The organism is Variovorax sp. JS1663 (assembly GCF_002157355.1).
Lineage (GTDB): Bacteria > Pseudomonadota > Gammaproteobacteria > Burkholderiales > Burkholderiaceae_C > Variovorax.
Genome location: NZ_LYMK01000008.1, coordinates 1 through 190,691 on the forward strand (window position 1 = coordinate 1; position 190,691 = coordinate 190,691).

A 190,691-nucleotide genomic window follows, 5' to 3' on the forward strand; every position below is an offset into this window, starting at 1 on the left:
GTGGTGGCTTCGGTGGCGGCATCGGCGGGGGCGGCGGCACGCCGCCCGGCGCACCGCCAAGCCAGTTCGCGCACGGCGTCGCGAGCGGCGATCCGATGTCCGACCGGGTCATCATCTGGACCCGCGTCAGCGGCGCCGGCCCCGGCACGCTCAACCTGAGCTGGGAAGTCGCGAGCGACGCGAACTTCGGTGCCATCGTGGCGCGTGGTAATGCGAGCACGGCTTCCGAGCAGGACTTCACCGTGAAGGTGGACGTCACCGGCCTGCAGCCCGCCAGCGTGTACTTCTACCGCTTCTTCGTCGGATCGGAGCCTTCGCCCACCGGCCGCACGAAGACCTTGCCCGTGGGCAGCGTGTCACTGATGCGGCTGGGCGTGATCTCCTGCACCAACTTTCCGGCCGGCTACTTCAACGTCTGCGCGGAGATGGCCAAGCGCACCGACATCGATCTCGTGCTGCACCTGGGCGACTACATCTACGAGTACGGCCCGCTCGGCTTCGCGTCTCAACTGGCCATCGCGCTCGATCGCGAATCGCAGCCGCCGCGCGAACTGTTGACGCTCGATGACTACCGCCGGCGCCACGCGCAGTACCGCACCGACCCCGACCTGGTGACGCTGCACGCGAAGCTGCCGATGATCGCGGTATGGGACGACCACGACGTGGCGGACAACGCCTGGTCCAGTGGTGCGGTCAACCACGACGCGGCCACCGAGGGCAGCTTTGCCGCACGGCGCGCTGCGGCCATCCAGGCCTATCGCGAATGGCTTCCGGTGCGGATGCCCGATCCCGCCGATCCGCTGAAGATCTACCGCTCCTTCGATTTCGGCTCGCTCGCCTCTCTGCACATGCTCGACACCCGGTTGATCGGGCGCGATCAGCAGGTCACTCTCGAGCAGTATCTCGACGGCGCCGCCGACAGCACGTCGCGCCAGCTGCTGGGGTCCGTGCAGTCCGATTGGCTGCTGGCGCGGCTGGCCGCTTCCACGGCCACCTGGCAGGTGCTCGGAAGCCAGGTGCTGATGGCGCGCATGGAAATACCGCTGAGCGTGGCCAGCGCGTTCAACCTCGAGACCGTGAGCGAATTCCTGCTGGCGCAAGCGACGCCGGAATCCTCGCGCAGCGACAGCCAGCGCGCTTTGCTGGCCCAGCGCCGCGTGCCCTACAACCTCGATGCCTGGGATGGCTACCCGGCCGCGCGCGAGACCGTGCTGGCGGCGGCCCGCTCCATGGGCAAGAACCTCGTCTCACTGGCCGGCGACACCCACAACGCGTGGGCCAGCAACCTGACCGATGCGGCGGGTCTGCGCGTCGGCGTGGAGTTCGCGACGCCTTCCGTCAGTTCGCCCGGCTTCGAGATCCTGCTGCCGTTGATCTCGGGCCCCGTGCTGACGGATGCCTTTCCGAAGATGGTGAGGGACCTGCGCTATGCCGAGACCAGCAGGCGTGGCTTCCTGGTCCTGACGCTCACGCCCTCCGAAGCGCGCGCGGATTGGACGGAGGTCAGCACCGCGCTCAGCCGCAGCTACACCGCGCGGCTGGCGGCGAGTCTGCATGCACTGCCGGGCGCGGCCCATCTCGACGTGCTGCCTGTCTAAGCTGCAGCCCGCACCGGGATCCGGCGCCGGCCGAAGCCGCCGTGGAAGTCCATCTTCGCGTAAAACGTGCGGCGCGCCGCGGCGCGGCGTGCATGTAACCCGCGGTCACGGCGACGCTGAAGAGGCCCAGGGCATGGCAGGCATCGGCGGCGTCCATCGCGTACTCGGCGAAGATCACCGGGTCGTTGTAGGTGAAGGCGACGCTCAGGGCCCCGCGTTCGCGCGCCAGGCGGGCGATGCGCTGCGGCGAGGCTTCGTCCATCAGCCGGTCCATCTCGCGGCTCTTCGAGATGTCCCAGTTCTGGCAGAACTTGCAGGCCAGGTTGCAGCCGGCGGTGCCGAAGGAGAGCACGCTGGAGCCGGGGTGGAAATGGTTCAGCGGCTTCTTCTCGATCGGGTCGATGCAGAAGCCCGAGCTGCGGCCGCAGGTCGTGAGCACCATCGCATCGCCGACGCGCCGGCGCACGGAGCACAGGCCGCGCTGGCCCTCGTGCAGGCGGCAGTCGCGCGGGCACAGGTCGCACTGGATGCGGCCGTCGTCCAGCCGGTGCCACCAGCGGCCGGGCCAGGCGGCCTGTTCGTCTTCGCTCATGGCGCGGACGTTTCGAAGGCGATCGAGGCGTAGCCGACCACCTGGTCGCGTGAGCCCGCGGTGTCGCCGGAGTTGCGCAGGTCCAGCAGCCGCGGGCGCAGACCATGACGGGCTGCCGATCGCAACGCGCCGTTGAGTGCAAGGGCACCGCAGGCGTCGCCGCCGGTCAGCGTGCCGTCGAAGGCCAGGATGCGTTCGACCGTGCTGCGGTCGCAGCGTTGCGCTTGTGCGTAGGGAAGGTAGTGCGACAGGTCGGAGCTGATGACGACCAGCGTCTCCTCGCCACCCCACAGGCGCTCCAGCACCTGGGCGACCTCGCCCGGTCCGGCGTCGCCGATCAGCAGCGGCGCCAGCGTGAAGCTCTCGAGCACGGCCTGCAGGAAGGGCAACTGGACCTCCAGCGAATGCTCATGGGCGTGCGGCCGGTCGTCGTGTGCAACCTGGGGCAGCGCCTGGAGGGCCGTGAGCGCATCGCGATCCAGCATCACGCGGCCGAGGGGCGTATCGAAGGCCTCGGCCACCGGCGCGGCCAGGCCGCGCACCGGCATGCGATGGGCCGGACCGAGCAACACCACGCGCCGGATCCGTTGGTGCCAGGGCGCGAGCAAGGCATAGGCACGCCCCGCGACGGCGCCGGAATAGCCGTAGCCAGCGTGGGGCACGACCAGCAGTTTCGGTGGGCGCGCCGTCGCCTCGGCGGCGCCGGATGCGTCGAGGTAGTCTCCGATCTCGCGCGCCAGCTGCAGTGCGTCGTCGGTGTAGAAGATCCCCGCAACGGCTGCGGGGCGGGCATGAAGCGTGGCGCCCAATATGGACTTGGCGCCGGCGCGGGTCAACCCGTGTGCCTGGTCTCAGAATGGCGAATGTCCGTGATGCGTCCGCCCGTCCTCATCGATCCGCTGGAAGTCGAGCTCAGCGCCGTGCGCGCCCAGGGCGCGGGTGGCCAGAACGTGAACAAGGTGTCGAGCGCGGTGCACCTGCGCTACGACATCCCGGCGAGCTCGCTGCCGCAGGAGGTCAAGGAGCGCCTGCTCGCGTCGGGCGACCGCCGCATCACGCAGGAGGGCGTGCTGGTGCTGAAGGCGCAGCGGCATCGCAGCCAGGACATGAACCGCGCCGATGCGCTGGCGCGGCTGCAGGAGCTGGTCGATCGCGTCGCGCTCCCGCCGCTCGTGCGGCGGGCCACCCGGCCCACGCGGGCCTCCGTGAAGCGCCGGCGCGAGGCGAAGCGTCAGCGCTCGGAGGTCAAGAGTCTGCGCAGGCCGGTGCAGGACTGAGCTGGGAAGACGGCTCTTCCTGGCCCGGTGCAGACAGGTTCGCCAGCGCGGCGAGCGCGTCGGCATCGGTGCGGTAGATGGAGAGCATCGGCCCCGGCGCCAGCAGACAGGCGCGTTCCAGCACCTGCTGCGCCGGCAGCTTGAGGCCGCTCAGGTGCAGGCGCACGCCCTTGGATTCCAGCAGCCGGCGGATCGCGCCGAAGACCTCGGCGCCGGTCACGTCGATGCGGTTGATCGGCTGCGCGAACAGGCAGATGTCGGTGAGCCCGGGCCGCATCGCCAGCGCGACGGTGATGGCGCGCTCCAGCGTGCTCGCGGTGGCGAAGTCGAGTTCGGCATCCATGCGCATCGCGTGCAGCTGCGGCGCGAGCGGCGGCAGGTTCCAGAGGTGGCGGTCGCGCAGGCTGCCGTCGGGATGCAGGCCCACCTCGATGATGCGCGGGTGCAGGTGCCGGTACATGTAGTGGCTCAGGCTCATCAGCAGGCCGGCCAGCACGCCCCAGTAGATCGAGGGCGAGGTCACGATGGTGAGGACGAAAGTGACCAGCGCCGTCACCGCCTCCACGCGCGAGATGCGCCAGAGCGAGACGAACTGCCCGGGCCGCACCAGCCCGAGCATGGCGATCACCACGATCGCCGCCAGCACCGCCTGTGGCACGTGGTAGAGCAGCGGCATCGCCCACAGCAGCGCGGCGCCGATCAGCAAGACGCAGAAGATGGTGGCCCATCCGGTCTGCGCGCCCGCGTAGAGGTTGATGGCCGAGCGCGAGAAGGAGGAGCTGGTGGGAAAGGCGCCCGAGAAGCCCGAGGCGATCTTGGCCAGGCCCTGGCCGATCAGGTCCTGGTTCTCGTTCCAGAGCTTGCCGGCGCGTGCGTTGTCCACCTTGGCGCTGGAGGCCGTCTCCAGGAAGCTCACCAGCGTGATCATCAGCGCGGGCAGCAGCAGGGCGCCGAAGGTGCCCAGGGGCTGGGTGCCGGGCCAGTAGAAGGCCGGCAGGCCCGAGGGCAGGGTGCCGACCACGGCCCCGCCGCGCAGCGCATAGCCGATGGCTGCGCTGATGGCCGCGCAGGCGCCCACCACCACCATCGCGGCGGGGAAGCGCGGCCAGCGCTCCTTCGCCACCCACAGCGCCGCGATGCTGCCGAGCCCGAAGGCGATGGCCAGGAAATCGGGCGGCGCGCCGTGCAGCAGCTGGCCGATGCTGCGGCCCGTGAAGCCGAACAGCGCCGGCACCTGCGACAAGATGATCAGCACCGAGGCGGCCTGCGTGAAGCCCATCAGCACCGGCGAATTGACCAGGCGCAGCACCCAGCCGAAGCCGCCGAGCCCGAGGAAGAGCTGGATCGCGCCTGACATGAAGCACAGCCACACCGCCAGCGCCACCCATTCGGCGCTGCCCGGGATCGCGAGCGGGCCCAGCGAGGCAGCCACCAGCAGGCTGGACAGGGCGGTCGGGCCGACCGAGAGCCGGGTCGAGGCGCTGAACAGCACGCCGATGAGGGCGGGCAGGAGCGAAGCGTAGATGCCGGTCACCAGCGGCATGCCGGCGAGTGCCGCATAGGCGACGCCCTGCGGAATCACCATCAGCGCCACCGTGATGCCGGCCAGCGCCTCGCCGGTCAGAAGAGCGCGGCTGGGACGGGGCCAGCCGAGAAAGGGGAGCCAGCGTACGAGCTGGTCGCGGTTCAGGGCCATGCCTTCACCGCAGGGGAGGGTTCGGGGTGCACCCGCCGATGATACGAAAGTGCTGGTTCGCCAGCGCCCGCGCCCAGACCCTGGCGGCGGAGCTACGCACGGCTGGCGTTCGACAGCTAGGACTTCTTCTTGTGCTGAAACGCCGTCGGCGACTGCCCCGTCGCCGCCTTGAACATCGCGCAGAACGCACTGTCTGTCGCATAACCGCTGGCCGAGGCGACCTGGCTCACCGCCATGCCGCGCGCCAGCAAGGGCAGGGCATGGGCCAGCACGGCCTGCTGGCGCCATTGCTGCCAGCTCATGCCGAGCTGGTCGCGGAACAGGCGCGCCACGGTGCGCTCGCTGGCGCCGATGGCTTCCGCCCGCTCGGCCAGGGTGGCGCGCCCGGCCGGGTTGCGCAGCAGGGTCTCGCACAGCTGGCGCAGGCGCTTGTCAGCCGGCAGCGGCACGTCGATACGGATCTGTGTCGCGCGCTCCAGCTCGTCGACCAGGAGCGGCGCGATCCAGCGCTCGCGCTGCGCCGCATGCGGATCGGCCGGCGGCAGGCCGTCGGGCGTGGTGTCCAGCGCCAGCATCAGGGCGCGCAGCAGGGGGCTGATCTCCAGCACCTCGCACTTGTCCCAGGGCGGGCCGAGCCAGCTGTGCAGGTAGACGGTGCGCAGCTCCGCGTCCTCGATCAGCGTGATGCTGTGCGACATGTTGGCCGGCACCCACAGCGCGCGCGAAGGCGGCACGATGTAGCTGCCGTCCTCGGTGCTCAGCCGGATCACGCCGCGGGTCGAGAAGGTCAGCTGCGGCCAGGGATGCGTGTGCAGGTCGACGAAGGTGTCGGCCTTCAGAAAGTGCTCTTTGGCCCGTAGCGGCCGCAGCGCATCGGGCGCATACAGGTGCGGCGTGAGCGGGCCCACGACCTGGGCCGGCGCCGGGACGGGTACCGGTGCGCGCCGCGCAGGGGGAGTGGTCGCAAAAACAGTCGACGGCATGATTTCGACAAATGTTGTCTCTGTATCGCCATTCTGCCGTTGCCGTCCCGACTAGGATCGAGGCCTGCCCCGGTTTCTTGTTGCAATTCATGTCTTCCCCTCCTGTCTCCGCCACCCCGACCACCTTGCGTTCGGACGCCAAGCTGATCGGTCTGGTCGGCCTGGCGCATGCCATCAGCCATTTCAGCCAACTGGTCCTGCCGCCGCTCTTTCCCTGGCTCAAGGATGCCTTCCAGGTCAGCTACACCGAGCTGGGTGCGGTGCTGACTGTCTTCTTCGTCGTCTCCTGCATGGTGCAGGCCGCCTCGGGCTTCGTGGTCGACCGGCTGGGGCCGCGCCCGGTGCTCTTCGTGGGCCTGGGCCTGCTGGCGGTGGCGGCCATCGGCTACGCACTGGCGCAGAGTTACTGGATGCTGCTGGCCAGCGCGGTGGTGGCCGGCGTCGGCAACGGCGTGTTCCACCCGGTCGACTACACGCTGTTCAACCGAAAGGTCGCGCCGACGCGGCTCGGTCATGCCTACAGCGTGCACGGCATCACCGGCAGCCTGGGCTGGGCGCTGGCGCCGGCTTTCGTGGTGCCGCTGGCGATCGCCTTCTCGTGGCGCGTGGCGCTGGCCTCGGCCGGCGTTCTGGCCCTGGTGGTGTTGCTCGTGCTGTGGCTCAACCGCGCCGTGCTGTCGCTGGACGTGAAGGCCGTGCACAAGGCGATGGGCGCGGATGCGGCGGCGGGCGGGGAGTTCGCCTTCCTCAAGATCCCGGCCGTGTGGATGTGCTTCGGTTTCTTCTTCTTCTATGCCATGGCGCTGAGCGTGGTGCAGACCTTCGCGCCGGCCGCGGCCGGGCACCTGCACGCCGTGCCGGTGGCGCTGATCGCGATCTGTCTCACCGTCTACATGGTGGCCAGCGCTGGCGGCATGGTGGTGGGGGGCTTCCTGGCCTCCGATCCCACGCGCTGCGAGCGCATCGTGGGCCTGTCCTTCGGCGCCGCGGCGGTGCTTGCGCTGGTCCTGGCGCTGGCGAGCTTCCCGCCGGTGCTGGTGCCGGTGCTGTTCGGCGCCATGGGATTCGCCTCGGGCATCGCCGGCCCCTCGCGCGACCTGCTGGTCAAGCGGTCGACGCCGGCCAACGCCTCGGGCCGCGTCTATGGCGTGGTCTACGCCGGGCTGGACATCGGCCAGGCGATCGCGCCGCTGATCTTCGGCCGGCTGATGGACCATCACCAGTACGTGAGCGTGATCATCGGCCTGGCCGTGGTGCAGGCGGTGCTGATCGCCAGCGCCTTCAATGTGCGCCGCGTCCGGCGCGAAGCCCTGGTGCCAGCTTCAGCCTGAGCCCGGGTTCTTGGCTTCGTCGCTCTACCTGATCGTCGCGCTCGGCGCGGTCGCGGCCGGGTTCGTGCAGGGCCTGTCCGGATTCGCCTTCAGCATGGTGGCGATGTCCGTCTGGGCCTGGACCGTGGAGCCCAAGCTGGCCGCGGTGCTCGCCACCTTCGGCGGGCTGACCGGCCAGGTGATCGCTGCCGTCACGGTGCGCCGCGGCTTCGACCGGGCGCTGCTGCTGCCTTTCGTGCTGGGTGGCCTCGTGGGCGTTCCGCTGGGTGTGTGGCTGCTCCCGCGGCTGGACGTGCCGCTCTTCAAGGCCTGCCTGGGCGGCCTGCTGGTGATCTGGTGCCCGGCGATGCTGATGGCGCGCAACCTGCCGCGCGTGCGGGCCGGAGGGCGCGTGGCCGATGGCGTCATCGGCCTGATCGGCGGTGTCTGCGGCGGGCTCGGCGGCTTCACCGGCGCCATCCCCACGCTGTGGTGCACGCTGCGCGGGCTGGAGAAGGACCGGCAGCGCTCGGTGATCCAGAACTTCAACCTCTCGATGCTTGCAGTGGCCTTTGCCGTCTACCTCGGCACGGGCCTGGTCGAGCTGCGCATGCTGCCGCTGCTGGGCATCGTCGCGCTGGCGGTGCTGGTGCCGGTGCTGCTCGGCGCGCGCCTCTACATCGGCATCAGCGAGGCGCGCTTCCGCCAGATCGTGCTGGGGCTGCTGACGCTGTCGGGCGTGGCGCTGCTGTCGTCCTCGCTGCCGGTGCTGCTGGCGCGCTGACCGGCCACGGTCAGGGCGCGGGGCCTTCCCAGCCTTCCTCGAAGGGAAAGCGCGCGGCCCAGAAGGCGGCCAGCCGCGGCTCCGCGTCGACGCGGCGCACGACCTCCGCCAGGCGCGGCGCCGCGCCGTAGAAGCGCTTGCGCTGCGGCGTCCAGCGCGACGCGACGGTCACGTAGAGATCGAGCATGCCGATCTGCTCGCCCAGCAGGTACGGCGTGCCGCGCGGCATCTGTGCGTCCATGATCTGCCAGCACTGGGTGATGCGCGCGGCCGTGCGCGCCTTGATCACCGCCTCGGCCTGCGCATCGGCTGCGAGGCGGGAGGGCTCGTCGCGCACCCAGAACATCGAATAGATGGCGGCGGGGATGAAGCTCATCCACCGCAGGTACTGGGCGCGGCGCGGATCGTCGACGGGCGGCGCCAGCCCCGATTCGGGATGGCGGTCGCCCAGCCAGATCAGGATGGCGGCGCTCTCGGTCATCACCTCGCCCGAGGGCAGCACCAGCACGGGCACCTGCCGCATGGCATTCACCGGCAGCAATTTGTTGCGCTCGGCCTCGCCTTCCCAGGGCGCGACGTCGATCACCTCGACGGGCGCGCCGATCAGCGTGAGCGCGGCGTGAACGGGCGTGGCGCCTGACCCGGGGGCGCCGTAGAGGCGGTAGGCATCAGCGTTCATACCCCAAGCCTACACACCGGGCCCGGGCCGCGGCGTCGGATCATGCCGCGAGCAGCGCGTCGACCTGCTGCAGCGCCGCCAGCGTCTTCACGCAGGCCTCCGCCACCTCGGTGCCCTTGACCGCGAAGTGGCGGTGGAAGTACTTGCGGTGCTCCACGTGCTCGTGGAAGTGGTGCGGCGTGAGCACGGCCGAGAACACCGGCACGTCGGTCTCCAGCTGCACCGTCATCAGCGAGTTCACCACCGTGCTGGCGACGAATTCGTGGCGGTAGATGCCGCCGTCCACCACCAGCGCGCAACCGACGATGCCGGCGTAGCGGCCCGAGCGGGCCAGGCGCTTGGCGTGCAGCGGGATCTCGAAGGCGCCTGGCACGTCGAAGACGTCGATGCGATCCAGGGGCACGCCCTGGCGCTGCATCTCCTCGAGGAAGGCGTCGCGCGCCTGGTGGACGATGTCGGAATGCCATTGCGCCTGCACGAAGGCGATGCGCTGGCCGCGCGATCCATCGGATGCGCTGACGGCGGAGAGGGGAAGGTCGTTGATCTGACTCATGGTTTGCCTTTCGAGAAGGGTTGCCTGAATCAGGGCGCACGAGCCCGAAGCCCGGCGCATGCGCGAACGCACCCGCAGGGCGACGAGACCGCGCTCTCTTTCATCCGGACTGTGACCGTCGGCCCCGGGATCTCACCAGGTCTGCTGACCCCGCGGCGCGTTGCACGCTGCGGGCGCTCGCGGGCTCGTGCGAACAGGTCGCCATCACCGCCGGTGGGGAATTGCACCCCGCCCTGAGAACGCTTTGCCGCCGCGCTTTCGCGCGGTGGCCCGGCGATTCTAGGAGCGGCGCGCCCGTCTCGCTGTCCCCCTCGCGCCAGACCTCGCGCAGCGCGGGGGCTTGCGCAGAGCCTTAGCTGCCGCGGCGCTCGCCGTCCAGGAACGCCGCCATGCGCTGCAGCTCCTCGTCCAGCGCCAGGCGGAAGGCCGCATCGCGCGGCTTGGTGTCCGCATAGCCGAACACCGGCTGCAACCGACCGCCCTTGGCCGTCACGTTGGCCCAGCCGATCACGCGCTCGTGCCACAGCAGCGGCAGCGCGTAGTAGCCGAGACGGCGCTTTGGCGCCGGGACGTAGGCCTCGAAGGTGTAGCGCCAGCCCCAGAGCAATTCGAAGCGGCGGCGGTCCCACACCACCGGGTCGAAGGGCGCGAGCAGGCGCACCGCCTCGTCCGGCGCATGGCGGCGGGAGGCTGGGTTCTCGTCGGCGGGCCAGAACCAGGTGGTGCCTTCGATACGGCAGCTGGCGAACCGGTTGGGCGCAAGGCGCAGGGCCGCCTGGGTGTTCTGGGCGAGGTGCGGGGCGCCGTAGCCGAGCAGGCGCACCAGGTAGGTCAGGCTCGAGGCAGGCAGCGGCGCATATTTGCGCACGATCAGGTCGACCAGCGCGGCGGCGCGTGCCGCGCGGCCGGCGGGGCTTTCGTCGCAGGGCGGGTGGGCCGCCACCTCGTAGATCCGCGTTCCGCTGTCGCGCCGCACCACGCGCAGCATGCCGCGGTAGTGCATGCCGTCGAGCAGGTGCGTGGTGGCATTGCTGGAGCCGCCCCAGTAGTTGGTCACGCGGCCGTGCGCGAAATGCGCCTCGACCTCGCGCGGATGCACCTGGCCGTGCTCGCGCACGAAGGCCAGCACCTCGGCGGCCTTGCGCCGCGTCTCGGCATCCCAGGCCTGCCTGGCCTCGCGCGGGTGCATCAGGGCCAGGTGCTCGCGCGGCAGGAAGCCGTAGTTGACCAGACAGTCCTCCTCGATCGGCAGCCTTGTGTAGCGGCGTTCGAGATCGCCCGCGCGGTAGTCCTTGACGCGGTGGCGCAGCGTGAGGTCCTGGGCCCGCGCCGGGGCGCGGATGGGATCGGCCTGCACGAAGCCCAGGCGCCGGATCGCGCCCGGCAGGGTGGTGGGCTTGAAGAGCGTGCGCGCGATGGCGTAGCGGCGCAGGTCATCGAGGGTGGGGGCGGCCATGCTGCGGATTGCAGCACAGCTGGCCGCCGCCCGCAGGCGCGGGGGTCAGACCGCGCTGCGGTGCCGCTCGATGCAGGTGGCCAGCGTCTCCTCGCCGGGCCGCTGCCACCAGTCCAGCGCGGAAAAGATCTCCACCTCGCTGTAGCCGGCGAAGCCCGCCTGCTCGACCCAGCCGCGGATCTTGCGCAGCTCCACTACGCCGTCGCCCATCATCCCGCGGTCGTTCAGGAGGTCGCGCGTGGGGGTGAGCCAGTCGCACACGTGGTAGGCGAGCAGCCGCTCCCGGCCGGCGCGCGCGATCTGCTGCTGGAGCTTCGGGTCCCACCAGACGTGGTAGATGTCGAGCGCCACGCCCAGCATGCCGCTCTTCTGCGGGTCGAGTTCGTCGCACAGGTCCAGCGCCTGTTCCAGCGTGTTGACGCAGGCGCGGTCGGCGGCCTGCATCGGGTGCAGCGGCTCGATCGCCAGCGCCATGCCGACCTTGCGCGCGTATTCCAGCGAGGCGGCGATGCCGTCGCGCACCTCGCCGCGCGCGCGGGCGAGGTCCTTGTAGTGCACCTTGCCTTCAAGTGCGCCGGGCAGGGCGCCGACCACCAGCACCAGGCAGGGGGCATTCAATGTCTTCGCTTCGTCGATGGCGCGGCGGTTGTCTTCCAGCGCGGCCTTCAGGCCGGCGGCGTCCGGCGCGGGGTAGAAGCCCCCGCGGCAGTAGCCGGACAGGCCGATGCCATGGGCGCGCAGTTGCTTTGCGATGCGGGCGAGGCCGACCGCCGCCACCTGGTCGCGCCAGGGGCTGATGGCGCGGATGCCCTGCGCGGCGCACTGGTCGATGAGGCGGTCGAGCGGCACCTCGGCGCCTTGCTGCTTGCGGAGGGTGGCGGTGTTGATGGAGAGCCAGTCGTGGTCTCGGGAGAAATCGCGCATGGGGAAAGAGCAGTTGGAGCAGAAGAAAGAACGATCAGCCGCCCAGCGGCGCCATCGCGTCGAAATCGGGCATCGCTGCGCTGGCGAAACCGGGGCAGTCCAGCGATCCGAGAGCGAGGCGCCCGTCGCGGATGCGCAGGCGCACCGCGCCGTGCGAGCGCTCGTAGAGGTCGCCGTGCGCATCGAGGAAGGCCTGCTGCTCCGCGAGCGGCAGGGCAGCCATGCCATCGACGTAGTGATGGCCGTTGCGCTCGACGTGGGTGATGCCCAGCAGGTTGACCAGCGCCAGGTCCTGCTGCACGGCCAGGCCGGCCTGGGTGGTCAGGTCCTCCGCCGACATGAAGTAGCGCAGTTGCGTCTGCTCGGCGTTCCATGCGGCGCAGCGCGCCGCGTTGAGCAGCGACTTGTAGAAGCCCTTGCAGGTCTTGGAGGACACGCCGGCATAGCCGCGGGCGCGTGCCTGCACGAAGCTGTCGAGCTCGCCGTCGGACTCGTCGATGATCACCGGCTTGCCGATGCTCGCGCTGCGCACGTCGCGCAGGTCACGCTCCAGGGCCACCTTGCGCGCGATCGGCTGTTCGACGAAGAGGATCGATGCATACAGGCGGGCGAGCGCGGGCGTCTCGCGCATGCGCGCCATCAGCTCGGCGATGCCGGCCGCGTCGGCGTACTGCTCGTTGCCGTCGAGCGAAACGAAGTAGGGACCGCCCATGTTGTCGAGCACGGTCTCGATGGCGCCGAGGCGCGCCAGGTCGGCCGCGATGTCGCCGCCCACCTTGAGCTTGAAGTAGCGGTGGCCATAGACACGCACCACCTCCTCGAGCGTTTCCGGCAGGCCATCGGCCACGGGGTCCTTCAGGTCCGCCGCGGTGATCGCGTCCAGCATGCCGACCGTGTGGCGCGCCTCGATGCTCGCGGCCGGGGCCAGGCCGGCCAGGAAGGTGTTCATGTCCAGTCCATCGAATTCCGGCCGGCCCGGGCCGATGCCGGCGGCGTTGCTCCGCACGGCGGCTTGGAAGGGGATCTGCAGCGCGCGGCACAGCGCATCGAGCACGGCGCGGTCGAGCAGTGCGGGGCCGTAGCTGGCCAACAGCGGATTGAAGCCTCGCGCCTCGGCCGCGAGGCGGTGCGCATCGTGGTGTCGCGCAAAGTGGCCGAATGCGGTGGACGGCGCCGCGTCGCTCAGGTAGGCCTCGCGCGCGAGCCTGGTGACGCGGCGCAGTTGATCGAAGTTGTCCTCGTTGCTGAGTGCGAGGTTCTTGTCGAACCACTTGGGCGCCATCAGTTCGGCAGCGGCGCCCCAGGCCCCGGCCCCGTCGGCGAACTCGATGCGCACGCGCGCGAAAGCCTGCGGGCACTCGGTCAGCGTCACCACGCCGAAGCGGAAGGGCAGGCGCAGCACCACCGGGCGCTCGAAGAGGGCGATCTCGCGGATCGCGAAGCGCGAGGCCTCAGTCATGGGTGGCGTCCTCCTCGATTCCGCGCAGGTAGCCGATGGCGCGGGCCGCGGCGCCCATGCCGTCCGGCACGTAGTCGAAGGGTTCCACCGCGACGATGCCGTCGTAGTGGCCGGCGGCCTGCATCTCGCGCAGGGCCGCCAGGATGGGCGCGAAGCGCATGCCGCCCTGGCCGGGGCCGCGGCGGTTGGGGTCGTTGACCTGCACATGGGCGATGTGGCCGGTGGGCATCCAGCGGCGCATGAGCGTGGGAATGTCCTCCAGCTCCACCTGGCCTGCGGCGCTGCAGTCGATCATGGTCCTGAAGGCGGGCGAGTCGATGGTTTGCACCAGCTCGACCGCCTCGGCCACTGTGTTGACGAGATCGGTCTCGACGCGGGAAAGAGGCTCGATGCAGTAGACGATGCCGCATTGCGCGGCGGCCTGTGCCGCGGCCGCCAGGCATGCCCGGGCCCGTTCCAGCGCCGCCTCGCGCGATTCGCCCGGTGGCACGCTGCGCTGGCGCGGCGAGCCGTGCACCAGGTAGCGCCCGCCCATCAGCGCGCAGAGCTCGACCAGGCGCTGCATCACTGCCGTGCTGCGCTGCCGCAGGGCCGCATCGGCGCTCACGATCGACAGGCCGGCCGGCGCCACCAGCAGCCAGTGCAGGCCGCTGATCTCCAGACCGTGGCCCTGGGCCATGCGGCCGAACTCGCGCGCCTGCGCGTCGCTGATCTCCATCGGATCGTCAGCCAGCGTGAAGGGCGCGACCTCCAGCCCGTCGTAGCCCAGTGCCGCTGCGGCGCGGCACTGCCCGGCGAAGGGGAGGTCTTTCAGGACCTCGTTGCAGAGCGCGATCTTCATGGCTTGCGTGCGTCCTCAGGCGCTGCGGCGCCACACCAAGCGCTTGGCGCCGCCCCAGGCCCGGCGCATGCGCTGGTTGACCGCAGGGATGTACATCAGCATGGTCAGCAGTGTGACCGCGGCGAGCACAGCGCAGATGGGCCGCGTGAAGAAGGGCGCGAGGCTGCCGTCCGACAGCACCAGGCCGCGCCGCAGGCTCTTGTCCAGCAGTTCGCCCAGCACCAGGCCAAGCACGAGGGGTGCCATCTCGTAGCCGCGGCGGCGCAGGAAGAAGGCCGCGATGCCGATCACCAGCATGACGTAGACGTCGAACAGCCGCGAGGCGATGGCGAAGGAGCCGACCGTGCACAGCACGAAGATCACCGGCATCAGCACCGTGCGCCGCACGCGCAGCACATAGAGCAGCGGGCGCACCAGGAACAGGCCGAAGATCAGGATGCTGATGGTGGCCAGCGTGGTCATCGCCACCACGTCGTAGACGAACTGCGGCGTCTTGATCATCAGCATGGGGCCGGGCTGGATGCCGTGGATGATCATCGCCGCCATCAGCACCGCGGCCGGCGCCGAGCCCGGGATGCCCAGCGCCAGCGCCGGGATGATGCCGCCCGGAATGGCGGACATGTCGCCGGTCTCGGCGGCCATCAGCCCGTCGATCGAGCCCTTGCCGAACTGCTCGCGCTCGGGGCTCACCGACTTGGCGGCCGCGTAGGACATCCAGGCGCCCGAGTCCTCGCCGATGCCCGGCAGGATGCCCGTGACCACGCCGATCACGCCTGAGCGGATCACGGTGCGCCAATACTGGAACACCTCGCGGAAGCGTGGAAGCACCGAGTCCTTCATCTCCACGATCTTGCGCTCGATCGGGTCGGCCAGCGAGGTCAGCACCTCGGCGAAGCCGAAAGCGCCGATCAGCGCCGGGATCAGCGCGATGCCGCCCGAGAGCTCGTCCCAGCCGAAGGTGAAGCGGTCGTAGGCGTAGAGGCCCTCCTGGCCCACCTGCGCCAGCAGCAGGCCCAGGCAGCCCATCAGCCAGCCCTTGATCGGGTCCTCGCCCACGATGCTGCCCGACATGGCGACGCCGAACAGCGCCAGCCAGAAGAACTCGAAGGCGCCGAAGGACAGCGCGATCTCCGCCAGCGCCGGCGTGAACATCGCCAGGCACAGCACGCCGAACAGGGTGCCGGTGAAGGCGCCGGAGGTCGCGATGCCGATGGCGCGGCCGGCCTCGCCCTTGCGCGCCAGCGCGTAGCCGTCGGCGCAGGACGCGGCGTTGGCCGCGGTGCCGGGGATGTTGAGCAGGATCGCGCTGCGGCTGCCGCCGTAGAGCGTGCCCACGTAGGCGCAGATCAGGATCAGGATGGCGTCGTTGGGCGCCATCTTGATGGTGAGCGTGGTCAAGAGCGCGATGCACAGCGTGGCCGACAGGCCCGGCATGCAGCCCACCAGGATGCCCAGCAGCGCCCCGCCCAGGCCGTACACGATGGACCAGAAATTCAGGAAGCCGAGGTACGAGTGCCCCAGCATCTGGAGACCTTCGAGCATGAAAGTCCCTCCCGTTCAGGGCAGGCGCACCAGGAAGAACTCCTGGAACACGAGCGTGATGACGATGCCGGCGCCCAGCCCCACCGCGAGGGCGAAGGCCAGACCGCGCAGGCGCTGGTTCTTCGCGCCGCGCTCGGCGAACTGCAGCAGGCTGATGGTGACGGTGACGAAGGCCGCGGCCGCCGCCCAGAAGGGCAGGCCATGGCCCACCAGGCCGAGCGCGAAGCCGATGCACAGCGCCAGCACGGTCCACATGCGCTTCGTCTCGGCGCGGTCCGCGGCGGTGCGCAAATGCGGCACGTGGGGGTGCTTGGCCAGCCGGCGCCAGGAGCGCCACAGCATCAGCAGGCCGAAGAAGACGATGGCCCCGCCCAGGAAGCCCGGCAGCAGGCCGGGCACCGTGTAGGGGTTGATGTCCTGCTTCTCCAGCCGGTCCATGCGCAGCGCGCCGAGGGTGGTGGCGATGCCGAACACGATCCAGCCCAGCGCCTGCCAGAGGTCGGCGCGCGGCGAGGTCTTGCGCTCGTGCGCTGCCGCTGCGGCAGCCGCCGCTTCGAGTTCGGCGGCGGTGCCGGCCTGCGTTGGCGTGTGCGCGGCGCTGCTCACGGCCGTGCGATGCCCAGTGTCTCGGGCGAAACCTTGGCCTTGCCGCTGTCGAACAGCAGCCAGGTGTTGGCCTGGATGGCCGGCGTGACGGCGGTCTGGGCCTCGGCGCCGTGCAGCGGCGCGAAGAGGGCGCCGCGGCTGGTCGCGTATTTCTTCAGCACCTCGCTTTTGGAAATGTTGTCGACCCAGATCTTCTCCACCGTCTTCACCACCTCGTCGGGCACGCCCTTGGGAATGAAGATGCCGAAGTAGTTGGCCGGTGCCTTGAAGCCGTCGAGGGTCTTGGACAGCGGCTCGATGGTGCCGTAGCCCTCAAGCTCCAGCGCCTTGTCGCTCACCGTGGCCAGCGGGCGGAGGCGCTTGCCGCGGATCATGTCGGCCTGCTCCACCGCCAGCTGGGTGGTGACCTCGGTCTCGTTGGCCACCGTCGCCACCACGGCGGGGTTGCCGCCGTCGTAGGTGACGTGCCGGTACTTGACGCCGGTGCTCTTGGCGATCAGCTCCATCGCGTTGTGGCCGGCCGAGGTGACGCCGGCGGTGGCCACGCTGATCTGGCCGGGCTTGGCCTTCATGGCGTCCAGCAGGTCCTTGGCGTTCTTGTAGGGCGCGCCGGCGTTGACGCCGATCACCTGCACGTTGGCCACGTTGAGGAATAGGTGCCAGTCGGTGATCCTGGTCTTGAGCATGCCCAGCGTCTCGTAGGAGCCCAGGTCCTGCGCCGCGCCGGCGGTCCAGGTGTAGCCGTCCTTGGGGGCGTCGAGCGCGCTCTTGCTGCCGATGGAGCCGGAGGCGCCGGGCTGGTTCACGATCACCACCTTCTGGCCCAGCGTCTTCTCGATCTCCGCCGCCGTGACCCGCGTCACCTGGTCGGTGGAGCCGCCGGCGGCCCAGGGCACGATGATGGTGACGGGCCGCGAAGGCTTCCAGTCCTGGGCCAGGGCGGGCGAGCCCAGCGCCGCCAATGCGGCTGCCAGGGCGATGCTTCGAATCAGGTGGCGCTTCTGCATGGTGTCTCCTGTGGATGAGTTGGACTGGGAAACGGGATGCGTGAAACAGGACATGGCGCTAGCCGAGCCAGCGCTGGAGGTTGGCGGCGACGAAGTCGTCGTCGTGGAGATCGGGGTAGGCGTCGTGCACGCGCGTCAGCTCGTCGGCCTGGCCGGGGCTCAGGCCTTCCTGCGGGTCCAGGCACCAGATGCCTTCGAGCACGCCTTGGCGCCGCAGCACCTCGTGGCAGCCGGCGATGCAGCCATGGAAGTCGTGGGCAACGTCGAACAGGGCGGCATTGCAGTCGGTGACCTGGGCGTCCAGCGCCAGCAGGTCCATCGGCACGTCGTTGGCAGCGACGGCCCGGTGGATGCACGCGAGCAGCTCGACCGCGCGGCGCGTGCCCACGCTCCAGTGGCCCAGCAGGCCGCCCTGGATGCGCACCCTGACCGGCACCCCCTCGCGCATCAGCACGAAGGGGGCGAGCAGGTCCAGCACGATGTGGTCGTCGTTGCCGGTGTAGAGCGCGATCCGGCCTTCGGCGCCGGCCTCGACCACGCCGCGCACCACGTCCAGCGTGCGGTAGCGGTTGAAGGGCGCCATCTTGATCGCGACCACGTTGTCGATCGCGGCGAAGCGGCGCCAGAAGCTGGCGGGCAGTTGAAGGCCGCCGACGGCGGGCTGCAGGTAGAAGCCGACCAGCGGCATCACCTCGGCGACGGCGCGGCAGTGCGCGATCAGCGCATCCTCGTCGGCGCCCTTGAGCGCCGCCAGGCTCAGCAGGCCGGCGTGGTACCCCAACGTGCGAGCCGTCTCGGCCTCGGCGATGGCCTGCGCGGCCGGGCCGGCCAGGCCGGCGATCATGAAGAGCGGGCGCCGGCCATCCAGCGGCGCCCAGTGCAGGGCCTCGTGCATCGCGAGCTCGAGCACCGGCTTGTAGAGACCCTTCTCGCGGATCGCGAACTGAGTCGAGTGCACGCCCACCGCCAGGCCGCCGGCACCGGCATCGAGGTAGTAGCGGCTCATGGCGCGCTGGCGGCGTTCGTCGAGCCGCCGGTTCGCATCCAGCGCGAGCAGGTGCGCCGGGATCACCGCGCCGCGCCGGAGCAGCGCGAGCGAGGCGGCGGGGATCTGCGTGCGGTGCATGGCTTCAGTACCGGCCGTCGCGCGCTTCGAAGTGCGTGGGCTTGTTCAAGCTGGCCATGCCGCGGCGGACCCAGTCGGCGGTCCAGTCCAGCATGCGCGGGAGGCCGACCTGCTGCGGGCCGAAGAGCTCGAAGGCGCGGCGGCAATCGATCAGCCACGCGGTGTCCGCGGGGCGGCCGGTGAAGACCGGCTCGACACCCAGCCGCTCGGCCAGGCCCTCGGCCGCCTCGCGGATCGAGATGGCGGGGCCGCTCAGGTTGAGCGGCGAGGTCGGCGTGTCGCAATGGGCCAGCGCGCGCAGCGCCCAGTCGTTGGCCTCGCCCTGCCAGATGATGTTGGCGTGGCCCATGGCCAGGTCGATGGGCTGGTGTGCGACCAGCTTCTGCGCCAGGTCGTGCAGCACGCCATAGCGCATGTCGATCGCGTAGGAGAGGCGGATCAGCCGCCCCGGCGTGCCGTGCAGGTGCGAGAAGTGCTGGAACAGGCGCTCTCGCGCGACGCAGGAGTTCGCGTACTCGCCGGGCGGCGGCGTGGGCGGCACCTGCTCGCCCGCGCCCGGTCCGCGCACGTCGGCGAAGGGGTACACGCAGGCGGTGGAGAAGGCGACGATGCGCGAGTTCCGGTAGCGCTCGGCCACCAGCGCCGGCACATGGGCATTCATGGCCCAGGTCAGCCATTCGCTGCCCGAGGAGCCGAATTTGCGTCCGGCCATGAAGACCACGTTGGGCGCGTCGGGGAGGGCGGCGAGCGCTTCGCGCGCCAGCAGGTCGGCTTCGATGCAGTGGATGCCCTGGGCCTCGAGCCGGGCGCGCAGGCCCGGCTCGGAAAAGCGGGCCACACCGATCACGCGGCGGTCCGGGCCGGCCCGCTTTGCCATGCGCGCCAGCGTGGGGCCCATCTTGCCGCCTACGCCCAGCACCAGGATGTCGCCCGGGGCCCGCGCCAGTGACTGCACGAGCGCCTCGGAGGGCCGCGACATGAGCTCTTCGAGCTGGTCCAGGTCTTCGATGCGATCGGGCAACTGCATGGGCGATTCCCGTGGGATGGTGCTTCAGCCTTCGACGCCGTGCAGCGCGAGCAGCGTCTTCATGCGTTGCACGGCCAGCTCCGGCTGCTCCAGCAGGTTGGCGCCGTCGGCCAGGCGGAACAGCTCGGCCAGGTGCTGCAATGAACGCGTGCTCTGCTGCCCGCCCACCATCGTGAAGTGCTTCTGGTGGCCGTTCAGCCAGGCCATGAACACCACCCCTGTCTTGTAGAAGCGCGTGGGCGCCGCAAAGATGTGGCGCGACAGGGGTACCGTCGGGCCGAGGATGGCGTGGAACTTGTCCACGTTGTCCTGCGCCAGTTCGCCCAGCGCGGCGCTGGCGGCCGGCGCGATCGCGTCGAAGATGCCCAGCAGCGCATCGCTCTTCCCGTGCGTGGGCTCCTTGCCGACGCCGTCGCCGGCGATCAGCTCCGCGTAGTTGAAGTCGTCGCCGGTGTACATGCGCACGCCGGGCGGCAGGCGGCGGCGCATCGCGATCTCCTTGTCCTTGTCCAGCAGGGAGATCTTGATGCCGTCGACCTTGTGCGGGTGCGCGGCGATGATGCCGAGGGCCGTGTCCATGGCGGCATCGATGTTCTTGGTGCCCCAGTAGCCTGCCAAGGCGGGGTCGAACATGTCGCCGAGCCAGTGAAGGATGACTGGTTGCTGGGCCTGGCGGAGGATGCGGTCGTAGACCCGCTCGTAGTCCGCCGGGCTCTTCGCGACGTGCGCGAGCGCGCGGCTCGCCATCACGATCAGCTTGCCGCCCAGGGCCTCGATGGCCGCCATCTGTTCTTCGTAGGCGCGGATGACGTGGTCGACATCCTTCACGTCGATCAGGCTCAGGTGGTCCGTGCCGCAGCCCGAGGCCACGAAAGCGCCCGGGGTGTCCTTGGCTGCGTCCAGCGAGCGGCGGATCAATTCCAGCGAGGTCGGCCAGTCCAGGCCCATGCCGCGCTGGGCCGTGTCCATGGCCTCGGCCACCCCGAGTCCCAGCGACCAGAGGTGGCGCCGATAGTCGATGGTGGCGTCCCAGTCCACCGCGCATTGCAGCCACGGGTCGATTGCGGCCAGCGGGTCGGCCACGACGTGCGCAGCGGAGTAGGCGATGCGGTTGAACTTCACGCCCGCCGGTGGCCTGACCGGGGTCGATCCGCGCAGCGCGTAGGGGGCGAGGCCTCCGGCAGCGGTGGGAAGGGTCAGAGACAGCGCCATGGCGGGTTCGTTCACAGCTTGTCAGACCTTCAGCGCCGGCACGTCGATCCAGCGCCGCTCCTGCCAGGAGGCCAGCGCCGCCTCCACCAGCTGCACGCCCTTGGCGCCTTCCGGCAGCGTCCATTTGTACGGCGCGTTCTCCACCACGTGGCGGATGAAATGCTCCCACTGCAGCTTGAAGCCGTTGTCGTAGACCTGCGAGTCCGGGATCTCCTGCCACTGGTCGAAGAAGTTCATCGTCTGCTTCTCGTCCGGGTTCCACACCGGACGCGGCGTGGCGACGCGAGACTGGGCACGGCAGGACGACAGCCCGGCCACCGCCGAGCCGTCCGTCCCGTCCACGTGGAAGGTCACCAGGTCGTCGCGCCGCACGCGCGTGACCCAGCTCATGTTCAGCTGCGCGATCACCGGCTCGCCGTTGTGGCCCGTCAGCTCGCAGGTGGCGTAGGCCGCATCGTCGGCGGTCGCCGCGTAGGGCTTGCCGGCTTCGTCCCAGCGCGTGGGGATGTGCGTGGTGCCGAGGCACGACACGGACTTCACCTCGCCGAACAGGTTGTCCAGTACATAGCGCCAGTGGCACATCATGTCCAGGATCATCCCGCCGCCATCTTCCTTGCGGTAGTTCCACGAAGGCCGCTGGATCGGCTGCAGGTCGCCTTCGAACACCCAGTAGCCGAACTCCAGGCGCACCGACAGCATGCGGCCGAAGAAGCCGGCGCGGCGCAGCATGTCCAGCTTGCGCAGGCCGGGCAGGAAGAGTTTGTCCTGCACGGCGCCGTGCTTGAGGCCCGAGCCTTGGGCAAGACGCGCGATCTCCACCGCCTCGTTGAGGTTGGTGGCGATCGGCTTCTCGCAGTAGACGTGCTTGCCCGCGCGGATCGCCTTGGCCAGCAGGGTGGGGCGCATCTGGGTGGTGCCGGCGTCGAAGAAGACCGTGTCGTCCGGGTTGGCCAGCGCCGCGTCGAGGTCGGTGCCCCAGCGCTCGATGCCATGGGCCTTGGCCAGCGCCTCGATCTTCTCGGCGTTGCGCCCGATCAGGATCGGGTCGGGCATCACCCGGTCGCCGTTGGAGAGGGTGACGCCGCCCTGGGCGCGGATGGCGCAGATGGAGCGGATGAGGTGCTGGTTCATGCCCATGCGTCCGGTGACGCCGTGCATGATGAGTCCGAGTCGTTGGGTGGCCATGTCAGAAGGTCAGGAGAAAGGGCGGGTTGCGGGTCATTGCGGCGTGAGGCCGGCGGCTTTCACCAGCTTGGCGTTGCTGGCGATCTCTTCCTTGATGTAGGCGTCGAACTGCTCGGGCTTGAGCGTCCAGGCATCGGCGCCGAGCTTGAGGAAGCGTTCCTTGACTTCGGGGCTGGCGAGTGCCTTGACCACCTCGTCATGCAGGCGATTGACGACATCGCGCGGTGTCTTGGCCGGCGCCATCATTCCGATCCAGAAGTTGAATTCCGAGCCGGGCACGCCGGCCTCCGCGGTGGTGGGCACCTCCGGCAGCGCCGCGGCGCGCTTGGGCGAGCCCACGGCCAGGGCCAGCAACTGGCCGTCCTTGATCTGGCCGATCACCGGCGCGATGGGCGAGAAGTAGTAGTCGACGCGGCCGGCCAGCACCTCGGTCACCGCCTCGGCCGAGCCCTTGAAGGGGATGTTGGTGGCGTCGATGTTGGCCGCCATCTTGAACTTCTCGGCGTTCAGGTGCGTGGCGCTGCCCTGGCCGGCCGAGGCGAAGTTGACGGTGCCGGGCTTGGCCTTGGCGGTGGCCACCAGGTCTTTGAGCGTCTTGATGTTCTTCGAGGGTGAGATCACCAGCGCGTTCGGCAGCGAGGAGATCGGCGTGACGCCGGCGAAGTCCCCCACCGTGTCGAAGGGCAGCTTGGCGAAGGTCGACGGGCTGACCGTGTGCGACGACGAGTGGATCATGATCGTGTAGCCGTCCGGCGCCGCCGTGGCCACGGCCTGCTGGCCGATGGTGCCGCTGGCGCCGCCGCGGTTGTCGATCACCAGTGTCTGGCCCATGCTGGTGCCCATCTTGTCGGCGATGGCGCGGGCAATGATGTCGGTGGTGCTGCCGGCGGCGAAGGGCACGATCACGCGGATCGGCTTGTTGGGGTAGGCACCCTGCGCGCCGGCCCCCAGCGAAGTGCAGAGGGCCATGGCGGCGATGAGGGCGTGGCGGCGGGTGGTGCTTGGCACGTGAGTGTCTCCTGAGGGTGAGCTTCGATGTCGCGACTGCAACTCATCAATTCACCAATAAGTGAATTATCGATTCTAGGAATGCACTCGCGGGCGCGTCAACGGCCCGGCCCTAGGAGATACCCGTATCAGTGCAGGACGTAGCCCAGGACCAGGTCGGTCATGTGCGACAGGCGCTGCGCCATCGCCTTGGGTGCGCGCAGGTCGCGGCCGAAGATGGCCGAGAGCGTGTCGTTGTTCGACAGGTAGAAGTAGCAGAGCGCGGCGATGGAGATGTAGAGCTGCACCGGGTCAATGCCGGCGCGGAAGAGCTTGTCGCGGCGGCCGCGCTCGAGCACGCCGTCGAGCAGTTGGACCAGCGGCGAGTTCATTTCCTGGATGCGCTCGGAGCGCTTGAGGTGCGTGGCGCGGTGCAGGTTCTCGCTGTTGAGCAGCGTGATGAACTCGGGATGATCGAGGTAGTAGTGCCAGGTGAAGGAGATCAGGCGGCGGATGGCTTCCACCGGCTCGACCTCGTCCAGGTGCAGCTGCTGCTCGGCCTCGCGGATGTCGGCGTAGGTGCGCTCCAGGACGGCCAGGAACAGGTCGTCCTTGCTGCCGAAGTAGTAGTAGATCAGGCGCTTGTTGAGCCCGGCACGCTCGGCGATGCTGTCCATGCGCGCGCCGGCCAGGCCGCGCTGCGCGAACTCGTCGCGGGCCGAGGCGAGGATCGCGAGCTGGGAACGGTCGGCGTCGCGCGAGCGCGGCTCGATGACCGCGGAGGGTGGGGCTTTCATGAGGCGGAATTTAACCAGTTGGGGAATTAACGCAAGCGTTCCGGGGGTGTGCGGATAATCGCCGCTTCCGATATTGCAGCAGAGGCATCCGTCCATGAGTTCGTCCCAACCCGCAGGCCATCTGATCGTCGAGTGCCTCATCGAACAGGGGGTGGAGCTGGCCTTCGGCGTGCCGGGCGAGAGCTTTCTCGCGGTGCTCGACGGCTTTCATGCCTATGGGGACCGCATCCGCTTCATCGTCAACCGGCAGGAGGGCGGGGCCGCCTTCATGGCCGAGGCGCACGGCAAGCTCAGCGGGCGTCCGGGCATCTGCTTCGTGACGCGCGGGCCCGGGGCGACCAATGCCTCGATCGGCGTGCACAACGCCTTCCAGGACTCGACGCCGATGGTGCTGTTCGTCGGCGATGTCGGCAGCGACTTCCGCGACCGTGAGGCCTTCCAGGAAGTCGACTACGCCAGCTTCTTCGGGCCCAGCACCAAGGGCTTCGCCAAGCGCGTGGAGCGCATCGACGATGCCGATCGCATTCCCGAATACGTGGCGCGCGCCTTCTCCACCGCGATGAACGGACGCCCCGGCCCGGTGGTGCTGGTGCTGCCGGAGGACATGCTTCGCCGTGCCACCTCGGCGCGCCCGCTGGCGCGCGTGGAGGCGGTGCAGCCCTGGAGCGATCCGGGCGCATTGCGCACCCTGCGCGAGCTGCTGGTGAGGGCGCAGCGGCCGCTGGTGATCGCCGGCGGCGGCGGCTGGACCGTGCAGGCGGCGCAGGCGCTGCAGCGCTTCGCCGAGAGCTGGAAGTTGCCGGTGGCGAACGCCTTCCGCTTTCAGGACACCTTCGACAACCATCATCCGCAGTACGCCGGCGATGTGGGCATCGCGATCAATCCGAAGCTGGCCGAGCATGTGCGGCAGAGCGACCTGGTGCTGGCCATCGGGCCGCGGCTGGGCGAGATGACGACCGGCGGCTACACGTTGCTCGAGGCACCGAGGTCGAAGCAGACGCTGGTCCACATCCATGCCAGCGCGGAGGAGCTCAACCGCGTCTACCAGGCCGACCTGGCCATCAATGCCGGCATGAGTGCGGCGGCGCGCAGCCTGGAGGTGCTGAGCCCGCCGGCGGAATTGCCCTGGGAGGCATGGACGGCGCAACTGCATGCCGACTACCTCGCCAACCTGGAGCCGCAGGCGTTGGCCGGGCTGCCCGCCGAAACGCCGCGTGGCGTGGTCGACATGGCGGCCGTCGTGCGCTGCCTGCAGCAGCACCTGCCCGAGGACGCGGCCATCACCAACGGCGCGGGCAACTTCGCGAGCTGGGTGCATCGCTACTTCCGCTATCACGGCCTCGTGAAGGGGCACAAGACGCAGCTCGCGCCCACCAGCGGTGCCATGGGCTACGGGGTGCCGGCCGGCATCGCGGCGAACCTCGCGACCGGCCGCATCGCCTTCACGATCGCGGGCGACGGGGACTTCCTGATGAACGGGCAGGAACTCGCCACGGCCTCGCAGCACGGCGGCAAGAGCATCATCGTGCTGCTCAACAACGGCATGTTCGGCACCATTCGCATGCATCAGGAGCGCGAGTACCCGGCCAAGGTGAGCGGCACGGCGCTGGCCAATCCCGACTTCTGCGCGCTGGCCCGGGCCTATGGCTACGCGGCCGAGCGCGTGACCGAGACGGCGCAGTTCGAGGCGGCGCTGCTGCGTGCGCTGGCCGCCGAGACGGGCACGCTGATCGAGATTCCGCTGGACCCCGAGGTGATCACCACGCGCGGCACGCTGTCGGCCATCACGAAGGCGGCGCAGGCGCGCGGCTGAGCACTGCGTCCAAATCCAAGAAAAAAGCCGGCTCGCGCCGGCTTTTTGATGGAAGCGCCCAAGGCGCCTCGGCTTACTTGACGTGCTTGCCGATCAGCGAGGCCAGTTCGAACATCGACACTTGCGGCTTGCCGAAGATTTCCTTCAGCTTGGCGTCGGCATTGATGTTGCGCTTGTTGGCCTTGTCCTGCAGGTTGTTCTTCTTGATGTAGTCCCACAGCTTGCTCACGACGGCGGTGCGCGGCAGAGGCGTCGAACCCACGACGGCGGCGAGCGCCGGGCTGGGGGTCAGGGCCTTCATGAACGCGGCGTTGGGCGTGCGCTTCTTGGCGGGAGCCTTCTTCGCAGCAGCCTTCTTGGCCGGAGCAGCCTTCTTGGCGGGTGCGGCCTTCTTCGCCGGAGCAGCCTTCTTGGCCGGAGCGGCCTTCTTCGCGGGAGCAGCCTTCTTTGCCGGCGCTTTCTTGGCCGGAGCCTTCTTTGCAGTTGCCATGGTTGATTTCCTTTTTTGGATTGGTCACTCTTCACCAATGAAAACGCTGTCTCCACTGGCACTGCGGATGCTAAAGGAGAAAAAACGCGTTTCCAAGGGAAAAAGGCGATTTTTCATTGGGGGCTGTTGTTTTTTCAGAGGGGAGAAGTGGCCCTTCTCCCTCTGGAGTGGGCTCGCAGCGCGTCAGGAGCGCCGCGCGGGCCAGGTCGCGAGCACCACGCCGAGCAGCGCGAATGCGAACGCGCAGACCTGCAGTAGCGACAGACTTTCACCCAGCACGAGCACGCCGACCAGGGCTGCGCTCACCGGCAGCATGACCGTGAACACACCCGCCTGCGAGGCCGGCACGCCCTTGAGGCCCGTCATCCAGAGCCACACCGTCCAGATGCTCGCGGCCAGCGCGTAGACCACCAGCAGGCCCCAGAGGCCGAGCGGCACGGCGCCGAAGTCGAAGCGCAGCGCGAACCACAGACCCAGCGGCGTGGACAGCATGAAGCCCCAGAGGTTGATCAGCGAGGAGATGCGCTTGGGGCTCAGCTTGCCGGTGAGCGACTTGCCGATCACCGCGTAGGCCGCTTCGCAGAGCACCGCGCAGAACACCAGCAGGTTGCCCAGCCAGGGCATCGCGGGCGTGCCCGCGCCGGCCGGATGCGCCGTGGACTCGGCCGGCGCGATGGCGAGCAGGCCGATGCCGCCCGCTGCGCAAGCGATCGCGAGTGCGGTGCGCCGCGTGATGGCTTCGCGCAGGAAGACGCGGCTGCCGATCGCCACGACGGCCGGGATGGAGGCCATGATCACGCCCGCCGACACCGCGGTGGTCATGCTCACGCCGAACAGCATGCAGATCGAGAACAGGAAGTTGCCGAGGAAGGATTCGAGAAAGACCAGGCCACGTGTGCGCATGCTCATCGCCGGTTCGTCGGGCGGGCGGCGCAGCCAGTGCGGCATCGCCAGCGCCGCGATGCCGAAGCGCAGCCAGGCGAGCAGGAAGACCGGGAAGGCCAGTACCAGCGGCTTGGAGAGAGCGACGTAGCTCCCGACCAGCGACATGCTGAGGGCCAGGCAGCCATAGGCGAGCAAGCGGCCGGGTGCGGGGCGGGCGGCGTTCAATAGACTGGAGCGGTTCCGAATCGAGTCGATGATCATGCCCCATTCCGCGCCCCCGACCCGCCACGTGTTCGTCTACGGCACCCTGCGCCGTGGCGGGCGCAACGACATCGCGCGTTTCGATCCGCCGCCACGCTTCGTGGCCGAGGCCTCCATCCGCGGCACGCTCTACGACCTCGGCAGCTATCCGGGTGCCGTGCTCGGCGGCGACGGCATGCTGGCCGGCGAGGTCTACGCGATCGCGCCGGCGCTGGAAGCGCGGCTCGATCTGCTCGAGGAGGTGCAGCCCGACGGCAGCGGTGAATACATCAAGCGCGACGTGCGGGTGCGGGTCGGCGAGGTCGAGATCGACTGCCTCGTCTACGAGATCCATCCGGCGTGCATCGCAGGCAGGTGCGTGATTGCGTCGGGCAACTGGTTCGATCGCGCGCCGCCTTTTTCATGATGAGGGGCTTGTTGCGCATCGTGAAATCAGCGAATGCTGCGCCGCACTATTTTTTCTTGATATGAGAAAACTCTTTCCGCATTGAGAAAAGTCTCTGTAACTCTTTGATTTTGCTGGTCCAAAAAAAAGTCTTCTATAAGACATAAGACAGGAGATGCTGACGTACAGTTGGTACCAAGGGCGCAGTGCCCCACCCCTTAATCAACCCTTGGACCTTGGAGTGACCATGCCTCAGACCATCACCGAACAACTGAGCCGCGAACAGCAGATCGCCGCCCTCGAGAAGGAGTGGGCGACCAATCCGCGCTGGAAGGGCATCAAGCGCGGCTACAGCGCTGCCGACGTGGTGCGCCTGCGCGGATCCTTCCCGATCGAGTACACGATTGCGCGCCGCGGCGCCGAGAAGCTGTGGGACCTGGTGAACAACGAGCCCTACGTCAACTGCCTCGGCGCGCTGACCGGCGGCCAGGCGATGCAGCAGGTTAAGGCCGGCATCAAGGCGATCTACCTGTCGGGCTGGCAGGTTGCTGCCGACAACAACAGCTATGCCGCGATGTATCCGGACCAGTCGCTCTACCCGGTGGACTCGGTGCCGACGGTGGTCGAGCGCATCAACAACACCTTCCGTCGCGCTGACGAGATCCAGTGGTCCAAGGGCACGAACCCCGGCGACAAGGGCTACGTCGACTACTTCGCGCCTATCGTGGCCGATGCCGAAGCGGGCTTCGGCGGCGTCCTGAACGGCTTCGAATTGATGAAGGCCATGATCAAGGCTGGCGCCGGCGGCGTGCACTTCGAGGACCAACTGGCCTCGGTCAAGAAGTGCGGCCACATGGGCGGCAAGGTGCTGGTGCCCACCACCGAGGCGGTGCAGAAGCTGATCGCCGCGCGCATGGCGGCCGACGTCTGCGGCACGCCCACGCTGGTGATTGCGCGTACCGACGCTGAAGCGGCCGACCTGCTGACCAGCGACTATGACGAGAACGACAAGCCCTTCCTGACCGGCGAGCGCACCGCCGAGGGCTTCTACAAGACGAGGAAGGGCATCGACCAGGCCATCTCGCGCGCCATCGCTTACGCCCACTACGCTGACCTGGTGTGGTGCGAGACCGGCACGCCGGACCTCGAGTTCGCCCGCAAGTTCGCCGAGGCCGTGCACAAGGTGCATCCAGGCAAGATGCTGGCCTACAACTGCTCGCCGTCGTTCAACTGGAAGAAGAACCTCGACGACGCCACCATCGCCAAGTTCCAGCGCGAGCTCGGTGCCATGGGCTACAAGTACCAGTTCATCACGCTGGCCGGCATCCACTCGATGTGGTTCAACATGTTCGATCTGGCGCAGGACTACGTGCAGCGCGGCATGTCTGCCTATGTCGAGAAGGTGCAGGAGCCCGAGTTCGCGGCCCGTGACCGCGGCTACACCTTCGTGTCGCACCAGCAGGAGGTGGGCACCGGCTACTTCGACGAAGTGACCACCGTGATCCAGGGCGGCAAGTCGAGCGTCACCGCGCTCACGGGCTCGACCGAGGAAGAGCAATTCCACTGATACCCAGCTGTCACTGAGTCTTGGTCCCCGCGCGAGCAATCCGCGGGGATTTTTTTCGTCCGCGCTCAGTCAGTCGCGCAGCCGCAGCTCGCGCACGCCGCGGCCCAGGCGCTGGCGCAGCAGGGCGCGCAGGGTCACGCCCTCGGCATACCCGACCAGGCCGGCGATCTGCTCGAGGCTCTTGTCGCTGGTCTTCAGCAGGTGGACGGCGCGCTCCACGCGCAGGTCCTGGAAGTAGGACAGGGGCGTTTTGCCCAGGACCTGCTGCATGCGGCGCGCGAGGGTGCGCTTGCTGGTGCCGGCTGCCGCGGCGGCCTCGTCGAGCGAGAAACCCTCGGCCAGCCGGGCGCGCGCCCAGCGCTCGAAGCGCTGGACCGTCGGGTCGGAATGCGTCAGGTGGTCGGTGATCACATAGGCGGACTGTGCAGGGCGCGAGTCGACGATCAGGTACCTGGCCACGGTGGCTGCGAGCTCCGGGCTGGCCTGGCGCACCAGCAACAGGGCCATGTCGATGTGGCTCAATGCGGCGCCGGCGGTGACGAAGGGGCCCGAACTCACCAGCATGCGCGATTCGTCGAGCTTCACGCCCGGATAGCGCTGGCGGAAGAGCGACGCCAGCCACCAAGTGGTGGTGGCCTGGCGCTGGTCCAGCAGGCCTGATTCCGCCAGCACGAAGGTGCCGATGCAGGCGGCTGCGATCCGGACGCCATGGCTGGCTTGGGCGCGCAAGGCCGCCGCCGCTTCGGCGACGTCGCGCCGCTGCAATGCGGCCTGGAGGCCTTCGGGCATCTTTTCACCGAGCGCCGGCACCACGATCCAGTCCGGCCGGCCAACGTCAGGCGCCGAAACCACCGGCACGCGCAGGCCCTGCGATGTGCGAACCCGGCTGCGCACGCCCGTGACCCGCAGCTCGAAGGGCGGAACGTCGACATCCAGCATGCTCGCCAACTCGTTGGCCGTGCTGAAGACGTCCTGCACCGTGGCCAGGCCCGTGTCGAACACGCCGTCGAGCGCGAGCAGGTTGATCTTCATGGCAATAACAGTAGCAAAGATGTCAAGAATGCCAATAGGTCGAATCCCGTGCCTTGCCTAGAGTGCCTGGCCATGGACGCGCAATCCCGCGCGGCCTGATTCACTGGAGACTCTCATGATCAAGTACGCATTGTTCGCCCGCCTCGAAGCCAAGCCGGGCAAGGAAGCCGAGGTGCAGAAGTTCCTCGAAGCCGGCCTCGCCATGGCGCGCGACGAGAAGACCACGCCGATCTGGTTCGCTCTGCGCCTGTCGCCGACCAGCTTCGGCGTCTTCGACGCCTTCGAGGACGAGGCGGGCCGCCAGGCGCATCTGACGGGGCCGATCGCGCAGGCCCTGATGTCCAAGGCACCCGAGCTGTTCGCCCAGCCGCCTTCCATCGAGCCCATCGAGGTGCTGGGCCTCAAGAACGCCGCGTCCGCATCCTGAAGGCAGCGGCTAGAATCGCAAGCTTCCGTCAGCGCAGCAACAAGGGCGAGAAAGGCATCCTGGTTATGACACCGCGAACTACTCCGCAAGGACTGAGCGGCTTTTTCCGTCAAGGAGAGGGCCGGTAGGCCGCGCATGCTGGAAGGTTCCAGCGCCTGATGCTCATCACCAAAGCGCGGTCCCCCGGACCGCGCTTTTTGTTTTCTCGCCGAGGTTTTTCCATGATCCAGATCACGCTTCCCGACAACTCGCGCCGCGAGTTCCCAGGCCCGGTTTCCGTGGCCGACGTTGCCAAGTCCATCGGCCCAGGCCTGGCGAAGATGACGGTGGCCGGCAAGGTCGACGGCCGGCTGGTCGATGCGAGCGACCTGATCGAGCAGGACGCGAAGCTGCAGATCATCACGCCCAAGGACGATGAAGGCCTCGAGATCATCCGCCACTCGACGGCCCATTTGGTCGGCCATGCCGTGAAGCAGCTCTACCCGACGGCCAAGATGGTGATCGGACCGGTGATCGAGGAGGGCTTCTACTACGACATCTCCTACGAGCGTCCTTTCACGCCGGAGGACATGGAGGCCATCGAGGCGCGCATGCGCGAGCTGATCGCCCAGGACTACGACGTCATCAAGAAGATGACGCCTCGCGACGAGGTCATCGAGGTCTTCAAGTCCCGCGGCGAGGACTACAAGCTGCGGCTGGTGGAAGACATGCCCGACGAGAAGGCGATGGGCCTGTACTACCATCAGGAATACGTCGACATGTGCCGCGGCCCGCACGTGCCGAACACGCGCTTCCTCAAGGTCTTCAAGCTCACGAAGCTGGCCGGCGCCTACTGGCGCGGCGACGCGCGCAACGAGCAGCTGCAGCGCATCTACGGCACGGCCTGGGCCGACAAGAAGCAGCTGGACGACTACATCCGCCGCATCGAGGAAGCCGAGAGGCGCGACCATCGCCGCCTTGGCAAGGAGCTGGACCTGTTCCACATCGACGAGGTCGCGCCGGGCGTGGTGTTCTGGCATCCCAAGGGCTGGGCAATCTGGCAGGCTGTCGAGCAGTACATGCGGAAGGTGTACCGCGACACGGGCTACCAGGAAGTCAAGGGCCCGCAGATCCTCGACAAGAGCCTGTGGGAAAAGACTGGCCACTGGCAGAACTATCGCGAGAACATGTTCACGACGGAGTCGGAGAAGCGCGACTACGCGCTCAAGCCGATGAACTGTCCAGGCCACGTGCTCATCTTCAAGAGCGATCTGCGCAGCTACCGCGATCTGCCGATCCGCTACGGCGAGTTCGGCCAGTGCCACCGCAACGAGCCCTCGGGCGGCCTGCACGGGATCATGCGGGTGCGTGGGTTCACGCAGGACGACGGCCACGTGTTCTGCACGGAGAATCACATCCTGGATGAGTGCGTGGCCTACACGGCGCAATTGCTCAAGGTGTATGCCGACTTCGGCTTCAAGGACATCCTCTACAAGGTGGCGACGCGGCCCGACAACCGCATCGGGTCCGACGAGCTCTGGGACAAGGCCGAGAGCGCGCTCATGGAAGCGCTGCGCCGCTCCGGCGTGGACTTCGTGATCTCGCCCGGGGAAGGCGCCTTCTACGGCCCGAAGATCGAGTACACGCTGCGCGACGCCATCGGACGCCATTGGCAATGCGGCACGATGCAGGTCGACTTCAACATGGCCGAGCGCCTGGGCGCCGAGTACGTGACGGAATCCAGCGGCCGGGCTCACCCGGTCATGCTGCACCGCGCGATCGTGGGGAGCCTGGAGCGCTTCATCGGCATGCTGATCGAACATCACGCCGGGGCGCTGCCTGCCTGGCTGGCGCCGTTGCACGTCGCGGTGCTCAACATCAGCGAAGGGCAGGCGGATTACGCATCTCAAGTTGCGAAAACGCTGCAAAATCAAGGGCTTAGAGTTTCGCTCGACCTGCACAACGAAAAGATTACGTATAAAATACGGAAGCATTCGTTGCAAAAGCTTCCCTACATCCTCGTCGTGGGTGACAAGGAAAGGGAAGCAGGTGCCGTCGCAGTGCGCGCCCGAGGCAATCTTGATCTCGGTGTCATGTCGGTCGAGGCGTTCTCCCAAAGGGTCGCCAACGACATTCAACACAAGCTTTGAATTTCAACCGGTTCAAAGGCTGATTTCAACAATCAGGCCGCTTGTGGGCGTGGATTCGACGGTGTTCGCTACAGTTTTTGTAGCAAATTGATTGAAGGATTCTGACCATCGCTACTGCATTTCGCGACCGCCGCCACCGCGAGGAACGCCAACACCGCCTGAACCGGGAAATCATGGCCCCGGAAGTTCGCCTGATCGGGCCCGACAACGAGCAATTGGGCGTCGTGAGTCTTGCCGAGGCCTTGCGGCTGGCCGGCGAGCAGGACGTGGATCTGGTGGAAGTGGTCGCGGCGGCCAATCCGCCGGTCTGTCGGCTGATCGAGTACGGCAAGTTCAAGTACCACGAGCAGAAGAAGGCCGCTGAAGCGAAGTCGAAGCAGAAGGTCATCGAGGTCAAGGAAGTCAAGTTCCGGCCGGGTACCGACGAAGGCGACTACAACATCAAGATGCGCAACATCCGGCGCTTTCTCGATGATGGTGACAAGTGCAAGATCACGCTGCGCTTTCGGGGGCGCGAGATCACGCACCAAGAACTCGGGCTGGCGCTGTTGCAGCGCATCCGCGACGAGCTCGGCGATGCGATCGTGGTCGAGCAGTTTCCGAAGCTCGAGGGCCGGCAGATGATCATGATGATCGCGCCGGGCCGCAAGAAGGGGGGCGCGGCCAAGCCGGTCACGGAGCCGACGGCGGCGCCCGCTGCGGCCTGAGCCGCAGCGGCAGTAAGAAGAGTTTGAAGAGATTTCGCCGTTGCCTGTGCCCCAGGGTGCGGGCAGCAGCGAGATGAAGAAGTGTCTCGGGGCCGACAAGTCCGTGGGAATCATCCCCGGCGCCTCACGAGCACAAACGATAGGAGCATTCACATGCCCAAAATGAAGACCAAGAGCAGCGCGAAAAAGCGTTTCCGCGTTCGTCCCGGTGGCACCGTCAAGCGCGGTCAAGCCTTCAAGCGTCACATCCTGACCAAGAAGACCACCAAGAACAAGCGTCACTTGCGTGGTGCCACGGCAGTGCATGAGACCAACATGGTCTCGATGGCCGCCATGTTGCCCGGCAGCGGCATCTAACACGACGAACAAGGAGTACACACATGCCTCGCGTCAAACGTGGTGTCACGGCCCGCGCCCGCCACAAGAAGGTTCTCGCACTCGCCAAGGGTTTCCGCGGCCGCCGCGGCAACGTTTTCCGCATCGCCAAGCAGGCGGTGATGAAGGCTGGTCAATATGCCTACCGTGACCGCCGTACCAAGAAGCGCGTGTTCCGCCAACTGTGGATCGCCCGTATCAATGCCGCTTCGCGTGAACTGGGCCTGACCTACAGCCAGTTCGCCAACGGCATCCGTAAGGCCGGTATCGAGATCGACCGCAAGGTCCTGGCCGATATCGCCGTGCACGACAAGGCCGCTTTTGCCGGCATCGTGGAGCAGGTCAAGGCCAAGCTGGCCGCTTGATCCCGCAAGCGGGTTGCCGTTCCTCGGACGGCGGCCTGCGCTCACGGCACAAGGGCTGGCGCTTGAAAGGGCTCCAGCCCTTTTTTATTCCCGGCACCGGCCTTTATCTCTCTCACGCTCAAGAATTTCCATGAACGAGTTGGACTCCCTGGTCGACACCGCACGTGCAGCCTTCGCCGAGGCCAAGGCGCCGGCCGAGCTCGAGAACGCCAAGGCCCAGTTCCTCGGCAAGTCTGGCCGCATCACCGAGCTGATGAAGGGCATGGCCGCGCTGTCCGTCGACGAGAAGAAGTCGCGCGGTGCTGCGATCAACGTGGCCAAGCAGGCCATTGAGGCCGCGCTGACCGAGCGTCGACAGCAGCTCGCCGACGAAGAGCTCGCGGTCCAACTCCGTGCCGAAGCGCTCGACGTGACCCTGCCCGGTCGCCGGCGCGCGGGCGGCGGCCTGCACCCTGTGAGCCGCACCATGGAGCGCATCGAGGCGATCTTCTCCAGCATGGGCTTCGACGTTGCCGACGGCCCGGAAGTGGAGAGCGACTGGCACAGCTTCACCTCGCTCAACAACCCGCCGAACCATCCCGCGCGCTCCATGCAGGACACCTTCTACGTCGACATCAACGGCGAGGATGGCATCCCTTACAACCTGCGTCCGCACACCAGCCCGATGCAGGTGCGCTACGCGCAGCAGCACATCAAGAAATACGCGGCCCAGTTCGAGGCTGCGGCGGCCGCCACCACCGGCACCATCAAGGCGCCGGAGATCCGTGTGATCGCACCAGGGCGCACCTACCGTGTCGACAGCGACGCCACGCATTCACCCATGTTCCACCAGTGCGAGGGGCTGTGGCTGGGCGAGAACGTGAGCTTCAAGGACCTGAAGGTCGTCTTCACCGACTTCTGCCGCACCTTCTTCGAGACCGATGACCTGGTGCTGCGCTTCCGGCCGAGCTTCTTCCCGTTCACCGAGCCGAGCGCCGAGATCGACATCCAGTTCCAGACAGGTCCCCTGGCCGGCCGCTGGCTCGAGGTTTCGGGCTCGGGCCAGGTGCATCCCCAGGTGGTGCGCAACATGGGCCTCGACCCGGAGCGCTACATCGGCTTCGCCTTCGGCATGGGCCCCGACCGGCTCACCATGCTTCGCTACGGCGTGAACGACCTGCGCCTGTTCTTCGACGGCGACCTGCGCTTCCTGAGCCAATTCCAGTAACAGACGACAGAACGAGAGCGCGAGATGCAATTCCCCGAGTCCTGGTTGCGCGAGTTCTGCAACCCGCCGATCGACAGCGAAGCGCTGGCCGAGACGCTCACCATGGGCGGCTTCGAGGTCGAGGAGCGCCGGCCGGCCGCACCGCCCTTCAGCAAGGTCGTGGTGGGCGAGATCAAGGAGGCGGCGCCGCATCCCAACGCCGACCGGCTGCGCGTGTGCCAGGTCGACGCAGGGCAGGGCAGGCTGCTGAACATCGTGTGCGGCGCACCCAACGCGCGCGTTGGCATCAAGGTGCCGCTGGCGCTCGTCGGTGCCGAGTTGCCGCCCGGCGAGGACGGCCAGCCCTTCCAGATCAAGCTCGGCAAGCTGCGCGGCGTCGAGAGCGAGGGCATGCTGTGCTCGGCGCGTGAGCTCAAGCTCAGCGAAGACCATGGCGGTCTGCTGGAGCTGCCGGCCGATGCGCCGATCGGCGCCGACGTGCGCGAGCTGCTCAAGCTCGACGATACCCTGCTCACGCTCAAGCTGACGCCGAACCTCGCGCATGGCCTGAGCGTCTACGGCATCGCCCGCGAGCTCGCGGCCCTGACCGGTGCCCCGCTCAAGACGCCGCCGATCCCGCCGGTGACGGTCGCCGTGGCCGACAAGCTGCCGGTCCAGGTCGAGGCCCCCGATCTGTGTGGCCGTTTCTCCGGCCGCGTCGTCCGCGGCGTCGATACCAAGGCCACGACGCCGGCCTGGATGGTCGAGCGCCTGGCGCGTTGCGGCCAGCGCAGCGTCTCGCCGCTGGTCGACATCTCGAACTACGTCATGTTCGAGTACGGCCAGCCCAGCCACATCTTCGATCTGGACAAGATCCACGGCGGGCTGGTCGTGCGCTGGGGCAAGGCGGGCGAACAGCTCAAGCTGCTCAACGGCAACACGGTGACCCTGGACGAAAAGGTCGGCGTGATCGCCGACGAGCGCGGCAACGTGGAGTCGCTGGCCGGCATCATGGGCGGCGATGCGACCGCGGTGTCCGACGACACCCGCAGCATCTACGTCGAGGCCGCCTTCTGGTGGCCCGAGTCCATCCAGGGCCGGGCACGCCGCTTCAACTTCTCGACCGATGCTGGCCACCGCTTCGAGCGTGGCGTCGACCCGAGCCGCACGGTGCAGATCATCGACCGCGTCACGCACCTGATCCTCGAGGTCTGCGGCGGCCAGCCCGGTCCGATCGACGACCAGACCCTACGCCAGCCCGAGGCCCGATCCGTCACGCTGCGGGTGGCGCGCGCCGCGCGCGTGATCGGCATGCCGCTAACGCAGGCCCAGTGCCGCGACGCGCTGCGCCGGCTCGGCTTCCCGATCGAGGAGGGCGAGGGCACGCTGGTGGTCACGCCACCGCCGCATCGCTTCGACCTGCTGATCGAGGAGGATTTGATCGAGGAGGTGGCCCGCCTCGTCGGCTACAACAACCTGCCGACGGTGGCGCCCTTGGCGCCCATCACCGCCCGCGTGAAGCCCGAGGCGCAGCGCAGCAACTTCGCGGTGCGGCACCGGCTCGCCGCGCTGGGCTACCAGGAGACCATCAATTTCAGCTTCGTCGAGGCGCACTGGGAAGAGCAGCTTGCGGGCAACGCCGACCCGATCAAGCTCCTGAACCCGATCGCGAGCCAGATGAGCGTGATGCGCTCCTCGCTGATCGGCTCGCTGCTCCAGGTCCTGAAATTCAACCTCGACCGTCGCGCACCGCGAGTACGCGTGTTCGAGGTCGGGCGCGTGTTCCTGCGCGACGACACGGTCGCCACTACCGACAGCACCGTCAAGGGCGTGCATCAGCCAATGCGCGTGGCCGGCCTGGCCTTCGGAGATGCCGAGGCCGAGCGCTGGGACGGCAAGCCCCAGCGCGTCGACTTCTTCGACGTGAAGGGCGACGTCGAGGCCTTGCTCGCACCCCGCGCGCCCACCTTCGAGGCCGCCGAGCATCCGGCGCTGCATCCCGGTCGCGCGGCGCGCGTGCTGCTGGATGGCCGGCCGGTTGGCGTGATCGGCGAACTGCATCCACGCTGGCGCCAACAGTGGGAGTTTCCGCAGGCGCCCGTGCTCTTCGAACTGGCGCTCGATGCCGTCACCGCGCGTCAAGTGCCTGTGGCCCGGCCGGTGCCCAAGCACCAGGCGGTGGAGCGCGACATCGCCATCGTCGTAGCCGAGGCCGTCACGCACGATGCGCTGATGCGCACCATCCGCGCGGCTGCCGATCCGGCGCTGCTGCGCGATGCCGTGCTGTTCGACATCTACCGGCCTCAGGTCGAGCGCGACACCCCCACCGGCCCCGGCGGCCTGGCGCGCGGCGAGAAGAGCATGGCCGTGCGCCTGCGCTTCAACAGCGATGGCGCCACGCTGACCGACGAGCAGGTCGAGGCGGCTGTGGCCGCCATCCTCGAACAACTGAGCGCGCGGCTCGGCGCGCATCTGCGAGTATGAAGCTCATGGATTTCACGCTCGAAGCTCTGGAAACGCCGGCGTTGACCAAGGCGCACTTGGCTGATCTGCTATTCGAACAGATCGGCCTCAACAAGCGCGAGTCCAAGGACATGGTCGAGGCCTTCTTCGACTTGATCGCCCGCAGCCTGATCGAGGGCACGGACGTGAAGATCTCTGGCTTCGGCAACTTTCAGATTCGCACCAAGGCGCCGCGCCCAGGACGTAATCCACGCACCGGCGAAGCCATCCCCATTGGCGAGCGTCGCGTCGCAACCTTCCATGCCAGCGCCAAACTCAAGGAGCAGATCCAGGGCAGCGTGGGCGAGGACGCGTCGCAAGAGGTGGAGTGGGACCTCGGGGCCGAATAGTTCTTGGTCGCCCGCGCGGCGTGGAGTAATCTCTAAGGTTTCTCTCGCACCGTCTTGATTTCAATGGAGAAAACACTCCTGCCGCCCATCCCCGTCAAACGCTACTTCACGATCGGTGAGGTGGCGGAGCTCTGTGGCGTCAAGCCGCATGTGCTGCGCTACTGGGAGCAGGAGTTCACGCAGCTGCGTCCGATGAAGCGGCGAGGCAATCGCCGCTACTACCAGCACCACGAGGTGCTGATGATCCGCCGCATCCGTGACTTGCTGTACGACCAGGGCTTCACCATCAGCGGCGCGCGCAACAAGCTACAGGAAATGGTGCAGTTCGAGCGCGAGCGCCGCAAGGCCGGCGAGGTGCCGCTTGAGGGCATGGAAGCAGTCGAGATCGGCCAGGAGGAGTTCGACGCCGCGCTGCACGAGGACCAAGACGCGCACGACGATGCGGTCGGCCCGACCCTCGACGTGTCGCAACTGCTGCGCTTGAGACGCGAGCTGTACGAAATTCGCGAACTGCTCAGTCCGAATCACTGAAAAGCCCGGGCTATAATCGCGAGCTTCGGTGTGTGGCGCAGCCTGGTAGCGCACTTGCATGGGGTGCAAGGGGTCGAAGGTTCGAATCCTTTCACACCGACCAATAAAACGTCCAAGGGCGTCCGGATTCATCCTCCGGACGCCCTTTTTCATTGGGAAATCAAGCGTTTAGCCTCCGGTGTCGCGGCGCTGTCCACTGCGATGCCGAGCCCGGTGAGCCAGTCGCGCACCCGCTGGCCGTCCCCGCCGTGATCGGCGATCCAGACAGCACGTTCGTCGCTCTCCGTCGGCACGCTTTCTGGCGGTTCCACCCGTGCGCCGTTGTCGTAAGCGTAGAAGCTGCGTCCCGTCTTGCTGCCGAACGTCCCGGCGATGCGGAAGGAGTTCGGCGATGCCGGCGCGTCGGTCGGCTTGGCGCTCATGTGGTTGGCGCGCCCTACACGCCGCTGCCTTGATCCCGGCCAGGATGATCACCCCCAAGCAGGCTTCGTGAAAATGCATGGGGTACCACCTCTGCAACTCAACAATCGCGAGTGAGCGCCTCATTGCGCAAGTCACGGATCTGATCGTGGTTGCGTTGAGCGCTGTGCGCCAGGCGTTCAATGAAGCTGCGCACCTCGGGCGGCAGATTCTGCGCCAGCGCCTTGCGGCAACGCGCTATCGCCGCATCCTCACCGCGTTCGCACTCCTCGAGCATCGCCAGGTCGCTGGCCGCACCAACAGCGCCCTTGATGTGGACCCAGCCACGATGCACGGCCCCGCTGGTCGTCCCGTCTTCGACGGGCGTGCCACCGAAGCGCCAGATCAGCTGGACCAGATGGTCGGCGGCCTGGTGGCAATTCTCTGCGCGGTGATAGAAAAGCCGCTGAAGACGCGGTGTGGCCGCCTCGTCCGCGCAGGCCTGAAAACCGAACTCCCCGTCCCGCGCGGTTTCGAGCAGCTCATTGAGCACCTCCACCACCTGCTCGTCGTCCAGCAACTCTGCTTTGTCGTCCGTGCTCTTGTCTGGATCACCGGTACGGAAGTAGGTGTTTTCCGCACGATCCCAAGCTGCGCGCGCGGCCGGCCTGGCCTGATCCCATTGAAGACTGGAGCTGCCACGCCGGGCATTCCATTGCTGCGCCAAGGCCGGTTCGATGCTGTCGAAGTGGTCTTTGAGTATCGCGCGGCTGGACCATCCCAGTTCGTACGCGGGGCGATAGTCGTCGTAGCGGCGACCTGCCTCGCAGTAGGGCTCGCCGGCGTAGTGCTCTCGCCAATAAGCGTCCTCGACAGCCGGGTTGATGTCTACCGCTGCTCCGTCGGCGCCGGGGCCCGTGCCGAGGGCAGAGGCACCCGAGGCTTTCGTCCCAGGGGCAGGATTCGTATCGGCGGAAGGATGTGTTTCCTTGGTCATGATGCGGCTCCTGGATGACGCCATCCAAAGCGTCAGTCTTGGAACTAGAAAGAAGAACCCTCTTCGGCCCGTATCGTGGTGCGCGGCTCGACGTTGATCGTCGTCAACGTATGACGACCGTTGTAAGGGTTCTTCGCGCCGGCCTTGCCGAGGACCGGAGGGGGTCGAGGCTCTTCTGGTGCGGAACCGGCACCGAGGCACATCTCCCACCGACTATCCGGCTGCGTCGTGGGCGGGCTGCGAAGCCGCAGGCAGCGTGACAAGGAATGTCGCCCCGGCGTCGCGGCCGGCGCTTTCCACCCGGATCGATCCGCCGTGGCGTTCGACGATGTGGCGGGCGATGGACAGGCCGAGTCCGAGTCCTTGCGAATTGGCCTTCAGCTGCTTCGTGAATGGGTTGAAAACGTGGGGGAGCAGCGCCGCTTCGATACCGCTGCCCGTATCCGTCACCGAGACAACGTACATCTGCCCCTCGCGCTGCAGCTGCAGAGCAATCTGTCCGGACGCCGGGGTGAACTTGACTGCATTGGACAGAAGATTCCAGAACACCTGCTGAAGACGGTGGGCATCCGCGATCATGGGCAATTGGCCGACTTCATCCAGCTCCGGCATCACGACCGAAATCTGCTTGGCCTCGGCATGCGGCACCACGGCAGACACTGCGGCCTTGAGGATGTCGCGAAGCGACGCAGTTTGCATGTCGATGCGCAACTGTCCTGTGCGGGTTCGCGCCGCCTCGATCAGATCTTCGACCAGCCGCGCCTCGGTCTTCACGTGGTGCTTCATGTTGACCAGAGAGGCTCTGATGGCCTCCGGATCGGCGAGCGCACCACGCAGCAGGAGTTCGATTCGCGTCCCGAGCACGGACAGCGGCGTTCGAAGTTCGTGTGATACCCCGGCAAGAAACACCTCGCGCAGCCGATCCAGATCCTGGAGACGCTCGACCGCCTCGGTGTGACGGACCGTGGACTCAATCATCGTCTCGAGCAGTTCGGTGTACACGGTCATGCGCGCCTCAGGGACGGGCGACTCCAGCCGCACCTCGGCCCAAAGCCGTGCACCGTCGACCCCGAGCTGGCGCGCAATGCGCTCGCATCCCAGCGGCGTTCCGAAACCAGAGAACGCCCAGCCGTAGACGATCGCCCCGCGCACCTGGCCGCCGATCAGCAATGGGACCGCCTGCAGCCGCAGTTCGTCGCACACGCTGGCGTGCTCGGGTGCACGTGTTTCGCGGACCTGCGCGGCCAGATCCCGCTCGATCCTGTCGCCGAAGCGGCCTTCATTCCATATGCCCGAAGCCGCCAGCAGGCATGCAACCTTTGAAGAGGCAAACGGTCCGGCCTGTCTTTCGCAGTCTTCGTCGTAGGCGCAGACGCACAGACCCGTCGCCGCCGCGAAGCGCAACAACGCGCGACGCCAGCCTTCCCAGTCCAACCCCGTCGGACGGTTCTTGGCGTCGGCGCTGTCGTTCACGAGGCCGTCTCGGGAGGCAGTTCCGGCGAGTCCGGCAATGCTTTGCCATGCGCGACAGCGTCCTCGATCACCGGGCTCTTGCGCGACGGTGAGCGGGCCAGCAGCCCGTAGTAGGAAGAGAAAGGCAGCTGCGGCACGGGGGCCGACTCCTCCCCGTCGACCACCGATTCGTCGAGCAAGGTAATGCCGCCTGCGCCGATCACGTACTCGCGCGTCGTCTGGATGTTCTTGCTGCCGCGCACCTTTGGCACCGCGATCGCGCGGCGCAGGCGCGTGGAGATCTCCACATAGCTCAGCAGGATGATGTTGTCGACCAGGTGCGACCCTTTGAGCTCCTGACTGATCTGGGAGACGCCCAGAAGTTCTGGACTCTCGTAGTTGAAGAACGCTGTCGCCAGCCGTCCCTTGACGAAATCCGCCAGCGCATAGAGAAAGTCGGAGGCTTGGTCGGGGCTCGCCATCTCGTACACGGCCACCGAGTCGAAGACGACGCAGTCGATGCCTTCCTTTTCCACCAGCTTGGCCACCCGATCGAAGTGCACGTCGAGTTCCAGCTCGAGGGGCGACTCGTAGTGGATGAAAAGCGAACCCTGGCGCACCAGGCTTTCGAGGTCGAAGCCCAGGCTCGCCGCGTTGCGGATCAGCTGTCTCGGATGCTCATCCAGGGTCACCAGCAGTGCACGCCGCCCGGCCTGCACCGCCGACGTCAGGAACTGAACCCCCAGAACGGTCTTGCCGGTGCCTGAGATGCCTGTGACCATGGTGATCGAGCCCTCGTACAACCCGCCATCCATAATCAGGTCCAGCGCGGCACAACCGACGGACACGCGTTCGCTCGACGTGGGCTGGTCCTCGTCGACCTTGGGGCGCGATTGGGCACGCCGGTACACAAGGATGCCCGCACCCGGCTCGATGCGCATCGAGTGACTGCCGCTGATGAAGTCCTGGCCGCGCGACTTAACCACGGCCAACGTCCTGTGCACCCGGCGGCGCACCTCGGTGCGGGTCAGAGAAATGATGGTGTCGAAGACGAAGCGTTCGTGCGCATGGGCTTCCAGCTTCGTTTCTGCGCGCTCCGCGGTGACGAGAGTCGTGACGCCAAGCCGCGTAAGTCCCTCGACGAGCAGGTGGACGTCCTCGCGGAAGGGCTTGTCGTTGGCCTCGGCATAGAGCCGCAGGGGCGTCAGTCCATCGATCATCAGCCTGCGCGCGCCGATGGCCGTCAACTCAGCAGTGAACGCCCCGTCCGATGAACGAAATTCGTTCAGCAGCACCGCCGGCGAGGTCTGGATGATCTTGACCTTGCGCTCATTGATGAGTCGCTGCAGATCCCAGCTGAACCCCTTGGCGTCGCGCAGCAGCTTCTCGGCATCGAGCTCGAAAGAGACGATCACGCAGGGCTCGTTGTAGTGGGCTGCACCCGCATGGATGAAAGCCAGGCCCAGGGTGGTTTTACCGGCCCCGGGTGCCCCTTCGACCAGGATGTTGTTGTTGCGCTGGATGCCTCCCAGAAACACCTCGTCCAGCCCCGGAATGCCGGTGCGCACAGGGTCTTGCCTCATCTCTGGTAGTCCTTTTGGATTGGCTGTCTTGGAAGCCGGACTTTACTCCGGGGCGCAAGCCTCATAGGCCTGCCCGCACATGAAAAGACATGATCGAAGGAGGGCTCGCGCACCTCGTCCTGCAGCGTCCTGCAGTGGAGGAGACGCTTCTCGAGCGCGCGGATCACGTTGCGCAAGCGCTCGCACTCGCGCTCCGGGAGACGATCCAGGCACGGGCGTGCGGGGCTTCGTTATAGGCGTGCGCGTGCAGGGCGGCCATGCCCCATCGGCTTTCGAACCAGAGCGCCAGGTACACCGCGCAGGGTGTGTTTCCGCTGGCCTGGTACCAATCTACTGAGATGGACCCGCCGCCTTCCCGTCGGAGAAACTAGCCGACCGATCAACCGTTGCTCGGAGGTTCATCCTGGAGATCGCCATCCTCGGCATCGACTTGGCCAAGAGCATCTTTCAACTGCACGGCGCTGGCCCGCACGGTCACACGCTGCACCGCCGCGCTATGCCCTCGCCCCCGGCCTGGATCCGGCTACGCGGAACGTCCAGCTCGACCGCGGCTGCTGACCATTTCCGGCGAGTGGACCCCTCCCAGCGGCGGCAGGGATCATTGCTGCGTGTGCCGTCACCGACTTCAATGAGCCGCGGCCGACTCAACCGTCGTCCAGACATCCACCTTGGCTTTGGCCAAGATGCGCAACCTGTCGCGCACCTGTCTGGAGCGGCTGCGGGCGCTCCCGAGAGAGATCCGGCCCTTGAATTCGTTCTTCGCGAAGAGGTCGGCGTGACCGAAGATGCGGTCGCCTTCCCTTTGCACTTTGATCGCGATGGAGACGTCGCGGTAAACGATCGGATCCGAGGAGGCGTGTTGCATATTCACCTCCATCCCGTCTCACGAGGCGTATTGACTTTCGCGTTCAGCATGGCTTTCCACCATGACCGCCGTGCAGGCTGCATGGGAGGCGCGTCTCCGGGGAAGGAAAACTTCGCCAGTTCTTCCCGGCCCTTTTCCGTGATCGCCAGGACCTGAGCCGCATCCGCCGTGCCCGACAGAGTCAGCGCATTTGAGGGTGCGGGCGTGAGCGCGATCACCAGACCCGCCGCGCGAAGAAGCTTGATCTTGTCGATCTCCGCAGGCGTGCGGAAAGTGGCCGGCAAAGGCGAGCCGGCGAGCTGTCTGAGCATGTCCATGGCCATTTTGGGATCCTCCTTTCACGATGACCAAAGAGAGCGGAAAGAGAAATAGCCGCTCCGAGCTTGCAAATCAAGAGCCGGAAACTGCCGGACAAAAATGTAGCGTTTTGTTGCCCACGCTTCATCCGACCCGGGGCGAGCGCAACTCGAGTCAGAGCAGTGATGGGAGACAGGGCGTTGACTAATTGCACTTCGGCGGCCGGAGAAGGCTTCTCCGGGCGTTGTCGCATGGGCGGGCTCCATCGCCCAGGATGAAACGTTTCTCTCGGCCATCACGGTCTACGAGCTCGAGGTGGGGGTGCAGCAGAAAGAGCGCGCTGACGCCGTGCAGGGAGCCGTCCTCTGCGCCTGGCTCACTGACCAGGTGCTCACCGAGTTTTTGGGGGCGGACCTCGCGGAGTTGGCCTGCCCGGAGGGAATCGAACCCCCGACATTCGGCTTAGAAGGCCGATGCTCTATCCAACTGAGCTACGGGCAGTGAGAAGGTGCGCGATTTTACGGTGTGCCCGCAGACAGTCGGCGCGCACCGACAACCTCAGAGGACTTTGCCCGAGGTGCGTGGGCCGCTGTGGGCGCGAAGGTGATGCCCATTTGGAGATCCGCATGAGCACAGACAGCCCACAACGCAAGGACGATGAGCCGGAAATCGGCTTCGAGGAATCGATTCCCCTGGATGGCCGGGACCCAGTGGGCGAGAAGATGATCGAAGACTTGGGGCGCGATGGGGAGCATCCCGGGAAAGTGCCGCCCTCGCCGCCGGCCGAGCCCATGCCGGAGCAACTGCCTGTCAGTTGAAGTCGAATCACGGCCGGCTTGAAGACCGGAGCGGCCGGGCGCATCATCCGCAATTCCTCTAGCACGGAGATGCCAGATGAGCACCAAGGCTGCGCGGCGTGAGTACCTGAAGGCGGTCGGCGAGTTTCAGCGGGCGTGCCGCGAGTTCTCGGTTGGAATGACGCGAGTTCTTGAACCACCGGAAAAGCCAGAACAGGATGAGGCGGGCTGGATCGTGCGTGCACTCGGGTCGAGCAATCCCCCGAAGCGTGCGCCGAGGGTGCGCGAAGCCGGCGTAGCCGAGAAGAAGGCCTGAGCGCCCCTGAAATGAGAATGCCGGCACGGACGCTGCGTCCATGCCGGCATTCGATTTGATGGTCGGGGCGAAAGGATTCGAACCTTCGACCCTCTGCTCCCAAAGCAGATGCGCTACCAGGCTGCGCTACACCCCGACGAGCCTAGGATTCTAGCCTGCGCCGCCGGCGCGCTCCGTTCAACGTCGCTCGTACTGCGTCTTGCCGAACAGCATCTCGCGCGCCTTGTCGTCGGTGATGGGCCGGCGCAGGTCGGCCAGCACCTTGACCCCGCGCTGCACCGCAGGCCGTGCCGCGATGCCCTCGAACCATTTCTTCAGGTACGGAAAGTCGCCGAGCACGATGCCCTGGCCTTCCCAGTTGCGCAGCCAGGGGAAGATCGCAATGTCGGCGATCGAGTAGCTGTCGCCGGCGATGAAGGCGTGGTTGGCAAGCTGCCTGTCGATCACGCCGTAGAGGCGGCGCGCTTCGTTGCTGTAGCGATCGATGGCGTAGGGAATCTTCTCGGGCGCGTAGAGGCGGAAGTGGTGCGTCTGGCCGAGCATGGGGCCGACGCCGCCCATCTGGAACATCAGCCACTGCAGCACCTCGTAGCGCGCGCGATCGCCCTCGGGGAGGAACTGGCCGGTCTTGCCGGCCAGGTAGACGAGGATGGCACCGGATTCGAAGAGCGAGATGGGCTTGCCGTCCGGCCCTTCGGGGTCGGTGATGGCGGGGATCTTGTTGTTGGGGCTGATCCTGAGGAAAGCAGGCTCGAACTGGTCGCCCTTGCCGATGTTGACCGGATGTGCACGGTAGGGCAGGCCGCATTCCTCCAGCATGATGTGGATCTTGTGGCCGTTGGGGGTGGGCCAGGAATAGACGTCGATAGGGGCTTGGGGCATGCGCGGTTTCCGGGGGTGAAGACGGCCGGCCAGCATAGCGGCCGGCGGAATTTCATGCAGGGCCCGGCCGGATGCCGGCGGCCGGAGCGGGGTTCAGGCCGTGACCGGTGCAGGCGCCAAGTGCTTGTGGATCAACGCCACCACTGCCGCACCTTCGCCGATCGCACCGCCCACGCGCTTGACCGAGCCAGAGCGCACGTCGCCCACTGCGAATACGCCCGCAACGCTGGTTTCCAGGGCCGCCGCCGGCCGGGCCGGGAAGCCGCCGCGCGCCGTCTCGCCGGTCAACACGAAGCCGTGCTTGTCGACCGCCACGCCGCAGCCCTGGAGCCAGTCGGTCTCGGGCACTGCGCCGATGAACAGGAAGATGTTGCGCGCATCACAGGTGTACTCGGCGCCGCTTTGGCGGTCGCGCCAGCTGGCGCCCTGCAGGCCGGCATCCGGCTCGCCGTGCAGGTGGATCAGTTCCGTGTAGGGGTGCAGTTCGATGTTGTCCGTGGCCTCGATGCGGTCGATCAGGTAGCGCGACATGGTGGCGGCCAGCGAGGGGCCGCGCACCAGCAGGTTGAGCTTGGACACATGCTGCGAGAGGAAGACCGCGGCCTGGCCGGCCGAGTTGCCGCCGCCGACCAATGCGATCTCCTGCTCGGCGCAGAGCTTGGCCTCCAGCGCCGAGGCCCAGTACCAGATGCCGCGGCCCTCGAATTCGGTCAGGCGCGGCACCTCGGGGCGGCGGTAGCGGGCGCCGCTGGCGATGACCACCGTGCGGGCGCGCAGGCGCCGCCCGTCCGTCAGGTGCACGGCCAGCTCGCCCTTGGCTTCGGCGTGGCTGCAGTCCATGGAGGCGGCCTGGGCCGGGATCATCATTTCGACACCGAACTTCTGCGCCTGCACGAAGGCCCGGCCGGCCAGGGCGCCGCCGGAGATGCCGGTCGGAAAGCCCAGGTAGTTCTCGATGCGTGCGCTGGCGCCCGCCTGCCCGCCGAAGGAGCGGCAGTCCAGCACGATCACGCGCAGCCCCTCGGACGCGGCATAGACGGCGGTCGCCAGGCCGGCGGGGCCGGCGCCTACCACCAGCACGTCGAACAGTTCGTCATGCTCGGCGGAGTCGACCATGCCGAGGCAGCGCGCCAGTGCGCTCTCGGTCGGGTCGGCCAGCACGGAGCCGTTGGGGCAGGTGACCAGCAGCTCGGCCTCGCCGTACTGCTCGAGCAGGGCGCGGGCGTCGGCGTCCCGGGTGGCATCGACCACCTGGTACGGATGGCCGTTGCGGCTCAGGAAGTTCTGCAGCCGCAGCAGGGCCACGGACTGCGGCGGGCCGATCAGCACGGGGCCGCTTTCGCCCGATTCGATCAGCGCCACCCGGCGCAGGATCATCGCGCGCATCAGGCGCTCGCCCAGGTCGGCCTCGGCGATGATCAGCGCGCGCAATTGCTCAGGCGGCACCAGCACTGCCTGCACCTCGTCCTCGGCATGGCCGTCGACCAGGGCAGGGCGGCCCGAGAGCTGCGCGATCTCCGCCAGGAACTGGCCCGGGCCCTGGCTTCGGATCGGGACGACGCGCCCGAGGCCATCGCGTTGGGTAATGGCCACATGGCCGTCCAGGACGAGGAACATCCCCGGGCCGGGCTCGCCGGCGCGGAACAGGCATTCGCCACGCGCATAGTGGCGCACGCTGCCGAAGCGCTTGACGCGCGCGACGTCGCAGGGGCTCAGGGCGGGAAACATCTGGTGGGTGCGGGTTTCCACTTCCACCGTGACGGGGGTTTCGGCTGTCATCTCAGGGCACTCCAGGGGGCTCAACGTCCGGCATTAGACGCCAAAGCCCCGGTCATGCGCACCCCGTCATGCAACTGCCATTGGATTGACACGCGTGTTTCACTGCGTGCTCACAGACTCCGTCGGCAGAAAGGGACACCGCATGAAAGAACTGCCCACGCCGACGTTTCCGTTCTCGCAACTGGGACTGCGCCACGCCCTGTGGCCGACCCCGGCCACAGCCCGCCGGGCGGAAGCCATCACCGTGCCGGAAGTGGCGCCTGCTGCCGCGCCCCAGGCCGTCGAGGCGGGACGCGGCGGCATCAGCGTGAACTGGGCCCGCCACCAGGACGAGGTGCGTGCGGCGCAGCGCCTGCGCTACGAGGTGTTCGCCGGCGAGATGGGTGCGCGCCTGAGCACGCCGTTGGAAGGTCACGACGTCGATCTGTTCGACGATTTCTGCGAGCACCTGCTGGTGCGTGACGAGGTCACCCGTCAGGTGATAGGCACCTACCGCGTGCTGACGCCGGCCCAGGCCCGGCGCGTGGGCAGTACTTACAGTGACACCGAGTTCGACCTCACCCGCCTGCGCGACCTGCGCGAGCGCATGGTGGAGTTGGGGCGTAGCTGCGTCCACGCCGAGCACCGCCAAGGCGGCGTCATCCTCGCGCTCTGGGGCGCGCTCGCCGCCTTCATGAACCGCAACCGGCTGGACACCATGATCGGCTGCGCCAGCATCCCGATGTGGCACAACGGCGTGACCAGCGGCGACGCGGCCGCCAGCATCTGGCGCCAGCTCTCGGCCACTCACATGGCGCCGATCCAATACCAGGTGCAGCCGCGGCTGCCGCTGCCGGTGCACCGGCTGAATGACCAGTTGGACATCGAGCCACCCGCGTTGATCAAGGGCTACCTGCGGCTGGGCGCCAAGGTGCTGGGGCCGCCGGCCTGGGATCCGGACTTCAACACGGCCGATCTGCCGATGCTGATGCGCATCGACGACCTGCCGGCCCGTTATCGCAAGCATTTCCTGGGCGATTGACAGCCCGGGGAGCTCGTCACACAGTTGTCATGGAAGTGTCACGAAGTCATTCGACACTGTCATGTTCTCGCATGCGATCATTCCTGTGCCGGTTGTTCCAGATAATTTCGCCTCTCCACCTGCCATCGACGACAGTGCGCCTGTTGCCGCTGCGCCTTCGCTGACCCTGCTCGATCGCGACCACAGCATCCTGGCTTTCAATGAGCGGGTGCTCGATTGGGCGTACCGGCCCGAGGTGCCGCTGATCGAGCGGTTGCGCTACCTCTGCATCGTGTCGTCCAACCTCGACGAGTTCTTCGAGGTCCGCGCCGCGCCGCACCTGGCTGCCCATACCGCGGGCGACCGCAAGGGCAACTACACCGTCGATTCCTTCAATCGCCTGTCCGAAGCGGCCCATGCCCTGGTGGGGCGGCAGTACGCGCTCTACAACGACGAGCTGATGCCCACCTTCGCGAAGGAGGGCATCCGCGTCGTTTCGCACGGCGAGCGCAATCTGGCGCAGCGCAAGTGGGTCAGCGAGTACTACGAGCGCGAGGTCCGGCCGCTGCTCATCCCGGTCGGGTTGGACCCGGCGCATCCCTTCCCGCAGGTCGCCAACAAGTCGCTCAACTTCATCGTGCGCCTGTCCGGCAAGGATGCCTTCGGCCGCGAGAACCCGATCGCGATCGTCAAGGTCCCGCGGGTGCTGCCGCGCATGGTCCCGATGCCGGCCAAGGTGTCGGGCGGCAAGAAGCTGTTCGTCGCGCTGTCGAGCATCGTGCGGGCCCACCTGCAAAGCATGTTCCCGGGCCGGGAGGTGGGCGAGTTCTCGCAGTTCCGCGTGACGCGCCATTCCGACCTGGCGGTGGACGAGGAAGACGTCAAGAACCTGCGCACCGCCCTGCGTCAGGGCCTGCAGCATCGCCACTTCGGGCAGGCCGTGCGTCTGGAGGTCTCGGCCAGCTGCGCCGAGTCGCTGGCGAGCTTCCTGCTTGCGCAATTCGACCTGCCGCCGCAGGCGCTCTACCGCGTGCATGGCCCGGTCAACCTGGCGCGCCTGACGCAGCTGATCGACCTGCTGGAGGACCCGCAGCTGCGGTTCGGGCCTTACCAAGCCTCGTATCCGGTGTCGTTGTCGCCGGGGCAATCCTTCTTCGAGCGGCTGCAGGCCGGCGATGCGCTGATCCATCAACCCTTCGAGAGCTTCGAGGGCGTGCTCGCCTTCCTGCGAGAGGCAGTGCAGGATCCGCAGGTGCTGGCGATCAAGCAGACCATCTACCGCACCGGCGCCGATTCCGAGCTCATGGAGTTGCTGCGCGAGGCGGTTCGCCGCGGCAAGGAAGTCACGGTGGTGGTGGAGCTCAAGGCGCGCTTCGACGAAGAGGCCAACATCAACTGGGCCGAGATGCTGGAGTCGATTGGCGCCCAGGTGGTCTATGGCGTGGTGGGCCTCAAGACGCACGCCAAGATGCTGCTGGTGACCCGGCGCGAGGGCAAGCAGATGCGGCGCTACGGCCACCTGTCCACCGGCAACTACAACCCGCGCACCGCCAGGCTCTACACCGACATCAGCCATCTGACCGCCGATCCGCAGCTGACGGCCGACATGGAGGCGGTGTTCGTGCACATGGCCAGCCAGAGTCGCCTGCCCAAACTCAACCGCATGTGGGTCGCGCCCTTCGACCTGCACCGTAACCTGATCGCGCGCATCGACGCGCTCGGGGCCGCCGCTGCGCGCGGCGTGGCCACGCGCATCGTCGCCAAGATGAATGCGCTGACCGACGAGGCGCTGATCACCTCCGTGGTGGCGGCGGGCCGCAAGGGCGTGAAGATCGACCTGATCGTGAGGGGGGCCTGCACCCTGCCGGCCCAGGTGCCGGGGTTGACCGACAACATCCGCGTGCGTTCGGTGATCGGCCGTTTCCTCGAGCATTCGCGGGTCTTCTATTTCCGCGAAGGCGAGGATGAGGCGCTCTACCTGTCGAGCGCCGACTGGATGAACCGCAACATGCTGCGCCGGATCGAGCTGGCCTGGCCGGTGACCGACCCGGTGCTGCGCCAGCGCCTGATCGACGAATGCCTGGTGGCCTATCTGCACGATGGCCGCGACGCCTGGGACCTGGGCTCCGATGGGGCCTACCGCCGCGTCGACCATGACACGCACCAGGGCGAGGAGGGCGCGCCGCGTGCCGTCCAGGCGCATGGTGCGCAGACCGCACTGATGGTGCGCTATTCGTCGCGTGGCCGTGCCCGCGCCGCCACCCGGGGATGAGGATCACATGGACCTGATCTTCTGGCGCCACGCCGAGGCCGATGACTGGACCGAGGGCTGCGACGACATGCAGCGTTCGCTGACCCCGCGCGGCGAGAAACAGGCCAAGCGCATGGCGGCCTGGCTGGACCGGCAACTGCCGGAAGGCACGCGCGTCGTTTGCAGCCCGGCGCGGCGCTGCGAACAGACCGTGCTCGCGCTGGGCCGCAAGTACAAGCTGCGCAGCGAACTCGCACCCGACACCACGGCCGACGCGCTCCTGGCTGCGGCCGGGTGGCCCAACGGCAAGTCAGTGGTGCTGCTGGTGGGACACCAACCCTCGCTGGGACAGGCGATCTCGCTGCTGCTGGGGCTCAAGCAGGAAAGTTGCCCGGTGCGCAAGGGCGCGGTCTGGTGGATCCGCACGCGCGAGCGCGACGGCGACACGCAGACCGTCGTGGTGACGGTGCAGTCGCCCGAGCTGCTGTAAGTACCGTCGGAAGCCGGCGGCCACTGCCCGCCGCCCGGTGCGTCCCGGTCAGCAGCCTTCGAGCTGGAGCCGCCAGGACGTCTTCTGCCAGGCCAGCACCTCCTCGCGCAGCAGATGGGCTGATTGCGGATAGAGCTCCGCCCAGCCGCGGCGGCAACTGAGGACGAAGAAGCGGCTGTCGGTCCGGGCGAGACGCAGGCCTTCCAGGTCCGGGTCGCGCCGGGCGTGGCACAGGATCACGGCCAGGCGCAACGCGAGCAACTGCGGCACGAAGGTGTCGTCGTCCAATGTGGCTTCCAACTTGCGCAGCTTGCCCCGGTGGCCCAGCACCAGCTGACTGAGCCAGTGCATCTCGTTCACTGCGAAGCCCGGTGCGTCGGTGTTGTCCAGGATGTAGGCGCCGTGCTTGTGGTAGTCGCTGTGTGAGATGTGGGTCCCGATCTCGTGCAGCTGGGCGGCCCAGCCGATCTTCCGGAGGTTGCGTCCGGCCCGGCTGGTGGTGGCGGCGCCGCGCGAGGCCGGCTCCAGTTGCTGGAACAGGGCTGCAGCCGTATCGCCCACACGTCGTACCTGGGCGGTGTCCGCGGCGAAGCGGCTGGCCAGCCGCGCCACCGTGCTGGTGCGCAGATCGGCTACGCCTTCGTCGCGCTCCAGCAATTCATAGAGCACGCCGTGGCGCAGCGCACCCTGGGCGACGCGCATTTCCTCGATCTCCAGCAGGTCGAACACGGCCCGCAGCACGCTCACACCGCCGCCGATCACGGCCTTGCGGTCTTCCCGCATGCCTTCGATGCGCAAGCGGTCGGTGCTGCCGGCCTTCAGCAGCCGTTCCACCAGCCAGTCCAGCCCCTCGCGGGTGATCAGGCCTGGCTTGCCGCCGGCGGCGGCAAGCACGTCGCCGACCGCGCCGATGGTGCCGGAGGCGCCGTAGGCCACGTCCCAGCGGTCGGGCACGTAGGAGGCGAGGGCGTCGTCGAGCACCGCCTTGGCCGCAATCTCGGCCGCCCGGAAGGCGGCGGTGGTGAACAGACCCTCGGGAAAATGCTTCATCGACCAGGCGACGCTGCCGACCCGGTAGGACTCCGTTACCTGCGCTTCCATGCCCTGGCCGATGATCATCTCGGTCGAGCGCCCGCCGATGTCCACCACCAGGCGGCGCTCCTCGTTCGAGGCGTCGGTGTGGGGCAGCATGTGGGCCACGCCCTGATAGATCAGGCGCGCTTCCTCGCGGCCGGGGATGACGTCGATGCCGAAGCCCAGGATGGTGCGCGCACGCAACAGGAATTCGTCCCGGTTGCGGGCTTCGCGCAGGGTCTGGGTGGCCACTGCGCGGACCTGAGAGCGTTTGAAACCCGCCAACCGCTCGCCGAAGCGGGCCAGGGCGTCCCAGCCGCGCTGCATGGCCTCGGGCGTGAGATTGCGGGCGGCGTCGAGGCCGTTGCCCTGGCGGACGGTTTCCTTCAGATATTCGGCGCGGTGGATCTGGCCATGGTCGACCCGGCCGATCTCGAGCCTGAAGCTGTTCGAGCCGAGATCGACCGCGGCAAGGCGGGTTCCGTTTTGCATGTTGAGATGGGAGAGGCCGGTGCCCCGATCGTAGCCGCTCGGGCGGCCAAGGCAGGGCAGGCGGGAGCCGCGCAACAAGGGGGCTTCCGAGGCTAGGTGGCGAACATGACGTTTGTGTGACAGCGTCATACAATCCAGCGCCCCCGAAGCCGGATTTCCCTCTGGCGAACGGTGTCACACCGATGTCACACAAGCTTCCTAGAGTCGCTGCCAAGTCCCCGGCAAGGGGTTCTTTGCACATCCCAGAAGGAAGCTTCATGAAGACGACGTTCAAGTTTGCAGCCGCCGGCCTGTTTGCCGCGGCCCTGGCCCAAGTCCCCGCGCTCGCGCAGGACGCCACAGGTGCCGGCGCAAGCTTCCCGGCTCCGCTGTATTCGAAGTGGGCCGCCGACTTCAACAAGGCCACCGGCGCCAAGATCAACTACCAGTCCGTCGGCTCGGGCGCCGGCATCAAGCAGATCGATGCCAAGACCGTCGATTTCGGCGCCTCCGACATGCCCCTGACCGACGAGGAACTCAAGGCCAAGGGCCTGCTTCAGTTCCCCACCGTCATCGGCGGCGTGATTCCGGTGGTCAACATTCAGGGCATCAAGCCCGGTGAGCTCAAGCTCAACGGGCAGGTGCTGGGCGACATCTACCTCGGCAAGATCACCAAGTGGAACGATCCGGCGATCAAGGCGATCAACGGCTCGCTCAACCTGCCTGATGCGGCCATCGCCCCGGTCCGCCGCGCCGACGGTTCGGGCACGACCTTCCTGTTCACCAACTACCTGAGCAAGGCCAACCCCGACTGGAAGGCGAAGGTGGGCGACGGCACGGCGGTCAACTGGCCCACCGGCGCAGGCGGCAAGGGCAACGAGGGCGTGGCCCAGTTCGTGAGCAAGCTGCCCAACTCGATCGGCTACGTCGAGTACGCCTACGTCAAGCAGAACAAGATGACGTACGCCCAGATGCAGAACGCGGCCGGCAGCTTCGTCAATCCGGACGACGACGCCTTCAAGGCCGCCGCGGCCGGTGCCGACTGGTCCAAGACCTTCTACCAGGTGCTGACCAACCAGCCCGGCAAGGACTCGTGGCCCATCACCGGTGCCACCTTCATCCTGATGCACAAGACCCAGGACAAGCCGGCCCAGGCCACCACCACGCTCAAGTTCTTCGACTGGGCCTACAAGAACGGCGACAAGACTGCCGGTGATCTGGACTACGTGCCGATGCCCGAGAAGGTGAAGGGCGCCATCAGCACCGCCTGGGGCGAGATCAAGGACGCGTCGGGCAAGCCCGTCGCCTACAAGTAATAGCGGACCGGCGCGTATGAGCAGCACCCCGCTCGACCACGCGCCGACTTCGGAGCGACCCGTGTCATCCACTTTCCCCGCTGCCGCCAATCCCCTCGACCTGCCGGCCGAGGGCGCACGCGCCAACACCAGTCCGCCGCCCGTGCGCAAGCCGCGCACCGGCGCCACCACAGACCGCCTGTTCGGATGGGCCGCCAAGGGCGCTGCGCTGCTCACGCTCGCGATGCTGATCGGCATCCTGCTGTCGCTGCTGGCCGGTGCCTGGCCCGCCATCGCCAAGTTCGGCCTCGGATTCCTCACCAGCAGCGTGTGGGATCCGGTGCAGAACGAGTACGGCGGCCTGGTGATGATCTACGGGACGCTCGCCACCTCGCTGATCGCGCTGATCATCGCGGTGCCGGTGAGCTTCGGCATCGCGCTGTTCCTGACCGAGATGTCGCCGGCCTGGCTGAAGCGGCCGCTCGGCACCGCCATCGAGTTGCTCGCTGCCGTTCCGTCGATCGTGTACGGCATGTGGGGCCTGCTGGTGTTCGGGCCGATCCTGTCCACCTACGTGCAGCAGCCGCTGCAGAAACTCTTCGCCGGGGTGCCCTACCTCGGCGCGCTGGTGTCCGGCCCGCCGGTGGGCATCGGCATCCTGTCGGCCGGGATCATCCTGGCGATCATGATCATTCCCTTCATCGCCTCGGTGATGCGTGACGTGTTCGAGGTCACCCCGCCGCTGCTCAAGGAGTCGGCCTACGGGCTCGGCTCCACGACCTGGGAAGTGGTCTCGAAGGTGGTGCTGCCCTACACCAAGGCCGGCGTCATCGGCGGCATCATGCTCGGCCTCGGCCGCGCGCTGGGCGAGACGATGGCGGTCACCTTCGTGATCGGCAACACCAACCAGCTCAATTCGCTGTCGGTCTTCGAGGCCGCCAACAGCATCACCTCGGTGCTGGCCAACGAGTTCGCCGAGGCCGGCGCGGGCCTGCACCAGGCCTCGCTGATGTACCTGGGCCTGGTGCTGTTCTTCATCACCTTCGTGGTGCTTTCGCTGTCCAAGCTGCTGCTGCAGCAGATGCAGAAGAGCGAGGGCAAGAAGTCATGAGCAGTACCGCGGAAAAGCTCCTCAGTGCCAAAACGCTCCACGAGACGCGTGCGGCCAAGTTCGCGAGCCGGAAGCGCATCAACGTCATCGCGCTGTCGATGTCGCTGGCCGCGATGGCCTTCGGCGTGTTCTGGCTGATCTGGATCCTCTGGGAAACGCTGCGGCTGGGCGTGGGCGGCCTGGCGATCGCCACCTTCACCGAGATGACGCCGCCGCCCAACGAGGCGGGCGGCATCGCCAACGCGATCTTCGGTTCGCTGGCGATGGTGCTGCTGGCCACCTTCGTGGGTACGCCGATCGGCATCATGGCCGGCATCTACCTGGCGGAATACAACCCCAAGGGCCTGCTGGCAAGCGTGACGCGCTTCGTCAACGACATCCTGCTGTCGGCGCCCTCGATCGTGATCGGCCTGTTCGTCTATGCGATCGCGGTGGCCTATTTCAAGAGCTTCTCCGGCCTGGCCGGTGCGCTGGCGCTGGCGCTGATCGTGATCCCGGTCGTGATCCGCACCACCGAGAACATGCTGCAACTCGTGCCTCCGGGCCTGCGTGAGGCCGCCTATGCACTCGGCACGCCGAAGTGGCGCGTGATCATGAACATCACGCTGCGCGCGGCGCGCGCCGGTGTGGTCACGGGTGTGCTCCTGGCGGTGGCGCGCATCGCCGGAGAGACCGCGCCGCTGCTCTTCACCGCCCTCAACAACCAGTTCTGGACCGCCGACATGACCCAGCCGATGGCGAGCCTGCCGGTAACCATCTTCAAGTTCGCGATGAGCCCCTACGAGAACTGGCAGCAGCTGGCCTGGGCCGGCGTGTTCCTGATCACCATCGCCGTGCTGGCGCTCAACATCCTTGCCCGCGTCGTGACGCGCAACAAATTCTGACCATCATGGCAAACACCACCGTCGCACAACCGGCCCGCGCGAAGATCTCGGTCAAGGACCTGAACTTCTACTACGGCAAGTTCCACGCGCTCAAGGGCATCAACCTCGAGATTCCCGAGAACAAGGTCACGGCCTTCATCGGCCCCTCGGGCTGCGGCAAGTCCACCCTGCTGCGCACCTTCAACCGCATGTTCGAGCTCTATCCCGAGCAGCGCGCCGAGGGCGTGATTGCGCTGGACGGCGAGAACCTGCTGACCTCCAAGCAGGACGTGGCGCTGATCCGCGCCAAGGTCGGCATGGTGTTCCAGAAGCCCACGCCCTTCCCGATGTCGATCTACGACAACATCGCCTTCGGCGTGAAGCTGTTCGAAAACCTGAGCGCGTCCGAGATGGACGACCGCGTCGAATGGGCACTCAAGAAGGCGGCGCTGTGGACCGAAGTGCGGGACAAGCTGCAGCAGAGCGGTTCGGGCCTCTCCGGCGGCCAGCAGCAGCGCCTGTGCATCGCCCGTGGCATCGCGATCAAGCCCGAGGTGCTCCTGCTCGACGAGCCCTGCTCGGCGCTTGACCCGATCTCGACGGCGAAGATCGAGGAACTGATCGCCGAACTGAAGAACGAATACACCGTGGTCATCGTGACCCACAACATGCAGCAGGCGGCGCGTTGCAGCGACTACACCGCCTACATGTACCTGGGAGACCTGATCGAATTCGGCGCTACCGAAGAGCTATTCTTCAAGCCGAAGCGCAAGGAAACCGAGGACTACATCACCGGCCGTTTCGGCTGAAAGGGGCGACATGACCGAAAAACACCTCTCCAGCCAGTTCGACAGCGAACTCAACACGGTCTCATCTCGCGTGATGGAGCTCGGCGGCATGGTCGAGTCCCAGATCAGCCAGGCCGTATATGCGTTGGCGCAGTTCGACACGGACGCGGCAGACCGGGTGATCGAGACCGAGACGCGCGTCAATGCGATGGAGATCGAGATCGACCGCGAGCTGTCGTCGATCATCGCGCGGCGCCAGCCGACCGCGCGCGACCTGCGCCTCCTGATCGCCATCTCCAAGACCACCGCCAATCTGGAGCGCGTGGGCGACGAGGCCAACAAGATCGCGCGCATGGTCAAGTCGATCATCGAGAGCGGCTCGGCGCGGGCGCTGCCGTCCACCGAGCTGCGCATCGCCGCCGACCTGGCCTCTGGCCTGCTGCGCAAGGCGCTCGACGCCTTCGCGCGTCTGGACACGGCTGCTGCGTTGTCGATCCTCAAGGACGACGACCTGATCGACAAGGAGTTCGACGGCTTCGTGCGCAAGCTGGTCACCTACATGATGGAAGACCCGCGGACCATCTCGGCCAGCCTGGACCTGCTGTTCCTGGCCAAGGCGATCGAGCGCATCGGCGATCATGCGAAGAACATCGCGGAGTTCATCATCTACATCGTCAAGGGCGCCGACGTCCGGCACACCTCGATGCAGGACATCGAATCCGCATTGCAATGAGCTCTCCCCCAGGCTACGCGCACTTCGTGTCGCTCCGCCAACCCCCTCACCGGGGGCAACACCAGCGGCCCGGCAAAGCCGGTTCCGCGGTGTTTGCTGGAAAGAAATCATGAAGGCCCTTGTTGAATGAAGAAACCCCGCGTCCTGATCGTCGAAGACGAGTCCTCGATCGCCGAACTGATTGCCGTCAACCTGCGCCACAACGGCTTCGAGCCGATCTGGGCCGAGGACGGCGACTCGGCGCAGCGCGAGATCGATGCCTTCCTGCCCGATCTCGTGCTGCTCGACTGGATGCTGCCCGGCCAGAGCGGCCTGCAGCTCGCGCGCCACTGGCGCAAGGACCCGCGCACCAAGACCATGCCCATCCTGATGCTGACGGCGCGCGGCGACGAGCCCGACAAGGTCGCCGGGCTGGACGCGGGGGCGGACGACTACATCACCAAGCCTTTCTCCACGCAGGAACTGCTGGCCCGCATCCGCGCCGTACTGCGCCGCCGCGCGCCTGAGGTGGTGACCGAGCGGGTCGAGATCGGCGAGCTGGCCCTGGACACCGCCACCCACCGCGTGACCTGGCAGGGCGCGCCGCTGAAGGTGGGCCCCACCGAGTTCAAGCTGCTCGGCTACCTGATGCAGCATGCAGAGCGCGTGCACAGCCGCGCGCAGCTGCTGGACAAGGTCTGGGGTGACCATGTCTACATCGAGGAGCGCACGGTCGACGTGCACGTCAAGCGCCTGCGCGAGTCGCTCGGCCCGGCGGCGCCGATGGTCGAGACGGTGCGCGGCGCAGGCTACAGGCTGACCGCCCAGGTCGCGGTGTGAGGTGCGCGCCGCCGGTGACCCGGCGGCACAATGGGTGGGCATGCCGTTTCGTATCGCTACTTTCCTGATCGCCTCCTGCGTTGGAGGGGCGCTCGTCTCGGCCGTGTTCGGGCTGCACTACCTGTGGCTGGGCGCCTGGCTCGGCGTGGTGGTGTGGCTGTGCCTCGATGCCTGGCGCGCCCAGCGGCTGCTGCATGTGCTGCGCAACGATGCCGCCGGGCTGCCGTCGCGCGGCCCAGGTGTCTGGGGCGAGATGGCCGAGCGCATCCGTAAGCTGTTGCGCACGCGCGAGCAGCAGGCCCGGCAGGCCGAGGACCGGCTGCAGGAGTTCCTGGCCGCCATCCAGGCCTCGCCCAACGGCGTGGTGCTGCTGGACGAGCAGGGCCGCATCGAGTGGTGCAACCAGACCGCGGCTGGCCAGTTCGGTATCGATGCCGAACGCGATTTGCTGCAGCACCTGTCGAACCTCGTGCGCGATCCCGCCTTCGTGGCTTACCTGGCGTCCTGGAACTACAGCCGCGACGTGGTGATCGATGCGCCGTCGAAGATCCACGGGCACCGCGGCCAACCGATGCGGCTGTCGGTGCAGGTGCATCCCTATGCCGGCAATCGCCGCATGCTGCTCACGCGCGACATCACCTTGCTGGAGCAGGCCGAGGCGATGCGGCGCGACTTCGTCGCCAACGTCTCGCACGAGATCCGCACGCCGCTCACCGTGCTGGCCGGCTTTGTCGAGACCCTGCAGAACCTGCCGCTGGATGCGCAGGAGCGCTCCCGCTACCTCGCGCTGATGAGCCAGCAGTCGCACCGCATGGAGACGCTGGTCAACGACCTGCTGACACTGTCGCGCCTGGAAGGCAGCGCCGCGCCGCCCGCGAACCGCTGGACCCGCATGCGCGCGCTGATGGCGCAGTGCGAGGACGAGGGCCGCGGCCTCTCGGCCCGTCTGAACGCGCAGGGGCACCGGCTGAGCTTCTCGCTGGAGACCGATTCCGAGGTCGCCGGCGCGGCCACCGAGTTGCAGAGCGCGATGTCCAACCTGCTCAGCAACGCCATCCGCTACACCCCCGGCGGCGGCGAGGTGGCGGTGACCTGGCGCCTGCTGCCGGACGGCCGCGGCGAATACGCGGTGCGCGACAGCGGCCCCGGCATCGCGGCCGAGCACATTCCGCGGCTGACCGAGCGCTTCTACCGCATCGACCGCAGCCGCTCTCGCGAGACCGGCGGCACTGGCCTCGGGCTGGCGATCGTGAAGCACGTGGCGCAGCGGCACGGCGCCGAGTTGCGCATCGAGAGCGTCGTCGGCAAGGGCTCGCGCTTCGCGCTGGTCTTCCCAGTCACGCGCCTGCGGCAAGCACCGCAGCTGAGCGTCGCCGCCGCCTGAGCGTGGCGAGCAGCAGCAGCACCAGCAGCACCGCGGCAAGCGTGAGCGCCAGGGTGCTCATGAGCCAGAAGGCGAGAGGCGACTGCATGGCCGGCCAGGGGCCGATGCCGCGGTAGGCCAGCAAGTAGCTGCCGCCCAGTCCTACACCCCACAGCAGGGTGCAGTACAGCACCAGCGGCATCACCGTCACGCGGTAGCAGCGCAGCAGGAAGACGCACAGCGTCTGCACCGCGTCGGCGACGTGGTAGCCGGCGGTCGCCAGGAGCAGCGTGGCACCGAGCGCCACGACCGTGGGGTTGTCGGAGTAGATGGCCGCCAGCGGCTCGCGCAAGAGGGCCATGGCCGTCCCGAACAGCAGGGCGCAGAGGATCGCCAGCTCGAAGCCCCTGGCGCAGGCGCGGCGAGCGAGCGTGGCGTCGCCGGCGCCGAGCCAGAAGCTCACCCGCGCGCTGGTCGCGATGGACAGCGACAGCGGCGCCATGTAGGCGACAGCCGTGAGGTTCGCGGCGATCTGATGGGCCGCGGTGGCGGCGGTGCCCAGGCGCGCGATGAAGAGAGCCATCAGCGTGAAGGAGGTGACCTCCACCAGTACCGCGAGACCCGCCGGAATGCCCAGCCGCGCGAACTGGCCGAGCTGTTGCCAGTCGGGTGCCTCGATGCGCTGCCACAGGCGGTAGGTGCGGTAGAACGGCTGGCTGCGCAACAGCCAGATCGCACAGCCGAGCAGAGTCCAGTTCACGGCCAGGGTGGCCCAGCCGCAGCCCACCAGGCCCAGCGCCGGAAGGCCGGCACCGCCGAAGGCGAACCAGATCGTCAGGGGCAGCTTTGGCAGCAGCGAGCCCATCTGCAGCCAGGTCACGAGCTGCGGCCGGCCCAGGCTCTGGTTGAGGGTGCTGAACAGGCGAAACAGCAGCGTGGGCGGCAGGGCGAAGGCGAGCACCCGCAGGTAGGCCTCGACGTCGGCGCGCATGGCCTGCGGTACCTCGGCCCAGCGCAGCAGCGGCGCGGGGAAGAGCAGGATCGCCATGCCCAGGCCCATGGCCAGCAGGCAGAGATAAAGCGACTGCCGCACCGAACCGCCGACCTCGGCCGTGCGCTGCGCGCCGTGCAGCTCGGCCCAGACCGGCAGCAGGGCCTGCATCATTCCCATCAACGCGACGTAGACGCTGACGTAGATGGCGGAGCCCACCGACAGCGCTGCCAGCGCGCCCTCGGCATAGCGGCCTGCCACGATGGCGTCGGTGACACTGAAAGCCATCACGGCCAACTGGCCTGCCAGGACCGTCCCCGCGTGCCTGGCGATGATCCGCCGCTCGCTGGTCAAGGCCGGGTTCTTTGGTAGAGCAGCAGGTCGTCGCTGGGACTGGTGGGGCGGCGCAGGGTGCCGATCAGGCGCCAGCCTTCGAGGTTGACGAGCGTGTGCAGGCGCCCGATGGCCTCGGGGCTCACCACCAGCCAGGGACAGCTGGGACCGTCCAGCAGGGGCTGCAGGTTGATCTGGCCATGGTGGCGCAGCGCCGCGATGTGCGGCCGGCTGAGTGCCAGCTCGGACATGCACGTGGGCTGGCCGACGCGCTCGACGATCGTGCGCACCTGGGGTGCGTAGCTGCGCGCGTAGTCCAGGACCGGCAGCCACAGCGTCATCAGCAGCATCCAGCACAGGGCCGCGCCGCCGCCCGGCAGCACCAGGGTCTTCCACAACGCCGCGCGGTGCCGGCCGGTGCGCCAGCGCACCAGCCAGGCCCAGGCCAGGGTGGCCACGATGGCGAACACCAGGGCAGTGATGGAGAAATGCGGCACGAAGCCAGGTGCCAGCTTCGCCACGTTGGAGGCTGTCTTGGCCGGAAAGCCGGTCTGCATGGCAATCCAGATCACCCAGATCAGGATCGCGGTGCCACTGAAGAAGAGCAGGGTGAACCAGTCGATCAGTGCCGCCACGCTGCGCCGGAAGGTGGGGAGCGCGAACGCGGCCAGTGTCGCGAAGGCCGGCAGGGCCAGCAGCAGCGAGCGTTCGGAGAAGCTGGTGGTCCAGGTGGCTGCCAGCGGCACCAGCGCGAACCACAGGGGCAGCGCGACATGGCGCGCCGTCAGCTGCCGGCGCCAGCGCCAGAGGGTCCACACCGCCAGGGGCCAGGCGGGCCAGGTGAACCACAGCAGCAGCTTGGCCTGGCTGCGCAATGCGGCGCGCACGGTCTCGCCGGGCTGGCTGCCGGGCAGCTCGATCTTCCATTGCAGCAGGCCGAGCCAGGCCGCCAGCAGGCCGGCCAGCAGGGTGGCGCCGAAGATCGCACCGATGGCGGCGGCGGAATAGCCGGGCTCCTCGTCCACCTGCTCCTGTGTGCGCCGGCGGCGGTCCATTGCGAGAAAGACGAAGCAGCCGGTGCCCAGTGCCAGACCGACGGTGGGGCCGCCGCTGAGCGTCATGCCGCTGGCGCCGACTGCCAGCGCGACGAGCGGGCCGAGGCGACGGTAGGGCAGGGCTGCCACGCCGTAGAACAGCTGCGAGGCGAAAAAAAGTTGGGCCAGCGCCGGCGTGGTCTCGTGGCCGAGCTGGGCCAAGCCCAGGCTGGCGATCAGCGCCAGCAGGGCGCCGTCGGCGATGGCGCGGGCGTAATCGGTAGGGCGCGCCTCGCCGCCGAAGGCGAAGGCGACCGGCTGCGCCTGGGTGGTGCGGGCCAGGTAGTACACCGCGTACCAGGTGGCGGCGAATGTGCCCCATAGCAGCAGCGCGAACGCGATGCGCACCGCCAGGTCGGGGTGGACCCAGGCCGGCGCGATCTTGATGGCCCAGGCGCCGATCCAATAGGGAATCAGCGCCGGGGTCTCGGGCCGCAGGCCCAGCAGCATCGGGTCCAGCCAGCGCGCCAGGCCGTCGGTGGAGTGGGCCAGTTCGGCCATGTAGCCGAAGGCCGCGATGTCGGCGCTCTTCCAGGGGCCGCGCCCCAGCAGCCCGGGCATCAGATAGGCCGCGCACAGCAGGATCAGCGCGACGCGCGGCAGACGGCGCACGGCGCTCTGGGCAACGATGGCTGGCGTCGGCTGGTTCAACGGGAGCTGTGTCGGGGCTGGGGAGGGCTAAAACAAAAAGGGCAGCGCGGTAAACCGGGCTGCCCTCGACTCGGAAGCGCCTGCCTTACTTGGAGGCGGCACCGCCGGTCTTGCCGAAGCGGTTGCGGAACCTCTCGACGCGGCCGCCCATGTTGTCCACCGACTTCTGGGTGCCAGTGTAGAAGGGGTGCGACTCGCTCGAGGTGTCGAGCTTGAAGAGCGGCAGCTCGCGGCCGTCGTCGGTCTTGCCGGTTTCCTTGGTGTTCACGCAGGAACGGGTGACGAACTTGAAGCCGTTCGACAGGTCGACGAACAGGACCTCGCGGTAGTTCGGGTGAATGCCTTCTTTCATGGGTGTTTCCTTGGTCGATGCGAGAGCCACGGCAGCCATGGACTTGAACCGGGACATCCCGGCTCGGCTGGCAGGGCGCCAGGCCGCACTTTTCGCGAAGCTTTCAATTATCGCATACTGGCCGCTTTGGGCGCCAGCGCCGTTCATCCCATGAATTCACGCCCCCTGCGCGCCGGCCTGGTCGGCTTCGGCTTTGCCGGCCAGACCTTTCATGCACCGGTGCTTTCGGCCGTTCCAGGCCTCCAGTTGGGGGCAGTGGCCAGTTCGCAGCCGCACAAGGTCCACGCGGAGTGGCCGGGCGTGGACGTGGTCCCCGATCTGACGGCGCTGCTGGGGCGCGACGATATCGATCTGGTCGTGGTGGCCACCCCCAACGCGCAGCACCACCCGGTGGCCCGGGACGCCCTGGCCGCCGGCAAGCATGTCGTGGTCGACAAGCCCTTCACCCTCGATGCGGCCCAAGCCCGCGAACTCGCGGTGCTGTCGCAGCGGCAGGGAAGGCTGTTGTCGGTCTACCAGAACCGGCGCTTCGACTCGGATTTCCTGACGCTCAAGGCATTGCTGGCCAGTGGCGAACTGGGCCGCCCGGTCTACCTCGAATCCCATTTCGACCGCTATCGGCCGCAGGTGCGCGAGCGTTGGCGCGAACAGCCGGTGCCGGGTGCGGGTCTGTGGGTGGACCTGGGTTCGCATCTGCTGGACCAGGCGGTGCAGCTCTTCGGCCGGCCCGACACGCTGCAGCTCGACAGCGCGCTCCTGCGGGACGGAGCGCTGGTGGAGGATTACTTCCATGCCGTGCTGCGCTACGAAACCGGCATGCATGCGCCGCTGCGCGTCGTGCTGCATGCGACCACGCTGGCCGCCCATGCCGCGCCGCGCTACATCGTGCATGGCACGCGCGGCAGCTACATCAAGCGAGGCGTGGATCCGCAGGAAGACGCCCTGCGTGCGGGCCAGCGGCCAGGCGGCGAGGGATGGGGTGCCGATGCGCTGGAAGGAGAGCTCATGATGGCCACGGACGACGGTCGGTTCCGGGTGCGCAAACTTCCGACGCAGGCCGGCAACTACGTGGCCTACTACGCCGCCGTGCGCGACGCAATCCTGGGCCAGGGTCCGAACCCTGTGCCGCCCGAGCAGGCCGTGGAGCTCATGGAGTTGCTGGACCTCGGCCGCCAAAGTGCGGATGAAGGCCGCGCACTCCTCGCGCGCTGAAGAATTCTAGCTAGGCAAGCGCAACGAAGCCCGTTCGGGGAACACCGCGGAACCGGCTTTGCCGGGCCGCTGGTGTTGCCCCCGGTGAGGGGGTTGGCGGACCACACGAAGTGGGGGAGCCTGGGGGTGAGCCTTATCCCCCGCGGCGCATCATGTCGAAGAACTCGACATTGGTCTTCGTCGCCTTCATGTTCTTGAGCATCAGCTCCATCGCCTCGATCTCGTCCATGTTGTACATGAGCTGGCGCAGGATGCGGGTCTTCTGCAGGATCTCGGGCGGCAGCAGCAATTCTTCGCGGCGGGTGCCGCTGCGGTTGAGCTGGATCGAGGGGAACACGCGCTTCTCGTAGAGGCGGCGGTCGAGGTGGATTTCGGAGTTGCCGGTCCCCTTGAACTCCTCGAAGATCACTTCGTCCATGCGACTGCCGGTGTCGATCAGCGCGGTGCCGATGATGGTCAGCGAGCCGCCTTCCTCCACGTTGCGCGCCGCGCCGAGGAAGCGCTTGGGCCGCTGCAGCGCGTTGGAATCCACGCCGCCGGTCAGCACCTTGCCCGAGGAGGGCACGACGTTGTTGTAAGCACGGGCCAGGCGGGTGATCGAGTCGAGCAGGATCACCACGTCCTTCTTGAGCTCGACCAGGCGCTTGGCGCGCTCGATCACCATCTCGGCCACGTGCACGTGACGCGCCGCTGGTTCGTCGAAGGTGGAGGCGATGACCTCGCCCTTCACCGTGCGCTGCATCTCGGTCACTTCCTCGGGCCGCTCGTCGACGAGCAGCACCATCATGTGGACCTCTGGATAGTTGGCGCTGATGGCGTGCGCCATGTGCTGCATCATCACCGTCTTGCCGCTCTTGGGCGGCGCCACCAGCAGGGCGCGCTGGCCCTTGCCGATGGGGGCGATGATGTCGATGATCCGCCCGGTGATGTTCTCTTCGCCCTTGAAGTTGTCGCGCTCCAGGCGCATCAGCTCCTTGGGGAACAGCGGCGTGAGGTTCTCGAACATCACCTTGTGCTTGTTCGCCTCGGGCGCACCGCCGTTGACCTTGTCCAGCTTGGTCAGCGCGAAGTAGCGCTCGCCATCCTTGGGGATGCGCACCTCGCCCTCGATCAGGTCGCCAGTGTGCAGGTTGAAGCGGCGCACCTGGCTGGGCGAGATGTAGATGTCGTCCGTGCTGGCGGTGAAGCTGGTGTCGGGGCTGCGCAGGAAGCCGAAGCCGTCCGGCAGGATCTCGAGCACGCCGTCGGCGAAGACCTGCTCGCCCGCCTTCGCACGCTTCTTGATGATGGCGAACATCAGCTCCTGCTTGCGCATGCGGCCGGTGTTCTCGATCTCCAGTGCTTCAGCCTGCTTGAAGACTTCAGACACGTGGAGTGCCTTGAGTTCGTTTAAGTGCATGGAACAACCCCTTGCGGGGAAACTGTCGGAAAGAACCAGGGGGGAGGTTTGGGAAGAGGCGAGGAGGCCTCACAAACCGGGGAACTCGAACCGGCTGCCAGAAAGAAGGGCCGGTGAACTGTGAAGATTATGACAGGAAAAGCGAGAAGAGCTGCCAGCGCATTGCACGCCGGCAGCCCCGGGGCATGGAGCTCAGGCGAGCTGCTGGTCGATGAAGGCGGTGAGCTGCGCCTTGCTCATCGCGCCGACCTTGGTCGCCGCCAGCTGGCCGTCCTTGAACAGCATCAGCGTCGGGATGCCGCGAATGCCGAACTTGGCGGGGATGTCGCGGTTCTCATCGACGTTCATCTTGGCGATCTGCAGCTTGCCTTCGTAGGTGGCCGAGACTTCGTCCAGGATGGGGGCGATCATCTTGCAGGGACCGCACCACTCGGCCCAGTAGTCCACGAGCACGGGCTTGCCGGACTGGAGCACGTCGGCTTCGAATGAGGAATCGGAGATGTGTTTGATGAGTTCGCTGGCCATGGGATGGGTCCTTCTTTGCTGGATGATGGTGCAGCTAAAGTGCGGGCCATTGTGACAGAAACCAAGTGATGGCGTGGTCGGCCCGCACGCTATGGCCCCGATAGCCAAAGCCCTACAACAAGCCTCGATGATCCCCCCCGAACTTCATCCTGCCCACGCGCTCTGGTGCGACCCGGCCGAGGGCCTGGTCGCCCGCATCGCGCGCCTGCTGGCCGGGCGCGGGCTGCATCCGGCGCGCGCCGTGGTGCTGGTGCCCTATGCGCAGTTGATGCAGGTGGCGCGCACCATGTGGGCGGCCTGCGGCGCACCCGGCTTCGCACCCCGCTTCGAGACCACGCGCAACTGGGCGCGCAGCGTGGGAGGCTTCACGCCCGCAGCCGACGACATCGCCTTCGACATGGCGCAAGACCTGTTGACCGCGCAGTCGCTGCTGGCCCGCGCGGGCTTGGGCGGCGCGCGCAGCGCACTGACAGGGCGCCTGGTCGAGATCGCCCTGCAGCTGGCGCCGCTGGCCGCGGCCGAGCATCCGGACGAGCGTCCTGCCTGGGCTGGGCGGGTGCGCGAGGCGCTTGTGGCCGGCAAGGGCTCGGAGTGGTTCGACACGGAGAGTGCCCTCAATGGCGTGGCACTGGCCTGGGCAGCCAATTCCGCGTATGCCACCGACCTGCTGCTCGGTGGCGCCGCGCTGGATGGCGCCGACCACCTGGTGCTGCTCGAAGGCCTGCAGAGCGATCCGCTCGCCAACCGGCTCGCGGCCCTGTTCGGCGAGCGCGTGCTCCGGCTGCCGCTCGCGACGCCGGCCGCGCCCGCTTGCACCGCGGCCCTGCATCCTTGCGCCGATCCGGAAGACGAGGCCCAGCGCGCCGCAGCCTGCGTGCTGCAGCATCTGGCCGAGGGGCGCGCTCCGGTGGCGCTGGTGGCGACGGACCGCGCGCTCACGCGCCGCATCAGCGCGCAGCTGAGTGCCCACGGCGTACAGCCGCGCGACGAGACCGGCTGGAAGCTCTCCACCACCCGTGCCGCCGCCACGCTGATGAGTGCCCTGCGCGCCTGTGCCCATGACGCTTCCAGCGACCAGGTGCTGGACTGGCTCAAGGGCGCCGGCGCCCTCGATGGCCGTGCGGTGCGTGCGCTGGAGGCGCGCCTGCGCGAGCGCGGCATGCGCGACTGGCGGGGCTGGTGTGCCTTCGTCTCGGCCAGCGAGCAGCCGCGCGACCAGGATCTGCTCGGCTTCACCGGCGAGATCGAAGCGCTGCGCACCTCGCTGGCCCGCGCCAGGCCCCTTGCCGAGTGGCTGAGCGCGACGCGCACGCTGCTCGAGGCCGGCGGCCAGTGGCGCGCGCTGCAGGCCGACGTGGTTGGCGCCGAGGTGCTCGCGGCGCTCTACCTCGATGCCGAAGAGGAGGCGGCGGTCCGCGGGCCGCGCTGCACGCTCGCGGAGTTCGGCGCCTGGGTGCGCGACGTGCTTGAGGCAGCCAGCGTGCGCCTGCCCTCGGACGAGGAAGCGCCCCGGGTGGTGGTGCTGCCGCTGCACCAGTTGCTGGGCCGGGCCTTCGGCGCCGTCGTGCTGCCGGGCTGCGACGACCAGCGCCTGCCCGCCTCGCCCGAGCCGCCCGGCGACTGGACGCCGGCCCAGCGCCTGGCCCTGGCGCTGCCCCCGCGCGAGTCGCTGCAGGCGGCCCAGCGCGCCGCCTGGGCCGTGGCCCTGTGCGCGCCGCGGCTCGACCTGCTGTGGCGCCATGCCGATGCCAGCGGCGAGCCGGTGCGCCCCAGCGCCTTGCTGCAGATGCTGCAGCTGGAGCACGCAACCACCGAGGCGGCAGACCCGCGGACGGCGGTCGAGGTGGACGTCCAGGCGACACCCCGCCCGCAGCCGCGTGGGGCCGAGCTGGTGCCCACCCGGCTGTCCTCCACCGCCTACGAGGACCTGCGCCGCTGCCCCTACCGCTTCTTCGCGCTTCGCCAGCTCGGCCTGCGCGGCCGCGACGAACTCGATGCCGAGGTCGACAAGCGCGACTTCGGCAACTGGCTGCATGCGGTGCTCGGCCACTTTCACGAGGCCCTCCGCGAAGAGCCCGGTGCGGAGCACGCGGCGCGCCTGGCGCTCATGGCCGTCGCCGAGCAGGCGGCCACCCGCGAGTTCGGCCTGTCCGAGGCCGAGTTCATGCCCTTCGCCGCGGCCTGGCCCGCGGTGCGTGACGGCTACCTGGATTGGCTGGCCACGCACGAGCGCGAGGAGGGCGCGGTGTTCGTCGAGTCCGAGCCCTGGAAGGAGCTGCCGCTGGGCAGCGTGACCCTGGTCGGCCGGCTCGACCGCGTCGATGCAGTGGCCGACGGCCGCGCCTATGTGATCGACTACAAGACCGAGTCCGTCGAGAAGACGAAGGAGCGCGTCAAGGACCCGACCGAGGACACGCAGCTCGCCTTCTATGCCGCGCTGTTTCCCGACGACAACCTGCGCGCGGCCTACGTCAACGTCGGCGAGAAAGCCTCCGGCACGCGCACCGTCGAGCAGCCCGACGTGGTGGCCGCGCGCGACGCGCTGGTGGCCGGGGTGATGAATGACCTCGCGCGCATCGGACGCGGCACGGCGCTGCCGGCCCTGGGCGAGGGCCCTGCATGCGAGCACTGCGCGGCCCGCGGCCTGTGCCGCAAGGATTTCTGGAGTGATGAGGCCTCCGGGCTTTTCACGCCCGGAGGGCGTGAAAAGCCACCGCCCGAGGGAGAGGCCCGGCCGCCTTGGGGTGGCTCGGTGGCGGCCGGAGAAGCGCCGAAGCGGGATCCGGCCTACGAGCACAACGGTGCCGCCGTCGCGCGTGAGCGCTTCTACGCCATCGCCTGTGACCCGCGCCGCTCGGTGGCGGTGGAAGCCTGTGCCGGTGCCGGCAAGACCTGGATGCTGGTCTCGCGCATCCTTCGCGCGCTGCTGGAAGAAGGCGAAGGCGCCTGCGCGCCGCACGAGATCCTCGCCATCACCTTCACCAAGAAGGCGGCCGGCGAGATGCGCGAGCGCCTCGACCAGTGGCTGGAATCCTTTGCGGCCAAGCCCGTCGAGGCCCTCGTGCCCGAGCTGGTGATGCGCGGCATGGACCGCGCGTCCGCCGAGGCGAAGGCGCCACGCTTGCAGGGCCTCTACCGCGAGCTGCTGGTGAGCGGGCGGCCTGTGCAGTTCCGGACCTTCCATGCGTGGTTCGCAGGCCTGTTGCGCAGCGCGCCTGTCGCGGTGCTCGAGCGCCTGCGCCTGCCGGCCAGTTACCAATTGCTCGAGGACGATGCCGAGGCGCGTGCGCGTGTCTGGCGCCCCTTTTTCGCTGCCGTGGCCGACGACCCGCAGGCCCAGTCCGACTACCGCGCGCTGGTCGCCGACCACGGGCGCTCGCAGACCGCCAAGGCGCTGGATGAGGCGCTCACGCGCCGCGTCGAGTTCGCGCTGGCCGATGCGCGCGGCGCCGTCGACGACGCGGTGGTGCCGATGGGTGAGTTCTATCCCGCCTTCGCCGGCGCCGACTCGGCGGAGGACGTGCTGCTGCACGACCCCGCATCCCGCCGCACGCTGCTGGCCGCCGCCCGCGCACTGGGACGCGCGGACGCACCCACCTTCTCCCAACGGGGCGCGGACCTCGAGCGGGCCGTGACCGAGGGCCGCGCCGCCGGCGTGGTCCACGCGCTGCTGACGCAGAAGGGCGACTGGCGCAAGTTCAGCGAAAAGCTCGTCGGCCTGGAGGACGTACGCGCTGCCCAGCAGCGCGTGCAGCAGTACGGCGAAGCGCGCGCGCAGCATGCGGCCTGGCTCTACCAGCAGCGCATGGCGCGCCTGACGCGCCTGCTGGTCCGCTGCTTCGCCGAGGTCAAGGCCGCTAACGGCTGGGTCGACATGAACGACGTGGAGCAGGCCGCGCACCTGCTGCTCGGCCGCTCGGAGCTCTGGGGCTGGGTGCAGGAGCGGCTGGACGCGCGCGTGCGCCACCTGCTGATCGACGAGTTCCAGGACACCAACCCGCTGCAGTGGCAGGCCCTGCACGGCTGGCTCTCCGGCTATGCCGGCGCGGGTGGACGGCGCCCGGGGGTGTTCATCGTCGGCGATCCGAAGCAGAGCATCTACCGCTTCCGGCGCGCCGAGCCGCAGGTCTTCATCGCCGCCAAGCAGTTCGTGCAGCAGGGGCTGGGCGGCGACCTGCTCAATTGCGACCACACGCACCGCAACGCGCAGGCGGTCGTCGGCCTGGTCAATGCCGCGATGGACGAGGCGCAGCAGGCCGGCGAGTTCAGCGGCTTCCGCGATCACACCACCGAATCTCGCGCGGCCGGCCGCGTGCGCAAGCTGCCACCGATCCCGCGCGACGCCATCGCCGCGCAGGAGCAGGCCGACCATCCGAACGAGGAGGGCGTGCTGCTCTGGCGCGACAGCCTGGTCACGCCGCGCCTGCTGCCCGAGCAGCGCCTGCTGCAGAAGGAATGCGAGCAGGCCGCGCGCTGGATTGCCCAACGCATCGCCGGGGGGCTCGCGCCCAGCCGCATCATGGTCCTGGCCCGGCGCCGCAGCCGGCTGACGGCGCTGCAGGACGAGTTGCGCCGTCTGCACATCGCGGTACAGCAGCCCGAGAAGAACGATCTGCACGATGCGCCGGAGGTGCAGGACCTGGTGGCCCTGATCGACGTGCTGGTCTCGCCCGACCACGATCTCTCCCTCGCCCAGGCGCTGCGCTCGCCGCTGTTCGATCTGCCCGACGAGGCGCTGGTGCAACTGGCACTGCGTCAGCGCGAGCACCATGCGAGCTGGTTCGAGCTGCTGCAGGTGCCCGACCTGCCTGCGCCGCTGGCGGGCATCGGCGCGCGCCTGCGACAGTGGCAACACTGGCTGGCCGACTGGCCACCGCACGATGCGCTGAGCGCGATCTACCACGACGGGGACGTGCTGCGGCGCTTTGCGGCCGCCGCGCCCGCGGCATTGCGCGAAGGCGTGCTCGCCAACCTGCGCGGGTTGATGGCCGCGTCGCTTGAGCTCGACGGCGCGCGCTTCGCGACGCCCTATGCCTTCGTGCGTGCGTTGCGCCGGGGCGGCAGCCGTGCGCCCTCGGTCGCGGCCGTCGACGCGGTGCAGCTGCTGACCGTGCATGGCGCCAAGGGCCTGGAGGCTGAGCTGGTGCTCATGCTGGACACCGACGCGCCGGCCCAGCGCGCGCAGACCATGGGCGTGCTCGTCAAGTGGCCGGGCCAGGCTGCGGCGCCCGAGCGCTTCGTGTTCATGGCCAGCGAGAAGAACCCTCCCGCCTGCACCACCGACGACCTGGCCGAGGAACAGGCCGCGCGGCTGCGCGAGGAGATCAACGCGCTCTACGTGGCCACCACGCGTGCGCGGCAGGAGCTGGTACTGTCGGCCGTGCCGGCCGCCAGGCCCAGCGCCCGGAGCTGGTGGGCGCGGCTGGAGGCGCGTTGCGAGCCGATCGATGTCGCGCACGATGGGGCCGCGCCCCGCGCGCTGCCCGCGCAGCCGTCGTTGTTGCCGCCTCGCTTTCGCATGCTCGAGCTGCCGGTGCTGCTTGAGCCGGCCGCGACGCCGAAGCGCACGGCGCCGCGCGCCGACACGCGCGCCTCGGCGCTGGGCCAGGCCATGCACAGGCTGCTCGAATGGGCCCGGCCGGGCGCGACGCTGCCGCAGTCCCATGTGCGCGCCGCGGGCCGCGAGTTCGGGCTCGACGCCGCCGCGGCGAAAGTCGCGGCCGCGATGGCGCAGCGCATCCGCGCCGGGGCGGGTGCCTGGGCCTGGGAAGCGGAAGCGCTGGCCTGGCAGGGCAACGAGGTCACGCTGGTCCACGGCGGCGAGGTGCTGCGCATCGATCGCCTGGTGCAGCATCGCGCCAGCGGTGTCTGGTGGGTGCTCGACTACAAGTCGGCCGGCCGGCCGGAACGCGATGACACGCTGATCGCGCAACTGCAGCGTTACTGCGAGGCCGTGCGGCAGGCCCATCCCGGCGCAACGGTGCGCGCGGCCTTCCTGACGGGCCAGGGCCAACTGGTGGATGTCGAATGAGCGCGAATGATCCCGTGATCGCCGTCGTCGGTGGCGGCCCGGCAGGCCTGATGGCCGCCGAGGTGCTGAGCGCGCGGGGGGTGGCGGTGCACCTCTACGACGCCATGCCCTCGGTCGGGCGCAAGTTCCTGCTGGCCGGCCGCGGCGGGCTGAACCTCACGCATTCGGAGCCCTTCGAGCGCTTCGCCGGCCGTTTCGGCAAACGGAGCGCGCAGATCGAGCCGCTGCTGCGCGCCTTCGGTCCCGAGGCGCTGTGCGCGTGGGTGCACGGCCTCGGCATCCAGACCTTCGTCGGCACCTCGGGCCGCGTGTTCCCCACCGACATGAAGGCCGCGCCGCTGCTGCGCGCGTGGATGCATCGGCTGCGCGAGGCCGGCGTGCACTTTCACATGCGCCATCGCTGGCTCGGCTGGTCCGATGCGGGCGCCCTGCGCTTTGCCTCACCTGAAGGCAAGGTGGAGATCGAGCCCGAGGCCACCGTCCTGGCCCTCGGCGGTGCGAGCTGGCCGCGGTTGGGCTCCGACGGCGCCTGGGTGCCCTGGCTGGTTGCGCGCGGCGTGGCCGTGGCGCCGCTGCTGCCGGCCAACTGCGGCTTCGACATCGGCTGGACGCCGTACTTCGCCGAGCGCTTCGCCGGCAAGCCCTTCAAGTCGGTCGCGGTCTCCGCGGCCGATGCGCAGGGCGGGCGCTTCGCGCGCAAGGGCGAGTTCGTCGCGACGGCCACTGGCATCGAAGGCAGCCTGGTCTATGCGGCCTCCGCGCTCCTGCGCGACCAGATCGTTGCGGAGGGCAGCGCCACGCTCTGGCTGGACCTGCTGCCGGACCGCAGTGCCGAGCAGGTGCATGCCGCGGTGCTGCATCCGCGCGGCGCCCGCTCGGTGGCCAGCCATCTCAAGAGCCGCCTCGGGCTGGAAGGCATCAAGACCGCGGTGCTCCACGAGGTGTTGACCCGCGAACAGATGCACGAGCCGGAGACGCTGGCCCGCACCATCAAGGCGCTGCCGCTCAGGCTGGTGGCGGCACGGCCCATCGACGAGGCGATCAGCAGCGCCGGTGGCGTGCGCTTCGAGGCGCTCGATTCCCACCTGATGAGCATGGCGCTGCCCGGCGTGTTCTGTGCCGGCGAGATGCTCGACTGGGAGGCGCCCACGGGGGGCTACCTGCTGACGGCCTCCATGGCCAGCGGCGTGGTGGCTGCGCAGGGGGTGCTGCGACGGCTGCGCCCACCGCGTACGGAATCATGAAATTGAATACTTCTGGCTGAAGTGCATTTGTTTGCACGGGCTAAGACAATCGCGGGTTGCCCTGAGGCGGCCCCCATCCATGTATCCGCACGTCGACATCAAGAAAATCAGAGACAGGTACTTCAACTACAGCGTCAGCACCGGCAACGCGGACGATCGGTACGTGCGGCAGGGGCTGCGCTCCATCGCGGAGTGCCTGCACGATGCGGCGACCGCGCTCGGCACCCATTTCCCGGTGGCAGCCATCAGCTATGAGGGGCGTGCACTGGGCTGCTATCACGTGGCGAACATGGAGCACAAGACGGTGGCGTTGGCGCAGACCCTGCTGGCGAAGCTGGAGCGTTTCAAGATCTCGGCATGAGCGGGGCCGCGACTGGATGGCCGAACAAAAAAGCCGCGCTGGACAGCGCGGCTTTTTGCTTTTGATGTGAGGTTGACGAGCCTTACCCCCGGCACTGGCTACGCAGTTAGGGCTGCTTGGTTCCCCACCTGACCCGGTTGGCCACTTCACCATGCGGGGAGGCCCGTCAGCCGCCATTGTAGGCGAGGCCTCGATGCCCTCCGGCTCACCAGGCCATCAGCGAGGTCTCGAGGGCCGCGTCGGCGTAGTAGAGGCGCACGCCCACCAGGTAGCGCCGACCCTTCTGCAGGCGCATGCTCACGCGCGCATTCAGGTCGGTGCCGCTGTCGTCGTTGCCCGCGATCTGCACATTGCCCGTCGACGTGACCTCGAACAGCACCAGCACCGTGTCGGAGGTGCCGAAGGTGCCGATGCTGTAGGTCCGCGTGCGCGGCGGCGTGAACTCGAAGTTGCGGGTCTCGCCGGCCTTGAGCTTGAGCAACTGCGACAGGCCCACCTTCAGCGTGCCCGTGGCCGGCGCGCGCACGCCCGGATAGGACTCCACCACCCAGGCCTTGTCGGCGTAGGAAAGGCCGCCCTTGGGCACCAGACCGTTGCGGTACTGCGCGGGGGCGTCGATCAGGCCAGGCTCGAACTGGTATTCCATGACGGAGTCGGGGTCCCAGGTCGTGCCCTTGACTTCGGTGGTCGGGATCTTGCGCAGGATGTTCCACTCGATCTGCTGCTCGTGCCAGTTGTTCGGCGGGCCCGAGAAGTAGTCGAGCACCGCCTGACGGTTCCAGGTGATGCCGGCATGGGGGTTCTGGTGCTCGTGCTCCAGGCCCAGCGTGTGGCCGATCTCGTGCAGGGCGGTGTCGCGGCCGTAGTCGGTGTTCAACGGCCAGCCGAAGTTCATGGTGCGCTGCAGCGGGTCGCGCACCGTCAGCAGGTCGCGTCCCACGTAGGACCAGGATCCGTCCTGCGGGTCGAAGCCGATGCGCACGGCCGCGTCCTCGGCCGTCTCGACGCGCCGGAAGGAGATGCCGATCCCGAGCTTGGCCCAGGTCTCGAAGGATTCCTCCACCGCCTCGGTGTCGGCACTGTTGCCGAGCCAGGCGGCAGGCACCGTATCGCCGCGCTTGTAGCAGTAGTAGGTGAGCTGCGTGCCGTTCACCCACTTCTTGCTCGCGGCCAGTATGGCGGCGGCCCGGCCCGCCGAGACGCCGCTGTCGAACTGGCGCACCGTCTGGATCGGCTGGGCGCAATAGCGGCGCGCGCCGGCGGGTTGCGGCTTGGCTTTTCCGGCCGCGGGTGCGCGCGCGGCCCTGGGGTGCGCAGTGGGCATGTCGGGCTCCTTGAAAAGGCCCATGTCATGCTAGGGGCGATACGGTGAAAATCTATAAGTAAAAAGGCCTATGTCTAGTCGAGAGGTCAACCGATGCGACAACCTAGAATGCGTCGATGGCCTATCTCGTGCTCGCTCGCAAACACCGCCCCAGGACCTTCAGCGAGATGGTGGGCCAGGAACACGTGGTGCAGGCCCTCGAGAACGCGCTGACCTCCCAGCGGCTGCACCATGCCTACCTCTTCACCGGCACCCGCGGGGTCGGCAAGACCACCGTCTCGCGGATCCTGGCCAAGTCGCTCAATTGCCAGGGGCCGGACGGGGAGGGCGGCATCACGGCCGCGCCCTGCGGCGTCTGCCAGGCCTGCCAGGACATCGATGCCGGCCGCTTCGTCGACTACACCGAGCTGGACGCCGCCTCCAACCGCGGCGTGGACGAGGTCCAGGCCCTGCTGGAGCAGGCGGTCTACAAGCCGGTGCAGGGGCGCTTCAAGGTCTTCATGATCGACGAGGTGCACATGCTCACCGGCCATGCCTTCAACGCCATGCTGAAGACGCTGGAGGAGCCGCCGGAATACCTCAAGTTCGTGCTGGCCACCACCGATCCGCAGAAGGTGCCGGTGACGGTGCTATCGCGCTGCCTGCAATTCAACCTGCGGCCGATGGCCCCCGAGACGGTGCTGGAGCATCTCACCCGCGTGCTGCAGGCCGAGACCGTGCCGGCCGAGCCGCATGCGCTGCGGCTGATCGCCCGCGGCGCCCGCGGCTCCATGCGCGACGCCCTCTCGCTGACGGACCAGGCCATCGCCTTCGGCAACGGCGAACTGACCGAAGGCGGCGTGCGCCAGATGCTGGGCAGCGTGGACCGCGGCCACGTGTTCCGCCTGATCGAGGCCCTGGCCCGGGGCGACGGCCGCACGGTGGTCGAGACCGCCGAGGGCCTGCGCCGCGACGGCCTCTCGGCCGCTTCCACCCTGGAGGAGATGACGGCCGTGCTGCAGGGCATGGCTGTGCTGCAGGCCGTGCCCGCGCGCGCCGAGGCCGTCGACGCGACCGACCCGGATGCCGCCGAGACTGCGCGCCTGGCCGCCGCCATGCCGCCGGACGAGACGCAGCTGCTCTACAGCCTGTGCCTCCACGGGCGTAGCGAGCTGGGCCTGGCACCCGATGAATACGCCGCGCTCACCATGGTGCTGCTGCGCCTGCTGGCCTTCAAGCCGGCGGAAGCGAGAGGGGCAAGCGAAGCGGCCGCGGCGGAAAAAAAAACTCTGAATGAAGCTCCCGCGCCCGTATCGGCGCCTGCGCGTATGCAGTCGCCGCGGCCGCTGGAGGACAAGCCGGCACCCGCGGCCGTCGCGCCTGCATCACCTGGGGTCGCCCCGGATGCGCCGCATGCGGCCCCGCCCGGTCATCGGCTGCCGGTACGCGAGGAGGGCCGCTTCGGCGCTGCCCCCGTCGCGCCCGACGTGGAGCCCGTGGCGGCGGCCAAGGTGCTGGCCATGCCGGTACGCGTCCAGCCCCCGCCTGGCGCGCGCGATGCCGCACGCGAAGCGCCGCCAGTCCCCATCGAGCCGAGTGAGGAGGGCGACTTCTGGTACGCCACCGTCACGCAGCTCGTGGCGGCCGAGGCGATCGCCGCACTGGCGCGTGAGCTGGCGCTGCAGTCGCAGCTGGTGGCGCGCGACGTCGACCAGTGGCTGCTGCGCGTGGAGCGCGAGTCGCTCAACCAGGCGAGCAGCCGCGAGAAACTGCAGACCGCGCTCGCGGGCCTCGGCCACGGCGTCAAGCTGGCGATCGAGATCGGCGCCGTGGCCGACAGCCCGGCACGCCGCAACAAGCAGGCGGCCGAGGCGCGGCAGCGCGAGGCCGAGGAGGCGATCCGCAGCGACCCCGACGTGCAGTCCATGATGCGTGACTGGGACGCGCGAATCGTGCCGGGCTCGCTGAAGCCCGCCTGATCTTTTTTCCTTATCAATCAACGACGACAGGACCAACGATGTTCAACAAAGGACAACTGGCCGGCCTCATGAAGCAGGCCCAGGCGATGCAGGACAACCTCAAGAAGGCGCAGGAAGAGCTGGCCACCATCGAGGTGGAAGGCGAATCGGGCGCCGGCCTGGTGAAGGTGGTGATGACCTGCAAGCACGACGTCAAGCGCGTCACCATCGACCCCAGCCTGCTGGCCGACGACAAGGACATGCTGGAGGACCTCGTCGCCGCCGCCTTCAACGCCGCGGTGCGCAAGGCCGAGGAGACCAGCGAGCAGAAGATGGGCAAGCTCGCCGCCGGCATGCCGGGCCTGCCCCCCGGCATGAAGCTGCCGTTCTGAGCCCCGCGTGGCAGATTCCGGTGCTCTCGACACCCTGATCGAGGCCTTGCGCCGCCTTCCGGGCGTCGGCGCGAAGTCGGCCTCGCGCATGGCCTTCCACCTGCTGCAGCACGACCGCGAGGGCACCCGCGTGCTGGCGCGCGCGCTGGAGCAGGCGGCGGCCCATGTGCAGCACTGCGAGCGCTGCAACACCTTCACCGAGGCGCCCGTGTGCAGCGTGTGCCTGGACGCGCGCCGCGACGCGACCAAGCTGTGCGTGGTCGAGACGCCGGCCGACCAGGCCGCGCTGGAGCGCACCGGCGCCTTCCGCGGCTACTACTTCGTCCTGATGGGCAAGCTCAGTCCGCTCGACGGCATCGGGCCCAAGGACATCGGCCTGGCCCGCCTGTTCGAGCGCGCGCTCGACGGCCACGTGAGCGAGGTGATCCTCGCCACCAACTTCACCGCCGAGGGCGAGGCCACCGCGCACGTGATCGGCGAGGCGCTCCGACAGCGCGGCCTGTCGGTGACGCGGCTCGCGCGCGGCGTGCCGGCGGGCAGCGAGCTCGAGTACGTGGACCTCGGCACCATCGCCCACGCGCTGGTGGACCGGCGCTGAGACCATGCGCATCCCGGTGCTCACGCTGGCCTACTGGTGCGTGCTCGCCGCGGTGCTGCTGCCCTATCTCGCGGCCTACATCGCCAAGGCCGGTGCCTTCCGCCTGCGCGACAACCAGGCGCCGCGCGAATGGGTGACGCGCCAGAGCGGCTGGCGCGCGCGGGCCCTCGGCGCGCAGAACAACAGCTTCGAGGGCCTGCCCTTCTTCATCGGTGCGATCGTCATCGCGCACCAGCTCGGCGCGGCGCAGGCGTGGCTGGATCTGCTGGCGGCAGCCTACGTGCTGCTGCGCATCGTCTACATCGCGCTCTACATCCGCGGCTTCGGCAGCGCGCGCAGCGCGGTCTGGACGCTCGCGTTCGCAGTCAACATCGCGATCCTTTTCACCGGCCGTTAGTGGCCTTCATGCTTACGTGGAAACCCGCACGGGATGTCCCCGATGCCGGTCCGCGGGGCACGCCCCTAAGCTCGATTCGAACTACACGAACCAGAGAGCCCGCGGGCGTCGTCTCATGCTCCATCGCCGTCGCTTCACCGTTGCCGCCGCGACCCTGGGTGCCGCCTCCTCCATCGCCGTGCCGTTGTGGGTGCGTGCGCAGCAGGCCCGGATCGAGAAGCCGAGGCTTTCCATTGCCGTGGGCGGCAAGGCCGCCTTCTACTACCTGCCACTGACCATCTCCGAGCAGTTGGGCTACTTCAAGGCCGAGGGTCTGGACGTCGAGATCTCCGACTTCGCCGGCGGTGCGCGCGCATTGCAGGCGGTGGTGGGCGGCTCGGCCGACGTGTGCTCGGGCGCCTACGAGCACACCATCAACCTGCAGGCCAAGAACCAGGTCTTCCAGTCCTTCGTGCTGCAGGGCCGCGCGCCGCAGATCGCGATCGGGGTGTCGACCAAGAACATGGCGGGTTACACGGGCATCGCCGACCTCAAGGGCAAGAAGATCGGCGTGTCGGCGCCTGGCTCGTCCACCAACATGGTGGCCAACCTGCTGCTCTCGCGCGGCGGGCTCAAGGCCAGCGACGTGAGCTTCATCGGCGTGGGCGTGGCCGCCGGTGCGCTGACGGCGCTGCGCTCGGGCCAGATCGATGCGATCAGCAACACCGATCCGGTGATGACCATGCTCGAGCAGAAGGGCGACGTGAAGATCATCAGCGACACGCGCACGCTGAAGGGCACGCAGGAGGTGTTCGGCGGCCCGATGCCGGCGGCCTGCCTCTACGCGCCGGCCGAGTTCGTGCAGAAGCATCCCAACACCTGCCAGGCACTGGCCAACGCGATCGTGCACGGCCTCAAGTGGCTGCAGACGGCCGGCCCGGGCGACATCATCAAGACCGTGCCCGAGACCTACCTGCTCGGCGACCGCGCGCTGTACCTCGCGTCCTTCGACAAGGTGCGCGAGGCGATCGCGACCGACGGGATGATCCCGGCCGAGGGCCCGAAGACCGCGCTGGCCGCGATCGCGAGCTTCGACACCACGGTGAAGGCCGACAGGATCGACCTCGGCAAGACCTACACCAACGATTTCGCGCGCCGCGCGAAAGAACGCTTCAAAGCCTGAGTTGCCGCTTTCTCGACCCGGCCCCGGCCGGGTTTTTTTTGCATTCATCGCCGACATGTCCGACTACGCGCTTGAGCTGCTCGACATCAGCTGCACCTTCCGGGCCAAGGACGAGCCCGGGCAGCGCTACACCGCGGTGGCGGGCACCTCGTTGCGTGTGCGTGCGGGGGAGTTCGTGTCGGTGGTCGGGCCCACCGGCTGCGGCAAGTCGACGCTGCTCAACGTGGGGGCGGGCCTGCTCGAGCCTTCCTCGGGCTCGGTGAAAGTCTTCGGCCAGCCGCTGGCAGGCATCAACAGCCGCGCGGGCTACATGTTCCAGTCCGAGGCCCTGATGCCCTGGCGCAGTGCGCTCGCCAACGTGATGCTGGGTCTGCAGTACCGCGGCGTGTCCGAGAAGGAGGCGAGGGCACAGGCACAGCAATGGCTGGCGCGCGTGGGCCTGGCCGGCTTCGGCGACCGCTACCCGCACCAGCTCTCCGGCGGCATGCGCAAGCGCACCGCGCTGGCCCAGGTGCTGGCGCTGGATCCGGACATCATCCTCATGGACGAGCCTTTCAGTGCGCTCGACGTGCAGACGCGGCAGCTGATGGAAAACGAGGTGCTGGACCTCTGGGCTGCCAAGAAAAAGGCGGTGTTGTTCATCACGCACGACCTCGACGAGGCGATCGCGATGAGCGACCGCGTGGTGGTGCTCTCGGCGGGGCCTGCCACCCACCCCATCGGCGAGTTCGTCATCGACCTGGCCCGCCCGCGCGACGTGGCCGAGGTGCGCACGCATCCGCGCTTCGTCGAGCTGCACACCCAGATCTGGGGCGTGCTGCGCGACGAGGTGCTCAAGGGCTATGCCCAGCAGCTGAAGAAAGCGGCCTGATGAAGCTGTGGCCGCACGAAGGCAACGCGCGGGCCTGGCAGGTGCTGCTGCTCGTCGTGCTGCTGGTGCTGTGGCACCTGGCGTCGCGCGACACGCAGGTCGCCTTCTTCCTGGGCGAGCCGATCAAGGTGGCGGGGCGGATCTGGAGCTGGTTCCTGCCCGTCGCCCTGGCGCCGAATGCGCTCTTTCCTGAAGGGCTGCCGGGCAATGCCGACATCTACCGGCATCTGGGCGTCACGCTGCTGGAGACGGTGCTGGCCTTCGGCATCGGCACCCTGCTGGGGCTGGGCTGCGGGCTCTGGCTGGCGCTGGCGCCGACCGCCAGCCTCATCCTCGACCCCTACATCAAGGCCGCGAATTCCATGCCGCGGGTGATCCTGGCGCCCATCTTCGCGCTGTGGTTCGGGTTAGGCATCTGGAGCAAGGTAGCGCTGGCGGTCACGCTGGTGTTCTTCATCGTGTTCTTCAACGTCTACCAAGGCGTGCGCGAGGTCAGCCCGGTGGTGCTGGCCAATGCGCGCATGCTCGGTGCCAGCCGGCGGCAACTGCTGCGCACGGTTTACCTGCCGAGCGCGACCAGCTGGGTCTTCTCCAGCCTGCACACTTCGGTGGGCCTGGCATTCGTCGGTGCCGTAGTGGGCGAATACCTGGGCTCGGCGCGCGGCGTCGGCTACCTGATCCTGCAGGCCGAGGGCACCTTCGACGTCAACACCGTGTTCGCCGGCATCGCAGTGCTCACCGCCTTCGCGCTGGTGCTCGACGGCCTGGTGGGCCTGATCGAGCGGCGGCTCATGAAGTGGCAGCCCAGAAGCGGCGAGACCGAGAAGATCTGAATCACCCTGCGCTATCGTCGCCGCCATGACACAGGACAAGCCACGCCACGCCACCACCCTGCGTTCGCGCGGCAGCGCCGCGCGGGTGTCGAACGAGGAACTGTTCTTCGACCTCGTCTACGTGTTCGCGGTGACGCAGCTGTCGCACTACCTGCTGGCGCACCTCACGCCGCTGGGCGCGCTGCAGACCCTCGTCCTGTGGTTCGCCGTCTGGCTGGGCTGGCAGTACACGGCCTGGACCACCAACTGGTTCGACCCGGGCTCGCTGCCGGTGCGCGCGATGCTGTTCGCGATCATGGGCGTGGCGCTGGTGATGGCTTCGGCGCTGCCGGAGGCCTTCGGCGAGCGGGGGCTGGTGTTCGCGGCCTGCTTCGCCAGCATCCAGGTCGGGCGCACCGTGTTCATGCTGCTGGCGGCGGGGCGCGGCAGCCCGCTGCTGCCGAACTTCCGCCGCATCCTGGCCTGGGGCTGCGTCGCGGCGGTGTTCTGGATCGCGGGCGCGCTGTCGGAGGGGCCGGTGCGCATCGCGCTGTGGATCGTGGCGGTGCTGTGCGAATACGTGTCGCCGATGTTCGGGCTGCCTTTCCCTTTCCTGGGCCGCTCGACGACCGCGGAATGGACCATCGACGGCGGGCACCTGGCCGAGCGCTGCCAGCTCTTCGTGATCGTGGCGCTGGGCGAATCGATCCTGGCTGCCGGCGTGGCCTTCGGCCACCACCACGACTGGCACCTGCCGCAGGTGCTGCCCTTCGCGGTCAGCCTCGTGGGCAGCATGGCCATGTGGTGGATGTACTTCGACACCAGCAGCAAGGATGCGGCGCACGTGATCGAGCATTCGGACGATCCGGGCCGCATCGGCGCACGCTTCCACTACACGCACGTGATCCTGGTGGCCGGCATCATCGTCTCGGCGGTGGCCGACGAGCTGGTGATCTCCGAGGCCGGCCATCCCATGGAGTGGAAATTCTTCGGGCCGCTGCTGGGCGGGCCGGCGATCTACCTGTTCGGCAATGCGCTGTTCAAGCGGGTGGTTTACGGCTTCACGCCGCAGTCGCACATCGGCGGACTGGTGCTGCTCGCGCTGCTGGCGCTGTTCGCGCCCCGCCTGAGCGTGTTCACGGTCGGGGCCTTCACCACCGCGGTGATGGTCGCGGTCGCGGCCTTCGAGGCGGTGGTGCGGCGCCGCCACCGGCGCACCACCGCCGCCTCGCGAAAAAGCTAGCGCTTCTTCCTGGAGGGCGTGCCGCCGCGCTTCTCGCGCACGATCTTGGAGGAGGAAGCGCTCGACCGGGACGACGGCGTCTCCCGGGCCACGCCGGCCTTGGCGGCACTGGTCTTGACCACGCCGCCGCCTCGCTTGCCGGTCACGACCACCGTGCTGTCGTGCCCGCGCGTGCCGCGCCCCACACGCTCGACCGAGGCAGCCCGCACGGGCAGATAGACCACCACCGCGTGGCCGCGCTTGAAGACATGGTTGCCCTTCACGTCGTTCCAGTCGGCGACGTTGGCGACGCTGAGCTTGTAGCGGTGCGCGATGCTCGCCACGCTGTCGTTGCGGCCGGCCTTGACCGTGGTGCGGCGGGTGACGATCTCCGGCTGGAAGCTCAGGTGGCCGGTGTCGGCGACCGCAGCCTGCACGTCTTCCTGCACGCGCGCGCCGCGCGGCACGATCAGCGTCGAGCCGGCCTTGATCAGCATGCGCGGCGGCACGTTGTTGATGGCCCGCAGGTCGGCCTCGCTCATGCCGGAGCGCTGGGCAGCGTCGGCCACGGTCATGGTGTTGGGCACCGTCCAGGCCGTCCAGCTCGCGTACTGGCCCTGGCTATAGGCTTCGAAGTTGCGCTGGAACACGGCCGCGTTGTCCCAGGGCAGCAGGATCTCGGGCGTGCCGGCGGCCAGCAGCACCGGCTTGTGGGCGGCGGGATTGAGGGCGCGGAAGTCCTCGATGCGCACGTCGGCCAGCTTGGCGGCCAGTGCGACGTCGAGATCCCGTGTGAGCGCCACGGTCTGGAAGTAGGGGTGGTTGGCGATCAGCGGCAGGTCGGCGTTGAAGCGCTCCGGGTTGGCGACGATGTTCTTCACCGCCTGCAGCTTGGGCACGTAGTAGCGCGTCTCGGCCGGCATGTTGAGGTCGGTGTAGCCGGTGGGCAGGCCGGCGCGCTGGTTCCTCGCGATGGCACGGCTCACGCTGCCTTCGCCCCAGTTGTAGGCGGCCAGCGCCAGGTGCCAGTCGCCGAACATGTTGTAGAGCTTCTGCAGGTAGTCGAGCGCCGCGCGGGTGGAGGCGATGACGTCGCGGCGGTCGTCGCGGAAGACGTTCTGCTTGAGGTCGAAGTCGGTGCCGGTGGCCGGCATGAACTGCCACATGCCGGCCGCCTTGGCGCTGGACACGGCCTGCGGATTGAAGGCGCTCTCGATGTAGGGCAGCAGCGCCAGCTCGGTGGGCATGTCGCGGCGCTCGAGCTCCTCGACGATGTGGAAGATGTAGCGGCTGGAGCGCTCGGTCATCCGCTGCATGTAGTCGGGCCGGGTCGCATACCACTGCTCGCGGTCACGCACCAGCTCGGTGTCGAGATTGGGCATCTTGAAGCCGCGGCGGATGCGGTCCCACATGTCGGCCGGCGGGGCCAGCGTGACGACGGAACGCGAGCGCGCCGCGCTGTTCGCGATGGGCGTCAGCGGTTCGGTGGGGTACACCGGGGCGGCGGAGCCGCTGGGCGCGCTGGGTGCCGGGATGGAACTGGAGGAGGAACCCGTGCCGGTGGTGCTCGCGCAGCCCGCGAGCAGCAGCGAGCCGGCAAGGCAGGCAGCAAGGATGAATTTCATCGAAAGTCGTTTTTCCATTGGCGCAGCGCGGCGAACACTTCGGCCTGCCCGCTGTGCGGGGAAAGGCCGGCGTGGCTGCGGACGGCTTGCAGGACAGTGGCTTCGCGGCTGCGAAGAAAGGGATTGACAAGGCGTTCCGTGATCAGCTGCGAGGGCAGCGTCGGCTCGCCGCGTGCGCGCAACGACTCGCATCGCGCGATGTACTGAGCCAGATCGGCATTGCCGGGTTCCACGGCATGCGCGAAACGCAGGTTAGAAAGTGTGTACTCGTGGGCGCAGCACACGCGGGTGTCGCCGGGCAGGGCGGCCAGCGCGTCGAGCGAGGCCAGCATCTGCGCGGCCGTGCCCTCGAAGAGCCTGCCGCAGCCACCGGAGAAGAGCGTATCGCCGCAGAAGACGAGCGGCGCCGGGGCACCCGCAGCAACGTTGCGCGCGTCGGCAGGCAGGAAGTAGGCGATGTGGCCGGACGTGTGGCCCGGCACGTCGATCACCTCGAAGCGCAGGCCCAGCACCTCGGCATGGTCGCCGTGTTCGAGACGGGTGAGGGGCTCGGGGATCGTCTCGCGCGCCGGGCCGAAGACCTGGGCGCCGGTGGCCTCGCGCAGCGCGGCCACGCCGCCGGTGTGATCGGGGTGGTGGTGCGTGACTAGAATCGCGGCCAACTGCAGGCTGCCACGCGCGAGCGCATCGACGACCGGTGCGGCGTCTCCCGGGTCCACCACGATCGCGTTGCGCCCGTCCTGCAGCATCCAGATGTAGTTGTCGGCGAAGGCGGGCAGTGGAACAAGCTTCATGAGCGGTCAAATTATAGGTTTGCACGAGTGGTTCCAGACCCCTCCCGGCCGCTGCCTGCTGGCCTGGGAGCAGTCTCGCTTCGACCAGGCGGTGGCCGATGTCTTCGGCTACCACGCGATGCAACTGGGCCTGCCCGAGGTCGAGGGCCTGCGCACCAATCGCATGCCGCACCGCTGGCTGGCCGTCGACGACCCCACCTGCACCGCGGGCAGCGCGCTGGTCACCGATTTCACGGCGCTGCCCTTTCCGGCCAACAGCCTTGACCTGGTGGTGCTGCCGCATGCGCTGGAGCTCAGCCATGATCCGCATGGCACGCTGCGCGAGGTCGAGCGCGTGCTGGTCCCCGAAGGCCGCGTCGTCATCTGCGGCCTGAATCCGACCAGCCTCTGGGGCATGCGCCAGTGGCGGGCACGCCTCTACCAGCGGCTGGGCTTCGGCGAGCTGTTCCTGCCCGATTCGGGCGACTTCATCGGCTATCGGCGCATGCGCGACTGGCTGCGCCTCTTGAGCTTCGAGGTGGAGTCGGGCGATTTCGGCATCTACCGCCCCGCGGTGCGCAGCGAGGCCTGGCTGGAGCGCTACCGCTGGTTCGATGGCCTGGGCGAGCGCTGGTGGCCGATCTTCGGCGCGGTCTATTTTCTGGTTGCGGTCAAGCGGGTGCGCGGCATGCGGCTGCTGTCCACCGATTGGCGGCGCGCGGCCCAGCGCGCGAGCGCGCCGGTGCCGATCGCCGGCAAGGTGCATCGCGGCCATCACCATCACCGAACACGACAACGACAAGGAAGAGGTTCTTGACCGAAGTACAGATCTACACCGACGGCGCCTGCAAGGGCAACCCCGGCCCCGGCGGCTGGGGCGCCTGGCTCAAGTCCGGTGCCACCGAGAAGGAGCTTTTCGGCGGCGAGCTCAACACCACCAACAACCGCATGGAGCTGAAGGCCGTGATCGAGGGCCTGGGCGCGCTCAAGCGGCCGTGCAAGGTGGTCCTGTACCTGGACAGCCAGTACGTGCGCAAGGGCATCACCGAATGGATCCGCGGTTGGAAGGCCAAGGGCTGGCTGACCTCCACCAGGCAGCCGGTGAAGAATGTCGAGCTGTGGCAGCAACTCGACAAGCTGGTGTCGCAAGGCGGCCACCAGATCGAGTGGCGCTGGGTCAAGGGCCATTCGGGCGACCCGGGCAACGAGCGCGCCGACGGCCTGGCGAACAAGGGCGTGGAGCGGGCGCTGGGGCGACTCTAAAGGGCTGCCGGCCGCGTGATGAGCGGCTGCGGCGGCTCCAGCGTCTCGCCCATGCGCGCGCGGAACAACTGGTCGTCGGTGACGCGCAGGCGCCGGCTGATCTCGCGGCCGATGTTCATCTGGATCAGCGCGAATTGCACCGCGTCGTGCTCGAACAGGCGCAGCAGGTTGTCGGGCGTGATGCGGATCGCGCTGCAGTCCTCGTCCGCGCGGATCGAGGCGCTGCGCGGGAACAGGTCCAGCAGCGCCATCTCGCCGAAGCAGTCGCCCTTGCCGAGCTGGCGCAGCAGCAACTGCCGGCCCTCCCAACTCTTCATGATGGTCACGCTGCCGCGCTCGAGCACGTACATGCAGTCGGCCATGTCGCCTTCGCGGCAGAAGTAGTCGCCGGCGGCAACCTCGATCACGGGCGCGGGCTCGAGCAGGAATTCGAGGGCCGTGGCATCGATGGCGCCGAAGATCGGCATCTGCTGCATCAACTCGATTCTGGCGGCGAGCATGCGCGTCTCCTGCGCCGGTGGAAGTGCGATCCTAGATCACGCCCTCGAACATCATCACATCGACCATGTCGCCGGCCGCCACGCTGCTCTGCTCGTGATGCAGCACGACCAGGCCGTTGGCCTCGACCATCGAGCTGAGCACGCCGGAGCCCTGGTTGCCAGCGATTCGCACCTCGGGCTCCGCGCCGGGCACCGGCTCGACGCGGCCGCGCTGGTATTCGGTGCGGCCCGGCTTCTTGCGGATGGCCGATGCGCTCCGGGCGCGCAGCAGGGGCGGCGGGGCGCAGCCGCGCTCGTGGCAGCCCATCATGCGCAGCAGCGCCGGGCGCACGAAAGCGAGGAAGGTGACCATCACCGCCACCGGATTGCCGGGCAGGCCGAAGAGCACCGCCGGCCCTTCCTTCTGGTCCAGCTTGGGGACCAGGCCGACCGCCATCGGCCGGCCGGGCCGCATCGCGACGCGCCAGAAGGCCATGTCGCCCAGTTGCTGCATCACGGCGCGCGTGTGGTCGGCCTCGCCGACGCTGACGCCGCCGCTGGTGATGATCGCATCCGCCTCGCCGGCGGCACGGCGCAGCGTCTCGGCCAGGGCCGCGGGGTCGTCGCGCACCAGGCCCAGGTCGATCAGCTCGCAGCCCAGGCGGCTCACCAGGCCGAACACCGTGTAGCGGTTGCTGTCGTAGACCGCCCCCTCGCGCGGCGGCTCGCCCAGGCTCAGGATCTCGTCGCCGGTGGAGAAGTAGGCCACGCGCAGGCGCCGCAGCACCGGCACCGTCGGCAGGCCCAGGCTGGCGACCATGCCCAGTGCGGCGGGGGTGAGGCGCTCGCCGCGCAGCAACGCCGGCTGGCCCTGCATCAGGTCCTCGCCACAGAGCCGCCGGTTGTCGCCGCGCCGCAGCGCCTTGGCGGGAAAGCGCACCTGGTCACCCTCGACGAAGCAGAACTCCTGTGGCACCACGGTGTCCAGGCCGGCAGGCATGACCGCGCCGGTCATGATCTTGACCGCGTCGCCCGGGCCGAGCGTGCCTCGCCAGGCCGCGCCGGCGAGCGCGGTGCCGACCACGCGCAGCGCCACGGAGGCGTCGCTGGCCGCGTCGGCGGGCAGCAGGGCGCCGTCGAAGGCGAAGCCGTCCATGGCCGAGTTGTCGTGCGGCGGCACGCTCACCGGCGAGACGATGTCCTCGGCCAGCACGCGGCCCAGCGCATCGCGCAGCGCAGCGTGCTCGACCTGCGTGACGGCGGCCGGCCCGGCGAGGCGGGCGAGGAAAGCCTGCACCGCGTCGACGCCGAGGGCCTTGGGGTCGTAGCCAGCCAGTGCGGCGGCGATCTCGGCGATGCGGCTCATATCAGAAGAGAGGTATCAGCGCCGCTGGCCCTCGAGCGCGTGCAGCTCGGCCAGGGTGTTGGCATTGAAGAAGGCGTCGGGCGCATCGCCCGGGCGGTCGAAGGGCACCGGCACCGTGCGGTGCTGGGCGGTCCATCGGTCGATCTTGCGGCCGCCGTCCTGGGTGAAGCGCACCAGGCTCTCGAGCAGGGTGGCACGCAGCAGGCAGAACACGGGCTGCGGGCGCAGGGCGGAGGCGCCGTCCGCCTCGGCCGCGGCCTCGGGGGCGTTCACCATGGCGATTTCCGCATCGTGCGCCAGCAAGGCCTCGCCCAGGCGGGCGGCCAGGTCGTGCGGGAACAGCGGCGTGTCGCAGGGCACGGTGAGCAGGTAGGGCGTCTCGCAGCGCTCCAGCCCGACGAGGAAGCCGGCCAGCGGCCCGGCGTAGTCGGCCAGGCCGTCGGGCCAGACCGGCACGCCGAAGGATTCGTAGGCCGCGAGGTTGCGGTTGGCATTGATCATCAGCTCGCCGACCTGCGCTTGCAGCCGCATCAATGCATGCATCGCGAGCGGGGCGCCGTTGAAGTTCTGCAGGCCCTTGTCGACGCCACCCATGCGCGAGCCGCGGCCGCCGGCGAGGATGAGCCCGGTGATCTCGTCCGCGGCGATGGCGGTGGCGGCGCTCATCCGCCGATGTAGCTCATCTCGACGCGGCGCGCGCCGCCGGCCGCCTCCGTGTCGGGGCCGCGCAGGGCACGCAGCTCGGAATAGCGGTCGCTCCGGCCCTGCCAGATGTGGCCAATCGCGGAGGCGATCTGCGCATCGTCGGCACCGCCGCGCAGCAGCGGCCGCAGGTCGTGCCCGCTGCTTGCGAACAGGCACAGGTAGAGCTTGCCTTCAGTCGACAGGCGCGCCCGGGTGCAGTCGTGGCAGAAGGCCTGGGTGACGCTGCTGATCACGCCGATCTCGCCGCCGCCGTCGCTGTAGGCCCAACGCTGCGCGGTCTCGCCGGGCGCGGTGGCCTCCAGCGGCACGAGCGGGAACTCCTCAGCGATGCGGCGCAGCACCTCGGCCGAGGGCAGCACCTCGTCCATGCGCCAGCCGTTGGTGGCACCCACGTCCATGTACTCGATGAAGCGCAGCACCACGCCGGTGCCGCGGAAGCGGCGGACCATGGGGAGGATCTCGTCCTCGTTGCTGCCGCGCTTGACCACCATGTTGACCTTGATCGGACCGAGGCCGGCGGCATGCGCCGCGTCGATGCCGGCCAGCACGGCGGCCACGGGAAAGTCGACGTCGTTCATGCGGCGGAACACCGCGTCGTCCAGGCCGTCGAGGCTCACCGTCACGCGCTGCAGGCCGGCGGCCTTGAGCGCGGCGGCCTTGCGGGCGAGCAGGGAGCCGTTGGTGGTCAGCGTCAGATCCAGGGGCCGGCCCTCGGGGGTGCGGATCGCGGCCAGTTGCTCGATCAGCAGTTCGAGGTTCTTGCGCAGGAGCGGCTCGCCGCCGGTGAGCCGGATCTTGTGTACGCCGTGCGAGGCGAAGACGCGGGCCAGGCGGGCGATCTCCTCGAAGCTCAGCAGGGCGCTGTGCGGCAGGTATTGGTAGTCCTTGTCGAAGACTTCCTTGGGCATGCAGTAGCTGCAGCGGAAGTTGCAGCGGTCGGTGACGCTGATGCGCAGGTCGGTGAGGGGGCGCGCGAGCCGGTCCAGCAGCATGCCGGTGGCAGGCACGGCGTGCCCGGGCAGCGGCGCGGCGCGGCGGGCGCGGCCGATCTGCGAGAGGGGGATGACGTGCTTGCTGCTCATGGGGAAGGCCAATTTAACCCATCGTTCCAGCCAAGGGTGCTGCCGGGCTACTTGACCACGGCGGCATAGATCATGTTGCGCAGCAGGCTGCGGTAGTGCACCCGGTACTTGGACGACTGAACTCGGCGCCGACGTCCTCGCCAGGCTGAGGCTGGCGGTGGAAGTGGAACTGGGCGCGCTTGAACGACTTCATCTTCTTCCTCGGTGCGGTCCGGGTGCGCCAGCGTAGGCATCCGGTGGTCTTTATCTATTGTGGCGGATGAGCATCGCCCAAGAACTTTTCCGATAGCGTGCCGGCGCTCTCGTAGGGTTCTTCGCATGGCCTCATTTCAAGGACACCTTGACCCCCCGGCATCTCTATGCCCCTCGTCCGACCGCCAAGGATCCGAGTCGCAGGTCCGCCCAGACCCTTGAAGCGCTGGCTGAGCGCCTGGAGCTGCCGCTTTCCCTGACCTTTCGCAAGGACGACTTGGAGGAACTCTGGGCTGAACTGCAGCGCCTGAAGATCCGTAGGTCGACGAGGAGACGCCAAGCTGAAGTAGCGCTCCCTCGCGTACTTCGGCCGACGTTCGGCATCGGCACCTTCTCACGCGCAGCGCGCCCTTCCGCGGCGCAACCTGCGGTGCCCGAGACCGGATGGAGAATCCCATGGCCCCCACGCCGCGCAGTGCGGATCCTTTCGTTCGCGTGCGCGGCGCGCGCGAGCACAACCTGAAGAACGTGGACGTCGACGTGCCGCGCGATGCGCTGGTCGTCTTCAGCGGCGTGTCCGGTTCGGGCAAGTCCTCGCTCGCCTTCGGCACGCTCTATGCCGAGGCCCAGCGGCGCTACTTCGAATCGGTCGCCCCTTATGCGCGCCGGCTGATCGAGCAGGTCGGCGTGCCGGCGGTCGACTCCATCAATGGCTTGCCGCCTGCGGTGGCGCTGCAGCAGCAGCGTGGCGCGCCCGGTGCGCGCTCTTCGGTCGGCAGCGTCACCACGCTCTCGGCGCTGCTGCGCATGCTGTTTTCGCGTGCGGGCGTGTACCCGCCGCGCCAGCCGATGCTCTATGCGGAGGACTTCTCGCCCAACACACCGCAAGGCGCCTGCCCCGTGTGCCACGGACTCGGCCACGTGTACGAGGTGACGGAGAAATCGATGGTGCCGGACGACTCGCTGAGCATCCGCGAGCGTGCCATCGCTGCCTGGCCGCCGGCCTGGCACGGCCAGAACCTGCGCGACATCCTGGTCACGCTGGGCTACGACGTCGACCGGCCGTGGCGCGAGCTGCCGAGGAAGACACGCGATTGGATCCTCTTCACCGAGGAGCAGCCGACCGTCCCCGTCTACGCCGGCTTCACGCCGGCCGAGACGCGCGCCGCGCTGCGCAGCCGCATGGAGCCGAGCTACCAGGGCACCTTCATGGGCGCGCGCAAGTACGTGCTGCACACCTTCGCGACCACGCACAGCGCGCTGATGAAGCAGCGCGTGGCGCGCTTCATGACCGCCAGCCTGTGTCCGCAGTGCCATGGCAAGCGGCTCAAGCGCGAGGCGCTGTCCGTGCGCGTCGCGGGCTGCGACATCGGCGAGATCTCGCGGATGCCCCTGGCCAGGCTCGCCGAGGTACTGCAGCGCATCGAGGGCGGCGACATGGGCGCGGCGGCCCAGCCGGGCCGCGCGCTCGGCCGCGAGACGGGGCGCAAGGCGAGCGCGCGGCGCGTGGCGGCCGGTGGTTCCGCGCACGAGGCCGCGCCCGACGTGCGCCGCACGCCCAACCTGTCCGAGGAGAAGCGCATCGCCGCGCAGCGCATCGCGCACGATCTGCTGGGCCGGGTGCAGACGCTGATCGCGCTGGGCCTCGGCTACCTCTCGCTCGACCGGAGCACGCCGACGCTGTCGCCCGGCGAACTGCAGCGCCTGCGCCTGGCCACGCAGATCCGCTCCAACCTGTTCGGCGTGGTGTACGTGCTGGACGAACCTTCGGCCGGCCTGCATCCGGCCGACGGCGAAGCGCTGGGTGCCGCGCTCGATGCGCTGAAGAAGGCCGGCAACTCGCTGTTCGTCGTCGAACATGACCTGGGCCTGATGCGTCGCGCCGACTGGCTGGTGGACGTCGGGCCGGACGCAGGCGAACGCGGCGGCCACGTGCTCTACAGCGGCCCGCCCGAGGGCCTGAGCAAGGTGGAGAACTCGCACACCGCGCGCTACCTGTTCGGGCCGGTGGCCGAGCGCTCGCGGCCGCCGCGCGTGCCGGCCGGCTGGCTGCGGCTCGCAGGCGTGGCGCGCAACAACCTGCATGGCGTCGATGCGGCCTTCCCACTCGGCGTGATGACCGCCGTCACGGGCATCTCGGGCTCGGGCAAGTCCAGCCTGGTGAGCCAGGCGCTCACCGAGCTCGTCGCGGCGCACCTTGGCCACGAGACGCCGCCGGATGACGACGACCAGGAGGAGGGCGGGCGCCCCCGGCCGTCCGGACACACGGCCGGGCGCATCGCAGCCGGCGCCGAATCGCTGCGCCGCCTGGTGCGCGTGGACCAGAAGCCGATCGGCCGCACGCCGCGCTCCAACCTCGCCACGTACACCGGCCTCTTCGACGCGGTGCGCAAGCGCTTCGCGGCGTTCCGGCCCTGCAGGCGCACCTTCAGCGTCTGCTCGGCCGCTGCGCCTGCTGGAGGCGATCGGCCTGGGCTACCTGCGCCTCGGTCAGCCCGCGACCGAGTTCTCCGGTGGCGAGGCGCAGCGCATCAAGCTCGCCACCGAGCTGCAGCGTGCGCAGCGCGGCGATGGGCTCTACGTCCTGGACGAGCCGACCACGGGGCTGCATCCTGCCGATGTCGAGAGGCTGATGGCGCAACTCGACCACCTGGTCGAGGCCGGCAACACGGTGGTGGTGGTGGAGCACGAGATGAGCGTGGTGGCCGCCTGCGACTGGGTCATCGACGTCGGCCCGGGGGCGGGCGCGGAAGGCGGCCGCATCGTGGCGAGCGGGACGCCCGCGGAGGTGGCAGCCGCCAGCGGAGGCCTACGCCTCCAGCTCGCGGTCCATTGCGGGCGCGCCGGCCGAAGACGCTGTTCAGGAGGAGGTCGACAGAAATTCCTACACTTCTCCGCCGCCGGGCTGCCCCTATCGGAAGGATTGAAATTCCTGAAGCACGGTTCAGATGAGAATTACTATCATTTGAGCATGGACAACAGCGCATCCCTTTTCCGTACCCCCCGGCGGCCCGTGCCGTCACCGCGCCAGTGGATCGGCTTCGCCATCGTGCTGGCCGGCGTGCTCGTGGCGGCGGCGCAGTTCTGGCATTTCGCCGCCAGCCGGCCGCTGGTGTGGCAGGCCCTGCTGGGCGGCTCGGTGGCGGCGCTGGCGACGGCGCTGGGCACCCTGCCCATCGTGTTCTCGCAGCGCCTGTCGGACCGCACGCAGGACACGCTGTTCGGCTTCGGCGCCGGCGTCATGCTGGCGGCCAGCGCCTTCTCGCTCATCATTCCCGGCATCGCCGCGGCCCGTGCGGGCGGGGCGGATGCCTGGGGTGCGGGCGGCATCGTCGGCGCTTCGATCCTGCTGGGCAGCCTGGCGCTGCTGGCACTCGACAGGGTGCTGCCGCACGAGCATTTCATCAAGGGCGTGGAAGGGCAGAACGCGCGCGTGCTGCGCCGCACCTGGCTGTTCGTCTTCGCGATCGCGCTGCACAACCTGCCCGAGGGGCTGGCCATCGGCGTCGGCTATGCCGGCGGGGATGCGCTGCGCGGCAGCGCCCTGGCCACCGGCATCGCGATCCAGGACGTGCCCGAGGGCCTGGTCGTCGCGGCGGCCCTGCTGGCCGCGGGCTACCGCCGGTCCTTCGCGGTGACGCTGGGCATGGCCTCGGGCCTGGTCGAGCCGGTAGGGGCAGTGCTCGGCGCGGCGATCGTCGGTGAGTCGGCGGCGCTGTTGCCCTGGGGGCTGGGCTTCGCGGCCGGCGCGATGCTTTTCGTGATCAGCCACGAGATCATTCCCGAGTCCCACCGCAAGGGCCACGAGGCCTTCGCGACGGGCGGGCTGATGGTGGGCTTCGTGCTGATGATGCTGCTGGACACCGCGCTGGGCTGATCACCGACGGCGCTCAGCCGTGGCGCACCGCCACGGTCTTGAGCGTGGTGAAGCCGTAGAGCGCCTCGAAGCCCTTCTCGCGGCCGTAGCCCGAGGACTTCACGCCGCCGAAGGGCAGCTCGACGCCGCCGCCCGCGCCGTAGTTGTTGACGAAGACCTGGCCGCTCTTCACCTGCCTGGCCATGCGGAACTGGCGGGCGCCGTCCTTCGTCCAGATGCCCGCGACCAGGCCGAATTGCGTGGCATTGGCCTGCGCCACCGCCTCGTCTTCGTCGCGGAAGGACATCGCGGCCAGCACCGGGCCGAAGACCTCTTCCTGCGCCAGCCGATGCGTCACCGGCACGTCGCGCAGCAGCGTGGGCGCCTGGTAGAAGCCGGTCTGCGGCGCCTCGTCGACCACCACGCCCTGCGCCACCATCGGGATGCCCGCATGCTGGGCATCGGACAGGAAGTCCCATACGCGTTGCTGCTGTGTCTGGCGGATCAGCGGACCCACATCCAGGTCCATCGCCGCCGGGCCGACGCGCAGCGCCTCGAAGGCCTGGCCCAGGCGTTCCAGCAGCAACTCGTAGATCTCGCGCTCGACGAGCACGCGCGAGCCGGCCGAGCAGGTCTGGCCGGCGTTCTGCACGATCGCGTTGATCAGCACCGGGATGGCCGCGCCGAGATCGGCATCGGCGAAGATGATCTGCGGGCTCTTGCCCCCCAGTTCCAGCGTGACCGGGCAGTGCCGCTCGGCCGCCACCTGCTGGATCAGCGTGCCCACCTTGGGGCTGCCGGTGAAGCTGATGTGGTCGATGCCCGGGTGCCGCGCCAGCGCGTCGCCCACCTCGTGGCCGAAGCCGGTCACGATGTTGATCGCGCCCGGCGGGAAGCCCACCTCCGCCGCCAGCTGAGCCACCCGGATCAGCGACAGGCAGGCGTCTTCCGAGGGCTTGACCACGCAGACGTTGCCCGCGGCCAGCGCACCGCCGACGCTGCGGCCGAAGATCTGCATCGGGTAGTTCCACGGGATGATGTGCCCGGTGACGCCATGCGGCTCGCGCCAGGTGAAGACGCTGTAGCCGTCCTGGTAGGGAATGGTCTCGCCGTGCAGCTTGTCGCTGGCGCCGGCATAGAACTCGAAGTAGCGCACCAGCGCCAGCGCATCGGCGCGGGCCTGCTTGACCGGCTTGCCGCAGTCGCGCTGCTCCAGCAGTGCGAGCTCGTCGGTGTGCTCGGCGATCTTCTGCGAGAGCTTGTACAGGAGCCGGCCGCGCTCGGCGGCGCTCTGCTTCTGCCACACCGTCTCGAAGCAGTCGCGCGCGGCGCGCACCGCCGCGTCGATGTCGGCGGCATTGCCGCGCTGGAGTTCGTCGAAGGCCTGGCCGTCGGAGGGGTCGAGGACAGGGAGGGTGCGGCCGGAGGAGGAGGGGACGCTTTCGTTGGCGATGTAGTGGAGCTGCATGGGCCGAAATTGTGCGCGAAGCGCCCCGCCGGCGCTTCGCGCAGCCCTTCAGCGGCTGCCGGCCGGCTTCGGCAGCGCCTTCAGCGCATTGAGCATGCGCTCCACATGCTTGTCCGGGTTGAGGTTCTGGTAGTAGTAGGCCACCGTGCCGTTGGGCGCGATCACGTAGGACAGCCGGTTGGCGAAGTCGGGCCGGGTCTGCATCACCGCGTCGAAGCCCTCGATCACCGCCTTGGCCTGGTCGGACGCCACCGGGAACTTGCTCTGGCACTGCTTGACCGAGAAGTCCTTCAGCGTGTCGATGTCGTCGGCCGAGACGCCGATCACCGTGGCGCCGATGGCCTCGAACTGGCCCATCGCCTCGGCGAAGGCATGAGCCTCGATGTTGCAGTCGGTGGTGCCTGCCGCCGGGAAGAAGTAGACCACCACCGGCCCCTTGGCCAGCGCGTCCGCCAGGGAGTAGCGGAAGGTCTTGCCGCCCAGCGCCGCGGTGGCGGTGAACTTCGGCACCGGGTCGCCGATGTCCAGGGCCGCGAGGGCCGGAGAAAAAGCCGCGGATGCGAACGAAAGGACGGCGAGACGCGCGAGAATCCGACGGGTCATGATGTAACTCCGGGAAGAGGCATCGCGAAATTCTAGAACCGGCACGGGCCGGGCGGCAGGGCTGAAACCGGCCTGCACCCGCCAGCGTATCCGGAATAACAGCAAGGAGAGGAAAGACCATGAATGCTTGGGTTCGTCTGCTGCGCATCGCGCTGCTGTGCGTCCTGGCCGCCGGGCTCGGGGCCTGCGGCTCGCTGCCGCCGGCCAAGGAGCGGCCGGCGCAGCACGCGGCGCCGGCCGATCCGTCGACGACGCTGGCCAAGGTGGTGGCCGCCTCCACGCCGCCGGGCGAGCATTCCGGTTTTCGCCTGATGCCGCTGGGCGTCTATTCGCTGGATGCGCGCATCCAGCTGGCGCAGCGGGCGGAGCGCTCGCTGGTGGTGCAGTACTACCAGCTCGAGAACGACGCCGTCGGCCGCCTGCTGATGCGCTCGCTGCGCGAGGCCGCGGCGCGCGGCGTCAAGGTGCGCGTCCTGGTCGACGACCTCTACACGGCCAAGAGCCAGTACCTGCTGCTGGCGTTGTCGCAGACGCCCAACGTCGAGGTGCGCCTGTTCAATCCCTTCTGCTGCGGCCGCGACGGCTTCCTCCAGCGCTTCGTCGCGTCCCCGCACGAGATCTACCGGCTCAACCACCGCATGCACAACAAGCTGTTCATCGCCGACGGCGTGATGGCCGTGGTGGGCGGCCGCAACATCGCCGACGAATATTTCGTGCTGAGCGAGGCGCAGAACTTCATCGACATGGACGCGGTGGTCGTGGGCCAGGTGGTGCCGCAGCTCGAGGCCATCTTCGACGCCTACTGGAACAGCGAGCAGGTCTGGCCGATCGAGGAAATCGTGCGCGGCGAGGGCGGCAAGACGCCTGGCACGGCCGAGTTCGATGCCTGGATCGGCATGGCCGCGCCGCCGCCCCGGATCGTGCTGCCGCCCGTCGACATCCTGGGCTACGGCGCGATCAGCGAGGAGCTCGATGCGGGGCGCATGGGGCTGCTGTGGGGCACGGCGCGCGCAATCGCCGACCCGCCGAGCAAGCCCACCACGATGACGGCCGCCCAGGCCCTGTCGACCAGCGTCACCATGCGGATCTGGGAGCGCCTGCTCGAGGCCAAGCAGGAGGTGCAGATGACCTCGCCCTACCTGGTGCCCGGCGACCAGGGCATGGCCGCCTTCGAGGACCTGGGCAGGCGCAAGATCAAGCTGGTGCTCCTGACCAACTCGCTGGCCGCCAACGACGAGCCGCTGGTGCACACGGGCTACATGCGCTATCGCGAACGGCTGCTGAAATCAGGAGCAGACCTGTACGAGCTGAGCCCGGAGCGCACCATGGCGAACAAGCGCTTCGGCTCCTTCGGCAGCTCGCTCGGCCGGCTGCATGCGAAGACCGCGGTCATCGACCGGTCGCGCATCCTGCTCGGATCGGCCAACCTGGACCCGCGCTCGGCGACCCAGAACACCGAGATGGGCCTGCTGGTCGACAGCCCGCAGCTGGCGCGCGAGCTGCTGCGCGTGATCAACGTGAGCCGGGTGCAGAACTCCTACCGCCTTCGCCTGGCCAAGGACACCGGCCGGCTCGAATGGCTGACCACCGACGGCGAGAAGGAAATGGTCCTGACCTCCGAGCCGGAGGCGACCTTCTTCCAGCGCTTCTACAACAGGCTGATCGCGCCGATCGTGCCGGAAATGCTGCTTTAGCCTGCGCATGGGGGCTCGCTTCCAGTCCTTGTCCGTTCCGGAGGTCATGCTGTGGGGCGTGGCCTTCTTCGGCGGCATCTACCTTCTGTTCGGCGCGCTGAACTGGCTGGTGACGCGCAAGCTCCTGCCGGCGCTGGGCATCGGCCGGGTGCTCGATCCGCGGCCGATGCAGCGCGGGCAGCTGCGGCGGGAGCTCGCTCAGTCGGCCGTGTCGGTGGCGATCTTCGGCATCGGCTTGGTGTTCCCGTGGGGACTGCTGCAACTGGGCTGGGCGCGGCTCGATGCGGATGCCGGCGCCTGGCAGATCGCGCTGGAGATCCTGGCGCTCGCGCTCTGGAACGACGTGCACTTCTGGCTGAACCACCGGCTGCTGCATACGCGCCTGCTGCGGCGCTTCCATGGTCCGCACCACCGGTCGATCGTCACCACGCCTTTCTCCACCTACAGCTTTCACCCGCTCGAGGCCTTGCTGCTGGGCAACGTGATCCTGCCGCCGATGCTGGTGCACGACTTCAGCTTCTGGTCGTTGGCCTCGGTGCCGCTGTTCAGCCTGTTCTTCAACAACATCGGGCATTCGAACTACGACTTCTTCCCGAAGGTCTCGTACGACCACTGGTTCGCCGCCAGCCGCCGGCACCATCTGCACCACGTGTGCCACGGCGGCAACTACGGCTTCCAGTTCACCTTCATGGACCGGCTGTTCGGCACCCGCGTCGCCGCCGATGCCGCCGCGCCGCAGCTGCACGCCCATGCCGAGAAAGAGAAAAGCCATGGCGCCTGCGCCTGATCGCGCACGGCGCGCGCCGCGGCTGCGCCACTGGCGCGACTGGCAAAGCCTCGCCTACATGGCGCTGCTGCCGGCACTGGCGGCCTGGCAATGGGTACAGGGCTTCCACTGGCTGCTGTACGGCCTGATGCTCTTCCTCACGCTCGGCACCGGCGTGATCCACCACAACCATGCGCACTTGCGCATGTGGCGCAGCCGGGGTGCGAACCGCCTCACCGATGCCTGGCTGACCCTGCTGCAGGGTCATCCCACCTTCGTGTTCTGGCCGGCGCACGTGGCCAATCACCATCGCTTTCGGCATGGACCGCGCGATGCGGCACGCACCTACCGCTTCGGCGGCGACACCAACCACCTGTGGGGCTACCTGGTGCATCCGCTGCAGGCGGCGGCGGTGCTCTACCCGATCTTCCTCGACTGGCTGGGCCGGCTGCGCGCCCACTGGCCCGGGGCCTGGCGCTACTGCCTGGCGCAGTACGCGCTGTGGCTGGGCAGTTGGGCGCTGCTGCTGGCGCTGGACTGGCGCCGCGCGCTGGTGTTCGTGATCCTGCCGCAGCTGCATGGCCTGCACTGGCTGCTGGCGACCAACTACCTGCAGCATGCGCACGCGGACGGACGGGCCAGCGCGAACCGCCGCACGCTCGACTACGCGCGCAACTTCGAGGGCCTGGTCAACCCGCTGCTGTTCAACATCGGCCTCCACACCGCGCACCACGAGCATTCCAAGGCGCATTGGTCCGAACTCACGCGGCTGCACCGCGAGCGCTACCGGGCCCGCGTCCATCCCTCCCTCAACGAGCGCGGCCTGCTGCCCTACATGGCGCGGGTCTTCCTGCTGGGCACGGTGCTGCCGCGCTTTCGCAGCCGCCCGCTGATGCCGCCCGGTTCTCTTCCTCGGTCCTGACCCATGCCCGTTCCATTCCAACGCGTCTACCTTGAAAGTGCCGGCTTCTTCATGCCCGGCGAGCCCGTGTCCAACGAGGAGATGGACGCCTACATCGCGCCGATCAACCGCATGTCGGACCGCATCAAGCGGCGCATCCTGGCCGAGAACGGCATCCGCCAGCGCTACTACGGCATCGACACCGAGGGCCGCACGGTGCACGGCAACGCGCAGATGGCCGCGGGCGCGATCCGCCAGTGCCTGCAGCAGGGCGGGGCCGAGATCTCGCGGGTGTCGCTGCTGGCCAGCGGCTCATCGGGCGGCGATGCGCTGATGCCGGGCTTCGCCAACATGATCCAGGGCGAGCTGGCGGCGCCGCCGATGGAGACCCTGTCGGTGCACGGCGTCTGCGCGGCCAGCGTGGGGGCGATCCAGGCGGCCGCGCAGGGCATCGAGCTGGGCACGCACCGCGCGGCGCTGGCGGTGGCCAGCGAGATGCCGTCGCGCCTGTTCAAGCGCTCGCGCTTCGCCGCGCGCGGCTACGACTGCGACTTCGACGCCCATTTCCTGCGATGGATGCTGTCGGACGGCGCGGGTGCGCTGCTGCTGTCGGGCGGCGCCTCCGCGCTGGCCGGCCAGCCGGGCGTGCGGCTGCGCCTCAAGTGGATTCACCACCGCTCCTTCTCGGGCGACTACCCGGTATGCATGCAGCTGGGCCTGAGCGAGGACCGTTCGCGCGGCCACCTGGACTTCGCGTCCTGGGGCGAGGCCGAGGCGGCGGGCGCGCTTTCGCTGCGGCAGGACATCCGCCTGCTGCCGCACCTCTTCGATGTCGGCATCCACGAATACGCGGGGCTGGTACGCGACGGCTGGCTGGACCCGGCGCGGGTCAACCACTTCCTGTGCCACTATTCCTCCGAGAAGTTCATCCCGGTGGTCGATGGCCTGATGCAGAAGGCCGGGCTGGCGATTCCGCGCGAGCGTTGGTGGAGCAATCTGGCCTGGCGCGGCAACACGGGCGCCGCCTCGATCATGATCATGCTGGCCGAGTTCCTGCAGGGCCGGACGCTGAAGCCCGGGGAGCAGATCTTCTGCTACGTGCCCGAGTCTGGGCGCTTCACCGCGGCATACCTGTTGTTCGAGGTGGAGGAGGCGGGTGGCGCGGCCGCTGCCGTGCCGGCTCCAGCCGTAGTGGCGCCGGTCGAAGCCGCGGCCGACGTCATCGCGCCACCGCACGATCCCGCCGCCGCGCCCGAGCGTCTGCAGGCGCTGCTCACCGAGCTGGCCTCGATCTGGCACGACTACCGTTCGCGCGTCTGGCGCACGCCGCTGGTGCGGCAGATCCGCGAGCGCCGCTTCGCGCTGCCGGACTACCTGAACTGGATGGAGAACTGGGTGCCGCAGGTGCGCGAGGGCAGCAAGTGGATGCGCGAGGGCGCCGCCTCCCTGGCCGCGCCCTACCAGTCCCTGGCCGCGCTCATCGGCGTGCATGCGGGCGAGGAGCAGAACGACTTCATGATCCTCGTCGACGACTACCGCAAGGCGGGCGGCACCGTCGCCGACATCGACACGCTGCGCCGCAACCCTGGCGGCGAGGCGCTCAACGCCTATCTCCATGGCCTGGCCGCGCGGCCCAACCCGATCGGCCTGCTGGGCGCGATCTACATCATCGAGGGCACGGGGCAGCGCATCGTGCCGGCGCTGCTGCCGCTGATCAAGGCCGGCCTGCAACTGCCGCCCGACGTGTTCCGCTTCCTCGAATACCACGGCCACAACGACGAGAACCACCTGACGCGCTGGCTGGCGGCGGTCGAGATGGTGATGGAGATCGAAGGGGAGGGCGACGCGGCCCGGCGCATCGCCGACACCGCGCGCCACACGGCGGCGCTCTACCTCATGCAGTTCGAGCACGTCACGCAGTCCATCCCGCGATGAAGGCCCTGCCCGATTTCCTGGCGCGGGAGCACGACCCGCGCGACCCCAGCCCCTGGCTGGCGCTCTACCTCGACCAGAGCACGCCGCTGCCCGACGATGTGAAGGCGGCGTGGCTGGCCGACTCCAGCTCGGCCTCGCGCCAGTACCTGCTGCCCTTCCTGCGGCCACTGGCGCGCCTGGCCATCGTGCTGTTCCAGGTGTGCAAGGTCTTCGTGCCGCGCAACTGGGCACATTCGCGGCTGCTGCACCGCCTGCTGGCCTGGGGCCTGAAGCGCTTCGTCTCGCCGGAGGCGAACTGGCTGATCCTGCGGCACTTCCACCTGGGGTCGCAGGTGCTGGCCTTCATCGGTGCCAATTCGCCTGTGCGGGTGGACACCTCGCCGCTGGCGCCGCCCGACATCGACGCGCTCAGGGACGAGATGTTCCTGAAGCACGACCTCAACCTCTTCAACTTCGTGATCCGGCTCAACCAGGCGCTGCGGGCGCAGGGAATCGAGCTGCGCAAGGCGCAGACGGTCGATTTCTCGATGATTGCCGAGCCGCCTGTGCGGCTGGCCGACATGCCGCACGGACGGCTCAATTTCCTGGACCTGCAGAGCGCGATCGAGCTGTTCACGCCGCTCTACCAGCTGATGCTGACCGACAACGATTTCTGGCGCGCCGCCAATTCGCTGCAGCTGGACGAAACCATCGGGATCTACGCCGCCACCCTGCTGGATGCGCCCGAGCACCTGATCCTGGTGAACAACAAGCACCCGCTGGTGCCGCTGTCGACCCTGCGGGCGGGGCACCGGCTGGTGGTCCATGGGCTTTCCACCGAGATGCTGCATGCGCTGCTGGTGAAATTCCGTGCCGCGCGGGAGACTGCGGCGGCGGCCAGTATCTTGTAATCTGGCCTTTCTGCCCCAGATGGACCCCATGAACGCTACCCAATCCCCGGCGCCCAAAACCGACCTGGCAGTGACCCACGTGCTCGCCCAGCTCCTGGAGCGGCTCGAGCACAGTGCCGTGCCAGTGGGTGCGGAGCAGTATCGATCGGTCGTGATGCACCTCGTCGACGAGTTCCGGGACGTCGCCCCGGGCGACGGCCTGGGCAAGCTGCTGGATGCCTATCCGGCCGCCGCCGAGGTCTACGAAAACCTCAACTACCAGCATGCCGGCCTGTGCCGTTCAGGCCTGGACGCCTCGCTCGCCGCCGAGCTGGCCGCCAAGTCTGCGATCGAGCGCGCCAAGCGCCATGCCGAACCGGACACCGCCCATGGCCAAGGCTGAGACCAAGACCGCCATCATCGCCGACGGCCTGCGCTACAAGGCCAAGGCCTCGGGCTCGCCCTTCCGGGCCTCGGCCTCCTTCAGCGGGGCAACGATGTCCTGCTTCCTCTGCGGCAAGCACCGCGTGCGCTCCCAGATGCGCACGCGGCAGTTCCTCGGCAAGTCGCAGACGGTCTGCGCGCCCTCCTGCAAGGCGCTGGAAGAACAGGAAAAAGAGACTGCTTCGTGACGGTTTGGCGACGTAGCCGACCAATTCGATTTGCCTCTGTAAAGCAACTACCAAAAGCGCTCAAATCGATCTACAGTTAGAAACAATTAATGCAATTCATTGCATCAATACCTAAGTTCTAAATTGTGGTCGTTTAAATGAGTTCGCTTAAAACCATTCACTGCTATTGGTTGAGGCGTGTCCATCGGGACGGAAAGGGCGCTTGCCAATGAGCCGGCCGCCCCGCCATGTCGTCATGCAGGTCGTCAAGCGCTCGGGCGGCGCCACGCACCATGTGGAATTCACCATGGACGACAACTTCGCCGAACGCCTGCGGCAACTGCGTTCGCTGGTGCCGCCGCTCAATGCCCTGAACCGCCAGCGCGACCTGGTGATCGACAAGGTCCGGGTGCGGCTGCCCACGGCGGTGTGGCGTCTGGGTGGGGAAGAGGCTGCGCAAGTCGACGGCTCCTGCATGGTCATTGCCGCCGAGGGCTTTTTCAATTGCGGCGGCAAGGACCGCAACACCAAGGAAAAGCTGGTCACCTACACCTTTCCGATCGCGCGGCTCATCGAACTGCATGCCGAGCGCCCCGCCGGCGAGACCTTCTTCATCCGCGACGGCATCTTCACCAACGACGAGCCAGCCAGCTCTGCCGCCGGCCGCTGGGTCGCCTCGCTGCACGAGATGGTGGAAGTGCGCGTGCCGGAAGCCCCTTCCGACTTCGACACGCTGCAGGGCGTTCCGCTGCGCACCGAGCAGGGCGCGCTGCCGACGCATGGCGCCAGCCTGAACTGAGCGCCGAGGCGCAAAGGCCTCCGGCGCTCTTTCCTCGCTCTACTGAAGCTTGACCTCGACCCGCCGCGCCTCGGCCGGCGGCCCGTCGGCCTGGGTCTGCGCCGGCTTGGCCAGTTCCACCTTGTCGTCCGGCACGCCCGCCATCTTGAGCGCGGCGCCGACGGTCGTCGCGCGCTGCTTGGCGAGCTCGGCATTCTTCTCAGGATCGCCGGTCGCGTCGTGATAGCCGCTGACCAGCACCCGGCCACCGCCCTGTGCCGCCTTCACGATGTCCGCCAGCGCGGCGCTCGCGCCTTGCGGCATTTCCGCGCTGGCAGTGGCGAAGTAGAACTTGACCACCCCGTTCTCCGTTTTGATCGAGGCGCCGGCGTCGCCTGACGCCGCAGCGGGTGCCGCAACCGGTGCAGGCGCCGCGGCCGGTGCGACCGCCGGTGCAGGCGCGGCGGCCGGCGCGGCCATCGCGGCCGCATCGCCGGTATGAAACTTCACCACCAGCGGCACGATGAGCAGCGCCACGATGTTGATGATCTTGATCAGCGGGTTCACCGCCGGGCCGGCCGTGTCCTTGTAGGGGTCGCCCACCGTGTCGCCGGTGACCGCGGCCTTGTGCGCCTCGGAGCCCTTGCCGCCGTGGTGCCCGTCCTCGATGTACTTCTTGGCGTTGTCCCAGGCCCCGCCGCCGGTGCACATCGAAATGGCGACGAACAGGCCGGTGACGATGGTGCCCATCAGCAGCCCGCCCAGCGCCTTCGGCCCCAGCAGCAGGCCGACCAGGATCGGGACCACCACCGGCAACAGGCTGGGGATCATCATTTCCTTGATCGCTGCGCCCGTCAGCATGCTCACGGCGCGGCCGTACTCGGGCTTGCCGGTGCCTTCCATGATGCCGGGGATCTCGCGGAACTGGCGGCGCACTTCCTCCACCACCGAGCCGGCCGCGCGGCCCACCGCTTCCATCGCCATCGCGCCGAAGAGGTAGGGGATCAGGCCGCCGATGAACAGGCCCACGATCACCATCGGCTCGCTCAGGTTGAAGCTGATGGCCTGCCCATAGGTCTCGAGCTTGTGCGTGTAGTCGGCGAACAGTACCAGCGAGGCCAGGCCCGCCGAGCCGATGGCATAGCCCTTGGTCACCGCCTTGGTGGTGTTGCCTACCGCGTCCAGCGGGTCGGTGATGTCGCGCACGCTGGCGGGCATCTCCGACATCTCGGCGATGCCGCCGGCGTTGTCGGTGATCGGGCCGTAGGCGTCCAGCGCCACCACGATGCCGGCCATGCTCAGCATCGCCGTGGCGGCCACCGCGATGCCGTAGAGGCCCCCCAGCATGTACGAAGCCAGGATCGCGATGCAGACGAAGATCACCGGCCAGGCCGTCGAGCGCATCGACACGCCCAGGCCCGCGATGATGTTGGTGCCGTGGCCGGTGGTGGAGGCCTGCGCGATGTGGCGTACCGGCGAGTACTGCGTGCCGGTGTAGAACTCGGTGATCCACACCAGCGCCGCCGTCAGCGCGAGGCCGACGAAGCAGGCGCCGAAGAGCTTCAGCTGGCTGCCCGAGGCCGCGATCGCGTTGTCGGGAATGAGCCACTGCGTGACGAACCAGAAGGCGATCAGCGACAGGATGCCCGCCACCGCCAGCCCCTTGTAGAGCGCTGGCATCACGTTGACCATGCCCGGCGAGGCCCGCACGAAGAAGCAGCCGATGATCGAGGCGATGATCGACACGCCCCCCAGCGCCAGCGGGTACAGCACCGCGCTGACCGGCGCTGCCGTCACCATCAGCGCGCCCAGCACCATGGTGGCGATCAGCGTCACCGCATAGGTCTCGAACAGGTCGGCCGCCATGCCGGCGCAGTCGCCGACGTTGTCGCCCACGTTGTCGGCGATCACCGCCGGATTGCGCGGATCGTCTTCCGGAATGCCGGCTTCCACCTTGCCCACCAGGTCGGCGCCCACGTCGGCGCCCTTGGTGAAGATGCCGCCGCCCAGCCGCGCGAAGATGGAGATGAGCGAAGAGCCGAAGGCGAAGCCGATCAGCGGATTGAGCAGGGTGGCCAGCTTGCGGTCGGGCGTGAGCTGCCCGTTGCCGACCAGGAACCAGTAGAAGGCCGTGACCCCCAGCAGGCCCAGTCCCACCACCAGCATGCCGGTGATGGCGCCGCCGCGGAAGGCGACGTCCAGCGCCGGCCCGATGCCTTGCGTGGCGGCCTGCGCGGTGCGCACGTTGGCGCGCACCGAGACGTTCATGCCGATGAAGCCGCAGGCACCCGAGAGGACTGCGCCGACCACGAAGCCGATGGCGGTGGTGGCGTCGAGGAAGATGCCGATCAGGATCGCCAGCACGATGCCCACGATGGCGATGGTGCGGTACTGCTTGGCCAGGTAAGCGGCCGCGCCGGTCTGGATGGCCGCCGCGATCTCCTGCATTCGGGCGTTGCCCGCGTCCTTCGAAAGAATCCAACTGCGGGCCCAGAAACCATAGACCACGGCCACGAGGCCGCAGACGATGGCGAGGACCAGAGGGGTGTTGCCCGTCATGCCTTGCTTCTCCATTCGTTCGTTGACTTGTGGAGACGAAGGCAGCAGCCTGTGCGCAACGCGTACGGGGTCGATGCCTTCGCCGCGTTGCTTCCTCGGAGGACCGATTGGCCAACGAGGGCAATTTACAGGCAAATGTCACGTTCTGTGCGACCGGGCCGTGACACGGAAAGTAAACTTCGGGTTTGTCCCCATCCCGCTAGCACTTATCCACTACAGCAGACCACCCTATGTCCCTCGGCCTAGTTTCTCCCGGCAAAGACGCCCCCGAAGCCTTCAACGTCGTCATCGAGATCCCGATGAACGCTGATCCGATCAAGTACGAGGTCGACAAGGAGTCCGGCGCGATTTTCGTCGACCGCTTCATGACGACCGCCATGCACTACCCGACCAACTACGGCTACGTGCCGCAGACGCTCTCGGGCGACGGCGATCCGGTGGACGTGCTGGTCATCACGCCCTGGGCCCTGGTGCCCGGCGTGGTGGTGCCCTGCCGGCCGCTCGGCATCCTGATGATGGAAGACGAGGCCGGCGTCGACGGCAAGGTGCTGGCCGTGCCCACCGACAAGGTGCTGCCCATCTACAGCCACTGGAAGAAGGTGGAAGACGTGAACCCGATGCGCCTGAAGGCCGTCACCCACTTCTTCGAGCACTACAAGGACCTGGAGCAGGGCAAGTGGGTCAAGGTGCTCGGCTGGGAAGGCGTCGATGCCGCCAAGAAGGAGATCATGGACGGCATCGCGAACTACAAGAAGGGCTGAGGCCCTCAGTCGAAGTTCAGCAGGACCTTCATGGCCTGCGAGCGATCGGCCGCCAGCGCGAAGGCGCGGGCCGAGTCGCGGTAGGACAGGGTGGCCGAGATCAGCGGCTTGACGTCCACCAGCCCCTTGTTGAGCAGCGCTACCGCGACCGCGAACTCCTCGTGGAAGCGGAAGGCGCCGCGCAGGTCGAACTCCTTCGCGACGATCGTGTTGATGGGGAGTTGCATCTCGCCGCCCAGCCCGAGCTGCACGATGATGCCGCGCGGGCGCAGCGCATCGAAGGCGCCCACCAGCGCGCGCTGGTTGCCGCTGGCCTCGAACAGCACGTCGAAGTGCCCCTTCTCGGCCGTGAAGCGGGCCAGCCCCTCGGGCTCCTCCGCCACGTTGACGACCTCGTCGGCGCCCACCTTGAGCGCCTTGCCCAGCGTATGCGCGCCCACGTCGGTGGCCACGATGTGCGTGGCGCCCGCGCGCCGCGCCGCGATGATGGCCAGCGCGCCGATCGGCCCGCAGCCCGTCACCAGCACGTTCTTGCCCAGCAGCGGCCCCGCGCGGCGCACCGCGTGCAGCGCCACCGACAGCGGCTCGGCCATCGAGCCCTCGCCGTCGCTCACGCTGTCGGCCAGGCGCTGCGCCTGCCAGTGCTCCACCACGATCTCCTGGCGGAAGGCGCCCTGCACGTGCGGCGTGCGCATGGCGCTGCCGTAGTAGCGCATGTCCAGGCAGTGGTTCTGCAGGCCCTGCTGGCAGTAGCGGCACAGGCCGCAGGGGCGGCTCGGGCTGATGGCGACGCGCTCGCCGGGCGCGAAGCTGCCGGCGCCGTCGCCCACCGCCTCGACCATGCCGGCCACCTCGTGGCCCAGCACCATCGGCTCCTTGATGCGCACGGTGCCGAAGCCGCCGTGCTGGTAGTAGTGCAGGTCCGAGCCGCAGATGCCGCCGCAGCGCACGCGCACGCGCAGCTGGCCGGGGCCGAGCTCCGGCGTGGGAACGTTCTCGACCCGCAGGTCGCCGGGGGCGTGTATGACGAGTGCTTCCATGTGTGTGCTTCCTTGGGGCCCGGGTTCAGAGCGTGGCGGTCACGCCGCCGTCCACGTAGAGGATGTGGCCGTTGACGAAATTGGAGGCGTCGCTCGCGAGGAACACGGCCGCGCCCACCAGGTCCTCCACGTCGCCCCAGCGCCGCGAGGGCGTGCGCCCGACCAGCCACGAGGTGAACTCGGGGTTCTTCACCAGCGCGTCGGTCAGCTCCGTCTTGAAGTAGCCCGGGCCCAGGCCATTGACCTGGATGCCGTGCTGCCCCCAGTCGATCGCCATGCCCTTGGTCAGCATCTTCACCGCGCCCTTGCTCGCGGTGTAGGGCGCGATGCCGGGGCGTCCGAGCTCGCTCTGCACCGAGCAGATGTTGATGATCTTGCCGCGCTGGCGGGGGATCATGCGCCGCGCCACCGCCTGGCCGACCAGGAACACGCTGTCGACGTTGGTCTTCATCAGCTCGTGCCACTGCGCCTCCTCGAACTGGTCCAGCGGCGCGCGGCGCTGCATGCCGGCGTTGTTGACCAGGATGTCGATGGCGCCGATCTCCGCCTCGATGCGCTCGATCGCCGCGCTCACCGCTTCGCCGGAGGTCACGTCGAAGGCCGCGGTGAAGACCGTCGCACCTTCCTCGCGCAGCGTTGACGCCGCCTGCTCGAGCTTGTCGGTGCTGCGGGCGTTGAGGATCACGCGCGCGCCGGCGCCGGCAAGGCCGCGCGCCAGCGCCAGGCCGATGCCGGCGCTGGAGCCGGTGACGAGCGCGGTGCGCCCGGCGAGGTCGAAGCTTTTGAGGACGGGGTTCAAGTCGGAGTCTCCATCAATGAATTGGAATGCGGCGTGGCCGAGCCGCCGAAGTATGGCGCTGGGAGCGGGATGTCAGGGTACGCAAGCCGAAGCCGGCCACCAAGACGAGATCGCTCTGCCTCTATAGCAAAGCCTTATGCGAGCGCTGCGCCAGGCCAATGTCGCGCAGAGCATGCTCGTCGAGCTGCCGCAGGTCGTCATGGCCGCGATCGGCGAGGCGTGCCGGCATGTGCGCCTCCAGCATGGCGTAGAACTGCAACAGAACGAACAGGATGTGCAGCAGCGTCGTGACATAGCCGACGGCGAGCATGTCGGCCGCCATGAAGAACTGCCAGAAGGCCAGATTGACCGTTCCCAGCAGCAAATGCACGGCCGTGGCGGTGAGGTGCCAGGAACGCGTCGGTGCCGCGTGCCAGAGCAGCAGCCCCACGACGAATGCGAGACCGTGCGCCTCGATGAAGCCGACCGCTGCCGATGGCGTGGCGCTCAGGAAGGGACCCTGCGGCCCGAGACCGAGGGTGACGCCGATCACATCGGCCAGCAGGCCGGAGACGGACGCAAGGCCGAGAAAGGCGGCATCGGCGCGAAGAACATGACGGCGAAGAGGTGACATGTGAAGGCTCCTTGGTGCTTGGCGGGGTGGTTCGTGAAGCGTAGGAGCCGAGGCGCGCGGAGTTGTCAGCGCGAGGTCGCGCTTCGGTCGGGATTGCGTCGGGCGGCGGGCGGCGGGCCGCGGCCGCTTGCCGCGTCGCCCCTGGCGCCACACAATGAGCGCCACCACCCGACTGCCCGATCTCGTGAATTCTCCCGAGCCGTTGCGCTTGCAGTTCGATCTGTTCGAGTTGGACGAGCGTCAGGCGCGCCTGACGCGCGATGGGCGGGCGCTGGCGCTGCCGCCGAAGGCGTTTGCCGTGCTGTGCGAACTGGCGCGCCAGCCCGATGGACTGGTCGGCAAGGAGGCCTTGCTCGACGCGGTGTGGGGCCACCAGTACGTGACCGATTCGGTGCTCAAGACCACGATCAGCGAGTTGCGCGCGGTGCTCGGCGATGACGCAAGGCAGCCGCGCTACATCGAGACGGTGGCGCGCCGTGGTTATCGCTTCATCGCGGCATCCGTCCCGCTCGGCGCGGCGCAGCGGCACGCCGTCGCGGTCACGCAGGAACCTGGCCGCGCCGCGCAGACCCCGGCACTGATCGGCCGCCACGGCGCGCGCGACTGGCTGCACACGACGTGGCGCGAAGCCTGTGCCGGGCGGCGGCAGGTCGTCTGGCTCGCGGGCGAAGCCGGCATCGGCAAGACCACCTTGATCGAACATCTCATGGCCGAGCACGGGCCGGGCGGCATCGCGGTGGGCCAATGCGTCGAACAGCATGGCGCAGGCGAGCCCTATCTGCCGGTGCTCGAGGCACTGGGTGCCCTGTGCCGCGCCGACGCCGCGCTGCCGGCGCTGCTGCGCAGCGTGGCGCCGACCTGGCTGTTGCAGTTGCCCTGGTTGTGCGACGAGGCCGAGCGGGAGGCGCTGCGCCTGCAGCTCGTCGGCACGGGCCAGGCCCGGATGCTGCGCGAGTTGGGCGAGCTGCTCGACCAGTACACGCAGCAGCGTCCGCTGATGCTGGTGACCGAAGACCTGCATTGGAGCGACCAGGCGACGCTGCGTGCCCTCGACCACGTCGCGCGCCGTCGTGGCCCGGCGCGGCTGATGTGGCTTGCCAGCTTCCGGTTGGCCGAAGTCGTCGCCGAAGACCATCCGCTGAAGGCCTTGCGCCACGAGCTGCTTCTTCACCGCCTGGCCCGGGAACTTTTGCTCGATCCGTTCTCCGAGCGCGACGTTGCCGACTGCATCGCGCACCGTTGCCCCGGACAGCCGGTTCCCGAGGCGCTCGCACGCAGGCTGCACCAGCGCACTGACGGCCTGCCGCTGTTCGTCGTCAACGTCATCGACGAACTGGTCTCGCAGGGCATGCCCGACGATCCGGCCCGCGCAGCGTCGGTGGAAGTGCCGGTGCCCGAGAATCTGGCCGGGGTGATCGGGCGTCAGGTCGATCGGCTGGCGCCGTCCCTGCGGGAGCTGTTGCAGGCTGCCAGTGTCTGCGGCGTCGAATTCAGCGCGACCACGGTCGCCGAGGCCCTTCAGCGCGACGCCGGCGCGGTGGGCGAAAGCTGCGACGAGTTGGCCCGCGCGCAGCAGTGGTTGAACCAGGTTTCGCTCGAGCGCCGGCCCGACGGCTCGATCGAGGGGCGTTATGCTTTTCGCCACGCGCTGTACCGCCAGGTGGTCTATCAACGCATCGGCAGCCTGGCGAGGGCGCAGCTGCACGGCCGCGTCGCCGCGTCGCTGCAACGCAGGCGCGCCACCGGCAGCCCGGTCATGGCCGCGGAGCTGGCGCTGCAGTTCGAACTGGGCCGCGATGTCGAAGCCGCGATCGGCCACTATGCCGAGGCCGCCGAGAGCGCCTTGCGGCATTTCTCGCCGACGGAAGCGATGCGCCTGACCTCGCACGCATCGACGCTGCTGCCGCAATGCTCCGCTGGCGCAGCGCGCGACCGGCTGGAAATGGCTTTGCTCGGTCCGCGCGTGGCCGCGTCTCAGATGCTGAACGTGAGTGCACCCGAGGCGCTGGCCGACCACGAGCGGGTGCGCGCACTGCTGGCGTTGCACTCGCCCTGGCCCGACGCCACGAGCGGCATCGACATCGAACTGGGCTGGATCCGTTTCACGGCCGGCGACCATGAGCAGGCGCTCGCGATCGCCAGGAGCATCCAGGCCCAGACCGGATCAAACGCCAACCCCGCGCGCCATGTGGCTGCCTGCAACCTGCTCGGGACCACGCTGACCTATCGCGGCGAACTGAACGAAGGCAGGCGATGGCTGGAGGAAGGCATCGCAGGTGCCCAAGGCCTTGGCGACCGCCGCGTCAACGCGCGTGCCGTGGTCGACCTCGAGGTCTCGCTGCGCTGCCGGCTCGCCCAGGCCCTGTCGCATCTGGGGTGCGTGGACGCGGCGCAAGTGCAGATCGACGCTGCAGGCGCGCGCGCCGCGCGGCTCGGACCCTACACGCGCCGCCTCGCCCTCATCTTCGCTGCGCTGTTGGCGCTGCGCGTCGGCCATCCGGAAAGGGTGCGATCCCTCGCCGGAGAACTGCAGGCCCTGGCCGACGAGCACGCGATGGCACAGGCCGAGGGGCCGGCGCGCTGGCTGCACGGCTGCGCCCTGGCCCATCTCGGCGAGCCGGCGGTCGGCCACCCGTTGATCCTGGAAGGGGACGACCGCGACGCCCGGCTCGGCCTTCAGCGGGGTCGTTCGGGCGTACTTGGCCACGCGGCCGAAGCGCTCGCCATCGCCGGGCGTTGGATCGAGGCGCAGGCACAGCTCGACCAGGCGCTGGCCCTCGCCGAGAAGATGGGCGAGCGCATCTACCTGCCGGATCTCCATCTGCTGCAGGCGCGAATCTGGATCGGCCGCGGTCGGCCCGAGCAGGCGCACGAGGCGATGCGCTCCGCCTGGCGCGAGGCGATGCAGCAGCAGGCGGCATGGCTGGAATTGAGTGCCCTCGTCGCGCTGGGCGAGGCTGGCGGCGTGCAGCCCGCCGAGATCGAGGCGCTGGCTGCGGTGCGCGCGCGGCAGCGCGAGGGGGCGGGCACGGCGCTGGTGGCGCGCGCCGACGCGTTGCTGAGCGGACGGCCCGAAACCTCGGGAGCCTGAAGCGACGCGGGGCGGCTTCAGTTGCTGCAGCGCGCCTCGAGCGCATCGATGAAGGAGCGGTCCCAGCGGCCTTCCTTCATGGCGCGTATCGTTTCCGCCTCCGTCGCCAGGTGGGCGCGGGCCTTCTCGATCAGCAGCTCGGCTTCGTCGCGCGCGAAGGCCATCAGGCCATCCTGGTCGCCGGCCACGATGTCGCCGGGGTTGACGACCATGCCGCCGACCGATATCGGTACGTTGATCTCGCCGGGCCCGTCCTTGTAGGGCCCGCGATGGGTCACGCCGCGCGCATACACCGGGAACTCGCGCGCCCGGATCTCGGCCACGTCGCGGATCGCGCCGTCGATCACCACGCCGACGACGCCGATCTGCGCGGCGTAGAAGGACAGGATGCCGCCAACGACCGCGTTGTTGAGGTCGCCTCCGGCATCGACCACCAGCACGTCGCCGGGGCGGCAGAACTCGAGGGCGCGCAGGTAGGTCAGGTTGTCGCCGCCGCGCGAGCGTGCGGTGACGGCCGTGCCTGCCATGGTTCCAGCCACGGGGCGATGGTAGGGATGCAGGCCGGTGCTGCCGATGTTGCGGTGCATGTTGTCGCTCAGCGCAGCGACCGGGATGTCGCGCAAGGCGGCGAGGATGCGGGCGTCGACGGGCGGCGCCGAGGGGTTCTTGCGGAGGGCTTTGTAGGGCATGGGGGCGTCCTTGTCGGGGTCTTGCGCTCAGTGCAGTTCGGCCACCGCGCGGGCGATGCGCGCGCAGCCTTCTTCCAGCGTCTCGATCGATGTGGCGATGGACAGGCGGAAGTAGGGCGAGAGGCCGTAGGCGGTGCCGGCGACCGTGGCGACGCCGGCGCTCTCCAGCAGGTACATGACGACGTCGCCGTCCTCGGCCAGGGTCTTGCCCGCGGGCGTGGTCTTGCCGATCAGGCCTTCGCAGCGGATGTAGAGATAGAAGGCGCCGGGCGGCGTGGCGCAGCTCAGGCCGGGGATGGCGTTGACGAGCGCCAGCGTGCGGTCGCGCCGCGCCTTGTAGACGGCGACGCTCTCGGCCACGAAGCCCTGGTCGCCGTTGAGCGCTGCGGCTGCGCCGGCCTGGCTGATGGAGCAGCAGTTGCCGGTGGACTGCGACAGCAGCGTGTCCATGGCCTGTACCAGGTCCGCCGGGCCCGCGGCCCAGCCGATGCGCCAGCCGGTCATGGCGTAGGTCTTGGACACGCCGTTGATCGCCAGCGTGCGTTCGCGCAGCGCCGGTGCCACGGCCAGCAGGTGCGGCGTCGGCTGGCCGTCGTAGCGGATGTGCTCGTAGATGTCGTCGGTCATCACCATCACGTGCGGATGCCGCGCGAGTACCTCCGCCAGGGCGCGGTACTCGTCGGCGGTGTAGCTCGCGCCGGTGGGATTGCTCGGTGAGTTGATCAGCAGCCAGCGCGTGCGCGGCGTGATGGCCGCTTCCAGCTGGGCCGGCGTGAGCTTGAAGCCGTTGGTTTCGGGGCAGGCGACGGTGACGGGCGTGCCTTCGCAGGCCAGCACCATGTCCGGGTACGACACCCAGTAGGGCGCGGGAATGATCACCTCGTCGCCCGGCTCCAGCGTGATGGCGAGCGCGTTGTAGATCGCGCTCTTGGCGCCGCTGGTGACGATGATCTCGTTCATCGCATAGCGCAGGCCGTTCTCGCGCTCGAGCTTCGCGACGATGGCCTGGCGCAGTTCCACCGTGCCGGCCATCAGCGTGTAGCGGGTCGCGCCGCGGTTCATGGCCTCGGCGGCGGCGCGGCGGATGTGCTCGGGGGTGTCGAAGTCGGGCTCGCCCACGACCAGGTTGACGATCGACTTGCCCTGGCGGCGCAGTTCGTTGGCGCGGTCGGCGGCGGAGGTGCTGGGGGAGGGCTTGATGCGCCGGACGCGCGAGGCGATGCGGGAGGTGGTCACGGGTCTCTTCCTGGGATGGCGAGGATGGATGGGGCGTACGGTACGCACATCGCTCGCGCGAGGCCAAGACGAGATCGCTCTGGTTGTATAGGCGCAGCTTATGGTGAGCCCGGGTAGGCCCCGGCCAGGCGCGGTGCTAGGCTCAGCTTTTGCTTGGAGACAAGGCGTGAACCTCAGACGCCTCAAATACTTCGTGAAGATCGTGGACATCGGCAGCCTGACCCAGGCGGCCGAGGTTCTTTTCATCGCCCAGCCCGCGTTGAGCCAGCAGCTCGCCACGCTCGAAGGCGAGGTGCGCCAGCAACTGCTGGTGCGCACCAAGCGCGGCGTCACGCCGACCGAGGCAGGCAAGGTGCTCTACCGCCATGCGCAGATCATCCTGCGACAGTGCGAGCAGGCCCGGGTCGATATGGAGGCGGCCGGCGCCGGGCTGTCGGGCCAGGTGTCGGTGGGGCTGGCACCAGGCACCGCCGCTTCGGCGCTCTCGCTGCCGCTGCTGCGCACCGTGCGGGCGCGCCACCCCGGCATCCTGCTCTACCTCAACGAGAACTATGGCACCACGCTCAGCGAGCTGATCATGAACGGCCGCATGGACCTGGCCGTGCTCTACGGCGACAAGGCGATCCACGGGCTCACCTTCCTGCCCCTGCTGAAGGAGCCCCTGTTCCTGGTAGGGCCTGCCTCGATGCCGGTGCCGGCCGAGCCCGTCAGGCTGGCCGACCTGCGCGAGATCGAACTCTTTCTTCCGCGCCCCTACAACGTCGTGCGCAAGCTGGTCGACGCGGCCTTCGCGCGCGCGGGCATGGTGCCGCGCGTGGTGGCCGAGATCGAGTCGGCCTTCACGCTGACGGCGGCCATCGCCGACGGGCTGGGTGCCACCATCCTGCCGGCGTCGATGGCGCGCGAGGTGGTCTCCTCCTGCGGCGCCTGGAAGTTCCAGATCGTCGATCCTGTCATCGAGGCGCCGCTGGCGCTGTGCCAGTCGGACCACCTGCCGCTGTCCGAGCCGGCGCAGGCGGTGAAGGACATCCTGCTCGAACTGGTGACCGACCTGGCCGACCACGTGGCTGCGACGCCCGAACCCGCGCTCAGCGCCTTGTCATAAGCCGCCCTTATTGCGGCACAGCCAATCCGTCTTGGGCTTTGCGGCCGCGGGCCGCTACCGTTCATGCCAGCCGTCATGCGTTCGTCGAATGCATCGGCGGTGGAGACCCGGCATGAACCAGGAACAGATCAAGACGCTCATCGACGCACTGGCCGGCTCGGACCTGTCCGAGCTGGAGTTCAGCGAGAACGGCTGCACGCTGCGGCTGGTGAAGCAGCCGGCGCCGGACGCGGCAACGCCGCGTCGCGCCCTGGTGGCGGCACGGCCGTCGCGCGTTTCGGCAGCGGGCACGCGCGCGCCGCAACAGGCGGACGCGGTGCAGGCCGCGGCCGAGTGTCTCGCACCCTTGTACGGTGTGGTGCACCTGCAGCCGACGCCCGCCGAGCCGCCCTTCGTGCAGGCCGGACAGGCCATCCAGGCCGGGCAGACGCTGTGCGTGATCGAGGCCATGAAGGTCTTCAACGAGGTTCGCGCCGAGCGCGACGGCACGCTGCGAGCGGTGCTCGTCCGCTCGGGGCAGGAGGTCGAGGCGGGGCAGGCGCTGTTCCGCTTCGGCGATGCGTGAGGGAGCGACGGACATGTTCGACACCGTTCTCATCGCCAACCGTGGAGAGATCGCGCTGCGCATCCAGCGTGCCTGCCGCGGCCTGGGGCTCCGGACCGTGGCGGTGTACTCCGAGGCCGACCGTGATGCGAGCTACGTGGCGCAGGCCGACCAGGCGCTGTGCATCGGCCCGTCCGCGCCGGGGCTGAGCTACCTCAACCAGTCCGCGATCCTGTTCGCAGCCGAGGTGAGCGGTGCGCAGGCCATCCATCCGGGCTACGGCTTCCTGTCGGAGAACGCGGGCTTTGCCGAGCGCGTCGAGCAGGCCGGCCTGGTCTTCGTCGGCCCCAGCGCCGCCTGCATCCGCACCATGGGTGACAAGGTCGCGGCCAAGCGCGCGATGCGCCGCGCCGGCGTGCCTTGCGTGCCCGGGCCGGAAGGCAGCCTGCCGGAAGACCCGGCCGCGATCCTGGCGCTGGCGCGCGAGATCGGCTTCCCGGTGATCGTGAAGGCCGCCGGCGGCGGCGGCGGCCGTGGCATGCGCGTGGTCCACGACGAAGCTGCGCTGCCGGAGGCGATGTCGCTCACCCGTGAGGAGGCGCGCCGCGCCTTCGGCAATCCCGAGGTCTACATCGAAAAATTCCTGCTGCACCCGCGCCACGTCGAGATCCAGGTGCTGGCCGACAGCCACGGCAACGCGCTGTGGCTGGGCAGCCGCGACTGCTCGCTGCAGCGCCGGCACCAGAAGGTGATCGAGGAGGCGCCGGCCATCGGCATCGACGAAGCCCTGCTGGCCGACGTCGGCGAACGCTGCGCCGCGGCCTGCCGGCAGATCGGCTACTGCGGCGTCGGCACCTTCGAGTTCCTGTACGAGCAGGGCGCCTTCTACTTCATCGAGATGAACACCCGCCTGCAGGTGGAGCACCCCGTGACCGAGATGACCACCGGCATCGACATCGTGCAGCAGCAGCTGCGCGTCGCACGCGGCGAGCGGCTGACGCTGACGCAGGCCGACGTGCGCTGCCAGGGCCATGCCATCGAGTGCCGCATCAATGCCGAGGACCCGGAGACCTTCGCGCCCTCGCCGGGCCGCATCAGCGGCTGGCAGCTGCCGGGCGGCTTCGGCGTGCGCGTGGATTCCCATGCCGGGACCGGCTACCGCGTGCCGCCGTACTACGACTCGATGATCGCCAAGCTGATCGCGCACGGCAGCTCGCGCGAAGATGCGCTGGACCGCATGCGCCTCGCGCTGGCCGAGATGCGCATCGACGGCATTGCGACCAACGTGCCGCTGCACCGCGCGCTGCTGCGCGACGAGGGCTTCGCCACCGGCGGCGTGGACATCCACCACCTCGAGCGCTGGCTGCAGCAAAGGAGCGCCGCATGATCTCCGCCACGGCGTCCATCAGCCTGCTGGGCACCACCGCTCTGCTCTTCGAGGCGCCCGGCGAGCTGGCGCTGCCGTCGCAGCAGCGCATCTGGTCCCTGGCGCGCGAGGCCCAGGCCTGGCCGGAGGTGCGCGAGGCGGTGCCGGGCATGAACAACCTGATGCTCACCTTCGAGCGCCCGCCGCGCAGCGCCGCGGCGCTGGACACGCTGGAAGCCCGGCTGCAGGCTGCGTGGGAGGCGGCGACACCGCTGCCGCTGCACGGGCGTGTGGTCGAGCTGCCCGTGGTCTACGGAGGCGAAGGCGGGCCGCACATGGCCGACGTGGTGTCGCACACCGGCCTGAGCGTGGACGAGATCGTCGAGCTGCACAGCACGCCGGTCTACCCCGTCTACGCGCTCGGCAGCCATCCCGGCTACTGCTACCTGGGCGGCATGGACCCGCGCATCGCCACGCCGCGCCGCCAGGTGCCGGTGCTGAGCATCCCGGGCGGTGCGGTCTCGATCGGTGGCGCGCAGACCGGCGTGTCGGCCTCGGCCGGCCCGAGCGGATGGAACACCATCGGCAGCACCGCCATGTCCTTTTTCGATCCGTCGCAGGACCCGCCGGCGGTGCTGCAGCCGGGCGACATGATCCGCTTTCGGGTCCAGGAGGTGATCCGATGATCGAAGTGCTTTCATCCACCGCCCTGGCCACCGTGCAGGACATGGGGCGCACCGGCAGCCTGCGCTGGGGAGTGGGCACCTCGGGCGCCATGGACAAGCTGGCGCTGGCGGCCGGCAACCTGCTGTTGGGCAACGAGGCCGATGCGGCTGCCATCGAGATACCGGTGTTCCCCTTCAAGCTGCGCTTTGACGCCGACTGCGCCTTCGCGCTGACCGGCGCGGACTGCGCGGCGCGGCTCGATGATGCGCCGCTGCTGCCCTGGTGGGTGCACCAGGCGCGCGCCGGGCAGACGCTCGCGCTGGGCCTGCCGCAGGGCGGCCCGCACCGCGGCAGCCGCGCCATGCTGTGCCTGGCTGGCGGCGTGGACGTGCCCGCGGTCCTGGGCTCGCGCAGCACCCAGCTGCGTGGCGCCTTCGGCGGCCACGAGGGCCGCGCGCTGCAGCGCGGCGACGCGCTGCGGGCGGTCGGCGAAGGGCAGGCCTGCCGCACCGGCTTCGGCCTGGTGCCGCCCTCGCTGAGCCTGCCGCTGCAGGTGGACGGCCTGCGCGCGGTGCGGGTGCTGCCGGCCGCCGAATACCTGGGCTTCGAGGAAAGCTCGCGCGCCGCCTTCTGGGCCGGCGCATGGAAGATCACGGCGCAGAGCGACCGCTACGGCTACCGCCTGGATGGCGAGGCCCTGCGTCCGGTCGCGCCGATGGAGATGCGCTCGCACGGCATCGTGCCCGGCGTGATCCAGGTGCCGCACAGCGGGCAGCCCATCATCCAGATGCGCGATGCCCAGCCCTCGGGCGGCTACCCCAAGTTCGGCACCGTGATCGAGGCCGATCTCTGGCGGCTGGGCCAGGCGCCGATCGGCAGCCGCATCCGTTTCGTCGAATGCAGTTGGGATGAGGCCGTTGCCGCCCAGGACGAGGTCGACGCCTGGCTGGACCGGGTGGGGCGGATGGTGTCCCTGCATCGCAGCGCACCCCAGGCGAACTGACATGAAGAGTCCCGAACAGGTCCAGGAACTGGCCGCCTGGCTCGCCGCCACCGACATCGGCCTGCTGGAGCTGCGCACGCCTGGTGGCGTGCTGCGGCTGGGGCGCACGGACGGGTCCGCAGGCGGGGTCGTGCAGCTGGATGCGCAGGACGAGGACGCGTCACACGCCTGCACAGTTGCCGCGCCGTCCGTGGGTGTGTTCCTGCACGCCCACCCGCTGCTGGCCGTGCCTCTGGCGCGCCTCGGCGAGCGCGTGTCCGCAGGGCAGCCCGTGGGCCTGGTGCAGATCGGCCCGCTGCTGCTGCCGGTGAACGCCCCGCAATCCGGCGTACCGATCGGCTTGCTGGTGCCCAACGGCCAGGCCGTGGGCTTCGGCACGCCGCTGGTCGAACTGCAGCCCGACGAATGAGGAGCACACCGCGATGGACATCGATCTGAATGCCGACCTGGGCGAGGGCTTCGGTCCCTGGCGCCTGGGCGAGGATGAGGCGCTGCTGGAGATCGTCAGCTCCGCGAACGTGGCCTGCGGCTTCCATGCAGGCGACCCGGTCATCATGGACCGCACGGTGCGCATGGCCCGCGAGCGCGGCGTGGACGTGGGGGCGCATGTGGGTTTTCCCGACCTGCAGGGCTTCGGTCGCCGCCAGATGCAGATCGACGTGGCGGAGCTCGCCACCTACGTCACCTACCAGCTCGGCGCGCTCGCCGGCATGGCGCGCTCGGCCGGCCACCGGGTGACGCACATGAGCTTCCACGGCGCCTTGGGCAACATGGCGGCCGCCGACGCGGCGCTGGCCGCCCCGCTGGTGCGCGCGGTGGCCGATTTCGACCCCGGTCTGATCATGAGCACCTCCGCCAGCCGTGCCATCGAGGACGCGGCCGAGCGCTGCGGGCTGCGCGTGGCGCGCACCTTCCTGGCGGACCGCGCCTGCGACGACGAGGGCCTGCTGGTGCCGCGCAAGCTGCCCGGCGCCGTCATCCACGACCGCGAGGCGGTGCTGGCGCGTGTGCGCCAGCTGCTGGAGGAGGGCACGGTCACCAGCCATGGCGGCCGGAAGATCCCGATGCACGTCCGTTCCATCCTCGTGCACGGCGACACGCCCGGCGCGGTGGAACTGGCCCGCGCCGTGCGCGGCGTGGTCGAGGCGACAGGGCGCGTGGTGCCGATCTCGCAGCAGCTCGCGCCCTGAAACAGGGCGGCCCGCGGGCAACATAAGGACGGCTTATCTCTCCACAGCCATTCCGTCTTGGCGTCCCGAGGTCCCGGTCGATACAGTGAATTCGTCATAACGAAAGAAGCCGAAGATGCCTTTTTCCGACTACAAGACCGCGCTGGTGACCGGAGCCTCCTCGGGCATCGGCGCTGCCGTCGTCGAGCGCCTCTGCAAGGAGGGCCTGCAGGTCCATGCGCTCGCACGCAGCGCCGCCAGGCTCGACGAGCTGGCCTCGCGCACCGGCTGCATCCCGCACGCCATCGACGTGAGCGACCTCGCGGGCATCACCCGCCTGGCGCAGGAAATCGACTTCGACGTGCTGGTCAACAACGCCGGCGTCGACCGCCCCGGCTCGATCCTCAAGGCCGATGCCGAGGGCATCGATCTGCTGGTGGACGTCAACCTGCGCGCCGTGCTGCACCTGTGCCGGCTGGTGGTGCCGGGCATGGCAGCGCGCGACCGCGGCCACGTGATCAACATCAGCTCCATCGCCGGTGCCTACAACTTCGGCGGCAACAGCACCTATCACGCGACCAAGGCCGCGGTGAGCATGCTGTCGCGCCAGCTGCGCATCGACGTCTTCGGCAAGCGGGTGCGCGTCACCGAGATCTGCCCGGGGCGGGTGGCCACCGACATCTTCGCCCACGTGCACGGCAACGCGGAGGAGATGCACAAGCGCTTCATCGAGGGCTTCGAGCTGCCGCAGGCCGAGGACATTGCCAGCGCCATCGCCTTTGCCATTGCGGCCCCGGTGGCGGTGAACGTGGGCCACATGGAGATCACGCCGACGCTGCAGGTGCCCGGCGGCCTCTCCACCACCCGGCCCGAGACCCCCCGCGGCTGAGCGGCCGCCACGACGCGCAGAGGAGCAAGGCATGAAGGACTTCGACCTGCTGGCCATCCTCCTGAAGCCGGAGTTCGGCGCCATGCTGCTGCACGGCGTGGAGATGACGCTGAAGATCGCGGCCGGCTCCTGGCTGCTCGCGATGAGCCTGGCGGTGGTGCTGCTGACGGTGCGCCTCACGCCCAGCCGCATCGCCGAGCGCGCGGTGGCGGCCTACATCTCGTACCACCGCAACGTGCCGACGCTGGTGCAGCTGATGCTCTGGTACTTCGGCATCTTCAGCCTGCTGCCGGAGTTCCTGCAGGGCTGGCTGTCGGCGCACAACGCGGAAGCCATTCTCTCGATCGTCGCGCTGGGCCTGTGCCAGGCCGCCTACTTCAGCGAGGACATGCGCTCGGGCCTGCGCTCCGTCCCGGCCGGGCAGGCCGAGGCGGCGCGGGCACTGGGTCACAGCTTCATCGGCTCGATGCGCCACGTGATGCTGCCGCAGGCCATGCGCAACGCGATCCCCGCGCTCATCAACCACAGCGTGTCGCTGTTCAAGAACAGCAGCCTGGCCATGGCAATCGGCGTGGCCGAGCTGACGCATGCCGTGAAGGAGGTGGAGAGCCAGAGCTTCCGCGCTTTCGAGGCCTACAGCGTGGCCACGGTGCTCTACCTGGGCTTCTCGCTGCTCATCATGGCCGCGGGCGGCTGGGTGGCGCGGCACTACCGCATTGCAGGAGCGAGGTGAGCGATGTTCAGCATCTTCGAGATCCTGCGCGACAACTGGCTGCTGCTGCTCATCGGGCAGTATCCCAACGGGCCGATGGGCGGCATCGTCGCCACGCTGGTGCTGTCGGTGCTGGGCATCGTGCTGGCCTTTCCGCTGTCGGTGCTGATGGCGCTGGCGCGGCTGTCGCCCTGGAGGCTGCTGCGCTGGCCGGTGGCGGCGCTGGTCTACGTGGTGCGCGGCGTGCCGCTGCTGATGGTGATCCTGTGGGTCTACTTCCTGGTACCACTGCTGATCGGCCGCGAGATCTCGGGCTTCACCACCATGGTGTGCACGCTGGTGATCTACGAGGGGGCCTACCTGTCGGAAGTGGTGCGCGCCGGCATCCTGGCCCTGCCCAAGGGGCAGACCGAGGCAGCGCGCGCACTGGGCCACAGCCACCTGAAGACCATGTGGTACGTGATCCTGCCGCAGGCGCTCTACAACATGCTGCCGAGCATGCTGAGCCAGTTCATCTCGACGATCAAGGAAACGACGCTGGGCTACGTGATCAACGTCAACGAGCTCACCTTCGCGGCCAACCAGATCAACAACCAGCTGCTGACCAAGCCCTTCCAGGTGTTCTTCATCCTCGCGATGACCTACTACGTGGTGTGCTTCAGCCTCACGCAGCTGGCGCAATGGCTGGAGCGGCGCATCGCCCACAAGCGGGCCGGCAGCGCGGCGGCGCGCGTCTCGCCCAGCGACGTTTCGCTGCCGCCGCCGGTGGCGGCCAACCCCTGACGAGGCCGCGCAGACGGCCGACGACAAGACAGGAGACAACGACCATGCCCAACCCGACGAACGCAGAAAGCGCTCCGATGATCCTGTTTTCGAACATCAACAAGTGGTACGGCGACTACCAGGCGCTGGCCGACGTGAATGCCGAGGTGAAAAAGGGCGAGGTGGTGGTGGTCTGCGGGCCGTCGGGTTCGGGCAAGTCCACGCTGATCCGTACGGTGAACCGGCTGGAAGAGGTCAAGTCGGGCCAACTGCTCTTCGACGGCCACGACATCCACGCGCCCATGGGCAGCGCCGCGCTCAACAAGCTGCGCAGCCGCATCGGCTTCGTGTTCCAGAGCTTCAACCTGTTTCCACACCTGTCGGTGCTGGACAACGTCATGCTCTCGCCCATGCGCGTGCTGGGCGTCAAGCGCGCCGCCGCAAAGACCAAGGCGATGCAGCTGCTGGAACGCGTGGGCCTGGCCGCCAAGGCCGGCGCCTTCCCGGCGCAGCTCTCGGGCGGCCAGCAGCAGCGCGTGGCGATCGCGCGTGCGCTGGCGATGGAGCCGCCAGCCATGTTGTTCGACGAACCCACCAGCGCGCTGGACCCCGAGATGGTGGGCGAGGTGCTGTCGGTGATGCGCGGCCTGGCCAACGACGGCATGACGATGATGTGCGTCACGCACGAGATGAACTTCGCCCGCGAGGTGGCGGACTGCATCTGGTTCATGGACGCCGGCCGCATTCTCGAGAAGGCCGAGCCCGAGACCTTCTTCACCAGGCCCCAGCATCCGCGAGCGCAACGCTTCCTTTCGGACCTGCGCGCGCACTGAGTTTCCCTTTCGTTCAATCCACCCATCTCACTCACGAGGAATCGATCATGTCGAAGAAGACCGCCTTCCAATTCGCCGCCGTCGCCGGCTGCGTCCTCGCGCTTTGCGGCGCGGCCCAGGCCGACCAGTGGGACGAGATCAGCCAGCGCAAGGAGCTCAAGTGCGGCACCTTCGCCGACGTGCCGCCCTTCGCCGCGCCCGATCCCAAGACGCGTGAGATGGTCGGCCACGACATCGATCTGTGCAACGCGCTGGCCAAGCAGCTCGGCGTGGCTGCCAAGGTCACGCCGCTGTCGGTGGAGGCGCGCGTGCCAGAGGTGAAGCTCGGCCGCGTCGACGTGACGGTGGCCAACCTCGCCTACACCAAGAGCCGCGGCGAGCAGATCCAGTTCAGCGATCCGTACTACGTGGCCAAGGAGATGCTGGCCGTCAAGGCCTCCGACCCCGGCACGGCGAAGGCCGACTTCAAGGGCAAGCGGCTGAGCTCCACCAAGGGCTCGACCTCGGAGCTGTCGATCAAGATGAACGGCTCCGAACCCGTGACCTTCCAGGACACCGGCTCCGCCTTCATGGCCGTGCAGCAGAACAAGTCGGTGGGCATGGTGGCCAACACGATGACCATCACCAAGCTGGTCAACCAGTCGAAGACCTCCGGGGTCGAGCTGAAGATGATCAAGGAGCCCATGGTGCTCCAGCCGATCGGCGTGGGCATGAAGAAGGATGAGCCGGTGCTGCTGTCGAAGGTGAACGGGGCGCTTTATGCGCTCGAGAAGTCGGGCGAGCTCGACAGGATCTGGGCCAAGTGGCTGGGGCCGAACACCGAGTACAAGATGACGCGTGACGAGAAGGTCACGCCGCTGGCGGATCTGAAGTTCGAGCTGCTGCCTTGATATCAGCTTCGACGCTGATGAGATGAAATCCTGGGGGTTGATGGCGTTGATGTGACGGTGCGCGCCGCGGGAGGCGGTCTGCGGCCCGGGCTCATACTGGGGCGGTCGTCGCTTCGCGCCGACCGCCACAGTGAAGCGCCGCCGGCACACCCGCAGGCGCCATCTTTGCAGCGCGCAGGCCCAGACAGCGTTGTCCGTCCCAAAAAGAGCTATTCCGCAGCGATCCCGGCGCGATGCGCCAGCGCCCGGTAGCGCGAGATCTCCGATTCCATCAGGCTGCGAAACGGCCCCGCGCCGATCATCACCGGCTCCGTGCCTTGAGCGCGGAACTGGTCCTGGAGCGCCTTGTCGGCCATTGCGGCGTCGACCGAGGCGGTGAGCTTCCGGATCACAGGCGCCGACGTGCCGGCCGGCGCGGCGATGCCGTACCAAGCATCGAAGGTGGCCTCCGGCAGCTTGAGCTCGGCCATGGTCGGCACCTCCGGCAGCATGCTGGAGCGCGTCGTACCGACCACGGCCAGCGCGCGGAGCTTGCCTGAACGCACATGCGGCGCGACGGCGGCCACGGTGTCGATGCCCATCTCGATCTCCCCGCCGATCAGGGCGACGGTGCTCTGGCCGCTGCCCTTGTAGGGCACGTCCTGGAGCTTCACGCCAGCCGCCATCGCGAACAGTTCGCCGGCCAGGTGCGGGCCGGAGCCGCTGCCGAAGGTGGCGTAGCGGATGCCCAGGGGCTTGGCTTTCGCGGCTGCGGCGAGTTCGGCCACGCTGCGCCAGGGCGCGGCCGTGCCGACTACCAGCACCAGCGGGGCCTTGGCAATGATGGCTACCGGCGCGAGATCCTTCAGTGGGTCGTAGGGCAGCCTGGCGCGCAGGGCGGGGTTCACGCTGTAGGTGGTGGAGCCCGAGACCAGCAGCGTGTAGCCGTCCGGCGGCGCCTTGGCGACCGCGTCGGCGCCGATGAGGGTCGCCGCACCGGGCTTGTTGTCGATCACGACCGGCTGGCCCAGTTTGTCCGCCAATTTCTGGCCCAGGCCGCGCGCCACGATGTCGGTGCCGCCGCCGGGCGGGAAGGGCACGACCAGCTTGACGGGCTTGACTGGCCACGTGTCGTTGGCCTGCGCGAGGCTGCCCACGGCAAGGAGGGTGACGGCGAGCAAGGGGGCGAGGACTTTCATGCGGACGGGGCTTTCAGGGAAGAAGAAGGTGTGGAGGGCTTGGCATGCCAGGGCGCGTGCGCATCGGCATCGCCGAGGTCCCAGTAGAGGCCGGCCATCATCTGCAGGCCTTCGCGCGCCAGCGGTGCCAGCAGGTGCTCGTTGGGTGCGTGCTGCGCGCAGGCGGGGTAGGAGTGCGGCACCCACAGAGTGGGCAGGCCCAGCAGGTCGGCGAAAACGTCGTTGGGCAGGGAGCCGGCGAGGTTGGGCAGCAGGTCGGGGCGCTGGCCGGTGCTGGTCTCGATGGAGCGCAGAGCCCAGTCCACCCAGGGGTTGTCCGGGTCCAGGCGCGTCGCCGCGCCTTCGAGCGTGACCTGCACCTCGACCTGGCCGAAGCCGTGCGCATCGAGATGCGCGCGCACGATGGATGCGAGGTCTTGCCACGGCGTGCCGACCACGAAGCGCAACTGGCAGTGCGCCACCGCCTCGCCGGGAATGGCGTTGACCGGTCGTTGCGGCGAGCCGGCGCCGAGCGCCAGAACCTCCAGCGTGTTCCAGCCCACCAGGCGCTCGGCGGGGCTGAGGCCGGGCTCGCCCCAGCCGGCATCGAGCGCCGGGTCCTCGGCGCCGCCGCCGATCTCGATGGAAGCGAGGGCCTCGCGCACCGGAGCGGGAATGCCGCGGGGCCGCAGCGCTTCGACCAGGATGCGGCCCCTGGCATCCGCCAGGGTGGCAACGGCATGGCTCAGCACGGTGGCCGGGTTCATCAGCACGCCGCCCCAGTTGCCCGAGTGGTAGCCGCGCGTCCGTGCGCGCAGCCGCAGGCTGAAGTTGACCGCGCCGCGCGAGCCGAGGAAGAGGGTGGGCCGCTGTGCGTGTACACGCGGGCCGTCGCAGGCGATCAACAGGTCGGCGCGCAGCTGGCCGGCGTGAAGGGCGCAGACCTCGTGCAGGCCGGGCGAGGCGGCCTCCTCGCCCATCTCCAGCAGGAGCGTCACGTTGTAGCCGAGGCGGCCGCCGCGGGCCCGGATCACCTCCGCCAACGCACCCAGGTTGATGGTGTGCTGGCCCTTGTTGTCGGCAGTGCCGCGGCCGTACCAGCGATCGCCCTCGACCGTGAGCGTCCAGGGGGCGAGGCCTTCGCGCCATTGCGCGTCCTGGCCGCTGACCACGTCGCCGTGGCCGTAGCTGAGTACCGTGGGGAGCGCGCTGTTCTCGATGCGCCGGGCGATCAGGAAGGGACCGCCGCCTTGCACCGGGTTGTCGATCAGCGCGCAGTCGAAGCCGAGCTGCGCGAGCGTTGGGCTGATCTCCTCGCGCAGGTAGGCGCCGAGCGCGGGCGTTGCCGCACCGGCGTCGCTCTCGGTCCGGAAAGCGATGCGCCGGCGGAGGTCGGCGAGGAAGCGGCCGTCGTCGAAGTAGGTGGCGGCCGCGCGGAGGCAATCGTGGCGTTGCATGGTCTCGTGTTCGCGTGATGACATCGGGGATGCAAGTAAAAGGCCTGGCGGCCGTTGCGGGAACCATCGATTTCGCAAGCTACCATTGCCTTCAAGGCAACGCTGGCATCGGCTTCCCATGGCGACTTCCATCCTCAGCATCCCCATGCGCTACTTCATCGAGGTGGCGACCCGTGGTTCGGTCAGCCAGGCGGCGGCCCATCTCTATGTCGCGTCCTCGGCCGTGAGCCGGCAGATCGCCAAGCTGGAGGACGCGCTGCAGACGCCCTTGTTCGAGCGCAGGGCGCGCGGCATGACGCTCACGCAGGCCGGCGAGCGCCTGGCCGCACACCTGCGCACGACGCAGGCGGACACCGAGCAGGTGATCGAGCAGGTGCGCGGCATCGGCGGCCGCGAGGCGGGGCGCGTGCGCGTGGCCTGTACCGAGGGCTTTGCGCTTGGTTTCATGCCGCAGGTGATGCGCCGCTTCCGGGCGGCGCATGCGGACAGCCGGATGCAGCTGCAGGTGGGCGCGCCGGACGAGGTCAGCGAACTGCTGGCGCGCGGCGATGCCGACATCGCGCTCAAGTACGCGGTGGCGCCCGAGCGTGGCTGCCGCATCGAGCACTCGGCCGGCGCGCCGGTGTTCGCGCTGATGGCGCCGGATCATCCGCTGGCGCGGCAGCGTGCCGTCAGCGTGGCCGAGGTGGTGCGCTACCCGCTGGCCGTGGGCAGCAGGGGCGTGACCGCGCGGCAGCTCTTCGACTTGAGCTGCAGCGTGCAGGGACTGAGCTACGAGCCGACCTTCGTCAGCAATTTCTCCTCGGTGCTGCTGCCGCTGGTGCGCACGCCGGACATCGTTCTGTCGGGCTACCTGACGGCCATCCACCTGATCGAGAACGGCACGCTGGTCGCGCGGCCGTTCGTGGAAGCCCAGATGCAGCAGCGGCGCCTGCAGGTGCTGTCGCTCGAGGGGCGAACGCTGTCGCCGCTGGCGCGTGCGCTGGTGCAGCAGCTGGTCGCCGAGATCGCCGGGGGGCGCAGGCGCAAGCTGGGCCGTGCCCGCGCCGCGCGCACCTGATCCGCCTCAGCCCGGGTGACGGAAGGGGCTGCGCCCTTCCAGGTGGTCGAGGTAGTTGGCGATACCTTCGTCCTCGCGTTCGAGGAAGCGCTCCACCGCGTCGGCGAAGGCGGGATGGGCCAGCCAATGGGCACTCGTTGTCTTGACCGGCATCAGGGCGCGGGCCATCTTGTGCTCGCCCTGGGCGCCACCCTCGAAACGCTGCACACCGTGCTCGATGCACCAGGCCAGGGGCTGGTAGTAGCAGGCCTCGAAATGCAGGCAGTCCACGCGCTCGAGTGCGCCCCAGTAGCGGCCGTAGGCAACCGAAGCGTCGGCCGACAGGGCGATCAGGCTGCTGGCGATGGGCTTGCCTGCGCGCTCCGCCACGAAGAGCAGCCAGGCCTCGGGCATGTCCTCGGCCATGCGGCCGAAGAATTCGGGCTTCAGGTAGGGTGGGTTGCCGTGCTCGCGGTAGGTGCGGGCGTAGCAGCGGTAGAAGAAGTCCCAGTCGGCCTCGGTGATGTTCGCACCGCGCGACCAGCGGAAGCGCACGCCGGCCTCGTGCACCTTGCGGCGCTCCTGGCGGATCTTCTTGCGCTTGTCGTGGGACAGGCTGGCGAGGAAGGCGTCGAAATCCGTCCAAGTTTCATGGCTCGTCCAGTGGAACTGGACCGTGTGGCGCAGCATCAGGCCGGCCTCGGCGCAGGCGGCGATGTCTTCGTCGGCGCCGAAAAGCAGATGCAGCGACGAGAGCCCCTCCTCTTTGCACCACGCGACCAATGCCTGCACCAGCAGGGCGCGGCTGTCGGCATCGCGCGCGAGCAGGCGGGTGCCCGGCACCGGCGTGAAGGGCACCGCCACCAGCGCCTTCGGGTAGTAGGCCAGGCCATGCTGCTGGTAGGCGTTGGCCCAGGCCCAGTCGAAGACGTACTCGCCGTAGGAATGGGCCTTGAGGTACATCGGGCAGGCCGCGAGCAGTTCGCGGCCGCGCCACAGCGTCAGGAAGCGCGGACTCCAGCCGCTTTCGGGCGCGGCGCTGTCGCTCTGCTCCAGCGCATCCAGGTAGGCGTGCCGCATGAAGGGGGAGGGCGCGGCCTGGGCGGCCAGCAGGCCGTCCCAGGCGGCGGCCTCGATCTCGGAGATGCTGCCGTGGATGCGGACGACGGGCGCGCTCAAGAAGATCTCTTCAGCGGCCGCGCGGGGCCATGGTTTCGGCGATGTAGATCCCGCCCAGCACCAGGGCCAGCGCCAGCGCGTGGTACAGCGACAGCGACTCGCCGAGCACCAGCACCGCCAGCAGCGGGCCGAAGATCGGCACCAGGTTGAGGAAGACGCCCGCCCGCGCCGGCCCGATCAGGCCGACCGCATGGATGAAGGTGACCTGCGCGATGAAGGAGGGCAGCAGCCCGACGAACAGGATCAGCGCCCAGCCCTTCGTGGTGGGCAGGAAGAAGTCGCCCATGGCGATCTCCGCGACCAGCAGCGGCACCGACACCAGGCAGGCCACGGCCGCGGTCGCCGCAAAGAAGACGATGGCCGGCACGTCGGGCCGGCGGCGCAGGCCCAGCGCATAGGCGGCATAGAGCAGGGAGGCGACGATCATCCAGACATCACCGATGTTGAAGCCCAACTGAGCCAGCCGCTCCGGATGGCCGCCGGATGCCACCACCACGATGCCGGCCAGCGTCAGCGCCACGCCCACCAACTGCAGTCCGCCGACGCGGGTGTGGAGGAAGAGCAGGCTGCCCAGCAGCACCAGCACCGGGATGGTGCCCTGGATGATCGCGATGTTGATGGCGGTCGTGTGATGGGCCGCGGCGTAGAACAGGGCGTTGAAGCCGGTGAAACCCAGCGTGCCCATCAGCGCGATGAAGCGCCACGAGGGCAGGAGGGTGCGCCAATGAAGGCCGATCTGCTGGCGCGCGCACAGGCCCAGGGCCAGGCAGCAGACGATCCAGCGCGAGAAGGTGAGCATCATCGGCGAGACTTCGCCCACCGCGAGCCGGGCCGCCACCGCGTTCGCGCCCCAGATCAGCGTGGTGGACACCAGCAGGACGTAGGCTTGGTTGTGGAGCCAGGGGAGGAAGGAGGCGAAGAACCCGGGGGAGGAGGAACCTGAGCGCATGGCCCGCCGAGCGTATCAGCCCCGGCGCCGGCCCGCCGGAAAGCGTCCGCCAACCCATCGTTTGGCAAAGGCGAATGACATAATCGTTTCAGGCCGCGAGCCTGGCACGCTACATGCAGGACGGCATGGGCATCGTGGACCTTCGGATGCGCCGCCGCTGCTTCGGCCGGATCGCGCTACCCTGTCAGCCAGTTCAACGACATCGCTGCAAGAAAGACCGTATGAAGCAGATCACCGCCATCGTCAAACCGTTCAAGCTCGACGACGTGCGCGAGGCGCTGGCCGAGGTCGGCGTCACCGGGCTCACCGTCACCGAGGTCAAGGGCTTCGGCCGGCAGAAGGGGCACACCGAGCTCTACCGCGGCGCCGAATACGTGGTCGACTTCCTGCCGAAGATGAAGGTCGAGGTGGTGGTCAACGAAGCCGACCTCGATCGCTGCGTCGACGCCATCGTGGGTGCCGCGCGCACCGGCAAGATCGGCGACGGCAAGATCTTCGTGACGAATGTCGAGCGAGTGGTGCGCATCCGCACCGGCGAGGAAGACGAACAGGCCGTCTGAGGCCCCGGTCAGAGCACTTCGGCGAGCTTGTCGCCGCGCGGGTGGCGGCCGGCTTCCTCGACCAGCGATTCCAGCAGGGGCTCGACTTCGTCGCCCGAGCGGATCAGCCCCATCTGCCAATCCCCCATGAAGCCTTCGCGCACGCTCTGGGCGAGGAATCCGAGCAGGCCCGCGTAGTAGCCGGCCACATCGAGGATGCCCACCGGCTTGTCGTGGTAGCCGAGCTGGCGCCAAGTCCAGATCTCGAACAGCTCCTCGAAGGTGCCGATGCCGCCCGGCAGGGCCACGAAGGCATCGGCGCGTTCGCCCATCATGGCCTTGCGCTCGTGCATGGTGCCGACCACGTGGAGCTCGTCGCACTGCGGATTGGCCAGCTCCTTGTCGACCAGGGCCTTGGGAATGATGCCGATCACGCGACCGCCGGCCAGGCGGGTTGCCTCGGCGACAGTGCCCATGAGGCCAGTGCGGCCGCCGCCGTAGACGAGCTGGCCGCCGTGCTGGCCGATCCAGCGACCGACCGACCGGGCGGCGGCAGAGAATTCGGGCCGCTCGCCGGCGCGGGAGCCGCAGTAAACGCAAATCGAGAAAGTTGGGGTCATCCCCCGATCATGCCGCCTTCGAATGACGGGGGGCTTGCACCCTCATCCCGCGAAGCGGTGCCACAGCGCCGCGATCCAGACGCCACAGCACAGCAGGATGGACATCAGCACCGCGGCGCTGCCCAGGTCCTTGGCGCTCTTGGAGAAAGAGTGCCATTCCGGGCCTACGCGATTGATGGCCGCCTCGATGCCGGTGTTGAGCAGCTCGACGATCATTACCAGGACGACCACGGACACCAGCAGCGCCACCTCCAGCCAGGTGCGCCCGACCCAGAAGGCGGCCGGCACCATGACGATGGCGCACAGCACCTCCTGGCGGAACGCGGTCTCGCCCCAGCCGGCGCGGAAGCCGTCCAGCGAGATCAGGGTGGCGTGCCAGATGCGGTCCAGGCCGCGCCGCGCTTTCTGCGGATTGACGGGTTCGTTGACTGTGCTCATGGAAGAATATCTTCGGCTGCAGTGCGAGCCGCCTTCGGTGCGGCCGGGCGGCGGCTCATCGGCGGCTCAGGGGTTTGGAGGGAATCAGGCGGGTGCCGGCCCAGGCGTCGTGCCAGAACTGGCGCTCGGGATGGAAGCGCGAGAGCAGGGCCCAGACGATCACCCAGCCGAAGATCAGCACGGCGGATTCGCCGCCGCCCAGCTTGAAAGGTGCGATGGCGGCCAGCGGCGGCAGGAACCAGATCCAGGACAGCAGGTAGCGCAGCAGGGCGCGGCCCTGGCTGACCGGCCGGCCGAAGCGGTCGACCACGCGCAGGCCCCAGGTTTTCATGGCCAGCGTCTGCCCTCTGGACCAGAACCAGACGAAATAGACGCCGAACACGACGAAGAGGAAGGCCTGCAGCAGATGCCGCCGGGAATCCATCGCGTCGCGCATCTGGCCCAGGGTGCTGAACAGCCAGCCTGCGACGAAGACCACCGCGAACAGCAGCATGCCCTCGTAGAGCCAGCAGGCCATGCGCCGCCACAGCCCGGGCGCGATGAGGGCGGCTGGGGCGGGCGGGGTGGAGGAGTCAGGGAGCGTGCAGCCGCGGACGCCGGCGCTGTCGGGGGAACTGGAAGCCATCGGCAGCTTGTATCACGGCGCGGCGGTGGGCTGGTCGGAAGTGCGTACGGCCGGCGTGGAGGAAATAGGCGTGTCCGCGGGGGCGGTCGGGGCGGAAGGCGGTGGGACCTGTGCCTCTGCCGTGACGGGTGCGCCAGAGGGCGCGGCCACGGCCGGCATCGTTACCGGAACGGCCGCCGGCAGCCGCGTGACCACGGGCGCCGGTGGTGTCAGCTGGATCCGCGGCGTGTGCCCTCCGTCCGCGGTCAGGGCGGGCAGCGGGACCAGTTTCTGCGCCGGCACCGGCCGGATCGAAGCCGCGGCGCCGGGTCGGGGCGTTGCGCGCGAGGCCAGTTCGCGCTTTTCTTCTTCGCTGAGGGCCTGGTAGGCCTCCCACTTGGCCTTGCGCTCGTCGATCGGCACCTGCTTGACCTCGGCGAAGTTGAAGCGAGCCAGGGTGCGCTCCTGGTTGCTCAGCTGGGCCCATTCCGTCATGCGGCTGTGCAGGACTCCCTGCTCGTCCGGCGACATGGTGGCGTAGTTGCGCGACAGCGCCAGCCACTTGCGCTTGTGAGGCTCGGTCAGTGCGTCCCAATGGGGGGCAAGCGGTTGCAGGGCGCGCTGCTGCCGCGCACTCAGGTCGCGCCATAGCGGCTTGGAGACAACCGGCTTCGCCACCGAGGTGGGTGCGGCCGGGTCGCCAGTCCTGGTCTGCGCATCCGCCGCTGCCGCGAGCGCCAGCAGCACGGCCACGCCCACGCCCACGCCCACGCCCGCCACTGCGCCCGACCGGAGCGGGCGGTGCGGGTTGGGGGTCAGCGCTTTCGCGCTGGAGCGGGGGGGCTGTGACATGCGGAGGAGGGGCGGGAAATCAGCGTTGGGAAGCGCCCTCGGCTTTCAGGAACTGGGCGAAGCCCGGGTCCGTGTAGGCGGCGGGCGGGAGGTCGTCGGTCAGCAGGGCGGCATCGACTTCCGCCAGCTCGTTGGCCCGGTTGTCCTCCTGCAAGGTGGTAATCACAAGGAGGCCCGCCACCAGCGCGATCAGCGGGATCACGGAGCCGATACGGGTCCACCAGCCGGCGCCCAGCGCCGCGGTGCCGCCGTTCTGCACCACGGCGGGTGTCGTCTGCAGTAGCCGCACCACCTTGCGGCGCGCCAACGCCTGTTCGCGGGCGGCGCGCAGGCGCTCGCCGATGTCGTGCGGCAGATCCTGGGTCCCGGCCGACAGCCGAACGGCCACCCGACGGGCGAACCGCTCCTCGATCGCGGCAGAGGTGGTCGAAAGCGTTGTATTCATAGCGAAATTCCCTTGGCCTTGAGCGCCTTGCTCAGGGCATGGACGGCACGCGAACAGTGGGTTTTGACGCTGCCCTCGGAGCAGCCCATTGCGGCGGCCGTCTCGGCGACATCCATTTCCTCCCAGTAACGCATCAAAAACGCCTCGCGTTGACGACCCGGCAAAGCGGCGATTTGTTCCTCGATCTCGTGAAAAATCTGGGCGCGCCGGGTGCTGTCCTCGGCGCTTTCGCTTTCCCGGGTGTCCGGCTCGGCCGTGAAATGCTCGAGCAGGTCGAATTCGCCGTCCTCCGCGGTCGCCTCGATGTCGCTCATGTTGGAGAACAGCGCCCGCCGGGTCTTCTGGCGTCGGAACCAATCCAGGGTGCAGTTCGAGAGGATGCGCTGGAACAGCAGCGGCAACTCGTTGGGCGGCTTGTCGCCATAGTGCTCGGCCAGCTTCATCATGCTGTCCTGCACGATGTCGAGTGCGGCCTCCTCGTCCCGCACGTGGTAGACCGTGCGTTTGAAAGCACGCCGCTCGGCGCCCTTCAGGAAATCGGAGAGTTCTTGTTCAGTGGCCAAGCGAATCCGGCGCAAGGGGCGCCGCGTGGGGAAGTGTCTCGGGGACGGACTGCTTTTTTGTCGCCGCGGATTATGCCTGTGCGATCGTTACAGATGCCTCTTGGGCGGCGGCGGGCGCTTCCGATGTCATAATCCGCCTTGCAAGTCAAAAGGCAAACGGGTCACGGTCCGGCGGTTCGACAAGTCCGCCCATGGCTTTGGCCTCAAGTTTCGACGCGGCTTCACAAGAGTTGGCGAAGGAGCACCCAAGGTTTTTCGTTCCCGAAAAAACGCAAAGGTTGATCATGGAAATGTCAAAGGCGGAACTCGCTTCCGCAGCAGCCGTCACCGGCAGTCAAACGCAGGAACTCATGGGCGCCGAGGTGCTGGTCAAGGCACTGCAGGCCGAAGGCGTCCAGTACGTCTGGGGCTATCCCGGCGGCGCGGTTCTCTATATTTACGACGCTTTCTATAAGCAGGACACCATTCAGCACGTACTGGTGCGCCACGAGCAGGCGGCCGTGCACGCGGCCGATGGCTACGCACGCGCCACCGGCGAGGTCGGCGTGGCGCTCGTGACTTCGGGGCCGGGCCTGACCAATGCGGTCACAGGTATTGCGACCGCTTACATGGACAGCATCCCGATGGTGATCATCTCGGGCCAGGTGCCGACGGCGGCGATCGGGCTGGATGCCTTCCAGGAATGCGACACCGTCGGCATCACCCGGCCCATCGTCAAGCACAACTTCCTCGTCAAGGATCCCAAGGATCTGGCGATGACGATGAAGAAGGCCTTCCACATCGCGCGCAGCGGCCGGCCGGGCCCGGTGGTGGTGGACGTGCCCAAGGACGTGTCCTTCAAGAAGGTCAGCTACAGCGGTTATCCCGACAAGGTCGAGATGCGCTCGTACAACCCGGTGCGCAAGGGCCATGGCGGGCAGATCCGCAAGGCGCTGCAACTGCTGCTCTCGGCCAAGCGCCCGTATATCTACACCGGCGGCGGTGTGCTGCTCGGCAACGCGACGAACGAGCTGCGCACGTTGGTCGACATGCTCGGCTATCCGGTCACGAACACGCTGATGGGCCTGGGTGCCTACCCGGCCAGCGACCGCAAGTTCCTTGGCATGCTGGGCATGCACGGCACGATCGAGGCCAACAACGCGATGCAGAGCTGCGATGTGCTGCTCGCCGTGGGCGCGCGCTTCGACGATCGCGTGATCGGCAACCCCAAGCACTTCGCCCAGAACGAGCGCAAGATCATCCACATCGACATCGATCCGTCGAGCATCTCGAAGCGGGTGAAGGTCGACATTCCGATCGTCGGCGACGTCAAGGAAGTGCTGACCGAACTGATCTCGATGATCAAGGAAAGTCCGCAGCGCGCCGACCCCGGTGCCCTGGCCGGCTGGTGGGACACCATCGAAGGCTGGCGCAGCAAGGACTGCCTCAACTACGACCGCGGCAACAAGGACGTGATCAAGCCGCAGTACGTGGTCGAGACCCTGTGGAACATGACCAAGGGCACCGACACCTACATCACGTCGGACGTCGGACAGCACCAGATGTGGGCGGCCCAGTACTACCGCTTCGACGAGCCGCGCCGCTGGATCAACTCCGGCGGCCTGGGCACCATGGGCGTGGGCATCCCCTATGCAATGGGCATCAAGCTGGCCAAGCCCGAATCGGAGGTCTTCTGCGTCACCGGCGAGGGCTCGGTGCAGATGTGCATCCAGGAGCTCTCGACCTGCCTGCAGTACAACACCCCGATCAAGATCATCTCGCTGAACAACCGCTACCTCGGCATGGTGCGCCAGTGGCAGGAGATCGAGTACTCGGGCCGCTACAGCCACAGCTACATGGACGCGCTGCCCAACTTCGTGAAGCTGGCCGAGGCCTATGGCCATGTCGGCATGCTGATCGAGCGTCCGCAGGACGTCGAGCCCGCGCTGCGCGAGGCGCGCAAGCTCAAGGATCGGACCGTGTTCATGGATTTCCGCACCGACCCCACCGAGAACGTGTTCCCGATGGTGAAGGCGGGCATGGGCATCACCGAAATGCTGCTGGGTTCCGAGGATCTGTAACGGGCGAAAGCCGGCCTGCGGTGCGGGCTGGCTCCTTGATTAACTTTTTTTGCGGATGAATCTATTGTCCGCCGAGCCCGCGCATTACCGTGCACGGGGGAGGGCGGCGAAAAGAGGAATCCCTTCCTGACATGAAACACATCATTGCCGTGCTGCTCGAGAACGAGCCCGGTGCACTCTCCCGCGTCGTGGGCCTCTTCTCCGCCCGCGGCTACAACATCGAATCGCTGACAGTCGCGCCCACGGAGGACCCAAGCCTCTCGCGCATGACGATCGTCACTGCCGGCTCGGACGACGTGATCGAACAGATCACCAAGCACCTCAACCGCCTCATCGAGGTCGTCAAGGTCGTCGACCTGACCGAGGGCGCCTACACCGAGCGCGAGCTCATGATGGTGAAGGTGCGGGCGGTCGGCAAGGAGCGCGAGGAGATGATGCGCATGGCGGAGATCTTCCGCGGCCGCATCATCGACGTGACCGACAAGAGCTACACCGTCGAGCTCACCGGCGACCACGGAAAGAACGACGCCTTCCTCGAGGCGATCGACCGCGGCGCCATCCTCGAGACCGTCCGTACCGGCGCCAGCGGCATCGGCCGCGGCGAGCGCATCCTGCGCGTCTGACAAGCCCCCTCTACACCCACCACACATCACCGAATCTACGAAGGAGCAAGCACCATGAAGGTCTATTACGACAAGGACGCCGATCTGAGCCTGATCAAGGGGAAGACCGTCGCGATCATCGGTTACGGCAGCCAGGGCCATGCGCACGCGCAGAACCTCAACGACAGCGGCGTGAAGGTCGTCGTCGGCCTGCGCAAGGGTGGCGCTTCCTGGCCCAAGGTCGAGAAGGCCGGCCTCAAGGTCGCCGAGGTGGCGGAGGCCGTGAAGTCGGCCGACGTGGTCATGATCCTGCTGCCCGACGAGCAGATCGCCAGCGTCTACAAGAACGACGTGGCGCCGAACATCAAGGAAGGTGCTTCGCTCGTGTTCGCGCATGGCTTCAACGTCCACTACGGCTTCGTCCAGCCGCGCGCAGATCTCGACGTGTGGATGGTGGCGCCCAAGGCCCCTGGCCACACCGTGCGCAGCACCTACACCCAGGGCGGCGGCGTGCCGCACCTGATCGCGGTGCATGCCGACAAGAGCGGCAAGGCGCGTGACCTGGCGCTGTCCTACGCGACGGCCAATGGCGGCGGCAAGGCCGGCATCATCGAGACCAACTTCCGCGAGGAAACCGAGACCGACCTGTTCGGCGAGCAGGCCGTACTGTGCGGCGGCACCGTGGAACTGATCAAGGCCGGCTTCGAGACGCTGGTGGAAGCCGGCTACGCGCCCGAGATGGCCTACTTCGAGTGCCTGCACGAGCTGAAGCTGATCGTCGACCTGATCTACGAAGGCGGCATCGCCAACATGAACTACTCGATCTCGAACAACGCCGAGTACGGCGAGTACGTGACGGGTCCGCGCATCGTGACCGACGAAACCAAGAAGGTCATGAAGCAGGTTCTGCGTGACATCCAGACCGGCGAGTACGCCAAGAGCTTCGTGCTTGAGAACGCGGGTGGCGCGCCCACGCTGATCAGCCGCCGCCGCCTGAACGCGGAGCACCAGATCGAAGTGGTCGGCGAGAAGCTGCGCGCCATGATGCCCTGGATCAAGAAGAACAAGCTGGTCGACCAGTCTCGTAACTGATCGGCACCCGATCCAGCTCCGGAGGGCCACCCACGAGGTGGCCCTTTTCTTTGAGGCGGCCCGTGCCGCTGAACTACACTGCGCCGATCCATGCATGACGACACGCTCCCCGATGATGCAGCGCCGCGCAAGCGTCGCAAGGGCATCTACATCCTGCCTAACCTGTTCACGCTGGCGGCGCTGTTCGGCGGCTTTTACTCGGTCGTGATGGCCATGAACGGGCGCTTCGATCTGGCGGCGCTGGGCGTCTTCGCCGCCATGATCCTCGACAGCCTGGACGGTCGCGTGGCGCGCTTGACCAACACGCAGAGCGCCTTCGGCGAGCAGATGGATTCGCTGTCCGACATGGTGTCCTTCGGCGCGGCGCCGGCGCTGATCGCCTACGAATGGTCGCTCAAGGGCCTGGGCCGCTGGGGCTGGATCGCGGCCTTCGTCTACTGTGCGTGCGCGGCGCTGCGGCTGGCGCGCTTCAACGTCAACACCGGCGTGGTCGACAAGCGCTGGTTCCAGGGCCTGCCGTCGCCGGCGGCTGCGGCGCTGGTGGCGGGCTTCATCTGGCTCATGACGGAATGGGGCAAGCGCGGCGGTGAGGTGCTCTATCTCTCCTGGCACCAGATCACCTGGATCACCTTCGGCTTCACGCTCTACGCGGGCCTGACGATGGTGACCAACGCGCCTTTCTACAGCTTCAAGGATGTCCAGGTGAAGAAGAGCGTGCCCTTCGCGGTGATCGTGCTGATCGCGCTGGCCATCGCCGTCATCAACATCCACCCGCCGACTGTGCTGTTCGGCGTGTTCGTCGCCTACGGACTGAGCGGCTACGTGGTCTACGGCTGGCGCAAGGCCAAGGGCCAGCACGTGAGCGTGATCAGCACCTCGACCGAGGAACCCGACGAGCGCGGCCTGCACAAGTGATTCGGCCTGTGTTACATTCGCGACTCCCATGAACAAGATTTCGCTGGCCCTACTACTGATCCCCTACGGGCGGAGACGGTAGAGCGCGCAAGCGAATCCATCACACGGCCCGTTCGCACCAGCAACGGGCCGTTTGTTTTGGGGTTGCTGGTTGTCCATCCAACCACAGCGAGAAATACCAGATGTTGAAGCAACCCGACCGCAAGTACCGCGCCTCCGCGCCGATCGGCCTCAAGGACCGGACCTGGCCCGATGCCGTCCTGACCCAGGCCCCGATCTGGCTGTCGACCGACCTGCGCGACGGCAACCAGGCGCTGGTGGAGCCGATGGACATCGCTCGCAAGATGCGCATGTTCGAGACGCTGGTGGCGATCGGCTTCAAGGAGATCGAGGTCGGATTTCCCTCGGCCTCGCAGATCGAGTTCGATTTTGTCCGCAAGCTGATCGAGGAAGACCGGATTCCCGACGACGTGACGATCCAGGTGCTGACGCAGGCACGCGACCACCTGATCGAGCGCACCTTCGAGGCTCTCCAGGGCGCGCCGCGCGTGATCGTGCATCTCTACAACGCCGTCGCGCCGGTGATGCGCCGTGTGGTGCTCGGCATGGACGAAGACCAGATCGTCGAGCTTGCGACCTCGCATGCCCGCATGTTCAACGAACTCGCCGCGAAGCAGCCGGCGACGCAATGGACCTTCCAGTACTCGCCCGAGATGTTCTCGGGCACCGAACTGGCCTTCTCGAAGCGGGTCGTCGATGCGGTGACCGAGGTCTGGGCCCCGACGCCCGAGCGCAAGTGCATCGTCAACCTGCCCTCGACGGTCGAGCACTCCACCCCCAACATCTTCGCCGACATGATCGAGTGGATGCACCGGAACCTGGCCCGGCGCGATTCGATCGTGCTGTGCGTGCATCCGCACAACGACCGCGGCACCGGCACGGCGGCCGGCGAGTTCGCCCTGATGGCGGGCGCCGAGCGCATCGAGGGTTGCCTGTTCGGCAACGGCGAGCGCACCGGCAACCTGGACTTGGTGAATGTCGCGCTCAACCTGTACACGCAGGGCGTCTCGCCGGGCCTGGACTTCTCGAACATCGACGAGATCCGCGCCACGGTCGAGCACTGCAACCAGCTGCCGGTGCATCCGCGCCATCCCTACGTCGGCGACCTCGTCTACACCTCGTTCTCCGGCTCGCATCAGGACGCGATCAAGAAGGCTTTCGCGGCGCGCAAGGAGGGCGACATGTGGGAAATGCCTTATCTGCCGATCGACCCGAAGGACGTGGGCCGCAGCTACGAGGCGGTGATCCGCGTCAACAGCCAGTCGGGCAAGGGCGGCATTTCCTACCTGCTCGAAAGCGAGTACGGCCTCGAGCTGCCGCGGCGCCTGCAGATGGAATTCAGCCAGGTGGTGCAGCGGGTGATGGACGTGGCAGGCAAGGAGTTCACGGCTGCCGATCTCTGGCAGCTGTTCGAAGGCGAGTACCGTATCGGCGACCAGCAGATGGCCCCCCAGCACCGTGTACTCGAGGAGCGGGGCGAGGGCGCTGACGCATTGGTGGTGCTGCGCGCCGACCTGCCATGGGACGGCGAGGTGCGCCGCATCGAAGGTCAAGGCAACGGGCCGATCGACGCCTTCATCCACGCACTGGCCGACGCCACCGGGCACTCGATCCGGGTGATCGACTATCACCAGCACGCCATCGGCGCCGGTGCCGACGCGCAGGCCGTGGCCTATCTCGAGCTGCGGGTGGACGAAAACCAGACGCTGTTCGGCGTCGGCCGCGATGCCGACATCGTCTCGGCCTCGCTCAAGGCAATCGTTTCCGGTCTGGTACGAGCCCGGGCGCAGGGCGCGCGCAGCGCACAATCGGAGGCTGCAGAAGCCGCCTGAATCTAGGAGACCCGCGATGGCCGACAAACTCATCATCTTCGACACCACCCTGCGTGACGGCGAGCAGTCGCCAGGCGCCTCGATGACCAAGGACGAGAAGCTGCGCATCGCGCGCCAGCTGGAGCGGCTGCGGGTCGACGTCATCGAGGCCGGCTTCCCGGCCAGCTCGAACGGTGATTTCGAGGCCGTCGCGGCGATCGCCGGCGCGATCAAGGAGTCGACGGTCTGCGGCCTTTCGCGGGCCAACGACCGCGACATCTCCCGCGCCGCCGAGGCGCTGAAGGGGGCGGCCCGCAGCCGCATCCACACCTTCATCGCGACTTCGCCGCTGCACATGGAAAAGAAGCTGCGAATGACGCCCGACGAGGTGTTCGAGCAGGCCAAGCTGTCGGTGCGCTTCGCGCGCAACCTGGTCGGCGACGTCGAGTTCAGTCCCGAAGACGGCTATCGCAGCGACGCCGATTTCCTGTGCCGGGTGCTGGAGGCCGTCATCCGCGAGGGCGCCACCACCATCAACGTGCCCGACACGGTGGGCTACGCGGTCCCCGAGCTCTACGGCAACTTCCTCAAGACGCTGCGCGAGCGCATTCCCAACAGCGACAAGGCCATCTGGTCCGTGCACTGCCACAACGATCTGGGCATGGCGGTCGCGAACTCCCTGGCCGGCGTGAAGATCGGCGGGGCCAGGCAGGTGGAATGCACCATCAACGGCCTGGGCGAGCGGGCCGGCAACTGCTCGCTGGAAGAGATCGTGATGGCCGTGAAGACACGAAAGGATTACTTCGGTCTGGAGCTCGGCATCGACACCCGCCACATCGTGGCCGCCAGCCGCATGGTCAGCCAGACCACCGGCTTCGTGGTGCAGCCCAACAAGGCGGTGGTGGGGGCCAATGCCTTCGCCCATGCCTCGGGCATCCACCAGGACGGTGTGCTCAAGGCGCGCGACACCTACGAGATCATGCGGGCCGAGGACGTGGGCTGGACGGCCAACAAGATCGTGCTGGGCAAGCTCAGCGGCCGCAACGCCTTCAAGCAGCGCCTGCAGGAGCTGGGCGTGGCGATGGAGAGCGAGGCCGACATCAACGCCGCTTTCTCGCGCTTCAAAGAGCTTGCCGACAGAAAAAGCGAAATATTTGACGAAGACATCCTCGCACTTGTAAGCGACGAGGAGCACTCGCACGTTTCCGAACAGTTTGGTTTTGTATCCTTGGCGCAGCACAGCGAAACCGGCGAGCGGCCCCAGGCGCGGATCGTTTTCACGGTGCATGGCAAGGAAGTCACGAGCGAATCCGAAGGCAATGGCCCGGTTGATGCTTCCCTGAAGGCCATCGAAGCCCACGTGAAGAGCGGAGCGGAGATGGTGCTCTATTCGGTCAATGCGATCAGCGGGTCGACCGAGAGCCAGGGCGAGGTCACGGTCCGGTTGCAGAACGCCGGCCGGGTCGTCAACGGCGTCGGTGCCGATCCGGACATCGTGGTGGCATCCGCCAAGGCTTATTTGAGTGCACTCAACAAGTTACAGAGCCAAGCTGAGAGAGTGGCAGCGCAGGGTTAGTTGCAGCGAGGATCCTTTGAATCGAATGAAGAAAAGGATGCAAGTAACTGATATTGCGTGCCTTTTTTGATTTCGATAAACTGCGGTTTCTGATTGTTGCCGCTGGAGATTTTTGATGCCCGAAGCCTGCTCTTATCGAGTATCCAGCCAGCGGTTCCTCCCCGCTCTTCGCCTTCTCGCCGTCGCGCTTTGTGCCACGGCGTTTTTGTTGCCCGCGGCGGAGGCTGCCAAGAAGGAAAAGGCAGCGGCAGGAAAGAAGGCGCAGCAGGTGAGCGTCGACAGCAAGCGCGGCGGTGCGGCCAAGTCCACGGCTTCCAAGCGCGGCGCCAAGGGCGAACAGGCCGACAAGGTAGTGAGCGGTGGGCGCAATGTGGTGGCGTCGATCCGCAAGCGGGGTGGCAAGACGGTGGTGGCGGTGCAGCGGCGTTCGGTGGTGCGCGTGCCCGAGGTGGCGGCCCGGCAATCGTTCGGCCAGCTCGCCGGCCTGCACAACACCGAGGATGCCCTCGACCTGAAGTCCAGCGTCGCACTCGTGATCGACCAGGACACGCGCGAAGTGCTCTTCAGCAAGAACGACAGCGTCGTGCTGCCGATCGCCTCCCTCACCAAGCTCATGACCGGGCTGCTCATCAGCGAGGCCCATCTGCCCACCGACGAGCTGATCACCATCACCCAGGACGACGTCGACACCGAGAAGGGCAGCCGCTCCCGGCTGACCGTCGGTGCCACGCTGTCGCGTGGCGAACTGCTGCACCTGGCCCTGATGTCCAGCGAGAACCGCGCCGCGCATGCGCTCGGTCGCACCTATCCCGGCGGCCTGGCCACCTTCGTGAGCGTGATGAATGCCAAGGCCAAGATGCTCGGCATGAAGGACACGCGCTACGTCGAGCCCACCGGCCTGTCCAGCCGCAACCAATCGAGCGCGCAGGACCTGGCCCTGCTGGTCAACGCCGCCTATGCCGATGCCACCGTGCGCCAGCTCTCCACTTCGCCGGAGCACCAGGTCGAGGTCGGCAACCGGGTGCTGCAGTACAACACCACCAACCGTCTCGTGAAGAGCCCGGACTGGGACATCGGCCTGCAGAAGACCGGCTACATCTCCGAGGCCGGCCAGTGCCTCGTGATGCAGGCCCGGATTGCCGGACGCAAGCTGATCATGGTGTTCCTGGATTCGGCCGGCAAGCTGGGCCGTATCGGTGACGCCGAGCGCGTGCGGCGCTGGGTCGAGGCCAATCACCACCTGATGAGTCCGGCGGCAGCGCAGCCTGCTCTCGCCACCCAGGTCTCGGGCTGATTCCCCCTTTGCCTCCGCCGGGCGGAGCGCCCGGCCCGATGGCGCCTTACGCCGCCGCCACAGGCGGCGTTTTCGCGCTATAGCCGAGCGCGCTCGAAATTTCGTTGGCGGTCGCCTGCAGCTTGGGCAGCCAGCCGTCGTCCAGGCGGTCGGCCGGCGCCGAGATCGACAGGCCGGCCACCAGCTTCCCCTGGTCGTCATAGATGCCGGCGGCCATGCAGCGCACGCCGAGCTCCAGTTCCTCGTTGTCGCGGGCAATGCCGTACTGGCGGGCCTTGGACAGCTCGCGCTCCAGGGCCGGCAGCTGGGTGATGCTGTTGCGCGTGTGGCCAGCCAGGCCGGTGCGGGTGGCGTAGCTGCGCACGCGCTGGGGCTCGTCCACCGCCAGGAACAGCTTGCCGGTGGAGGTCAGGTGCAGCGGGGCGCGGCCGCCGATGGCGCGCACCACCTGCATGCCGGAGCGCTCGCTGTAGGCGCGCTCGATGTAGACGATCTCATCCCCCTGGCGCATGCTGAGGTTGACCGGCTGCTGCGTGAGCTTGTGCAGCTCTCGCATCGGCGCCATCGCCGCGTCGCGCACATTGAGCCGGCCCTTCACGAGGTTGCCCAGCTCCAGCAGGCGCATGCCGAGACGATAGCTCCCCGCTTCCGGCCGGTCGACGAAGCGGCCAACCGCCAGGTCGTTCAGGATGCGATGGGCCGTGGAGGGATGCAGGCCGGTCTTTTCGCTGATTTCCTTCAGCGAGATCGCTTCCTCGCGGGAGGCCAGCACGTCGATCAGCGAGAACATGCGCTCGATCACCTGGATGACGGGCGCGGCCGGGATATCTGATTGGGGTTTTCTCATGGGCAACGCGGTGGTGGGAACCGGTTGCGATTTTACTTGGTGAAATCGTTTGGCGCTTGCCAACGGCCACTGACAAGCACTTCGTGCGGCTCGAAGCGCGCCTTGTAGTTCATCTTGGCGCTGCCCTTGATCCAGTAGCCCAGGTAGACATGCGCCAGGCCCAGCTTGCGAGCCTGCTCGATCTGCCAGAGCACGCTGTAGTTGCCGTAGCCTGCACCCGGCTCCGGCTCGTAGAACGTGTAGACGGCCGAAAGCCCGTCGTTCAGCACGTCGAGGATGGACACCATCTTCAGCGCCCCCGGGCTGCCGTCCGGATGGGTTTCGCGGAACTCCACCAGGCGCGAATTCACTCGGCTCTGCAGCAGGAACTGGGTGTACTGGTCGATGCTGTCGTGGTCCATGCCGCCGCCCGAGTGCCGCCCGTTCTGGTAGCGCAGGTAGAGCTGGTAGTGCTCGGGCACGAAGCAGAGCTTGAGCACCCTGGCCTGCAGGTCGGCATGGCGGGACAGCGCGCGGCGCTGGCTGCGGTTGGGCTTGAACTGGTTGGCCAGCACGCGCAGCGGCACGCAGGCGTTGCAGCCGTCGCAATGCGGCCGGTAGGTGAACATGCCGCTGCGGCGGAAGCCGCTGAGCACCAGGTCCGAGTAGGCGTCGTTGTGGATCAGGTGGCTCGGCGTCGCCACCTGGGAGCGGGCCTGCCGGTCCGGCAGATAGCTGCAGGGATAGGGCGCCGTCGCGTAGAACTGCAGCGTGTGGAGCGGGAGATCCTTGAGGTGCGTCACGTCGGTCGGGAGCTTCGCGTGGGCAGGAGTTCGGACCAGTATACGGGGTCGAAACGCCACGACGGGCCGCTCAGCCGACGAGCCCCTGCGACGTGTGACAGAAAGCGCGCGCGCGGCATTTCCCGAGCGCCCAGGCTGGCCAGGTGGCTGGTGTTCTGCTGGCAGTCGATCATGCCGATGCCGTGATGGCGGCAGAAGGCGACCAGCGCGGCCAGCGCGATCTTGGAGGCATCGGGCCGGCGCGCGAACATCGATTCGCCGAACACGGCGCGCCCGATCGCCACGCAGTACAGCCCGCCCGCGAGCTCGCCGCCGATCCAGGTCTCGACGCTGTGCGCGTGCCCGGCCTGGTGCAGGCCCGTGTAGGCCTGCACCATCTCGGGCAGGATCCAGGTGCCGTTCTGGCCGACCCTTGGCGCCTCGGAGCAGGCCTGGATCACCATCTCGAAGTCGTGGTCGATCCGGATCTCGCAATCCGGCGCGGCGGCGAAGCGCAGCAGCGTCCTGCGCAGCGAACGGTGCAGCCGGAAGCGGTCCGCCTCGAGCACCATGCGCGGGTCGGGGCTCCACCAGAGGATCGGCTGGCCCTCGCTGAACCAGGGAAAGATGCCGTGCGAGTAGGCCTGCAGCAGGCTGGCCACGTCGAGGCCGCCGCCGGCCGCCAGCAGGCCGGGCACGGGGTCGGATTCGCCCCAGGCCATCGCGGCGTCGGGCAGCGGGTCACCGGGAGCGAGCCAGGGCAGTTGCATGGTTCGAAGATATACACGTCTTCCAGGGGGCGTGTCGTCGTCTGGCGCCGAATAGGCGGGAAGCCCATATAGTCGTTGCTGGCGTGCGGCGGGCGCACAACAGAAAGAGGACCACGGTGACAGCAGAAACCAACCCCTCCCGCTTCGGCAGCGGCCAGGCCGTTCGGCGGCTCGAGGACGAAAGCCTCCTGGCCGGTGCCGGCCGCTACACGGACGACGTCACGCTGCCGGGTCAGACCCATCTCGTGTTCGTGCGTTCCCCCTATCCCCACGCGAAAGTGGCATCGGTCGACACGGCCGGCGCGGCGGCGATGCCCGGCGTCCTGCGCGTGCTCACCGGCGCCGAACTCCAGCAGGCCGGCGTGCAGCCCATGCCGGGCGCGGCGGCCTTCAAGCGCGCCGACGGCGCCGACTGCGCGACGCCCCCGCGCCACGTGCTGGCGGTGGACACGGTGCGCTTCGTCGGCGAGCCGGTCGTGGCCGTGATCGCCGAGAGCGCGCGTCAGGCACGGGATGCCGCCGAAGCGGTGCTGGTCGAGTACGAGGAACTGCCGATGGTGGTGGATACCCAGGCCGCGGCGGCCGAGGGCGCCCCCCTGGTCTGGCCGGCGGCCACTGGCAACATCGCAGCCGAGATGCGCCACGGCAGCATAGAGGCGGCGAGCGAGGCCTTCGCTCGGGCCGATCACGTGGTGGCGCTGGACATCGTCAACCAGCGCGTGGTCGCGCTCACCATCGAGCCGCGCTCGGTGCTTGCCGACGTGGACACCGCATCGGGGCGCCTCTCCATCCGGATGAGCACCCAGATGCCCTCGGGCGTGCGCAACTCAGTGTGCGATGCGATCGGCCTGCCCCGCGAACAGGTGCGCGTGATCGTGGGCGACGTGGGCGGCGGCTTCGGCATGAAGACGGGCGCCTACCCCGAGGACATCGTGGTGGCCTATGCCGCCCATGTGCTGCGCCGCCCGGTCAAGTGGGTGGCCGACCGCAGCGAGGAATTCCTCGCCACCTCCCACGGCCGCGACATCGAGGCGCGGGCCGAGCTGGCGCTCGATGTGCGGGGAAAAATCCTCGCACTGCGCATCCGTACCCTGGCCAACGTCGGTGCCTACGCCACCGGCACCGGCGTCGCGATCCAGCTGCTGATCGGCCCCTGGGTGCAGACCAGCGTCTACGACATCCGGACCATCGACTTCCATTTCCTGGCGGTGCTCACCAACACCGCCCCGACGGGCGCCTACCGCGGCGCCGGCCGCCCGGAGGCGATCTACACCATCGAGCGGCTGATGGACGAAGCCGCCCGCCAGATCGGCATCGACCGCATCGAGCTGCGCCGGCGCAATTTCATCCAGCCGGCGCAGATGCCCTACACCAACCCGATGCAGCAGACCTACGACACCGGCCGCTTCGAATCGGTGATGGACCAGGCCCTGACACTGGCGGACTGGCAGGGCTTCGACGCTCGCGCCGAAGAGTCCCGGGGCCGCGGCCGGCTGCGTGGGCTCGGCATCGCCACCTTCCTGGAATGGACCGGCGGCAACGTGTTCGAGGAGCGCGTCACCGTTTCGGTACAGGCCGACGGCGTGATCGAGGTGTTCTCGGCGGTCAACGCGATGGGGCAGGGCATCGGGACCTCGCTGGCGCAGCTGGTGGTCGATGCCTTCGGCGTGCCCATCGACCGGGTGCGCATCGTGCTGGGTGACACCGACCGCGGCGACGGCTTCGGCAGCGCCGGCTCGCGCTCCATCTTCACCGGCGGCTCGGCCGTGCGCGTGGGGGCCGAGCGCACCATCGACAAGGCCCGCGCCCTGGCGGCGCAGGAGCTCGAAGTCGCGGCCGAAGACCTGCAGTACGCCGCCGGTGTCTTCCGGGTGCCCGGCACCGACCTGCAACTCGACCTGTTCGCGCTGGCCGGCCGCCAGCCGGAGCGCGAGATCTTCGTCGACTCCACCAGCGCCGTCGCCGGCCCCACCTGGCCCAACGGCTGCCACATCTGCGAGGTCGAGATCGACGCACCGACCGGCGAGATCGGCGTGGTCGCCTACGCGTCCGTCAACGACGTGGGCCGGGTCATCAACCCCCTCATCGTGCGCGGCCAGCTCGAGGGCGGCGCCGTCCAGGGCATCGGCCAGGCGCTGCTGGAGCGCGTGGTCTACGACCCGGAGACCGGCCAGCCCGTGACCGGCAGCCTGATGGACTACGCCGCGCCGCGCGCCGAGATCCTGAGCGCCATGATCAAGACCGAGATGGACGAGAGCACGCCCTGCCTGAACAACCCCCTCGGTGTGAAGGGCGTGGGCGAGCTCGGCACCATCGGCGCCACCCCCGCGGTGGTCAACGCGGTGGCGGATGCGCTGGCGCGCAACGGCATGGAAGCGCTGACCGAACGGCTGGACATGCCCCTGACGCCGGCGCGCATCTGGCAGCTGATGCAGCCCGGGCCCTGAGGGCCGGGCGCCGCCTCAGAAATCCTCGAGCGGCAGGCCCACGTAGTTCTCGGCCAGCGAGGTCGAGGCGGCGCGCGAGTGCACCAGGTAGTCGAGCTCGGCTTCCTGGATCTTCTGGCCGAATTCGCCGGTGTCCGGGAAGCGGTGCATCAGCGAGGTGAACCACCAGGAGAAGCGCTCCGCCTTCCAGATACGGCGCAGGCACAGCTCCGAATAGCGGTCCAGTGCCGAGGCGCTGCGCTCGCGGTAGAAGATCTCGAAGGCGCGCGACAGGAAGCCGACGTCGGCGGTCGCGAGGTTGAGGCCTTTGGCGCCGGTGGGCGGCACGATGTGGGCCGCATCGCCGGCCAGGAACAGCCGCCCGAAGCGCATCGGCTCGGCGACGAAGCTGCGCAGCGGCGCGATGCTCTTCTCCAGCGAGGGGCCGGTCACCAGACGCTCGCGCGCCTCGGGGTCCAGGCGCAGGCGCAGCTCGCTCCAGAAGGCCTCGTCGCTCCAGTTCTCCACGCGCTCTTCCACTGGCACCTGCACGTAGTAGCGGCTGCGGGTGGCGCTGCGCATGCTGCACAGCGCAAAGCCGCGCGGGGTGTTCGCGTAGATCAGCTCGTGCGACACCGGTGGCACGTCGGCCAGCACGCCGAGCCAACCGAAGGGGTAGATTTTCTCGAAGGTGTGGATGGCACCTGCGGGCACGCTCGCGCGGCTCACGCCGTGGTAGCCGTCGCAGCCGGCGATGAAGTCGCACTGGATCTCGTGGGTGGCGCCGTCCTTCTCGTAGCGCACGGTCGGACGCTCGCCGTCGAAACCGTGCAGGCTGACGTTGGAAGCGCTGTAGATGGTGGCCAGCCCCTCGGCCTCACGCGCATTCATCAGGTCGTGCGTCACCTCGGTCTGGCCGTAGACCGTGACCTGCTTGCCGCCGGTCAGCCCATGCATGTCGATGCGGTGCCGAGCCCCCTTGAACAACAGCTCGATGCCCTCGTGCGGCAGCCCCTCGGCCTTGGCGCGCGTGTCGACGCCTGCACGCGTCAACAGGTCCATCGTGATCTGTTCCAGCACGCCGGCGCGGATGCGGCCGAGCACGTAGTCGGCGGTCTGCCGCTCGACGATGACGTTGTCGATGCCGGCCTTGAAAAGCAGCTGGCCGAGCAGCAATCCGGCCGGGCCGGCGCCGATGATGGCGACCTGGGTGCGCATGAATGTCTCCTGGTTGGCAATGAGGCCAAGCGTAGGGCGAAGCAGGCTTTTCGGAGCGCCCTGCCGGCATGCTCTGTGCGATGATGAGGCCGCCTGCGCGATGATCGCGCAACACTTGAACCTCCAGCCGCCATGACCATCGCCAAGCCGGACTTCATCGAGGGCATCGCCAAGGGCATGGCCGTGCTCGAGAGCTTCGACACCGAGCGTCAGCGCCTCAATGCCACGCTGGCCGCCGAGCGCGCCGGCCTGACCCGCGCCGCGGCCCGCCGCCACCTGCTCACGCTGGCCCACCTGGGCTACCTGGAGACCGACGGCAGCTACTTCTGGATGGCACCGAAGGTGCTGCGCTTCTCGGGCAGCTACCTCGCCTCCTCCCGGCTGCCGCGCGCGTTGCAGCCCACGCTCAACCGCTTGGCGGCGCAGACCGGCGAGTCCTTCTCCGCCGTGGTGCTGGACGGCGAAGAGGTGGTGATCATCGCGCGCAGCGGCAGCTACGGCACGCCCACGCGCGTGCTCGCCTACGGTCTGCACCTCGGCGCGCGGCTGCCCGCGCATGCGACCTCCACTGGTCGCGTGCTGCTGGCCGCGTTGAGCGCAGCGCAGCTCGCGCAATGGCTCAAGGGACGCGTGCTGCCGCGGCTCACGCCGCACACCGTCACCCAGGCGCGGCTGCTGCGCCAGCGCGTCGCCCAGGTGCGCAAGGACGACTTCTGCTTCGCGAGCGAGGAGCACGAGCTCGGCGTACAGGCGCTGGCCGTGCCGCTGCGCGACATGCAGGGCCATACCGTGGCCGCGCTCAACGTGGTGCTGTCCGGCGCGCGCTACCAGGAAGAGGGGCTGCGCCGCGACATGCTGCCCCTTCTGTTCGAGGCGGCGCGCGAGGTGCGCTCGCTGCTCTGAACTTCGCCGCCGCTACGATCTCGAACACCCCTTTGCCGGACGAACCACCATGCGACTCCTGCTGCTCGAAGACGACGTGATGATCGGCGAGGCCGTGCTGGACCTGCTGCGCGCCGAGAACTATGCGGTCGACTGGGTGAAGGATGGCGACAGCGCCGACACCGCGCTGCGCACCCAGCAATACGACCTGGTCCTGCTGGACCTCGGCGTGCCGCGCCGCGACGGGCTGGACGTGCTGCGAGCGCTGCGCGCGCGCAAGCAGCGCATGCCGGTGCTGATCGCCACTGCGCGCGATTCTGTGCAGCAGCGCATCGAGGGCCTGGACGCCGGCGCCGACGACTACGTGCTCAAGCCCTACGACCTCGACGAACTGCTGGCCCGCATCCGCGCCCTGTTGCGTCGCGCCTCGGGCCGGGCCGAGCCCGTCTACGAGCACATGGGCGTGAGCATCCACCCGACCACCCGCGAGGTGACGGTGAACAGCCAGCCCGTGGTGCTGTCCGCGCGCGAGTGGGCCGTGCTGGAGCCCTTGATCGCGCGGCCCGGCATGGTGCTGTCGCGCGCGCAGCTGGAGGAAAAGCTGTACGGCTGGAAGGACGAGATCAGCAGCAACGCGGTGGAGGTCTACGTGCATGGCCTGCGCAAGAAGCTGGGCGCGGATCTGATCCGCAACGTGCGTGGGGTCGGGTACATGGTGCCGAAGGAATGAAGCACGCCGCGCCGGGCCGCCCCAAGCAAGCGCGCGCCCCCTCGGCGGGCAGCGAGGACACGCAGTGCCGAGCGTGGGGGCCAACATGAAATCCCTGCGTGCGCGGCTGCTGCTGTTTCTGCTCGCAGCCATCGTGCTGGCCGCCGGCGTGCAGGGCTTCGTCGCCTACCGCACGGTGCTCGAGGAGGCCGACCAGATCTTCGACTACCACATGCAGCAGATGGCCCTGTCGCTGCGTGCGGGCCTGCCGCCGAGCGCGGCGGTCAGCGGGCTGGGCGACAGCGAGGAGAACTTCGAGTTCGTCGTGCAGGTGTGGACGCTCGACGGCCAGCGCATCTTCGAGTCGGCCGCACAGGCCGCGCTGCCCCAGCGCGCCGTGCTGGGCTTCTCCAACGTCCGCGCGCGCGGCACCACCTACCGCGTCTTCTCGCTGCAGAGCCGCACGCTGGTGATCCAGGTCGCGCAGGACATGGCCGCACGCCGGAACATGGCGGGCACCCTGGCACTGCGCACGGTCGGCCCGATCGCGCTCGCCGCGCCGCTTCTGATGCTGGTGGTGTGGTGGGTGGTGAGCCGCTCGCTGGCGCCGGTGGCGCGTGTGCGCAGCCAGGTCGCGTCACGCCAGGCCGACGACCTGTCGCCGGTCAGCGAAGGCGGCCTGCCGGAGGAGGTGCGTCCGCTGGTGCACGAGCTCAACCTGCTGTTCGACCGCGTGCGCCGCGCCTTCGAGGCGCAGAAGCATTTCGTGGCCGACGCGGCCCACGAGCTGCGATCGCCGCTGGCCGCGCTCAAGCTGCAGGTGCAGGGCCTGCAGCGTGCGCACGACGATGCCGCGCGGGAGCTCGCCGTCGGCCGCCTGGCCGCGGGCATCGACCGAGCGACCCGCCTGGTCGAGCAGATGCTGGCGCTGGCCCGCCAGGAGGCCAGCGCCGCGGCCGGCGCGCCGCCCGAGACCGTGGACTTGCGCGAGGTTGCGCGCCTGGCGCTTTCCGATGCCATTGCCGCGGCCCAGGCACGCGGCATCGACATCGGCATCGCCGATGCGGACGCCGACGCCGCGCGCGTGCTGGGCCGTCCGGAGCCGCTGCGCACCCTGCTGCGCAACCTGCTCGACAACGCCGTCAAGTACACGCCGGAGGGCGGGCGTGTCGACATTCGCATCGCGCGACGCAACGGCGCCACCGAACTCGCCGTCGAGGACAGCGGCCCCGGCCTGCCGGCCGGGGAGCGCGAGCGCGTGCTGGACCGCTTCTACCGCGCCGGCGAGCCGCAGGCGCCGGGCAGCGGGCTGGGGCTCGCGATCGTCAAGTCCATCGCCGACCAGCATGGCGCGCAGCTGGACATCGGGCGCTCCGAGGCCCTCGGCGGCCTGCGCGTCGCGGTGCGCTTCCCCTCCACGGTTTAAGACGGGCTTAAGCGACAACGCCGACATTCCTTTCCATCGTGTTTTCCGCTGACACATCGAAAGGAAGCTCCATGAAAGTCCGTCTGAATTCGCCCCGTGCGCTCGCAGCCGCACTCGCCGCTGCCGGCGTGATCGGCGCCGTCGGCGCGGGCGCCTACACCAGCGCCAGCGCCCTGGGCACATCGGCTGCCGCGCCGGCGGCCGCCGCAGCCACGCCGCTGGTCACCATGCCCGATTTCTCCGCGATCACCTCGCGCGACGGCCCGGCCGTGGTCAACATCAGCGTGACCGGCACCACCAAGACCGCCCTGGAGGGCACGCCCGGCATGGACCCGGACGACCCCATGCTCGAGTTCTTCCGCCGCTTCGGCGGCGGCTTCGGCCCGCGCGGCCAGCAGCGCGAGATGCCCGTGCGCGGCCAGGGCTCGGGCTTCATCGTCAGCCCCGACGGCGTGATCCTGACCAACGCCCACGTGGTGAAGGATGCCAGCGAGGTCACGGTCAAGCTGACCGACCGCCGCGAGTTCCGCGCCAGGGTGGTGGGCTCGGATGCCAAGACCGACATCGCCGTGCTCAAGATCGACGCGAAGAACCTGCCGACGCTCGCGCTGGGCAGCAACAAGGACCTGAAGGTCGGCGAATGGGTGCTGGCCATCGGTTCGCCGTTCGGCTTCGAGAACACGGTGACGGCCGGCGTGGTCAGCGCCAAGGGGCGCTCGTTGCCCGACGACAGCTACGTGCCCTTCATCCAGACGGACGTGGCGATCAACCCTGGCAACTCGGGCGGCCCGCTGCTCAACACGCGCGGCGAGGTGGTGGGCATCAACTCGCAGATCTACAGCCGCAGCGGCGGCTTCCAGGGCGTGTCCTTCGCGATCCCGATCGACATCGCGATCCAGGTCAAGGACCAGATCGTGGCCACCGGCAAGGCGACCCATGGCCGCCTGGGCGTGGCGGTGCAGGAGGTCAACCAGACCTTCGCCGACTCCTTCAAGCTCGACAAGCCCGAGGGCGCGCTGGTGTCGAACGTGGAGAAGGGCGGCCCCGCGGACGAGGCCGGCCTGCGTTCGGGCGACGTGATCCGCAAGGTCGACGGCGAGCCGATCGTCGCCTCGGGCGACCTGCCGGCGCTGATCGGGCAGAGAAAGCCCGGCAGCCGCGTCACCCTGGACGTGTGGCGCCAGGGCGAGCGCCACGAGCTCAGCGCCCGGCTCGGCGATGCCGGCGACAAGACGCGCACCGTCGCGAAGAACGATGCCGGCACCGGCCAGGGCAAGCTCGGCCTCGCGCTGCGGCCCCTGCAGCCGCAGGAGCGGCGCCAGGCGCACGTGGAGGCCGGCCTGCTGATCGAGGATGCCGGCGGTCCCGCGGCCCTTGCCGGCGTGCAGCCCGGCGACGTGCTGCTGGCCATCAACGGCACGCCTGCCAAGAGCGTGGAGCAGGTGCGTGAGGTGGCGGCCAAGGCCGACAAGTCGGTCGCGCTGCTGATCCAGCGCGACGGCGACCGCATCTTCGTGCCGGTGCGGCTCGGGTGACGAAGATGGTGCCGGCGTGGCACCTGTCACGCGGCGGCGGAGCCCTTCGGCCGTCGCCGAGGCACATCGTGCAAAAGTACCTTTGTCGCAGATTCTCCATCTGTAACAATTCGCTGAAACAACCGAATAAGAGGTTTCCCCATGGCGCTTCGCGATCTTGCCCTGACAGTCCTCGAACTCGAGCCCTTTGAATTCCATTGGGTTCTGATGGAGGCTGTGCAGGCGGACTCGGAGGAGTGCCTGGTCTATCGGCCGGTGGATTCCTCCACCAAGGGACTGCCCGACTATTCGGAGGCGCTGATCCAGGGCGCCTCGGCGCTGCGCGTGCTGCAGGGCCTGGCGCCCTTCGGCAAGCCGATGGCGGCCATGGGCATCGGCGGGGATTCGGCCCAGGCGCCGATGACGCGGCCCGCGGGCCCGCACGATTCCCGGATGGCGGGCGAGGCGGACTCCTGCATGCTCACCACCGACCACTCGCTGCTCTAGGCTGCAGCGCTCGACAGTTTTCTTCTAATCCAGTTCCGCACGCCGCGGCATGTCGGCGCCGCGGCGCGAGCAGGTGATGGCGGCTGCACGGGAGGCGAAGCGCAGCAGGGCGGCCAGGCCTGCCGCATCGAGTGCCGCCAGACCCTCGGTACTCAAGGCACCTCGCTCGTCCAGCCAGGTCAGCAAGGCAGCCTGGAACGTGTCGCCGGCGCCCACCGCATCCACCACCGTCACCGGCACCGCTGCCTCGGTCGCATGCAGGCGGTGCGTCCACGCTTCGCTGCCCTGCGCTCCGCGCGTGAGCACCACCAGGTGCGCGCCGGCCGCGAGCCAGCCCCGCGCCACCTCGCCGGGCGCCGAGCCGGGGTAGAGGCGTTCCAGGTCCTCGTCGCTGACCTTCACGATGTGCGCCAGCGCCGCCATCGCCTCGACCGTCTGCCGCCAGCGGGCGAGGTCGGGCTCGACGTTGAGGCGCACGTTGGGGTCGTAGGCCACGAGGCGGCGGCCACGCTCGCGCGCGGCCAGGGCGCGCAGGGCGCTGCCTGTCGGCTCGACCACCAGCGCATAGGAGCCGAACTGGAGCACGCGTGCTTCCGCCGGCAGCGCGGGCAGGTTGTCGGCATGGATGGCCCGGTCTGCGGTGCCGTGGCCGTAGAAGGTGTAGTGCGGCATGCCGGCCGCATCCACGCTCACCACGCTCAGGGTGCTCGGCGCGTCGCTGCGCACGACCAGCCGCGGGTCCACGCCCTCGGCGGCCAGCGCCTGCACCAGTCGCTCGCCGGCCGCGTCGCGCGACAGGCCGGTCAGCAGCGCCGCGCGGCGTCCCAGCCGTGCCAGGCCCACCGCCACGTTGAAGGGCGAGCCGCCGATGCGGGCGTCCATGCGCAGGCCGGTGGCGGTCGCTTCCAGCACGTAGACGTCCATCAGGGCTTCGCCGCAGACCACGAACATGTCAATCCTCCTGCGGCGCAGCGTCCGATGCGACGAAGAAGGGCCGCAACCGGGCATAGAGCGCCCTGAAGCGCGCGTGGCGCGCACGCTGAACCTCGATCGCCGGGCCGATGGTGGGCGCGAAGCGCTGCCGTACCGCGGGCTGCCGGCAGACCTCGGCGGGCGGCCCGCCGTCCGCCAGCCAGGCCAGCCGCGCCGCGCCGAGCGCCGCGCCGGCCTCGCCGCCCTCGCAGATCGCGAGCGGCGTTTCCAGCACGTCCGCCAGCAATTGCGCCCACCAGGTGCTGCGCGCGCCGCCGCCCACCAGCACCAGGTCGCCGGCCGGCCTGGCGAGCGTGTCCAGCCCGTCGCGCAGGCCCAGGCTGACACCTTCGGCCACCGCGTAGGCGATCTCGGCTGGCCCGTGCGCATGCGTCAGGCCGAAGAGCACGCCCTGCGCATCGGCGTCGTTGTGCGGCGAGCGCTCGCCCGACAGATAGGGCAGGAAGAGCGGCGCGCTCCGGCGCCCCGCGTCGCCCACCGTGGCGGCCGCGGCCAGCAGCGCCGCCGCGTCGCCGAGCCCGAAGGCGCGCGCGGCCCAACTGATGGCGCTGGAGGCCGACAGCATCACCGACATCTGGTGCCAGCGCCGAGGCAGTGCATGGCAGAACGCATGGACCGCGGCTTCCGGCCGCGGCTCGAAACGGTCGGTGCACACGAAGATCACGCCCGAGGTGCCGAGCGAGACGAAGCCCTGGCCCGCCTCGACCAGGCCCATCCCGACCGCACTGGCCGCGTTGTCGCCGCCGCCCCCGGCGATCGTGATGTTCGGCGCCATGCCCCAGCGCTGCGCGAGCTCGGGCCGGAGCTGCCCGGCCGGCGCGCTGCCTTCCACCAGCCGCGGCATCTGCGCGCGCGCAAGGCCGCAGACGCCCAGGAGTTCGCCCGACCAGTCGCGCGCGCCCACGTCCAGCCACAACGTGCCCGAGGCATCCGACATGTCGCTGGCGAACGCGCCGCCGAGCATGAAGCGCAGCCAGTCCTTGGGCAGCAGCACGTGCGCGATGCGTGCGAACAGCGCGGGCTCGTGCTCGCGCATCCACAGCAGCTTGGGCGCGGTGAAGCCCGGCATTGCGAGGTTGCCGGCGATGGCCGCAAGCCGCGGTACCTGCGCCGTGAGCGCCCGGCACTGGGCGGCGCTGCGGCCGTCGTTCCAGAGAATGGCGGGGCGCAGCACGCGGTGCTGCGCGTCCATCGCGACGGCCCCGTGCATCTGGCCCGACAGCCCGATGGCGCGCACCGCGGACAGCGCGGCGGGCTGCGTGCGCCGAAGTTCGGCCATCACGGCTTCCAGCGCCTCCCACCATTGCGCGGGGTCCTGCTCCGACCAGAGCGGCGCGGGCCGGCTCACGTCGAGCGGCGCGCGTGCCAGTCCGACGATGCGGTGATCGTCCGCCAGCAGCAGGGCCTTCAGCTCCGAAGTGCCCAGGTCGAGCCCCAAGTACAAGCGCCGCTCCTCAGCCGAAACGGTGATCGGCCTGGCGCCTGAATTCGGTCGGCGTCATGCCCTTGATCTCCAGGAAGCGCCGGTTGAAGTTGGCGACGTTGTTGAAGCCGACCTGGTAGCAGATGTCCGTCACGTAGTGGTCGGTCTGCATCAGCAGGTGGCAGGCGCTGTTGATGCGCACGCGGTTCACGAAGTCGGTGAAGCTGTTGCCGGTCGAGCGCTTGAAGAAGCGGCTGAAGCGGCTCTCGCTCATGCCCAGCTCGGCCGCGATGTCGGACATCACGATCGGTTCGGCCAGGTTGGTGGTGATGCGGTCCACGATCACGTTGATCTGGTCGACGCCGGCCTCGCCCTCCACGCCCTGCATCTGCACGTTGGAGAGCAGCCGGTAGTCGGTGCATTGGGCCAGGTCGGCCAGGTAGTCGCAGAAGAGAGCGAAGCGGCGCAGCCCGTGCGCGGCCTTCACCGCGTCCCAGTGCGCCTGCGCGCGCTCGGCCAGCCCGAAGAACTCGATGCCGTGGCGCGAGCGCTCCAGCAGCTGCATCACCTCGCGCAGCTCGGGGATCCCGGCCGCCGCGGCTTCGATGGGCTCGTGGCGGAACTGGATCACCCGGTCCCGCCCCGCCGCGCCGCCGGCCGGCGCGTCCAGCGAGATCCAGTTGTGCGGCAGGCGCGGCCCGCACAGCACCAGATGGCCGGGCTGGAAGGGGCCGATCCAGTCGCCGATGAAGGCCTTGCCCGAGGTCTCGGTGATCAGGTGCAGCTCGTATTCCTCGTGGAAATGCCAGCGCACCAGCGGGCTCGGGAAGCCGTGGGCCAGGCAGCGGACCAGGCCGGCCTCCTCGGGCGCCTCGTAGCCGAGCGAGGGCGAGCGCGCGATGTCGCGCTCCAGCTCGGGCTCTCGGTGGCGGGGCAGGTGGCGTTGGCGCGCCGATGTCATGGCCGGTCTCTCCACACCTTCTAGCCCATGACGTTACCACCGTCGACATTCAGCGTCTGTGCGGTGATGTAGCGGGCCTCGTCGCTGGCCAGGAAGACGGCGGCGCCGGCGATTTCGGCCGGCACGCCCATGCGGCCCAGGGGCACCTCCAGCCCGACCCGGCGCTTCTTCTCGCCGGGCGGCAGGCCCTCGTATCGGGCGAACAGCCCATCGACCTGGTCCCACATGGGCGTGTCGACCACGCCCGGGGAGATGGCATTGACGCGGATGCCGTGCGGCGCCATCGCCAGCGCCGCGCTTTGGGTGTAGCTGATGACGGCCGCCTTGGTCGCGCAGTAGTGCGACACCAGCGCCTCGCCGCGCCGCCCGGCCTGCGAGGCCATGTTGATGACCGAGCAGCCCGGCGCCCCATGGTCGACCATGTGCCGCAGCACGCGCTGCATGACGAAGAACAGCGCCTTCACGTTGACGGCGAAGAGTCGGTCGAAGGAGGCCTCGTCGCTCTCCAGCAGCGGCGCCATGTCGAAGAGGGCGGCATTGTTGACCAGTGTATGGACCGGTCCGCCGGCCGCCTGTGCCGCCTCCAGCAGGTGCGCCACCGAATGGGTGTCGGTCACGTCGGCCGGCAGGTACACCACCCGCTGGGGATGGCTGCGCTGGAGCGCCGCCACGCCCTCCGGCGGCGCGGGCGCGCGGTCGACCAGCGTGCAGCGCGCGCCCGCCTGCAGGCAGGCCTCGGCGATGGCGAGTCCGATGCCGCCGCCGGCACCCGTCACGAGCACATGGCGCCCTTCGAGACGTTCATTCATGCTGCCGTTTCCTCGATGAAGTCATGGACCCGCGCGGCGGCACCGCGCACCGCCGCCGTCAGGCGGGCATCGCCCGCGACGTCGCCCCACAGCCCCTGATCGGCGCACAGCGCGGCGACCGGGTTGGGCGCTGCGCAGATCGCATGCGCCGCCGCCTCGTCCATCCCCTGGTCCTGGTAGACGTAGGGCAGAGCGCCCGCGTGCCAGCGCTGCAGGAATGCCAGGAACAGACCCGGCAGCATCGCGACGCTCGCAATGTCCTCGCCGCGCCCAAGGCGCTCGCGCACGGTGGGCGCGATGAATCCGGGGATCTTGGAGAAGCCGTCCATCGCCACGCGCTGGTTGGTGTCGCGGATGGCGGGATTGCCGAAGCGTTCGAGCACCACGTCGCGGTAGGCGCCGAGGTCGATCGGGCTCGGGCGCTCGGGCGTGTGCAGGCAGGGGATCACGTCCTCGGTCACGTAGTCGAAAGCCATGCGGCGGATGGCCGGGTTCTGCGTGCCCTCGTGGATGTATTGCAGGCCCACCAGCGTCCCGGCCCACGCGATGCAGCTGTGGCTGGCGTTGAGGATGCGGATCTTGGCCTCCTCGTAGGGCGCCACCGAATCGACCAGCTCCACGCCCACGCGGGCCCAGTCGGGCCGGCCGTGGATGAAGTCGTCCTCGATCACCCACTGGGTGAAGCGCTCGGCGGTGACGGCGGCGGCATCGTCCCGGCCCGTCGCCTCGCGCACGCGCTCGCGCAGCTCGGGCGGCGGGCGCGGCGTGATGCGGTCGACCATCGCGTTGGGGCATCGGGTGTTGTCGCGCACCCAGTCCGCGAGATCCGCCAGGCCGGCGTGGCCGATGAATTCGAGCAGGCCCCGGCGGAAGCGCTCGCCGTTGTGGCGCAGGTTGTCGCAGTTCAGCAGGGTCACCGGGCCCGCGCCGGCGTCGCGGCGTGCGCGAAGGATGGCGCAGGTAGCGCCGTAGATGGTCTGGCCCGCCTCGCCGCGCCGCGCGCGCTCGAGGTCCTGCGCGAGCTCCGCGGCGTCGAGGTCGAGGTGGTCCTGCGGGTCGAGGTAGTAGCCGGCCTCGGTCACCGTGAAGGAAACGATGCGCGTGCGCGCGTCGGCGCCGCGCGCGACCACGCGCGCCAGCGACGGCTCCCAGGGCAGCACCTCGCGGATGGCGCCGACGCGCTGGTAGCGGTAGTCGCCGGCCGGGGACACGGTCTCCACCGTGTAGCAGCCGTCCTGCGCGCGCAGGGCGGTGACCACCTCGGCCATGTCCGGCCGCAGGTTCGCGCCCGAGATCGACCAGCGTGCATCGCCAGCCTCGATCAGCTGCTGCAGGTAGACCGCCTGGTGGGCGCGATGGAAGGAGCCGAGTCCGAGATGCAGGATCACGAACTCGGAGAGAAGAGGAACTGGCATGGCGCGTTTCATCTCGGTAGCCCTCCCGCACTCCGCACCTCCGTACTGCGGCCGGCGAAGCCACGCCCGTTGGTGGAACACCGCGGAACCGGCTTTGCCGGGCCGCTGGTGTTGCCCCCGGTGAGGGGGTTGGCGGACCACACGAAGTGGGGGAGCCTGGGGGAGAGCGTCATTTCAGGCGGCGACGGTGCGGCCTTCGCGGTTGAAGAAGTGGAGCACCGAGGGGTCGAGCTCCACATTGACCGCGTCGCCCGGGTGCAGCGGCGTGCGCTCGTTCTGCCGAGCCACCAGCGGCACGCCGCCGACGTCCACGTGGATCAACGTGTCGGCCCCCAGCGCTTCGACCAATTCCACACGGCCCGCCGCGCCGGCGCCGCTCTGCGGATGCACGCGCAGGCCCTCGGGCCGCACGCCCAGGAAGCCGTCGCTCGGCAGCCGGCCGTTCACCTGCGCCGAGAAGCTGGGAATGGCCTGCGCCTGCACCATGTTCATCGAAGGCATGCCGATGAACTGGGCGACGAACTGATTGGCCGGGCGGTCGTAGAGTTCCATCGGCGTGCCGACCTGCTCGATCAGGCCGTCGCGCAGCACCACCACGCGGTCGGCCAGCGTCATGGCCTCGACCTGGTCGTGCGTCACGTAGATGCTGGTGGCGCCGAGCGCGCGGTGCAGCTTGCTGATCTCCACGCGGGTGTTGCCGCGCAGCGCCGCATCGAGGTTGGACAGCGGCTCGTCGAACAGGAAGACCTTGGGCGCGCGCACGATCGCGCGGCCGATCGCCACGCGCTGCCGCTGCCCGCCCGAGAGCTCTTTGGGCGTGCGGTGCAGGTACTGCGAGAGGTTCAACTGCTTGGCCGCGTACTCGACCTTGGTCTTGATCTCATCCTTGGGCACCTTCGCCAGCTTGAGGGCGAAGGACATGTTGTCGTACACGCTCATGTGCGGGTAGAGCGCATAGCTCTGGAACACCATCGCCAGGTCGCGCTTGCCCGATGGCGTGCGCGTGATGTCGCGGCCGTCGAGCGAGAGGGTGCCGCTGGTGATGGGCTCGAGCCCGGCGATCAGGCGCAGCAGCGTCGACTTGCCGCAGCCCGAGGGACCGACGAAGACGATGAACTCGCCCTTGTCGATCTGCAGATCCACGCCCTTGATGACGTGGGTGTCGCCGAAGCTCTTCTTGATGTTGTCGAGTTGGAGGTAAGCCATACGAATCTCCTGTACTTGTCTTTCATCCGGCCGCATCGTTGCGCGCAGCCTGGGGGTGGTCTCATTTCACGGCGCCGAAGGTGAGGCCTTGGACCAATTGCTTCTGGCTGAACCAGCCGAACACCACGATCGGTGCGATGGCCAGCAGCGAGGCGGCCGAGAGCTTGGCCCAGAACAGGCCTTCGGGGCTCGAGTAGGAGGCGATCAGCACCGCCAGCGTCCCGGCCTTGGCCGAGCTCAGGTTGAGCGCCCAGAAGGCCTCGTTCCAGCTCAGCACCAGGCACAGCAGGCCGGTGGAGGCGAGCCCGCCGACCGACAGCGGCATCACGACGTTGCGGAACTCGGTCCACAGCGTGGCGCCATCCATGCGCGCCGCTTCCAGGATCTCCGGCGGGATGTCCTTGAAGCTGGTGTAGAGCATCCACACCATGATCGGCAGGTTCGACAGGGTGAACACCACGACCAGCGCGGTGCGCGAGTCGAGCAGGCCGGCGGTCTGCGCGAGCACGTAGATCGGCACCAGCGCACCCACCGCCGGCATCATCTTGGTCGAGAGCATCCACATCAGGATGTCGCGCGTGCGCTTCGTGCGGAAGAAGGCCATCGAGTACGCGGCCGGCGCCGCGATCAGCAGGCCGAGGATGGTCGAGCCGACGCTCGTGATCACCGAGTTCTTGGCGAACAGCAGGTAGTCGCTGCGCCGCTGCACTTCGGAGAAGTTCTCGAGCGTGGGTTCGAAGACGAAGAGCGGCGGTACGTGGATCGCCTGCAACTCCGTCTTGAAGGAGGTCAGCACCAGCCAGCCCAGCGGGAAGAAGAGCAGCAGCGAGACTGCCCACGCGCCGGCCGTTCGCAGGACCACGGGAACAATACTGTCGGTTTGCATGGTCGTTGTCCCCTCAGTCCAGGCTCTTGCCGATGATGCGGATCAGGAAGGCCGCCACGATGTTGGCCAGGACCACCGCGAACAGCGCGCCGGCCGAGGCCACGCCCACGTCGAAGTTCATCAGCGACTGCTTGAAGATCATGTAGGTGAGGTTGGTGCTCTCGTTGCCCGGGCCGCCGTTGGTGGTGACCGCGATCTCGGCGAAGACGGACAGCAGAAAGATCATCTCGATCATGATCACAACCGCCATCGGCCGCGCGAGGTGAGGGATGGTGAGGTAGCCGAAGCGCTGCAGCGCGCTCGCGCCGTCCATGCGCGCGGCCTCCATCTGTTCGCGGTCCAGCGACTGCAGCGAGGTAATGAAGATCAGGCAGGCGAAGGGCAGCCACTGCCAGGCGATCATGATGATCACGGACAGCAGCGGCACATCGGTCAGCCAGTCGACGGGCTCGGCGCCGAAGGCGCGCCAGACGTCCGCGAGCACGCCGTAGATCGGGTTCATCATCATGTGCTTCCACAGCAGCGCGTTGACCGTGGGCATGACGAAGAAGGGCGAGATCAGCAGCACGCGCACGATGCCGCGGCCGGGGAAGGGCTCGTTGACCAGCAGCGCCAGCAGCACGCCCAGCACCACCGTGCTCACGATCACGCTGCCGATCAGCAGCAGCGTGTTCCACACCGCCGGCCAGAAATCCGGGTCGGTGACGAAGTAGTGGAAGTTCTCGAGGCCGGCGAAGGGATGCTCGCCGGGCTGCATCAGGTTGTAGTTGACGAACGAGAAATAGATCGTCATCACGAGCGGCACGATCATCCAGAGGAAGAGCGTGATCACCGCCGGCGCCATCAGCGCACGGGGCAGGAAGCGGTCGGTGGCAGCGGCGGTTTTCTTGTTCTTCTTCCCGCTCTGGGAGAAGCCGGGGCGAGCCGGCGCATCGTCCGTCGTGGACGCCGCGCCGCCGCCGACCCGGGCCTCCCCCGCGGAGGAGGGGGTCAGCGAGCTCACTTGTAGTACCCGGCTTTCTTCATCTCGCGCTCGGCCGCGGTCTGCGAGGTCTTGAGGGCCTGGTCGACCGTGGTCTTGCCGGAGAGTGCCGCGCTCATCTGCTGGCCGACCGCCACGCCGATGGCCTGGAACTCGGGAATCGCCGCGTACTGCACGCCGACGTAGGGCGACTTGGGCAGGGTGCTGTCGTTCGGATTGGCGGTGTCGATGGCCTTCTTCTCCGCCTCCGCGAAGCGCGCCGCCTTCATGAATTCCGGCGTGGCGTAGGTCGACTTGCGCGTGCCGGTGGGCACGGCGCCCCAGCCCTGCTCCTTGGCGACCAGCTTGATGTAGTCCTTGGACGTCGCCCACTTGATGAAGGTCTGCGCCGCATCCACCTTCTGCGAGCCGGCGGGGATCGCCAGCGCCCAGGCCCAGAGCCAGTTCGCGCCCTTCGGTGTCACGGCGGTGGGCGCCTGCGCGAAGGCCACCTTGTCGGCCACCTTCGACTGCTTGGGATCGCTCACGAACGAAGCGGCGATGGTTGCGTCCACCCACATGCCGCACTTGCCTTCGTTGAACAGCGCCAGGTTCTCGTTGAAGCTGTTGGCCGATGCACCGGGCGGGCCGTAGGCCTTCATGATGTCGACGTAGAAGCTGATCGCGTCCTTCCAGGGCTTGGTATCGATCTGCGGCTTCCAGCTCATGTCGAACCACTGGCCGCCGTTGGTGTTGACCATGGTCGTGATCAGTGCCATGTTGTCGCCCCAGCCGGGCTTGCCGCGCAGGCACATGCCGTAGACGCCGCCCTTGGGGTCGTGGATCTTGCCGGCAAGCTCCTTCACCTGGACCCAGGTCGGCTGATCGGGCATCTTGAAGCCCACCTTGTCGGCCAGGTCCTTGCGATACATCAGCATCGAGCTCTCGCCGTAGAAGGGGGCCGCGAAGAGCTTGCCGTCGGCCGACAGGCCGGTGCGCATGGCCGGCAGCAGGTCGTCGATGTCGTAGGCGGCGTCGGTCGCGATGGGATGGAGCCAGCCCTTCTTGGCCCAGATCGGCGTTTCGTACATCCCGATGGTCATCACGTCGAACTGGCCGCCCTTGGTGGCGATGTCGGTGGTGACGCGCTGGCGCAAGGTGCCTTCCTCGAGCGTGACCCACTTGAGCTTGATGTCCGGATAGGCCTTCTCGAATGCCGGCGTGAGCTTCTGCATTTCGATCATGTGGCCGTTGTTCACCGTCGCGACGACCAGTTCGGTCGCGGCATGGGCGGCCAGGCCGGCGCTGGCAAGCGCGAGCACCAGTCCCGCCTTCAGAAAACGCTTCATGTGTTGTCTCCTTGTGGTTGGCGACGAGGCAGTCGCTTCAACCGATTCTGGAGACTCCGCCTTGCGGAATTGGTACTGCTATTGCCGCTTTCGATACTTGGATGCACCGATTGATCAGTGACTTCCCTAGTTTTGGCAACTATGGATGCATCCTGGCCAGCTGGTGCTCGGGCGCTATCGCGTCCTCCAGCTGCCCTTGGAGGGCCTGCCGCCCCTTCGCCGTGATGGCCAGCACCTGGGCCGGTCTGTGGCTCTCGCAGCCGTGCGGCAGCGCTTCGGCGGGGGGAATGAAGGCGGTCACCAGGTCGGCAGCACGCAGCACGCGCAGCTTGTCGATCTCGGCCGGCGCGTAGACGGTACAGGGCAGCGTCTGCTGGGCGATCTGGCGAAGCAGTTCCATCGGCATGAAGACTCTCCTTTTCGCGGCGGACAGTTCATGCTGCGCGGCAGCCGCGCATACGCGGCCGGAAACCCGCAGCCCCACAGTTTGTCAAGCCTCGTGCACCACCAGCCGGCTGTCCGCCCACTGCATGGCCTGGTGCTCCGCATGACGGATGGCTTCCGCCTCGGTCCTGCAGAAGTCGGCATCGTTCATGAGCGGCACGCGTTGCTCGCTGGGCCATCCCAGCTCGCGGATGACGATGGGCCGGAAGCGCGCCGGCCCCTCCTTCTCGGCGCTGCACATGAAGTGGAAGCCCCGGTAGACGAACACGATGTTCCTGGCCATGGTCGGCTCCTGGCCGCCTTGTCGTTCATTTCACTTGCCGAGGTACTGGCGGACGGCCTCGACCGAAGTGCCCGCGGCCGCCACGGCCGCTCTCAGCTGTGCTTCGCTGACGCCCAGCGTCTGGGTCCAGTAGCGCAGCTCGTGGATTTCGCTGACGTTGATGCGCGACCGGTCCTGCGGTCCGCGCTTGCTGAGGTCGTCCGGCATGTTGTGTCTCCTTGCTCGGCGTGTACTGGGTTGGAGTGTGGGCGCCCTCCGAAAGTGCAATCGCCGGACGCGGTCGCGTGGCAGTGCAAGAAGGGGGCTGACATGCAGGAAGGGGGGCAGGCGACCCGGCTGCCATCCAAGGTCTGCCAGGTGAATCCAAGGCGCGGCGCGCAGCGTATCAGTGGCAGTCCGCCGCGTGAGTCGCGGCGGCTTTCAACCCCCTGGAGCACCACCATGAAGATCACATTCCGCCGCTTCGTCCCGTTGGCCGCTGTTGGCTTCGCGAGTCTCGCCAGCCTCGGCGCACAGGCCTTCCAGGGCGAGCAGAATCCGCTGCCGCCACAACCCTTCCAACCGTCGCTGTCGCGCGCTGCGGTGCAGCAGGACGCGCTGCGCCCCGTGCAGATCAGCAATGGCGGAACGGGCGTGGCGATGCCGGCCCGCCTGGCGGACCGCGCCACCGTGCGCTCGGAAGCGCGGGCGATCAGCGCCAAGGGCGCCGCGACCTACGGCGAGATCCAGCGCTGAGCAGCGGCGCTTGCCGGTCAGAAGGTCTGGTCGGCAACGACGCGGGCCACGGTTTCGAGCGACCGCCTGAGCGTGGCCAGGTCGACGGAGCCGAGCGCCAGCCGGATGGCGTGCGGCGCCTGCGCCGAGGCCGAGAAGGGCACCGCGGTCGACACGGAGACTCGCTCGCGAATCAGCGCCATGGCCACGGCGTCCGCGCGCACCTCGTGCGGCAGGGGAAGCCAGACGAAGTACGAGTTCGGGTGGCTGATCGTCTTCAGTTTGCCCAGGATGCCGGCCGCGAGGCCCTGGCGCAGCGTGGCATCCCGCCGCTTGTCGGCTTCGAGCCGCTTCACCGTGCCGTCTTCCAGCCAGCCGCAGGCGATGGCCGTCATCGCCGCGGGGGTGTTCCAGGTGGTCGCCCGGACGGTCCGCTCGAGCTTGCCGACCCACTCGCGCGGTGCCTGGGCGAAGCCCACGCGCAGACCCGTCGCGACGCTCTTCGACAGACTCGACACGTAGACGGTGGTCTCCGGCGCGAGCGCGGCCAGGGGCGGGGGCGCGCCTTCCACGAGGAAGGCGTAGGCCGCATCCTCGATCAGGATCAATCCATGGCGCCGGGCGAGTGCCACGAGATCACGGCGGCGTGTCGCGCTCATGACCCAGCCGAGCGGGTTGTGCAGCGTCGGCATGACGTAGACGGCGCGCACGCGGCGGCGCTGGCACAACGCCGCCAGCGCATCCAGATCGGGGCCATGCCCCGCGGCCGGGATCGGTGCCAGTTCCAGCCGATGGGCTTCCGCGGCCAGCTTGAAGCCCGGGTAGGTCAACGCATCCACGGCCACGACGTCGCCGGGCTCGAGCAAGGCCATGGCGGTGGTCGTCAGCCCGTGCTGTGCGCCGCTGACGAGCAGGGTGGTCTCCGCCGATGCGGCCAGGCCCCGGCTGGCCAGGTGGCGCGCCACCGTCGCGCGCTCATGCTCGCGCCCGCCGTGGGGCTGGTATTGCAGCAGGGACTGCAGGTCACCCGCGACCGCGAGCTGGCGCAGCGCTGCCCGGAGAAGCTCGGCCTGGCCCGGCGAGGACGGCGAGTTGAAGCTCAGGTCCACCGTGTCCGCGTTCCAGGCATGCAGGTCGACGCCCTGGCCCCGGGGCAAGGGCTCCTTGACGAAGGTGCCGCGGCCCGTCTCGCCGCTCACCAGCCCCATGGCCTGCAGCTCCGCGTAGACGCGCGTGGCCGTGACCAGCGAAATGCCTTCCCGGGCCGAGAGCGCGCGATGCGTCGGCAGGCGCGTTCCGGGGCGCAGGCGGCCGGCGCGGATGTCCGCCGCGAGCCGGTCGACGAGTTGCTTGTAGCGGGCCTCGGGCATGCCTCAATGTATCCATGACAATTATTTGAATGTATTGATTGTGGGCCCTACGATGGCGCGACACAACTTCTCCATTCCTCGAGGACGTCCATGCACATCGCCATCCTGGCCTTCGAAGGCTTCAACGAAATCGACACGTTGATCGCGTTCAACATCCTCAGTCGCGTCAAGAAGCCCGGCTTGCGGGTGTCGATCGCCAGTCCGTGGGCCAGGGTGCGTTCGATGAACGGCGTGGTGCTGGAGTCGCAGGTGTCGCTGAAGGCGGCATGTGACGCCGATGCGGTGCTGGTCGGCAGCGGGATCCGGACGCGGGAGGTCGTCGCCGATGCCGCGCTGATGTCGCAGCTCAAGCTCGATCCGGCGCGCCAGCTTCTCGGCGCCCAATGCTCGGGCACGCTGATGCTGGCCAAGCTGGGGCTGCTGTGGGACGTTCCGGCCTGCACGGACTCGACCACCAGGCCGTGGGTGCAGGAGGCCGGCGTGGCCGTGCTCGATCAGCCCTTCGTGGCCCGGGGAAACGTCGCGACCGCCGGCGGCTGCCTGTCGTCGCCGTACCTCGCGGCCTGGTTCATCGCGCGCCTGGCGGGCGTGGAGGCCGCACGCAGCGCGATTGGCCACGTCGCGCCGGTGGGGGAGAAGGAGGTCTACGTTGCGCGGACGATGGCCAACATCTCGCGGTTTCTGTGAAGGCAGGAAAAAGCCGGGAGCATGCAGTCGCATGTCCCGGCTTGCGCCTTCGAGCGCCGTGCGTTTACAGCGGGAGCTGGTCGCCGCGGGCGGTCGCACGGGCCTGCGCGCGCACCGTGGTGCGGTCGACGATGCCGGCCTGCACCGAGGTCACGCCCTGGCCGTAGCCTTCGGCATAGGGGTTGGGGCCATGCGCGGCGGCGACCGCTTCGTTGCGCACGATGGCGCGGGGACCGGAGGCCAGCAGCGGGGCTGCGACGCGCGAAGAGACGGCTTCGGCATAGGGGTTGTCGCTGTGCGCGGCGACCACGGCGTCGGCACGCACTTCGGCGCGGCTCTTGCCGTAGACGAGGGGATGCACACCGTCGTAGGTTTCGGCCTGTGCGCCGACGGCGGCGAGCAGGGAGAGAGCGGCGGCAGCGATGATCTTCGAGGTCTTCATTTCAGTTTCCTTGGACATTGGCTTGAATGGTTCGAACCGGTCTTGGGTGGGGTCGTCGTCCCCCGAAGGGACGGCCACCTCGCTCGGTGCCCTGTTCACTCAGAACAGTGGATGGCTGCTCTGTGGGATGAAGTGTGCGCCCAAAACTAGGTAAAAACCCTGGTCAATTCGAACCAGGGCGTTGCCGTAGCCGAAACAATCGCGCGGGCGTGCCTGGGGCGCAGTGGCGCAGAGGCTCGCCCGGGCGTGGCGGCCAACTATTTCATGGCGAGGCCCGAAGCGGCTGCCATTGTTTCGGATGCGTAAACAACGCATTGCGCCTGGCCGGCTGTTTGCGCGTGGGGTGAATGCCTAGAGTTCCAGGCAATCGTTCCATCCACCCATCCCTCTTTTCGGCACGGCCATGAGCGCTTTCAATCCCCGGGGCATCGCCTTCGCAGCCAAGGTCACGGCCGCGGCGCTGGCCGCCGTTCTGGTGGCGCTCTGGTTCGACCTGCCCAATCCGGGATGGGCGGGGCTGACGGTTTTCCTCACGAGCCAACCCCTCACCGGTGCCTCCGGTGCCCTGATCGCCCGGTCGACCTACCGCGTCGCCGGAACGCTGCTCGGCGTGACGGCGTCGCTGGTGCTGATCCCGCTGCTCTCCGGCGCGCCGGAGCTGCTCATCCTCGGCATTGCCGCGTGGGTGGCGCTGTGCCTCTACGTGTCGCTGCTCGATCGCACGCCGCGCAACTACGCCTTCATGCTGGCGGGCTACACGGTGCCCCTGGTCGGCCTGCCGCTCGCCACCAACCCCGGCGCGATCTTCGATGCCGCCGTGCTCCTGCGCGCCGAGGAGATCGGCCTGGGTGCCGTCTTCTCCGTCGTCGTCCACACCTTGTTCGCGCCGCGCAGCGTCAAGCCCCTGCTCGTCGCGAAAGTGGATGCGGTGATGAAGGATGCCGTGCGCTGGATGCTGGAGGGACTTGCCCCGGCGCCTGCGGGCGAGGCGCAGCGCCGGGCCCGCGAGCGCGTCGCCGCCGATCTGACCGAGCTGCGAACCCTGGCGAACAACCTGCAGTTCGAGCCGGCCATCACCCGGCAGGACATGGGCGTGGTGATGGCGCTCGAAGAGCGCCTGGTCGGGCTGCTGCCGCTGCTGGCAGGCGTGGAGGATCGCCTCGCCGCATTGGGACCGGAAAGGCTGCAGCGCGTGCCGCAGCTCGAAGCCCACATGGAACGGGTTCGCCTTCACCTCGGCGAGGTGCACGGGCGGGCCGACGCGCTGCGGCTGGGCGGGGCGGGGCGTTCGCTGGTCGCGACCGACGGTGCGGCGCTGTCCGCCGACCACCTGCTGGTGATCGGCGCGATGGAGCGCCTGGCCCAGCTGCTGGAGGCATGGAGCGACTGCCAGGGCCTGGTTCGGCGCCTGCAGGGCGAGCCCACGGTGCCCGACGAGCGGATCGACGCGGCCATCGCCGCGCCTGCGCAGCGCGTGCTGCACGTGGATCCCGGGCTCGCTGCGTTCTCCGCCTTCGCGGCGGCGGTCGCGGTGACTGCCGCCGGCGCGGTGTGCTGGGTGCTGGGCTGGGACAAGGGCGTGACGGCGGTGGGCATCGCGGCGGCCGGGTCTTCCCTGTTCGCCTCCTTCGACGACCCCCGTCCCATGCTCCGGATCATGCTCGTCGCGACCGTGGCTGCGATCCCCGTGGCCGCGCTCTACGTCTTCGCGCTGCTGCCGGCGAGCCACAGCGCGATCGAGCTCGCCGTGGTGCTGGCGCCGCTCTACTTCTTCACCGCGCTCTACCTCGCCACGCCGAACTTCTGGCTCCCGGCCCTGGGCTTCGCGCTGATCTCCCAGACGCTGCTGTCCCTGCAGCCGGTGCAGGCCGGCGACTTCGTCGGCTTCACGGGGGTCGCGATCGGCGCCCTCGTCGGAACCATCATCGCGCAGGTGGTGACCTCGCTGGTCCGGGTGATCGGCGTCGAGACCAGCGTCCGCCGCCTGCTGCGCGCGGCCTGGTCCGATCTCGCCGCGCTGGCCACCGACCGGCGCGCCGGCTCGCGCCAGGTCTGGGCCAGCCGCATGCTGGATCGCGTCGGCATCCTGGTTCCGCGGATCGCGCGGTCGAGCGGGATCGCGCGCACGCGTGCGGCACGCGCGCTCGACGACCTGCGGCTGGGCGCGAACATCCTCGATCTGCGGCAAGCGGGCGAGATCGGGAACCCGGACGCGCGCCTGGCCATCGGCACCGTGCTCGAGCGCCTGGGCGAGCATTTCCGGGCGCGTCTCAAGCGCCCTGACGCCCTTCCCGGCGCGGCGCTGCGCGCATCCCTCGACGAAGCCATCGCCCACCTGCTCGCAGCCGAGACCGGCCCCAGCCGCGTGCAGGGCCTGGTGGCGGCGACCGGGCTGCGGCTCGTCCTCTTTTCGCCCGCCGCGGTCCAGGACGCGAAGGGAGCCCATTCATGATGACCGACATCAATTTCTTCGGCGTCTTCGTCGACACCGGCCTGATCACGGCCATGGTCGCGGGGCTTCTGCTCATGGGCCTGCGCCGGCTCTTCGCTGCAACGGGCGTGTACCGGTGGGTCTGGCATCCGCCGCTGCTCGACCTTTCACTGTTCGCGCTGCTCTGGTTCGCGCTGGCGACCGCAGCGGTCCATTTCCAGGATCACCTGGTTCTTCTGTTGGGGTGAGTCACCATGCAAGTTCCCGTACGCCGCATCGTCCAGGTCGGCATCACCGCCGCCGCCGTCGTCCTGGGGGCCTTGGCGAGCGTCCATCTCTGGCACCACTACCGTGAGGCGCCCTGGACGCGCGACGGGCGCGTGCGGGCGGACGTGGTCCAGGTGGCGCCCGATGTCTCGGGCCTGGTGGAATCGGTCGCCGTGCGCGACAACCAGGAGGTCCGCCAGGGCGACCTGCTGTTCTCGATCGACGCGGTCCGTCCGCGCATCGCGCTGGCCCAGGCCGAGGCCTCGGTCCGCGGCCTGAAGTCGCAGATCGCCCAGGCGCAGCGGGAAGACCGCCGCAACCGGTCGCTGGGCGAGCTCGTGCCCGGCGAGTCGCGCGAGCAGAGCGGCGAGAAGATCGAGCAGCTGAATGCGAGCCTGGCCCAGGCCCAGGCGGCCGTCGACAGCGCCAAGGTCAACCTCGCGCGCACGCAGGTGCGGGCGCCCGCCGACGGCTGGGTGACCAACCTGGTGGACCTTCGCCCCGGAAGCTACGCGACCGCGGGCCGGCCCCTGCTGGCCGTGGTCGACAGGCAGTCGATCCACGTGCTGGGCTACTTCGAGGAGACCAAGGTCGCGCGCGTGCATGTCGGCGACGTCGTCCGCGTGCACCTGATCGGCGAGCGCCAGCCGCTGTACGGCCACGTCGACAGCGTGGCGGCCGGCATCGAGGACCGCGACCGGAATCCGAGCTCCAACTTGCTGGCCAACGTGAACCCCACTTTCAACTGGGTGCGGCTGGCGCAGCGCATTCCCGTGCGCGTGCGGCTGGACGATCTGCCCGAGGACCGGCGCCTGATCATGGGCCGCACCGCGAGCGTGGACGTGATCGGGCCGGAAAGCGTCCAGGTCGGTCAGCGGCAAGGAGCGGGGTCATGAAGCGCTGGGCGTCTCTCGTTCTCGTCGCATTCGCACTCTGGCTTGCCGGATGCGCGGGCATGACGGCCTCGCGCACGCCGCTGCCCGCGGATGCGCCCGTGAACAGGCCGAGCGCGCAGGGCGGGTTCATCGGCGCCGGCGATGCCCACGTCGTCCAGGAACCCGTGCCGAACGACTGGTGGCGCCTGTACGACAGCGCCACGCTGAACGGCCTGGTCGAACGGGCCCTGGCGGCCAACACCGACCTGCGCGTGGCTGCCGCCAACATCGAGAAATCGGAGGCAGCGCTGGACGTCGCGAATGCGGCGAAGACGCCATCCACCGGCGTGAGCGCGAGCACGAGCTTCGGCCGCCGCTCGGCGCAGGAGGAACTGCATCCCGGCAAGCCCCTGCCGAGCAAGTTCGTCTACGGCGCGGGGTTCAGCGTCTCCTACCAGGTCGATCTGTTCGGCCAGATCCAGCGCGCCGTCGATGCGGCGGAGTCGGACCTCGGCGCCGTCACCGCCGCACGCGATGCCGTGCGCGTGACGGTGGTCGCCGAAACCACCCGCGCCTACCTGGAGCTGTGCTCGGCAGGGCGCGAAATCGAGGTGGCCAGCAACCAGGTGGCCTTGCAGTCGAAGAGCACGGAGTTCACGCGACGGCTCGTGGCCTACGGAAGAGCCATCCCGGTGGACGTCGACCGCTCCGTCGCGCAGGAAGAGCAGGTGCGGGCCTCCATTCCCACGCTGACGGCGCAGCGGCGCGTCGCGATGTATCGGCTCGCGGCGCTGACGGGGCAGACGCCGCAGGAGCTCCCCCGCGAGCTGGAGGCCTGCGTGCAGGAGCCCCATCTCAAGAGCCCCATTCCCGTCGGCGACGGCGCCGCGCTTCTGCAGCGCCGGCCGGACATCCGGCGCGCGGAATTCGAAATGCTCGCCGCGTCCGACAGGATCGGCGTGGCGAAGGGCGACCTCTATCCGAAGATCATCCTGGGCGCTTCCGTCGGCTCGGTGGGCGGCACGCAGCATGCCTTCCGCGAGGACAGCCTGAAGTTCTCGGTGGGGCCGCTCATCAGCTGGGAGTTTCCGGACCGGACCCGTGTCCAAGCGCGCATCCGTTCCGCCGGCGCGGAGCGCGACGCCGCCCTGGCCCGCTTCGACGGCGTGGTGCTCGGCGCCCTGAAGGAAACCGAGAGCGCGCTGGAGGTCTATGCCCGCGACCACGAGCGGCGCACCATCCTGCAGTCCGCGCGCGACCGGGCGCAGAGCGCCGCCCGCGACACGCAGCGCCTCTACGAAGCAGGCCGCGTCGGCTACCTGCCGGTGCTGGACGCCCTGCGGACGCTGAACCAGATCGAGCAGACCCTGGCGGCGGCAGACAGCCGCCTGGCGTCCGACCAGGTCGGCCTCTTCGTCGCGCTGGGGGGCGGATGGAATACGAACTGACACGCCAGCGCCTCGTCGAGGGCGTCCTGCTGAACTCGTTTCGCGCCGATCCACCGGCCGGGATGCTGGTACGGACCGACGAGGAGCTGGACGCATCCTTCGCCGCCGCGCTCGGCGAGCACGACCCGGCCGAGGACGTGCACGTCTTCGGCTACGGCTCGCTGATGTGGAACCCTGCCATGGAGGTGGTGCAGACCCGCCTGGCGCAGGTGCACGGGTGGCACCGGCGCTTCTGCTTCCGCCTTCTTGTCGGCCGCGGATCGGCCCTGGAACCCGGCGCGATGGTGGCGCTGGATCGGGGCGGCACGTGCCGGGGGCTTCTGTTCCGCATCGAGGCCGCCAAGGTCCAGGCAGAGCTGCGGCTGCTCTGGCGGCGCGAGATGATCTCCGATTCGTACATGCCCCGATGGGTGCGGACGCACGCGGGCGGCCAGGCCATCCGCGCACTGACCTTCGTCGCGAACCGGAGCACCGGCAGGTACCTCGCGCACGATCGGATCGATGACGTCGCACACCTGATCCGCACGGGTCAGGGGACCCTGGGCACCTCGCGCGACTACTTCGAATCCCTGCTCGCGACGCTCGAAACGCACGGCATCCGCGACAGCGGCATCGAGCGCCTGCGGCAAACGATCCTTCGCGCCGACCGGCTGGCTGCGTCGCCGTGAAGCCTCAGGCGCGGCGCAGGGACTCGTGGCGTTCGAACAGCGCCACCGTCCAGTCGATGAAGACGCGGACCTTGGCGCTGAGATAGCGGTTGGGGGCATACACGACGCTGACCGGATGGACGGGCGTCTGCCAGTCCTGGAGCAGCAGGACCAGATGGCCGGCCTGGATGGCGCCGTGGACCGTATAGGTGGGTGCCTGGATGATGCCCAGGCCGGCGAGGGCCGCGGCCAGGTAGGCGTTGGTGTCGTTCACGGCCAGCCTGTGGTTCAGCGCCACTTCCGATTCCGACGTGCCATCGAAAAAGCGGAAGGGCAGGGGGCGGCCGTTCCCCGCCATCAGGCCGATGGTGGCTTGCGCGCTCAGCTCGGCCGGCGTCCGGGGCGTGCCGTGGGCCGCGAGAAAGCCGGGTGTCGCGCAGGTGGCGAACTGGAAGTCGCCGATCCTTCTGGCCACCACCAGTTGCTCGCTCACCTCGCCGGCGCGGATCGCGCAGTCCACGCCTTCGGCCACGATGTCGACGGTCTTGTTGCCGATGCTCAGCTCGATCCCCACGTCGGGATAGTCGCGGTAGAACCCGGCCAGCGCCGGCACGATGACCATCGTTCCGATCGCGGCCGTCGTCTCGATCCGGACCTTCCCGGACGGCTTCCCCCTCGACTGCCGGGTGGCGGACTCGATCTCGGCGAGGTCGTCCAGCAGCTGCACGATCCGCTCGTAGTACGAGGCGCCCTCGGGCGTCACCGTGAGCGAGCGTGTGCTGCGATGGAGCAGGCGGACCTGCAGGTCCTGCTCCAGTCCCTGGATGAGCCGCGTCACGGTGGCCTTCGGCAGGTCCAGCTGGTTGGCGGCTCGGGTGAAGCTGCCCGCCTCGACCACTCGGACGAAGGTGTTCATCGCATCGATCCGATCCATGATGACTCCCGTGAATGGAGAACGCACGCTGCGGGGCGATGGCGGCATTATTGCGGCGAACCCGCTGCGCGGCGGACCATTGTTCCGCGTGCAGCAACTGCGCTTTCCTCCCTGGCTGGTAGATGGTGTCGAGCAGCCTCGATACGCGCCTTCGGCCAGCCCGATGGGCGCACCAGCTTCCGCCCCGCGCCGGTCAGAACCAGTCGACGTCGACGATCGCCTGGGCGAAGGCCTGCGGTGCCTCCTGCGGCAGGTTGTGGCCGATGCCGCCCTTGACCAGGCGGTGTTGGTATGCGCCGGTGAACTTCCGGGCATAGGCGTCTGGGGCCGGATGCGGCGCACCGTTGGCATCGCCTTCCATGGTGATCGTGGGCACGCCGATGGAGGGCGCCTTGGCGAGCCGGCTTTCCAGCTCGTCGTACTTCGACTCGCCCTGGGCCAGGCCCAGGCGCCAGCGGTAGTTGTGGATCGAGATGGCCACGTGGTCGGGGTTGTCGAAGGCGGCGGCGCTGCGTTCGTAGGTCGCGTCGTCGAATTGCCATTTCGGCGAGGCGAGCTTCCAGATCAGCTTGTTGAATTCCCGCCGGTACTTCTCGTAGCCGGCGCGGCCGCGCTCGGTCGCGAAGTAGTACTGGTACCACCACTGCAGCTCGGCCTCCGGGGGCAGCGGCATCCGGTTGGCCTCCTGGCTGCCGATCAGATAGCCGCTGACCGAGACCAGCGCCCTGGCACGCTCGGGCCACAGCGCCGCCATGATGTCGGCGGTGCGCGCGCCCCAGTCGAATGCGCCGACGATGGCCTTGTCGATGCGCAGGGCGTCCATCAGGGCGATGGCATCGATGGCCAGGACGGCCTGCTGGCCGTTGCGGGGGGTATCGGCGGACAGGAAGCGCGTGCTGCCGTAGCCGCGCAGGTAGGGCACGATCACGCGGTAGCCGCGGGCCGCGAGCAGCGGCGCGACGTCGACGAAGGCGTGGATGTCGTAGGGCCAGCCGTGCAGGAGCAGGACGGGCGTGCCGCCGGCGGGGCCGGCCTCGGCATAGCCGACGTTCAGGACGCCGGCATCGATCTGCTTGAGCGGGCCGAAAGAGGTGTGCGTCCCCGGCTTGGCCGGTGCCACCGCACCCGGCGTGGCCTTGCCCGTCCGCGCCGATGCCTTGCGGGGGATGGCCCAGGGGGCGGCGGCCAGGAGGGCGGCGGCGCCGCCCAGGAGCCGGCGGCGATGCGCGTCGATGGTGGTGCTGGACTGTGGCGTGTTCATCTGGGAACTCCTTGGCTGTCGAGGAAGCTTAGGCAGTCGGCGGCGGCGCGCCATCCGGCCGAGTGGTGCCTCGGCGGTGGCACCAAGGTCGTATGACTTCGCGCCGGTGGCGTGCCCGGGTCCGTGCGGGTTGAAGGTGCTCGTGCGACTTGAGTCGGATCGATGGCACCTGCCGCAGCCGGGATGTCTTCTTTGCGTCCAGGCCGGACAGTTGGGGCGTGGCGGACAGCCTGAGAGGCTCCGCACGCCGGCCTGTGCGCTCGTCTGTCTTATGGAAGACGACGCGAAATCCTCCGGTACCTGCAGTGCACATTCCTTTCCCCCACTGCCTCTACAGCCATGAACGTCACCGATTCCGAGGCGCGCGTGTCCGCGCGCACCCAGCGCATCCTCGCCGACATGACTCGCCGTCAGCTGCTGGCTGCCGGCGCATCAGCCGCGGCTGCGGTCGCTTTCCCTTTCGCAGCTTCCGCTGCTTCCACCGCGCCGGACGGCGCAACAACCCCGCAAGGACGTGCACCCATGAGCGACGTCACCACCAAGGACGGCGTCCAGATCTTCTACAAGGCCTGGGGGCCCGCCGATGCGACGCCCATCGTTTTCTCGCACGGCTGGCCCCTGAACTCCGATGACTGGGACGCCCAGATGATGTTCTTCCTCGCCAAGGGTTATCGCGTCGTCGCGCACGACCGGCGAGGCCATTGGCGCTCGTCGCAGGTCTGGGACGGGCACGACATGGACCACTACGCAGATCCCCTTGCTCGGGGGGCTGCCTCGGGTGCCGGTGACACCGGGGCTGCGGCTTGCGCCATGGCGTCCACTGGCCCCGGCACGGCGCGCCGATCAACGGGTCTTGCCGCCGTAGTTCTCGCCGTACGACGGGATCTGGCCCGCCTTGTTGGCGCGGCGGATCTCGGCGCGGCGTGCCGCGTTGGCGGCCTGGCGTTCCGCGCGCGGGATCCTGGCGCGGGCCTCGGGCTCCGGATTGCCTTCGCCGGGCTTGAATTCGCGCGCGGCCTCGGCGCCCGCAGGCTTGCGCGCGACGCGGGCCGCCTTGCGCTCGGCCCTGGACACCTTGGGCCGCGCATCGGGAATCGGGTTGCCTTCGCCGGGCTGGAACTCGCGCGCCGCCTCGGCGCCCGCCGCGCGGCGTTGCGTGCGCGCGGCGGCCTTGTCCTCGGCCGTCGGCGGGGTCTGCGCCGTGGCGGCGAGCGACGCCAACTGCAGGGCGGCGGCGCCGAAGATCAGCATCCATTTGTTCATGGCGAACTCCTGTGAAGATGCACCGCCCGCCGCGATGCGGGATCGCGTGCGGCGGGTGCAGATGAAAGAAGGGGCGTGCCCCGCAAATGCTTCCGAGCCGCCATGTTCGGGTCTCGTGCGGCCGGCGCACAGCCGCTTCGGCGGTGGGTGCGGGTCAGACTTTGGGGAGAGGCGGTGCTCTGCCGGGGGCTCGTGGAGCCTCAGCGCGTCACGTCGACCCGCGCCGTGAAGCTGTAGCCCGCGCCGCGTTCCGTGCGGATCAGGGGCGGCCCGGAGCCGCTGGCATCGAGCTTGCGGCGCAGGCGGCCGACCTGCACGTCGATGGACCGGTCGTACACCTCGTCGTCATGCAGGCGCGACAGCTCCAGCAGCCGGGCGCGGGTCAGGACGCGCTCGGGCGCGCCGAGGAAGGCCACCAGGAGGTTGAACTCGCCGTTCGACAGCGCGACCGTGCTGCCGTCCGGCGCAGTCAGCCGGCGCAGGCCGATGTTGAGTTCCCAGCCGGCGAAGCGGTAGGCCCGGATGTCGGTGTCGCGCCGGGGCGGCTCGGCCACGCGGGCGCGCGAGCGCCGCAGCAGCGCGCGGATGCGCGCCAGCAGCTCGCGCGGCGAGAAGGGCTTCACCAGGTAGTCGTCCGCCCCCAGTTCGAGGGCCATGACCCGGTCGGCCTCTTCGCGGCGGCCCGTGATGACGATGATCGCAAGGTCGGATTGCTCCCGCAGGCGGCGCGCGATCTGGATTCCGTCTTCCCCCGGCAGCCGGAGGTCGAGCACCAGCAGGTCGATGTGCTCGCGCGCCAGGATCTCCGGGATCTCGGCCCCGTTGGTGGCGGTGCTGACGTCGAAGTCGTAGTCGCCCAGGAAGTCACGAATCATCTCGCGCATCGACGGATCGTCGTCGACGACGAGGATGCGCCCCATGACGTCGGGTGCGGAGGTGTCCATGCCAAAAATCTCCCCCGATTGCCGTACGCGGCCCATCATTGGACCGCGGAGCCCGTCTTCGCTGGCGGTGTGGCATTCCGGTGGTCCAAAGTGTACGCGGCGGATCGGGCATTGTGTCCGTTGACATGCGGCCATCGGGCGGCGACACATTCAGGAGCCGCGGCCGGCTTGCAATGAATGCCTTCCTACCATCGAAGGCAAGTCTTGGCTTATGGCGACGCAGAGGTCTCGGACAAGGGTCATGTGGTGATCGTCGAGACCGATGACCTGATCCACGAACTGCTGGAGCGCTGGTTCACCGCCGAGGGCTTCACCGTCGGAGCCGACGGCGCGCCGCCGGCGCGCGTGGTCCTGGTCGTCGTCAACGTGTCGCGGCCCGGGCAGGTCGACCCGACGCTGGAGGCGCTGCGCGCGCGCTACCAGCCGGCGCCGATCCTCGCCATTTCCGCCCGCTTCAGGCGCGGGCTCGCGGCCTCCGTCGAGGCCGCCGCGCGGCTGGGGGTGCAGAAGATCCTGCCGAAGCCCTTCACCCGCGAGGAACTGCGCCTTGCGGTCGAGGAGGCGCTGGGCGCCGTTCCCTGAAAGCTCGCAAAGCCCGTCAGGCCGCGGTGGCGCAGCGCGCCATCGAGGGCGTGCGCCCGTAGCTGCGGCTGAAGGCGCGGGTGAAGTGGGAGGCGTCGGAGAAGCCGGCGCGCCGGCCGATCTCGGCGACCGTGAGGCGGGAGAAGCGCGACGACTCCAGCATGCGCAGCGCGGTCTGCGCGCGCGCCGTCACCAGCGTGGCACCGAAGGTCTTGCCGGCCGAGGCGAGGGCGCGGTGCAGCGTGCGGATCGAGATGTCGAGCGCACGCGCGACGGCCGAGGCCGTCAGCGCCGGATCGTTGCAGCGGTGCACGATGCATTCGACGATCCTGTCCTCGAGCGGTGCCTGCGCCGCGCCGGGGCTCGCGCAGGCGAAGCCGTGGTCCTCGGCGGCCAGCGCGAGCATCACGCCCACCTGGTCGACGATGACCTTCGGCGGCAGCGGCGCGCGCGCGACGAAGCCGGGCGACAGCGCGCTCAGGTAGGAGGTCAGGGCGCGGCTCCAGCGGTCATCGGCGCGAAGCGGCCGCCCCGCCAGCGCGCCGGGGTCGGCGATCCATTGGCGGATCCAGCTTTCGGCGATCCCGATGTGGACCAGGTCATGGGAAGCGCCCAGCTCGATGTCGTGCGCCAGGAAGGAATCGATCAGCACGGCATCGCCCGGCGCGAGGCGGATCTCGCCGCGGTGGACCAGGCGCCAGGGCACGTTCCTGCACAGCAACAGGTGGAAGCTTCGTTGCGGGTCGCGTGCGATCTGGGCGAGGCCGCGGTGCGCCTGCCAGGGGCTGCCGCGCAGGTTGACGATCGAGATCGGGCCCAGGTCCACCTGCTCCAGCGTGGCCTCGAAAGGCCGGCCGGCGCCGGCCTGCACGGCCTGCGCCAGCAGGGTCCGGGCGCAGACCTCGGCGAAGCGCGCTGGCCGCTCGGCCGCGGGCACGCCCTCGGTCGTCCACGTCTGCAGCCGCAGGCGGGAACTGGCGGCGGGCTTGCGGGCTGCGCGCGGTGCCGCCCCCGCGCCGTCGCCGGCGGGCAGCGCGTCGCACGGCGCGGCAGCCGCGAGGGCGATGCCTTCGCAGCCCCGGTAGAACTCGTCATGCAGTATGGGTGTTGTGTCGCGTTCCATGGCTCCATCCAGCCCGGCGCCGCCGTCGGATCCGACGTGGCTCGAGCAGCTCCAGCTAAGGTTCCTGGACCGCACTGTCGCTTCCGAAGATGTTGGACATTTGTCCTGGGCGCGCCGGAATGTTTCAGTTGAAGCAGCGGACGTGTGATTTGTGTCATGCAAGCCGGCCGTTGTAACGGGCGCGGGCGGGTCCCCCGAGGGGCGTGGACTCCGCGGTGCGGTGCGCCATACACTCCCTCCACACCGGGGCGGCCAGCGTCGGCCGGCCGGTGGCCGGGATCGGATCCAACAACGACCCAGAGGAGCCCGCGATGCCATACCGATGCCTCTTCATGACAACGCTGCTGGCCGCCGCCGGCGTGTCGGCCGCGGCCGATGCACCCGTCATCGGCCTGATCACCAAGACGGAGACCAACCCCTTCTTCGTGGCGATGCGGGACGGGGCTTCGGCCGAGGCCAAGGCCAAGGGCGCCAAGCTGCTGACGGCCGCCGGCAAGAGCGTGACCGACAACGCCAGCCAGGTGACCGCGGTCGAGAACATGGTGGCCGCCGGTGCGAAGACGATCCTGATCACCGCCAGCGACACCAAGGCCATCGTGCCGGCACTGCGCAAGGCGCGCGACAAGGGCGTGCTGGTCATTGCCCTGGACACGGCGACCGACCCGCCGGATGCGGTGGATGCGCTGTTCGCCACCGACAACTACCAGGCCGGCGTGCTGATCGGCGAGTACGCCAAGGCGGCCATGGGCGACAGGAAGCCGGTGATCGCGATGCTCGACCTCGTCCCGGGACTGTCGGTGGGTACGCAGCGGCACAACGGCTTCCTCAAGGGCTTCGGATTGAGCGCGCCCGATGCAAAGAGCGCGGAGCAGGGCACCGACCCGCTGGTCGCCTGCGCGGTCGACAGCTTCGGCGACCAGGCCAAGGGGCAGACTGCGATGGAGAACTGCCTGCAGAAGAACCCCGGCATCAACCTCGTCTACACCGTCAACGAGCCCGCGGCGGCAGGCGCCTTCAATGCGCTGAAGAAGGCCGGCAAGGAGAAGGGCGTGACGATCGTCTCGATCGACGGCGGCTGTGAGGGCGTGCGCAATGTCTCCACCGGCATGATCGCTGCCACCTCGCAGCAGTACCCGCTGAAGATGGGTGCGATGGGCGTCGCCGCCGGCGTCGAATTCGCCAGGACGGGCAAGAAGCCGAGCGGCTACACCGACACCGGCGTCACCCTGATCGCCCGCCAGCCGGTGGCCGGGGTCGGCAGCAAGGACGTCAAGGCCGGCACGCAGCTGTGCTGGGGCGCGAAGAAATGACCTGCGGTTGAGGCGCCGATGCCCACGCGCCGACGCTGGCTCGCGCGACTGTCCGGCCGCCGCATCCGTGCCGAGGTGGAAGAGGCCGTCGCGCGGCGGGCGGAGGCGCTCGAGCGCAGGTACGAGGCGATCGTTCGATCCGAGGCGCGCTACGCACGCGCCGTCGAGGCCTCGAACGCGGGGCTGTACGACTGGGACATCGCCAACGACGAGATGTACCAGTCGCCCCGGATGAAGGAGTTGTTCGGGGTTGCGCCCGACACGTGCTTCGCCGGCCGCGCCGACTTCATGGCACACGTGCCGCTCCACCCGGAAGACCGCAAGCGCATCGAAGACGTGGTCGCCGCGGCGTTCGCCGCGCGGCTGAGCCGCTACGAGATCGACTACCGCATCCTGCTGCCGGAAGGCGGCACGCGCTGGCTCCGCTCCTACGGCCAGGTCTTTCGCGACGCGGGCGGACAGCCGGCGTGGCTGTCCGGCGTGGTGCTGGACGTCACCGACCAGAAGCGGGCACAGGAAGCCCTCGCGGAGAGCGAGTCGCGCTTTCGCAGCCTGATCCAGCTGTCGTCCGACTGGTACTGGCGCCAGGACGAGAACCTGCGCTTCAACTTCCTCTCCAGCCAGGCCCTGGACCTGACGGGGCACACGGGGGAATCCTCCTACGGCAAGAGGCGCTGGGAGTTGAGCGGCATGACGCCGCTGTCCGGCTCCTGGGACGAGCACAAGGCGGTGCTCGCGGCACGGCAGCCCTTCCGCGATCTCGAGTGCTGCCGCGTCGGCACCGACGGCGTGACGCGCTACCTCAGCATGAGCGGCACGCCGATGTTCGACCACACGGGGGGCTTCATCGGCTACCAGGGTGTCGGCCGCAACATCACCGAGCGCAAGCGCATCGAGGAAGAGCTGCGGGCCCGGCAGGAGATGCTCGACATGGCCCAGCAGGCCGCGCACGCGGCGGCCTTCGAATGGCGCACCGGCGAGGTCGGCGAGGACGTGCGCTGGTCGCCGGACCTGGAGGCGATGTGCGGGCTGGTGCCCGGCTCCTACGACGGGGCCTACGAGACCTGGCGAAAGCTCTTCCACCCGGACGACTGGCCGCTGGTCGACGCAGCCATCCGGCACGCCGGGCCGTCCGGCGAGGTCGCGGTGGAGCACCGGGTGCTGCTGGCGGGCGGGACGACGCGCTGGCTGCAGACCAAGGGCCGCGTCTCCTTCGATGGACAGGGGCAGCCGGTGCGCATGGTCGGCTTCATGATCGACGTGACCGAGCGGCACCAGGCGGAGGACGAGCTGCGCCGGCTCGAGCGGCAGTTGCGCCAGGCGCAGCGGCTCGAGGCCATGGGCACCCTGGCGGGCGGGATCGCGCACGACTTCAACAACATCCTGGGTGCCATCCTCGGCTACGGCGAGATGGCGCTGCGCGACGCGCCCAAGGGCAGCCGCCTGCGGCGCGACCTGGACAGGATCATGACCGCCACCGAGCGCGGCCGGGCGCTGGTCGAGCAGATCCTCACCTTCAGCCGCAGCAGCGTCAACGAACGCGTTCCGGTGCACCTGGAGCGGGTGGTGCGGGAGGCGCTGGACCAGTTCGCGGCGCAGTTGCCGCACCAGGTGAGCATCGAGCCGCATCTGCGCGCCGGCCGCGCAGCGGTGCTGGGCGATCCGACGCAGGCGCACCAGCTGCTCATGAACCTCGCGACCAACGCCTTCCAGGCCATGATGCCCGCAGGCGGCACCGTGCGCGTGCGGCTGGAGCCCCTGCACCTGGCTGCGCCGCGCGCCGCGACCACGGGCATGGTCGCGGCCGGCGACCATGTGATCCTGCAGGTGGCCGACTCCGGCAGCGGCATTCCGCCCGAGATCGTCGACCGAATCTTCGATCCCTTCTTCACCACGAAGGAAGTCGGCGTCGGCACCGGGCTCGGGCTGTCGCTGGTGCACAGCATCGTGACGGACCTGGGCGGCGCGATCGACGTGGCGAGCGAGCCCGGCCGCGGCAGCACCTTCACCGTGTACCTGCCGCGCGCCGGCGACGCGCCCGAAACCGGTGAGCGCGAGATCCCCGAGCTGCCGCGCGGCGAGGGCGAGCGCGTGATGGTGGTGGACGACGAGGAGCCGCTGATGCTGATCGCCATCGAGACGCTGGAGGACATCGGCTACCGGCCGGTGGGCTTCACCTCGAGCCTGGAGGCGCTGGATGCCTTCCGCGCCGATCCGCGCGCCTTCGGCGCCGTGGTGACGGACGAACGCATGCCCGAGATGACCGGCTCCGCGTTGATCCGCGAGCTGCGCGTGCTGAATGCCGCGATCCCGATCGTGCTGATGAGCGGCTTCATCGGCACGGTGGGCAGCGCGCGCGACACGGGGGCGGACGAGGTGCTGAAGAAGCCCCTGTCCCGGCGCGACCTGGCCGCGGGGCTGGCCCGCGTGCTGCAGCGCGGGCAGCGCGCAGGGTGAGGGCATCCGTGACGAGCCGCCTGCCGCCGGCCGCCACGCTCGGCCCCTTCTTCGCGCTGCTGCTGGCCTGCGTCTTCTTCGCGACGCAGAGCGATCGTTTCCTCACGGCCGAGAACCTCTCGCTGGTGCTGCAGCAGGTCATGGTGGTTGGCGTCCTCGCGATCGGCCAGACCTTGGTCATCCTCAGCGCCGGCATCGACCTGTCGTGCGGCATGGTCATGGCGCTCGGCGGCATCGTGATGGCGAAGCTGGCGGCCGAACTCGGGCTGCCGGCACCGCTGGCGGCGCTCTGCGGCATCGGCGTGACGGCGCTGTTCGGCATGGTCAACGGGCTCCTGGTCACGCGCGTCAGGCTGCCGCCCTTCATCGTCACGCTGGGCACGATGAACATCGCCTTCGCGGTGACGCAGCTGTACTCCGGCTCGCAGACCGTCACCGGCGTGCCGGCCGACCTCGCCTGGCTGGGCGGCACCTTCGCGATCGGCGACACCTCGATGGGCCACGGCGTGGTGCTGATGCTGCTCCTGTACCTGGGCATGGGCTTCTGGCTGAGCCGCACCGCCGGAGGGCGGCACATCTACGCGGTCGGCAACAACCTGGAGGCCGCGCGCCTGGCCGGCATCTCGACCGATCGCGTGTTGCTCGGCGTGTATGCGCTGGCCGGCGTCTTCTACGGCATCGCCGCGCTGCTGTCGGTGGCCCGCACGGGCGTCGGCGACCCCAACGCCGGGCAGACCGAGAACCTCGACGCGATCACGGCCGTGGTGCTCGGCGGCACCAGCCTGTTCGGTGGACGCGGCCTGATCGTCGGCTCGCTGATCGGCGCACTGATCGTGGGCCTGCTGCGCAACGGCCTCACGCTGATGGGGACGCCCTCCATCTACCAGATCCTCATCACCGGCATCCTGGTGATCCTGGCGGTCGCTGTCGACCGGCTCTCCCGGCTCGGCGCGGGAGAGTGACGCGGCGCGCGCACGGCCTGGCACTCAGAGGCCATGGCTTCCATCTCCCGTGACGCACACGTGAAAGCCGGGCCGGCACGCTTGCGCGAGACTGGGCGCGACAAATGCCTCAACCCTGGAGATCCGAATGAACCCCAGCCCCCAGCGCCGCCCGAACCTGTCGATCATGCATCCGGACCCCATCCTGCGCAGCGGCCTGGTGGCGGCGCTGCGCCAGCATGGCGGCTTCGAGATCTTCATCCACGGCGTCGACGACCTGGCCCCGGGCGGCCCGCCGATCGACGTGGTCATCGCCGACTACAGGAATGCGCTGCGGCTCACCGACGCCAAGGCTCGCCGGTCAGACGGGCTGCAGGCCGGCACCAGGATCCTCGTGCTGACCAGCAACGACCGCGAGGCCGACATCCGGCGCGCCATCGAGTCCGGCGTGTACGGCTACCTGCTCTTCGGCGGCCCGCTGGCCGAGCTGATCGACGGGGTGACGGCCGTCACCAGCGGCGTGCGCTACATGAGCGCGGCGGCGGCCCGCCGGATGGCCGACAGCCTCACGCGGGCGGCGCTGACCTCGCGCGAGAACGAGGTGCTTCGGCTCGTGGCCGACGGCCAGTCGAACAAGTCGATCGCCCGCGAACTCGCCATCGAGCTGGGGACGGTCAAGTCCCACATGAGCGCGATCATGACCAAGCTCGGCGCCGGCAGCCGCACCGAGGCGGCCCGGATCGCCGCCTCGCGCGGCCTGATCGACGACCATCACGAGGTCGTGCCGCGGCTGCAGCCGGTCTTGCGCGCCCCGATGGAGCCGATGCTGCGGTACGCCTGAGCTGATCGTCCTGGAGTCCATCCATGCTCATCCAACCATCCGATGCCTCGATCAGCCAGGCGCTGTTCGACCGGCTCGTCCATCCTTCGCTGCACCTGACCGCGGTCGTGACCGGCGTGAGTTCGCCGGCCCTGTCCTTCGGCCTGGAATCGCTCGTGAACGCGACCGACGGCGTGTGCCTGGCCGGCGCGGCCAGTACCTTCGAGGCGTTCCTGCAGGCCTGCGCCAGGGCGGGCCGCTGCATTGCACTCGTCGATCCCCAACTCGGCGGCGAAGGCATCGCCGACTTCCTGGACACGCTGCGCCGCCGGGCGCCGAAGGCCATGCCGGTGCTGCTGCTCGGTACGGCCCAGCCGCACGCGGTGCGCGAGGCACTGCGGCGCGGCGCGCTCGGCCTCGTTCACCTGAGCGCCGACATCGACGAGATCCGCAGCGCGGTGCTCGCGGTCGCGGACGGCCGGCGGCACATTCCCACCGACATCGCCTCCCTGCTGGCCGAGTCGCTGACGCTGGAAGACCTGACCTGCCGCGAGATGGAGGTGCTGGGTTTGCTCTCGCAGGGCCGATGCAACAAGTCCATCGCGCGCGACCTCGACGTTGCGCTGGGCACTGTGAAGACACACGTGCGGGCCATCATGTACAAGCTGGGCACCAGCTCGCGCATGGGGGCGATCCTGGAGGCGAACCGGCGGGGGTTGATCAGCATCGGGTGAGGCTCATCCGTCCGCTTGCTCGGCCGCGACGAAGCGCCAGGTCCATCAATCGCTGCACGAGGCGCGCGCTGCCGGGATGGTCACCACTTCCTCGCCCAGAAGTTGCCCGTGCTGCGCAATGAAACTGGATGTGGAGCGGGCGAAGGGAATCGAACCCCTTGGAACCCGCATGAATCCTAGCGATTCGCTGGACTGTGACCGTGATCGTGTCACGGTGGAGCTTCGATTATAGGGATAGGGACGCTGGAACAGCTCGGGATTCCACGCTTCAGCGCGGTGATCACGAGAAGCCACGCGACATCCGGGGGGGCACAGCACATGCGAATGTGTTAAACCGCATCCGGCGCAACTGCGAGGGGACCCTTGATGACTGATGTCCACATCATTGATAAGTCGACCGGCGAAACTGTCGCTGTAATTCCGGCAAGCGTTGGGGGCTTGGACTACGAGGCCAACTTGAAGGAATGGATTGATACCGCGTGGGAGGCTGCGGTCTCAGATGGGGACGTGGACCCAGCGAAGCGCGACAGATACGAGTTCAGATTTGTCAACAAGCCGGCTCCGGACCCGCCAATGTTCCCGAACTAGGCCGGCCTTGCCCTTGCGTCAGCCGCAGGCTGATTCCCCGGGGAGAAGACCCGGTACGCTCGGGCCCTGAAAAGGGCCGTTGCCAAATTCGATGCGACTACTTGGCTCGTGGCGCCAAGGGGCATCGTGGCTGGCCGCGTCACACTGTGCTATCAAGGGCTTCTTGATGCTTGCCGCCCTGCCACCCTAGATTGCCGATCTTGACGAAATCAGTGAAGCCACATTTCCGGCAATGCACTTTGAGGGCCAGCACAAATCCAGTGGCTGACTTCGGCCCCCCGACTTTCGTATCGTATGGATTGTCAGGTTGCTCATGCCGAACGCCATGGTCGAGGACGCGCAGCATCTCCTTGTCAGGACAGTTTGGGCAGAAGAAGTAGAAGTAGTCTGTCTCGGCGGTGGCGCCCTGGAGGCGCCCGCCCTGTACAGCATCACTTCCGTGGTACACCTTGCCATTGTTGAACTGCGTCATAGCTATTCTCCGCGTCACGCAAGTTTGCATTCTCCGGTCGCGACGACCGCCATGCGGGGTTCAGGGCCAATTCCGTGGATCGGATAGGAACGCAACGTAGTGTGTTCTGGTTGCACCCCCAACCGTCGAAGGTCTTCCAGGATCAAGGATCATCGGTCCGCCGAAAATTCCGGCACTCAGGCCAGGTCTCATGGTCTTAGCTCGTGCGGCGTTAGGCGGCGTGCGAGCCTCCCTGACTCATCTTGCGGTACCGGCGGACCCCCTCGGACCTCGCACCACTCAGCGCCTCTGTCAGATCCACGCCCTCAGCTAGCGCGGACCCATCGGCTCCCATGACCGCGAAGCCTGCGCCTCCAATGCCCGGGCCTGCCAGGATGGTTACGAGGGGGCCGGGGCGTCCCCAGGAGCCTGACGGGAGGCTTTGGATGGACAGGGCAGCATCATGGAATTGACCGTCTTCAGTTGACCCGTACTCGGCGACGATGGCGCTATGGGTCCTGCGAGCAAGGTCCATTCGGAGGGCGTCGATAGCGGCGCGGTCAGAAGGAGTAAAGGCTTTTGCAGGCATTGAGTTTCCTTGGTTGAGATCAGCACGACCACCGTGCTGGAGTCTCATTTATCGTAACCGCTTTAATATCCGGTTGCAATGGTTTTTAAGGTTACGGATAATCGACACCATGACAGATCAGAAGCGAGCCCGAGGACGGCCCAGGTTGCCCGAAGGGGAAGTAAGCATCCCGCGCTCCATTCGACTAACCCCGGCCGAATGGACCAAGTTCGACCTACTCGGGATCGCTTGGCTCAAGAAGGCGTTGAAGCGGGCGAAGCCTGGGGAACAAACCGGCGACTGACGCAGACCCCTTGAACAGTCGGCACCCCGGCCCGAACAGCAAATCGCATCAGAGCAATCGAATGATCAACAACAAGCGCTTTCAGATCTTCATTTCCTCCACGTATCTAGACCTGATCGACGAGCGGCAATCGGTTCTCAAAGCGGTCCTTGAGCTTGAGCACATTCCAGCCGGTATGGAACTGTTCCCCGCGACAGATGCATCAGCCTGGGACCTCATCAAGAGTGTCATTGACGAGTCGGACTACTACGTGCTGATCGTGGGCGGCAAGTACGGGAGCTTGCATCCGGATGGCTTAGGGTTCACTGAGATGGAGTACGACTACGCAGTCGATCAGAAGAAGCCGGTGATCGCGCTTCTGCACAACAGCCCCGATCAGATTGCCCGAGGTAAGACTGACATTGACGAGGCCCAATGGAAGCGCTTGGAAAAATTTCGGGAGAAGGTCCGCAAGCATCACACTTGCCAGTTCTGGACGAATGCTCACGATCTCAAAGCCAGCGTCATTGTGAGCCTCACTTCCATGTTCAAGCGGCATCCCGCTGTTGGCTGGGTGCGTGCAGATTCGGTCCCCAGCGGGGCACGTATCGAAGACGTGCTGCTGCTCAAGGAGCGCGTCGCGGAGCTAGAAGCCCAGTTGAATGCGAGCCGAACCATGCCCGCTGCTGGGACTGACGATCTCGCACAGGGGGACGATGAACATACGGTCGAGACCAGGATTGAATCTCGCACCCACATCTTTGAGCCGTACCCGGTGGTCTATTCGTGGGACGACCTTTTCGCGAACGTGGCCCCGGCCCTACTAAACGAAGCTTCTGACCAACGTCTTCGCATGGCCCTCCATGAATACATCAAGGCTGATGCTCTGAGGTTGTTTAACGAAGACGCGGACATACCGAAGACAGACAAGGCATACCCCCAGTGCCTCGTCCCTGAGTCAGAAAAGGATACTTGCATTGTCCAATTTCGTGCGCTTGGGCTAATCGTGGAAAGCCAGCGGAAGCGGAGTGTCACGGATAGCGGCAAGTACTGGGCGCTCACGCCGTATGGTGATCACAAGCTTGTGCAACTTAGGGCAATGCGCAGGAACGCTCAGGACCATCAGCCGCGAAAGGGCTGAAATACGACTTCGGGTCTTCGGGATTCCTATGAACTATTCGAGACGATAGTGGTTAGCTATCCAAGAAAACAGAGGCGAGCAGGTGCACGCAGCCGAGTCAAACGGTGCAAGCATCTGCCGGCCTCTGCGGTCAGTTGTGTGTATGCGCAGGGGTGCGCGTGATCTCTGGTCTCCGCGGGATGCCCTGGGCCTCGTAGGCCAGCCCTGCGTGCGTCCGAGTGCTGGGAGGCCCCAGGAGAGCCGTTCGGGGGTATGAGACCCTGCGCCTGAATCGTGTGCTTTCGTTATGAATCAAAGACTTAGTAGAGCGTCTGCGCCTTTCGGTGTGGCCTGGGCGTGACGCATCGTGACACAGCGGGAGGGTAAGTGTGCTACTCGCCGCTAGGGGTGCGAAGTGGCAGAGCCCCGGGGTGCCGGTCAGCCGCAGCGGGCAGACTCTGGCGCACCCCACTCCGCCCCTTTGCCTCCAGGGGGGGCAGAGGCGTCCCAGGGGGGG

179 protein-coding genes, 3 tRNA genes, 1 other RNA gene, 3 pseudogenes and 1 riboswitch are annotated in these 190,691 nt (G+C 68.5%); of the genes and pseudogenes, 98 read left to right on the forward strand and 88 right to left on the reverse strand.

Annotated elements, in window-relative coordinates; all coding sequences use genetic code 11:
- Positions 1-1,598 (forward strand): alkaline phosphatase D family protein (locus A8M77_RS08915; protein WP_143694570.1); only part of this gene is annotated, 1,598 nt, incomplete at its 5' end.
- Here the strand turns inward: A8M77_RS08915 and amrS are convergent.
- Both amrS and amrB read right to left on the reverse strand, forming a co-directional pair.
- Positions 1,516-2,190 carry an AmmeMemoRadiSam system radical SAM enzyme gene (gene amrS, locus A8M77_RS08920; RefSeq protein ID WP_202820613.1) on the reverse strand — a complete coding sequence of 225 codons (675 nt, stop codon included), beginning with the start codon at positions 2,188-2,190 and terminating at the stop codon, positions 1,516-1,518. The genes A8M77_RS08915 and amrS overlap by 83 nt on opposite strands.
- Positions 2,187-3,026, reverse strand: a complete 840-nt coding sequence (amrB, locus tag A8M77_RS08925) for an AmmeMemoRadiSam system protein B (RefSeq protein WP_238136762.1) — start codon at positions 3,024-3,026, stop codon at positions 2,187-2,189. The genes amrS and amrB overlap by 4 nt, the downstream gene beginning before the upstream one ends.
- Positions 3,027-3,059: 33 nt before the next feature.
- Here amrB and arfB point away from each other — a divergent pair, with 33 nt between their 5' ends.
- Complete coding sequence (gene arfB, locus A8M77_RS08930) at positions 3,060-3,467, forward strand: alternative ribosome rescue aminoacyl-tRNA hydrolase ArfB (protein ID WP_086921373.1); 408 nt, start codon at positions 3,060-3,062, stop codon at positions 3,465-3,467.
- Here the strand turns inward: arfB and A8M77_RS08935 are convergent.
- Both A8M77_RS08935 and A8M77_RS08940 read right to left on the reverse strand, forming a co-directional pair.
- Positions 3,436-5,163, reverse strand: coding sequence for a SulP family inorganic anion transporter (locus A8M77_RS08935; RefSeq protein ID WP_086921209.1), 1,728 nt, complete (start codon positions 5,161-5,163; stop codon positions 3,436-3,438). The genes arfB and A8M77_RS08935 overlap by 32 nt on opposite strands.
- Positions 5,164-5,279: 116 nt before the next feature.
- Complete coding sequence (locus A8M77_RS08940) at positions 5,280-6,146, reverse strand: AraC family transcriptional regulator (RefSeq protein WP_238136763.1); 867 nt, start codon at positions 6,144-6,146, stop codon at positions 5,280-5,282.
- A gap of 89 nt (positions 6,147-6,235) precedes the next feature.
- Between A8M77_RS08940 and A8M77_RS08945 the strand changes: the two genes are divergently transcribed.
- A complete protein-coding gene (locus tag A8M77_RS08945; protein ID WP_192871575.1) occupies positions 6,236-7,477 on the forward strand; it encodes an MFS transporter in 1,242 nt (413 codons plus the stop codon).
- 10 nt (positions 7,478-7,487) lie between these two features.
- Positions 7,488-8,240: a sulfite exporter TauE/SafE family protein gene (locus tag A8M77_RS08950; protein ID WP_238136764.1), complete on the forward strand. Its 753-nt coding sequence runs from the start codon at positions 7,488-7,490 to the stop codon at positions 8,238-8,240.
- Between the two features lie 10 nt (positions 8,241-8,250).
- Here the strand turns inward: A8M77_RS08950 and A8M77_RS08955 are convergent, their stop codons facing one another.
- The 15 genes from A8M77_RS08955 to A8M77_RS09025 form a co-directional block, all read right to left on the reverse strand.
- Complete coding sequence (locus tag A8M77_RS08955; RefSeq protein WP_086921213.1) at positions 8,251-8,919, reverse strand: glutathione S-transferase family protein; 669 nt, start codon at positions 8,917-8,919, stop codon at positions 8,251-8,253.
- Between the two features lie 40 nt (positions 8,920-8,959).
- Positions 8,960-9,472, reverse strand: a complete 513-nt coding sequence (locus tag A8M77_RS08960; protein ID WP_086921214.1) for a 6,7-dimethyl-8-ribityllumazine synthase — start codon at positions 9,470-9,472, stop codon at positions 8,960-8,962.
- Between the two features lie 88 nt (positions 9,473-9,560).
- Positions 9,561-9,717: riboswitch (FMN riboswitch) on the reverse strand.
- Positions 9,718-9,824: 107 nt separating this feature from the next.
- Positions 9,825-10,928 carry a DNA glycosylase AlkZ-like family protein gene (locus A8M77_RS08965; RefSeq protein ID WP_086921215.1) on the reverse strand — a complete coding sequence of 368 codons (1,104 nt, stop codon included), beginning with the start codon at positions 10,926-10,928 and terminating at the stop codon, positions 9,825-9,827.
- Between the two features lie 45 nt (positions 10,929-10,973).
- Positions 10,974-11,852 (reverse strand): sugar phosphate isomerase/epimerase family protein, encoded by an 879-nt coding sequence (locus tag A8M77_RS08970; protein WP_086921216.1) that lies wholly within the window; start codon positions 11,850-11,852, stop codon positions 10,974-10,976.
- Between the two features lie 34 nt (positions 11,853-11,886).
- On the reverse strand, positions 11,887-13,311 hold the full coding sequence (locus A8M77_RS08975) for an enolase C-terminal domain-like protein (protein ID WP_086921217.1): 1,425 nt from the start codon (positions 13,309-13,311) through the stop codon (positions 11,887-11,889).
- The gene (locus A8M77_RS08980; protein ID WP_086921218.1) at positions 13,304-14,152 is read right to left on the reverse strand and encodes a sugar phosphate isomerase/epimerase family protein; all 849 of its coding nucleotides are present in this window, start codon (positions 14,150-14,152) and stop codon (positions 13,304-13,306) included. Before A8M77_RS08980 ends, A8M77_RS08975 begins: the two co-directional genes overlap by 8 nt.
- Before the next feature lie 15 nt (positions 14,153-14,167).
- A complete protein-coding gene (locus tag A8M77_RS08985) occupies positions 14,168-15,694 on the reverse strand; it encodes a tripartite tricarboxylate transporter permease (RefSeq protein WP_086921219.1) in 1,527 nt (508 codons plus the stop codon).
- Between the two features lie 15 nt (positions 15,695-15,709).
- The gene (locus A8M77_RS08990) at positions 15,710-16,300 is read right to left on the reverse strand and encodes a tripartite tricarboxylate transporter TctB family protein (RefSeq protein ID WP_158100899.1); all 591 of its coding nucleotides are present in this window, start codon (positions 16,298-16,300) and stop codon (positions 15,710-15,712) included.
- Positions 16,297-17,307, reverse strand: coding sequence for a Bug family tripartite tricarboxylate transporter substrate binding protein (locus tag A8M77_RS08995; RefSeq protein ID WP_086921221.1), 1,011 nt, complete (start codon positions 17,305-17,307; stop codon positions 16,297-16,299). Before A8M77_RS08995 ends, A8M77_RS08990 begins: the two co-directional genes overlap by 4 nt.
- A 58-nt stretch (positions 17,308-17,365) precedes the next feature.
- Positions 17,366-18,433, reverse strand: a complete 1,068-nt coding sequence (locus tag A8M77_RS09000) for a dihydrodipicolinate synthase family protein (protein ID WP_086921222.1) — start codon at positions 18,431-18,433, stop codon at positions 17,366-17,368.
- Positions 18,434-18,437: 4 nt separating this feature from the next.
- Positions 18,438-19,460: an NAD-dependent epimerase/dehydratase family protein gene (locus tag A8M77_RS09005; protein ID WP_086921223.1), complete on the reverse strand. Its 1,023-nt coding sequence runs from the start codon at positions 19,458-19,460 to the stop codon at positions 18,438-18,440.
- 24 nt (positions 19,461-19,484) lie between these two features.
- A complete protein-coding gene (locus A8M77_RS09010) occupies positions 19,485-20,672 on the reverse strand; it encodes a dihydrodipicolinate synthase family protein (RefSeq protein ID WP_086921224.1) in 1,188 nt (395 codons plus the stop codon).
- Positions 20,673-20,693: 21 nt separating this feature from the next.
- Positions 20,694-21,857, reverse strand: a complete 1,164-nt coding sequence (locus A8M77_RS09015) for a Gfo/Idh/MocA family protein (protein ID WP_086921225.1) — start codon at positions 21,855-21,857, stop codon at positions 20,694-20,696.
- Positions 21,858-21,890: 33 nt separating this feature from the next.
- Positions 21,891-22,826 carry a tripartite tricarboxylate transporter substrate binding protein gene (locus A8M77_RS09020; RefSeq protein ID WP_086921374.1) on the reverse strand — a complete coding sequence of 312 codons (936 nt, stop codon included), beginning with the start codon at positions 22,824-22,826 and terminating at the stop codon, positions 21,891-21,893.
- Between the two features lie 167 nt (positions 22,827-22,993).
- Entirely contained in the window at positions 22,994-23,641 is a 648-nt protein-coding gene (locus A8M77_RS09025) for a TetR/AcrR family transcriptional regulator (protein ID WP_086921226.1), read from the reverse strand.
- 94 nt (positions 23,642-23,735) lie between these two features.
- Here A8M77_RS09025 and A8M77_RS09030 point away from each other — a divergent pair, with 94 nt between their 5' ends.
- Positions 23,736-25,454 carry a thiamine pyrophosphate-binding protein gene (locus tag A8M77_RS09030; RefSeq protein ID WP_086921227.1) on the forward strand — a complete coding sequence of 573 codons (1,719 nt, stop codon included), beginning with the start codon at positions 23,736-23,738 and terminating at the stop codon, positions 25,452-25,454.
- A 73-nt stretch (positions 25,455-25,527) separates the two neighbouring features.
- Here the strand turns inward: A8M77_RS09030 and A8M77_RS09035 are convergent, their stop codons facing one another.
- Both A8M77_RS09035 and A8M77_RS09040 read right to left on the reverse strand, forming a co-directional pair.
- On the reverse strand, positions 25,528-25,944 hold the full coding sequence (locus A8M77_RS09035) for an SWIB/MDM2 domain-containing protein (RefSeq protein WP_068675343.1): 417 nt from the start codon (positions 25,942-25,944) through the stop codon (positions 25,528-25,530).
- Positions 25,945-26,127: 183 nt separating this feature from the next.
- Positions 26,128-27,054 carry a DMT family transporter gene (locus A8M77_RS09040; protein WP_086921375.1) on the reverse strand — a complete coding sequence of 309 codons (927 nt, stop codon included), beginning with the start codon at positions 27,052-27,054 and terminating at the stop codon, positions 26,128-26,130.
- A gap of 28 nt (positions 27,055-27,082) precedes the next feature.
- Here A8M77_RS09040 and A8M77_RS09045 point away from each other — a divergent pair, with 28 nt between their 5' ends.
- Positions 27,083-27,496, forward strand: coding sequence for a gamma-glutamylcyclotransferase family protein (locus A8M77_RS09045; protein WP_192871577.1), 414 nt, complete (start codon positions 27,083-27,085; stop codon positions 27,494-27,496).
- A gap of 226 nt (positions 27,497-27,722) precedes the next feature.
- Positions 27,723-29,042: an isocitrate lyase gene (gene aceA, locus A8M77_RS09050; RefSeq protein ID WP_086921228.1), complete on the forward strand. Its 1,320-nt coding sequence runs from the start codon at positions 27,723-27,725 to the stop codon at positions 29,040-29,042.
- A gap of 69 nt (positions 29,043-29,111) precedes the next feature.
- Here aceA and A8M77_RS09055 read toward each other — a convergent pair whose 3' ends face one another.
- Positions 29,112-30,074: a GlxA family transcriptional regulator gene (locus A8M77_RS09055; protein WP_086921229.1), complete on the reverse strand. Its 963-nt coding sequence runs from the start codon at positions 30,072-30,074 to the stop codon at positions 29,112-29,114.
- Positions 30,075-30,189: 115 nt separating this feature from the next.
- On the opposite strand from A8M77_RS09055, the gene A8M77_RS09060 reads away from it, so the two are divergent.
- The 10 genes from A8M77_RS09060 to A8M77_RS09105 all read left to right on the forward strand — a co-directional run bounded on the left by A8M77_RS09060 (position 30,190) and on the right by A8M77_RS09105 (position 38,749).
- Positions 30,190-30,501, forward strand: coding sequence for a putative quinol monooxygenase (locus A8M77_RS09060; protein ID WP_086921230.1), 312 nt, complete (start codon positions 30,190-30,192; stop codon positions 30,499-30,501).
- A gap of 221 nt (positions 30,502-30,722) precedes the next feature.
- Positions 30,723-32,630 carry a threonine--tRNA ligase gene (gene thrS / locus A8M77_RS09065; RefSeq protein WP_086921231.1) on the forward strand — a complete coding sequence of 636 codons (1,908 nt, stop codon included), beginning with the start codon at positions 30,723-30,725 and terminating at the stop codon, positions 32,628-32,630.
- Between the two features lie 98 nt (positions 32,631-32,728).
- Positions 32,729-33,337, forward strand: a complete 609-nt coding sequence (gene infC / locus A8M77_RS09070; protein ID WP_086921232.1) for a translation initiation factor IF-3 — start codon at positions 32,729-32,731, stop codon at positions 33,335-33,337.
- Positions 33,338-33,490: 153 nt separating this feature from the next.
- A complete protein-coding gene (gene rpmI / locus A8M77_RS09075) occupies positions 33,491-33,694 on the forward strand; it encodes a 50S ribosomal protein L35 (protein ID WP_028253491.1) in 204 nt (67 codons plus the stop codon).
- A gap of 23 nt (positions 33,695-33,717) precedes the next feature.
- The gene (gene rplT, locus A8M77_RS09080; RefSeq protein ID WP_028253492.1) at positions 33,718-34,077 is read left to right on the forward strand and encodes a 50S ribosomal protein L20; all 360 of its coding nucleotides are present in this window, start codon (positions 33,718-33,720) and stop codon (positions 34,075-34,077) included.
- Positions 34,078-34,207: 130 nt separating this feature from the next.
- The gene (pheS, locus tag A8M77_RS09085; RefSeq protein ID WP_086921233.1) at positions 34,208-35,284 is read left to right on the forward strand and encodes a phenylalanine--tRNA ligase subunit alpha; all 1,077 of its coding nucleotides are present in this window, start codon (positions 34,208-34,210) and stop codon (positions 35,282-35,284) included.
- 24 nt (positions 35,285-35,308) lie between these two features.
- Positions 35,309-37,747 carry a phenylalanine--tRNA ligase subunit beta gene (gene pheT / locus A8M77_RS09090; protein WP_086921234.1) on the forward strand — a complete coding sequence of 813 codons (2,439 nt, stop codon included), beginning with the start codon at positions 35,309-35,311 and terminating at the stop codon, positions 37,745-37,747.
- Positions 37,748-37,752: 5 nt separating this feature from the next.
- Positions 37,753-38,115, forward strand: coding sequence for an integration host factor subunit alpha (locus A8M77_RS09095; protein WP_192871578.1), 363 nt, complete (start codon positions 37,753-37,755; stop codon positions 38,113-38,115).
- Between the two features lie 63 nt (positions 38,116-38,178).
- Positions 38,179-38,646, forward strand: coding sequence for a MerR family transcriptional regulator (locus A8M77_RS09100; RefSeq protein ID WP_086921236.1), 468 nt, complete (start codon positions 38,179-38,181; stop codon positions 38,644-38,646).
- A 26-nt stretch (positions 38,647-38,672) separates the two neighbouring features.
- Positions 38,673-38,749: transfer RNA gene (locus A8M77_RS09105), tRNA-Pro, on the forward strand.
- A gap of 46 nt (positions 38,750-38,795) precedes the next feature.
- Here the strand turns inward: A8M77_RS09105 and A8M77_RS09110 are convergent.
- From A8M77_RS09110 to A8M77_RS09140, 7 genes are all read right to left on the reverse strand, one after another.
- On the reverse strand, positions 38,796-39,068 hold the full coding sequence (locus tag A8M77_RS09110; RefSeq protein WP_086921237.1) for a hypothetical protein: 273 nt from the start codon (positions 39,066-39,068) through the stop codon (positions 38,796-38,798).
- A 98-nt stretch (positions 39,069-39,166) separates the two neighbouring features.
- Positions 39,167-40,042, reverse strand: a complete 876-nt coding sequence (locus tag A8M77_RS09115; RefSeq protein WP_086921238.1) for a ferritin-like domain-containing protein — start codon at positions 40,040-40,042, stop codon at positions 39,167-39,169.
- 213 nt (positions 40,043-40,255) lie between these two features.
- On the reverse strand, positions 40,256-41,515 hold the full coding sequence (locus A8M77_RS09120; protein WP_086921239.1) for a sensor histidine kinase: 1,260 nt from the start codon (positions 41,513-41,515) through the stop codon (positions 40,256-40,258).
- Entirely contained in the window at positions 41,512-43,062 is a 1,551-nt protein-coding gene (locus tag A8M77_RS09125; RefSeq protein ID WP_158100900.1) for an ATPase domain-containing protein, read from the reverse strand. The genes A8M77_RS09120 and A8M77_RS09125 overlap by 4 nt, the downstream gene beginning before the upstream one ends.
- Before the next feature lie 640 nt (positions 43,063-43,702).
- Positions 43,703-43,942, reverse strand: coding sequence for a hypothetical protein (locus A8M77_RS09130; RefSeq protein ID WP_086921241.1), 240 nt, complete (start codon positions 43,940-43,942; stop codon positions 43,703-43,705).
- Positions 43,943-43,944: 2 nt separating this feature from the next.
- Complete coding sequence (locus tag A8M77_RS09135; protein ID WP_086921242.1) at positions 43,945-44,265, reverse strand: hypothetical protein; 321 nt, start codon at positions 44,263-44,265, stop codon at positions 43,945-43,947.
- A gap of 398 nt (positions 44,266-44,663) precedes the next feature.
- A tRNA-Arg gene (locus tag A8M77_RS09140) sits at positions 44,664-44,740 on the reverse strand.
- A gap of 125 nt (positions 44,741-44,865) precedes the next feature.
- Here A8M77_RS09140 and A8M77_RS09145 point away from each other — a divergent pair.
- Entirely contained in the window at positions 44,866-45,057 is a 192-nt protein-coding gene (locus A8M77_RS09145; protein ID WP_086921243.1) for a hypothetical protein, read from the forward strand.
- Positions 45,058-45,133: 76 nt separating this feature from the next.
- Entirely contained in the window at positions 45,134-45,352 is a 219-nt protein-coding gene (locus A8M77_RS09150; protein ID WP_086921244.1) for a hypothetical protein, read from the forward strand.
- Positions 45,353-45,411: 59 nt separating this feature from the next.
- On the opposite strand, the gene A8M77_RS09155 is transcribed toward A8M77_RS09150, so the two are convergent.
- The 3 genes from A8M77_RS09155 to A8M77_RS09165 all read right to left on the reverse strand — a co-directional run bounded on the left by A8M77_RS09155 (position 45,412) and on the right by A8M77_RS09165 (position 48,013).
- A tRNA-Pro gene (locus A8M77_RS09155) sits at positions 45,412-45,488 on the reverse strand.
- A gap of 41 nt (positions 45,489-45,529) precedes the next feature.
- Positions 45,530-46,234 (reverse strand): glutathione binding-like protein, encoded by a 705-nt coding sequence (locus A8M77_RS09160; protein WP_086921245.1) that lies wholly within the window; start codon positions 46,232-46,234, stop codon positions 45,530-45,532.
- Between the two features lie 93 nt (positions 46,235-46,327).
- Positions 46,328-48,013: an FAD-dependent oxidoreductase gene (locus A8M77_RS09165; RefSeq protein ID WP_086921246.1), complete on the reverse strand. Its 1,686-nt coding sequence runs from the start codon at positions 48,011-48,013 to the stop codon at positions 46,328-46,330.
- 142 nt (positions 48,014-48,155) lie between these two features.
- Between A8M77_RS09165 and A8M77_RS09170 the strand changes: the two genes are divergently transcribed.
- The 3 genes from A8M77_RS09170 to A8M77_RS09180 all read left to right on the forward strand — a co-directional run bounded on the left by A8M77_RS09170 (position 48,156) and on the right by A8M77_RS09180 (position 51,754).
- Positions 48,156-49,034, forward strand: a complete 879-nt coding sequence (locus A8M77_RS09170) for a GNAT family N-acetyltransferase (RefSeq protein ID WP_086921247.1) — start codon at positions 48,156-48,158, stop codon at positions 49,032-49,034.
- A gap of 61 nt (positions 49,035-49,095) precedes the next feature.
- Entirely contained in the window at positions 49,096-51,285 is a 2,190-nt protein-coding gene (gene ppk1, locus A8M77_RS09175) for a polyphosphate kinase 1 (RefSeq protein ID WP_086921248.1), read from the forward strand.
- Positions 51,286-51,292: 7 nt separating this feature from the next.
- Entirely contained in the window at positions 51,293-51,754 is a 462-nt protein-coding gene (locus tag A8M77_RS09180; protein ID WP_086921249.1) for a SixA phosphatase family protein, read from the forward strand.
- A 48-nt stretch (positions 51,755-51,802) separates the two neighbouring features.
- On the opposite strand, the gene A8M77_RS09185 is transcribed toward A8M77_RS09180, so the two are convergent.
- Positions 51,803-53,320, reverse strand: coding sequence for a Ppx/GppA phosphatase family protein (locus tag A8M77_RS09185; RefSeq protein WP_086921377.1), 1,518 nt, complete (start codon positions 53,318-53,320; stop codon positions 51,803-51,805).
- 257 nt (positions 53,321-53,577) lie between these two features.
- On the opposite strand from A8M77_RS09185, the gene pstS reads away from it, so the two are divergent.
- The 7 genes from pstS to phoR all read left to right on the forward strand — a co-directional run bounded on the left by pstS (position 53,578) and on the right by phoR (position 60,292).
- A complete protein-coding gene (gene pstS, locus A8M77_RS09190) occupies positions 53,578-54,615 on the forward strand; it encodes a phosphate ABC transporter substrate-binding protein PstS (protein WP_086921250.1) in 1,038 nt (345 codons plus the stop codon).
- Positions 54,616-54,631: 16 nt separating this feature from the next.
- On the forward strand, positions 54,632-55,705 hold the full coding sequence (gene pstC, locus A8M77_RS09195) for a phosphate ABC transporter permease subunit PstC (RefSeq protein WP_086921251.1): 1,074 nt from the start codon (positions 54,632-54,634) through the stop codon (positions 55,703-55,705).
- The gene (gene pstA / locus A8M77_RS09200; protein ID WP_086921252.1) at positions 55,702-56,589 is read left to right on the forward strand and encodes a phosphate ABC transporter permease PstA; all 888 of its coding nucleotides are present in this window, start codon (positions 55,702-55,704) and stop codon (positions 56,587-56,589) included. The genes pstC and pstA overlap by 4 nt, the downstream gene beginning before the upstream one ends.
- A gap of 5 nt (positions 56,590-56,594) precedes the next feature.
- The gene (pstB, locus tag A8M77_RS09205; protein ID WP_086921253.1) at positions 56,595-57,377 is read left to right on the forward strand and encodes a phosphate ABC transporter ATP-binding protein PstB; all 783 of its coding nucleotides are present in this window, start codon (positions 56,595-56,597) and stop codon (positions 57,375-57,377) included.
- 10 nt (positions 57,378-57,387) lie between these two features.
- On the forward strand, positions 57,388-58,089 hold the full coding sequence (gene phoU / locus A8M77_RS09210; protein WP_086921254.1) for a phosphate signaling complex protein PhoU: 702 nt from the start codon (positions 57,388-57,390) through the stop codon (positions 58,087-58,089).
- A 126-nt stretch (positions 58,090-58,215) separates the two neighbouring features.
- The gene (phoB, locus tag A8M77_RS09220; protein ID WP_086921255.1) at positions 58,216-58,908 is read left to right on the forward strand and encodes a phosphate regulon transcriptional regulator PhoB; all 693 of its coding nucleotides are present in this window, start codon (positions 58,216-58,218) and stop codon (positions 58,906-58,908) included.
- A gap of 40 nt (positions 58,909-58,948) precedes the next feature.
- On the forward strand, positions 58,949-60,292 hold the full coding sequence (gene phoR / locus A8M77_RS09225; RefSeq protein ID WP_086921378.1) for a phosphate regulon sensor histidine kinase PhoR: 1,344 nt from the start codon (positions 58,949-58,951) through the stop codon (positions 60,290-60,292).
- On the opposite strand, the gene A8M77_RS09230 is transcribed toward phoR, so the two are convergent.
- The 3 genes from A8M77_RS09230 to A8M77_RS09240 form a co-directional block, all read right to left on the reverse strand.
- Positions 60,246-61,616 (reverse strand): MATE family efflux transporter, encoded by a 1,371-nt coding sequence (locus A8M77_RS09230; protein ID WP_086921256.1) that lies wholly within the window; start codon positions 61,614-61,616, stop codon positions 60,246-60,248. The genes phoR and A8M77_RS09230 overlap by 47 nt on opposite strands.
- Positions 61,613-63,340 carry a hypothetical protein gene (locus A8M77_RS09235; RefSeq protein ID WP_086921257.1) on the reverse strand — a complete coding sequence of 576 codons (1,728 nt, stop codon included), beginning with the start codon at positions 63,338-63,340 and terminating at the stop codon, positions 61,613-61,615. The genes A8M77_RS09230 and A8M77_RS09235 overlap by 4 nt, the downstream gene beginning before the upstream one ends.
- Positions 63,341-63,425: 85 nt before the next feature.
- Positions 63,426-63,692: a type B 50S ribosomal protein L31 gene (locus A8M77_RS09240; protein WP_086921258.1), complete on the reverse strand. Its 267-nt coding sequence runs from the start codon at positions 63,690-63,692 to the stop codon at positions 63,426-63,428.
- A 150-nt stretch (positions 63,693-63,842) separates the two neighbouring features.
- Between A8M77_RS09240 and A8M77_RS09245 the strand changes: the two genes are divergently transcribed.
- Entirely contained in the window at positions 63,843-64,904 is a 1,062-nt protein-coding gene (locus A8M77_RS09245) for an oxidoreductase (RefSeq protein ID WP_086921259.1), read from the forward strand.
- Between the two features lie 133 nt (positions 64,905-65,037).
- Here the strand turns inward: A8M77_RS09245 and rho are convergent, their stop codons facing one another.
- Together rho and trxA are read right to left on the reverse strand one after the other, a co-directional pair.
- On the reverse strand, positions 65,038-66,303 hold the full coding sequence (rho, locus tag A8M77_RS09250; protein WP_086921260.1) for a transcription termination factor Rho: 1,266 nt from the start codon (positions 66,301-66,303) through the stop codon (positions 65,038-65,040).
- A gap of 192 nt (positions 66,304-66,495) precedes the next feature.
- Positions 66,496-66,828 (reverse strand): thioredoxin TrxA, encoded by a 333-nt coding sequence (trxA, locus tag A8M77_RS09255; RefSeq protein WP_086921261.1) that lies wholly within the window; start codon positions 66,826-66,828, stop codon positions 66,496-66,498.
- Positions 66,829-68,614: 1,786 nt separating this feature from the next.
- On the opposite strand from trxA, the pseudogene A8M77_RS36780 reads away from it, so the two are divergent.
- The 4 genes and pseudogenes from A8M77_RS36780 to A8M77_RS09275 all read left to right on the forward strand — a co-directional run.
- Positions 68,615-69,469: pseudogene (locus A8M77_RS36780) on the forward strand (RecB family exonuclease); the annotation flags it as partial.
- Positions 69,470-69,580: 111 nt separating this feature from the next.
- A complete protein-coding gene (locus tag A8M77_RS09265) occupies positions 69,581-72,859 on the forward strand; it encodes a UvrD-helicase domain-containing protein (RefSeq protein WP_086921379.1) in 3,279 nt (1,092 codons plus the stop codon).
- Entirely contained in the window at positions 72,856-74,103 is a 1,248-nt protein-coding gene (locus tag A8M77_RS09270; RefSeq protein WP_086921262.1) for a TIGR03862 family flavoprotein, read from the forward strand. The genes A8M77_RS09265 and A8M77_RS09270 overlap by 4 nt, the downstream gene beginning before the upstream one ends.
- A 79-nt stretch (positions 74,104-74,182) precedes the next feature.
- A complete protein-coding gene (locus A8M77_RS09275; RefSeq protein ID WP_086921263.1) occupies positions 74,183-74,464 on the forward strand; it encodes a hypothetical protein in 282 nt (93 codons plus the stop codon).
- A 71-nt stretch (positions 74,465-74,535) separates the two neighbouring features.
- Here A8M77_RS09275 and ffs read toward each other — a convergent pair.
- Together ffs and A8M77_RS09285 are read right to left on the reverse strand one after the other, a co-directional pair.
- Positions 74,536-74,632, reverse strand: an RNA gene (ffs, locus tag A8M77_RS09280) — signal recognition particle sRNA small type.
- A 37-nt stretch (positions 74,633-74,669) separates the two neighbouring features.
- Positions 74,670-75,788 (reverse strand): M12 family metallopeptidase, encoded by a 1,119-nt coding sequence (locus A8M77_RS09285; protein WP_158100901.1) that lies wholly within the window; start codon positions 75,786-75,788, stop codon positions 74,670-74,672.
- A 116-nt stretch (positions 75,789-75,904) separates the two neighbouring features.
- Here A8M77_RS09285 and dnaX point away from each other — a divergent pair, with 116 nt between their 5' ends.
- The 8 genes from dnaX to A8M77_RS09325 all read left to right on the forward strand — a co-directional run bounded on the left by dnaX (position 75,905) and on the right by A8M77_RS09325 (position 83,200).
- Positions 75,905-77,746, forward strand: a complete 1,842-nt coding sequence (gene dnaX, locus A8M77_RS09290; RefSeq protein WP_086921265.1) for a DNA polymerase III subunit gamma/tau — start codon at positions 75,905-75,907, stop codon at positions 77,744-77,746.
- A gap of 38 nt (positions 77,747-77,784) precedes the next feature.
- A complete protein-coding gene (locus A8M77_RS09295) occupies positions 77,785-78,117 on the forward strand; it encodes a YbaB/EbfC family nucleoid-associated protein (protein WP_086921266.1) in 333 nt (110 codons plus the stop codon).
- A 7-nt stretch (positions 78,118-78,124) separates the two neighbouring features.
- Positions 78,125-78,715 carry a recombination mediator RecR gene (gene recR, locus A8M77_RS09300; protein WP_086921267.1) on the forward strand — a complete coding sequence of 197 codons (591 nt, stop codon included), beginning with the start codon at positions 78,125-78,127 and terminating at the stop codon, positions 78,713-78,715.
- A 4-nt stretch (positions 78,716-78,719) separates the two neighbouring features.
- Positions 78,720-79,112 (forward strand): MAPEG family protein, encoded by a 393-nt coding sequence (locus A8M77_RS09305; RefSeq protein WP_086921268.1) that lies wholly within the window; start codon positions 78,720-78,722, stop codon positions 79,110-79,112.
- Between the two features lie 115 nt (positions 79,113-79,227).
- Complete coding sequence (locus tag A8M77_RS09310; RefSeq protein ID WP_086921269.1) at positions 79,228-80,274, forward strand: ABC transporter substrate-binding protein; 1,047 nt, start codon at positions 79,228-79,230, stop codon at positions 80,272-80,274.
- A gap of 55 nt (positions 80,275-80,329) precedes the next feature.
- Positions 80,330-81,145, forward strand: a complete 816-nt coding sequence (locus A8M77_RS09315) for an ABC transporter ATP-binding protein (RefSeq protein ID WP_086921270.1) — start codon at positions 80,330-80,332, stop codon at positions 81,143-81,145.
- Positions 81,145-81,978 carry an ABC transporter permease gene (locus A8M77_RS09320; RefSeq protein ID WP_086921271.1) on the forward strand — a complete coding sequence of 278 codons (834 nt, stop codon included), beginning with the start codon at positions 81,145-81,147 and terminating at the stop codon, positions 81,976-81,978. The genes A8M77_RS09315 and A8M77_RS09320 overlap by 1 nt, the downstream gene beginning before the upstream one ends.
- Positions 81,979-82,003: 25 nt before the next feature.
- Positions 82,004-83,200 (forward strand): low temperature requirement protein A, encoded by a 1,197-nt coding sequence (locus A8M77_RS09325; protein WP_086921272.1) that lies wholly within the window; start codon positions 82,004-82,006, stop codon positions 83,198-83,200.
- Here the strand turns inward: A8M77_RS09325 and A8M77_RS09330 are convergent.
- Together A8M77_RS09330 and gloB are read right to left on the reverse strand one after the other, a co-directional pair.
- Entirely contained in the window at positions 83,197-84,804 is a 1,608-nt protein-coding gene (locus tag A8M77_RS09330; protein WP_086921273.1) for a transglycosylase SLT domain-containing protein, read from the reverse strand. The two genes, A8M77_RS09325 and A8M77_RS09330, sit on opposite strands and share 4 nt — an antisense overlap.
- Positions 84,801-85,598 (reverse strand): hydroxyacylglutathione hydrolase, encoded by a 798-nt coding sequence (gene gloB, locus A8M77_RS09335; RefSeq protein WP_086921274.1) that lies wholly within the window; start codon positions 85,596-85,598, stop codon positions 84,801-84,803. Before gloB ends, A8M77_RS09330 begins: the two co-directional genes overlap by 4 nt.
- A 19-nt stretch (positions 85,599-85,617) precedes the next feature.
- On the opposite strand from gloB, the gene A8M77_RS09340 reads away from it, so the two are divergent.
- Both A8M77_RS09340 and rnhA read left to right on the forward strand, forming a co-directional pair.
- The gene (locus tag A8M77_RS09340) at positions 85,618-86,394 is read left to right on the forward strand and encodes a class I SAM-dependent methyltransferase (protein ID WP_086921275.1); all 777 of its coding nucleotides are present in this window, start codon (positions 85,618-85,620) and stop codon (positions 86,392-86,394) included.
- Positions 86,391-86,840, forward strand: coding sequence for a ribonuclease HI (gene rnhA / locus A8M77_RS09345; RefSeq protein WP_086921276.1), 450 nt, complete (start codon positions 86,391-86,393; stop codon positions 86,838-86,840). The genes A8M77_RS09340 and rnhA overlap by 4 nt, the downstream gene beginning before the upstream one ends.
- Here the strand turns inward: rnhA and A8M77_RS09350 are convergent.
- From A8M77_RS09350 to moaA, 4 genes are read right to left on the reverse strand one after another with little or no spacing between them, the layout of a single operon-like run.
- A complete protein-coding gene (locus tag A8M77_RS09350; RefSeq protein ID WP_086921277.1) occupies positions 86,837-87,340 on the reverse strand; it encodes a cyclic nucleotide-binding domain-containing protein in 504 nt (167 codons plus the stop codon). The two genes, rnhA and A8M77_RS09350, sit on opposite strands and share 4 nt — an antisense overlap.
- Positions 87,341-87,371: 31 nt before the next feature.
- Entirely contained in the window at positions 87,372-88,685 is a 1,314-nt protein-coding gene (moeA, locus tag A8M77_RS09355) for a molybdopterin molybdotransferase MoeA (RefSeq protein WP_086921278.1), read from the reverse strand.
- Between the two features lie 15 nt (positions 88,686-88,700).
- Complete coding sequence (gene mobA / locus A8M77_RS09360) at positions 88,701-89,351, reverse strand: molybdenum cofactor guanylyltransferase MobA (protein ID WP_086921279.1); 651 nt, start codon at positions 89,349-89,351, stop codon at positions 88,701-88,703.
- Entirely contained in the window at positions 89,348-90,472 is a 1,125-nt protein-coding gene (moaA, locus tag A8M77_RS09365; RefSeq protein WP_086921280.1) for a GTP 3',8-cyclase MoaA, read from the reverse strand. The genes mobA and moaA overlap by 4 nt, the downstream gene beginning before the upstream one ends.
- A gap of 636 nt (positions 90,473-91,108) precedes the next feature.
- On the opposite strand from moaA, the pseudogene A8M77_RS09370 reads away from it, so the two are divergent.
- Positions 91,109-93,464, forward strand: a pseudogene (locus A8M77_RS09370) (ATP-binding cassette domain-containing protein); the annotation flags it as partial.
- A gap of 171 nt (positions 93,465-93,635) precedes the next feature.
- A complete protein-coding gene (locus A8M77_RS09375; RefSeq protein ID WP_086921380.1) occupies positions 93,636-94,541 on the forward strand; it encodes a ZIP family metal transporter in 906 nt (301 codons plus the stop codon).
- A 13-nt stretch (positions 94,542-94,554) separates the two neighbouring features.
- On the opposite strand, the gene A8M77_RS09380 is transcribed toward A8M77_RS09375, so the two are convergent.
- Together A8M77_RS09380 and A8M77_RS09385 are read right to left on the reverse strand one after the other, a co-directional pair.
- A complete protein-coding gene (locus A8M77_RS09380; protein WP_086921281.1) occupies positions 94,555-95,988 on the reverse strand; it encodes an aldehyde dehydrogenase family protein in 1,434 nt (477 codons plus the stop codon).
- 48 nt (positions 95,989-96,036) lie between these two features.
- Complete coding sequence (locus A8M77_RS09385; RefSeq protein WP_086921282.1) at positions 96,037-96,591, reverse strand: peroxiredoxin; 555 nt, start codon at positions 96,589-96,591, stop codon at positions 96,037-96,039.
- Positions 96,592-96,710: 119 nt separating this feature from the next.
- Between A8M77_RS09385 and A8M77_RS09390 the strand changes: the two genes are divergently transcribed.
- The 8 genes from A8M77_RS09390 to A8M77_RS09425 all read left to right on the forward strand — a co-directional run bounded on the left by A8M77_RS09390 (position 96,711) and on the right by A8M77_RS09425 (position 104,166).
- Entirely contained in the window at positions 96,711-98,285 is a 1,575-nt protein-coding gene (locus A8M77_RS09390; protein ID WP_086921283.1) for a phospholipase D family protein, read from the forward strand.
- Positions 98,286-98,292: 7 nt separating this feature from the next.
- A complete protein-coding gene (locus tag A8M77_RS09395) occupies positions 98,293-99,072 on the forward strand; it encodes a sterol desaturase family protein (protein WP_086921284.1) in 780 nt (259 codons plus the stop codon).
- Positions 99,056-99,973: a fatty acid desaturase gene (locus A8M77_RS09400; protein ID WP_086921285.1), complete on the forward strand. Its 918-nt coding sequence runs from the start codon at positions 99,056-99,058 to the stop codon at positions 99,971-99,973. Before A8M77_RS09395 ends, A8M77_RS09400 begins: the two co-directional genes overlap by 17 nt.
- A 3-nt stretch (positions 99,974-99,976) precedes the next feature.
- Positions 99,977-101,887, forward strand: a complete 1,911-nt coding sequence (locus tag A8M77_RS09405) for a StlD/DarB family beta-ketosynthase (protein WP_086921286.1) — start codon at positions 99,977-99,979, stop codon at positions 101,885-101,887.
- Positions 101,884-102,777: a DUF6999 family protein gene (locus A8M77_RS09410; RefSeq protein ID WP_086921287.1), complete on the forward strand. Its 894-nt coding sequence runs from the start codon at positions 101,884-101,886 to the stop codon at positions 102,775-102,777. Before A8M77_RS09405 ends, A8M77_RS09410 begins: the two co-directional genes overlap by 4 nt.
- Before the next feature lie 28 nt (positions 102,778-102,805).
- A complete protein-coding gene (locus tag A8M77_RS09415; protein WP_192871579.1) occupies positions 102,806-103,159 on the forward strand; it encodes a hypothetical protein in 354 nt (117 codons plus the stop codon).
- A complete protein-coding gene (locus tag A8M77_RS09420) occupies positions 103,146-103,388 on the forward strand; it encodes a hypothetical protein (RefSeq protein WP_086921289.1) in 243 nt (80 codons plus the stop codon). The genes A8M77_RS09415 and A8M77_RS09420 overlap by 14 nt, the downstream gene beginning before the upstream one ends.
- 208 nt (positions 103,389-103,596) lie before the next feature.
- Positions 103,597-104,166, forward strand: coding sequence for a hypothetical protein (locus A8M77_RS09425; protein ID WP_086921290.1), 570 nt, complete (start codon positions 103,597-103,599; stop codon positions 104,164-104,166).
- 39 nt (positions 104,167-104,205) lie between these two features.
- Here the strand turns inward: A8M77_RS09425 and A8M77_RS09430 are convergent, their stop codons facing one another.
- A complete protein-coding gene (locus A8M77_RS09430; RefSeq protein WP_086921291.1) occupies positions 104,206-106,704 on the reverse strand; it encodes a sodium-translocating pyrophosphatase in 2,499 nt (832 codons plus the stop codon).
- Positions 106,705-106,934: 230 nt separating this feature from the next.
- On the opposite strand from A8M77_RS09430, the gene ppa reads away from it, so the two are divergent.
- A complete protein-coding gene (gene ppa, locus A8M77_RS09435) occupies positions 106,935-107,465 on the forward strand; it encodes an inorganic diphosphatase (protein WP_086921292.1) in 531 nt (176 codons plus the stop codon).
- Between the two features lie 5 nt (positions 107,466-107,470).
- Here the strand turns inward: ppa and A8M77_RS09440 are convergent, their stop codons facing one another.
- The 3 genes from A8M77_RS09440 to A8M77_RS09450 all read right to left on the reverse strand — a co-directional run bounded on the left by A8M77_RS09440 (position 107,471) and on the right by A8M77_RS09450 (position 109,917).
- Entirely contained in the window at positions 107,471-108,505 is a 1,035-nt protein-coding gene (locus A8M77_RS09440; protein WP_086921293.1) for an L-idonate 5-dehydrogenase, read from the reverse strand.
- Positions 108,506-108,530: 25 nt separating this feature from the next.
- A complete protein-coding gene (locus A8M77_RS09445) occupies positions 108,531-109,304 on the reverse strand; it encodes a glucose 1-dehydrogenase (protein ID WP_086921294.1) in 774 nt (257 codons plus the stop codon).
- A gap of 121 nt (positions 109,305-109,425) precedes the next feature.
- Entirely contained in the window at positions 109,426-109,917 is a 492-nt protein-coding gene (locus A8M77_RS09450) for a hypothetical protein (protein ID WP_086921295.1), read from the reverse strand.
- A 154-nt stretch (positions 109,918-110,071) separates the two neighbouring features.
- Between A8M77_RS09450 and A8M77_RS09455 the strand changes: the two genes are divergently transcribed.
- Positions 110,072-113,008: an AAA family ATPase gene (locus A8M77_RS09455; protein ID WP_086921296.1), complete on the forward strand. Its 2,937-nt coding sequence runs from the start codon at positions 110,072-110,074 to the stop codon at positions 113,006-113,008.
- A 17-nt stretch (positions 113,009-113,025) separates the two neighbouring features.
- On the opposite strand, the gene A8M77_RS09460 is transcribed toward A8M77_RS09455, so the two are convergent.
- Both A8M77_RS09460 and A8M77_RS09465 read right to left on the reverse strand, forming a co-directional pair.
- Positions 113,026-113,697, reverse strand: coding sequence for an RraA family protein (locus A8M77_RS09460; protein WP_086921297.1), 672 nt, complete (start codon positions 113,695-113,697; stop codon positions 113,026-113,028).
- Between the two features lie 27 nt (positions 113,698-113,724).
- On the reverse strand, positions 113,725-114,933 hold the full coding sequence (locus A8M77_RS09465) for an aspartate transaminase (RefSeq protein WP_086921298.1): 1,209 nt from the start codon (positions 114,931-114,933) through the stop codon (positions 113,725-113,727).
- Positions 114,934-115,099: 166 nt separating this feature from the next.
- On the opposite strand from A8M77_RS09465, the gene nac reads away from it, so the two are divergent.
- The 12 genes from nac to A8M77_RS09525 all read left to right on the forward strand — a co-directional run bounded on the left by nac (position 115,100) and on the right by A8M77_RS09525 (position 124,872).
- Positions 115,100-116,038 (forward strand): nitrogen assimilation transcriptional regulator NAC, encoded by a 939-nt coding sequence (gene nac / locus A8M77_RS09470; RefSeq protein ID WP_086921299.1) that lies wholly within the window; start codon positions 115,100-115,102, stop codon positions 116,036-116,038.
- A gap of 112 nt (positions 116,039-116,150) precedes the next feature.
- Positions 116,151-116,603: an acetyl-CoA carboxylase biotin carboxyl carrier protein gene (locus A8M77_RS09475; RefSeq protein WP_086921300.1), complete on the forward strand. Its 453-nt coding sequence runs from the start codon at positions 116,151-116,153 to the stop codon at positions 116,601-116,603.
- Positions 116,604-116,616: 13 nt separating this feature from the next.
- Entirely contained in the window at positions 116,617-117,969 is a 1,353-nt protein-coding gene (gene accC / locus A8M77_RS09480; RefSeq protein WP_086921301.1) for an acetyl-CoA carboxylase biotin carboxylase subunit, read from the forward strand.
- Positions 117,966-118,634: a 5-oxoprolinase subunit PxpB gene (gene pxpB, locus A8M77_RS09485; protein WP_086921302.1), complete on the forward strand. Its 669-nt coding sequence runs from the start codon at positions 117,966-117,968 to the stop codon at positions 118,632-118,634. Before accC ends, pxpB begins: the two co-directional genes overlap by 4 nt.
- Positions 118,631-119,617 (forward strand): biotin-dependent carboxyltransferase family protein, encoded by a 987-nt coding sequence (locus A8M77_RS09490; protein WP_086921303.1) that lies wholly within the window; start codon positions 118,631-118,633, stop codon positions 119,615-119,617. Before pxpB ends, A8M77_RS09490 begins: the two co-directional genes overlap by 4 nt.
- Position 119,618: 1 nt before the next feature.
- The gene (locus A8M77_RS09495) at positions 119,619-120,026 is read left to right on the forward strand and encodes an acetyl-CoA carboxylase biotin carboxyl carrier protein (RefSeq protein WP_086921304.1); all 408 of its coding nucleotides are present in this window, start codon (positions 119,619-119,621) and stop codon (positions 120,024-120,026) included.
- A 13-nt stretch (positions 120,027-120,039) separates the two neighbouring features.
- Positions 120,040-120,807 (forward strand): LamB/YcsF family protein, encoded by a 768-nt coding sequence (locus A8M77_RS09500; protein ID WP_086921305.1) that lies wholly within the window; start codon positions 120,040-120,042, stop codon positions 120,805-120,807.
- A gap of 115 nt (positions 120,808-120,922) precedes the next feature.
- Positions 120,923-121,675: an SDR family oxidoreductase gene (locus tag A8M77_RS09505; protein ID WP_086921306.1), complete on the forward strand. Its 753-nt coding sequence runs from the start codon at positions 120,923-120,925 to the stop codon at positions 121,673-121,675.
- 31 nt (positions 121,676-121,706) lie between these two features.
- Positions 121,707-122,408 (forward strand): amino acid ABC transporter permease, encoded by a 702-nt coding sequence (locus A8M77_RS09510; RefSeq protein WP_086921307.1) that lies wholly within the window; start codon positions 121,707-121,709, stop codon positions 122,406-122,408.
- A gap of 3 nt (positions 122,409-122,411) precedes the next feature.
- Positions 122,412-123,170, forward strand: a complete 759-nt coding sequence (locus tag A8M77_RS09515) for an amino acid ABC transporter permease (protein ID WP_086921308.1) — start codon at positions 122,412-122,414, stop codon at positions 123,168-123,170.
- A gap of 77 nt (positions 123,171-123,247) precedes the next feature.
- A complete protein-coding gene (locus A8M77_RS09520) occupies positions 123,248-123,982 on the forward strand; it encodes an amino acid ABC transporter ATP-binding protein (protein ID WP_086921381.1) in 735 nt (244 codons plus the stop codon).
- A gap of 47 nt (positions 123,983-124,029) precedes the next feature.
- On the forward strand, positions 124,030-124,872 hold the full coding sequence (locus A8M77_RS09525; protein ID WP_086921309.1) for an ABC transporter substrate-binding protein: 843 nt from the start codon (positions 124,030-124,032) through the stop codon (positions 124,870-124,872).
- Positions 124,873-125,081: 209 nt separating this feature from the next.
- On the opposite strand, the gene A8M77_RS09530 is transcribed toward A8M77_RS09525, so the two are convergent.
- Together A8M77_RS09530 and A8M77_RS09535 are read right to left on the reverse strand one after the other, a co-directional pair.
- Positions 125,082-126,050 (reverse strand): Bug family tripartite tricarboxylate transporter substrate binding protein, encoded by a 969-nt coding sequence (locus A8M77_RS09530; protein WP_086921310.1) that lies wholly within the window; start codon positions 126,048-126,050, stop codon positions 125,082-125,084.
- Complete coding sequence (locus A8M77_RS09535; protein WP_086921311.1) at positions 126,047-127,486, reverse strand: M20 family metallopeptidase; 1,440 nt, start codon at positions 127,484-127,486, stop codon at positions 126,047-126,049. The genes A8M77_RS09530 and A8M77_RS09535 overlap by 4 nt, the downstream gene beginning before the upstream one ends.
- A 118-nt stretch (positions 127,487-127,604) precedes the next feature.
- Between A8M77_RS09535 and A8M77_RS09540 the strand changes: the two genes are divergently transcribed.
- Positions 127,605-128,546, forward strand: coding sequence for a LysR family transcriptional regulator (locus A8M77_RS09540; RefSeq protein ID WP_086921312.1), 942 nt, complete (start codon positions 127,605-127,607; stop codon positions 128,544-128,546).
- A gap of 6 nt (positions 128,547-128,552) precedes the next feature.
- Here A8M77_RS09540 and A8M77_RS09545 read toward each other — a convergent pair whose 3' ends face one another.
- Positions 128,553-129,704 carry a GNAT family N-acetyltransferase gene (locus A8M77_RS09545; protein ID WP_086921313.1) on the reverse strand — a complete coding sequence of 384 codons (1,152 nt, stop codon included), beginning with the start codon at positions 129,702-129,704 and terminating at the stop codon, positions 128,553-128,555.
- 10 nt (positions 129,705-129,714) lie between these two features.
- A complete protein-coding gene (locus A8M77_RS09550; protein WP_086921314.1) occupies positions 129,715-130,653 on the reverse strand; it encodes a DMT family transporter in 939 nt (312 codons plus the stop codon).
- 221 nt (positions 130,654-130,874) lie between these two features.
- On the opposite strand from A8M77_RS09550, the gene A8M77_RS09555 reads away from it, so the two are divergent.
- Positions 130,875-131,213, forward strand: coding sequence for a P-II family nitrogen regulator (locus A8M77_RS09555; protein ID WP_086921315.1), 339 nt, complete (start codon positions 130,875-130,877; stop codon positions 131,211-131,213).
- A gap of 8 nt (positions 131,214-131,221) precedes the next feature.
- On the opposite strand, the gene A8M77_RS09560 is transcribed toward A8M77_RS09555, so the two are convergent.
- From A8M77_RS09560 to A8M77_RS09585, 6 genes are read right to left on the reverse strand one after another with little or no spacing between them, the layout of a single operon-like run.
- A complete protein-coding gene (locus A8M77_RS09560; RefSeq protein WP_086921316.1) occupies positions 131,222-131,812 on the reverse strand; it encodes a TIGR00730 family Rossman fold protein in 591 nt (196 codons plus the stop codon).
- Between the two features lie 42 nt (positions 131,813-131,854).
- Complete coding sequence (locus A8M77_RS09565) at positions 131,855-132,250, reverse strand: diacylglycerol kinase (RefSeq protein ID WP_086921317.1); 396 nt, start codon at positions 132,248-132,250, stop codon at positions 131,855-131,857.
- 55 nt (positions 132,251-132,305) lie between these two features.
- Positions 132,306-132,875, reverse strand: a complete 570-nt coding sequence (locus A8M77_RS09570) for an RDD family protein (RefSeq protein WP_086921318.1) — start codon at positions 132,873-132,875, stop codon at positions 132,306-132,308.
- A gap of 12 nt (positions 132,876-132,887) precedes the next feature.
- On the reverse strand, positions 132,888-133,706 hold the full coding sequence (locus A8M77_RS09575; protein WP_086921319.1) for a DUF3106 domain-containing protein: 819 nt from the start codon (positions 133,704-133,706) through the stop codon (positions 132,888-132,890).
- Between the two features lie 19 nt (positions 133,707-133,725).
- Positions 133,726-134,151, reverse strand: a complete 426-nt coding sequence (locus tag A8M77_RS09580; protein ID WP_086921320.1) for a DUF3619 family protein — start codon at positions 134,149-134,151, stop codon at positions 133,726-133,728.
- Positions 134,148-134,714, reverse strand: a complete 567-nt coding sequence (locus A8M77_RS09585; protein WP_086921321.1) for an RNA polymerase sigma factor — start codon at positions 134,712-134,714, stop codon at positions 134,148-134,150. The genes A8M77_RS09580 and A8M77_RS09585 overlap by 4 nt, the downstream gene beginning before the upstream one ends.
- Before the next feature lie 284 nt (positions 134,715-134,998).
- Here A8M77_RS09585 and A8M77_RS09590 point away from each other — a divergent pair, with 284 nt between their 5' ends.
- From A8M77_RS09590 to A8M77_RS09620, 7 genes are all read left to right on the forward strand, one after another.
- Complete coding sequence (locus A8M77_RS09590; protein ID WP_086921322.1) at positions 134,999-136,774, forward strand: acetolactate synthase 3 catalytic subunit; 1,776 nt, start codon at positions 134,999-135,001, stop codon at positions 136,772-136,774.
- A gap of 131 nt (positions 136,775-136,905) precedes the next feature.
- On the forward strand, positions 136,906-137,397 hold the full coding sequence (ilvN, locus tag A8M77_RS09595; protein WP_086921323.1) for an acetolactate synthase small subunit: 492 nt from the start codon (positions 136,906-136,908) through the stop codon (positions 137,395-137,397).
- A gap of 54 nt (positions 137,398-137,451) precedes the next feature.
- Complete coding sequence (gene ilvC / locus A8M77_RS09600) at positions 137,452-138,468, forward strand: ketol-acid reductoisomerase (RefSeq protein WP_086921324.1); 1,017 nt, start codon at positions 137,452-137,454, stop codon at positions 138,466-138,468.
- 90 nt (positions 138,469-138,558) lie between these two features.
- On the forward strand, positions 138,559-139,383 hold the full coding sequence (pssA, locus tag A8M77_RS09605; RefSeq protein WP_086921325.1) for a CDP-diacylglycerol--serine O-phosphatidyltransferase: 825 nt from the start codon (positions 138,559-138,561) through the stop codon (positions 139,381-139,383).
- Positions 139,384-139,565: 182 nt separating this feature from the next.
- The gene (gene leuA / locus A8M77_RS09610; protein WP_086921326.1) at positions 139,566-141,275 is read left to right on the forward strand and encodes a 2-isopropylmalate synthase; all 1,710 of its coding nucleotides are present in this window, start codon (positions 139,566-139,568) and stop codon (positions 141,273-141,275) included.
- A 16-nt stretch (positions 141,276-141,291) separates the two neighbouring features.
- Positions 141,292-142,830 carry a 2-isopropylmalate synthase gene (locus A8M77_RS09615; RefSeq protein ID WP_086921327.1) on the forward strand — a complete coding sequence of 513 codons (1,539 nt, stop codon included), beginning with the start codon at positions 141,292-141,294 and terminating at the stop codon, positions 142,828-142,830.
- A gap of 115 nt (positions 142,831-142,945) precedes the next feature.
- A complete protein-coding gene (locus A8M77_RS09620) occupies positions 142,946-144,124 on the forward strand; it encodes a serine hydrolase (protein WP_086921328.1) in 1,179 nt (392 codons plus the stop codon).
- Positions 144,125-144,170: 46 nt separating this feature from the next.
- Here the strand turns inward: A8M77_RS09620 and A8M77_RS09625 are convergent, their stop codons facing one another.
- From A8M77_RS09625 to aat, 3 genes are read right to left on the reverse strand one after another with little or no spacing between them, the layout of a single operon-like run.
- Positions 144,171-144,971, reverse strand: a complete 801-nt coding sequence (locus A8M77_RS09625) for an IclR family transcriptional regulator (RefSeq protein WP_086921329.1) — start codon at positions 144,969-144,971, stop codon at positions 144,171-144,173.
- Between the two features lie 32 nt (positions 144,972-145,003).
- Positions 145,004-145,753, reverse strand: a complete 750-nt coding sequence (locus tag A8M77_RS09630; protein WP_086921330.1) for an arginyltransferase — start codon at positions 145,751-145,753, stop codon at positions 145,004-145,006.
- Positions 145,750-146,502: a leucyl/phenylalanyl-tRNA--protein transferase gene (aat, locus tag A8M77_RS09635; protein WP_086921331.1), complete on the reverse strand. Its 753-nt coding sequence runs from the start codon at positions 146,500-146,502 to the stop codon at positions 145,750-145,752. Before aat ends, A8M77_RS09630 begins: the two co-directional genes overlap by 4 nt.
- A gap of 116 nt (positions 146,503-146,618) precedes the next feature.
- Here aat and A8M77_RS09640 point away from each other — a divergent pair, with 116 nt between their 5' ends.
- On the forward strand, positions 146,619-148,949 hold the full coding sequence (locus tag A8M77_RS09640) for a xanthine dehydrogenase family protein molybdopterin-binding subunit (protein WP_086921332.1): 2,331 nt from the start codon (positions 146,619-146,621) through the stop codon (positions 148,947-148,949).
- Between the two features lie 15 nt (positions 148,950-148,964).
- Here the strand turns inward: A8M77_RS09640 and pobA are convergent, their stop codons facing one another.
- Positions 148,965-150,146: a 4-hydroxybenzoate 3-monooxygenase gene (gene pobA, locus A8M77_RS09645; protein ID WP_086921333.1), complete on the reverse strand. Its 1,182-nt coding sequence runs from the start codon at positions 150,144-150,146 to the stop codon at positions 148,965-148,967.
- 132 nt (positions 150,147-150,278) lie between these two features.
- On the opposite strand from pobA, the gene A8M77_RS09650 reads away from it, so the two are divergent.
- The 5 genes from A8M77_RS09650 (at position 150,279) to A8M77_RS09670 (ending at position 155,184) form a co-directional block, all read left to right on the forward strand.
- Positions 150,279-151,049: an IclR family transcriptional regulator domain-containing protein gene (locus tag A8M77_RS09650; RefSeq protein WP_086921334.1), complete on the forward strand. Its 771-nt coding sequence runs from the start codon at positions 150,279-150,281 to the stop codon at positions 151,047-151,049.
- A gap of 49 nt (positions 151,050-151,098) precedes the next feature.
- Complete coding sequence (locus A8M77_RS09655; protein ID WP_086921335.1) at positions 151,099-151,758, forward strand: response regulator; 660 nt, start codon at positions 151,099-151,101, stop codon at positions 151,756-151,758.
- Positions 151,759-151,843: 85 nt separating this feature from the next.
- The gene (locus A8M77_RS09660) at positions 151,844-153,163 is read left to right on the forward strand and encodes an ATP-binding protein (protein ID WP_086921336.1); all 1,320 of its coding nucleotides are present in this window, start codon (positions 151,844-151,846) and stop codon (positions 153,161-153,163) included.
- Between the two features lie 71 nt (positions 153,164-153,234).
- The gene (locus A8M77_RS09665) at positions 153,235-154,698 is read left to right on the forward strand and encodes a DegQ family serine endoprotease (protein ID WP_086921337.1); all 1,464 of its coding nucleotides are present in this window, start codon (positions 153,235-153,237) and stop codon (positions 154,696-154,698) included.
- 141 nt (positions 154,699-154,839) lie between these two features.
- Positions 154,840-155,184 (forward strand): hypothetical protein, encoded by a 345-nt coding sequence (locus tag A8M77_RS09670; protein WP_086921338.1) that lies wholly within the window; start codon positions 154,840-154,842, stop codon positions 155,182-155,184.
- A gap of 24 nt (positions 155,185-155,208) precedes the next feature.
- Here the strand turns inward: A8M77_RS09670 and A8M77_RS09675 are convergent, their stop codons facing one another.
- From A8M77_RS09675 to A8M77_RS09730, 12 genes are all read right to left on the reverse strand, one after another.
- Positions 155,209-156,135, reverse strand: a complete 927-nt coding sequence (locus tag A8M77_RS09675) for a carbohydrate kinase family protein (protein ID WP_086921339.1) — start codon at positions 156,133-156,135, stop codon at positions 155,209-155,211.
- 1 nt (position 156,136) lies between these two features.
- A complete protein-coding gene (xylB, locus tag A8M77_RS09680; RefSeq protein WP_086921340.1) occupies positions 156,137-157,621 on the reverse strand; it encodes a xylulokinase in 1,485 nt (494 codons plus the stop codon).
- Positions 157,622-157,631: 10 nt separating this feature from the next.
- Complete coding sequence (locus tag A8M77_RS09685) at positions 157,632-158,561, reverse strand: AraC family transcriptional regulator (protein WP_086921341.1); 930 nt, start codon at positions 158,559-158,561, stop codon at positions 157,632-157,634.
- A gap of 20 nt (positions 158,562-158,581) precedes the next feature.
- Positions 158,582-159,370 (reverse strand): L-iditol 2-dehydrogenase, encoded by a 789-nt coding sequence (locus A8M77_RS09690; protein WP_086921342.1) that lies wholly within the window; start codon positions 159,368-159,370, stop codon positions 158,582-158,584.
- Complete coding sequence (gene dalD, locus A8M77_RS09695; RefSeq protein WP_238136765.1) at positions 159,367-160,785, reverse strand: D-arabinitol 4-dehydrogenase; 1,419 nt, start codon at positions 160,783-160,785, stop codon at positions 159,367-159,369. Before dalD ends, A8M77_RS09690 begins: the two co-directional genes overlap by 4 nt.
- Before the next feature lie 174 nt (positions 160,786-160,959).
- Positions 160,960-161,991, reverse strand: coding sequence for an ABC transporter ATP-binding protein (locus A8M77_RS09700; protein WP_086921343.1), 1,032 nt, complete (start codon positions 161,989-161,991; stop codon positions 160,960-160,962).
- Positions 161,992-162,052: 61 nt separating this feature from the next.
- Positions 162,053-162,877: a carbohydrate ABC transporter permease gene (locus A8M77_RS09705; RefSeq protein ID WP_086921344.1), complete on the reverse strand. Its 825-nt coding sequence runs from the start codon at positions 162,875-162,877 to the stop codon at positions 162,053-162,055.
- A 13-nt stretch (positions 162,878-162,890) separates the two neighbouring features.
- Positions 162,891-163,721: a carbohydrate ABC transporter permease gene (locus A8M77_RS09710; RefSeq protein ID WP_086921383.1), complete on the reverse strand. Its 831-nt coding sequence runs from the start codon at positions 163,719-163,721 to the stop codon at positions 162,891-162,893.
- A gap of 155 nt (positions 163,722-163,876) precedes the next feature.
- Positions 163,877-165,187, reverse strand: a complete 1,311-nt coding sequence (locus A8M77_RS09715) for an ABC transporter substrate-binding protein (protein ID WP_086921345.1) — start codon at positions 165,185-165,187, stop codon at positions 163,877-163,879.
- 139 nt (positions 165,188-165,326) lie between these two features.
- A complete protein-coding gene (locus A8M77_RS09720; RefSeq protein WP_086921346.1) occupies positions 165,327-165,593 on the reverse strand; it encodes a hypothetical protein in 267 nt (88 codons plus the stop codon).
- An 84-nt stretch (positions 165,594-165,677) separates the two neighbouring features.
- Positions 165,678-165,914, reverse strand: coding sequence for a hypothetical protein (locus tag A8M77_RS09725; RefSeq protein ID WP_086921347.1), 237 nt, complete (start codon positions 165,912-165,914; stop codon positions 165,678-165,680).
- A 30-nt stretch (positions 165,915-165,944) separates the two neighbouring features.
- Positions 165,945-166,121: a DUF3606 domain-containing protein gene (locus A8M77_RS09730; protein ID WP_086921348.1), complete on the reverse strand. Its 177-nt coding sequence runs from the start codon at positions 166,119-166,121 to the stop codon at positions 165,945-165,947.
- Between the two features lie 234 nt (positions 166,122-166,355).
- Between A8M77_RS09730 and A8M77_RS09735 the strand changes: the two genes are divergently transcribed.
- On the forward strand, positions 166,356-166,649 hold the full coding sequence (locus A8M77_RS09735; protein ID WP_086921349.1) for a DUF4148 domain-containing protein: 294 nt from the start codon (positions 166,356-166,358) through the stop codon (positions 166,647-166,649).
- 17 nt (positions 166,650-166,666) lie between these two features.
- Here the strand turns inward: A8M77_RS09735 and A8M77_RS09740 are convergent, their stop codons facing one another.
- Entirely contained in the window at positions 166,667-167,998 is a 1,332-nt protein-coding gene (locus A8M77_RS09740; RefSeq protein ID WP_086921350.1) for an aminotransferase-like domain-containing protein, read from the reverse strand.
- Positions 167,999-168,088: 90 nt separating this feature from the next.
- On the opposite strand from A8M77_RS09740, the gene A8M77_RS09745 reads away from it, so the two are divergent.
- Entirely contained in the window at positions 168,089-168,685 is a 597-nt protein-coding gene (locus tag A8M77_RS09745) for a DJ-1/PfpI family protein (protein WP_086921351.1), read from the forward strand.
- Between the two features lie 64 nt (positions 168,686-168,749).
- On the opposite strand, the gene A8M77_RS09750 is transcribed toward A8M77_RS09745, so the two are convergent.
- A complete protein-coding gene (locus A8M77_RS09750) occupies positions 168,750-169,127 on the reverse strand; it encodes a helicase SNF2 (RefSeq protein WP_086921352.1) in 378 nt (125 codons plus the stop codon).
- Positions 169,128-169,530: 403 nt separating this feature from the next.
- Here A8M77_RS09750 and A8M77_RS09755 point away from each other — a divergent pair, with 403 nt between their 5' ends.
- Genes A8M77_RS09755 through A8M77_RS09775 form a run of 5 tightly spaced genes read left to right on the forward strand, consistent with a single transcriptional unit; the run spans position 169,531 to position 174,816 of the window.
- The gene (locus A8M77_RS09755) at positions 169,531-171,579 is read left to right on the forward strand and encodes an FUSC family protein (RefSeq protein ID WP_086921353.1); all 2,049 of its coding nucleotides are present in this window, start codon (positions 169,531-169,533) and stop codon (positions 171,577-171,579) included.
- Entirely contained in the window at positions 171,576-171,806 is a 231-nt protein-coding gene (locus A8M77_RS09760) for a DUF1656 domain-containing protein (protein WP_086921354.1), read from the forward strand. Before A8M77_RS09755 ends, A8M77_RS09760 begins: the two co-directional genes overlap by 4 nt.
- Before the next feature lie 6 nt (positions 171,807-171,812).
- Complete coding sequence (locus A8M77_RS09765; protein WP_086921355.1) at positions 171,813-172,721, forward strand: efflux RND transporter periplasmic adaptor subunit; 909 nt, start codon at positions 171,813-171,815, stop codon at positions 172,719-172,721.
- Between the two features lie 59 nt (positions 172,722-172,780).
- Positions 172,781-174,148, forward strand: coding sequence for an efflux transporter outer membrane subunit (locus A8M77_RS09770; protein WP_238136766.1), 1,368 nt, complete (start codon positions 172,781-172,783; stop codon positions 174,146-174,148).
- The gene (locus tag A8M77_RS09775) at positions 174,133-174,816 is read left to right on the forward strand and encodes a gamma-glutamylcyclotransferase (RefSeq protein ID WP_086921357.1); all 684 of its coding nucleotides are present in this window, start codon (positions 174,133-174,135) and stop codon (positions 174,814-174,816) included. The genes A8M77_RS09770 and A8M77_RS09775 overlap by 16 nt, the downstream gene beginning before the upstream one ends.
- 4 nt (positions 174,817-174,820) lie before the next feature.
- On the opposite strand, the gene A8M77_RS09780 is transcribed toward A8M77_RS09775, so the two are convergent.
- On the reverse strand, positions 174,821-175,729 hold the full coding sequence (locus A8M77_RS09780) for a LysR family transcriptional regulator (protein WP_086921358.1): 909 nt from the start codon (positions 175,727-175,729) through the stop codon (positions 174,821-174,823).
- 193 nt (positions 175,730-175,922) lie between these two features.
- Positions 175,923-176,990: an alpha/beta fold hydrolase gene (locus A8M77_RS09785; RefSeq protein WP_086921359.1), complete on the reverse strand. Its 1,068-nt coding sequence runs from the start codon at positions 176,988-176,990 to the stop codon at positions 175,923-175,925.
- A gap of 522 nt (positions 176,991-177,512) precedes the next feature.
- On the opposite strand from A8M77_RS09785, the pseudogene A8M77_RS36785 reads away from it, so the two are divergent.
- Positions 177,513-177,752, forward strand: a pseudogene (locus A8M77_RS36785) (alpha/beta fold hydrolase); the annotation flags it as partial.
- Positions 177,753-177,833: 81 nt separating this feature from the next.
- Here the strand turns inward: A8M77_RS36785 and A8M77_RS36045 are convergent.
- Together A8M77_RS36045 and A8M77_RS09795 are read right to left on the reverse strand one after the other, a co-directional pair.
- Positions 177,834-178,253 carry a hypothetical protein gene (locus tag A8M77_RS36045; protein ID WP_158100902.1) on the reverse strand — a complete coding sequence of 140 codons (420 nt, stop codon included), beginning with the start codon at positions 178,251-178,253 and terminating at the stop codon, positions 177,834-177,836.
- 200 nt (positions 178,254-178,453) lie between these two features.
- Positions 178,454-179,197 carry a response regulator gene (locus A8M77_RS09795; RefSeq protein WP_086921360.1) on the reverse strand — a complete coding sequence of 248 codons (744 nt, stop codon included), beginning with the start codon at positions 179,195-179,197 and terminating at the stop codon, positions 178,454-178,456.
- A 204-nt stretch (positions 179,198-179,401) separates the two neighbouring features.
- Between A8M77_RS09795 and A8M77_RS09800 the strand changes: the two genes are divergently transcribed.
- The gene (locus A8M77_RS09800) at positions 179,402-179,779 is read left to right on the forward strand and encodes a response regulator (RefSeq protein WP_086921361.1); all 378 of its coding nucleotides are present in this window, start codon (positions 179,402-179,404) and stop codon (positions 179,777-179,779) included.
- 16 nt (positions 179,780-179,795) lie between these two features.
- Here the strand turns inward: A8M77_RS09800 and A8M77_RS09805 are convergent, their stop codons facing one another.
- A complete protein-coding gene (locus A8M77_RS09805; RefSeq protein ID WP_143694572.1) occupies positions 179,796-180,902 on the reverse strand; it encodes a helix-turn-helix transcriptional regulator in 1,107 nt (368 codons plus the stop codon).
- A gap of 311 nt (positions 180,903-181,213) precedes the next feature.
- Here A8M77_RS09805 and A8M77_RS09810 point away from each other — a divergent pair, with 311 nt between their 5' ends.
- The 5 genes from A8M77_RS09810 (at position 181,214) to A8M77_RS09830 (ending at position 187,164) form a co-directional block, all read left to right on the forward strand.
- Positions 181,214-182,212 carry a sugar ABC transporter substrate-binding protein gene (locus tag A8M77_RS09810; protein WP_086921362.1) on the forward strand — a complete coding sequence of 333 codons (999 nt, stop codon included), beginning with the start codon at positions 181,214-181,216 and terminating at the stop codon, positions 182,210-182,212.
- Between the two features lie 18 nt (positions 182,213-182,230).
- Positions 182,231-184,669, forward strand: a complete 2,439-nt coding sequence (locus A8M77_RS09815; RefSeq protein ID WP_086921363.1) for a PAS domain-containing protein — start codon at positions 182,231-182,233, stop codon at positions 184,667-184,669.
- A gap of 8 nt (positions 184,670-184,677) precedes the next feature.
- Positions 184,678-185,631: an ABC transporter permease gene (locus A8M77_RS09820; protein WP_086921364.1), complete on the forward strand. Its 954-nt coding sequence runs from the start codon at positions 184,678-184,680 to the stop codon at positions 185,629-185,631.
- A gap of 127 nt (positions 185,632-185,758) precedes the next feature.
- A complete protein-coding gene (locus A8M77_RS09825) occupies positions 185,759-186,451 on the forward strand; it encodes a response regulator transcription factor (RefSeq protein ID WP_086921365.1) in 693 nt (230 codons plus the stop codon).
- A gap of 23 nt (positions 186,452-186,474) precedes the next feature.
- Positions 186,475-187,164, forward strand: a complete 690-nt coding sequence (locus A8M77_RS09830; protein ID WP_086921366.1) for a response regulator transcription factor — start codon at positions 186,475-186,477, stop codon at positions 187,162-187,164.
- A 727-nt stretch (positions 187,165-187,891) separates the two neighbouring features.
- On the opposite strand, the gene A8M77_RS09840 is transcribed toward A8M77_RS09830, so the two are convergent.
- Complete coding sequence (locus A8M77_RS09840) at positions 187,892-188,224, reverse strand: hypothetical protein (RefSeq protein ID WP_086921368.1); 333 nt, start codon at positions 188,222-188,224, stop codon at positions 187,892-187,894.
- 912 nt (positions 188,225-189,136) lie between these two features.
- Here A8M77_RS09840 and A8M77_RS09850 point away from each other — a divergent pair.
- Complete coding sequence (locus A8M77_RS09850; RefSeq protein ID WP_086921370.1) at positions 189,137-190,195, forward strand: DUF4062 domain-containing protein; 1,059 nt, start codon at positions 189,137-189,139, stop codon at positions 190,193-190,195.
- Positions 190,196-190,691: the final 496 nt, after the last annotated feature.

Excerpts from the sequence above, each read along its gene's own strand:
- A8M77_RS09780 (WP_086921358.1), bottom strand. The coding sequence starts at position 175,729 with ATGGATCGGATCGATGCGATGAACACCTTCGTCCGAGTGGTCGAGGCG.
- A8M77_RS09390 (WP_086921283.1), top strand. The coding sequence starts at position 96,711 with ATGAATGCTTGGGTTCGTCTGCTGCGCATCGCGCTGCTGTGCGTCCTG.
- A8M77_RS09025 (WP_086921226.1), bottom strand. The coding sequence starts at position 23,641 with ATGAAAGCCCCACCCTCCGCGGTCATCGAGCCGCGCTCGCGCGACGCC.
- A8M77_RS09580 (WP_086921320.1), bottom strand. The coding sequence starts at position 134,151 with ATGAATACAACGCTTTCGACCACCTCTGCCGCGATCGAGGAGCGGTTC.
- A8M77_RS09110 (WP_086921237.1), bottom strand. The coding sequence starts at position 39,068 with ATGAGCGCCAAGCCGACCGACGCGCCGGCATCGCCGAACTCCTTCCGC.
- A8M77_RS09700 (WP_086921343.1), bottom strand. The coding sequence starts at position 161,991 with ATGGCTTACCTCCAACTCGACAACATCAAGAAGAGCTTCGGCGACACC.
- A8M77_RS09655 (WP_086921335.1), top strand. The coding sequence starts at position 151,099 with ATGCGACTCCTGCTGCTCGAAGACGACGTGATGATCGGCGAGGCCGTG.
- A8M77_RS09380 (WP_086921281.1), bottom strand. The coding sequence starts at position 95,988 with ATGCAGCTCCACTACATCGCCAACGAAAGCGTCCCCTCCTCCTCCGGC.
- A8M77_RS09825 (WP_086921365.1), top strand. The coding sequence starts at position 185,759 with ATGAACCCCAGCCCCCAGCGCCGCCCGAACCTGTCGATCATGCATCCG.
- A8M77_RS08935 (WP_086921209.1), bottom strand. The coding sequence starts at position 5,163 with ATGGCCCTGAACCGCGACCAGCTCGTACGCTGGCTCCCCTTTCTCGGC.
- A8M77_RS08985 (WP_086921219.1), bottom strand. The coding sequence starts at position 15,694 with ATGCTCGAAGGTCTCCAGATGCTGGGGCACTCGTACCTCGGCTTCCTG.
- A8M77_RS09675 (WP_086921339.1), bottom strand. The coding sequence starts at position 156,135 with ATGTTCGTGGTCTGCGGCGAAGCCCTGATGGACGTCTACGTGCTGGAA.
- A8M77_RS09015 (WP_086921225.1), bottom strand. The coding sequence starts at position 21,857 with ATGGCCACCCAACGACTCGGACTCATCATGCACGGCGTCACCGGACGC.
- dnaX (WP_086921265.1), top strand. The coding sequence starts at position 75,905 with ATGGCCTATCTCGTGCTCGCTCGCAAACACCGCCCCAGGACCTTCAGC.
- A8M77_RS09035 (WP_068675343.1), bottom strand. The coding sequence starts at position 25,944 with ATGGCAACTGCAAAGAAGGCTCCGGCCAAGAAAGCGCCGGCAAAGAAG.
- rplT (WP_028253492.1), top strand. The coding sequence starts at position 33,718 with ATGCCTCGCGTCAAACGTGGTGTCACGGCCCGCGCCCGCCACAAGAAG.
- ilvC (WP_086921324.1), top strand. The coding sequence starts at position 137,452 with ATGAAGGTCTATTACGACAAGGACGCCGATCTGAGCCTGATCAAGGGG.
- A8M77_RS09725 (WP_086921347.1), bottom strand. The coding sequence starts at position 165,914 with ATGGCCAGGAACATCGTGTTCGTCTACCGGGGCTTCCACTTCATGTGC.
- A8M77_RS09530 (WP_086921310.1), bottom strand. The coding sequence starts at position 126,050 with ATGAAAGTCCTCGCCCCCTTGCTCGCCGTCACCCTCCTTGCCGTGGGC.
- A8M77_RS09685 (WP_086921341.1), bottom strand. The coding sequence starts at position 158,561 with ATGACATCGGCGCGCCAACGCCACCTGCCCCGCCACCGAGAGCCCGAG.
- A8M77_RS09505 (WP_086921306.1), top strand. The coding sequence starts at position 120,923 with ATGCCTTTTTCCGACTACAAGACCGCGCTGGTGACCGGAGCCTCCTCG.
- A8M77_RS09715 (WP_086921345.1), bottom strand. The coding sequence starts at position 165,187 with ATGAAGCGTTTTCTGAAGGCGGGACTGGTGCTCGCGCTTGCCAGCGCC.
- A8M77_RS09540 (WP_086921312.1), top strand. The coding sequence starts at position 127,605 with ATGGCGACTTCCATCCTCAGCATCCCCATGCGCTACTTCATCGAGGTG.
- accC (WP_086921301.1), top strand. The coding sequence starts at position 116,617 with ATGTTCGACACCGTTCTCATCGCCAACCGTGGAGAGATCGCGCTGCGC.
- pobA (WP_086921333.1), bottom strand. The coding sequence starts at position 150,146 with ATGCGCACCCAGGTCGCCATCATCGGCGCCGGCCCGGCCGGATTGCTG.
- A8M77_RS09095 (WP_192871578.1), top strand. The coding sequence starts at position 37,753 with ATGGATTTCACGCTCGAAGCTCTGGAAACGCCGGCGTTGACCAAGGCG.
- A8M77_RS09765 (WP_086921355.1), top strand. The coding sequence starts at position 171,813 with ATGCAAGTTCCCGTACGCCGCATCGTCCAGGTCGGCATCACCGCCGCC.
- A8M77_RS09240 (WP_086921258.1), bottom strand. The coding sequence starts at position 63,692 with ATGAAAGAAGGCATTCACCCGAACTACCGCGAGGTCCTGTTCGTCGAC.
- A8M77_RS08965 (WP_086921215.1), bottom strand. The coding sequence starts at position 10,928 with ATGGCCGCCCCCACCCTCGATGACCTGCGCCGCTACGCCATCGCGCGC.
- A8M77_RS09030 (WP_086921227.1), top strand. The coding sequence starts at position 23,736 with ATGAGTTCGTCCCAACCCGCAGGCCATCTGATCGTCGAGTGCCTCATC.
- A8M77_RS08975 (WP_086921217.1), bottom strand. The coding sequence starts at position 13,311 with ATGACTGAGGCCTCGCGCTTCGCGATCCGCGAGATCGCCCTCTTCGAG.
- A8M77_RS09615 (WP_086921327.1), top strand. The coding sequence starts at position 141,292 with ATGGCCGACAAACTCATCATCTTCGACACCACCCTGCGTGACGGCGAG.
- A8M77_RS09830 (WP_086921366.1), top strand. The coding sequence starts at position 186,475 with ATGCTCATCCAACCATCCGATGCCTCGATCAGCCAGGCGCTGTTCGAC.
- A8M77_RS09740 (WP_086921350.1), bottom strand. The coding sequence starts at position 167,998 with ATGCCCGAGGCCCGCTACAAGCAACTCGTCGACCGGCTCGCGGCGGAC.
- A8M77_RS09660 (WP_086921336.1), top strand. The coding sequence starts at position 151,844 with ATGAAATCCCTGCGTGCGCGGCTGCTGCTGTTTCTGCTCGCAGCCATC.
- A8M77_RS09575 (WP_086921319.1), bottom strand. The coding sequence starts at position 133,706 with ATGTCACAGCCCCCCCGCTCCAGCGCGAAAGCGCTGACCCCCAACCCG.
- A8M77_RS09785 (WP_086921359.1), bottom strand. The coding sequence starts at position 176,990 with ATGAACACGCCACAGTCCAGCACCACCATCGACGCGCATCGCCGCCGG.
- A8M77_RS09705 (WP_086921344.1), bottom strand. The coding sequence starts at position 162,877 with ATGCAAACCGACAGTATTGTTCCCGTGGTCCTGCGAACGGCCGGCGCG.
- A8M77_RS09315 (WP_086921270.1), top strand. The coding sequence starts at position 80,330 with ATGTCCGACTACGCGCTTGAGCTGCTCGACATCAGCTGCACCTTCCGG.
- A8M77_RS09760 (WP_086921354.1), top strand. The coding sequence starts at position 171,576 with ATGATGACCGACATCAATTTCTTCGGCGTCTTCGTCGACACCGGCCTG.
- rpmI (WP_028253491.1), top strand. The coding sequence starts at position 33,491 with ATGCCCAAAATGAAGACCAAGAGCAGCGCGAAAAAGCGTTTCCGCGTT.
- A8M77_RS09665 (WP_086921337.1), top strand. The coding sequence starts at position 153,235 with ATGAAAGTCCGTCTGAATTCGCCCCGTGCGCTCGCAGCCGCACTCGCC.
- A8M77_RS09130 (WP_086921241.1), bottom strand. The coding sequence starts at position 43,942 with ATGCAACACGCCTCCTCGGATCCGATCGTTTACCGCGACGTCTCCATC.
- A8M77_RS09525 (WP_086921309.1), top strand. The coding sequence starts at position 124,030 with ATGTCGAAGAAGACCGCCTTCCAATTCGCCGCCGTCGCCGGCTGCGTC.
- A8M77_RS09170 (WP_086921247.1), top strand. The coding sequence starts at position 48,156 with ATGAAAGAACTGCCCACGCCGACGTTTCCGTTCTCGCAACTGGGACTG.
- A8M77_RS09475 (WP_086921300.1), top strand. The coding sequence starts at position 116,151 with ATGAACCAGGAACAGATCAAGACGCTCATCGACGCACTGGCCGGCTCG.
- A8M77_RS09795 (WP_086921360.1), bottom strand. The coding sequence starts at position 179,197 with ATGGACACCTCCGCACCCGACGTCATGGGGCGCATCCTCGTCGTCGAC.
- A8M77_RS36045 (WP_158100902.1), bottom strand. The coding sequence starts at position 178,253 with ATGAACAAATGGATGCTGATCTTCGGCGCCGCCGCCCTGCAGTTGGCG.
- A8M77_RS09440 (WP_086921293.1), bottom strand. The coding sequence starts at position 108,505 with ATGGAAGCACTCGTCATACACGCCCCCGGCGACCTGCGGGTCGAGAAC.
- A8M77_RS09805 (WP_143694572.1), bottom strand. The coding sequence starts at position 180,902 with ATGGAACGCGACACAACACCCATACTGCATGACGAGTTCTACCGGGGC.
- pheS (WP_086921233.1), top strand. The coding sequence starts at position 34,208 with ATGAACGAGTTGGACTCCCTGGTCGACACCGCACGTGCAGCCTTCGCC.
- A8M77_RS09305 (WP_086921268.1), top strand. The coding sequence starts at position 78,720 with ATGCGCATCCCGGTGCTCACGCTGGCCTACTGGTGCGTGCTCGCCGCG.
- A8M77_RS09180 (WP_086921249.1), top strand. The coding sequence starts at position 51,293 with ATGGACCTGATCTTCTGGCGCCACGCCGAGGCCGATGACTGGACCGAG.
- A8M77_RS09455 (WP_086921296.1), top strand. The coding sequence starts at position 110,072 with ATGAGCGCCACCACCCGACTGCCCGATCTCGTGAATTCTCCCGAGCCG.
- A8M77_RS09395 (WP_086921284.1), top strand. The coding sequence starts at position 98,293 with ATGGGGGCTCGCTTCCAGTCCTTGTCCGTTCCGGAGGTCATGCTGTGG.
- phoB (WP_086921255.1), top strand. The coding sequence starts at position 58,216 with ATGAAGAAACCCCGCGTCCTGATCGTCGAAGACGAGTCCTCGATCGCC.
- A8M77_RS09150 (WP_086921244.1), top strand. The coding sequence starts at position 45,134 with ATGAGCACCAAGGCTGCGCGGCGTGAGTACCTGAAGGCGGTCGGCGAG.
- A8M77_RS09450 (WP_086921295.1), bottom strand. The coding sequence starts at position 109,917 with ATGTCACCTCTTCGCCGTCATGTTCTTCGCGCCGATGCCGCCTTTCTC.
- moeA (WP_086921278.1), bottom strand. The coding sequence starts at position 88,685 with ATGAGCCGCATCGCCGAGATCGCCGCCGCACTGGCTGGCTACGACCCC.
- A8M77_RS09735 (WP_086921349.1), top strand. The coding sequence starts at position 166,356 with ATGAAGATCACATTCCGCCGCTTCGTCCCGTTGGCCGCTGTTGGCTTC.
- A8M77_RS09000 (WP_086921222.1), bottom strand. The coding sequence starts at position 18,433 with ATGCACCGCACGCAGATCCCCGCCGCCTCGCTCGCGCTGCTCCGGCGC.
- A8M77_RS09145 (WP_086921243.1), top strand. The coding sequence starts at position 44,866 with ATGAGCACAGACAGCCCACAACGCAAGGACGATGAGCCGGAAATCGGC.
- gloB (WP_086921274.1), bottom strand. The coding sequence starts at position 85,598 with ATGAAGCTTGTTCCACTGCCCGCCTTCGCCGACAACTACATCTGGATG.
- A8M77_RS09650 (WP_086921334.1), top strand. The coding sequence starts at position 150,279 with ATGACCATCGCCAAGCCGGACTTCATCGAGGGCATCGCCAAGGGCATG.
- moaA (WP_086921280.1), bottom strand. The coding sequence starts at position 90,472 with ATGAGCAGCAAGCACGTCATCCCCCTCTCGCAGATCGGCCGCGCCCGC.
- A8M77_RS09385 (WP_086921282.1), bottom strand. The coding sequence starts at position 96,591 with ATGACCCGTCGGATTCTCGCGCGTCTCGCCGTCCTTTCGTTCGCATCC.
- A8M77_RS08995 (WP_086921221.1), bottom strand. The coding sequence starts at position 17,307 with ATGCAGAAGCGCCACCTGATTCGAAGCATCGCCCTGGCAGCCGCATTG.
- A8M77_RS09160 (WP_086921245.1), bottom strand. The coding sequence starts at position 46,234 with ATGCCCCAAGCCCCTATCGACGTCTATTCCTGGCCCACCCCCAACGGC.
- phoR (WP_086921378.1), top strand. The coding sequence starts at position 58,949 with ATGCCGTTTCGTATCGCTACTTTCCTGATCGCCTCCTGCGTTGGAGGG.
- A8M77_RS09730 (WP_086921348.1), bottom strand. The coding sequence starts at position 166,121 with ATGCCGGACGACCTCAGCAAGCGCGGACCGCAGGACCGGTCGCGCATC.
- A8M77_RS08945 (WP_192871575.1), top strand. The coding sequence starts at position 6,236 with ATGTCTTCCCCTCCTGTCTCCGCCACCCCGACCACCTTGCGTTCGGAC.
- A8M77_RS09810 (WP_086921362.1), top strand. The coding sequence starts at position 181,214 with ATGCCATACCGATGCCTCTTCATGACAACGCTGCTGGCCGCCGCCGGC.
- amrS (WP_202820613.1), bottom strand. The coding sequence starts at position 2,190 with ATGAGCGAAGACGAACAGGCCGCCTGGCCCGGCCGCTGGTGGCACCGG.
- A8M77_RS09690 (WP_086921342.1), bottom strand. The coding sequence starts at position 159,370 with ATGAATGAACGTCTCGAAGGGCGCCATGTGCTCGTGACGGGTGCCGGC.
- A8M77_RS09560 (WP_086921316.1), bottom strand. The coding sequence starts at position 131,812 with ATGACCCCAACTTTCTCGATTTGCGTTTACTGCGGCTCCCGCGCCGGC.
- A8M77_RS09060 (WP_086921230.1), top strand. The coding sequence starts at position 30,190 with ATGATCAAGTACGCATTGTTCGCCCGCCTCGAAGCCAAGCCGGGCAAG.
- A8M77_RS09750 (WP_086921352.1), bottom strand. The coding sequence starts at position 169,127 with ATGAAGACCTCGAAGATCATCGCTGCCGCCGCTCTCTCCCTGCTCGCC.
- pstS (WP_086921250.1), top strand. The coding sequence starts at position 53,578 with ATGAAGACGACGTTCAAGTTTGCAGCCGCCGGCCTGTTTGCCGCGGCC.
- A8M77_RS09275 (WP_086921263.1), top strand. The coding sequence starts at position 74,183 with ATGTATCCGCACGTCGACATCAAGAAAATCAGAGACAGGTACTTCAAC.
- A8M77_RS09815 (WP_086921363.1), top strand. The coding sequence starts at position 182,231 with ATGCCCACGCGCCGACGCTGGCTCGCGCGACTGTCCGGCCGCCGCATC.
- dalD (WP_238136765.1), bottom strand. The coding sequence starts at position 160,785 with ATGCCAGTTCCTCTTCTCTCCGAGTTCGTGATCCTGCATCTCGGACTC.
- A8M77_RS09115 (WP_086921238.1), bottom strand. The coding sequence starts at position 40,042 with ATGACCAAGGAAACACATCCTTCCGCCGATACGAATCCTGCCCCTGGG.
- A8M77_RS09405 (WP_086921286.1), top strand. The coding sequence starts at position 99,977 with ATGCCCGTTCCATTCCAACGCGTCTACCTTGAAAGTGCCGGCTTCTTC.
- A8M77_RS09330 (WP_086921273.1), bottom strand. The coding sequence starts at position 84,804 with ATGAAATTCATCCTTGCTGCCTGCCTTGCCGGCTCGCTGCTGCTCGCG.
- A8M77_RS09375 (WP_086921380.1), top strand. The coding sequence starts at position 93,636 with ATGGACAACAGCGCATCCCTTTTCCGTACCCCCCGGCGGCCCGTGCCG.
- A8M77_RS09350 (WP_086921277.1), bottom strand. The coding sequence starts at position 87,340 with ATGCTCGCCGCCAGAATCGAGTTGATGCAGCAGATGCCGATCTTCGGC.
- A8M77_RS09500 (WP_086921305.1), top strand. The coding sequence starts at position 120,040 with ATGGACATCGATCTGAATGCCGACCTGGGCGAGGGCTTCGGTCCCTGG.
- A8M77_RS08970 (WP_086921216.1), bottom strand. The coding sequence starts at position 11,852 with ATGCGCGATTTCTCCCGAGACCACGACTGGCTCTCCATCAACACCGCC.
- A8M77_RS09425 (WP_086921290.1), top strand. The coding sequence starts at position 103,597 with ATGAGCCGGCCGCCCCGCCATGTCGTCATGCAGGTCGTCAAGCGCTCG.
- A8M77_RS08940 (WP_238136763.1), bottom strand. The coding sequence starts at position 6,146 with ATGCCGTCGACTGTTTTTGCGACCACTCCCCCTGCGCGGCGCGCACCG.
- A8M77_RS09755 (WP_086921353.1), top strand. The coding sequence starts at position 169,531 with ATGAGCGCTTTCAATCCCCGGGGCATCGCCTTCGCAGCCAAGGTCACG.
- leuA (WP_086921326.1), top strand. The coding sequence starts at position 139,566 with ATGTTGAAGCAACCCGACCGCAAGTACCGCGCCTCCGCGCCGATCGGC.
- A8M77_RS09460 (WP_086921297.1), bottom strand. The coding sequence starts at position 113,697 with ATGCCCTACAAAGCCCTCCGCAAGAACCCCTCGGCGCCGCCCGTCGAC.
- pstA (WP_086921252.1), top strand. The coding sequence starts at position 55,702 with ATGAGCAGTACCGCGGAAAAGCTCCTCAGTGCCAAAACGCTCCACGAG.
- A8M77_RS09055 (WP_086921229.1), bottom strand. The coding sequence starts at position 30,074 with ATGAAGATCAACCTGCTCGCGCTCGACGGCGTGTTCGACACGGGCCTG.
- A8M77_RS09430 (WP_086921291.1), bottom strand. The coding sequence starts at position 106,704 with ATGACGGGCAACACCCCTCTGGTCCTCGCCATCGTCTGCGGCCTCGTG.
- A8M77_RS09850 (WP_086921370.1), top strand. The coding sequence starts at position 189,137 with ATGATCAACAACAAGCGCTTTCAGATCTTCATTTCCTCCACGTATCTA.
- ppk1 (WP_086921248.1), top strand. The coding sequence starts at position 49,096 with ATGTTCTCGCATGCGATCATTCCTGTGCCGGTTGTTCCAGATAATTTC.
- A8M77_RS09100 (WP_086921236.1), top strand. The coding sequence starts at position 38,179 with ATGGAGAAAACACTCCTGCCGCCCATCCCCGTCAAACGCTACTTCACG.
- A8M77_RS09770 (WP_238136766.1), top strand. The coding sequence starts at position 172,781 with ATGACGGCCTCGCGCACGCCGCTGCCCGCGGATGCGCCCGTGAACAGG.
- pxpB (WP_086921302.1), top strand. The coding sequence starts at position 117,966 with ATGATCTCCGCCACGGCGTCCATCAGCCTGCTGGGCACCACCGCTCTG.
- aat (WP_086921331.1), bottom strand. The coding sequence starts at position 146,502 with ATGCAACTGCCCTGGCTCGCTCCCGGTGACCCGCTGCCCGACGCCGCG.
- A8M77_RS09135 (WP_086921242.1), bottom strand. The coding sequence starts at position 44,265 with ATGGCCATGGACATGCTCAGACAGCTCGCCGGCTCGCCTTTGCCGGCC.
- A8M77_RS09295 (WP_086921266.1), top strand. The coding sequence starts at position 77,785 with ATGTTCAACAAAGGACAACTGGCCGGCCTCATGAAGCAGGCCCAGGCG.
- A8M77_RS09495 (WP_086921304.1), top strand. The coding sequence starts at position 119,619 with ATGAAGAGTCCCGAACAGGTCCAGGAACTGGCCGCCTGGCTCGCCGCC.
- A8M77_RS09185 (WP_086921377.1), bottom strand. The coding sequence starts at position 53,320 with ATGCAAAACGGAACCCGCCTTGCCGCGGTCGATCTCGGCTCGAACAGC.
- A8M77_RS09400 (WP_086921285.1), top strand. The coding sequence starts at position 99,056 with ATGGCGCCTGCGCCTGATCGCGCACGGCGCGCGCCGCGGCTGCGCCAC.
- A8M77_RS09510 (WP_086921307.1), top strand. The coding sequence starts at position 121,707 with ATGAAGGACTTCGACCTGCTGGCCATCCTCCTGAAGCCGGAGTTCGGC.
- ilvN (WP_086921323.1), top strand. The coding sequence starts at position 136,906 with ATGAAACACATCATTGCCGTGCTGCTCGAGAACGAGCCCGGTGCACTC.
- A8M77_RS09590 (WP_086921322.1), top strand. The coding sequence starts at position 134,999 with ATGGAAATGTCAAAGGCGGAACTCGCTTCCGCAGCAGCCGTCACCGGC.
- pheT (WP_086921234.1), top strand. The coding sequence starts at position 35,309 with ATGCAATTCCCCGAGTCCTGGTTGCGCGAGTTCTGCAACCCGCCGATC.
- A8M77_RS09490 (WP_086921303.1), top strand. The coding sequence starts at position 118,631 with ATGATCGAAGTGCTTTCATCCACCGCCCTGGCCACCGTGCAGGACATG.
- rho (WP_086921260.1), bottom strand. The coding sequence starts at position 66,303 with ATGCACTTAAACGAACTCAAGGCACTCCACGTGTCTGAAGTCTTCAAG.
- A8M77_RS09010 (WP_086921224.1), bottom strand. The coding sequence starts at position 20,672 with ATGGCGCTGTCTCTGACCCTTCCCACCGCTGCCGGAGGCCTCGCCCCC.
- A8M77_RS08960 (WP_086921214.1), bottom strand. The coding sequence starts at position 9,472 with ATGAGTCAGATCAACGACCTTCCCCTCTCCGCCGTCAGCGCATCCGAT.
- A8M77_RS09020 (WP_086921374.1), bottom strand. The coding sequence starts at position 22,826 with ATGGCCCTCTGCACTTCGCTGGGGGCCGGCGCGCAGGGTGCCTACCCC.
- A8M77_RS09670 (WP_086921338.1), top strand. The coding sequence starts at position 154,840 with ATGGCGCTTCGCGATCTTGCCCTGACAGTCCTCGAACTCGAGCCCTTT.
- A8M77_RS09775 (WP_086921357.1), top strand. The coding sequence starts at position 174,133 with ATGGAATACGAACTGACACGCCAGCGCCTCGTCGAGGGCGTCCTGCTG.
- A8M77_RS09325 (WP_086921272.1), top strand. The coding sequence starts at position 82,004 with ATGACACAGGACAAGCCACGCCACGCCACCACCCTGCGTTCGCGCGGC.
- A8M77_RS09310 (WP_086921269.1), top strand. The coding sequence starts at position 79,228 with ATGCTCCATCGCCGTCGCTTCACCGTTGCCGCCGCGACCCTGGGTGCC.
- trxA (WP_086921261.1), bottom strand. The coding sequence starts at position 66,828 with ATGGCCAGCGAACTCATCAAACACATCTCCGATTCCTCATTCGAAGCC.
- A8M77_RS09045 (WP_192871577.1), top strand. The coding sequence starts at position 27,083 with ATGATCATGCCCCATTCCGCGCCCCCGACCCGCCACGTGTTCGTCTAC.
- A8M77_RS08980 (WP_086921218.1), bottom strand. The coding sequence starts at position 14,152 with ATGAAGATCGCGCTCTGCAACGAGGTCCTGAAAGACCTCCCCTTCGCC.
- thrS (WP_086921231.1), top strand. The coding sequence starts at position 30,723 with ATGATCCAGATCACGCTTCCCGACAACTCGCGCCGCGAGTTCCCAGGC.
- A8M77_RS09005 (WP_086921223.1), bottom strand. The coding sequence starts at position 19,460 with ATGCAGTTGCCCGATCGCATCGAAGACCTGGACCAGCTCGAAGAGCTC.
- A8M77_RS09840 (WP_086921368.1), bottom strand. The coding sequence starts at position 188,224 with ATGACGCAGTTCAACAATGGCAAGGTGTACCACGGAAGTGATGCTGTA.
- A8M77_RS09415 (WP_192871579.1), top strand. The coding sequence starts at position 102,806 with ATGAACGCTACCCAATCCCCGGCGCCCAAAACCGACCTGGCAGTGACC.
- A8M77_RS09710 (WP_086921383.1), bottom strand. The coding sequence starts at position 163,721 with ATGGCGCCGGCGGTGATCACGCTCTTCCTCTGGATGATCGTGCCGCTC.
- A8M77_RS09270 (WP_086921262.1), top strand. The coding sequence starts at position 72,856 with ATGAGCGCGAATGATCCCGTGATCGCCGTCGTCGGTGGCGGCCCGGCA.
- A8M77_RS09515 (WP_086921308.1), top strand. The coding sequence starts at position 122,412 with ATGTTCAGCATCTTCGAGATCCTGCGCGACAACTGGCTGCTGCTGCTC.
- A8M77_RS09535 (WP_086921311.1), bottom strand. The coding sequence starts at position 127,486 with ATGCAACGCCACGATTGCCTCCGCGCGGCCGCCACCTACTTCGACGAC.
- A8M77_RS09565 (WP_086921317.1), bottom strand. The coding sequence starts at position 132,250 with ATGAGCACAGTCAACGAACCCGTCAATCCGCAGAAAGCGCGGCGCGGC.
- pssA (WP_086921325.1), top strand. The coding sequence starts at position 138,559 with ATGCATGACGACACGCTCCCCGATGATGCAGCGCCGCGCAAGCGTCGC.
- A8M77_RS09520 (WP_086921381.1), top strand. The coding sequence starts at position 123,248 with ATGATCCTGTTTTCGAACATCAACAAGTGGTACGGCGACTACCAGGCG.
- pstC (WP_086921251.1), top strand. The coding sequence starts at position 54,632 with ATGAGCAGCACCCCGCTCGACCACGCGCCGACTTCGGAGCGACCCGTG.
- A8M77_RS09420 (WP_086921289.1), top strand. The coding sequence starts at position 103,146 with ATGGCCAAGGCTGAGACCAAGACCGCCATCATCGCCGACGGCCTGCGC.
- A8M77_RS09410 (WP_086921287.1), top strand. The coding sequence starts at position 101,884 with ATGAAGGCCCTGCCCGATTTCCTGGCGCGGGAGCACGACCCGCGCGAC.
- A8M77_RS09570 (WP_086921318.1), bottom strand. The coding sequence starts at position 132,875 with ATGGCTTCCAGTTCCCCCGACAGCGCCGGCGTCCGCGGCTGCACGCTC.
- A8M77_RS09720 (WP_086921346.1), bottom strand. The coding sequence starts at position 165,593 with ATGCCGATGGAACTGCTTCGCCAGATCGCCCAGCAGACGCTGCCCTGT.
- A8M77_RS09745 (WP_086921351.1), top strand. The coding sequence starts at position 168,089 with ATGCACATCGCCATCCTGGCCTTCGAAGGCTTCAACGAAATCGACACG.
- ppa (WP_086921292.1), top strand. The coding sequence starts at position 106,935 with ATGTCCCTCGGCCTAGTTTCTCCCGGCAAAGACGCCCCCGAAGCCTTC.
- A8M77_RS09555 (WP_086921315.1), top strand. The coding sequence starts at position 130,875 with ATGAAGCAGATCACCGCCATCGTCAAACCGTTCAAGCTCGACGACGTG.
- A8M77_RS08955 (WP_086921213.1), bottom strand. The coding sequence starts at position 8,919 with ATGAACGCTGATGCCTACCGCCTCTACGGCGCCCCCGGGTCAGGCGCC.
- aceA (WP_086921228.1), top strand. The coding sequence starts at position 27,723 with ATGCCTCAGACCATCACCGAACAACTGAGCCGCGAACAGCAGATCGCC.
- A8M77_RS09550 (WP_086921314.1), bottom strand. The coding sequence starts at position 130,653 with ATGCGCTCAGGTTCCTCCTCCCCCGGGTTCTTCGCCTCCTTCCTCCCC.
- phoU (WP_086921254.1), top strand. The coding sequence starts at position 57,388 with ATGACCGAAAAACACCTCTCCAGCCAGTTCGACAGCGAACTCAACACG.
- A8M77_RS09620 (WP_086921328.1), top strand. The coding sequence starts at position 142,946 with ATGCCCGAAGCCTGCTCTTATCGAGTATCCAGCCAGCGGTTCCTCCCC.
- A8M77_RS09165 (WP_086921246.1), bottom strand. The coding sequence starts at position 48,013 with ATGACAGCCGAAACCCCCGTCACGGTGGAAGTGGAAACCCGCACCCAC.
- A8M77_RS09245 (WP_086921259.1), top strand. The coding sequence starts at position 63,843 with ATGAATTCACGCCCCCTGCGCGCCGGCCTGGTCGGCTTCGGCTTTGCC.
- mobA (WP_086921279.1), bottom strand. The coding sequence starts at position 89,351 with ATGAGCGCCGCCACCGCCATCGCCGCGGACGAGATCACCGGGCTCATC.
- A8M77_RS09285 (WP_158100901.1), bottom strand. The coding sequence starts at position 75,788 with ATGCCCACTGCGCACCCCAGGGCCGCGCGCGCACCCGCGGCCGGAAAA.
- A8M77_RS09320 (WP_086921271.1), top strand. The coding sequence starts at position 81,145 with ATGAAGCTGTGGCCGCACGAAGGCAACGCGCGGGCCTGGCAGGTGCTG.
- A8M77_RS09625 (WP_086921329.1), bottom strand. The coding sequence starts at position 144,971 with ATGAGAAAACCCCAATCAGATATCCCGGCCGCGCCCGTCATCCAGGTG.
- pstB (WP_086921253.1), top strand. The coding sequence starts at position 56,595 with ATGGCAAACACCACCGTCGCACAACCGGCCCGCGCGAAGATCTCGGTC.